This window comes from Paenibacillus sp. J45TS6 (assembly GCF_018403285.1).
Classification (GTDB): Bacteria; Bacillota; Bacilli; order Paenibacillales; family Paenibacillaceae; genus Paenibacillus.
The window spans coordinates 1-206,094 of record NZ_BOSJ01000008.1 but is presented as its reverse complement, the minus strand read 5'-3'; the positions used below and the strand labels follow the sequence as shown (position 1 = coordinate 206,094).

At 43.6% G+C, this 206,094-nt stretch carries 181 protein-coding genes, 18 tRNA genes, 2 rRNA genes, 4 pseudogenes, 2 riboswitches and 1 other annotated feature; of the genes and pseudogenes, 131 read left to right on the top strand and 74 right to left on the bottom strand.

The window, feature by feature from the left end:
- The 20 genes from KJS58_RS14225 to KJS58_RS14130 all read left to right on the top strand — a co-directional run.
- Positions 1-227: ribosomal RNA gene (locus KJS58_RS14225) — 23S ribosomal RNA — on the top strand; the annotation flags it as partial.
- 204 nt (positions 228-431) lie between these two features.
- Positions 432-548 (top strand): 5S ribosomal RNA (gene rrf, locus KJS58_RS14220).
- Positions 549-597: 49 nt separating this feature from the next.
- A tRNA-Ile gene (locus KJS58_RS14215) sits at positions 598-674 on the top strand.
- Between the two features lie 22 nt (positions 675-696).
- Positions 697-772, top strand: a tRNA-Ala gene (locus tag KJS58_RS14210).
- 4 nt (positions 773-776) lie between these two features.
- Positions 777-852 (top strand) — tRNA-Asn (locus tag KJS58_RS14205).
- Positions 853-857: 5 nt separating this feature from the next.
- Positions 858-946, top strand: a tRNA-Ser gene (locus KJS58_RS14200).
- A 32-nt stretch (positions 947-978) separates the two neighbouring features.
- Positions 979-1,050 (top strand) — tRNA-Glu (locus KJS58_RS14195).
- 8 nt (positions 1,051-1,058) lie between these two features.
- A tRNA-Val gene (locus KJS58_RS14190) sits at positions 1,059-1,134 on the top strand.
- A gap of 9 nt (positions 1,135-1,143) precedes the next feature.
- Positions 1,144-1,217: transfer RNA gene (locus KJS58_RS14185), tRNA-Met, on the top strand.
- An 11-nt stretch (positions 1,218-1,228) separates the two neighbouring features.
- Positions 1,229-1,305: transfer RNA gene (locus KJS58_RS14180), tRNA-Asp, on the top strand.
- 50 nt (positions 1,306-1,355) lie between these two features.
- Positions 1,356-1,431, top strand: a tRNA-Thr gene (locus KJS58_RS14175).
- A gap of 10 nt (positions 1,432-1,441) precedes the next feature.
- Positions 1,442-1,527: transfer RNA gene (locus KJS58_RS14170), tRNA-Tyr, on the top strand.
- A 27-nt stretch (positions 1,528-1,554) separates the two neighbouring features.
- Positions 1,555-1,630 (top strand) — tRNA-His (locus KJS58_RS14165).
- 20 nt (positions 1,631-1,650) lie between these two features.
- Positions 1,651-1,725 (top strand) — tRNA-Gln (locus KJS58_RS14160).
- A gap of 10 nt (positions 1,726-1,735) precedes the next feature.
- A tRNA-Lys gene (locus KJS58_RS14155) sits at positions 1,736-1,808 on the top strand.
- A 13-nt stretch (positions 1,809-1,821) separates the two neighbouring features.
- Positions 1,822-1,908, top strand: a tRNA-Leu gene (locus KJS58_RS14150).
- Positions 1,909-1,916: 8 nt separating this feature from the next.
- A tRNA-Gly gene (locus tag KJS58_RS14145) sits at positions 1,917-1,991 on the top strand.
- A 9-nt stretch (positions 1,992-2,000) separates the two neighbouring features.
- Positions 2,001-2,077, top strand: a tRNA-Arg gene (locus KJS58_RS14140).
- Between the two features lie 9 nt (positions 2,078-2,086).
- Positions 2,087-2,160, top strand: a tRNA-Pro gene (locus KJS58_RS14135).
- Between the two features lie 9 nt (positions 2,161-2,169).
- A tRNA-Gly gene (locus KJS58_RS14130) sits at positions 2,170-2,240 on the top strand.
- 73 nt (positions 2,241-2,313) lie between these two features.
- On the opposite strand, the gene KJS58_RS14125 is transcribed toward KJS58_RS14130, so the two are convergent.
- The 3 genes from KJS58_RS14125 to KJS58_RS14115 all read right to left on the bottom strand — a co-directional run bounded on the left by KJS58_RS14125 (position 2,314) and on the right by KJS58_RS14115 (position 5,506).
- Positions 2,314-3,228, bottom strand: a complete 915-nt coding sequence (locus KJS58_RS14125; RefSeq protein WP_213533199.1) for a TauD/TfdA dioxygenase family protein — start codon at positions 3,226-3,228, stop codon at positions 2,314-2,316.
- Between the two features lie 264 nt (positions 3,229-3,492).
- Complete coding sequence (locus KJS58_RS14120; protein WP_213533197.1) at positions 3,493-4,518, bottom strand: aliphatic sulfonate ABC transporter substrate-binding protein; 1,026 nt, start codon at positions 4,516-4,518, stop codon at positions 3,493-3,495.
- A 64-nt stretch (positions 4,519-4,582) separates the two neighbouring features.
- Entirely contained in the window at positions 4,583-5,506 is a 924-nt protein-coding gene (locus tag KJS58_RS14115) for a TauD/TfdA dioxygenase family protein (protein ID WP_213533195.1), read from the bottom strand.
- 474 nt (positions 5,507-5,980) lie between these two features.
- Here KJS58_RS14115 and KJS58_RS14110 point away from each other — a divergent pair, with 474 nt between their 5' ends.
- Together KJS58_RS14110 and KJS58_RS25790 are read left to right on the top strand one after the other, a co-directional pair.
- On the top strand, positions 5,981-6,760 hold the full coding sequence (locus KJS58_RS14110) for an ABC transporter ATP-binding protein (RefSeq protein WP_213533193.1): 780 nt from the start codon (positions 5,981-5,983) through the stop codon (positions 6,758-6,760).
- Between the two features lie 47 nt (positions 6,761-6,807).
- Positions 6,808-7,602, top strand: a pseudogene (locus tag KJS58_RS25790) (ABC transporter permease); the annotation flags it as partial.
- A gap of 9 nt (positions 7,603-7,611) precedes the next feature.
- Positions 7,612-7,860 (top strand) — a sequence feature (23S ribosomal RNA rRNA prediction is too short).
- 130 nt (positions 7,861-7,990) lie between these two features.
- Here KJS58_RS25790 and KJS58_RS14100 read toward each other — a convergent pair.
- Positions 7,991-9,190 carry an acyl-CoA dehydrogenase family protein gene (locus tag KJS58_RS14100; RefSeq protein ID WP_213533191.1) on the bottom strand — a complete coding sequence of 400 codons (1,200 nt, stop codon included), beginning with the start codon at positions 9,188-9,190 and terminating at the stop codon, positions 7,991-7,993.
- A gap of 68 nt (positions 9,191-9,258) precedes the next feature.
- On the bottom strand, positions 9,259-10,689 hold the full coding sequence (locus tag KJS58_RS14095) for a serine hydrolase domain-containing protein (RefSeq protein ID WP_213533189.1): 1,431 nt from the start codon (positions 10,687-10,689) through the stop codon (positions 9,259-9,261).
- 385 nt (positions 10,690-11,074) lie between these two features.
- Between KJS58_RS14095 and ypfJ the strand changes: the two genes are divergently transcribed.
- Positions 11,075-11,920 carry a KPN_02809 family neutral zinc metallopeptidase gene (ypfJ, locus tag KJS58_RS14090; RefSeq protein ID WP_213533187.1) on the top strand — a complete coding sequence of 282 codons (846 nt, stop codon included), beginning with the start codon at positions 11,075-11,077 and terminating at the stop codon, positions 11,918-11,920.
- Between the two features lie 114 nt (positions 11,921-12,034).
- On the opposite strand, the pseudogene KJS58_RS25785 reads toward ypfJ, so the two are convergent.
- Positions 12,035-12,140 (bottom strand): annotated as a pseudogene (locus KJS58_RS25785) (iron ABC transporter permease); the annotation flags it as partial.
- 260 nt (positions 12,141-12,400) lie between these two features.
- Here KJS58_RS25785 and KJS58_RS14085 point away from each other — a divergent pair.
- The 5 genes from KJS58_RS14085 to KJS58_RS14065 all read left to right on the top strand — a co-directional run bounded on the left by KJS58_RS14085 (position 12,401) and on the right by KJS58_RS14065 (position 18,765).
- The gene (locus KJS58_RS14085; RefSeq protein WP_213533185.1) at positions 12,401-14,371 is read left to right on the top strand and encodes a methyl-accepting chemotaxis protein; all 1,971 of its coding nucleotides are present in this window, start codon (positions 12,401-12,403) and stop codon (positions 14,369-14,371) included.
- A 114-nt stretch (positions 14,372-14,485) separates the two neighbouring features.
- A complete protein-coding gene (locus KJS58_RS14080; protein WP_213533183.1) occupies positions 14,486-14,629 on the top strand; it encodes an exo-beta-N-acetylmuramidase NamZ domain-containing protein in 144 nt (47 codons plus the stop codon).
- 4 nt (positions 14,630-14,633) lie between these two features.
- The gene (gene nagZ / locus KJS58_RS14075) at positions 14,634-16,310 is read left to right on the top strand and encodes a beta-N-acetylhexosaminidase (RefSeq protein ID WP_213533181.1); all 1,677 of its coding nucleotides are present in this window, start codon (positions 14,634-14,636) and stop codon (positions 16,308-16,310) included.
- A gap of 266 nt (positions 16,311-16,576) precedes the next feature.
- Complete coding sequence (locus tag KJS58_RS14070; RefSeq protein WP_213533179.1) at positions 16,577-17,422, top strand: manganese catalase; 846 nt, start codon at positions 16,577-16,579, stop codon at positions 17,420-17,422.
- Between the two features lie 203 nt (positions 17,423-17,625).
- Positions 17,626-18,765: a DUF2087 domain-containing protein gene (locus KJS58_RS14065; protein WP_213533177.1), complete on the top strand. Its 1,140-nt coding sequence runs from the start codon at positions 17,626-17,628 to the stop codon at positions 18,763-18,765.
- A gap of 297 nt (positions 18,766-19,062) precedes the next feature.
- Here KJS58_RS14065 and KJS58_RS14060 read toward each other — a convergent pair whose 3' ends face one another.
- From KJS58_RS14060 to KJS58_RS14040, 5 genes are all read right to left on the bottom strand, one after another.
- Complete coding sequence (locus KJS58_RS14060; protein WP_213533175.1) at positions 19,063-20,163, bottom strand: glycoside hydrolase family 88/105 protein; 1,101 nt, start codon at positions 20,161-20,163, stop codon at positions 19,063-19,065.
- 41 nt (positions 20,164-20,204) lie between these two features.
- Entirely contained in the window at positions 20,205-21,080 is an 876-nt protein-coding gene (locus KJS58_RS14055; RefSeq protein WP_213533173.1) for a carbohydrate ABC transporter permease, read from the bottom strand.
- A 19-nt stretch (positions 21,081-21,099) separates the two neighbouring features.
- The gene (locus tag KJS58_RS14050) at positions 21,100-22,044 is read right to left on the bottom strand and encodes an ABC transporter permease (RefSeq protein WP_213533171.1); all 945 of its coding nucleotides are present in this window, start codon (positions 22,042-22,044) and stop codon (positions 21,100-21,102) included.
- Positions 22,045-22,242: 198 nt separating this feature from the next.
- Complete coding sequence (locus KJS58_RS14045; RefSeq protein ID WP_213533169.1) at positions 22,243-23,793, bottom strand: extracellular solute-binding protein; 1,551 nt, start codon at positions 23,791-23,793, stop codon at positions 22,243-22,245.
- Between the two features lie 301 nt (positions 23,794-24,094).
- Positions 24,095-25,597: an extracellular solute-binding protein gene (locus KJS58_RS14040; RefSeq protein WP_213533167.1), complete on the bottom strand. Its 1,503-nt coding sequence runs from the start codon at positions 25,595-25,597 to the stop codon at positions 24,095-24,097.
- Between the two features lie 174 nt (positions 25,598-25,771).
- On the opposite strand from KJS58_RS14040, the gene KJS58_RS14035 reads away from it, so the two are divergent.
- From KJS58_RS14035 to lacZ, 8 genes are all read left to right on the top strand, one after another.
- Positions 25,772-28,078, top strand: a complete 2,307-nt coding sequence (locus KJS58_RS14035) for an AraC family transcriptional regulator (protein WP_213533165.1) — start codon at positions 25,772-25,774, stop codon at positions 28,076-28,078.
- A gap of 67 nt (positions 28,079-28,145) precedes the next feature.
- Positions 28,146-28,934, top strand: a complete 789-nt coding sequence (locus KJS58_RS14030) for an NAD-dependent epimerase/dehydratase family protein (RefSeq protein ID WP_213533163.1) — start codon at positions 28,146-28,148, stop codon at positions 28,932-28,934.
- Between the two features lie 188 nt (positions 28,935-29,122).
- The gene (locus KJS58_RS14025; RefSeq protein ID WP_213533161.1) at positions 29,123-30,697 is read left to right on the top strand and encodes a response regulator transcription factor; all 1,575 of its coding nucleotides are present in this window, start codon (positions 29,123-29,125) and stop codon (positions 30,695-30,697) included.
- Positions 30,698-30,717: 20 nt separating this feature from the next.
- Positions 30,718-32,511 carry a cache domain-containing sensor histidine kinase gene (locus tag KJS58_RS14020; RefSeq protein ID WP_249717304.1) on the top strand — a complete coding sequence of 598 codons (1,794 nt, stop codon included), beginning with the start codon at positions 30,718-30,720 and terminating at the stop codon, positions 32,509-32,511.
- A 253-nt stretch (positions 32,512-32,764) separates the two neighbouring features.
- Entirely contained in the window at positions 32,765-34,066 is a 1,302-nt protein-coding gene (locus KJS58_RS14015) for an ABC transporter substrate-binding protein (RefSeq protein WP_213533159.1), read from the top strand.
- A 201-nt stretch (positions 34,067-34,267) separates the two neighbouring features.
- Positions 34,268-35,140, top strand: coding sequence for a carbohydrate ABC transporter permease (locus KJS58_RS14010; RefSeq protein WP_191800315.1), 873 nt, complete (start codon positions 34,268-34,270; stop codon positions 35,138-35,140).
- Entirely contained in the window at positions 35,137-35,961 is an 825-nt protein-coding gene (locus tag KJS58_RS14005) for a carbohydrate ABC transporter permease (RefSeq protein ID WP_213533158.1), read from the top strand. Before KJS58_RS14010 ends, KJS58_RS14005 begins: the two co-directional genes overlap by 4 nt.
- Positions 35,962-36,100: 139 nt before the next feature.
- Entirely contained in the window at positions 36,101-39,166 is a 3,066-nt protein-coding gene (gene lacZ / locus KJS58_RS14000) for a beta-galactosidase, LacZ type (protein WP_213533156.1), read from the top strand.
- Between the two features lie 94 nt (positions 39,167-39,260).
- Here lacZ and KJS58_RS13995 read toward each other — a convergent pair whose 3' ends face one another.
- The 3 genes from KJS58_RS13995 to KJS58_RS13985 form a co-directional block, all read right to left on the bottom strand.
- A complete protein-coding gene (locus KJS58_RS13995) occupies positions 39,261-40,007 on the bottom strand; it encodes an alpha/beta hydrolase (protein ID WP_213533154.1) in 747 nt (248 codons plus the stop codon).
- A gap of 104 nt (positions 40,008-40,111) precedes the next feature.
- Entirely contained in the window at positions 40,112-40,729 is a 618-nt protein-coding gene (locus KJS58_RS13990; RefSeq protein ID WP_213533152.1) for an immunoglobulin-like domain-containing protein, read from the bottom strand.
- Entirely contained in the window at positions 40,719-41,282 is a 564-nt protein-coding gene (locus tag KJS58_RS13985; RefSeq protein ID WP_213533150.1) for a hypothetical protein, read from the bottom strand. The genes KJS58_RS13990 and KJS58_RS13985 overlap by 11 nt, the downstream gene beginning before the upstream one ends.
- 159 nt (positions 41,283-41,441) lie before the next feature.
- On the opposite strand from KJS58_RS13985, the gene KJS58_RS13980 reads away from it, so the two are divergent.
- Together KJS58_RS13980 and KJS58_RS13975 are read left to right on the top strand one after the other, a co-directional pair.
- Positions 41,442-43,415, top strand: a complete 1,974-nt coding sequence (locus tag KJS58_RS13980; protein WP_213533148.1) for a heparinase II/III family protein — start codon at positions 41,442-41,444, stop codon at positions 43,413-43,415.
- Positions 43,416-43,431: 16 nt separating this feature from the next.
- Positions 43,432-43,710, top strand: coding sequence for a hypothetical protein (locus KJS58_RS13975; protein ID WP_213533146.1), 279 nt, complete (start codon positions 43,432-43,434; stop codon positions 43,708-43,710).
- A gap of 67 nt (positions 43,711-43,777) precedes the next feature.
- On the opposite strand, the gene KJS58_RS13970 is transcribed toward KJS58_RS13975, so the two are convergent.
- From KJS58_RS13970 to KJS58_RS13955, 4 genes are all read right to left on the bottom strand, one after another.
- Positions 43,778-45,244 (bottom strand): nicotinate phosphoribosyltransferase, encoded by a 1,467-nt coding sequence (locus KJS58_RS13970; RefSeq protein WP_213533144.1) that lies wholly within the window; start codon positions 45,242-45,244, stop codon positions 43,778-43,780.
- Between the two features lie 63 nt (positions 45,245-45,307).
- The gene (locus tag KJS58_RS13965) at positions 45,308-45,886 is read right to left on the bottom strand and encodes an HD domain-containing protein (protein ID WP_213533142.1); all 579 of its coding nucleotides are present in this window, start codon (positions 45,884-45,886) and stop codon (positions 45,308-45,310) included.
- Positions 45,887-45,908: 22 nt separating this feature from the next.
- A complete protein-coding gene (locus KJS58_RS13960; protein ID WP_213533140.1) occupies positions 45,909-46,751 on the bottom strand; it encodes a Sir2 family NAD-dependent protein deacetylase in 843 nt (280 codons plus the stop codon).
- A 45-nt stretch (positions 46,752-46,796) separates the two neighbouring features.
- Positions 46,797-47,669: an SIR2 family NAD-dependent protein deacylase gene (locus tag KJS58_RS13955; RefSeq protein WP_213533138.1), complete on the bottom strand. Its 873-nt coding sequence runs from the start codon at positions 47,667-47,669 to the stop codon at positions 46,797-46,799.
- A 354-nt stretch (positions 47,670-48,023) separates the two neighbouring features.
- Here KJS58_RS13955 and KJS58_RS13950 point away from each other — a divergent pair, with 354 nt between their 5' ends.
- On the top strand, positions 48,024-48,365 hold the full coding sequence (locus KJS58_RS13950) for a winged helix-turn-helix transcriptional regulator (RefSeq protein ID WP_213533136.1): 342 nt from the start codon (positions 48,024-48,026) through the stop codon (positions 48,363-48,365).
- A 246-nt stretch (positions 48,366-48,611) separates the two neighbouring features.
- On the opposite strand, the gene KJS58_RS13945 is transcribed toward KJS58_RS13950, so the two are convergent.
- Positions 48,612-49,166: a cysteine hydrolase family protein gene (locus tag KJS58_RS13945; RefSeq protein ID WP_213533134.1), complete on the bottom strand. Its 555-nt coding sequence runs from the start codon at positions 49,164-49,166 to the stop codon at positions 48,612-48,614.
- A 117-nt stretch (positions 49,167-49,283) separates the two neighbouring features.
- On the opposite strand from KJS58_RS13945, the gene KJS58_RS13940 reads away from it, so the two are divergent.
- A complete protein-coding gene (locus KJS58_RS13940; RefSeq protein WP_213533132.1) occupies positions 49,284-49,733 on the top strand; it encodes an Lrp/AsnC family transcriptional regulator in 450 nt (149 codons plus the stop codon).
- Between the two features lie 73 nt (positions 49,734-49,806).
- Here the strand turns inward: KJS58_RS13940 and KJS58_RS13935 are convergent, their stop codons facing one another.
- Positions 49,807-50,601 (bottom strand): MBL fold metallo-hydrolase, encoded by a 795-nt coding sequence (locus KJS58_RS13935; protein WP_213533235.1) that lies wholly within the window; start codon positions 50,599-50,601, stop codon positions 49,807-49,809.
- 1,029 nt (positions 50,602-51,630) lie between these two features.
- Between KJS58_RS13935 and KJS58_RS13930 the strand changes: the two genes are divergently transcribed.
- Complete coding sequence (locus KJS58_RS13930) at positions 51,631-54,006, top strand: Ig-like domain-containing protein (protein ID WP_213533130.1); 2,376 nt, start codon at positions 51,631-51,633, stop codon at positions 54,004-54,006.
- Positions 54,007-54,090: 84 nt separating this feature from the next.
- Here the strand turns inward: KJS58_RS13930 and chrA are convergent, their stop codons facing one another.
- The 7 genes from chrA to KJS58_RS13895 all read right to left on the bottom strand — a co-directional run bounded on the left by chrA (position 54,091) and on the right by KJS58_RS13895 (position 58,965).
- On the bottom strand, positions 54,091-54,645 hold the full coding sequence (gene chrA, locus KJS58_RS13925) for a chromate efflux transporter ChrA (protein ID WP_249717294.1): 555 nt from the start codon (positions 54,643-54,645) through the stop codon (positions 54,091-54,093).
- A 3-nt stretch (positions 54,646-54,648) separates the two neighbouring features.
- The gene (chrB, locus tag KJS58_RS13920) at positions 54,649-55,236 is read right to left on the bottom strand and encodes a chromate efflux transporter ChrB (protein ID WP_213533128.1); all 588 of its coding nucleotides are present in this window, start codon (positions 55,234-55,236) and stop codon (positions 54,649-54,651) included.
- A 15-nt stretch (positions 55,237-55,251) separates the two neighbouring features.
- Positions 55,252-55,752, bottom strand: a complete 501-nt coding sequence (gene chrS, locus KJS58_RS13915; RefSeq protein ID WP_213533126.1) for a chromate efflux transcriptional regulator ChrS — start codon at positions 55,750-55,752, stop codon at positions 55,252-55,254.
- A 243-nt stretch (positions 55,753-55,995) separates the two neighbouring features.
- The gene (locus KJS58_RS13910; RefSeq protein ID WP_213533124.1) at positions 55,996-56,424 is read right to left on the bottom strand and encodes a DUF4358 domain-containing protein; all 429 of its coding nucleotides are present in this window, start codon (positions 56,422-56,424) and stop codon (positions 55,996-55,998) included.
- A 191-nt stretch (positions 56,425-56,615) separates the two neighbouring features.
- Positions 56,616-57,731 carry a PAS domain-containing sensor histidine kinase gene (locus KJS58_RS13905; RefSeq protein WP_213533122.1) on the bottom strand — a complete coding sequence of 372 codons (1,116 nt, stop codon included), beginning with the start codon at positions 57,729-57,731 and terminating at the stop codon, positions 56,616-56,618.
- Positions 57,724-58,377, bottom strand: a complete 654-nt coding sequence (locus KJS58_RS13900; protein ID WP_283771281.1) for a response regulator transcription factor — start codon at positions 58,375-58,377, stop codon at positions 57,724-57,726. Before KJS58_RS13900 ends, KJS58_RS13905 begins: the two co-directional genes overlap by 8 nt.
- A gap of 135 nt (positions 58,378-58,512) precedes the next feature.
- Positions 58,513-58,965 carry a GAF domain-containing protein gene (locus KJS58_RS13895; protein ID WP_213533120.1) on the bottom strand — a complete coding sequence of 151 codons (453 nt, stop codon included), beginning with the start codon at positions 58,963-58,965 and terminating at the stop codon, positions 58,513-58,515.
- Between the two features lie 198 nt (positions 58,966-59,163).
- Here KJS58_RS13895 and KJS58_RS13890 point away from each other — a divergent pair, with 198 nt between their 5' ends.
- Positions 59,164-59,913 (top strand): Crp/Fnr family transcriptional regulator, encoded by a 750-nt coding sequence (locus tag KJS58_RS13890; protein ID WP_213533119.1) that lies wholly within the window; start codon positions 59,164-59,166, stop codon positions 59,911-59,913.
- Positions 59,914-60,012: 99 nt separating this feature from the next.
- On the opposite strand, the gene KJS58_RS13885 is transcribed toward KJS58_RS13890, so the two are convergent.
- The 3 genes from KJS58_RS13885 to KJS58_RS13875 form a co-directional block, all read right to left on the bottom strand.
- Positions 60,013-60,168 (bottom strand): hypothetical protein, encoded by a 156-nt coding sequence (locus tag KJS58_RS13885; protein ID WP_201450736.1) that lies wholly within the window; start codon positions 60,166-60,168, stop codon positions 60,013-60,015.
- A 119-nt stretch (positions 60,169-60,287) separates the two neighbouring features.
- Positions 60,288-60,596, bottom strand: a complete 309-nt coding sequence (locus KJS58_RS13880) for a hypothetical protein (RefSeq protein WP_213533117.1) — start codon at positions 60,594-60,596, stop codon at positions 60,288-60,290.
- Between the two features lie 74 nt (positions 60,597-60,670).
- Positions 60,671-61,456 (bottom strand): transporter substrate-binding domain-containing protein, encoded by a 786-nt coding sequence (locus tag KJS58_RS13875; protein ID WP_249717319.1) that lies wholly within the window; start codon positions 61,454-61,456, stop codon positions 60,671-60,673.
- Positions 61,457-61,791: 335 nt separating this feature from the next.
- Here KJS58_RS13875 and gpmA point away from each other — a divergent pair, with 335 nt between their 5' ends.
- Both gpmA and KJS58_RS13865 read left to right on the top strand, forming a co-directional pair.
- Entirely contained in the window at positions 61,792-62,556 is a 765-nt protein-coding gene (gene gpmA / locus KJS58_RS13870; RefSeq protein ID WP_213533115.1) for a 2,3-diphosphoglycerate-dependent phosphoglycerate mutase, read from the top strand.
- Positions 62,557-62,672: 116 nt separating this feature from the next.
- Complete coding sequence (locus KJS58_RS13865) at positions 62,673-62,888, top strand: hypothetical protein (RefSeq protein ID WP_160035944.1); 216 nt, start codon at positions 62,673-62,675, stop codon at positions 62,886-62,888.
- A 75-nt stretch (positions 62,889-62,963) separates the two neighbouring features.
- On the opposite strand, the gene KJS58_RS13860 is transcribed toward KJS58_RS13865, so the two are convergent.
- Positions 62,964-63,425, bottom strand: a complete 462-nt coding sequence (locus KJS58_RS13860) for a hypothetical protein (RefSeq protein ID WP_213533113.1) — start codon at positions 63,423-63,425, stop codon at positions 62,964-62,966.
- A 537-nt stretch (positions 63,426-63,962) separates the two neighbouring features.
- Between KJS58_RS13860 and KJS58_RS13855 the strand changes: the two genes are divergently transcribed.
- Entirely contained in the window at positions 63,963-65,213 is a 1,251-nt protein-coding gene (locus tag KJS58_RS13855) for a DUF445 domain-containing protein (RefSeq protein ID WP_213533111.1), read from the top strand.
- A 17-nt stretch (positions 65,214-65,230) separates the two neighbouring features.
- Entirely contained in the window at positions 65,231-65,629 is a 399-nt protein-coding gene (locus KJS58_RS13850; RefSeq protein ID WP_213533109.1) for a TIGR02328 family protein, read from the top strand.
- A gap of 67 nt (positions 65,630-65,696) precedes the next feature.
- Here the strand turns inward: KJS58_RS13850 and KJS58_RS13845 are convergent, their stop codons facing one another.
- Together KJS58_RS13845 and KJS58_RS13840 are read right to left on the bottom strand one after the other, a co-directional pair.
- On the bottom strand, positions 65,697-66,353 hold the full coding sequence (locus KJS58_RS13845; RefSeq protein WP_213533107.1) for a response regulator: 657 nt from the start codon (positions 66,351-66,353) through the stop codon (positions 65,697-65,699).
- Positions 66,350-67,192: a sensor histidine kinase gene (locus tag KJS58_RS13840; RefSeq protein ID WP_213533105.1), complete on the bottom strand. Its 843-nt coding sequence runs from the start codon at positions 67,190-67,192 to the stop codon at positions 66,350-66,352. The genes KJS58_RS13845 and KJS58_RS13840 overlap by 4 nt, the downstream gene beginning before the upstream one ends.
- Before the next feature lie 371 nt (positions 67,193-67,563).
- Between KJS58_RS13840 and KJS58_RS13835 the strand changes: the two genes are divergently transcribed.
- Positions 67,564-67,734: a hypothetical protein gene (locus tag KJS58_RS13835; protein WP_191799918.1), complete on the top strand. Its 171-nt coding sequence runs from the start codon at positions 67,564-67,566 to the stop codon at positions 67,732-67,734.
- Between the two features lie 81 nt (positions 67,735-67,815).
- Here KJS58_RS13835 and KJS58_RS13830 read toward each other — a convergent pair whose 3' ends face one another.
- From KJS58_RS13830 to KJS58_RS13820, 3 genes are all read right to left on the bottom strand, one after another.
- Complete coding sequence (locus KJS58_RS13830; protein WP_213533103.1) at positions 67,816-69,678, bottom strand: bifunctional diguanylate cyclase/phosphohydrolase; 1,863 nt, start codon at positions 69,676-69,678, stop codon at positions 67,816-67,818.
- 239 nt (positions 69,679-69,917) lie between these two features.
- Positions 69,918-70,517 carry a DUF5317 domain-containing protein gene (locus tag KJS58_RS13825; RefSeq protein WP_213533101.1) on the bottom strand — a complete coding sequence of 200 codons (600 nt, stop codon included), beginning with the start codon at positions 70,515-70,517 and terminating at the stop codon, positions 69,918-69,920.
- Positions 70,518-70,676: 159 nt separating this feature from the next.
- Positions 70,677-72,053, bottom strand: a complete 1,377-nt coding sequence (locus KJS58_RS13820; RefSeq protein WP_213533099.1) for a hypothetical protein — start codon at positions 72,051-72,053, stop codon at positions 70,677-70,679.
- A 264-nt stretch (positions 72,054-72,317) separates the two neighbouring features.
- On the opposite strand from KJS58_RS13820, the gene KJS58_RS13815 reads away from it, so the two are divergent.
- The 6 genes from KJS58_RS13815 to KJS58_RS13790 all read left to right on the top strand — a co-directional run bounded on the left by KJS58_RS13815 (position 72,318) and on the right by KJS58_RS13790 (position 78,446).
- The gene (locus KJS58_RS13815) at positions 72,318-73,355 is read left to right on the top strand and encodes a BMP family lipoprotein (RefSeq protein WP_213533097.1); all 1,038 of its coding nucleotides are present in this window, start codon (positions 72,318-72,320) and stop codon (positions 73,353-73,355) included.
- Between the two features lie 153 nt (positions 73,356-73,508).
- Positions 73,509-75,011 (top strand): ABC transporter ATP-binding protein, encoded by a 1,503-nt coding sequence (locus KJS58_RS13810; RefSeq protein ID WP_213533095.1) that lies wholly within the window; start codon positions 73,509-73,511, stop codon positions 75,009-75,011.
- A complete protein-coding gene (locus KJS58_RS13805; protein ID WP_213533093.1) occupies positions 75,008-76,075 on the top strand; it encodes an ABC transporter permease in 1,068 nt (355 codons plus the stop codon). The genes KJS58_RS13810 and KJS58_RS13805 overlap by 4 nt, the downstream gene beginning before the upstream one ends.
- Complete coding sequence (locus KJS58_RS13800; protein WP_213533091.1) at positions 76,059-76,982, top strand: ABC transporter permease; 924 nt, start codon at positions 76,059-76,061, stop codon at positions 76,980-76,982. The genes KJS58_RS13805 and KJS58_RS13800 overlap by 17 nt, the downstream gene beginning before the upstream one ends.
- A 32-nt stretch (positions 76,983-77,014) precedes the next feature.
- Entirely contained in the window at positions 77,015-77,686 is a 672-nt protein-coding gene (locus KJS58_RS13795; RefSeq protein ID WP_213533089.1) for a sulfite oxidase-like oxidoreductase, read from the top strand.
- 1 nt (position 77,687) lies between these two features.
- Positions 77,688-78,446, top strand: a complete 759-nt coding sequence (locus tag KJS58_RS13790; protein WP_213533088.1) for a nucleoside phosphorylase — start codon at positions 77,688-77,690, stop codon at positions 78,444-78,446.
- A 205-nt stretch (positions 78,447-78,651) separates the two neighbouring features.
- Here the strand turns inward: KJS58_RS13790 and KJS58_RS13785 are convergent, their stop codons facing one another.
- Positions 78,652-78,981, bottom strand: a complete 330-nt coding sequence (locus KJS58_RS13785; protein ID WP_213533086.1) for a MerR family transcriptional regulator — start codon at positions 78,979-78,981, stop codon at positions 78,652-78,654.
- Between the two features lie 73 nt (positions 78,982-79,054).
- Between KJS58_RS13785 and KJS58_RS13780 the strand changes: the two genes are divergently transcribed.
- Positions 79,055-79,744: a type 1 glutamine amidotransferase domain-containing protein gene (locus KJS58_RS13780; protein WP_213533084.1), complete on the top strand. Its 690-nt coding sequence runs from the start codon at positions 79,055-79,057 to the stop codon at positions 79,742-79,744.
- A gap of 184 nt (positions 79,745-79,928) precedes the next feature.
- On the opposite strand, the gene KJS58_RS13775 is transcribed toward KJS58_RS13780, so the two are convergent.
- The gene (locus KJS58_RS13775; protein ID WP_374705815.1) at positions 79,929-80,447 is read right to left on the bottom strand and encodes a metal-dependent hydrolase; all 519 of its coding nucleotides are present in this window, start codon (positions 80,445-80,447) and stop codon (positions 79,929-79,931) included.
- Positions 80,448-80,791: 344 nt separating this feature from the next.
- Here KJS58_RS13775 and KJS58_RS25655 point away from each other — a divergent pair, with 344 nt between their 5' ends.
- The 4 genes from KJS58_RS25655 to KJS58_RS13755 all read left to right on the top strand — a co-directional run bounded on the left by KJS58_RS25655 (position 80,792) and on the right by KJS58_RS13755 (position 84,998).
- Complete coding sequence (locus tag KJS58_RS25655; RefSeq protein WP_213533080.1) at positions 80,792-81,202, top strand: metal-sensitive transcriptional regulator; 411 nt, start codon at positions 80,792-80,794, stop codon at positions 81,200-81,202.
- Positions 81,203-81,274: 72 nt separating this feature from the next.
- Entirely contained in the window at positions 81,275-81,475 is a 201-nt protein-coding gene (copZ, locus tag KJS58_RS13765; RefSeq protein ID WP_213533078.1) for a copper chaperone CopZ, read from the top strand.
- 156 nt (positions 81,476-81,631) lie between these two features.
- Positions 81,632-84,067 carry a heavy metal translocating P-type ATPase gene (locus KJS58_RS13760; protein ID WP_213533076.1) on the top strand — a complete coding sequence of 812 codons (2,436 nt, stop codon included), beginning with the start codon at positions 81,632-81,634 and terminating at the stop codon, positions 84,065-84,067.
- 181 nt (positions 84,068-84,248) lie between these two features.
- A complete protein-coding gene (locus tag KJS58_RS13755; protein WP_249717292.1) occupies positions 84,249-84,998 on the top strand; it encodes a uracil-DNA glycosylase family protein in 750 nt (249 codons plus the stop codon).
- 17 nt (positions 84,999-85,015) lie between these two features.
- Here KJS58_RS13755 and KJS58_RS13750 read toward each other — a convergent pair whose 3' ends face one another.
- Positions 85,016-85,903, bottom strand: a complete 888-nt coding sequence (locus KJS58_RS13750; protein ID WP_213533074.1) for a LysR family transcriptional regulator — start codon at positions 85,901-85,903, stop codon at positions 85,016-85,018.
- Between the two features lie 180 nt (positions 85,904-86,083).
- Between KJS58_RS13750 and KJS58_RS13745 the strand changes: the two genes are divergently transcribed.
- On the top strand, positions 86,084-87,124 hold the full coding sequence (locus KJS58_RS13745; RefSeq protein ID WP_213533072.1) for a YeiH family protein: 1,041 nt from the start codon (positions 86,084-86,086) through the stop codon (positions 87,122-87,124).
- A 25-nt stretch (positions 87,125-87,149) separates the two neighbouring features.
- Here the strand turns inward: KJS58_RS13745 and KJS58_RS13740 are convergent, their stop codons facing one another.
- Together KJS58_RS13740 and KJS58_RS13735 are read right to left on the bottom strand one after the other, a co-directional pair.
- Complete coding sequence (locus tag KJS58_RS13740; RefSeq protein WP_213533070.1) at positions 87,150-87,959, bottom strand: hypothetical protein; 810 nt, start codon at positions 87,957-87,959, stop codon at positions 87,150-87,152.
- The gene (locus KJS58_RS13735) at positions 87,956-88,531 is read right to left on the bottom strand and encodes an RNA polymerase sigma factor (RefSeq protein WP_249717291.1); all 576 of its coding nucleotides are present in this window, start codon (positions 88,529-88,531) and stop codon (positions 87,956-87,958) included. The genes KJS58_RS13740 and KJS58_RS13735 overlap by 4 nt, the downstream gene beginning before the upstream one ends.
- 254 nt (positions 88,532-88,785) lie before the next feature.
- Here KJS58_RS13735 and KJS58_RS13730 point away from each other — a divergent pair, with 254 nt between their 5' ends.
- Together KJS58_RS13730 and nfsA are read left to right on the top strand one after the other, a co-directional pair.
- Positions 88,786-89,163 (top strand): hypothetical protein, encoded by a 378-nt coding sequence (locus tag KJS58_RS13730; RefSeq protein ID WP_213533068.1) that lies wholly within the window; start codon positions 88,786-88,788, stop codon positions 89,161-89,163.
- Positions 89,164-89,179: 16 nt separating this feature from the next.
- Positions 89,180-89,923 carry an oxygen-insensitive NADPH nitroreductase gene (nfsA, locus tag KJS58_RS13725; protein ID WP_213533066.1) on the top strand — a complete coding sequence of 248 codons (744 nt, stop codon included), beginning with the start codon at positions 89,180-89,182 and terminating at the stop codon, positions 89,921-89,923.
- A gap of 100 nt (positions 89,924-90,023) precedes the next feature.
- Here the strand turns inward: nfsA and KJS58_RS13720 are convergent, their stop codons facing one another.
- From KJS58_RS13720 to KJS58_RS13700, 5 genes are all read right to left on the bottom strand, one after another.
- Complete coding sequence (locus KJS58_RS13720; protein ID WP_213533064.1) at positions 90,024-90,836, bottom strand: TatD family hydrolase; 813 nt, start codon at positions 90,834-90,836, stop codon at positions 90,024-90,026.
- Positions 90,837-90,860: 24 nt separating this feature from the next.
- Positions 90,861-91,658 carry an ABC transporter ATP-binding protein gene (locus tag KJS58_RS13715; RefSeq protein ID WP_213533062.1) on the bottom strand — a complete coding sequence of 266 codons (798 nt, stop codon included), beginning with the start codon at positions 91,656-91,658 and terminating at the stop codon, positions 90,861-90,863.
- A 63-nt stretch (positions 91,659-91,721) separates the two neighbouring features.
- Entirely contained in the window at positions 91,722-92,483 is a 762-nt protein-coding gene (locus KJS58_RS13710) for an ABC transporter permease (RefSeq protein WP_213533060.1), read from the bottom strand.
- A complete protein-coding gene (locus KJS58_RS13705; RefSeq protein ID WP_213533058.1) occupies positions 92,480-92,773 on the bottom strand; it encodes a thiamine-binding protein in 294 nt (97 codons plus the stop codon). The genes KJS58_RS13710 and KJS58_RS13705 overlap by 4 nt, the downstream gene beginning before the upstream one ends.
- 43 nt (positions 92,774-92,816) lie before the next feature.
- Positions 92,817-93,824: an ABC transporter substrate-binding protein gene (locus KJS58_RS13700; protein WP_213533223.1), complete on the bottom strand. Its 1,008-nt coding sequence runs from the start codon at positions 93,822-93,824 to the stop codon at positions 92,817-92,819.
- A 159-nt stretch (positions 93,825-93,983) separates the two neighbouring features.
- Positions 93,984-94,102, bottom strand: a riboswitch (TPP riboswitch).
- Positions 94,103-94,318: 216 nt separating this feature from the next.
- Here KJS58_RS13700 and KJS58_RS13695 point away from each other — a divergent pair.
- The 4 genes from KJS58_RS13695 (at position 94,319) to KJS58_RS13680 (ending at position 99,375) form a co-directional block, all read left to right on the top strand.
- On the top strand, positions 94,319-94,780 hold the full coding sequence (locus KJS58_RS13695; RefSeq protein WP_213533056.1) for a hypothetical protein: 462 nt from the start codon (positions 94,319-94,321) through the stop codon (positions 94,778-94,780).
- 316 nt (positions 94,781-95,096) lie between these two features.
- Entirely contained in the window at positions 95,097-96,389 is a 1,293-nt protein-coding gene (serS, locus tag KJS58_RS13690) for a serine--tRNA ligase (RefSeq protein ID WP_213533054.1), read from the top strand.
- A 93-nt stretch (positions 96,390-96,482) separates the two neighbouring features.
- Complete coding sequence (locus KJS58_RS13685) at positions 96,483-96,899, top strand: pyridoxamine 5'-phosphate oxidase family protein (protein ID WP_213533052.1); 417 nt, start codon at positions 96,483-96,485, stop codon at positions 96,897-96,899.
- Positions 96,900-97,110: 211 nt separating this feature from the next.
- On the top strand, positions 97,111-99,375 hold the full coding sequence (locus KJS58_RS13680; RefSeq protein ID WP_213533050.1) for a bifunctional 2',3'-cyclic-nucleotide 2'-phosphodiesterase/3'-nucleotidase: 2,265 nt from the start codon (positions 97,111-97,113) through the stop codon (positions 99,373-99,375).
- 169 nt (positions 99,376-99,544) lie between these two features.
- Here KJS58_RS13680 and KJS58_RS13675 read toward each other — a convergent pair whose 3' ends face one another.
- A complete protein-coding gene (locus tag KJS58_RS13675) occupies positions 99,545-100,630 on the bottom strand; it encodes a hypothetical protein (protein ID WP_306433089.1) in 1,086 nt (361 codons plus the stop codon).
- Positions 100,631-100,975: 345 nt separating this feature from the next.
- Between KJS58_RS13675 and KJS58_RS13670 the strand changes: the two genes are divergently transcribed.
- Complete coding sequence (locus tag KJS58_RS13670; protein ID WP_213533048.1) at positions 100,976-101,314, top strand: RNA polymerase sigma factor; 339 nt, start codon at positions 100,976-100,978, stop codon at positions 101,312-101,314.
- Entirely contained in the window at positions 101,311-101,514 is a 204-nt protein-coding gene (locus tag KJS58_RS13665) for a helix-turn-helix domain-containing protein (protein WP_249717289.1), read from the top strand. The genes KJS58_RS13670 and KJS58_RS13665 overlap by 4 nt, the downstream gene beginning before the upstream one ends.
- A 93-nt stretch (positions 101,515-101,607) precedes the next feature.
- Here KJS58_RS13665 and KJS58_RS13660 read toward each other — a convergent pair whose 3' ends face one another.
- Positions 101,608-102,636 (bottom strand): LacI family DNA-binding transcriptional regulator, encoded by a 1,029-nt coding sequence (locus KJS58_RS13660; RefSeq protein WP_213533044.1) that lies wholly within the window; start codon positions 102,634-102,636, stop codon positions 101,608-101,610.
- 580 nt (positions 102,637-103,216) lie between these two features.
- Between KJS58_RS13660 and KJS58_RS13655 the strand changes: the two genes are divergently transcribed.
- From KJS58_RS13655 to KJS58_RS13640, 4 genes are all read left to right on the top strand, one after another.
- A complete protein-coding gene (locus KJS58_RS13655) occupies positions 103,217-104,521 on the top strand; it encodes a sugar ABC transporter substrate-binding protein (protein ID WP_213533042.1) in 1,305 nt (434 codons plus the stop codon).
- Between the two features lie 159 nt (positions 104,522-104,680).
- The gene (locus KJS58_RS13650) at positions 104,681-106,021 is read left to right on the top strand and encodes a carbohydrate ABC transporter permease (RefSeq protein ID WP_213533221.1); all 1,341 of its coding nucleotides are present in this window, start codon (positions 104,681-104,683) and stop codon (positions 106,019-106,021) included.
- Positions 106,018-106,860: a sugar ABC transporter permease gene (locus KJS58_RS13645; RefSeq protein ID WP_213533040.1), complete on the top strand. Its 843-nt coding sequence runs from the start codon at positions 106,018-106,020 to the stop codon at positions 106,858-106,860. Before KJS58_RS13650 ends, KJS58_RS13645 begins: the two co-directional genes overlap by 4 nt.
- 77 nt (positions 106,861-106,937) lie before the next feature.
- The gene (locus KJS58_RS13640) at positions 106,938-108,563 is read left to right on the top strand and encodes an alpha-amylase family glycosyl hydrolase (RefSeq protein ID WP_249717287.1); all 1,626 of its coding nucleotides are present in this window, start codon (positions 106,938-106,940) and stop codon (positions 108,561-108,563) included.
- A 46-nt stretch (positions 108,564-108,609) separates the two neighbouring features.
- On the opposite strand, the gene KJS58_RS13635 is transcribed toward KJS58_RS13640, so the two are convergent.
- Complete coding sequence (locus KJS58_RS13635) at positions 108,610-109,500, bottom strand: hypothetical protein (RefSeq protein ID WP_213533038.1); 891 nt, start codon at positions 109,498-109,500, stop codon at positions 108,610-108,612.
- A 75-nt stretch (positions 109,501-109,575) separates the two neighbouring features.
- Positions 109,576-110,460, bottom strand: coding sequence for a LysR family transcriptional regulator (locus tag KJS58_RS13630; RefSeq protein WP_213533036.1), 885 nt, complete (start codon positions 110,458-110,460; stop codon positions 109,576-109,578).
- 271 nt (positions 110,461-110,731) lie between these two features.
- Here KJS58_RS13630 and KJS58_RS13625 point away from each other — a divergent pair, with 271 nt between their 5' ends.
- From KJS58_RS13625 to pstB, 4 genes are all read left to right on the top strand, one after another.
- Positions 110,732-111,640, top strand: coding sequence for a phosphate ABC transporter substrate-binding protein PstS family protein (locus KJS58_RS13625; RefSeq protein ID WP_213533034.1), 909 nt, complete (start codon positions 110,732-110,734; stop codon positions 111,638-111,640).
- A gap of 133 nt (positions 111,641-111,773) precedes the next feature.
- Positions 111,774-112,694, top strand: coding sequence for a phosphate ABC transporter permease subunit PstC (pstC, locus tag KJS58_RS13620; protein ID WP_191799990.1), 921 nt, complete (start codon positions 111,774-111,776; stop codon positions 112,692-112,694).
- Complete coding sequence (pstA, locus tag KJS58_RS13615) at positions 112,694-113,590, top strand: phosphate ABC transporter permease PstA (RefSeq protein WP_191800333.1); 897 nt, start codon at positions 112,694-112,696, stop codon at positions 113,588-113,590. The genes pstC and pstA overlap by 1 nt, the downstream gene beginning before the upstream one ends.
- 32 nt (positions 113,591-113,622) lie before the next feature.
- Positions 113,623-114,381, top strand: coding sequence for a phosphate ABC transporter ATP-binding protein PstB (gene pstB / locus KJS58_RS13610; RefSeq protein ID WP_213533025.1), 759 nt, complete (start codon positions 113,623-113,625; stop codon positions 114,379-114,381).
- Between the two features lie 123 nt (positions 114,382-114,504).
- On the opposite strand, the gene KJS58_RS13605 is transcribed toward pstB, so the two are convergent.
- Positions 114,505-114,837, bottom strand: coding sequence for a KGG domain-containing protein (locus KJS58_RS13605; protein WP_213533024.1), 333 nt, complete (start codon positions 114,835-114,837; stop codon positions 114,505-114,507).
- A gap of 190 nt (positions 114,838-115,027) precedes the next feature.
- Between KJS58_RS13605 and KJS58_RS13600 the strand changes: the two genes are divergently transcribed.
- The 3 genes from KJS58_RS13600 (at position 115,028) to sdaAA (ending at position 118,164) form a co-directional block, all read left to right on the top strand.
- Positions 115,028-116,278, top strand: coding sequence for an MFS transporter (locus KJS58_RS13600; RefSeq protein WP_213533023.1), 1,251 nt, complete (start codon positions 115,028-115,030; stop codon positions 116,276-116,278).
- A 288-nt stretch (positions 116,279-116,566) separates the two neighbouring features.
- Complete coding sequence (gene sdaAB, locus KJS58_RS13595) at positions 116,567-117,244, top strand: L-serine ammonia-lyase, iron-sulfur-dependent subunit beta (protein ID WP_213533022.1); 678 nt, start codon at positions 116,567-116,569, stop codon at positions 117,242-117,244.
- Positions 117,245-117,246: 2 nt separating this feature from the next.
- Positions 117,247-118,164: an L-serine ammonia-lyase, iron-sulfur-dependent, subunit alpha gene (gene sdaAA, locus KJS58_RS13590; protein WP_213533021.1), complete on the top strand. Its 918-nt coding sequence runs from the start codon at positions 117,247-117,249 to the stop codon at positions 118,162-118,164.
- A gap of 100 nt (positions 118,165-118,264) precedes the next feature.
- On the opposite strand, the gene KJS58_RS13585 is transcribed toward sdaAA, so the two are convergent.
- Positions 118,265-119,287, bottom strand: a complete 1,023-nt coding sequence (locus tag KJS58_RS13585) for an LLM class flavin-dependent oxidoreductase (protein WP_213533020.1) — start codon at positions 119,285-119,287, stop codon at positions 118,265-118,267.
- Positions 119,288-120,088: 801 nt separating this feature from the next.
- A complete protein-coding gene (locus KJS58_RS13580; protein ID WP_213533019.1) occupies positions 120,089-120,337 on the bottom strand; it encodes a hypothetical protein in 249 nt (82 codons plus the stop codon).
- A 156-nt stretch (positions 120,338-120,493) separates the two neighbouring features.
- On the opposite strand from KJS58_RS13580, the gene KJS58_RS13575 reads away from it, so the two are divergent.
- From KJS58_RS13575 to KJS58_RS13565, 3 genes are all read left to right on the top strand, one after another.
- On the top strand, positions 120,494-121,147 hold the full coding sequence (locus KJS58_RS13575; protein WP_213533018.1) for a Tle-like phospholipase domain-containing protein: 654 nt from the start codon (positions 120,494-120,496) through the stop codon (positions 121,145-121,147).
- A gap of 60 nt (positions 121,148-121,207) precedes the next feature.
- Positions 121,208-121,849 (top strand): hypothetical protein, encoded by a 642-nt coding sequence (locus KJS58_RS13570; protein ID WP_213533017.1) that lies wholly within the window; start codon positions 121,208-121,210, stop codon positions 121,847-121,849.
- Positions 121,850-121,981: 132 nt separating this feature from the next.
- Complete coding sequence (locus tag KJS58_RS13565) at positions 121,982-122,824, top strand: tyrosine-type recombinase/integrase (protein WP_213533216.1); 843 nt, start codon at positions 121,982-121,984, stop codon at positions 122,822-122,824.
- A gap of 148 nt (positions 122,825-122,972) precedes the next feature.
- Here the strand turns inward: KJS58_RS13565 and KJS58_RS13560 are convergent, their stop codons facing one another.
- On the bottom strand, positions 122,973-124,025 hold the full coding sequence (locus KJS58_RS13560) for a 2,3-butanediol dehydrogenase (protein ID WP_213533016.1): 1,053 nt from the start codon (positions 124,023-124,025) through the stop codon (positions 122,973-122,975).
- Between the two features lie 381 nt (positions 124,026-124,406).
- On the opposite strand from KJS58_RS13560, the gene KJS58_RS13555 reads away from it, so the two are divergent.
- The 4 genes from KJS58_RS13555 (at position 124,407) to KJS58_RS13540 (ending at position 128,983) form a co-directional block, all read left to right on the top strand.
- On the top strand, positions 124,407-125,438 hold the full coding sequence (locus tag KJS58_RS13555) for a LacI family DNA-binding transcriptional regulator (RefSeq protein ID WP_213533015.1): 1,032 nt from the start codon (positions 124,407-124,409) through the stop codon (positions 125,436-125,438).
- A gap of 340 nt (positions 125,439-125,778) precedes the next feature.
- The gene (locus KJS58_RS13550) at positions 125,779-126,453 is read left to right on the top strand and encodes a response regulator transcription factor (protein ID WP_213533014.1); all 675 of its coding nucleotides are present in this window, start codon (positions 125,779-125,781) and stop codon (positions 126,451-126,453) included.
- Positions 126,450-127,823, top strand: coding sequence for a sensor histidine kinase (locus tag KJS58_RS13545; RefSeq protein ID WP_213533013.1), 1,374 nt, complete (start codon positions 126,450-126,452; stop codon positions 127,821-127,823). Before KJS58_RS13550 ends, KJS58_RS13545 begins: the two co-directional genes overlap by 4 nt.
- A 113-nt stretch (positions 127,824-127,936) precedes the next feature.
- Entirely contained in the window at positions 127,937-128,983 is a 1,047-nt protein-coding gene (locus tag KJS58_RS13540; protein WP_213533012.1) for a glycosyltransferase family 2 protein, read from the top strand.
- Positions 128,984-129,101: 118 nt separating this feature from the next.
- Here KJS58_RS13540 and KJS58_RS13535 read toward each other — a convergent pair whose 3' ends face one another.
- The 3 genes from KJS58_RS13535 to KJS58_RS13525 form a co-directional block, all read right to left on the bottom strand.
- On the bottom strand, positions 129,102-131,666 hold the full coding sequence (locus KJS58_RS13535; RefSeq protein ID WP_213533011.1) for a CoA-disulfide reductase: 2,565 nt from the start codon (positions 131,664-131,666) through the stop codon (positions 129,102-129,104).
- Positions 131,667-131,954: an ArsR/SmtB family transcription factor gene (locus KJS58_RS13530; RefSeq protein ID WP_213533010.1), complete on the bottom strand. Its 288-nt coding sequence runs from the start codon at positions 131,952-131,954 to the stop codon at positions 131,667-131,669.
- Positions 131,955-132,104: 150 nt separating this feature from the next.
- Entirely contained in the window at positions 132,105-133,853 is a 1,749-nt protein-coding gene (locus KJS58_RS13525) for an alpha-glycosidase (protein ID WP_213533009.1), read from the bottom strand.
- A 458-nt stretch (positions 133,854-134,311) separates the two neighbouring features.
- Between KJS58_RS13525 and KJS58_RS13520 the strand changes: the two genes are divergently transcribed.
- The 5 genes from KJS58_RS13520 (at position 134,312) to KJS58_RS13500 (ending at position 138,849) form a co-directional block, all read left to right on the top strand.
- Entirely contained in the window at positions 134,312-134,989 is a 678-nt protein-coding gene (locus KJS58_RS13520) for a response regulator transcription factor (protein ID WP_213533008.1), read from the top strand.
- Between the two features lie 59 nt (positions 134,990-135,048).
- Positions 135,049-136,410 (top strand): HAMP domain-containing sensor histidine kinase, encoded by a 1,362-nt coding sequence (locus tag KJS58_RS13515; protein WP_213533007.1) that lies wholly within the window; start codon positions 135,049-135,051, stop codon positions 136,408-136,410.
- Between the two features lie 79 nt (positions 136,411-136,489).
- Entirely contained in the window at positions 136,490-137,404 is a 915-nt protein-coding gene (locus KJS58_RS13510) for an ABC transporter ATP-binding protein (protein WP_213533006.1), read from the top strand.
- Entirely contained in the window at positions 137,401-138,117 is a 717-nt protein-coding gene (locus KJS58_RS13505) for an ABC transporter permease (protein WP_213533005.1), read from the top strand. The genes KJS58_RS13510 and KJS58_RS13505 overlap by 4 nt, the downstream gene beginning before the upstream one ends.
- A 6-nt stretch (positions 138,118-138,123) precedes the next feature.
- The gene (locus KJS58_RS13500; protein WP_213533004.1) at positions 138,124-138,849 is read left to right on the top strand and encodes an ABC transporter permease; all 726 of its coding nucleotides are present in this window, start codon (positions 138,124-138,126) and stop codon (positions 138,847-138,849) included.
- An 86-nt stretch (positions 138,850-138,935) separates the two neighbouring features.
- On the opposite strand, the gene KJS58_RS13495 is transcribed toward KJS58_RS13500, so the two are convergent.
- Positions 138,936-139,889, bottom strand: a complete 954-nt coding sequence (locus tag KJS58_RS13495) for an L-lactate dehydrogenase (protein WP_213533003.1) — start codon at positions 139,887-139,889, stop codon at positions 138,936-138,938.
- Positions 139,890-140,469: 580 nt separating this feature from the next.
- Between KJS58_RS13495 and KJS58_RS13490 the strand changes: the two genes are divergently transcribed.
- From KJS58_RS13490 to KJS58_RS13475, 4 genes are all read left to right on the top strand, one after another.
- A complete protein-coding gene (locus KJS58_RS13490) occupies positions 140,470-141,126 on the top strand; it encodes a MerR family transcriptional regulator (RefSeq protein WP_249717286.1) in 657 nt (218 codons plus the stop codon).
- Positions 141,123-141,272 carry a hypothetical protein gene (locus tag KJS58_RS13485; RefSeq protein WP_160035025.1) on the top strand — a complete coding sequence of 50 codons (150 nt, stop codon included), beginning with the start codon at positions 141,123-141,125 and terminating at the stop codon, positions 141,270-141,272. The genes KJS58_RS13490 and KJS58_RS13485 overlap by 4 nt, the downstream gene beginning before the upstream one ends.
- 57 nt (positions 141,273-141,329) lie before the next feature.
- Complete coding sequence (gene map, locus KJS58_RS13480; protein WP_213533002.1) at positions 141,330-142,076, top strand: type I methionyl aminopeptidase; 747 nt, start codon at positions 141,330-141,332, stop codon at positions 142,074-142,076.
- Between the two features lie 260 nt (positions 142,077-142,336).
- Positions 142,337-142,795 carry a thioredoxin family protein gene (locus KJS58_RS13475; RefSeq protein WP_213533001.1) on the top strand — a complete coding sequence of 153 codons (459 nt, stop codon included), beginning with the start codon at positions 142,337-142,339 and terminating at the stop codon, positions 142,793-142,795.
- Positions 142,796-142,851: 56 nt separating this feature from the next.
- Here the strand turns inward: KJS58_RS13475 and KJS58_RS13470 are convergent, their stop codons facing one another.
- A complete protein-coding gene (locus KJS58_RS13470) occupies positions 142,852-143,349 on the bottom strand; it encodes a CcdC family protein (protein ID WP_283771280.1) in 498 nt (165 codons plus the stop codon).
- Between the two features lie 191 nt (positions 143,350-143,540).
- Between KJS58_RS13470 and KJS58_RS13465 the strand changes: the two genes are divergently transcribed.
- From KJS58_RS13465 to KJS58_RS13445, 5 genes are all read left to right on the top strand, one after another.
- The gene (locus tag KJS58_RS13465; protein WP_213532999.1) at positions 143,541-144,644 is read left to right on the top strand and encodes a hypothetical protein; all 1,104 of its coding nucleotides are present in this window, start codon (positions 143,541-143,543) and stop codon (positions 144,642-144,644) included.
- A 192-nt stretch (positions 144,645-144,836) separates the two neighbouring features.
- Entirely contained in the window at positions 144,837-145,280 is a 444-nt protein-coding gene (locus KJS58_RS13460) for an Rrf2 family transcriptional regulator (RefSeq protein WP_213532998.1), read from the top strand.
- Positions 145,281-145,443: 163 nt separating this feature from the next.
- Positions 145,444-147,429, top strand: coding sequence for an RNA polymerase sigma factor (locus tag KJS58_RS13455; RefSeq protein WP_213532997.1), 1,986 nt, complete (start codon positions 145,444-145,446; stop codon positions 147,427-147,429).
- Between the two features lie 67 nt (positions 147,430-147,496).
- A complete protein-coding gene (locus KJS58_RS13450; protein WP_213532996.1) occupies positions 147,497-149,473 on the top strand; it encodes a sigma-70 family RNA polymerase sigma factor in 1,977 nt (658 codons plus the stop codon).
- A gap of 8 nt (positions 149,474-149,481) precedes the next feature.
- A complete protein-coding gene (locus tag KJS58_RS13445) occupies positions 149,482-149,967 on the top strand; it encodes a DUF4188 domain-containing protein (RefSeq protein WP_213532995.1) in 486 nt (161 codons plus the stop codon).
- 9 nt (positions 149,968-149,976) lie between these two features.
- Here KJS58_RS13445 and KJS58_RS13440 read toward each other — a convergent pair whose 3' ends face one another.
- Complete coding sequence (locus tag KJS58_RS13440) at positions 149,977-150,960, bottom strand: LacI family DNA-binding transcriptional regulator (protein WP_213532994.1); 984 nt, start codon at positions 150,958-150,960, stop codon at positions 149,977-149,979.
- Positions 150,961-151,103: 143 nt separating this feature from the next.
- On the bottom strand, positions 151,104-152,540 hold the full coding sequence (locus KJS58_RS13435) for a glycoside hydrolase family 1 protein (protein ID WP_213532993.1): 1,437 nt from the start codon (positions 152,538-152,540) through the stop codon (positions 151,104-151,106).
- A 200-nt stretch (positions 152,541-152,740) separates the two neighbouring features.
- Between KJS58_RS13435 and KJS58_RS13430 the strand changes: the two genes are divergently transcribed.
- Together KJS58_RS13430 and KJS58_RS13425 are read left to right on the top strand one after the other, a co-directional pair.
- On the top strand, positions 152,741-153,805 hold the full coding sequence (locus KJS58_RS13430) for a lactonase family protein (protein ID WP_249717284.1): 1,065 nt from the start codon (positions 152,741-152,743) through the stop codon (positions 153,803-153,805).
- Between the two features lie 146 nt (positions 153,806-153,951).
- Positions 153,952-161,517 (top strand): beta strand repeat-containing protein, encoded by a 7,566-nt coding sequence (locus KJS58_RS13425; protein WP_213532992.1) that lies wholly within the window; start codon positions 153,952-153,954, stop codon positions 161,515-161,517.
- A gap of 50 nt (positions 161,518-161,567) precedes the next feature.
- Here the strand turns inward: KJS58_RS13425 and KJS58_RS13420 are convergent, their stop codons facing one another.
- Complete coding sequence (locus KJS58_RS13420; protein ID WP_213532991.1) at positions 161,568-162,530, bottom strand: class I SAM-dependent methyltransferase; 963 nt, start codon at positions 162,528-162,530, stop codon at positions 161,568-161,570.
- Positions 162,531-162,805: 275 nt separating this feature from the next.
- Between KJS58_RS13420 and KJS58_RS13415 the strand changes: the two genes are divergently transcribed.
- From KJS58_RS13415 to KJS58_RS13385, 7 genes are all read left to right on the top strand, one after another.
- Positions 162,806-164,659: a rhamnogalacturonan lyase gene (locus tag KJS58_RS13415; RefSeq protein WP_213533211.1), complete on the top strand. Its 1,854-nt coding sequence runs from the start codon at positions 162,806-162,808 to the stop codon at positions 164,657-164,659.
- 401 nt (positions 164,660-165,060) lie between these two features.
- Positions 165,061-166,122 carry a sulfate ABC transporter substrate-binding protein gene (locus KJS58_RS13410; RefSeq protein ID WP_213532990.1) on the top strand — a complete coding sequence of 354 codons (1,062 nt, stop codon included), beginning with the start codon at positions 165,061-165,063 and terminating at the stop codon, positions 166,120-166,122.
- A gap of 54 nt (positions 166,123-166,176) precedes the next feature.
- The gene (gene cysT / locus KJS58_RS13405; protein WP_213532989.1) at positions 166,177-167,019 is read left to right on the top strand and encodes a sulfate ABC transporter permease subunit CysT; all 843 of its coding nucleotides are present in this window, start codon (positions 166,177-166,179) and stop codon (positions 167,017-167,019) included.
- 19 nt (positions 167,020-167,038) lie between these two features.
- Positions 167,039-167,902 carry a sulfate ABC transporter permease subunit CysW gene (gene cysW, locus KJS58_RS13400; RefSeq protein ID WP_213532988.1) on the top strand — a complete coding sequence of 288 codons (864 nt, stop codon included), beginning with the start codon at positions 167,039-167,041 and terminating at the stop codon, positions 167,900-167,902.
- Positions 167,903-167,952: 50 nt separating this feature from the next.
- Entirely contained in the window at positions 167,953-168,177 is a 225-nt protein-coding gene (locus tag KJS58_RS13395) for a YezD family protein (RefSeq protein WP_213532987.1), read from the top strand.
- A 408-nt stretch (positions 168,178-168,585) separates the two neighbouring features.
- Positions 168,586-168,726: a hypothetical protein gene (locus tag KJS58_RS13390; RefSeq protein WP_213532986.1), complete on the top strand. Its 141-nt coding sequence runs from the start codon at positions 168,586-168,588 to the stop codon at positions 168,724-168,726.
- Positions 168,727-168,935: 209 nt separating this feature from the next.
- Positions 168,936-169,091, top strand: a complete 156-nt coding sequence (locus KJS58_RS13385) for a hypothetical protein (RefSeq protein WP_213532985.1) — start codon at positions 168,936-168,938, stop codon at positions 169,089-169,091.
- Between the two features lie 245 nt (positions 169,092-169,336).
- On the opposite strand, the gene KJS58_RS13380 is transcribed toward KJS58_RS13385, so the two are convergent.
- Together KJS58_RS13380 and KJS58_RS13375 are read right to left on the bottom strand one after the other, a co-directional pair.
- The gene (locus KJS58_RS13380; RefSeq protein ID WP_374705813.1) at positions 169,337-170,506 is read right to left on the bottom strand and encodes a family 8 glycosyl hydrolase; all 1,170 of its coding nucleotides are present in this window, start codon (positions 170,504-170,506) and stop codon (positions 169,337-169,339) included.
- Positions 170,507-170,693: 187 nt separating this feature from the next.
- Positions 170,694-171,605 carry a hypothetical protein gene (locus KJS58_RS13375; protein ID WP_213532984.1) on the bottom strand — a complete coding sequence of 304 codons (912 nt, stop codon included), beginning with the start codon at positions 171,603-171,605 and terminating at the stop codon, positions 170,694-170,696.
- A 252-nt stretch (positions 171,606-171,857) separates the two neighbouring features.
- On the opposite strand from KJS58_RS13375, the gene KJS58_RS13370 reads away from it, so the two are divergent.
- The 6 genes and pseudogenes from KJS58_RS13370 to fosB all read left to right on the top strand — a co-directional run bounded on the left by KJS58_RS13370 (position 171,858) and on the right by fosB (position 177,650).
- The gene (locus KJS58_RS13370; protein WP_213532983.1) at positions 171,858-172,265 is read left to right on the top strand and encodes a GNAT family N-acetyltransferase; all 408 of its coding nucleotides are present in this window, start codon (positions 171,858-171,860) and stop codon (positions 172,263-172,265) included.
- 281 nt (positions 172,266-172,546) lie between these two features.
- Positions 172,547-173,772 (top strand): annotated as a pseudogene (locus tag KJS58_RS13365) (threonine synthase).
- A gap of 206 nt (positions 173,773-173,978) precedes the next feature.
- A complete protein-coding gene (locus tag KJS58_RS13360) occupies positions 173,979-174,611 on the top strand; it encodes an NAD(P)-dependent oxidoreductase (protein ID WP_213532982.1) in 633 nt (210 codons plus the stop codon).
- 86 nt (positions 174,612-174,697) lie between these two features.
- Positions 174,698-176,365, top strand: coding sequence for an NAD(P)H-hydrate dehydratase (locus tag KJS58_RS13355; RefSeq protein ID WP_213532981.1), 1,668 nt, complete (start codon positions 174,698-174,700; stop codon positions 176,363-176,365).
- A 166-nt stretch (positions 176,366-176,531) separates the two neighbouring features.
- Positions 176,532-177,089, top strand: a complete 558-nt coding sequence (ssuE, locus tag KJS58_RS13350) for an NADPH-dependent FMN reductase (RefSeq protein ID WP_213532980.1) — start codon at positions 176,532-176,534, stop codon at positions 177,087-177,089.
- A gap of 141 nt (positions 177,090-177,230) precedes the next feature.
- Positions 177,231-177,650, top strand: a complete 420-nt coding sequence (gene fosB / locus KJS58_RS13345) for a metallothiol transferase FosB (protein ID WP_213532979.1) — start codon at positions 177,231-177,233, stop codon at positions 177,648-177,650.
- A 105-nt stretch (positions 177,651-177,755) separates the two neighbouring features.
- Here fosB and KJS58_RS13340 read toward each other — a convergent pair whose 3' ends face one another.
- Positions 177,756-178,787 (bottom strand): ribonucleotide-diphosphate reductase subunit beta, encoded by a 1,032-nt coding sequence (locus tag KJS58_RS13340; protein ID WP_213533207.1) that lies wholly within the window; start codon positions 178,785-178,787, stop codon positions 177,756-177,758.
- 18 nt (positions 178,788-178,805) lie between these two features.
- The gene (locus tag KJS58_RS13335) at positions 178,806-181,142 is read right to left on the bottom strand and encodes a ribonucleoside-diphosphate reductase subunit alpha (RefSeq protein WP_213532978.1); all 2,337 of its coding nucleotides are present in this window, start codon (positions 181,140-181,142) and stop codon (positions 178,806-178,808) included.
- Between the two features lie 690 nt (positions 181,143-181,832).
- Between KJS58_RS13335 and KJS58_RS13330 the strand changes: the two genes are divergently transcribed.
- The 4 genes and pseudogenes from KJS58_RS13330 to KJS58_RS13315 all read left to right on the top strand — a co-directional run bounded on the left by KJS58_RS13330 (position 181,833) and on the right by KJS58_RS13315 (position 183,484).
- The gene (locus tag KJS58_RS13330) at positions 181,833-182,135 is read left to right on the top strand and encodes an MTH1187 family thiamine-binding protein (RefSeq protein WP_213532977.1); all 303 of its coding nucleotides are present in this window, start codon (positions 181,833-181,835) and stop codon (positions 182,133-182,135) included.
- Positions 182,136-182,363: 228 nt separating this feature from the next.
- A pseudogene (locus tag KJS58_RS25475) lies at positions 182,364-182,471 on the top strand (YjcZ family sporulation protein); the annotation flags it as partial.
- 138 nt (positions 182,472-182,609) lie between these two features.
- Positions 182,610-182,723: riboswitch (guanidine-I (ykkC/yxkD leader) on the top strand.
- A 106-nt stretch (positions 182,724-182,829) separates the two neighbouring features.
- Positions 182,830-183,168 (top strand): DMT family transporter, encoded by a 339-nt coding sequence (locus tag KJS58_RS13320; RefSeq protein WP_213532975.1) that lies wholly within the window; start codon positions 182,830-182,832, stop codon positions 183,166-183,168.
- Position 183,169: 1 nt separating this feature from the next.
- Positions 183,170-183,484: a DMT family transporter gene (locus tag KJS58_RS13315; protein ID WP_213532974.1), complete on the top strand. Its 315-nt coding sequence runs from the start codon at positions 183,170-183,172 to the stop codon at positions 183,482-183,484.
- Between the two features lie 143 nt (positions 183,485-183,627).
- Here the strand turns inward: KJS58_RS13315 and KJS58_RS13310 are convergent, their stop codons facing one another.
- Together KJS58_RS13310 and KJS58_RS13305 are read right to left on the bottom strand one after the other, a co-directional pair.
- Positions 183,628-183,828 (bottom strand): hypothetical protein, encoded by a 201-nt coding sequence (locus tag KJS58_RS13310; protein ID WP_213532973.1) that lies wholly within the window; start codon positions 183,826-183,828, stop codon positions 183,628-183,630.
- 166 nt (positions 183,829-183,994) lie between these two features.
- Positions 183,995-184,207, bottom strand: a complete 213-nt coding sequence (locus tag KJS58_RS13305; RefSeq protein ID WP_213532972.1) for a hypothetical protein — start codon at positions 184,205-184,207, stop codon at positions 183,995-183,997.
- Between the two features lie 262 nt (positions 184,208-184,469).
- Here KJS58_RS13305 and KJS58_RS13300 point away from each other — a divergent pair, with 262 nt between their 5' ends.
- The 5 genes from KJS58_RS13300 (at position 184,470) to KJS58_RS13280 (ending at position 187,100) form a co-directional block, all read left to right on the top strand.
- Entirely contained in the window at positions 184,470-184,613 is a 144-nt protein-coding gene (locus KJS58_RS13300) for a YjcZ family sporulation protein (protein ID WP_213532971.1), read from the top strand.
- Between the two features lie 179 nt (positions 184,614-184,792).
- Complete coding sequence (locus KJS58_RS13295) at positions 184,793-185,023, top strand: hypothetical protein (protein ID WP_213532970.1); 231 nt, start codon at positions 184,793-184,795, stop codon at positions 185,021-185,023.
- 578 nt (positions 185,024-185,601) lie between these two features.
- Positions 185,602-185,805, top strand: a complete 204-nt coding sequence (locus KJS58_RS13290) for a CsbD family protein (protein WP_191800091.1) — start codon at positions 185,602-185,604, stop codon at positions 185,803-185,805.
- Between the two features lie 122 nt (positions 185,806-185,927).
- Positions 185,928-186,650 (top strand): NAD(P)H-binding protein, encoded by a 723-nt coding sequence (locus KJS58_RS13285; protein WP_249717272.1) that lies wholly within the window; start codon positions 185,928-185,930, stop codon positions 186,648-186,650.
- A gap of 69 nt (positions 186,651-186,719) precedes the next feature.
- Entirely contained in the window at positions 186,720-187,100 is a 381-nt protein-coding gene (locus tag KJS58_RS13280) for a RidA family protein (RefSeq protein WP_213532969.1), read from the top strand.
- 79 nt (positions 187,101-187,179) lie between these two features.
- On the opposite strand, the gene KJS58_RS13275 is transcribed toward KJS58_RS13280, so the two are convergent.
- Positions 187,180-187,938 (bottom strand): TspO/MBR family protein, encoded by a 759-nt coding sequence (locus KJS58_RS13275; protein WP_213532968.1) that lies wholly within the window; start codon positions 187,936-187,938, stop codon positions 187,180-187,182.
- A 272-nt stretch (positions 187,939-188,210) separates the two neighbouring features.
- On the opposite strand from KJS58_RS13275, the gene KJS58_RS13270 reads away from it, so the two are divergent.
- The 6 genes from KJS58_RS13270 (at position 188,211) to KJS58_RS13245 (ending at position 196,532) form a co-directional block, all read left to right on the top strand.
- On the top strand, positions 188,211-189,089 hold the full coding sequence (locus KJS58_RS13270) for a carbohydrate ABC transporter permease (protein ID WP_213532967.1): 879 nt from the start codon (positions 188,211-188,213) through the stop codon (positions 189,087-189,089).
- Positions 189,089-189,925: a carbohydrate ABC transporter permease gene (locus tag KJS58_RS13265; protein ID WP_191800101.1), complete on the top strand. Its 837-nt coding sequence runs from the start codon at positions 189,089-189,091 to the stop codon at positions 189,923-189,925. Before KJS58_RS13270 ends, KJS58_RS13265 begins: the two co-directional genes overlap by 1 nt.
- 34 nt (positions 189,926-189,959) lie before the next feature.
- Positions 189,960-191,225: an ABC transporter substrate-binding protein gene (locus KJS58_RS13260; RefSeq protein ID WP_374705811.1), complete on the top strand. Its 1,266-nt coding sequence runs from the start codon at positions 189,960-189,962 to the stop codon at positions 191,223-191,225.
- A gap of 351 nt (positions 191,226-191,576) precedes the next feature.
- A complete protein-coding gene (locus tag KJS58_RS13255; RefSeq protein ID WP_213532966.1) occupies positions 191,577-194,741 on the top strand; it encodes a DEAD/DEAH box helicase in 3,165 nt (1,054 codons plus the stop codon).
- 48 nt (positions 194,742-194,789) lie between these two features.
- The gene (locus KJS58_RS13250) at positions 194,790-195,509 is read left to right on the top strand and encodes a hypothetical protein (protein WP_213532965.1); all 720 of its coding nucleotides are present in this window, start codon (positions 194,790-194,792) and stop codon (positions 195,507-195,509) included.
- 153 nt (positions 195,510-195,662) lie between these two features.
- A complete protein-coding gene (locus KJS58_RS13245) occupies positions 195,663-196,532 on the top strand; it encodes a M15 family metallopeptidase (protein WP_213533201.1) in 870 nt (289 codons plus the stop codon).
- A 122-nt stretch (positions 196,533-196,654) separates the two neighbouring features.
- Here KJS58_RS13245 and KJS58_RS13240 read toward each other — a convergent pair whose 3' ends face one another.
- The 5 genes from KJS58_RS13240 to KJS58_RS13220 all read right to left on the bottom strand — a co-directional run bounded on the left by KJS58_RS13240 (position 196,655) and on the right by KJS58_RS13220 (position 203,940).
- A complete protein-coding gene (locus tag KJS58_RS13240; protein WP_213532964.1) occupies positions 196,655-197,686 on the bottom strand; it encodes a copper amine oxidase N-terminal domain-containing protein in 1,032 nt (343 codons plus the stop codon).
- A gap of 317 nt (positions 197,687-198,003) precedes the next feature.
- Complete coding sequence (locus KJS58_RS13235; protein WP_213532963.1) at positions 198,004-198,387, bottom strand: hypothetical protein; 384 nt, start codon at positions 198,385-198,387, stop codon at positions 198,004-198,006.
- A gap of 202 nt (positions 198,388-198,589) precedes the next feature.
- The gene (locus KJS58_RS13230) at positions 198,590-200,890 is read right to left on the bottom strand and encodes an Ig-like domain-containing protein (RefSeq protein WP_213532962.1); all 2,301 of its coding nucleotides are present in this window, start codon (positions 200,888-200,890) and stop codon (positions 198,590-198,592) included.
- A 240-nt stretch (positions 200,891-201,130) separates the two neighbouring features.
- The gene (locus KJS58_RS13225) at positions 201,131-201,487 is read right to left on the bottom strand and encodes a hypothetical protein (RefSeq protein ID WP_213532961.1); all 357 of its coding nucleotides are present in this window, start codon (positions 201,485-201,487) and stop codon (positions 201,131-201,133) included.
- 98 nt (positions 201,488-201,585) lie between these two features.
- A complete protein-coding gene (locus KJS58_RS13220; RefSeq protein WP_213532960.1) occupies positions 201,586-203,940 on the bottom strand; it encodes a UvrD-helicase domain-containing protein in 2,355 nt (784 codons plus the stop codon).
- Between the two features lie 319 nt (positions 203,941-204,259).
- Here KJS58_RS13220 and KJS58_RS13215 point away from each other — a divergent pair, with 319 nt between their 5' ends.
- Both KJS58_RS13215 and KJS58_RS13210 read left to right on the top strand, forming a co-directional pair.
- Positions 204,260-205,006 (top strand): zinc ribbon domain-containing protein, encoded by a 747-nt coding sequence (locus tag KJS58_RS13215; protein WP_213532959.1) that lies wholly within the window; start codon positions 204,260-204,262, stop codon positions 205,004-205,006.
- Positions 205,007-205,071: 65 nt separating this feature from the next.
- A complete protein-coding gene (locus KJS58_RS13210) occupies positions 205,072-205,857 on the top strand; it encodes a TrmB family transcriptional regulator (RefSeq protein ID WP_213532958.1) in 786 nt (261 codons plus the stop codon).
- Positions 205,858-206,094 lie beyond the last annotated feature (237 nt).

Sequence of the window (206,094 nt, the reverse complement as noted above, 5' to 3'; positions counted from 1 at the left end):
ACCGGGATGGACATACCGCTGGTGTACCAGTTGTTCCGCCAGGAGCATCGCTGGGTAGCTATGTATGGAAGGGATAAGCGCTGAAAGCATCTAAGCGCGAAGCCCACCTCAAGATGAGATTTCCCAATGAGTAAGACCCCTTGAAGACGACGAGGTAGATAGGCTGGGGGTGGAAGTGCAGCAATGCATGGAGCTGACCAGTACTAATCGGTCGAGGGCTTATCCTACAAGCTTTCTGAAGGAAAGCTACTTCGGAAGCATAAGCTATATAAATCGCAAAGATTGTTTCGTTCTAGTTTTCAGGGAGCAAATCCTTGAGGAAAACTAAACGCTTGTTTCTTGATTCACACTTCGGTGTTGAACCCAAGCAAACGCGAAGAGTGTATAGATTTTTCGAAGATTTTCGAGAAGCGTAAGCTAAGAAAATCCTGTTTGGTGGCGATAGCGGAGGGGTTCCACACGTACCCATCCCGAACACGACCGTTAAGCCCTCCAGCGCCGATGGTACTTGGACCGCAGGGTCCTGGGAGAGTAGGACGCCGCCAAGCGAATACCCTTATGGGTTATTTTTTCGCCTAATCGTTTAATTAACGATAAGGGCCCTTAGCTCAGCTGGTTAGAGCGCACCCCTGATAAGGGTGAGGTCGGTGGTTCGAGTCCACTAGGGCCCACCATTTAACTTCATAATCCCATTATGGGGCCATAGCTCAGCTGGGAGAGCGCCTGCCTTGCACGCAGGAGGTCAGCGGTTCGATCCCGCTTGGCTCCACCAATATTCCCTGATAGCTCAGTTGGTAGAGCACTCGACTGTTAATCGAGTTGTCACAGGTTCGAGCCCTGTTCGGGGAGCCACTTTTGGAGAAGTGTCCGAGCTGGCCGAAGGAGCACGATTGGAAATCGTGTAGGCGTCACAAGCGTCTCGAGGGTTCGAATCCCTCTTTCTCCGTTGCGAACTTTTTAGAATATTTAATACAGTAAGGCCCGTTGGTCAAGGGGTTAAGACACCTCCCTTTCACGGAGGTAACAGGGGTTCGAATCCCCTACGGGTCACTTTATATGGAGATTTAGCTCAGCTGGGAGAGCATCTGCCTTACAAGCAGAGGGTCGGGGGTTCGATCCCCTCAATCTCCACCATATAAATATCGCGGGGTGGAGCAGCTCGGTAGCTCGTCGGGCTCATAACCCGAAGGTCGCAGGTTCAAATCCTGCCCCCGCAATTGTAATACTTGGAACTGTGGTGTAGAGGCCTAACATGCCTGCCTGTCACGCAGGAGATCGCGGGTTCGAATCCCGTCAGTTCCGCCACTTTTATCTTAACTCCAGTAAAATGGAGTATGGTATATCGTAATCATTTAGCCGGTGTAGCTCAACTGGTAGAGCAACTGACTTGTAATCAGTAGGTTGGGGGTTCAAGTCCTCTCGCCGGCACCAGTTTCATTATGGAGGATTAGCGAAGTGGCCAAACGCATCAGACTGTAAATCTGCTCCCTTACGGGTTCGGTGGTTCGAATCCATCATCCTCCACCAGATTTATTTTTAAAGTATTTTGTTATGGCGGTCGTGGCGAAGGGGTTAACGCACCGGTCTGTGGCTCCGGCATTCGTGGGTTCAAGTCCCATCGATCGCCCCATTTTTAAACCTTATCACTGTTGGGGATTAGCCAAGCGGTAAGGCAACGGACTTTGACTCCGTCATGCATAGGTTCAAATCCTATATCCCCAGCCATTTTTAGTACGAGCCATTAGCTCAGTTGGTAGAGCACCTGACTTTTAATCAGGGTGTCGAAGGTTCGAGCCCTTCATGGCTCACTTTTATATATATGCGGTCGTGGCGGAATTGGCAGACGCGCACGGTTCAGGTCCGTGTGGGCTAACCCCCGTGGAGGTTCGAGTCCTCTCGACCGCACCATATATTTCGCGGACGTGGCTCAGCGGTAGAGCATCGCCTTGCCAAGGCGAGGGTCGCGGGTTCGATTCCCGTCGTCCGCTCCAATCATATATGCGCCCTTAGCTCAGCTGGATAGAGCGTTTGACTACGAATCAAAAGGCCGGGAGTTCGAATCTCTCAGGGCGCGCCATTTAAATAACGGGATGTAGCTCAGCTTGGTAGAGCACCTGGTTTGGGACCAGGGGGTCGCATGTTCAAATCGTGTCATCCCGATATTTATACGCGGGTGTAGTTCAATGGTAGAACTTCAGCCTTCCAAGCTGATAGCGTGGGTTCGATTCCCATCACCCGCTTCACAGTAAACCCCTTCGCGAAAGCGAAGGGGTTTTTTAATATTACGATATGGAGCAGGGAACAGGTAGTGTATTAATCGGCCTGTTCTTTTTTTGGCTGGAGCGTTATACTTCTGCGGCCATCAGTACCAATCGGAATGTCGCCAGCAATGGTAACACGCCGTACTACACGGTGTTCATCGCCATAGTCATTAATTGCATAATGCTGTGTTGCTCGGTTATCCCAAACCACCACATCGCCTACAGCCCAGCTCCAGCGAACTGTATTTTCAAGTCTGGTAACGTGCTCTTGTAAAATATTAATGATTCGATCTGAATCTGCGGTTCTGAGCCCCGATATCCTTCTTACAAATTGCCCTAATAGTAAGTGACGTTCCCCTGTTTCGGGATGAACTCTTACGACGGGATGCTCTGTTTGATATACCGTTGAGGCAAAAACATGGTTCTTTCGCTGCGTCTGCTCTCTTGCGACTTCTTGTTGGGCAGGGGCTACATAATCAAAAGCATTGGAGTGGATTGCCCGAAGGCTGCCTGCGAGCTCTTTTAATTCAGGAGATAGATCTTCATAGGCCGCTGCCGTGTTGGCCCATACGGTGTCCCCTCCAGCAGGAGGAATCACCACTGAGCGCAGAATGGATGCTTTGGGATAAGCTTCAACAAAGGTAACATCAGTGTGCCAAGCGTTAGCACGGCCTCCATGGGCAGAATCCAGCTCAAGTACAGCTCGGGTTCCATCTTTTACGGGGACAGTAGGATGTGCATACAGTTCTCCTAAAAGTTTGGCAAAGCGCTCTTGACCCTCATCATCTAGTTGATGTTGATCTCGGAAGAAGAGGACTTTGTACTTGAGCAGAGCTTCTTGAATGGATTCAACGACTGCAGGGAAGAGATCCTCAGCTAAATCAATACCTCTCACTTCCGCTCCAATTCTTCCGGCTACTGGTACGATTTCAAGCTGAACTACCTGGTTATGAGTAACATTATTCATGAATAATTTCCTCCTTGGGTAGGCGGTCTCCCGCCATATTGGTAGATAATCGATCAATAATTTACACAAAAAAGTAATGGGCGCAAATTAAGAGAAACAATAGGAACACGGAAGGCAGAATATTATGGAGAGTATACAGATAACGGAACCTGTACTAATTTACCTGCGTTAATACCAGATAGAGAGGCACAGTAACTGTAAGTACTCTTGTGTCTTTTATACTTTAATCATTCGGACTAAAAGCAACGGGGGGTAGCAGTTCATTTAATTCAGTTCTTCAACAAACGTATTGTTAATTGCTTTTGCAAAGTCAGGCTTCTTTTTTAAGAATTTATTGTTTAGCAGTATTTCGGAGGATGCCTCATGGGCTTGTAGAGCCTCAGGCGTATAGACGGAGAGTTGATTGGCACTTCGCTCTAGCACCGTCTTGATGACAGAAGCAGGCATTTTAGAATGTTTCTCATAAAGAGCAGCCGCTTCGTCGAGGTTATCGCGCTGCCAGTCGAGTGTCTTTTGGTACACTTTTAAATATTCTGTGACGAGTTCTGGATGTTCTTTGACAAAACCAGTTCTAGCGATCATGGATAAAGGAGCGAGGAATTCGCCTTTCACTTCAATGATTTTCGCCTTTTTTTGCTCAACACTTAAGGTTACATAAGGATCAAGGGTTATCCAGGCATCCAGTTGTCCTGTCTCAAAAGCAGCTAAAGCATCATCTGCTTGCAGATTGATCTGTTTAACATCATCCTGGGATAGACCGATGGACTGCAATATTTTGATTAAGTACACGTGGCTTGTCGTCCCTTTGGCAACACCAATCGTTTTTCCTTTTAAATCAGCAACAGAAGAGATCGTGCTATTCACAGGAACAATCACCGTATTTAGATCTTTTCCATCACCTAACAGTCCGATAATTTCAAAAGGTAACTGATTGGCTAAGCCTGTGATCACTGCTCCGTCACCCATGGAAGAGAGATCTATCCGATTAGATACAAGGGCTTCCAGTATAGGAGGACCGCTCGTGAAATTACTCCACTCCACTTTGGCGCCTTTCTCTGCGAAGGCCTCATCAATCCATCCTTTTTCCTCTGCAATCATAAGAGGACTGATTCCTCCAAGGCGAGCAATATGAACAGTTACCTCGGCTGATTTACTTCCAGCAGCAGCTTCTGCAGATCCACCACTAATGGATGGGGAAGCTCCATTCTCATTACTGCAAGCGGTAAGCACCATGAGTAGAACGGTTACGAGTGTCACCATTTTGGATTTATTGCTTGAACGACGTTTCATTTTTTTAGCTCCCATCCAAAGTTTATGGTAAAGCGGAAATGCTGCAGCAAGGTAGCGAAAAGATCTAATAAGGACGATCTCCCGCTATCGATACTCTCTCTGCCACCCGGCGGTTAGGAAAATAATCGGATACAGCATAATGCTGGGTTGCTCTGTTATCCCAGAAGGCTACTGAATTAGGCTCCCAGCGGAAACGGATCTGATATTCGGGAATATGAGCCTGGCTGAACAGGTAATTGAGAAGTTGCTCGCTCTGCTCTTCTTCGAGTCCAACAATACGAATCGTAAAGATGGCGTTTACGAATAATGTTTTTCTCCCTGTCTCGGGGTGTGTACGTACGATAGGGTGTTCTGCGGGCGGGAATTCGGCTTGCTTCGCTTTGAGTACATCAGGCGATAGAAAGCGACCAAAAGTAGAGGTGAAATCGTGTATAGCGGTTAGACCATCAATGCGTTCTTTGATCTCGTCTGGCAGATTATCGTAGGCAGCTCCCATGTCGCACCATAATGTATCTCCACCTAGAGCCGGAACTTCAGAGAGGCGGAGAACAGATCCAAGAGCAGGCTCTTGACGCCAGGATACATCCGTATGCCAAATATTTTCGTTACCAGTCATATTGGCATTTTTCTCAAAACGGGTAATCTCCTCTGCATTTCCTTGAGGCAAGAAAGGGTGTTTTTCGAGTTCACCCCACTCTTTGGCAAAAGCAACTTGCTGTTCACTGGTGATATCTTGATTACGGAAGAAGAGAACTTTCCATTCGAGAAAGGCACGATGGAGCTCTGTTTTTAATTCTGAGTTGAGGGGAACTGCTAAATTGACACCTTCAATTTCCGCACCCAGCAGGGGACCTAGGGGTTTGAGCGTAAACAAAGTGTATGGCTGCTCTGGTGGACTTCCCTCCGCTAAGCGATGTAATTGACTGGCACCTGCTTTGAGTTCTCTGCTTGGCACATAACTACGAGATAAATAGGCAGTTTGATTCATGATGGTCTAGCCTCCTTTTACAATGTATTCACACCTGTTTAGTAGTATTTAGCCGAAAAAAAAGGACGACAGGATTTGGGAGATCACAAAGTGGTTCTTTGATCTCCAAATCTCTGGTCGTCCAGTAGATTCAGCTAGATAGCGTTGCTTTGATGGACCAAATCTTATCAGTCTGCAAATCATCTTGTCAACCCTTATTTTTATTTATATAGAAAATAATGTAACTGCATTCTTTGTATGTACTATTAATAAAACTAATCCATACTAAAATAATCGGGTATTGACAAGATTCTTTTCCCTTGATAAGATGAGCCAAATCATATACGGTGACCCAAAGTTTTTGGGGACTACGAATTGACTGGAACCACCAGAGATTCGGCAAGCATATCAGGTGCTGTCGGATCTCTTTTTTTATGGTCAGAAGTTCAGTACGGCAAGATCAAGAACAATGATAATGAATCGGAGGGACTGTAGATGTTAAATGATGAACTACGCAACATATTAGAGATTAATGAGGTTAGTAAAACGTTCCGAAGCGAGCAAGGCGATACACATGTACTGGATTCCATAGATTTGTCTGTGAAGGAAGGAGACTTTACTACGGTCATCGGACCCAGTGGATGCGGAAAAAGCACCTTGCTTAAAATTATAGCAGGGCTTGATCGGGATTATGAAGGGGAGGTATTGCTCAAGGGGAAAAGGGTGGAGCGTCCTTCTCAAGAGAAGGGATTTATTTTTCAAGAACCGAGATTATTCCCTTGGCTGAATGTAGAGAAAAATATCGCAGCTGATCTGTCTCTCAAAAATCAGGATGTAAGAAATGATGTACAGCGGCTGATTGAACTGGTTAAATTGAACGGTTTTGAAAAGTCCTATCCACGGCAGTTATCAGGCGGGATGTCTCAGCGGGTAGCTATCGCAAGAGCACTTCTTCGTGAACCTGAAGTACTGCTGTTAGATGAGCCATTTGGAGCGCTCGATGCTTTCACTAGGGGGCATATGCAAGAGGCGCTGCTGGATATATGGCAAACGAATAAAACAGCAATGGTCCTCGTCACGCATGACATTGATGAAGCTGTGTTTTTATCAACACGTGTTGTTGTGATGGACCGGCGCCCAGGGCGAATAAAATCGATTGTCCCGATTGACCTGCCTTATCCACGCAAAAGAACAAGCCGTGCTTTTACAGAACTGCGTACACATGTACTGGAAGAGCTTGATCATCGGGAGGAACAGGAGGCTTATAGTATCTAAGCAGGCATTAGCAATACAAATATAAGATATAAAGGGGCGAAGTGAAGATGGCTTTACCACTAACATTACGAAAAAATCCGTCTGTACAAATAAGTAAGAGGCAAACTCAAAAAGGAATGGGAGGAAAGTGGAGACTCTTTTTACGAGGAGCACTGCTACCTATAGGTATTCTTGCACTTTGGCAAATTCTTAGCGGAACGGGCGTCATCTCCCAGCAGATGTTCTCATCGCCCTGGCTGATTGTAAAACAGTATTTTTATCTAACGAGCTCTGGAGAATTACCGCATCATCTGCGGATTAGTGTAGTGAGGGCTTCGCTTGGCTTTTTATTTGGAGCAAGCAGCGGGTTAATACTCGGAATGCTTGTCGGCATGTACAGACCTGTTGAAGAAGTGCTGAATCCAACCGTTCAAATGATTCGAACGATCCCACTGCTTGCGATTACTCCCTTATTCATTATGTGGTTCGGTTTTGGCGAACTATCTAAAGTATTGTTGATTTCGATGGGTGCTTTCTTCCCGCTTTATGTGAATACTTTCCTTGGCGTACGTAATGTGGACTCAAAATTATTTGATGTCGCCCGTGTCATGGAATTCAGCCGTTTCTCACAAGTTGTGAAACTGGTCATTCCTGCTGCACTGCCTAATATCCTGCTTGGAATTCGGTTATCGCTAAGTATCGCATGGCTTTGCCTCGTTGTTGCTGAGTTACTGGGGGCAGATACAGGAGTGGGCTATATGATTCAAGAAGCACGGTCTTTCATGCAAACGGATGTGATGTTTGTGGGGATTACCATTTTCGCTCTTGTGGGTAAATTATCAGATTCCGTTGTGCGGATTTTAGAGCATCGATTACTTCGTTGGCAGGACAGCTATAAGGGATAGGAACAAAAGCCACGAGGACAGTGTCAGGTGGGCAGTTTGACTGGGGCGGTCGCCTCCTAAAGAGTAACAAAGGTACCCAAAGGTTCCCTCAGAATGGTTGGAAATCATTCGCAGAGTGTAAAGGCACAAAGGAAAGCCATATTCAAGGAGGATGAGATTAAGATACGTAGAAAAGACGAGTTAAATACGATACGAGGTAGATACGAGATAGATACAAGATAGATACGAAATAAATACGAGTTGTTAGTAAGAGTGTAATCTAAAAAAAAACTCCCGATCCGCTATGGATTTTGGGAGGTTTTTTGCAGGTAGACTATTATCTACTAGGTTCCTTTACGAAGCTGAACTACGCTTCACCCCTAGATGAATGTTCGGCAATAAACCGCTTTGCAAGTTGTCCAAGAACTACGTCATCCATCGGCGGATTGTGAAGCCCAAACCGAACATCTCGGTAATAGCGCTGCAAAGGACTATTCATAGAAAGGCTATGAACTCCAGCGATCCGCATCGCTATATCTACAACGGAGAGTGCTGTCTGAATGGCAACCACTTTAGCTGCTCCAAGATCGGGTGCAATCTGCTGCAAACGATCCTTTGCAGGAGTGGGACCGAGGCGCTCTACACGTTCTGCAACGCTGTATAATAGATGTCTTGCTGTGGTCAGTTCAAGTTCAATCTGACCTAGTTTTTGCTGAATATGAGGGAGTTCTAAAATAGGATGCGTTAGGCTGTTGGGCTGATAGCTCGCAGCAAACCGAACAGCTTCATTACGTGCTGCCTGTGCAATTCCAAGATATACAGCCGGAATGTTAAGTAAATACACATTCGGTATACCCGTAGGTCTCGAAGGACGATGGAAGACAAGTGCATCTTCAGGAAGTAACACTTCCTTCAGAACCAGATCATGACTTGCTGTTCCCCTCATACCTGCCATATTCCATGTAGGTTCAATAAAAACCCCAGGTATATCTTTATGAATCAAATACTCTGAGACCTCACCCGTGTCTTCATCCGTCGCAGAGACGATAAAATAACTAAGCGCAGTAGATAAGGAAGTGAACGTTTTTCGGCCGCTCAGGATATATCCATGGCTGTCCCTACGTACTTTCGTCTGCGGTTTTCCTCCACGAGAAGGGCTGCCTGTTGCGGACTCCGAGTCGGCTGCATTGATCAGTGCTTGTTTCTTTATCACATCATTACACAAGGACTGAAAGACAGATTCATTCCAGTGCCGATGAAAAGCAAGGTTAAACATCGTGATGTGATGCCAGCCGATAGCAAGTGCAGCAGGCCCGTCAACCATAGCAATCTGCTCCTGACACATAAGGAAAAGAGGAAGCGAAATTGGGTTACCCCCGTATTCATTCGGTACAGAATAGGTGTGATATCCTTCTGCAAGCAGATCAGAGATCAGTGCAGAGTTGAGCTCATTCTTTTCATCAGCATGTCTTGCTCCTTCGCTGTGCCGGTTAGCCACCGTCCGGATACGGATCAGTATATCCTGCTCATGGTTTGTTCTGATAAAGGAGTCCTCAAATGGTGACAACGGTAACCCTCCCTTTAAATAGATAGTAATGTGAGTAGATTGTTTTAATGAGCATGAATGGTATTCGTTTATTTGGCTGCGGTTACCTGTTTACGAATCTCATTCATCATCCCGATCGTATCCATGCTGGCATGATTGCCAAGCAGAATGATTGTCGTTCCGTTACCTAGATCACGCATAATGCCTGTAGAATAACCCGTCCCTGAACCGTTATGGAAGACGTTAAGACCTTTGGAAGTTTCGCTGATCATCCAGCCATATCCGTAATTCTTCTCGGAATACGGAGTGAACATGTTCTTAAGCGATTCTTCGCTGACTACTTTTCCGTCCTTGAGTGCCTGATCCCACTTGAGAAGATCGTCCACAGTGGAATAGAGCGTACCTGTTCCCGACTGGGAGACGTAATAATCTGCTGGGACCCATTTTCCACTCTGATCCACGAATCCTTTAATTGTGTTGGTTGATTTTGAAGCCGTACCTGTATCTTTCATTCCAAGCGGAGTAAACATATGTTTCTGTAAGTATGAGCCATATTCCTCACCGGTTACTTTCTCGAGGATATGGGCTAATAGAATGTAGCCATTGTTGCTGTAGCGATATTCTGCTCCAGGTTCAGCCATCAGCTTTTTGGTACGTATCTCATTTAAGGTATCCTCTAGTGTTACTCCTTCTTCTCTTGTGAAATTGGAAGGAAGGCCGGATGTATGAGACAGCAACATATGCAGTGTAATTTCATCTCCGCGATCAACACCGGTCACGTATTTGGATAACTTGTCTGTTAGCGAAAGTTTGCCGGCTTCTACTTGCTGCATGATGGCAGCTGATGTAAATCCTTTGGTAATAGAAGCAATTCGTGATTTTTGATCCGGCCGTACTAGTAGGTTTTCTTTAGATAGGCCATATCCCTTGCGAAGGGTAACTTCTCCATCCTTGGCCACAAGTGCAATGCCGGAGAACCCAGATGTTTGCAAATAGGAGTCAATGGATGCTGACTCTTTATTTATTTTCGTGACTTGATCCGACTTCAGTACGATGTTCATGTGTGTAGCTGTATTTGTTAGCTGAAGCGTTGATTTCATGGCATCAGATAGAGAGCGTAGCGGGATCATCAGCGTTCCGGACATATTTTTGGAATTCGCAGGTAAGGTAAGCGTGACGTCATTTATCGTAATGATGTTGGTTCCTGCCTTATGAGAGATGAGATCCCCGTGATTCTCGATTTGCACCGTTTGTGTGTTTTGGTTCCATTTTACTTTTCCTTTGAGGGCTGCTGCCGCTTGTCTAAGCGGGGCGAAGGTCGTTCCATTCTGCACAAAAGGAGGGAACTCCCAAGTAACTGTCTGTGAATCCACTTCAATATTTGCAGGTTTCGTTACCATAGCTGAAGCAGCATATGTGGTTTCGGTGAAAGCTCCCGCTGGGGTAAGAACGAGACCGGCAGCTAAGAGTACGGTGAGCAGTTTTTGCGTTGTTTTTGATGGTTGTTTAGTAAAAGTCATGAAGTAATAAATCCTCCTGTCAGGAATGTAGTCCGAATCTGTAACTTTTCTTCTAATCAAATGAAATGATGGAGAGTTCATATGAAGATACTGGTATTTATTCTAACGAAAGTAAGAGTGGTAAACAACCCATATACTGGATGTTTATTTTAATATATCTCTCATAATAAAAGCCGCACGGAAGCGCAAGCTGTTAGCTGGAGCTCGGAGAGAACGGCCGGTGATAACTAGCTTTTCTTTTTAAGGACATATCCAAGAGACTATTTTGTCTTGTCACTAGCTGAGATAACCGGACCTTTTTAGGGTAAATCCTATTAGAAGCGATATACATATCACACGATGAGTATAGAATTTTCATAATCGAATTGACCAAGGAGGGAACATTATGCAGTGGAAAGGGAGAAGGGCAAGCTCTAATGTAGAGGACCGTAGAGGACGGAAAGGGGCGGGACTGATCGGAGGTGGTATTGGAGGTGTCGTTATCCTGCTGATCGTTACACTACTCGGCGGCGGAAATGCTGCTGATTTACTGGGCAGTCTTACGGGAGGCGGTTCGGGCGCGGGAACATCCTACACGGAAACAGCAGAAGAGAAGGAACTAGCTGAGTTCGTATCTGTTGTTTTGGCCGATACAGAGGATGTGTGGACTGATGTTTTCAAAAAGGAAGGAAAGACGTATGAGAATCCGACTCTTGTTCTCTATACAGGAAGCGTCCAGTCTGCCTGCGGAACAGCGGGCTCATCGGTAGGACCGTTTTACTGTTCTGGTGACCAGAAGCTTTATATTGACCTAAGCTTCTACGACGAGTTGCGTCAAGAATTTCAGGCGCCTGGTGACTTCGCAATGGCCTATGTGATTGCTCACGAGGTAGGTCACCATGTACAGACACTGTTAGGTACATCGGACAAGCTAGCACAATACCGACAGCAGCTAAGCGAGCAGGAATATAACAAGTATCAGGTTCGATTTGAGCTCCAAGCCGACTATTTAGCTGGTGTGTGGGCGAATCATGCGCAGGGTATGAACCTGCTTGAGGAAGGCGATCTGGAAGAAGCTTTAACGGCGGCAAGCGCCGTAGGAGATGATACGATCCAGAAGAAAGCCCAAGGCTACGTTGTACCGGAGAGTTTTACACACGGCACATCTGAACAGCGGAAACGCTGGTTCTACCAAGGTTTTGAGAATGGTACGTTGCAAGGCGGAGACACGTTTAACGCGAAGAATTTATAAGTATAGGACAATAAAGAGAAGGTTCTTTACATTTGGAAGGGCCTTCTCGGTGATAGCCTCCATCCTACCAAAAAGGATAGGAGGTTCTTTGTGTTAGTATTTTACGAATAAAAACAGAACATATGCGAATGAACCCGCATGGATCAAAAAGAATAGAAAGAAGATCGCAATCGCTACGCCTACAACAGAGCTAAACACCGACAATCCTCGGGTCTGCTAGCTGCTCTGCCCCTTGACTTACAAGCAGAGTTGAATCACAAAGCAGATCTCTTGTCTGTAGCTTACCGCCGCTGGATTACCCAGATGGGTGTCAGAATTGGAACAACGTAAGACTTCCTGTTGAATACGGTTAGTGATATCCATCATAAAATAAAACCTCCGATATGCCGATATATAAGTTACTTTTGTAATGTTCGGTCAGATAAACCATCTGAACTCATTTCATTGTAATTACTATCAGGCAGAAGGGGGTCGTTTTTTTTGAGTGGAAAACCAAAGAAAAGCTTGATGTCAATAAGAGTGAAACTGATTACTATCTTTGTCCTCTTCTTGTTCATCCCAAGTATCGTTACCGCTGTATTTTCATTTCGAACAGCAGATCAGGAGATCCGCCAAGCGGATTTGGAAACGGGGAAACAATCTTTGCTGCTCGTCAGCAAGCAGATTGATTCATTGTTAGAGAATCAAAAAGCAAATCTTAACTTGATCTCCATGCAAACGAGTTCAGCCCAGATTGCGAATAGAAATCCAGCTGTACAGCAACTGGTAGACAACATGAGAGACAGCAATCCGCAGATTGAATCTATACTTATTGTATCGAATGCAACAGGAAAACAAATGAAATCACCATCTCTTAGCAACGATGAGGTAGTAAAAGAGAAAGATTGGTATAAAGAAGCTTTGGGAACGAGCGATTCAGTCATAAGTGTGCCCTATAAATCAGCTTCAACAGGTAATGTGGTGGTAACTTTGGCAAAACGTTTATCCGATGGCAAAGGTATTGCTAGTATTCAGCTGGGGTTAAATTCACTCACCTCCACAGTAAACGGAATGAAGATTGGAGAAAAAGGGGTTATCTATCTTGTTGATCAGAAGGGAAACTACCTGGTTCATACCCATTTTGGAGCAGGCTCGAGCGCAATTGAACTTCTGTCTGATCAGATTGTAAGCAACGAGGAAGGAACGCTAAATTATTCTATATCAGGTCAAAATAAAAGTGGTTATTTTATAAATCAGCCATTAACGGGATGGAAAATCGTAGCGGAATTTGATCTCGATGAATATGAGCAAGTATCTATCCCTATGTTAAAAACCGTAGGGATTGTGCTTTTGTTTTCCGCTATTGTCGGAATTCTCATCATGATTCCTGTTATTCGAAGTCTATATAAGCCGATCAGAGGACTGGTCCATGCGTCAAAAACAGTAGGAAGCGGTGATCTGACCATAGACCTGTCGGTAAAACAACGGGATGAGTATGGACTGCTCGCAGAAGGATTTAATAAAATGACTAAATCTCTGCGGTCCGTACTGAGTGAAGTAAATGATACTTCTCAGCAGCTAGCATCGTCCTCTCAGGAGCTGGCAGCTAGCTCAGAGCAGACGACCAGTGCCACAGAGCAGGTAGCGAGCATTATGCAGCAAACGACTGTTGGTATCTTGCACTCCAATCAAGTGCTTGGAGAAGCAAAGCAGCAAGTTGCTGAAATGTCAGCAGGTATAAAGGAGATTAGTCTTCAAGCAGAAGACGTCACCTCCGCTACCGAACAAGTATCAGCTGAATCTCAAGCAGGGATGGAGCAGATTGAGCAGGCAAGCGTACAAATGAAGCATATCGGTACGTCTGCTTCAAACCTGAATGAAGTAATTGAAGGGCTTGGCAGCAAAACGATGGAAATTCGTCAGATCGTTGAAATCATCACGAATATAGCGAAACAGACCAACATCCTGTCTTTAAATGCTTCCATAGAAGCATCAAGAGCAGGAGAGCATGGTCGAGGTTTTGCCGTTGTCGCTAAAGAGGTAAAAGAGCTTGCGGAGCAGTCCGCTGCCTCAGCAGCAGACATAGCACAACTCACGCATGAAATGGAGCGGGGTACGACGGAAGCGTCTGTTTCTATGTCCTCTGCTTCGCAGGAGATTGGTAAGGGAATTACGGCAGTTAATGAAGCCGGCGAGCATTTTAGATCTATATTATCCTCGATTCAGGAAGTGGCAGTGGAAATGGGGGCAGTATCCATCGCATCTAAACAGATGGATTCTGCTGTGGATCAAGTAAATGAAGTCTTTGAAATTGCCCTTGCTATATCTGATGAGATCGCTGCTGGAGCACAGGAAGGATCTGCTGCTTCAGAAGAGCAACTTGCAGCTATGGAAGAGGTCGCTTCTTCTGCTGCAGCATTATCAAGCATTGCTGATGAGATGAAGGAGATTATCGAACGTTTTAAATTATAAGAAAATAGAAGAGACGAATTCACCTCATGGAAGGGGATGAATTCGTCTTTTTGTGCTTATTGCATATTGTACTAGGCTCAATTGCTTGCTCTAAAGCAAGGAGATACCAGGTATTTGATCGATTTACTCACTGGCGGAGCAGAAGTCAGAAATAAAGTGGCAACTCAGGCAGGACTCTTACAAATCATGGAGAAATGGAAGCAAGATGAACGGCAATGGAAACAAAGACGCGCACCTTATCTATTATATGGGAGATGAAGAGATGGATCGAAACGAGCAGGTAGATAGGTTACTTTCAAAACTGAGTTTGCGTGAGAAAATAGGACAAATGCTTTTGTGCGGATTGCCTGGCAGAGAGCTGACAGAACCACTCGCCGACTTCTTTCGGGCAAATCCGGTTGGTGGAATTATTTATTTTGCCAGAAACGTACAGCATGTAGGACAGGTTGCCAATCTGACTTATGAGCTGCAAAAAGTAGCACAGAGCGCAAATCAGCTTCCACACTTCATTTCTATTGATCAGGAAGGCGGGATGGTTGCGAGGATTGCTGAAGGGATCACCTTATTTCCTGGAAATATGGCGATCGCTGCTGCGGGTTCAACTGAAGATGCGTATGAGGCTGCATTTGCCAGCGGGAAAGAACTACAGGCGCTTGGCATTAATCTCAACTTTGCTCCCGTGCTTGATGTGAACAATAATCCTCTAAATCCGGTAATTGGGGTTCGTTCCTTCGGTGAATCGCCTGAAGTCGTAGCTGAGTATGGTGCGAATTCAATACGCGGACTGCAAGATGCTGGGGTATCGGCTGCAGCCAAACATTTCCCTGGGCATGGGGATACAGCTGCGGATTCCCATCTTGATCTGCCTGTCGTTCCCCATGATCTAACACGGATGAACCAAGTGGAACTCGTTCCATTTATCAAAGCGATAGATGAAGGTGTCGATTTCATCATGTCTGCTCATATTTATTTTCCGCTGCTAGAGTCTGATCGAAAACCTGCTACGCTTTCCTCTTCTGTGCTTACAGGTCTATTAAGGCAGGAGCTTGGCTACCAAGGTGTGATCATGACGGACTGCATGGAGATGAGCGCTATTGTAGATACCTACGGAACGGTAGAAGCATCGGTAATGGCAATTGAAGCAGGAGCAGACCTTATCTTGATCAGTCATACTCATGATCTGCTGACTGGAGCATATGAGGCAATTGAAAAAGCAGTAGCAGAGGGAAGAATCAGCGAAGATCGTATTAACGAGTCTGTCCGCCGTCTGCTTGATCTAAAAATTAAGCGCGGAATCATGACCGAACAAGGTGATTTTCCTGCTCATACAGTAACTCTACCAGTAATTGATAGGGAGGGGCTGCCCGCTAGGGTTGGAGTACAAGAACATCAAGATTTAGCTCGCAAAATTAGCGAACGCAGTATAACCTTGGTTCGTGATGAGGCAGGTATGCTGCCCTTAAAGAAGGTACGAACGCTAGTAGTGACAGTTGCTTCGTCGGCTATGACCATCGCTGATGAAATTATCAAGGACCCGTGTAGTTTAGGAACGGCGTTAATAGAGCAAGGGTTCGATGTCGTCCATATGAGCATCCCGGCAGCGGGTGTAGCGGAAGAAGCAACTCATGTTTTGGAAGCTGCTCGCCAAGCAGAGGTAGAGCAGATCATTATCGCTACGTATAATGCCCATTTCTATGAAGAACAGTCAGGGCTTGTGAAGCAGCTGTATGCACTGGGCAAACCGCTTACAGTTGTTGCTACACGTAATCCTTATGATCTAGCTAGCTTCCCTGAAGTGCAGGTTTACGTAGCGGCTTATGAGAGCAGACCGCTGACAATGGAAAGTATAGCTAAGGCGCTGTTGGGGTTAATTCCTTTTCAAGGAACACTGCCTGTCTCCCTTGGAGACGAAGAAAAATCGAATCCGACCCACGTATGATCGCGGGATTTCACCAAAAGATAGAGCAGCTTGCTGCCTGACTGATGACGGGCACGTCCTTTGGTGAGTAATCGGATCTATATGTATTTTAAGCAAGGTCCTGTTAGAGGGCCTTGCTTTTTTTGTGTCAGATCATCCGTTTATATCTAAGTGTTCAAGATGAGATGCTGCATAATTGGGATGAATTTCTTTTGTTTAGTTAAAGGGGAGAGGGTTTATATACAAATTAGAAGTTTGCGAAAACTAGAATAAGAGGAGTGATAATCATGTTTCGTCATCAAAAAGAATTGCAGTTTGAAGTGAAAGTAGATCGTCCAGATCCATTGTTTGCACGCCAGGTGCAGGAAGTTCTGGGTGGACAGTTTGGTGAAATGACAGTAATGATGCAATATTTGTTCCAAGGCTTCAATTGCCGTGGTGAGGAAAAATATAAAGATATGCTCATGGATATCGGTACGGAAGAAATCGGTCATGTCGAAATGCTATGTGCGTTAATTAGCCAGCTCTTGGATGGAGCTTCACCGGAAGACCAAGAAGAAGCTGCGAAGGACCCAGTAACAGCAGCGATTATGGGTGGAATGAATCCACAACACTTGCTTGTGAGCGGTCTTGGCGGATTGCCGACCAATTCTAATGGTGTACCTTGGAATGGCAGTTACATCGTAGCGAGCGGTAACCTGCTTGCAGATATGCGTTCTAATCTCCATGCAGAGACACAAGGAAGACTGCAGGTTGCTAGACTTTATCATATGACAAAAGATGAAGGCGTTCGTGCAACGTTCCGCAAAATGCTGGCACGAGACCGTTACCACCAGTATCAATGGATGGCAGCAATTCAGGAATTGGAAGAGAAGAATGGAGTGGTTGTTCCCGCTTCCTTCCCACCAGAAGCAGAACTGGAATCTCAACCTGAAGCTTATAAATTCTGGGACTTGTCCGAAGGCAATGAATCTAGTGAAGGTTTGTGGGCTACAGGCAGTGCTCCGGATGGAACAGGCGATTTTGTATATGTAGCAGACCCTGCTCCTCAAGGTCAAGTGTACAAGCCAGAGATTCCTCCAACTAATATCCATCATGACCTGGATGTTGTAAAAGTCCCATTAAAAAAATAATTAGTATCTATGAAAAACCTCTGCCCTGTGTAAGGGCGGAGGCTTTTTGCCGTGTACAGATTGTATTTTAATGGTATCAGCAGAGGAGATATAGACGATTACCTTGTTTCGTCTATATTAAATCAAACAATTTATTATTATGTTTGACAATTAACAAACAAGAACATAATATATCTATATAAACAAAACGAGGGGGACGTGTTATGACGGAACAACACAATGATTTTGCATATGATGCCTCATTGGAGGAAATCAAGCGCGGCTATATCGAGACAGAGACCGAATATATCTGTGTCTGCTGTGGTTATACCGCTGAAAAAGGAGTGATTTATCCTCACAATGAAGTCTTATATGAATCATTCAGATATATACAGATCCATATTCAAGAAGAACATGGGTCGGTATTTCAGTTCTTGATCTCACAGGACAAGAAAGTGAGCGGACTTTCTGATATACAGCGCAGGCTGCTGGCAGAGTTTTATGAAGGGAAAAAAGATGCGGAAATACAAAAAGGATTAGGAATTGGCTCTACTTCAACGATTCGTAATCATCGGTTTGTGCTCAGGGAGAAGGAGAGACAAGCAAAAGTGCTGTTGGCTGTAATGGAGTTGCTGCACTCGCGTGATCACAATACCCCTGTCATGCCTGTGGCATCACCTAATAACAGAGCAGGCCAAGCTACCAATAAGGAGACTGATTTGACCGCTGAGCAGGAGAAAGTACTAACTAAATATTTCCCTTTTGGTACAGATGGACCGCTCGAGACTTTTGCAGTGCAAGAGAAACATCGACTCATTATTATGAAAGAAATTGCAAAACGTTTTGACACGAACAAAGTATATTCCGAGTCCGAAGTGAATGGGATTCTAGATCAAATTTATGAGGATTATGTGTTGCTTCGCAGATCGATGGTGGACTATGGCATACTTAGCCGGGAAGAGGATGGAAGCAGTTACTGGCTTACCCCGAAGGAAGGAGAGAGTCGTAAAATGGCAAATCGCAGAGAAGAGTTAAAACAACTGGCAAAAGAAATAAAGACAGAAGCCGGCGTTTATCAAATTCGTAATAAAGAAAATGGAAAAAGGTATGTGGCAAGTACACCAAACCTCAAAAGTCTGAATGGTCAACAATTTATGCTGAATATGGGAAGTCACCGTAACCGCAGGCTTCAAGAAGAATGGAAAGAGTACGGGGAAGAAGCTTTTGCGATTGAAGTTGTGGAAAAATTAAAAATCCCAGAGAGCAATATCTTTTTTGATGTCAAAGATGCATTGAAAAAATTGGAGGCAAGCTGGCTTGAGAAGCTTCAGCCTTATGGAGAGAATGGGTATAACGAGGCTTGACCCAAGCAGCAGAAACTTGCTTAAAGAAACACTTGATTTAATTAACCCTTAATCCAGAAGAACTCACATTTGAGGATAAGCAAAATCTAATACAGAGAGTAGTTAGAGAGGTACGGGTTACGAAAGAAGAAATCCATTGCTCTTGATATGTGGTTGCTGTTTTAGGGGTCACTATCTTGTAACAAGAAAAAAACCTCCATAAAACAAAAATGTCTCGCCCTGTTCCACATGCATAAGCAGAGGTGCGGGCGAGATCTGTTAGTTATATTATATGCCGTTTTATATTTTTGTGTAATGCTATTTCGTCATCTTATCCTGTATAGCAACTGCCGCCATGATAAATGCACCAACGCCATGCAGATCGTTTTTACTTACTGGACGAGTTACATAATTTTCATAATCTCCTGCTGAGGTACCGATGCATATAGACGGCATTACCAAGTGTCCAAGATCATCGGTTTCCATCATCTGAGCGAGTCCGACGAAGCCTTTGCGGGCAGCGGACATATAGCTCTCGTCAGCAGCAGACTGCTGGACAGCTCTAGCAATCGTATAAACAAATAAGCTTGAGCAGGAGGTTTCCACCCAGTTATCCGGATGGCTGCCTTTATCGACAACCTGATACCATAGGCCTGTCTCTTCATCTTGATAGCGAATAATTGCTTCTACGAATGCCCGGAGCTCCTCTTGCAGTTCAGCATGGCTCGGATGCTCCTCTGGGAGCAGTGCGATAAACTCAGCAAGTGCCAATCCATACCAGCCGAGCGATCGGCCCCAGAACTCAGGTGAACAGCCTGTGTCAGGGTCTGCCCACGGCATCTGCCGGCTTTCATCCCAAGCGTGATAAAGCAGCCCCGTCCGCTCATCCTTCATGTATTTACGCATCAGCCGTTCTTGCCGTAATACTTCTTCCCGCAGTTCCTCATCCCCATAGGTGTCAGCATACTTTAGAGCAAAGACACCGCCCATATATAGTCCATCCAGCCACATTTGATGAGGATATTTATCTTTGTGCCAAAATCCGCCTTCTGCAGTTCGGTTTAAGGTTCCAAATAGACTGCGGAGCTTATCTGCTGCCACTTTATATTGCGGTTTCCCCGTCCGCTCTGCTTGGCGGAACAATAACAGCCCTGCCTGTATGGAGTCCAGCTCGTCCCGTGCGAAGAATAGGTTTCCTTGCTCATCCACTAGATCATCGATATACCCTTGAATATATTCGTCATACCGAGTCTCTCCTAACTGCTCAGCAATCTGCTCAACCCCGCATAAAAAGACACCCTGATGATAATGCCAGCGATGGGCTGGCGGAAGTTCGCCTGGTTTATACGTTGCCATGATGGCATCTGCCGCAGCTGCAGCCCATTGCATAGGTGTTTTTGCCACATCTGATTTAATCATCTGATCTACTCTCCTTTAATCGAGTTTAGGCCGATATCTCTTTATCCTTTAATAGAACCAAGCATAGCTCCTTTGGCAAAATGCTTTTGCAGGAATGGATATACTAGTAAAATCGGCAGAGTAGCTACGACGATTACCGCCATCTTGACCGATTGATCAGGCGGGGGAACAGCGGAATCGAGGTTTGAGCTGTAATCCATCCCCGATGCAAGAACAACGATCTGACGAAGCAATACTTGAATCGGCCACATTTGGCTGTCGTTCAAATACAGAATAGCGCTCAAATACGTATTCCAGTAGGTAACGGCGTAAAAAAGAGAAATGGTTGCAATTGACGGCAAAGAGAGCGGCAGAACAATGCGAAATAAGATTCCAAAGTCATTACAGCCATCAATTTTAGCTGATTCTTCAAGTCCTTCGGGTATGTTCTGAAAGAAGTTCTTGAGTATAATCATGTTAAATGCACCAATCGCGGATGGCAGTATAAGCGCTGCGTAGCTGTCAATCAGGCCAAGCTCTTTAACTACTAAAAAAGTAGGGATCATCCCGCCGCTAAACAGCATCGTAAATACAACGAGGAACATAATAACGTTTCGTCCGTCTAGATCGCGGCGCGACAATCCATAGGCCATTAGCGACGTAACGAACATACTGAGTAGTGTCCCTATCACCGTAACACCAACGGATACACTGAGTGCTCTGAAAATGGTATCCGTCGAAAAAATAAACTTATAGGCCTCAAGACTCCAAACCGTTGGAATAAGAACAAATTTCTTGGCTGCAATCTCGGCGTTCGTCGTGAACGAGCCCGCTACCACGTGGATGAACGGGAGCACGGTAACAAGTGCGATAATCGTCAGCAGCGTATAGTTAACCGCAACAAACAGTCGACCGCTAAGCGTACGATCTTCTACCATAATGAACCCTCCCTTGGCATTAATAGATGCCTTCTTCACCCATTTTTTTGGATAAGTGATTTGCCAGCATAACGAGTACTAAACCAACAAGTGACTTGAAGAAGCCGACTGCCGCACTATAACTGAACTGCATTTGTCTTAGTCCAGCGGTATACACATAGGTGTCAATTATTTCAGCAACATCCCGATTCATTGAATTGAGCAGCAGGTATACGTGCTCAAAGCCAAGCTCTAGAACATCGCCAATTTTCAATATTAATAGGACGATAATTACACTGCGAATGGCAGGCAGCGTGATATGCCACACTTGACGAAGCCGTCCTGCACCGTCCATCCTTGCTGCTTCATACAGCTGAGGATCTACTGCTGCAATTGCCGCCAGATATATAATGGTTCCCCAGCCCGCTTCACGCCAGATCACCTGAATAATATAGGTCGGCCGGAACCACTCAGGACTAAGCAGGAAATTAATTTTGCTAAAGCCAAGTTGAACAAGCAGTTCATTGACGATGCCGCCGTCCATGGTCAGCATGACATAACTGATGGATACGATGATGACCCATGACATGAAATGGGGCAGATAAACCAAGGTTTGAAAAAATCTTTTGAAAAACGTAATTCGTACCTCATTAAGCATTAAGGCTAAGATAATAGGTATGGGAAAGTAAAATAGCAGGTTCATGCCAAACAATAGTAAAGTATTAGATAAAATATTCCAGAAGTCAGGCTCAGTAAACAACCGCTCAAAATGCTTAAATCCTACCCATTCGCTCCCTAGTATGCCTTTGAACGGTTTATAGTCTTGGAACGAAATGACTAGTCCAAACATCGGGATATATTTAAAGATAAGAAAATAAATAATGCCGGGCACAATCATGAGATACAGCAATTTGTTTCGCCAAAATCGCTTGCGCCATGCGGGCTGTGTCTTGGTAACTTGTCGGCTGATCACGGTCTCCTCCATAAGTCCTCATCCTTCCAAAGTTGACTCCCCCTAGGGGCTAAGACCCTGCTGTGGCATCATAAGCAGTGCGAGCAGAGCGTTCCTTACGTGAGCCTCATATATAGCTGCTGTTCTTGAATACAGGCTCTATCTAGGAAACGATCTGCATGCACTGCCTTCTGCCTAAGCGAGAGGCCGATTTATACGGGCCGCCTGCTTTTATTTTTTGTAACTTGCATTAAACTCCTCGATCATTTGCTCGCCGCCTTGCTTCTTCCATTTCTCAATTTCCTTCTCAAAGCCGGCTGGGTCGATTTGTCCATAGATAAACTTGTACGTAGCATCAGTAATCGTCTGTTGCAGCTCTACGCCTTTCAATGCATAGGTAGCTGAATCCAGTGCAGCAGTAGGGTCTTTCACGCCGTACTTCTCATTCTCCTTAATAAGCTCCTCCGCATGAATACGTCCTGGCAGCTCATTTAAGCTCTCATACATGCCATTGGTTTCTGCTTCACCGATGACACTGTCCTTATAGCCCTTCACTTCACGTTCTGTCAGTTCCTTATCTTCAGATGGCTTCGCCTTTCCATCTACAACGGTATAGTGTGTGCCTTCGATGCCCCAGAACATGAGGTTAGCTACTTCTGGTGTCATCATTTTGTCGAAGAAACCTAGAATTTTCTTGAGTTCTGCCTCATCCTTAACTGCTGTTTTTGGGAACAATACCAGGTTGTTATAACCTGCAATCATCCACTGATGAATGTTGCCGTCTGGGCTTTTCACCATACTGTGCGCATCAAGAACAGCGGTTGGTACGTTTTTGATTAGGTCCTTATCAAGGGTTGTGATATCCGGCATAGATCCGCCGATATAAATCCCTGCTTTACCACTCGTGAATAAATTAACAGCATCTGTTTTACTTGTTGCAGCAAAATCTTGATTCATGTAACCGTTATCACGAAGAGATTTAAAAAAGTTCATAGTATCGATATATTCAGGGAACATAAATTCAGGCAGCAGCTTGCCGTCTTTCTCGCCCCAGTTGTTCGGTGTTCCGAACCAGGAGGATACTGTCTTAAAAGCACCAAAGACGAGCTCATTACGATCTGCGATACCTGTTGTATCATTTTGTCCATTGCCGTCAGGGTCCTGCTCAGTAAATGCTTTAGCCATAGCGAACAGCTCTTCTGTTGTTTCTGGAGGAGCAATATTCAGCTTATCTGCCCAGTCTTTACGATAGATGATTCCTTGACGGGCAAGTGGGCGGCCGAGATATAAAGAATACAATTTGCCTTCGACCTTGGTATTATCAAGTACTTCTGGTTTTAATTTATTTAAATTTGGAAATTCGCTTAGGTAAGGGCCAATCTCCCAGAACTGTCCTTCCTTAATTGCTTCACGCATGAGCAAGAACGTTGTAGCATTTTTCAAATAAGTCGCTTGCGGCAAGGATCCGGTAGCAAATGCCGTGTTCAACTTCTCCTCATATGTATCCGCTGGAAAGAATTGATACGTAAGTTTCGTGTTTGTCAGCTTCTCTAGTTCATTTTTAACAGTGTCGGTTGGAGTCTCAGGCGTATTCAGCGGCAGCATGATGGTAATTTCCGCTGGGCTATCATCCTTCGGTGTACTGGCGTTAGGGCTGGAACCCGTATCACCCGATCCGGTAGATGTTGTGCCTGTACCGTTTCCGCCGGAGCAGGCGGAGAGAAGCAGTGTTAGGGACATGACAGCACATAGAGCCAAGGATAAAGGCTTTTTCTTTTTCATTCCTTTGTGACCTCCATTTAACGATGGGATTTGGCTTACACACTAAACACTACCGAATGGATAAAGTATCGTATACAATCATTTGCTCATATGCAGGCATACCAGCAAGAGTCTGATGAAATGATTATTGCGTGGGAAATGACACCATAGTGTCGTATAAGATCCAGAGAGAGCAAACTGGGAGATTCGTTGTAAAGATCTGCTCGAGTGCAGGAAAAAGGGGACACCTTACTTGCATAATGGAGCAATACGCTAAGAACCCCAAGCAGTAACTGCTTGGGGCGAAGAAGATTGTTGAATTTTATAACGCTTCAGATAACTCCTTAATAATCGTGTTGCCGCCATTTATACGCCAGCGCTTCGTCTCCTGCTGAAAGTCCTGCTCTGTTACGTTGCCAAGAATATAGTTGTAGGTGGCGTCTGTTATAATTTTACTGAGCTCTGCATTCCGCTCATCATATGTCTTTGATTCCAAATGAGCTGCAGGGTCTATGACGAGAAAGTTCTCATTATCCTGGCTAAGCTGGTCCGCTAAAGCTGTTAAGGTCTCTTTCTCCGCCACCTCCATAACACTTGGGTTATTCATGTCCGCAATCATCAACATATAAAAAGCATTTACTTCTTGAATACGCAGCTGAGTTGTTTCCTCCGGCAGGCGGACTTGACCATTCTCCAACGTATAATGCTTACCTTCTATGCCATATTTCAATAAGTTTGCAATATCCTTATCCATTGTGCGGTCAAAGAAAGCTAAAATATGCTTTAATTCTTCTTCTGTCTTGATCGCCTTCTTGGAAAATAAATATAATCCGTTAAAATTCGGAATGGACCATACCCGGTAACCGTTAGGACCTTTAATCCGGTTGGATAAAGTAAATGAAGCATCCGGATTAATTATTTTAGCTTCCTCATATAAGCGCTGAATATCGGTCATGCTTCCAATATAGACGCCGGCTTTGCCGTTTATGATCATATTCCGCTGCACTTCTTTGCTTGTCACAGCAAAATCACGGTTAATGAGCTGCTCGTTATATAGTTTTTTGAAAAAGTTCATTGTCTCCATATAAGCTGTTGTCTCAAACTCTGGTATAAATGTGCCTTCTTCCATACTCCAGTTATTAGGTGTCCCGAAATAAGAGCTGACTGTCTTGAACGCTCCATAGATCAGATCATTACGGTCCGCAAGGCCAATCGTATCTGCCTTCCCGTTCCCATCAGGGTCATTATATGTAAAAGCACGAAGAACCTCATACAATTCATCAAGGGTTCCCGGCACGGCAAGCTCTAGATGATCTAGCCAATCCTGCCGAATGATTGCGCCTTGTCGTGACGATGGACGCTCTGTATATAAACCATAGATGCGATCATCAACGGCAGCCTGCTTCAGAATATCTTTATTTAAGTATTTAAGGTTAGGATAATCCTCTAAGTAAGGTCCGATCTCCCAGAATGCGCCGGATCTTATTGTATTTTTCAGGAGAAGGAAGTCCGTATTTCTAACAAAGGTCACTTTCTTTAAGGAGTTCGTTGTTAATGCAGTATTCATCTTATCGCTATAGATTCCATCTGGAATCCAGTTGATATCTAGGGTAAAGCCGCTCCATTCTTCCAGCATGGACTGCATTTCATCACTTGGAGGAGTAGGGAAGTGAAGGGGGAGCATGATGGAAATGGGTGAATCCTCTATCGAGGCAGCATTTGATTTTTCTGAAGAATTATTACTGCATGCGCTTACAAATAGAAGTATAATGAAAAATATGGAAGATGTTACAAATAATTTATTTACTGTTTGGAACCCTTTCATCAGCATTCTGCCCCCTTCTTATTTAGAATGAGAGAATTGCTCGCTCCCCCAATTCTTGTGTGTAATCTAAGATAATGATTATCTGACAGGTAGATGATTATTGCTCGTAAAAGGGCTGTTCCACTACAATAACAGTACGATAAATATGACAATTGAAGTGTAGGTGATCCTCAAGTGCGTTCTTTAAGTTTTCTATCCAAAATGACGATATTCGGGTTCTTATTAAGCACGCTTCCGGTTATTTTTATCGGTACATTCTCTTATTTAACATCATACAATGAAATACAGAAAAACGTAAATGAAAGCAAGTTAATGTTAATTATTCAAATTAAATCCAATGTAGAGCAAAAATTAACGACTGTCAACCAAACACTTAATCAAGTAATCAATTCGTCTTTTATGAAGAAAGCTCTTAATTTAAATATAACTGAAAACGATTTCATTATGTATAACGACTTGCGTACTGAAATCCGCTATATGCAATCATTCGATACCAAGCTCGAAGATGTCATTCTCATTAATGAGCGTTATAACTGGATGATTAAAAATTCCGGCCTCTACAAGTTTGATGAGTACCCTTATCATGATCAGCTGGCGAGCCTGATGGAGCTTCCCGACTCAACCTCTTGGTCTTTGAATCCATCTACATGGTTTTACAGCGAAGAAAATGCCAATAATTCAGCCTGCTCCTACAGCATAGGTCTTGTTAAACAGCTCCCTTCAAGAGGACTTGATCCGCATGGGCTGGCAATCGCAAACATTCCTGCCTGTGATGTGCAGTCCTTGCTGGGTACGAATCATTCCGATCTAAGTGGACTGATGATTGTGAATGAGCAGGGCAAGATTATTTTACACTCAGATGAATCATTAATTGGCGAGCCTGCGGAGAAGACAGGCATTCATAGTCTGACGCAATTGAGCGGTGCTTCGGGGCAATATAAATCACATATTGGGGATAAACCTTTTTCCATAACCTATTATCGTTCCGATTTTAATGACTGGACTTATGTCAGCTATGATTCTATTCAAAGTATGACGAGTGAATCCAAAAAAATTGGAGCGTACACGCTTTATGCCTGTTTACTCATTCTGCTGATCTGCATCACTATTGCCTGGCTGGGTTCAAAACGGATGTATTCGCCGATTAAACTATTGCTGAAACAATTTGGCCACCGCAATGCAGATGAGAAGACAAGCAACGAGTTTCAATTGATCGGAGAGCAGGTTCATGCTTTATTTCAATCAAAATCGAGATTAGAAGATGAAGTGAGAAAGCAGCTTAAGCAAGTGCGTACCTTTTTCTTAATTCGTGCTTTCCAAGGCAAGGTGAAGGCAAAAGAGCTGCATGACAAGCTAGAGCAGTTTGATTACAGCCGGCAGCTTGAGGAGTGGAAGACGATGTCGGTGCTTACCATACAAATAGGAACACTTGAGCAAACGAGATATGAGAAGCAAGATTTAGAGCTTTTATTATTCGCCGTGCAAAATATGGTAGAAGAGCTTATTCCGGAGGAAGAACAGCTGGCTCCAGTGATGATTGACCACACAGTTGTTGCCCTTATCGGCAGCAAGGAGAGCGAAAAGACGGCTTTCCAAGCTAAAATCTATACCGCAACAGAGCAGCTAATGAGTGAAATTACAAGTTACTTAAGCGTGCAGGTTAGCATTGGCATGAGTCTTCCATTCCATGATATCCGAACCCTTTCGATCGCCTATAAAGAAGGGCTAGAGGCGTTAAAGCATCGCATGACTCTTGGGGACGGCATTATCATTCAGTTTGAAAATATTAACTCGGGGAAACCTTACTTGAAGCTGAATTATCCCAATCATTTAGAAAACGAGCTGCTGGATGCGGTTAAGCTCGCAAACGCTGAGAAGGCAAAGGAACTGCTTGAACAGCTGCTAAGGCATGTGTTCGCCACCGAGATGTCACCGCAGGAGTACCAGATTCCGCTATCGCGTCTGCTGAATAACCTGCTGATCACGATGCAAGAATCCGGTATTAGCTTGAAGCAGATTTATTATGGAACAGGAACGTTATTTGAGGAACTGCTAGATTGCCATATTGTAGCCGAAATCGAGGATTGGTTCTGGACAGCTGTGATCCATCCGATGATTAAAGTGTTCCGAGACCGTCAGGATGCGCAGTACCACAACATATCGGAGAAAATAATCGAGCTTATTCATCGTTATTATGATACTGATCTGACACTGGAAGAATGTGCTTCCAGGCTTCACTACAATGCTAACTACTTAAGCAGTGTATTTCGGAAAGAAACGAATTATTTTTTCAGTGAATATCTATCTGTTTACCGATTTCAAATTGCGAAGAAGTGGCTGGCCGAAACGGATATTCCGGTAAAAGACATTGCAGCGAAGCTTCGTTACAACAATTCGCAGAATTTCATCCGTTCGTTCCGTAAGCAGGAAGGTTTAACCCCTGGCCAATACAGACAAAAAACGATGCAAATCGAAGCCTGACCTTGTGATATGTCCATGGATTTTTGGTTAATACTTTCTGTGATGACATAAAACAGGGGGTATAGGAATGGGACATAACTCAGAGCGTAAAAGAATACTGATCACAGGGGCCGCAGGTAAAATTGGAAGCTGCCTCGCTGCAGGTTTACGAGAGACGGGCAAATACGAAGTGATCGCAACAGATCTGATTGGGGACGAAAAGAAGAAGATACAACCACTCGATGTTACCAATTCAGACCAGCTACTGGAACTTACCAAGGGAGTCGACACGATCCTCCATATAGGATGGGCTAAAGATGAGGAAGACTTCCTTGGCAAAGTACTGCCGATCAATGTAACGGGAGCGTATTACTTATATGAAGCAGCAAGATGTAACGGGGTAAAGCGGGTTATTTTTTCAAGTTCAAACCACGCCACGGGATTTTATAAAGTAGGGGAAGAAGTCGATGCGAATGACCCCTATCGTCCCGATAGTTTTTATGGACTGAGCAAGTGTTATATCGAACTTCTTGGCAGACTGTATTCGGACAAACATGGAATTTCTTCTATTAACATCCGAATTGGTAATTTCCCGGGTGATAACAAACCGCATTCCGAGCGTGCAGCGCATATATGGATCTCCGAGCGAGATTTAGTACAGCTTGCAGATAAATGCATAGAAGCACCAGAGATACATAAATTCTTAAGTCTATATGGCACTTCTGCCAACACAGATAACTACTATGATATTCGTTACCTTAAACAGCTGATCGGATATGAACCTCAAGATGATGCAGCAGAACTCATGGAACAGTTCGAGCGCCAGGGACAACAGGTAAAGCAAGATGAGACAGAGTATCAGGGCGGCAATATATAAAAAGGCATCTGGCTTCCCAGAATCTAAAAGAAGAAGACGAAACAGCAAATACGCTGATTTCGTCTTTTTTATTCATTTTACAGATTTAAATTGGTTGAATATGGTAAATATAAAACGCATTTATTAATTTTCGACGAAAGTGTATAGTAAAAGAAAGAAGAGAATCGGAGTTCAGAGGGGGTCAAGGGATGAGATCATTGTGCAAAGTTCTTATCGTCGATGACGAGATGCTGGTTAGACAGGGGATCAAACATCTTCTGGACTGGGAACAAGCTGGCTATTATATTGTTGGGGAAGCTTCTAATGGTTTGGAAGCGCTAGAATTGGTAGAAGAGTTACAACCTCACATTGTGATTACAGATATCGTGATGCCTATTATGGATGGCGAGAAGTTGGTAAGGTTGGTAAAAGAGCGCTATCCTGCTATCGAGGTTATCGTGCTGAGCAGCTTCAGCGAATTCGATTATGTGCGTTCTACGTTTCAGAACGGAGTCGCTGACTATATATTAAAACCTAAACTCGAGGCGGAATATCTGCTCTCTATTTTACACAAAACAGCAGCCAAAATAGAAGGACTTGGCATACCGGTAAAAGAAGAACGATCGGAAGAGACACAGATCGCGCAAGCAATCGATAAGATGATTTCCGGTTATGAGGCAGAGATAACAACCGAAATCATCCGCCGCCGGTTTCCTTATCCTAAGTTTCTTCTACTGGGTGCAGATTTGAATCCCGTAAAAGATAAATTAGAGAAGAGTCAGATCGAAAAAAGTGTGAGTCAGTGTCTTCATCATTTACGATCAGGGCAAGCAGAGTATATGAAGCTAGAATCTGTTCCAGGCACGCTGCTCTATTTACTCAATGCGAATGATCCCTGGTCCGAACGTATAGAGCAACTGATACAGAATCTTTCCCGTATTCCTCAGCAGCGTGAGCAAGCAGAGAGGCTGCATTTTATTATTAGTAATCGATTTGAAGATTTTTGCCAATTGGGCAACGTCTACAGTAAACAATATGAGAGATTGAAACGTTACTCGTTTTATTTACCGACGTATCCGGTTCTTGAAGCAGACCATTTACCTGCCTTACCGGCTAGGACGTCAGCGATAGATATGGCGGAACTGATTGAAGGATTAAAACGTAAACAATTCCAAAAATCCTTTTCATTTTTCCTTGAACATATCCATGCGAAATCTTTAGATTATGAGACAGATATATTTGAATTCAAATCTCTGCTTGGTAATTTTATATTTAATGTTACCAACACACTAAGTAAGCTGAAATTTGAAACCGAGCCACTCGAAAAGAGAAAATATGATTATTTCAGACAAATTGATCAGGCCGTGTACGCACGTGATGCGATTCAGTTCATCGAGGAATTTATCCAAGAAGCGGAGAGCATTACGAGAGAGACGGACACTTCAACGAATCCAAGTTTTTATCGTCTGCTAAACTATATACAGGAGCATTATGCCGAGCCAATTACCCTAACGGAAGTGGCGAAGAAGTTTCATTTTAACGCATCTTATTTATCGAGTTATTTCTCTGCCAACAATAATGAAGGTTTCAGTGAATATGTAAACAAGGTGCGAGTTGAGAAAGCAAAAGAAATGCTGGTAGCAACAGAAGAGACAATCTCTGAAATTAGTGACCGTGTAGGTTACTCTGATCAGAGTTATTTTACAAAAGTTTTTAAAAAGATGACCGGGGTATCACCAAGTCAGTATCGAAAAGAACAGGTGCAGGAGAACCAGAACATATGATGATGGGGGAGCTTGCAAATTTGAACAAAAGAAGTCTGTTTGTGAAGTTGTTTTTAGTCACCTTAATCAGTATTATTACGGTCTCGTTGTTATCTGTAGCGATTACGATTCGCATGTCTGAGAATTTATTCCTCAAGACCTTCAGTATTACGAATGAAAAGTTACTGGGACAGGTTAAATCAGATCTTGAAGCATACAATAATGCGGTTGCAACGAGTGCTACCTTAATTGCGCAAAGCGGAGGAGTCCGTAAATACCTGTCGAGCAGTGAGACGGATTCCGTGTCGTTATCCATGCAGACCTATGCAATGACGCAGCGGATTAAGACGATTATAACGAACCTAAGTGCTTATGATGTAGGTGTGACACTCGTTGGAGCCAACGGGCGAAGTTATACAACAGATCCTTGGTACTGGTCGGTTACGGTAGATGAATTAAACAATCATGAGATAACAAAACAGACAAAAGCAAATCCGCGGGAGATTCTGTATCAGCTTTATTATGATCGAGATCAGCCGGGTACAGAACAAAAACCTGTGCTGGTTGCCTCAAAAGCTTTATATGAACAGTATACTGGGAATATTTATGGAACACTGTATATCACGTTTCGTGACCAGGATTTCCAGTCTTTTTATGAGAATTTCACAAGTGAAGGCAATGATGTGCTGCTGATGAGTTCACAGGGACAGATTATCTCCAGTAATCGAAGTGAGCTGATCGGTAAGCATGTTCCTTCTCTGTTGCACGCTGTAGATACACAAGAGAAGAGTGGACTCGGCAGTACAAGCCTTTCTTTTGAGGGAAGCGAGATGACGGTATTATCAGAGTATTTACCGGAATTTGATTTTTATCTGGTGAACCTTTTAGACCGAGAAACAGCGATGGGGAATATGGTCAATGTAAAAACAATTACACTCATGATCATGTCCGTTGTTCTACTGTCACTAATTGTTGTCTATCTCATTACAAGAAAAATGACGAAGTCCATGAGAGGACTTGTCCGTCATATGTCACAGATTCCAACGAGTGGATTTAATCAGCGCGTTGATGTATCCAAAAGCGGATATGAGGTGGAGGAGCTGGGCAATGCGTTCAACTATGTACTCGACGAATTAAATGTGTATGTAGATCGATTGGTAGAGACTCAGAAAGAGCAGCGGAAAGCCGAACTTGCCGCGCTCCAAATGCAGATTAATCCTCATTTTCTATATAATACACTGGCTTCTGTTAAGTTTCTCGTACAACAAGGAAACAAAGAAAAAGCTGCCGAAACGATCAATGCCTTAATTACCTTGCTGCAAAATACCGTCAGCAACGTACAGAGTGCCGTTACCGTCCGCCAAGAGCTGGATACACTAAAGAATTATGTGTTTATCAATCATGTAAGATATGGCGATAGAATTCGAGTCAATTATTTCATAGAACCAGAGAGTATGGACTACCAAATTCCTAAACTTATTTTGCAGCCGTTTATTGAAAATGCGTTTTTTCATGCTTTCAACCATAAAGAAGAGGGAACGATTCTGATTATGATTTCGGTTCAGGATGATCATTTGGTCTGTGAAGTAAATGACAACGGAGATGGGATGGACATAGATTCAGCTGAAACGGCGGAAGGAAAAACATTACCGAAGACAAAGAGGAATCGAAAGTTATTCTCGGGTATCGGGATACAGAATGTGGATCATAGGCTCAGATTCATGTATGGAGACAGCTATGGAGTTGATATTAGCAGTGTAATTGGTGAGGGTACTCGGATCAAAATCACGATACCTCTACAAAAACAGGAGGAGCAAGACGAGAAAAGCAGTTGAACAATAAAGGATAAAAAAGTTGAATCAAATTCAAAAATATAGGATTAATCTAAATAAAGAACCAAAACCTAAATATAGTACATGAGTATAGCGGTGAATTGAACAAGGTAACTAAGAAAAGCACCAAAGCTAACAAAGATAGTTCTAAAGAAACCGCATACATGAATGATAAGATGGAAGCATAGAAAGTAAACGCTTCCATCTTATTTTATTTTAAATCCATATTTATTACAGCCTTGAGGGGGTTATTTCATTGAGAAACAAATTACCAAAAGTACTTTCAGTCCTGTTAGCTAGTGCGGTCGTTCTATCTGCTTGTTCTACGGGTTCAGGTGGAGAATCTAGTGAAGGATCTAGTGCAGATACGAAAGAGATTACAGTCTGGGCATGGGACCCAGCGTTTAACATTGCAGCAATGAATAAAGCGAAAGAGGCTTATGCGGAAACAAATCCTGATCTTAAGATTAATGTTGTAGAGAACGCACAAGCAGATATCGTGCAGAAGCTGAACACAGGCCTTAACTCTGGATCTACAAAAGGTCTTCCGAACATTGTGCTGATTGAGGATTACCGGGCACAAAGTTTCCTACAATCGTATCCGGATTCTTTCTTTGAACTGACAGATGTCATTGATGTAGCCAATTTTGCGGATTATAAAGTGGGACCTACTAGCGTAGATGGCAAACAATATGGAGTTCCTTTTGATTCTGGAGCTACTGGATTGTATATCAGAACAGACTACTTGGAGGAAGCAGGGTACACGCTTGACGACCTGCAAGATATTGATTGGGATAAGTATATTGAAATCGGTAAAGACATTAAAGAAAAAACAGGAAAATTGATGCTGACACAAGATCCGAATGACCTCGGAATCATTCGTATGATGGTTCAATCTGCGGGTTCTTGGTATACCACCGAAGATGGTGAAACGCCAAACATTGCGAATAACGAAGCAATGAAAGTAGCATTTGAAACCTACAAAAAGTTGATGGACTCGGGTATCGTCAAAGTCGTTTCTGACTGGAGTCAAGGGGTTGGGGCTCTTAACGGCGGTGATGTTGCATCTACTCCTTCAGGTAACTGGATTACTCCATCGATCAAAGCAGAGGCTTCTCAGTCCGGAAAATGGGCAGTAGTTCCAACGCCGAAACTGCCTGGTGTAGAAGGTGCTGTGAATGCTTCAAACCTTGGCGGCAGCTCTTGGTATGTAATGAACGTAGACGGTAAAGAAGCAGCGGCAGAATTCTTGGCTGCAACTTTCGGTACCAACGTAGATCTGTATCAAACATTGAATACAGAAGTGGGTGTAATCGGTACGTTCAAAGCGGCTTCCGAGGGTGAAGCTTATAAAGCAGAAGATGAGTATTTCCAAGGACAAAAAGTGGTATCTGACTTCGCTGCTTGGACAGAACAAATTCCTAACGTGAATTATGGTCTAAATACGTACGCAGTCGAGGATATCTTGGTTGTTGCAATGCAAAACTATCTAGGCGGCAAAGATATTGATTCCGTACTTAAGGATGCGCAGTCTCAAGCAGACACTCAAATTCGTTAATTCATGAATGAATACGGGCCCTTGTTCCTTCTGCTTCTCCTTTAGAGAAAACCTCTATGGATGGAGGGAAAGGGCAAGGGTCCTTTTTATGAAGAAAAAAGAGAGAGAAACAAAAAAACATACTTTAGAAAACAGTTGAGAAGGGTGTGGAGTGGTGTGAAAACTGCGAAGACCGCGGCGAGTACCGGAAGTCCTAAAGGCATGGGCAGTCAGAGACGTATCAATATAACAGGCTGGTTATTTATTCTCGTACCGGTTCTTGCAATCAGTTTGTTCTATTTTTATCCAATGATTCAGGCGCTGATCCTTTCCTTTAAATCAGGCCGGGGGATGAATCTTGATTTTGTTGGATTCGATAACTATATTCGCTTGTTCCAGGACAGCAACTTTATTACTGCAGTAAAAAATACGTTTATTTATCTCATCATACAAGTTCCTGTCATGCTGGTCCTTGCGATCTTTATTGCCGTTCTACTTAATGATGATAACTTGAAATTTAAAGGGTTCTTTAGAACCGCCATTTTCTTACCTACCGTTACTTCCCTTGTAGCATACTCCGTTGTATTTAAATACATGTTTGGCGGAGACGGTATTGTGAACAAGATGCTCATGAATTTCCATCTTATATCAGAACCGATTCAATGGATTTCTGATCCGTTCTGGGCAAAAGTAACCATTATTATTGCGATTACTTGGCGTTTTACAGGTTATAACATGATTTTCTATCTTTCTTCTTTGCAAAATATCGACAAATCCGTATATGAAGCAGCTCGTATTGACGGCGCAAATGCGTTTACTCAATTCTTTAAAATTACGATTCCTCTTCTAAAACCGATGATCTTATTTACGACGATTACATCGACGATTGGTACCCTGCAGTTATTTGATGAAGTTGTAAACATCACGAAAGGCGGACCAGGTAACTCAACCATGTCGATTTCACAGTATATTTATAACTTATCATTTGAGTACACACCAGACTTTGGATATGCAGCAACTGTTTCTTACTCGATCGTAGTGATGGTCATCATCCTGACACTCATTCAGAACAAAATTGGGGGCGATAAAAAATGAGTAAACCGAAGAAATTTTTTACGTATGCATTTCTTATCCTTGCTACCCTGATTTCGATCTTTCCATTCTTGTGGATGATCACAAGTTCAACGAATATGTCAGTAGACGTTACAAAGGGAAGACTTCTTCCGGGATCACATCTTTTCGATAATGTAAGGAACCTATTTAACAGTGTAGATATGTGGCAGGCACTTTGGAACTCAGCCAAAATATCGATTGTGACAACGATTCTTTCTTTGCTCGTTGCATCTGCAGCAGGTTACGGATTCGAGATTTATCGCAGCCGTGCGAAAGATATTGTGTTCAACATTTTGCTGGCATCCATGATGATTCCTTTTGCAGCTATTATGGTGCCGCTGTATCAAATGTTTGCAAAAGTATCGAGTGTCATTCCGTTCCTTGGGATCGACACTGCATCGGCAGTTATTTTACCAACATTTACTACCGCATTCTTGATCTTTTTCTTCCGTCAAAGCTCCAAGATGTTCCCTAAAGATTTACTGGAAGCAGGGCGGATGGATGGTCTGACTGAAATTGGACTCTTCTTTAAGATTTACATGCCGACAATGAAATCGACGTATGCAGCAGCTGCCATCATTACATTCCTTAGCAGCTGGAACAACTATCTGTGGCCGCTCATCGTCTTGCAGTCGCCTGAGAATATGACAGTGCCGCTCTTGATTTCTAACCTTGGTTCAGGATATGCACCGGATTACGGAATGATTATGTCTGCGATTGTCATTACTACGCTGCCAACTGCACTTGTATTCTTTGTCATGCAAAAACACTTCGTAGCAGGAATGACAGGGTCCGTTAAGTAATTTAAATAGGTATCGAATCTGTTGCATGCATTATGAAATGGATTCAAGCTTGATAGGAAAGGCTGTCTTGGCATCAGTTGAGAGCAAGTAAAGACTGATGTCAGGCAGTCCTTTCCCATATAGAAATGGAGGATGTATGATGAAACAAGTAATGGAGCAAAAAGTAAATCCGAGCACAACATGGTTGTCTGATGTAAGCGTATTCGCTGTAGGCAGAGTGCCTGCGCATTCCGATCATAAGTATTATGCTACAGCCGAAGAGGCGCAGCAGCGTGGAGAGATGCCGCTTCGACATAGTCTGAACGGAAGCTGGAAATTTAGTTATGCTGCTTCGCCGGCAGCACGCCAAGCGGACTTTTATAAGAAAGAAGTATCTTGCCGGGGCTGGGCTCAGATTGAAGTTCCTGGACATATTCAGTTGCAAGGGTACGGAAACCCGCAGTATGTAAATACGATGTATCCATGGGATGGACATGAGAACCTTAGGCCGCCTATGGTTTCAGAAGACCATAATCCGGTTGGCAGCTATGTAAAATATTTTGACGTACCTGAAGGATGGGAAGGCCGTCCGCTCTATGTTTCTTTTCAAGGTGTTGAATCGGCTTTCTATGTATGGCTGAATGGAGAGTTTGTCGGTTACAGTGAAGACAGCTTTACGCCAAGTGAGTTTGATCTTACTCCCTATATAACGGACGGAGAGAACAAGCTGGCTGTTGAGGTGTATCAACGCAGCACAGGCAGCTGGCTGGAGGATCAAGACTTCTGGCGCTTCTCAGGGATCTTCCGGGAAGTATATCTGTACACCATTCCAGAAGTGCATGTTCAAGATTTATTTGTAAAGACAGATCTGGATGAGAAGTATGAAGCAGGTACACTTCTTACGGATCTGCAACTGACAGGCAAGTCAGCATCAAAAGTGGAACTTGTACTAAAAGATGCGGAAAATAAAGTGATTGCGGAGCAGACTGTAGTATCTCCCGAAGACAATCTCTCGGTTCGTCTGGCAGCCGGAAATGTAAATCTATGGAGCGCAGAAGCACCGTACTTATATACTCTTTATATTTCTTTATACAATGAGGCAGGAGAACTTGTCGAAGTGGTACCTCAAAAAGTAGGCTTCCGTAAATTTGAGATGATAGACAAAGTGATGCATCTAAACGGGAAACGTATTGTCTTCAAAGGGGTAAACCGACATGAATTCAATGTTCGTCAAGGACGGAATATAACAAAAGAAGATATGCTATGGGATATCAAAGCAATCAAGCAGGGGAATATGAACGCGGTTCGTACCTCCCACTACCCGAACCAGACGCTCTGGTATGAACTTTGTGATGAGTATGGTGTATATGTCATTGATGAAATGAATCTGGAAACCCATGGATCATGGCAGAAGATGGGCGCAGTTGAGCCATCATGGAACGTGCCTGGAAACAACATGGAATGGCAGGATATTGTAATGGATCGTGCGATTTCGATGGTAGAGCGGGATAAAAACCATCCTTCCATCCTCATATGGTCTTGTGGTAATGAATCCTATGCTGGGGACGTCATCCTGAATGTATCCGATTATTTCCGGGAGAAAGACAGCACTCGTCTCGTACATTATGAAGGAGTATTCTACGACCGGAATTATGACAGAACGAGTGACATGGAGAGCCGGATGTATGCGAAGGTAGCAGATATTGAAGAGTATCTAAATGACAATCCAGGTAAACCGTATATCAGCTGTGAATATATGCACGCGATGGGGAACTCGTTAGGCGGTATCCATAAATACACGGAACTTGAACAGAAGTATCCAATGTATCAAGGTGGTTTTATCTGGGACTACATGGATCAGGTTTTAATTAAAAAAGATCGTTATGGCAAGGAATTTATGGCCTACGGCGGTGACTTTGACGATCGTTCTACGGATTACAACTTCTCCGGTAACGGGATTGTATATGCAGACCGCCGTTGGTCTCCAAAGATGCAGGAAGTGAAATTCGTGTATCAGAATGTGAAGCTTACGCCAAGCCTTACGGGAGTTACCATTCGAAATGAGAATCTTTTTGTCAGTACGGATGCTTATGAACTCGTATACACGCTGAACAAAGAAGGAAAGCAGTTGTTCACAGGAAGAATGGATGTTCATGTAGCTGCGGGAGAAGAGAAGGAGATTGCGTATACTTTGCCAGAGGTGAGTGGTCAGCCTGGCGAGTATAGCGTAGATTGCTCCCTCGTGCTCAAGGAAGAAACCTTATGGGCTGAAGCAGGGTATGAAGTGTGCTTTGGACAGCATGTGTTCCTTGTGGAAGAAGCTAAAGGAGATATTTCTGCAAAAGGCTCCGCGCTATCAAATGATTTCCGCGTGGTCGAAGGGGATGTGAATATCGGCGTACACGGCCGTGACTTCTCGATCATGTTCTCTAAACAGGCCGGAACGCTCATCTCGGTGAACTACGGAGGTCGTGAGATGATCTCGGCACCGCCAGCTCCGCTCTTCTGGAGAGCGATGACGGATAACGATAAAGGAGCAGGGTTCCATTTTGATTCTTCCGCTTGGTATGCAGCAAGTCTTACTCGCCGAACACTAAGCTGGGAACTAGCAGAATCAGAAGGACAAGCAACGATCACGTATACCTATAAGCTGAGTGTTCATGAGGATGTAAGGGTGAAGGTGGCCTATACCGTATTTACAGACGGAAGTATTCAGGTTGATTCCTCGTATAAAGGGGTGTCTGGATTACCGAAGTTCCCGATCTTCGCCTTGTCCTTTAAAGTGCCAGCAGATTATGCGAACCTGGATTGGTATGCAAAAGGACCAGAGGAGAACTATGCAGACCGTGCGGAGGGAGCAAGACTTACACGTTTCAAAAACCGTGCTGAAGATAATGTATCTGCTTATCTCGTTCCGCAGGAATCGGGTAATCGTACGGGAGTTCGTGAGGTTGCAATCACGAATGACACCGGAAAAGGAATTCTGATTACTGCTCCGGCATCGCAGCCAGTAGAAGCAGTAATATCGCCGTACACGGCGTTTGAACTGGAACAAGCAACTCATCATTATGAACTGCCAAATGTGCATCATACCGTAGTCACGATTGCTGGCTGCCAAATGGGTGTTGGCGGAGATGACAGCTGGGGAGCGCCTGTACTAGACGAATTTACAATTGATCCATCAGGCGAATTGTCCTTCCAATTTACAATTCGAAATCAGGGTTAATTCATTAAGTGACGGTGTTTTAGTATAAGCAAAAAGAGCCTTTCTCGGGAGAAGAGAAAGGCTCTTTTTTTGATTGCTGTATTTTTGAGATGAATTAAGTAAACATCCAGTGCAGTGCTTCTATCAATTGTTTCGCAAAGAAGACATCATCATGAGTTCCGCCTTCTACGAGTACGAATTTCAGTTGCTCCGGGGTCATCCCTTTCTCCAATAACCGTTCATGGGCTCTTAGGGTGTATGGGACCATATGACGCTGAATATTTTCTTTATACACTCCTTCAAGACTTCCAACAGATAGGAACAGTTTACCGCCATGATGTAAAGGGAGCGGGTTAGTCTCTATAAAAGGCAACATGCCTTCATACCAGAAGGAAGCCGATAAAGCTCCTATTTTGCCGAATACATCAGGCCGCAGATAGCCGGCATAGAGAGAAACTAGGCCGCCGAGAGAGGCGCCGATGATTCCGGTGTGTTCTGGGTCTGCCAGCGTACGATAAGTTTTATCAATATGCGGTTTCAAAACATCGGTGATGTAAGCGACATATTCAGCACCTTTACCACCAAAACCAGGATGATCTGCTCCACGAAGAGAAGCGGCGGGCCAAGGGGTGTATTCATGAATTCGGTTGTTTGGTTCAACCCCAACGATAATGAGTTCGGGCAGTTCCTTTACTCGAAATTTATGACTCAGTAGATTAAATACTTGGCTAACGAGATCTATTCCGTCTTGAAGATAAACGACAGGAAATCTGACGGAATTCTCAGTCTCATTATAGGAAGGCGGGAGATAGATGGAAATCTGTTTATCTAAAACGACTTCTTGCTGATACATATTTCTCATGAACGAAACTCCTTATCTATATGAGTACAATAGAGAACGGGTAATATGGCTCTGTACTCTAGCATAAGAAAAATAAATAAGGCCATCCATGGACAAAATCCGGATTAATCTTTTCTAATCATAAATGGTTCGCTGATGAGAACAACTTCCTCCTCATTCTTCATGTCCTCTGTATTAACAAGTGATACTTCCTTCGTCAAACGATATCTTCCGACGGGCAATTTCTCTGTGATATAAGCATCGAGTTCCACTTTTTTATTCGTTTCCAGTCCATATAGAGGTTCCTTGTAGTTAAGATCAACATGCACTTCTGTCCATACTCCATCGATGTCCGCTTCGACTCCTGTAAATTCGCCATAGTGGAGCGTCATGTCTGTATTATTTTTTATACGAAATGAGACTGCATTGCCCAAGATGTATTCTTTCTCCGACAAACCGCACATTACGATTTCTGAACCTATGAGATTAAGTTTAATATCTTCTCTTTCTGAACGAGTAAGTGTAGATGGCTCACCAAGACTGACTCCTTCTGCTTCTTCGATTCGATCTTTGAGGGAGGGGGTGGAAGACTCTTTTCCTTGCTGGAATACACTAGAGTTGATATCGGAACCCGTTGTAGATACGTCCTTTTGACAGGAGACAAGTAGGAGCATTACCCCGGTGACAAGCAGCAAATAAAGCAGCTGTTTTCTACGTTTTAAGATTCTATGATTATTCGGCATAGCGCATATCCTCCTTGAGTTGTATGTAAGTCTCATTTTTCTGCAAGGTATTCATGATTACGTCCTTCAAATTCGTCAGGTTCTGCTTATCTTTATCACATTCATTCCATTCATAGTGAAATGTACTGCTCTCATGGTAAAGGGTTAGTTTATAATTCTCATGCGGTTTTTTATTACATGTTACGGACTCCTCGACTTTGTCTTGCTCTCGCAGCAAGCCTTGACTGATCGCCTCTTCATAGATGAGAGACATGTCTTTTTCATTTAGCTGAAAATCACTGACGTGGGTAGTAATATCGCTGCTCACCTTTACGCGAAGTATCTGTTCTTTTGTATCGATCAGGATGTCGTTATTAACCCCAAATTCGAATCGAAGATGGAAACGATCCAGGCTGTTTATATCAGATGTTGGGGCAGAAAGGCACATAAATACAGATTTCTCTATATTCGTTGCCGAGTTAGGTTCGACTTTTGCGGCAGATTCATTTGAGGTACACCCGGTAATCGTGGCAAGTGCCAGGAAGACAAGCACAATTACCTTTGGTTTCGTCATGACAATCGCTCCCTCTCATCAACATCTATAATCTTTTGACGCAGTTGAGCTGGATAACGTTCCCTATTCTTAAAAAAGATAAAAAATACTTCAGCAACTTCCATCCTTAAGGTAAGATGAAAGCGTAAACAAAATTTCTTGAAGGTGGTTTGGTCCCCCATGGAAATGAGTAGAACGGATAAGGATAAAGAAAGTAGCCCCTATGTGGATCGGCAATATTTAAAAGGAGCTTTGTCAGCAAGGGTTGAAGAATTAGAGGCAGATTCAGCCGCTTTTGCTTTTGGGATCGCGAATTGGAGACAAAGATTAAGTCGCACCCAAGAAGAACCTCATTTCACTAAGGGCTGGGAGCAGATTAGATGGAAAGCTGCTCAGGCTTTAAATGAACCACTTCCGGAACTTTCTTTTGCGATCTTCAGGCAATTTGCTGATACGGGAGAGCGTAAAGCATATGAGGATGTTTATTTTGAACGGAGAGCGAGGTTGAATGCACTTGCTGTGGTAACTGCAGTCATCACAGAGAAGCAAGAGCACCAACAATATCTAGCTTCCTTAGAGAATGTGATCTGGGATATATGCGGAGAGTATACGTGGTGTTTAACCGCTCATCTGCCAAGGGAAGGAGACCCTTCTCAAGAGGTAGATTTGTTTGCAGCCGAGACAGCACAGACGCTTGCCGAAATCTATGCGATGCACCAAGAGGTACTGGATGTCAGGATTGCTGAGCGCATACGAACCGAGGTGAGAAGACGGGTGCTTACCCCGGTTTTTACTGAGAAAAGACCTTTCTTTTGGCGAAGTGCAGAGCATAACTGGTCGGCAGTATGTGCTGGCGGGAGCGGGATGGCTGCGCTTATTCTAATGAATGATCCGGAAGAGAAGGCAAGTGCGATGATGCAGACGCTGGAGTCTATGCAATCTTTTCTGAGCGGCTATGAAGCGGATGGAGGCTGTGCCGAAGGACTCGGTTACTGGGTATACGGATTTGGTTACTATACCTATTTTGCTGAGATGCTGAGAGAATATTCGCATAGGAAAATAGATCTGCTTGCAACAGAGCATGTGCGGTCAATCGCTCGCTTTCCCTCATCTATCCATCTTTCGGATGGAGTGTATGTTAATTTTTCGGATAGCAGTGAGCGGGAGGTGCTTCCGTCAGGACTTCTGAACCGAATCGCAGAGCGAACGGGATGCATTCATGATATTCCTTTTATTATTCCTGGTATGCTGGATGACCCTGTGAGAAGATGGGCGCACCTGATTCGTAACTTCCTATGGAGTAATACAGACCAACATATGGAAAAAGATGAGAGCGAAAATGAAAATGAAAATCAACACCACATGGCAGCCTCATCTAACAGTACTGAGCGAGCTGGTCTTAGGACATCTGTATTTCCGAACCTCAGTTGGTGGGTGAGCAGAGGGCAGTCGAGTGGTTTCGCATTAAAAGGTGGTCATAATGGGGAACCACATAATCACAATGATCTAGGACAGTTTATTATTCATGGCGGTGGGGAAAATCTTCTCTGCGATTTAGGCGCAGGGATGTATTCCAAAGCTTATTTTCAAGAAGGCAGAGAGTCGATTATTAATATCTCTTCGGGCGGTCATAGTGTGCCTGTAATCGGTGGACATATGCAAAAGTCAGGTCCTTCGTATTCGGCAAAGGTTCTAAAGACAAAGAGCAGCGAGAAGGAACTTCAGGTAGTACTTGATCTAACGAAAGCTTATGGTGAAGCTCCCATTCACTGCTTTACCCGCTCTGTTCTCTTCCAATGTCCCGAAGGTGAGAAGCGATCTTTATTACAACTGGAAGATGTGTTCGAGTGGAAGGGGGTAGCAGAGTCTATAGAGGAAAGGCTGATTAGCCGAATCGAACCTATTCTCGAGCAAGACACGGTGATATGGAACGGCAGCAGAGCAAGGCTGATCCTCCGCTATGATTCAGCCCTGTGGGCAGCATCATGTATAGCAACAGCACACTTCACTCATGAAGGAGAACCATACACTTTTTATACGACTTCACTTGTAAACAAGGAGCAAGAGGGCAAACAAACCAAATGCCGGCTTCAGTTTGAGATAGATGATATTGCTTCAAAGAGCAGTCATGAGATTGAGATACCAATCAAATGAAATTTGGAGGGATGGAATGCGGAAAGTTGACCTGTTTATCTTGCTGCTTCTAGTAGTTAACTCCCTTTTTATAGTCGCGAATATCGCTTTAGCTCAAAATTATTCTGTCAGTCTCATTACTAACAGTGAAGGCATAGGAATATCAAATTCAATTGCGTCCTTCTTAATAGCAGAGGATGGTTGGTCAGTAGAGTCGTTTAAACAGGTATATCATTCATCAGCCATTCTTGTGATCCTGACTTCGCTGCTCACATTCATTCTCATCATCTACCGCTTTGCCACTTCTAGAAAATGATCCTTGAGAGTAATAAAAAACAGACCTTATCTCATCAGATAAGGTCTGTTTAAAACGGGGTTATACCTTATATAATTACAGATTCTCTGTTGAATTTCTTGGCTACCTCAATGTTTTTCATTTTGTTGTCCCAGCAAGCCTGACTCAAATTCACAGGATATTCGGCTGGATATAAGGAACGTTTGTATTCTTCCCATAGAAGATCAAGCTGTTGTTTTGCAAAAAGTTGGATTTCTTGAACCTTTGGACATTCATACACAAGTTTGCCATTCTCGAAAATCACTTCGTGCAAATCGATCGCCGTGAAATTTTTGACTTCTTTCCTAATGTACGTATGCACGGGATGGAACATATGAAGTTCGGATTCTTTTTCCGGTTGTTCATAGGCAAGGGCAATATAATCGCCTTCCGATTTTTTCGTATAGTTGTTAATAATGCGGTACACCTTTTTTATTCCTGGTGTGGTGACTTTTTCATGACTTGCAGAAATTTTGATGGTATCTCTCATCTGTCCATGTTCATCTTCAATGGAGACTAGTTTATACACAGCTCCTAAGGCAGGTTGGTCAAAGGCAGTTATACCTTTCGTTCCAACTCCCCATACATCAATTTTTGCTCCTTGAGCTTTTAAATTCATGATTGTGTATTCATCGAGATCATTTGAAGCATAGATTTTCGTATCAATAAATCCTGCTTGGTCTAACAATTTCCTTGCCTCTTTGGAGAGGTAACCGAGATCCCCGCTATCTATACGAATACCGGCAAAATTGATCTTGTTACCTAATTCTTTTGCCACTTTTATTGCCGTCGGAACACCTGAGTTTAGCGTGTCGTACGTATCCACTAGAAATACGCAATCCTTGTGACGTTTAGCGTATTTATGGAAAGCGATATATTCATCTCCATATGCTTGGACAAAGGAATGGGCATGGGTTCCTGAGACAGGCAGACCAAATAACTTACCTGCTCGAACATTGCTTGTACTAGAGAACCCGCCAATATAGGCAGCTCTCGTACCCCATAGGGCAGCATCAAATTCATGGGCACGTCTAGTACCTAATTCGGAGATGGGCTGGTCACCCGCAACTTGTTTGATTCGGGATGCTTTGGTTGCAATGAGTGTTTGATAGTTCACAATATTTAATAAGGCCGACTCCATAAGTTGTGCTTCTATTAAAGGTGCTTCGATACGGAGGATTGGAGAATTTCCAAAGATAACCTCTCCTTCTCTCATGGCACGAATGGTTCCTGTAAAACGTATTGTTCTCAAAAAGTCAATAAAGTCTTCTTGATATCCAAGTTCTTTTAAATAATCCAAGTCAATTTCAGTAAAACGAAATGCTTGTATATATTCTATAATTCTTTCTAATCCAGCAAAAATTGCATAACCGTTTCCAAATGGCAATTTCCGAAAATATAAATCAAACACCGCTTTTTTGGTATGAATATTATCTGCCCAATAAGATTCAGCCATATTGATTTGGTACAGGTCCGTGTGTAGGGCGAAGCTATCGTCCACATCATTCTTCATCATTATTACCTCCTAACCTAACAAAATACGGTCAGGTTTGTTCATTATACAGCGTTTTTTAAGACATTAAATTTTAGTTTCTTTACTTTGACGTAAGAGATATTTAGCAAACTCAACGAGTCGGCGTGCTTCTTCCGTCCGAAGAAAATTCACATCCAAACCGTTTGGACCTAAACGAAAACGATCCAGTGCATCGGCATCCTTGAAAATTTGATAGAGCAGTTTAGCCTTTTCATGATCATTAGAGGAAATCTCAATCTCTGACAAACCAAGTGAATCATGTTGGTCATGGTAATAGATCATAAAATATGTTTTTTCATCATAGGGTAATTCGCTTGCCTCACAATAGTCTTTGTAATACGCTGCTCCCCGGCTACCATGCCCTTGATCAATACCATCATCCAAGCGACGAGTGTCATGGAATACAGCCGCCATACCGAGGGAATCTAGTCCTTCATCTCGAATTCCTTTTTGGTGCCCGATGATAAGAGCAAGTAACAGCACACGTGCACTGTGCGTTTTCGTATGCCATTCACTATCTGGCAGCCAAAACTCGACTTTTTCCTCCATGAATGTATACCATCGTTCGTAATATTCTTTAATTGGATGGAAAATTGGCTCGTTTACTACGTTTGCTAACAGCATAATTACTCTCCCATCTATAGGTTTATTTCAGCTGAACTAATTGCGCTAATACGGCAGAAATATCACCATCAATTCCAATTGATTTGGAGGCAATTTCTTGCGGAATATAAATTTCTCCTTTATTCAGCGTAATATATGTCGCGTGTTCCTCGTTGTTCGTAATATTCATAAATGGTGCTTTAATCAACTGGTTTCTATAACCTACACCTAGTTCCAGCAACACTAATTTTTTACCATGAGCGGTCTTAATAAAATTCTGATACGCATCATAGCTCGCTTGCCAAGATGGATCTCTTAAGAAATTACGGTCAACTTCTACATGCATTTGCATCGGACCGCCACATTTTGGACACTGTGGAATCAGGTCGGAAGGTACTTTTCCATTTTGCTGTTTTTGTGCCATTTCACGTAATACGTGATCACCTGAATAAATATCATCATGACAGCTGTTAGAACACTGTAACTTACGACAATTCCCTTCAAATTCGAAAAGACGTTCTTTTGAAAAACCTGCCAATTCAAAGTGGGCATCCGTATTCGATGTAATAACAAAATAATTTTTATCTTTTACTAATTCATATAGGTTTTTCATTGTAGGACTAACTTCCTCGTTCTCTAAGAAGTACATGTACATCCGGCTAAAAAATGCCCACTTTTCTTCTTGAGAAGGGAAAGGATAAAAGGCGCCTTGCAGGATACTGCGAATGCCGTACTTCTCACGAAAATCACCAAAATTCTCTATAAATGCCGCATTCTCTGCGAAAATATTATAGCCACCTGAAATAGCAAGGCCGTTACTGGCACCAATGACAATGCTGTCAGCTTCTTCAATCTTTCTTAAAACTGCTGCATATGTTTCTTTCATAAGTTCCTCCAATTAAATTACTTGATTCTAGGTACGAAACCGTACTTATTCGATATTCCCTGCTCGTTTTTCTTGCTCTTTCACAGCCGTTTTCAATACTTGAGCAATGTCCTCATGAATCGCAAGTCCTTTATCCATCAGCTCTACGGGCAATATTGCATCGTTTGGATTAATCGTAATATAATAGGCATCCGGCCAGTGATATGTCATATTCCAGAATGGCTCTTTAATGAACATCGGAGTCATCTTTCCAACACCTAATTCTAGAAACAGTACCTTTTTATCTTTGTTTTTGATGAGAAATTCATTATATTTTTTAAGTTCGGTTCGATAAGCAGTACCTTCTAAAAATACATAGGAGCGAACCCATGGCTCCATATCGCCGCCGCATTTTGGACAAGTTGGAATCAACTCGGTAGGTATTCTTGTTCCTTCCATGTTTTCATACATTTTTTCAACCATATCTTTATTAAAATAAACTTGGTCATGACAACGATCGTTACATTGAAAATAACGGGAATCCCCTTGAATCGGTGCAACTTTATCTTGAGGGAAAACCTTAGAAAACTGTGCATCTTGATTCGTTGTCACAATGAAATAATTTTTGCCTTTAAGCAATTTTTCTAAATCAAGGTAGGGCTGACCAGCTTCAAGCTCATGTACACCCTTCTGATATAATGTAGCCAGGTAAGCCCAGCGTTCCTCTTTTGTTGGAAAAGGATGATAAAATCCATAGAATAAATTTTCAATTCCATATTTTTCGGCAAATTTTCTAAAATGCTTATTGAATAACTCTCCGGTCTGATAGTAGCTGTATCCAGCAGCTTCCGACATACCAGCAGCTCCGCCAACCACGATCACATCCGCTTCTTCCATTTTCTGAAGTAATATATCTATATTGTTCTGTTGTAATAACATAATTTAATTTGTCCTCCTAATAGGGTTCGTCAATTTCTTATCCTGATGTTCTAGGATTTATGTGTATTATATAAGTCGTATGTTCTTTTAAACAAGTATGCACTTTTAAGACATATACTATCTAAATGGGTAGTGGTTGTCTCACAAATAAGAATTATAAAATGAGACTTAGTATGACTGGCGCATTCACGTATTGATAAGCTATCTATGTACATACTAAAATCTGGGGTATAAGATGTATCTTCATTTAAGAGACCCGCTTTACTAGACTATAGACTTATAATATAGTTAATACATAATAAAGAATGCGTATATAACTTATTAACTTATACTATCTGGGAGGATAGCGTGGATATGAATAGTAATGACTCAGATACGAATAAAGAGGAGTCCAAGGAACCGTTTTTTGGATACACTTTATCGATTATTAGCGGTAAGTGGAAACTGCTTATTATTTATCATCTATCACAAAACGGTGCTGTTCGTTATAACGAACTCCAACGTCTGTTAGGAAAAATCACTTATAAAACCCTTAGTACTACACTAAAAGAAATGCAAAATGATGGTTTAATTCATCGGGAGGAGTACCCGCAGATCCCTCCAAAAGTGGAATATAGTCTAACTGAAAAGGGACAAACACTTTGGCCGCTCATTCAGGAGATGTGCCAATGGGGAGAACAATATAAAGAAGATTAATGAAAATCGAGCTTTAGGTAGATATTGAAGTGTGCCGGTTAGAATAGATATTGGAAAGCCCTGTGGTTAACCCAATATTCTACTGGGTGGATCAATTTTATTGAAATTGATTAGGGTGCTTTTTGTATGAATCAAAGGTCAAAAAAGACCTAACTAGACGGGCTGTTCACAGCGATCGTCCAGTTAGGTCTTATGTTTACCTAACAGAGAAGGTGCATTCTTTTAATCACTTTTTTAAATGATTAATTAGTTGTTCAGTTTCAGGAAGTCCGCAGTCGAAACTACATTGCAGTACATACCGTTAAGAGCGCCGACAAACGCATAATGAACTTGTTCAGCAGGTACGATTTTATCTTGATATGATAATTCTTTTGTAGCACAAGCATCTTCAATGAGTGTAGTTTCATAGCCTAGATCTACGGCAGCTCTAACTGTTGCATCAATGCACATATGTGTCATCATACCTACAACGACTAGCTTGGTAATTCCTTTTTCTTTTAATTGTTGTTCTAATTCTGTATTTAAGAAGCTGTTAGGGAAATGTTTGATGATGATACTTTCGTGTTCCGATGGTTGAACAGATTCATGAATTTTAACTCCCTCTGTATCCGGTAGAAAGAAGCCTAACCCTGGGTCACCTGCGACATGTTGAACATGAAAAATGTGATCTTTGTTATTTTGTCTGAACCACTCCAGGATTTTAGCTGCATTCGCTGCTGCTTTCTCAGGGTTACTTAATTCCATATTTCCATTTGGAAAATAATCATTTTGGATATCTACAATAATTAAAGCTGTGCTCATTTTTTCCACCTCGTTAATAGTTTAAGTATAATCAATGATAAATAAGTTCATGATTTTTATCGATACTTTGATGAAAAACTTTGATATCTAATAATTTCATGATGAAAGGAAGTTACTATGGAACTTGATAACATCGATGTTCAGATCCTCCGGTTACTATCCGAAAACTCACGTATTCAATGGAAGGACCTAGGAGCGCAAATCCATATGACGGGACAAGCAGTAGGGAATCGCATTAAAAAAATGGAGCAAAGTGGTGTAATTGAAGCCTACTCTCTAATCGTAGATGAAATGAAATTAGGGTTCTCTTATACCGCATTTATCATTATTTATATAAAAACAGCGGATCACGAATCATTTATATCTTTTATTAATGAACAAAAAGAGATAGTAGAAGCTCACCGAGTATCGGGTGAAGGCTGTTACCATGTGAAAATAAAAGTAGATTCTCAAGAGAAATTGAATATTCTTCTGAATAAAATTCTTAATTATGGGAATTACAAAATGTATTTATCTATACAAAACATTAAAAAACATAATCCACTGTCTAGTATGTTACACGTATAAAAAAGATAGGTATAATAACTCGAAGTTACTATACCTATCTTGCTATTGGAACACTAGAATATACTAGCAGTGCCTAGTTATTAACTGCATCTTCTCCAAATGAGTAGGATTCTCCATCATCTGGTACCAACACATTAGACTGGATTCCTTTTTCGTTAATAAAGTTCTTTAATTCTTCTCTGGACAGTCCCCAATGGTTAACTGCTTCTAGATGGCTAACAACGATGGTTGCTTCAGGGGCAGCCTTGTATACTTCATAGATGTCTTCTTTACCCATAATAAGATTGCCAACAGGACCATCACCAGTAAAATGGTTTTCACCGCCATTTAGCAAAATGATTTCTGGTGTATAGGTATCAATGATCTCTTCTACTTTTTCATACCAAACGGTGTCACCAGCTAAATACACAGTTTCTTCTTCTGGATGTTGGAATACAACACCCATCACATTTCCCATGAGTTCTGCTGTTTCTCCATATCCGTGACGACCATCTACTTCCGTAATTTCAACTCCATTAAAGTCGATCGCTACTTCTTCTTCCATAACTTCAATATTCGTAAATCCTAATTCTTTGGCTAATTTAGCATCCTCTTCATCTTGCATAAACATCTTAATGTCTTTAGGGAGTTGATCTTTTGCTGCTTGGTCAAAGTGATCCTCATGTGTATGAGTGATAATGACAGCATCTACCCCTTCAAGAAGTTCATCAACGGACATTGGTAATTCAACGAGTGGATTGCGATCATCTCTTTCGGCAGGAAGGAAAGGATCAAATTCACCTTTTTTTGATAACATTGGATCGACCAAGAACTTTTGACCACCGTATTCTAAAGTAATTGTCGCATTTCGAATTTGCTGAAAATTCAGCTCATACTCTTGTTGTTGTTGTTGTTGTTGAGAAGTGTTTTGCTCCTCTACAGGCTTTGCTTCCTGCGTGGTTCCGCAAGCAGCTAATAATGCACTCATCAATACCGCTGTCATTGTAAGCATAGCTGGCTTTTTAAACTTTTTCATCTTCATAAAACCTCATTTCAAATTGTAAGTAAACTTTATTAATCATTTTTTCATCTACATTCAGAACAGGACACAATGGGGGGGACATGTTCTGAATGTAGTAGATAAGAGGCGAAACTCTCGCTCGTTCCACCTTATAGCCCGCTTATGCTAGTTCTTCTTATATATCTCTCCTTTCTATATGTCTTTTTCACAGGGGACTGAATGTATTATATGGTTGGTATAGTTATACAGACAAGTATGCACTTTCGGGACATATACTATCTATTATGACAGTGTAAGTTACCTTCATAAGCTGAGATATATTAGAAGTTGAATAAAAAATTAAGTTTTGGCTCATCTATTTAGCAAAAATCCACATACGTAAACGTATGTGGATTTTTTTGGAATGTTATGTTGATTTTTATATGGATTAATATCTATACATCTCTGGTGATTATATCGTGCTAAAAATAAGCATTAAAAAAAGAGCAGTTCATCGCTGCTCTTTACTCTTATCTAGTTATGAATTGTCTTTAACGTAAAGGTGGCAGAACACCGCTTGAGAAAATAATAGACAAAACAACGATACTGACAAGGACAGCAGCCCCAACAGTCCAGAACACCAGTTTTTGAATCATGTTTTTGAAAACTCCCTTTTTTACGATATTAATAAATGGCACCATTAGCTATTATACACATCAAATGTTAGATATAAGAAACAAATTTATAATTTTTATTAGATTTTTTTAAAATAGTAGACTTTTTAATGAAAAAAATGAGGAGATGGTTGAATATTTTCACCAAATTAATAAATAAAAAAGAGCGTAAAATCTAAACATCGATAGTTCCCTAACCGACAAAAGAAGAAGAAGACTACTCAGGCAGATATGGGGGGAAATCATGATAAAACAAAGATTGGCAAAAGTAATGGCAGCATTTATGGCACTCGTTCTCGTCATGACGACAACAGGGCTTGTATCCGTAAATGTGGTGTCCGCAGCAGACGCGGAGATCAGCAAACTGGTTTTGTCCACGGATTCACTAAGTTTGGAGATCGGAGACAGCAGTACACTGACAGCAACAGCGGTTAATAGTGATGGTAAATCTAACAATGTAACCATTAGCACAAACTGGACTAGTAATGATAGTTCGGTAGCTTCCGTATATAACGGGACAATTACAGCGAAAGGCGAAGGTACGGCGACCATTGTTGCTGTATACGACGGTAAGTCACAGGCTGTGAATGTAAAAGTAACAAAGAAAGTAAAGGCACTAACGAAGGATAAACAAGCACTTGATCTGCGTATAGGAGAGGAAGCAAGAGTTTCTCTAAGAGCAATTTATACAGATAACACAGAACAGGATGCATCGAGCATCGCCGAGTGGACTTCTTCGGACAACAAAGTAGCCACTGTAGTTAACGGATCCGTGCGTGCTTTATCTGCAGGTACAGCAACTGTTACAGCAAAACTTGGCAAACAAACTGTGACGATTGAGGTTGGCGTCGAAGTTGTCAGACGAATTGAGATGGACCATACGCAGTTATCCCTGCTCTTAAAAGATGGAAAGCAAAAGGACCAACAGAAAGTAGTCCTGACAGCTACGTATCCAGATGGCGAGACAAAGGATGTTACAGCGGACGCCGTATGGTCTTCGAGTAATGAGAAAGTCGCTGATGCGTTTAAAGGAAATATTGTAGCCTACAAGGCAGGTACAGCAACCATTACAGCGGAATACGGTACGAAGACAACCACACTTGAAGTGGATGTAGATAAGACGCGTAAGCTGGTTGCGAGCGAACAAAGCTTTTTCATGAATATAAACGAAACCAAACAAATTGATTTAACGGCTGTTTATCCTGATGATACTGAGGTCAATGTAACTGAAAAAGCGGTATGGACTTCAAGTAATGTAAAGATTGCAGATGTCATTGATGGCAAGGTGTATGCGAATGCTTCTGGATCGGTAACGATTACCGCAAAATACAGCAATCAGACAGTAGAAATTCCAGTGGATGTAGAAGTTGCTCGCCATCTGGATATCGATAAGGAAGAACTTGGACTCAAAGTAGGCGGGACCCACACGTTTAAAGTGATGGCAGCCTTCGCGAACGGTGTAACAGAAGAAGTAACGACCAAGGCAACCTGGACATCAAGCGAGGAAAGCGTTGCTTATGTAGAGAATGGAAATCTGACGGCATATAAGTCAGGGAAGACGACAGTAAAAGCAACCTATGGCGGTAAAACGGTTGAGGCAGCAGTTAGCGTAGACATTCCGACCAAGGTAGCACTGGCAAGCAAAAAAGGGGTAGTTCCTGTAGACGGAACCCTGCAAGCGAATGTAATCGCTACTTACACAGAAGATCGTGAGGAAATCGTAACCGATAAAGCAGAATGGAGCTCAAGCAATGAGAAGATTGCTGAGGTTACATCCGGTGGTTTAATTACAGGAATAAAGACAGGTAAAGCGACCATTACGGCAAAATATCAAGGTAAAACCCTTACCATGGCGGTAGAAGTAGGACTTGCAAGCGGCTTACAGGCTGACGTGCCGATCGTAGCGCTGCTCTCCAAAGAAACGTATCAACTGAAGCTGACCGCATCTGATGAATATGGAAATGAGCAGGATGTAAGCAATGATGCAACCTGGAAATCAAGCAGTGCCCGTATAGCAGATGGGAAGAAAGGCTTAATTACTGCTTACGGCAAGGGCAAGACCAATATTACCGCTGAATATGGTGATCAGAAGGTGACCATTGCAGTAGAAGTGGACGTCATTGAACGCATGGAAATTTCGGAGTCTTCTCTTTCTCTGAAATCAGGCGATACGATAGATCTGACGCTGAATGTAATGCTGAGCGATGGTTCTACACGTGATGTGACAGACGTTGCAGAATGGAAAACGAACAGCTATAAAGTCGCTACCGTGAGCAAGGGGAAAGTGAAAGCAGTAGACTACGGAAAAGCGAAGATTACAGTTAAATATGGCAGCAAGTCAGAAAGTGTACCCGTCGATGTAGATACACTCAAATACTTGCAGACCGATGAAGTGAGCTTGACGCTGAAAAAAGGACAAATCGTAAAGATTACAGCAGAAGCAACTTATGCAGATGGTTCTGAGGCAGACGTATCGAAGCCAGCGATGTGGACTTCTTCGAGGATCACGGTCGCTAGCGTAAAAGACGGTACCATACGGGCAACTGGAAAAGGAAAAGCAACGATTACGGTCAGCTTTGCCGGCAAGAAATCAAAAGTGAGCCTTGTCGTTACGGAGTAAACATCTAACAATATAAAGAGCAGAAGAAGGCCGCTATCCCATTAATGGGGAAGCGGCCCTTTTCTATCTTAGATATCATATCTTTTAGACAATTGTATGAGATAAGACGATTGCTCCATAGGCAAAAGCGATGAGAATAACAAATGCGGGATGAATCTTTGTTTTTGTAAGCATAAAGAGTGCAATCGCTGAAATAAGTAAAGTCTGCCACATATTAATCGTCTCAATCGAGACAATCCCCATCTCCCATGTCAGTAAGAGCATGAGGACAGCAATGACAGGCTGAACAAGCAGTGTCATTCCTTTTACTACGTTGGATGTACGGTATTTATTAAGTAAGCTAAGCAGTAGAATGAGTGCAGTTGCAGAAGGAACGACAGTAGCAATGGTAGCGATGATGAATCCAGGCCAGCTGGCTACTTGGTACCCGACAAACGCAGCAATTTTGGTCGCAATTGGACCAGGAAGAGCATTTGCTACCGCGAGCACATCACCAAATTGTTCATTTGTCATCCAAGCGTAATGATTGACGACTTCTTCCTGCATAAGTGGAATGGATGCAGGACCGCCTCCATAACCAAGCACATTGGCTACGAAAAATCCCCAAAACAGTTCCCACCATGTTTGTAGTTGCTCCACGGTTTATGACACCCCTTTATCGCTTTGTTTGTCCCGTTTGTAGCGCTGCACGAGGTTTAGATGGAACATGCCATAAACCAGGAAGAGCATTACCACAATCCCTGGGTGGATTTGCAGCAACTGAAGCAGGACAAAGGCAAGAACTCCGAACAAGACAGCAAACCCTTTTCCAAGACCTTTCCATGCCTTCAGGGCAAATTCATAAGCCATAATACCAAGCATGACAACGATAACAGGTCTTACCGCTGCGATCATTCCTGCAATATATTTGGAGTCTTTTAAGGTGTACATCACCCCGAGCAGAGCAACTATGGCAATACTCGATGGCAAGATATGAGCAAGCACCGAGACAATAGCACCGGAGATACCTTTTCGCTTATAGCCAAGATACGCTGCCATTTTCGTTGCAATCGGACCAGGCAGGGCGTTGGCAAGTGCGAGGGTTTCTCCAAATTCTTCATCTTCCATCCACTTATAGCGGGTGACTGCTTCATAGCGGATGAGGGGAATAACAGAGGGTCCGCCTCCGTATCCCAAAATACCAGTTCTAATCATTCCGATGGCTAGTTCTTTGTAAGGCTGTAAGTTCATTACTGAGGTCTCCTCCTATAAGCGCATGCCCATGCGGCTCTTGTAGCGTTTGAGCAGCAGCTGGGATTCTACTTTTACAATCCCGGGCATTTTGTATACTTTCTCTAGTAGAAAATGTTCCATCTCTTCCATATCTGCAAAAATACCGTGCATATGTAACGTGCTCGGACCTGTCATGTGATAGAGGCTAGTAACCGCCGGCTCTTGATCAAGCTTCTCTGCCACTTCATCCAAATACTGCGGCTCAATATCTACATTAAAAAAGGCTGATACAGATAAACCCACTTTCACTGGATTAATCACAACCGTAAAGCGTTCGATGACTTCCTTCTCGGACAAAGCATTAATTCGGGCCTGAACGGCAACGCGGGATAAGCCAATTTGCTGACCAAGCTCAGTATAGGATATACGGCTGTTCTGATGCAGGGCTGCTAGTATTTTGCGATCAATCTCATCGAGGTTATGCATGCGGGGGATCTCAGGTGAGAAAACCTGATCTATCCGATCTTTACTCATCATTAGACCACCTTTCATTATTTCGAAACAAACTTTGCGTAATTTATATATCTATATTTATAACTTTTCGTAAGATGAGTCAATCATTTCTGCTCGATTTGTCCATTTATATAATATAATCCTTTCTATTTGTATAGTTGAACATCTGTGAAGCAAATCAGCCCCCCGATCCAATGGACCGAAGAGCTGATGTTTTGGAGTGCAGATATTTGGGAGAATGATTGCTTTAGATCAATTGAGTGATCATTCTTTTTTGTCATAATGAATTTTATCAAAATATGAATCAACAAGTTTATTTCCGCTGCCATAGCGGTCACTAATTATTAAAATTACATAATTTCTTGTTCTACGAATGGAATAACCCTGCAGGCGATCATATTCCTCTGAATCTTGTGTTTCATATTTGCTTACAAGCTCATTGCAATAGGAGCTTAGCGCACTTTGAATCATATCGGCGTTATGTGAGCTAGTTGCTTCGAGTATTGCAAATTCTCTGGTAGTGCCATCTGTGCTAACGAAAACTTTTGCGCTGGAAACATCAGAGAGGGTCACTCCGCTGTAATGTTCCTCAATTCTTTCAATACTGAGTTCCTTCATGTCCTTGTAGTAAACCGATGAAGATAGCAAAAACTCAGAAAACTTATTTATATCAATTTTTGTTTTGGGTTGCATTAGGACATAAAAACTTGTTATGACAATTATGGCAGCCACTAAGATAAAAACATTTTTTTTAGATACCGTTTTAATGGAGATCTCCTCCTCTATATAAGCAGTATGTAAAGTAAATAAAAAGAACCAACAAGCCTCCAGTTAAATCTGACACGGGACTGACTTTGTTGGTTCTTATGTTTATCGCACGGATATTACTCTTTAGTAAAAATGATGGTAATGCTTGTTCCTTCTCCAGGAGTAGATGTGATGGTCAGCGTGCCGCCAACACTTCTTGCTCTTTCTTCCATACTAAAAAGGCCGACACCAGCTTCACTGCCGGCTGCTCCAACGGTAAAGCCTTCTCCATTATCACTGATCGTGACGAGCAGTTTCGCTTCACGATCATCAATCGTGACTTTCGCTTCCTCTGCATCGGCATGTTTGGCGATGTTGGTCAGGGCTTCTTGAATGATCCGATAGATTGCCAGCTCCAGGTTATGAGGTAATCTGCGACGTAAGTGACACTCAAAGCAGACATCAATACCATAATAACCTATGAACTTCTCAATATAGGTACGGATCGCAGGAACGATACCAAGATCGTCTAATACCGAAGGACGAAGCTGCCAAGCTAGACCTCTTACTTCCTCGATAATCGCAGTCACCTGTTCGCGCAGAGGTTGTAAGTCAGACTTATCAACCGACTCATTTGAAGTAAGCTGATCCAGTTGAATTACAAGAGAGTAGAGGCTTTGCCCAATTCCATCATGAAGCTCTCTAGAGAAACGTTTTCGCTCCTCTTCTTGAATCCGAATGACCTTGGTCATCATCGATTGCAGCTCAGCTTCTGTCTGCTTCAGCCTCGTTACTTCGTTACGAATCGCCAAATACTTTTTAGGTTTCCCATGTTCATCCATCAGCGGCACAATCGTGGTATTAACCCAGTAGAATTCCCCGTCCTTGGTTGTATTACGGATTTCCCCTTGCCATACCCCTCCTTCACGGATCGTCGTCCAGAGCTCCTTCATAAAGGCAGTATCGTGGTATCCTGAATTGATAATACGATGATCCTGTCCGAGCAGTTCCTCTCTTGAGTACTTGGATATTTCGCAAAATTTATCATTTACGTACTGAATTTTCCCCTTTGTATCTGTCATAGCGACAATCGAGGATTCATCTAGAGCAATCTTAAGATCGGTCAGTTCCTGGAGTGCACTTTTCACTTCATCCTTCACCGTATCATTCTCGATGTGGTGCTCTACTTCATTTATTAGTTTATCAATAGAATAGTTCTGAAAAGGAGATGTAAAGCTTTGTGTATCAGTCATAAGTCATGAGCCCCTTCTTCATTGCAAGTTTGACGAGCTCAGGCCTGCTCTTTAGACCGAGTTTATCCATAAGATTACTCTTATGGGATTCAACCGTCTTGACGCTGATAATAAGTTGCTCTGCAATTTCCTTATTAGAATACCCTTTGGCAATCCAAGCCATAATTTCTTTTTCGCGATCAGATAGTGTTTCATAAGGACCATCCGATTCTCCCCGGCGGATCATATCAGAGTATTCCTTCATTAACTTCTTTGTTGCACTTGGATATAAATAGGCAGTCCCATCTGCCACAGAGCGAATGGCTGCAATGAGCTCCTCATGAGGAGCACTTTTGAGTATGTAACCGGAAGCACCTGCGTGAATGGCTCGGAATAAATACTCCTCATCATCATGCATGGTTAGAATCAATACGCCGACATGAGGCATCTTTTGTTTAAGTTCAGCGGTTGCAGTAAGTCCATCCTTGCCAGGAGGCATACTGAAATCCATGAGTACAACATCCGGGTTTAACTCTTCTGCTTTGGCTATCGCTTCGTCTCCGTCTGCTGCATCTCCAATGACTTCAATATCATTCTTTCCTTGCAGCAAAGCAGATAGTCCTGATCGTACGACAATGTGGTCGTCAGCAATTACGATACGAATCAAAATGGTTTCCTCCCTTTCCTTCAAGGTCCGGTGTGATGTAGTTAACATTTTACTACAGTTAGAATAGGGCTGCACCCGATCTTTATGAAAAAAGAGAACTAAGCAATGTTTTTTTTACATAAATAGTTCACCATGTCAGATTACATTCAGTATGTTTGTCATAGAAGTGGAGAGTTGATCGGCTTCTCGCTCTACCACCTGGATCTCACTTGGATGAAAGGGGCGAGAGTGGTTTCTTAGACCGGTAATCAGAATCCCAACAGGGGTTTGATCCTGCAAGAGTGGAACAGAAATAATGCTGGTAAGCCGCTCTGCAAGTAAGAGGGGACAGGTATGAAACAGCAGAGATGCAGGTTCTGAATTCATACTTGAGATAAAACTGCGGCCTGACTTAAAGACAGGGGCTGCAATACCTTCATTTGTTTTAAAAGCGAGTTTTGATGTGCGCTTACTGCGGCTTCCCATCTGAAAGATGACATGCAGCTTTCCGTCTGTTTTCGAGAGGAGCAAGATGGCGGTAAAGTCAGCATGTAGACTATGTTGCAGCTGCTCTACAATATACTCTTCTGCAGGGGATAAGCATTGCATCATCATCACATCCTTTGGTTAGATTTATGAACCTAAGATTACTCGTTTCCGAGAAACAGGCTGTGAAATATGTCACTAGAACCTAGCCAAATTAGAAAGTTAGGGGAATTTTAGCACTTTTATCAGGTGTTTCCCTGATCCGTAATATGGGGGGATTAAGTACAATAGAGATATTAGAAGAGCGAGGGGCGATTTAAGATGACATTAGTATTAGCCAGAAGAGGACGTGAGGTAGAGGTGACCATGTGCGGAGGGAATGAGACTAGCCAAGGGGAAGCTGAACTGAAAAAAGGTCTCCAAGGTTTGATGCAGCTTAAATCGATCAATGTCGGAGATCGACTGTTTTACGAAGGTGATGAGGTAGAGGCGCTGTACTACATGAAGTCGGGCCGGGTGAAGCTGACAAAGACGAATGAGGACGGAAAAGAAATTATTCTTTCGTTTATGCAGGCAGATGATCTGGTAGGTGAATTCGGAGGAATCGAAGGCGAATTCCACGGATTTGAAGCAGAGGTAGTAGAAGCAGGTATAGTGGGTGTCATCATGGTTCGGAATCTGGAGGTCTACCTCAGCCAAAACGGAGAGATGGCCCTCGAATTTATCCGCTTGATGGGAACTGCACAGCGTATACTCCAGTATAAACTGCGCGATCTTTTGATGAATGGTAAAGCGGGCGCGCTCGCTTCGGTACTCGTAAGAGCATGTAATAGCTACGGAAAAATGACACCCGAAGGAATTCTGATTACGAAAAAATTAAATCATGCAGATATAGCAGAGCTTATCGGAGCAACGAGAGAGAACGTAACGAAGACACTTAGCGGCTGGAAAGAGCAGGGGATCGTAGAAGTATCGCAGGGACGGATTCTTGTTCGTGAAATAAGCGAGCTGCATCAGATATGCGGCTGCCAGGCAGGGAATCTTTGCTCGCCAAAAATTTGCCGGATGTAAATTAGCGAATCATAACGCAACTAAAAAAGACACCAGCTGGTGTCTTTTTCTATGTTTTTATTCTAGAACGAGGATTAGCTCCTCTACAATAGAAGGGAATTATTTATTTGAGACCAGCTTACTGGAAGGATAAGTATAGGACAACTTACGTACAATTTCTTTTTGCCATTTTTCATCGCCAATGGACACTGCCAGATTGAGAAGGTCCAAGTAATCGTCAAGTTTCAAATCCGTTTTGGTTGCCGATATGTTCATTCTATCCTTAAGTCCCCTTTATAATAAAATGTGCAGGTTATCTACGGTAGATAACTCACAATAATGATAATCATTATCAATAATTTCATTATGCATGGTTTCCCTTGGAAATGCAAACATTAATCAGTATTTTTCTTTACTTTTTTAGGAAGAAGTAAATAAGTAATGATGAGAAAGGGAATGTAGATCCCTAAAAAGGCAGCAGGAATAAGCAGCATCGGGTCTAGCAGGATATGATGGACCTGAGTAGTAAATGTAGTTCCGCTCGCATTGGTATGATAAACAGCAAGCAGAAGTGAAATACCTGCAAGATAAATGCAGAATAACGCGATAAAGTGCAGCAGGCGCTGCAACGGTTTATATAGTAACGAAAGTCCGCTCAGTACAAAGGGAAATAGAATAAAGCCAGCAATCATAAATGTGTTCACGTGACTAAGTCCTCCTTTTTGTTAGAAGTATGGACAGATTCATGGAGACGCATACTAATTGGCTTCCCTAGGGGCTATTCAATCCATTTCTCATAGAGTTTCGTATACTCTCCACTTTCTTTTAATTCTTTTAACATTTCATTCACGGTATCCACCATCTTTTGGTCGCCTTTATGAATGGCTATGCTGTAAGACTCGTTTGTAAAAAGCCCGCCAACCATTTCATAATTAGCATCCTCGCGCATCATTCCAAGCAGAATAGAATTATCTGCGGTGAGTACATCTCCTTCTTCAGACTGAAGAGCAGTAAATGCTTTTTGATAATCATCATATTCGGCAACTTTTGCTTCAGGAGCCTTATCCTTTATGCTCTTCACGGAAGTAGAGCCTTTGACAGCGATCACCGTAGTATTGGAGGACAAAGAGTCTAACCCCGTAATCGGACTGCCCTTTGGTACGAGGAGTGATTGACCCGCATAGAAGTAGACATCGCTAAAATCGACTTCCTTTTTACGATCTTCTGTAACCGACATTGCCGCAATGATGACATCAATTTGTTCATCCTTTAACAGGGGGATCTGAGTGCTGGAAGTAACCTCTTTTAATTCTACTTTTGTTTCATCCCCTAGAATCTTTTTAGCGAGTTCTCTTGCGATGTCGATATCGAGACCTTCTACCTTGCCTGATTTAGAATTTTTTAGTCCGAACAGGCGTGTATCGAATCGAACCCCGGCAATTACTTTTCCGCGTTCTTTAATGACAGAAACCGTGTCATATACTTCTGCTGGATCAATGGTCTCATCAGATAAATCCGAGTTATTGCATCCTGAGAGAAGTATGGTAAAAGAAAGCAGGAACATGAACAGCAATGGTGCTGTTATTTTGTTCTTTACTATGATATTCAGCTCCTTATGATTATGCTGGACACTTCGAAAATAAGCTGGCTCAGGAACCAGCGAAATCATTCTTTTTGTTTGAAAAGGCACAGAATCCAAATAGGAATTATATAGTAAATACAACTAAGATCATACAATACCTCTTGGGATCAGAGCAATGTTTATGTCAAGTATAATCAAACCTAGTTGGAGGCTCCCTTTCATTTATAAGAGAGAATTATCCGGGGTAAGTTATGAAAGAATCTGAATAGGGTAATTTGTAAAGAGTATACATGTATAGCCAGAAAGAAGGGGAATGAATGATTAAGATTGTACTGGTCCGCCATGGTCAAAGTGTATGGAATTTGGAGAATCGCTTTACAGGATGGACTGATGTCGATTTATCGGAGGCTGGGCTTGAAGAGGCAAGGCAGGCAGGACTCATTCTGAAGCAAAATGGGTATGTATTTGATGAAGCATATACATCTTATCTCAAGCGCGCCATTCGTACATTAGGAATCATTCTTCACGAAATGGATATGATGTGGATTCCTGTCTATAAGACATGGAAACTGAACGAACGGCATTATGGAGCTTTACAAGGACTTAATAAAGCAGAAACAGCTGCAAAGTATGGAGAGAAGCAGGTCTTATCTTGGCGTCGATCTATTGATGTGCGTCCTCCTGAGCTTTCCCTTGATGATCCTAGATACGAAGCTGCTCTTCCGCAGTATCAAGCGATGAAGGAAGGAGAATATCCGCGCACCGAAAATTTACTTGATACCGAGAAGCGGGTGCTGGATTACTGGCAGGAACGGATTGCGCCTAGTCTAAGCTCGGGCAAGCATATTATTATTGCAGCTCATGGAAATACACTGCGTTCTTTAATTCAGCATTTGGATAACCTAGAAGGCGATGGCCTAATCAATTTAAATATTCCAACGGGAATACCGCTGGTTTATGAACTGGATGAAGAGCTAAAGCCCATTCGTCACTACTATCTGGGTATGGAAGGGCCGCTCCCAGCAGGTACCATTCCAAAACATATAAGTAAAGAAAGTACAACGAAAGGACCTCCTGCATAATTTAGGGGGTCTTTTTAAAAGTGGACAAGGTAGAGTGAACCATATAAAATGGAGCTTATCTTATTTTTATTCATGATGTGAATCAGGGTAGGATCATATAGAATGGAGGGACTTACATGAACCGTTATTTGTTCGAATATGAACTAATATCCACTGGATTTATAAGTGAATTCAGCTGGGTTGCCGAATCAGAAGAGAAGGCAAGAGATGCGATTCGTGATCGGATTGCTGACCTCGAATTTACGGAAATAGAAGATGTGATTGTAGGGAATCTCCTGAAGATAATGGATGCCTCAGGCCATATTGAAGAGTGCGAAAGTTGTGCTTCTTAAGTCTTTATAGCATGATTAAAGAGGAGGCTCTCTAGAGAGACCTCCTCTTTTAATATTTATCTTATTGAATCTGATTTATTTTACGTTCTTTTCTTGTTCATGTTGTTCTACTATTTCATGAATTTCTGACTCTAAAGCCTCAACGGTGTCTTTTGCGAGGTTCTGCAATGGTTGTGGGTGGAACCACTGAATCTCTCCATTATGTACCAAACCTTTGTAATCCTCACCTTGTACATGAATGCAAATTTTATGACGTTCATGCGGAGTATCCTCAAATACAGGTGTAATTTCAATATCCTGAATGTCATTTAGAACGAGATAATGCTGCATAAAGGAATGAACTGTTGCTTCAATACGTTCTACTGTACTCTCATCAAGTAATTGTATAGGGCTAGGGTTAAGCCATTGAATTTCTTCATTATGATAATGACCTTTGAATTCTTGTTCTTTTACTTTAAAAGTAAAGGCTAGACGCTCATGCAAACGGTTTTCGAATACTTTTTCTACCTCAAACTCTTCAATTTTATTATCAGGCATAATAATATTCCCCTCTCAATGAAAATTCATGTAATCACATAACACCAAATGCTGATCAACGAATCGCCGCAAATCAGAAAAATGTAGGAATTCACTAAGAATCAGGAATCCTATTCAACAACACGTTTGTTTCTTCATGTCTCATTTGCTTACAAATTCATATTACCTTTGCTAAATGAGAATAGAGAAAGAGCAACATTAGAATTTAATGAGAAAAGAAGGAAAGTTTTTTAAGAATCCTTTCTTGAGCTTATTATAGGGTTCTCCTCCATTACAAGTCTAGTGAAAGCGCTGTCTTTTTAAATAAATCGTACTTTACATACATAAAACAAGATGGGAACTGAGGGCTTAAGTAGGAGTATTAATTTCGTATAGAGCTGAAAGTAGCATCGTTTTAGAGAGCTTTACTATAGCAGGTTTGGAATATAACGTTTGTGGTGATAAGATGAATACTAACCTTAGCATATCGTGGAATCATTTAAGTAAATAATGTCAGTAAATGAAAAAGTTAAGATATATATAAAGGAGTCTAGAAATATGGTTAAACAGACAAAAAAAGCAGCAACATGGTCCTTAGTCATCATGGGTGCTGGGTTTGCTGCCTCTTTGCCTTTTCATGGAAGCATAGCAGGGAAGATCTTTGTTGGGGCATTTGAAGCGGGCCTCGTGGGGGGACTGGCAGACTGGTTTGCCGTCACCGCATTATTTCGTCATCCCCTCGGTTTAAAGATCCCGCATACTGCACTGCTTCCCAAGAACCGGGACAAGATGACCGATGGCCTCGTGTCCGCTGTGGAGAATAACTTACTGAACAAGGAAAGTATCTCCGCTAAAATATCTGGGATACCGATCAGTGAAATGATCCTTGAAATGGCAGAGAAAGAGCTGCAGTCAGAAGGTACCAAGGGTGCAATTGATATCATCGCTAAACGGATTGTAGCTACCCTTCCTCTTGAACGTATTGCTCCACTCGTAGCAAATGAAATGAAACGTCAGATTGGTGAAATGGACGTATCCTCATTGCTATCCAAAGCTGAACAGCAGATTACCAGCAAGGGTTATGATAAAATCGCACTTGATTACGGACTGGACCAAGCTGAGGCATGGCTTACGAAACCGGAAGCATTATATACACTTGGTGAAATCGGTATGAAGGCTCTGAACTCTGTGCAAGTGAACGGGCTTATGCAATTTGCCATGAATGCACTTATGGGTTATCTCAATGAAGAACGCCTTGGCGGCATACTGCAACGTTTCTTATACGAACAGGTTCAGGATCTGAAATATGAGGGACACCCGAATCGTCATCAGGTGTTAGCCGGTATACGAGGACAGCTGATCAGACTGGCACACTCAGATAAAGTGGTCGCTGGACTAAGTGATTGGAAAGACTCGCTTCTTGAGAATTGGGATGCGGAGATGACCGTCTTACATAAATTGCAGGAGCTGCGCGATCGGGCACTTGTATATATGGAAGATGGAAAATATGTATCCGAGCATGTTCTGCCGATCATTGAATCCCTGATTTCCGAAGTGAAGGCTAACGATGAATTGATACAGCGTATTAATGAGAAAATCGTAAACAGTGTCACACATCTTGTAGAACACAACCATTCCAAGATCGGAACATTGGTAAGAGAAAATGTGGATCGCATGGATAATGAAACACTGATTGAAATGATCGAAGATAAAGTGGGTCAGGACTTGCAGTGGATTCGAATAAACGGGGCAGTTACTGGATTCTTAATTGGTGTTGTACTTACCGTCCTTCAAATCCTTCTTGTATAAAGGAAGGGGCTTATATTATGCGTCTATGGCATGAAGACTTGATTAGTAAGCTCCCCAGAGCTCAGCTGCTCGGTCAGCATCGTGAGTGCTGCGCTCTCCGCGGAAAGGGCTGGGGGAAGAAGCATGCTACCGTAAATTATGTATTTGAATATCATCCCATGAAGTTAGTTAGATACCATCTGCTTATCATTGAAGAAATGAAAAACCGAGGGTACAACGTTGATATTCTATGGGAAGACCCGTTGTATCGCGGAAAGCAGAGCGAGCGATGGGAAGTGGTGTATACCGAATCACTGGATGAGTATGGTCGTTATGAAGAACATAATGATGACTATATGGAAGAATGTACGCAGAATCTCGCTTCAAAAGGAATTTATATTATGATAGTGGAGAAGGATCAAGGATCCGCTATATAGATAACATAAAGAAAGCAGATCTCAACGAATGAATGAGGTCTGCTTTCTTATTGTGTTTTTTGAAGGTTTACCTGGGGAAATCTCGCTCCACCAGTCCTTGTTCAATGGCATAACGGGTAAGCTGGACCCGATTTTCTAGCTGTAGTTTTTGTAAAATGTTTTTTAAATGATTTTTAACGGTTTGATCGGATATCCCAAGCGCATCTGCTATCTCTCGGTTCGTTTTTCCAGAGGCGACCCAGTTCAAAATCTCCCTTTCTCTATTTGTTAGAGGAGGGCGGTTATCATCGGTTTTCATCGTCTTGGGGAACTCCTGCAGAATTTGATACGCAAGCTCCTGACTGAGAGGGGCCTCATCGCATACAATGGCTCTCAGGTATTCCAGCCAGGTTGAGGAAGAGAGATTCTTAAATAGGTAGCCTTGAGCGCCTTGTTTAAGTGCTTCAAACAGATGAGTCACATCATCCGATACGGTTACCATCACGATAATGACATAGGGGTAGCGCTGCTTGATCAGCCTCGTTGCCTCCAGCCCATCCATACCGGGCATTCTGATATCCATTAGAATGAGGTCAGGCATCCATTCCTCCGTAAGCCGGAGTGCTTCTTCCCCGCTCGTAGCCTTTCCTACAATCTCAAATGAGGGATCCTCAGATAAAATAGCCTCAATGGCTGCCCGTGCATGAGCAGAGTCATCTACGATGAGTACTCGTGTATTGTTCATGAATCAGGTCCTCCTTTCATTATGGTCATACACGTCCCGCCATGTTCTTGGTTATAAAAAGCAAAATCCCAGCCCATTTCAGCGGCCCGATCTCTCGTAATCCGCAGACCATATCGGTCCGGTCGATCCCAAGGATCACCTGTATACCCTAAGCCGTCATCCATAATGGATACGGTCCACGATGCCTTATTCCCTTGACCGGTTATTTGAATAAAACCAGCGTTGGCATGTTTTCGGACATTTAGAACAGCTTCTCTAATACAAGCGATCAGTTCAATTTGCTCTTTCGTGGTCAGGTCCTCATCTGGTATATTCCAGCTGATTTTTGATTCCAGACGACTGGTGTATATCAAATCCTCAATCTGTCTAAGCATCTGCTGCGGGTGCGCGGGAAGATCGCTAGGGCTTTCTGGAATCTTAAGCTCAGCAATTGCCTGTCTCACATAATGGTGAATCTCATGCACTGTTTTTCTTGCATCTCGCAGTTCATCTTGATGAGCTGAACCAGACATGTTGCGGTCCACTTTATCCATTTGTACCGATAATAAAAATAAAGATTGAGCAATCCCATCATGCAATTCCCTTGCCATTTGTTCTCTAGCCTCAAGAGCAGACTTTGCTGCTTTTTCTTTCTCTAACTCTGCCTGAGCACGTTCCATAACCTGAAATAACTTATTTAACAGGGTTACGCTGACAAGATAAATAATGACAGGTGTCAGCCAATTCCCGGCTTCCATTGAAAGATAGGGCATAAGAAACTGATGCCGTATGTATTCCCATAGACCGACCGTAATCGTCGGAATGATAAGAATCATCCATTTGATATGTTTATAGCTCATGAGCAGCACTCCTTATCACAGGGGAGAATCAAGCTAAATATCCTGCTTTCTTTTATTATACCTCCTAACCTGAAGCAAAGGGATTCGTTTCAGTCCTAGGCGAAGGGGTAAATAGAAACATGGTACGTGATTTTAAGTATATGGAAGGATGTGTATGAAAAAAAGGTGGTAGGGGAGAGTCATCCTTGCTCACTTCCTGTTATGCTGTATTCTAACGCAGAATGCAATTTTCCTTTGTACCCCGTCCTTCTGTATACTTATGGTAATATCGATGTTGCTGATGAAGAGGTGCTTCCATTTTAGCTCTTCTCATTTCAGCAACTAGGAGCGTCACTAAATTAGAGAAAATTAAAAGGAGTGTATGTAGAGACATGAGTCTAGCCGTGTTGGAACGTCGCAGTGAACTACTGAAGAAAAATATTGAACAGTTGCTAATTCGGGAAAATCAAAAGGGCATTACGAGACAGCAAAGCATGTTTTTACAACAAATGATTAAAGAACTCTATCAAACCTCACATGAGTTGAACACAGAAAGACGTTAAACAACAATAACTACTACTAAAAAAGAACCCGGGTTCATCTACTTCTGGATTACAGAAACGGATGATCCGGGTTCTATTTTTTTATACCATATAAGGAGCAGTCTCTTCCTGCATAGTCAGGTCGTTTTTTGGTGACCGTTCAAGAATATAGGCAATAAAGATCTCAACTAGCTCTGGATCGAACTGAGTTCCCGCACAAGCTCGAAGCTCAATAATTCCTTCTTGCAGCGTTTTTGTTTTCTGGTAAGGCCGTTCGGTGGTCATGGCATCAAAAGAATCAAGAACGGTGAGCATCCGGCATAGTTTAGGGATCTCTTTCCCTTTCAGTCCATGCGGATAACCTTTACCATCAAATCGTTCGTGATGAAGCTCGATATAAGGGATTAAATCTCTAAAACGCGGATCGGTAAGCGCGATTTTCTTGCCCCAGGTAACATGCTGTTTGATGGTCTCCCACTCTTCAGGAGTAAGTTTTCCTTCTTTATTCAGAACACCCCACGGAATCTCAAGTTTTCCGATGTCATGAATGAGTGCTCCAAGAACAAATTCTCTTTTTTCTTCTTTGTCTAAGGATAGAATACTGCTCATATCTAACGCGTATTTGTATACTCTTTTTGAGTGCTTAAATGTATCTATATCTTTGTACATAAATAAGTTGAGTTGTTGCTCAATGTAATTTACTTCATGAGACAAATCTAGTTCGTCTTCCATCGTTAAGTCACAGCCATAAGTATGTACGGTGTTTTTTCCTTGTTTCTTAGCGTAGTACAGTGCTTTATCAGCATGGTCCACAAGCTGTGATTTATCATATAGGTCGATACTGTACTGAGCAATTCCAGCAGAAAAAGATAAGCATTTATGTGGAAAAACTTCTACACCATCAAAAGGAGTATCGTTTAGTTTTTTTCTCAACTTATCAACAAAATGTCGAGCCTTTTCGTAGTCATATCCCGGCATAAGAAGGGTGAACTCTTCACCGCCATAACGGGAAGCCACAATAGAGGTGTCTTTTGTTTCTTCTTTCAACATAGAACCGAGAAAACTGATGAGCAGGTCACCTTTTAAATGGCCGAAGCTGTCATTGTATTTTTTAAAATCATCAATATCAATCATGGCTAATGAGAGAGGTCTGTCATTAACTTTAGCTTCTATAATATGATAATCAAGCGAACTTTCAAAAAAACTATGATTATAGAGAGCGGTCCGCTGATCAATATTAGAACGATTTAGTATCTGATGATACATAGAGAATAATAGACGGAAAGCATGCGATAACATAATACCCAAACTAAGAAATAGAATGAGACCGAGTGTTCCATTGTTTACGATTAAGACACATAACACAAGAGAGAGGATTAACATGCATAGGTATACAAGTACGGTATCCTTAACAAATCCTTTTAAGGTGTTTATTAAATCCTTACGGTATAAAAGATAATAGTATAGAAAAAGTCCGAGAGTGTTAACTATAAAATATACAGCAAGAGAGACGATGTATGAGGTTAAGTTAAGTGAATCTACAGTACCAAGACTGCCACCCAGTGATAGAAAGACCTTATAACAAAGAGAAATCATAATAGAATAAAGGGCAAAGTTGGTACATTGTTTCCACCAGGGTATGCCTCTCTTATAAACTGCGTATAACAAGGAGCAAATTAGTAGTACGGACAGAGTAAACTCGCTTCCGTAGATAAAAACACATGCTAGATAAATGGAAGAATCAAAAGACATTAAGTTTCCTTCTGGAGGAAGCCGGAACATAAGGCTGTTCAGTATTAAAGTAGCTCCCACCATCACGTAGAGCTGAACCCACTGCTCGCTGGAATAATGAAAAAAAGCCCATCCATTGATGTTTTGGAAGGTCAAAAATCCACCTAAGCATAGAAAAACGATATACCACATACTAATATCTAATTTCTTGATTTTTGAATAGAGATTTGTCATGAGACTAATTTCTCCTATATTTTCGTCTTATTGTATTATTTTATCATGACATTAATCATTTTCATTATATAAATAAAAAAACAGGCTTATTCGCCTGTTTTTGTAGTAATCTGCAAGTCTAGTTTTTAGCCAAGGGAGAAACCAGAAGTAAGTGCAACAACAACAGAAGCTACGATAACCGCATTCATGATGATGCGAGCAATGTTTGTTTTTTTCATAGTGTGTATCCTCCTTAAAAGTTAGTTAGATGTATGTAAACTAGGTGCGAGATCTTGATCTTCAGTATCCTTTTTGGGAACCATGATACTCTGGATGTACAGGAAAATGCCAAGGTTCATAACGACATCACCAATACTAATAACCTGAGTTCGCGGATAAGGATTAGAGAGAGGAATAATATCCCCAAGGAACGACAATCTAGTAGAGGCATCCAGCATGTAGTGCTTATACACTGCATCACCGCTAGATAAGAGTTCTGTGTAATAGGGTCCCAATACTTGTGCTGCGTCGAGTGATACAGGCATCCGGCCACCATTCACAGCCATCACAAGAAAATTGAGAAAAACACCGATAAGAATAATCATAAAGCCTTTATTCTGTCGATTCATCCACAGAAACGCCATACCAATAACGTAGATGGACATAAAGAAATACCCTGAAACAGGTGCTAACCAGGAGGCATCTCCTTGAAAGCGAAAAATAAGGAACTGAATGAGTAGAAGGATCGGAAAGATAAGTCCGCCCTTTAACTTAATTTGACCAAACTGCATGAGACCATTCTTGAGACCGCCTCTGAACAATCCGACGATAAGTCCAAGAATTATACCATCATATACCATGTATTAATCTCCGTATATCGTATTTTTTTCCAGTCAAATAGTTATATTCGACTAGTATATACAAATTCCTTCTTTTTTTCAAAATATTTTTTAGTTAATTTGTCTGATACAAAAAAATTAGTTTGCGTGTTAGGGAACTAATTAAGAATTCCTAAAGAATTATTCATATCCGCCTTGTAAATAGTTATAAAAAGGTACATCGACCCACAGTTTATAACTAGATATATCGGCATCAGGTGCGCGTTTTTTTAGTGCATCGGATACTTTTTTTGCATTTTCTTCTAAAGTAAACGATTGAGCATAGTAATTTCCTTTTGCTATTTTGTTATTTACGATGACTTCATAGTTCGAAAGGGCTGTTGGTGAGTAGTACAGCGGCTGCCACCAAGAACCATATAAAAGATCTTTCTGTTCATCGCTATTTTTCTTAGCATAAGCAAGTACTATATTATTAAATCGGTTTTTATCATCTATATTGTTAAATTCTAGTACAAGATCGTATTCTTTCGCATAAGCAATGTAATTCCCATTTGCTATTTGCTCTACTTTATAATTGTCAGTCTCCTTCGGCTCGCCCCACTCTTTTAAATAAATGAATGCCGATGTTTTGGGCTCAAGCTGGATGTCGGCCTGAATTCCTTCACTTCGTAATAGTCCGATTAACTGCTTCGCATGTTTAACGTCATCATGACCATACGTAAGTTTTAATGAATCTATAAAATTAGAGTTATATCTAGTATCTTTCAGGTTATATCCGGTAATTTCATTGTTCTCCAGTGCTTCATTTACGATTGCACGAAGATCGGGGGCTGCAATCAAATCAGAAGTGTTATAAGCATCACTAAGCTTGGAATAGATGTCTGCATCGCTGGTTTTACCAATACTATGTTTATAATTACCGTTTAGCTCCAGCACTTGTCCGAGTAAAGCGGCTGCATATTCGCTTGAGACTTGTTTGGCTGTTACGGTTTCCTTATATAAGGAAGAGGGGAGAAGACCTGTATCCACCGCAGCAGCAACCTCGGAACCGGCTTTACCCTGAATACGAGAAGGTGAAAAACCTAGTTTCTTAAGAGATGCTTCTACTTTAGCTGATGGATAAGTATAGCTGAGTTCCTGGATTTCAGCTGCTTTCAATGCAATGTACAGTGCTGCGAGTGGAGTGAGTTTTGCATCCCCATGAACTGTGTTTGTTGTGATGATGCCTGCCTTGTAGAGTTTGGCGGCTGACGGATAGAGTGGATCAGAGGAATCTATATCTGTAAAAACAGGATCGTCGCTCTCTACATGGATAGGAAGAACTTTTGCGACCGCTTCGATAAAGTCTCCTTTTGTTGGCTTCGCTTCAAACACAATCCCGTATTTGTTACTGAGAAATTGCACGTATCCTTCGATCGTGTCCGCTCCAGCGTACTGACTTACCGTAGACATAGATGCTGCTTCGGTGACTGGATTGGAAGCAAAAAACGAGGTGGAAGGAAGAACAGATAGAGCTACACTTGCTGCAACGACTGTTTTTAATAAAACTTTTTTCATAAGACCACTCCTCAAGATCATTTGAATACGTTATAATCCTACTAAACCTACCATTTATGTATGTTTAATGTTCTAAATTTAGGGATCATCTTACCACTAGGCTGAGAAGAGTGTCAATCAAACATTCGCATTATATTGATTACAATTAGCGACAAACCATATATTTTACCTTTATATATAGTAAAATCCGAAAGATTAATTGACACACATCGACAATGTTCGTATTATGGAACTATGAAAATAGGAAAAGGGGATTAGGTCACTATGAAAAGAGCTCTTTCGTTTGTGTTGATTATTTCAATGCTTTCCATTTTATTAGCTGCCTGCGGCAGTGATAGCAGTGGAAAAGATGGGTCTGAAGGCGCATCCGCTTCCGAGCAAGAGTCTAAAAAAGCAGTTCTTGTACTTCCTGAGAAAATTGGTGTCAATCCTTTCTTCGTGCAGATGGATGAAGGGTTCAAAAAAGCAGGGGAAGAGTTCGGAATTGAAGTAAAGACGATCGAATCGACAGACCCGGCAGCATTTGAACAGAATCTTCGTGCAGCTGTAGCAGAGAATTATGATCTTATCATGACGGCTACCTTCCAAGCGGAGGATGCTCTTACTAAAGTGGCCACTGAAAATCCAGGCAAGTCTTTTGCTATCGTAGATACGGTTATTGATCTGCCTAATGTTCGAAGTGTTGGATTTAAAGAATATGAAGGTGCTTACCTACTTGGGGCAGCAGCGGGCCTCGCAACCAAAACAGACATTGTCGGCATGATTGCCGCTCAAGATATTCCTTTGATTAAGAAGTACACCGAAGGATTTAGAGAAGGACTTGCTTCCGTTAACCCGGATGCCAAATTCCTGATTAACTATGCAGGTGGATTTAATGATGTTGCCAAAGCAAAAGAACTGGCGATCGTTCAAGCTGATCAAGGAGCTGACTTTATTGCTGGGGCTTCTGCAGTAGGTGATCTTGGTGTATTTGAAGCAGCGAAAGAAAAAGGTTTCTATACTTCCGGTCAAGATACAGATCGTACGGTAGAAGATCCAGAACATATTGTTCTATCACAGCTTAAATCGACAGACTCTATTGCTTATGAAGAGTTGAAGGCTTTTGCAAATGGTTCGTTTGAGTTCGGCTATGTAAGTTATGGTCTGAAAGAAGACGGCGTGGGACTTACATTTGTAACTAGAGATAGTGAATCCCCGCTTAGTCCATTCATTGGACAAGAAGTGGTTGATAAAGTGAAAGCAATCAGAGATCAGATTGTATCTGGTGAGATCGTAGTGACGGATCCGCTTCAAAGTAACTAAGTAATACATTTCTTTTTAGAGCAAAATGGAAGAAGAATTTACTACAGCTATGTTAGAGCTCGGAATGATTGTTAGTTCTTCAAGATTTGGCCGGCTGCCCAACACAGGTAGTCGGTTTTTTCTTCATTAAGAGGAGAAGGGGGAAGGATACGCGTGCTGCTAGAAATGAGCGGGATTACAAAAAAGTATGGAACACTTACGGCGAATAAAGAAGTGAACTTTGATTTAAAAGAAGGCGAGGTTCATGCCCTTGTAGGGGAGAATGGTGCAGGGAAAACGACACTGATGCGCATTCTCTACGGGATGGAAGAACCGACCTCGGGCAGCATCCGGGTAAACGGCAAGGAAGTGAGCTTTACAACGCCTTCACACGCGATTGCTCATGGAATCGGCATGGTCCATCAACATTTCATGTTGTTTCCGTCTTTTACGATTGCTGAGAACATAGTGATTGGCCGTGAACCATCCAAAAGCGGTGTTGTCTTTGATCGAAATGAGGCCGCCAAAATCGTCATAGAACTCGGTGAAAAGTACGGAATGCCGGTTGATCCGTGGAAAAAAACAGGTGAGTGTTCGCTTGGTATGCAGCAGCGCGTTGAAATTCTGAAGGTACTGTACCAAGGGGCAGACATTATTATTCTGGATGAACCTTCTGCCGTACTAACTCCGCTCGAAGTAAAAGAACTTCTCACTAACGTTCGTGTTCTAACGAAGCTCGGCAAAAGTTTTATCCTTATTACGCATAAATTGCAGGAAGTCATGGAAGTGTCTGATCGCATCACGGTACTTCGAGATGGGGGCGTGACGGGAACACTTGAGGCAAAAAACACAGATGTTGAGCAGCTATCTAGACTTATGGTAGGCAGAGAACTGGTGCGAATGGAGAAAAAGCCTTTTCAGCCTGGGGATGCTGTGCTTGAAATCGAAGGAGTATCGATGAAGGGATCCAAAGAGCAAACATCGCTCCGAGATATTAACCTCACGGTTCACGCAGGCGAAGTCATTGGAGTCGCAGGGATATCGGGGAACGGACAATCGGAATTGATTCAAGCCATTGCCGGGCTTAGACCGGTCAGTGAAGGATCGATCCGCTTGTCAGGTCAGGATATTACCGGGCTTTCTGTTCGCAAAATTAGGGAGACAGGTCTTGCCCATATACCGGAAGACCGCTATATGTGGGGAGCTGCAAAAGATGCGACCGTTCTTGAGAATGGAATGATGGGTCACCATCATACTCTGCAGAACAAAGGGGTTATCTCCTCTCGTAAGGTACGCAAGAAAGTAGAGGAATGGATTCAGCGCTTTGGAGTAAAGACTGGTTCTGTCGAGACAAAAGCACAGTATCTCTCCGGCGGAAACTTGCAAAAGTTGATTGCTGCCCGCGAGTTTGCTCATGAAGCTCCTTTTCTCATTGCTGCTGAACCGACGCGCGGCGTTGATATTGGGGCAATGGAGACGATTCATAAAGAACTGCTCCATCAGCGAGATCAAGGTGCCGCGATCTTACTTGTATCTTCTGAATTGTCAGAGATATTGCAACTCTCGGACCGGGTTGTTGTCATGTATGAAGGAGAAATCGCAGGAGAACTTATGGCAGAGAATGCGACCGAAGAGAGCATCAGTTTACTGATGGCAGGGGGGAAACAACAGGCATGAGCATGTTGAAGAATCATTTGAAAAGTTTAATCCAGCCGCTGCTTGCTGTAGTGATCGGCCTGCTTGCAGGAGCGATCGCGATCTTGGTTGTCGGCGGCAATGTATTTGAGACTTACGGGGAGATGTGGAAGGGCGCCTTTGGCAGTTTCTACTTCTTCACTAATACACTGTCACGAGCCACGCCAATTATTCTGATCGGGCTTGGGGTTGCTCTTGCTTTTAAAGCCGGATTTTTTAACATGGGGGCTGAAGGGCAAATGCTGCTAGGGGCTTTAGCTTCCGCAATTACTGCGCTCTACCTGCCAGGACCCGGCTGGTTTGTCACGATTGTCTCCATTCTTGCCGGTGCAATTGTCGGCGGTATCTGGTCTCTTTTTGCCGGCTGGCTGGATGCCAAATTTGGTATGAATTTATTGATTACTACGCTGTTGCTCAATTACATAGCTGCTTTATTTGCGGGATATATGGTTGCGTATCCGCTTAAGGATACAACGGGATCGGCGGCAATGGCACAGACACCGATGGTTGATCCAAGTGTATGGCTGCCTAAACTGTTCCAAGGCATGGGTCTTCATGCCGGATTTATTATCGCAATCATTGCTGCCGTAGTCATTTACTTTTTTATGCAAAAAACAGTACCAGGATACGAGATTCGAATGCTCGGAAGCAATCCTTCCTTTGCTGCTTTTGGCGGAGTGAAAAGAGTGCGAATGATGATGCTTTCGATGATTGTCAGCGGAGCGCTGGCTGGAATTGCAGGAGCAGGAGAAGTGCTGGGTACCCAGTACCGGTATATTGATGGTTCACTGAGCAGTGCGAATTATGCATGGAGCGGAATTATGGCTACCCTGCTCGCTGGATCGCATCCGCTTGGTACGGCTTTCTCAGCTTTTCTGCTGTCTGCTCTTCAGACCGGGTCTATGGGTGTGGAACGGAATACCGAGGTGCCACTGGAAGTAGGTAGTGTAATTCAAGCTGTGCTGACTCTTTTCGTATCCGCAAAAATCGGCTATCGCTTCCTAAAACGAAGAAAGGGGAACAAAACAAATGGAACAGCTTCTTGATGCAGCCTTATTTAATGCGACTCTTCGTATGATTACACCCATTTTGCTTGCTGCGCTCGGAGGGGCATTATGTTCCCGTGTTGGTTTATTTAATGTAGGTCTGGAAGGATTAGTCCTTATTGGAGCCTTTTCTTCTATTGTAGGTAACTATTTATTTCATAACGTGGTGATTGCCATTATTTTTGCAATTCTCATTGTCTCGTTCTTCTCGCTTGTATTTGCTTTTGTCAGTATTAACCTAAAGGCCAATGAAATTGTGGTCGGTTTATCTATTAACTTTCTGGCAGCGGGACTTACGACATTCTCGTTACGCGCTATTTTTGATGTGAAGGGTGCTTATTACGATAAGGATATGATCGGATTACCGAAATGGGATATCCCATTCATTCAAGATATTCCATGGATCGGGGACGTCATCTCTGGTCATTCACCGCTTGTCTATCTGGCATATATTCTCGTATTCGTGCTTCATTTCTATTTATTTAAAACAGTATCTGGTTTTCGGCTCCGTTCTGTTGGGGAGAATCCAGTAGCTGCACAAAGTCTTGGTATTCCCGTTCGCCGTACGCAATACCTTGCTGTACTGATGTGCGGCGTACTCTGTGCGCTTGCCGGTGCACAGTTGTCGCTTGGACAAGTGACGATGTTTACAGAAGGAATGACAGCAGGACGCGGATTCATCGCACTTGTTGCTACAATGCTCGGTCAGTCCAGTCCAATTCTTGTAATGGCATCAAGTATATTGTTTGGTTTTATGGAGGCACTGGGAATTCGTTTGCAAGGTTTCTCACTTCCGTCCCATTTCACCACTATGCTTCCTTATATTATTACACTTGCGGCAATGTTCTTCTTCAAGGATAAGACGTATGCAGAGGATGCACAGAAAGCGGGCGGAAGCTCAAGGTAACAAAGAAAGATGCACAGGGAGGGGCTGTTTATATGAAAAATAAAGCAGAGCGACTAAAAGGAACAAAGTCGCCAACGGTAAATATTGATGAATCATTAGCACATCGTCTGCCGCCAGGACAGGTGTTGACTGAGAAATTTCCTATACTGCATGAAGGTGAAGTCCCAGAGTATGATATGAGCACATGGGATCTGCGCGTCTACGGAGCAGTAGAGGAAGAAGTAAGCTTCTCCTACGAAGACCTTCTACAATTTCCGATGACAAATACGGTGAGTGATATACACTGTGTTACTCGCTGGTCTAAATTTGATACGGCCTGGGAGGGTATTCGGTTTACTGACTTTATGAAGCATTTCAAAATCAAACCGGAAGCAAAATACGTGATGATTCACGCAGATCAAGATTACGAGACGAATCTGCCGATTGAAGCGCTCTTGCGGGATGATGTGCTGCTCGCTTTTAAATATGATGGCAAAGATTTAACACCTAAGCATGGCTGGCCGCTGCGCCTGGTGGTTCCTGAGTTTTACTTTTGGAAAAGTGCCAAGTGGATTCGCGGCTTTGAGTTTATGACAGAAGATCGTCATGGATTCTGGGAACGGAACGGATTTCATAATACAGCTGATCCATTTCAGGAGCAGCGTTTCTCAGATGAGGAACTGCCGATTCCAGAAGATGAGTGGATGAAGAAGGAGTTTGATTAATATGTTACTGCCTATTTTACAGATTCATTCGGAAGATATCCCGCCTTATGCGGTCGTATGTGGAGATCCATTCCGTGCAGAGAAAATGGCAAGCAAGCTGACGGGAGCAAGAGAACTTGCATTCAGCCGGGAATATCGTACATTTGTGGGCGAGTATGAAGGTGTCCCTATTGCTGTGGTAAGTCATGGAGTGGGATGCCCAGGAGCAGCAGTCTGCTTTGAAGAACTAATTCGCGCCGGAGTGACCACCCTGATTCGAGTGGGAACGGCGGGGTCTTATACTGCGGATGTACCTGCAGGCAGCCTTGTGGTAAGTACAGCTGCAATTCGTACAGATGGTCTTACAAGACAGCTGGTACCGGATGGTTTCCCTGCGGTAGCAGATCATGAAGTTACCCAAGCTTTATATAGCGCTGCAACTGCGATGCGAGGTGTGGTTCGAAAAGGGATGACAGTCACCGTGGATGCCTTCTTTAACGGAGTTGAGGAAATTCCGCATAAAAAATTCAAACAGGCAGGTGCGCTTGGCGCGGAGATGGAAATAGCAGCTCTGTTTGTAATCAGCTCTCTACGAGGCGCGCGGGCGGGAGCGATTGTAGCGATTGACGGTTTTGCCGACCAAGATCTTGCTGCCGAGTATGATCCGCATACGAATGTGGTGAGTGATGCGGTAGAGCGTGAGATGGAAGCTGCGCTGAAAGCGATAGTAACTCTTACTCAGCAAGATACGGGTACAGAAACCAAAGATATTCATTCATAGTAGATAAAATCTAGTCCGCAGCGATGGCTTGCTTAGAAGACAAGAGGGGCATTGGAATAAATATGATTCCGATGCCCCTCTATTTTTATTTTACATGAATAAAAATAGTCCGATTTCCTCCTGCGATGGATCGGCCTGTTCCTCGCGGTATGACCAGCAAGCAAAGCAGCTACATCACAAAGGTATGATTTAAAGATCTGAAATACTACAATTTATCATCTATTTCTTCAATAAAAGAGTTTAGAATCAGGATTTGATCCTCCAGGCTCTTTTTATGTTGAAGCAAAATGGCGCTGGTATCTATACTTTCATATTCCAAGTTTATATTTGAGATATTCTCTCTTATTTCTTGAATAGGCATTCCCAGCCTTCTAAAGCACTTTACAAGTTTCAAAATTTCAATGTCCTTGTCGTCAAATACACGAACACCATTTGCGTTTCTTTTTAATGCAGGTAATAAATTTATTTTTTCATAGTATCTAATGGAGCTTGCTGGTATCTCAGAATACTCGCTGGCTTGTTGAATAAAATACATATTTTTCCCCTCTTGACTTAAAGTAAGGTTTAACCAATACAATCATCCTATCATATAAACAGGAGTGAACATAATGGCAAATATTTTAGTAGTTGTAACCAATGTATCCAAATACCCAGAATTAGAGCGTGCTACAGGATTATGGTTGGGAGAAGCAGTACATTTCGTAGATAAAATGGAGAAAGAAGGACACAAAATTGATTATGTCAGCCCTAACGGAGGCTACACTTCTATCGATCCGCATAGTTTAGAGAAAGACTCTATGACGGAACTAGACTGGGAATATTACCAAAACAATCAATTCTTAAATAAGTTAGGAACAACTCTAGCTGCAGAAGATATTAATCCAGAAGACTATGATGTTATTTACTATACAGGCGGTCACGGCGTGATGTGGGATTACCCTGAGAATGAAAAATTACAGAACATTGCTATGAAAATATATGAGAATGGCGGCATTGTATCTGCTGTGTGCCATGGCTCGATCGGTCTTGTAAACATTAAAAATGAAGCTGGCGAGTATCTAATTGCTAATAAAAAAGTGACAGGCTTTGCCAATACGGAAGAAAGAGCTATCGAATTAGACAAAGTAGTTCCGTTTTTAACGGAAGATGAACTGGTTAAAAAAGGCGCTAATTATGTAAAAGGAAATGACTGGGCACCATTCGTAGTGGTTGATGATCATCTGGTGACTGGGCAAAATCCGGCTTCGGGTGGTGAAGTTGCAGAAGAAGTAATTAAATTGTTGAATTCAAAACGTTAATATCCTATTGGTGGTTTCACAGATCACTATTATGGAAGTAACTCTTTGATTGATGAATAACAGGCACCCTATGGGGGTGCCTGTTATGGCAAAACGATGGCATTGGAGATATATATCCAATGCCTTTTGTCATTTCATTTTATTCAACCCATCTCAAGTGGGCCGCAGTGAGTGGATTGTTTCGCTACTCCTTAGGAGGCGGAGTGGTATGATCTATTTTGTAATCTAGATAAGCGCCTGAACCTTTGATTATCGTTGTATCTGCCAATCGAACGTCAAACTCCCAATGCAAAAGTTGGTTTTCCGGTGTCATCGTAATCGTAGCTGGATGTAATCTCGTATCTAATTTGTGCTGAATCGTCAAAGATGAGGTGATTTGGACTATCAGCAGAAGGATGATGACAATGAGAGGCATAATATAGTATTTAAATGATAATTTCGATAAATAAAGAATGAAACCAAGTAATAATACGAATATTATAATAGCTTCCATACTCTTAGGAATCACATCTAGCTCCACTTCATCGCCACTAATCGGATACAGCAAGTTAATCCCGTTTCCTAGATAATCAATAAGATGGTGACTCAGAAAAACGGTTACCATACTGATCCATAACCCTTTTAGCAGATTAATTCTTAACAAAGAGTATAAGAGCAAAGCAAATAACAATCCTATGAAAGGTATGGTTAGGATACTGTGCAACCATAGATCGCCAAAGAATTTGGTTATATCAGGGGGAGATTCCAATGATGCCTCCAGACAGGATAATCATTATTTTTTCTCTGTTGTTTGTTGGTCTAAAGAAGAGAGTATAAAGATAAGCCCCTATAAGGATATGCATGAACGTATGAATGATCATATAAGTACCTCGCATTAGATTTTTAATATAGTTAAGCAGCATGTGGAACTCGTGATTTTCTATAAATATAGAATAACTTCTATTATATGTAAATAATAATGTATTTCAAATAATCTCTTATTCATCATTGACATACCCTATGGGGGTATATTACTATAGCTTTATAGAGACGAAGGAGGTCATGGGAATGGAAGAGTCCAAGGTAGACCATACTCCCAATGAAGCATTAACAAATAAGACGGTGGATTGTTGTTCGCCACAAGGGGCTCTTGCAGTCAGCGCATGTCATGATGCTCATTCGCCTCAAGGCAACGACGGACCAAGACATAGTCATCACTCGGATGAGATGAAGAACATTCTCACGTCACGGCTCAACCGAATTGAAGGGCAGGTTCGAGGAATTAAGGGTATGATCGAACGCGATACGTATTGCGACGATGTACTTACACAGATTGCAGCGGTACAATCTGCGCTGAATAGCGTTGGGAAGCTGTTGCTCGAAGGTCATATGAAGAGCTGTGTTATTGAACGTATCCAGGCTGGAGACTCTGAAGTGATTGATGAACTGCTGGTTACGGTTAAGAAGTTAATGAAGTAAGTATTGTGATTTTTTTATGATTAGTCAGTCTAATGTAGAGCTCTATAAACCAACCTTAAGGAGGAAAACATAATGAGTAACGTAACATTGAATGTAAAAGGAATGTCTTGTGGTCACTGTGTAAAAGCAGTAGAAGGTGCTCTTGAAACTGTTGGCGCGAAAGGAAATGTGGATCTTGATGCAGGTAAGGTAAGTATCGAATATGACGAGCAAAAAGTGACAGTCGATCAAATGAAACAAGCGATTGAAGATCAAGGGTATGACGTAGTTTAATTGACTTTGAAATTGAACATAGTAAAGAAACGCTCAGGCATCTAATGTTGAACGTTTCTGCTCTATTTGTATTATCATATAAAGAGCAGTCAGATAAAGGCTGCTTTTTTCACCTCACATATATACCCCTGTGGGGTATAAAGGAGATGGATCGTAATGAATGAATCGACAGAAGTAAACCGCACGGATAAAAAAACCAAACTGAATATAACAGGTATGACTTGTGCTGCATGTGCGACCCGAATTGAGAAAGGGCTGTCGCGCATGGAAGGGGTTAAGGAAGCAAATGTGAATCTGGCGCTGGAACAAGCGTCGGTTACATATGACCCTGCAGCGGTCGGTGTAAATGATCTGAAGAATAAAATCGATTCTCTTGGATACGGAACGGCTGTTGAAAGTGTGGATCTAAACATCACGGGAATGACCTGTGCTGCATGTGCCACTCGAATTGAAAAAGGACTCAGCCGAATGCCTGGGGTTACCAAGGCGAATGTGAATTTGGCGCTGGAAACCGCCCATATTGAATATGCTTCCGGTACAGCAAGCTCTACGGATTTTGTGAAAAAGGTGGAGCAGCTTGGCTATGGCGCTCTTCCCCAGCAAGCGAAGGAAGATATTGCAGATCTTCGTCAAAAAGAGCTGGAGCGTAAAAAATGGAAGTGGATTATTTCCGCAATCCTGTCTATCCCATTATTGTGGGCCATGGTAGGTCATTTCTCGTTCACCTCATGGATTTATGTACCTGACCTGTTCATGAATCCTTGGTTCCAGTGGATTCTTGCAACACCAATCCAGTTTATAATTGGATGGCAATTTTATAGAGGAGCCTATGGTGCTCTTCGCAATAAGAGTGCAAACATGGATGTACTTGTCGCTCTCGGAACTTCGGCAGCGTACTTCTACAGCCTTTATTTAAGCATTGCGTGGACAATAGAGGGCGGACATCATGGTGCTGAACTCTACTATGAGACAAGTGCCATCCTCATTACGCTCGTTCTTGTCGGGAAATGGTTCGAAAGTGTTGCTAAAGGACGTTCATCTCAGGCCATCCGCAGTTTGATGGAGCTGGCGCCAAGAACGGCACTTGTCATACGTGACGGAGAAGAGAAGACGATTCCGGCATCAGAAGTAGTTGCGGGTGATCTATTTATTGTGAAGCCTGGTGAGAAATTCCCGGTGGATGGAGTCATTGAGAAAGGCTCCTCTTCTGTGGATGAATCGATGCTCAGCGGGGAGAGTCTTCCTGTTGATAAGAAACCAGGGGACAACGTATCTGGGGCTACTATTAACAAAAACGGTGCGCTTACTGTTCGGGCCACAAAAGTCGGGTCCGATACAGCCCTTGCTCAAATTATTAAAGTAGTGGAAGAAGCGCAAGGCTCAAAAGCACCGATTCAGCGGATTGCAGACCTTATTTCTGGTATTTTTGTACCGATTGTCGTAGGTATTGCGGTGTTAACCTTTGCGGTCTGGTACTTCTTTGTAGATCAAGGACAGTTTGCAAATGCTCTCGAAAAAGCCATTGCAGTACTCGTTATTGCATGTCCGTGTGCGCTTGGTCTGGCTACGCCAACTTCTATTATGGCAGGTTCAGGCAGAGCGGCTGAATATGGAATTTTGTTTAAAGGTGGAGAACATCTAGAGCATGCACAAGAAATCGAAATTGTTGTGCTCGACAAAACAGGAACGGTAACGGAAGGAAAACCGCAATTAACGGATGTTATTACTCGTGATGACCTGGCGGAAGAGGAACTTCTATCTCTAGTTGCCGCTGCCGAGAACGCTTCGGAACATCCGCTGGCACAGGCGATCGTGCAGGGAGTTGGGGCTAAAGGTATTCGTTTCCCAGAAGCAGAACATTTTGAGAATATTCCTGGCTACGGGGTAAAAGCTAAGGTTAATGGTCAAGAGCTGCTTATCGGGACACGCCGATTATTAGAAAAGCACCATGTTGATAGTAAGATGGCAGACCAAGGTATGAAGCAGCTAGAGGAAAAAGGAAAAACAGCAATGCTGCTGTCTATCGATGGCAAATGGGCAGGAACCGTTGCTGTCGCTGATACCATTAAACCAACTTCCCGTGCTGCTGTGCAGCGTCTCAAAGAAATGGGTATTGAAGTGGTTATGATGACAGGTGATAACAAGCGGACTGCAGAAGCGGTTGCTAAAGAAGCGGGTATTGATCATGTACTGGCTGAAGTGCTTCCCGAAGGCAAAGCGGAAGAAGTGAAAAAACTTCAGCAGACAGGTAAAAAAGTAGCGATGGCAGGCGACGGTATCAATGATGCTCCAGCCCTTGTTACGGCAGATACAGGTATGGCGATGGGAACAGGTACCGATGTAGCGATGGAAGCAGCGGATGTGACGCTGATGCGCGGTGATCTGAACAGCATTCCTGATGCGATTATGATGAGTCGCCGTACAATGGGGAATATTAAACAAAATCTGTTCTGGGCCCTTGGTTACAATGTCATCGGCATTCCTATTGCCGCGATGGGACTGCTTGCTCCATGGCTTGCGGGAGCAGCAATGGCACTAAGTTCGGTATCGGTTGTACTTAATGCACTGCGGTTACAGCGAGTGAAGCTGTAAGCAAATAAGACTATAAACTGTGTTACTGAGGTAGAGGCTTAATGATGATGGAACAGTGAGATTCTTAGGATGTAGAAAAAAGATATCCTGGCTGGCTTTTTGAGCGAGTGCAGGATATCTTTTTTTGGTTATAGGATGGTTGAAATAAGAAGTTTCAACAAGAAAGAACGGAGGAGATCATATGTTATCAGCACAATCCAAATCCTATCTATCGTTTATTGGGTCGCTTCCGATCAAGGATCAGTACTCAAAACAGGATTTATTAATTGAAGATTTGTTAATGGCGAGGGAAGGGCAACTGGAAATGTATTATGCTCCCCATAATGAGTACATCAACCCGCTCGCGAAAATGGTAATCGTAGGCATTACGCCAGGCTGGACACAGATGGAACGGGCTTATCAAGCGGCTGCACAGTCTTTGCACAGAGGAGAGACAGATGAAGAAGCTTGTAAAGCAGCGAAAATAGCTGCCCGGTTCGCTGGATCGATGCGTACAAATATCATCAGCATGCTTGAAGAATTGGAGTTACCCCATTATTTTGGTATCGAAAAAGCAAGTGACTTATTTGACGTTAATACTACTCTTTTACATACAACGTCCTTACTGCGATACCCGGTATTTGTCGATAAACAGAACTACAACGGACATTTACCATCATTAACGAAGAATGAATTTTTGTATAAAAAAGCAGTTGAATCTTTTTCACAAGAAATAAATATGCTGAGCGGGCCGCTAATTATCCCGTTAGGAAAGTCAGTTGAGAAGGTGCTGCGTCAGATGATTCATCAAAACATGATTCAAGCGGGCAATTATTTGTGGGGATTCCCTCATCCTTCGGGTGCAAATGGGCATCGACACAAGCAGTTCGAAACCGCAAAACTTGAAATGATACAAACGCTTCGTCAGCTGCAAAAAAACAGCCTGTCTTGATCGAGCTTAGCCCAAAACTACGATACGTAAGTAAGCAAGTGCTGAATAAACATCCGATGAGCAAGCGTAGTCTCGACACCTGCGGATTGAACCATGCTGAATTCTCTTTCCATCTGGTGCTCTTTTAAATGGATTTGAGCTACTTCTCTGTACTTGATTTCTTTTTGTACAATCCATTCGGATAGCAAAGCAATTCCAAGACCGGAGACAACTGCTTCTTTCACACCTTGGCTGCTGCAAAAGGAATAAGTCTGTTTAACACGAAGCCCCTGCTCCGCAATGAACTGATCACTAAAGGCACGTGTACCTGAACCGGATTCTCTCAGCACCCAAATTTGGTCTTGAAGCTGCTTAGATTCGATGACACGTTCCCTTGCCAGTGGATGATCAGAAGGGGCGATTAGAATCATTTGGTCTTTCATAAAAGGGGTAACAGCGTTCCATTCTGCCGCACTTACTTTTCCTTCTACTAGACCAATATCCAACATTCCTTCGCGAATTCCTCGCATAATCTCTTCCGTATTTCGAATGGTTACTTCGATATTGACATGGGGATATTGCTTCGCATAATCCGCAATCATGCCGGGGAGAATATACTCACCAATGGTAAAGCTGGCACCTAGTCGAATCTGACCAGTGACTTCATGCTGAAGAAGCCGGATGGACTGTTTTGCTTCATCATACAGGTGCATCATTTGCTTAGCGTGCTTATACAGAATTTCACCTGCTTCTGTTAAGCGGACCTGTTTTGAAGAACGATGAAGCAGCTTAGCTCCCATCTCATTCTCCAAATTACGGATGTGAAGACTGACACCAGGCTGAGACAGGTTAAGCGATTCAGCTGCTTTAGAGAAGTGACGCAGCTCTGCAACAGTAACGAATACTCGTAAAGTATCTGTAATCATCTTTTTTCTCCTTTGTTTTTTGTTTGCTTTGAGACGAGAGAAGTCCATTGTTATTTCAATCATAAGTATTTGTAATGATTGGCATAGCATATCGGTATTTCACTGGGGAAACACGATCCACTATAGTAAAGAAATGAGAACACGCAGAAGTCATCTAGGTTAAACAAGGAGTGTTTGAAAATGAGCAAATCTATAGCTGCACCCCAAAGAGGGCCGAATAAACAAGGCTTCTTCCTAGGGATTGGTATTACACTTGCTATCGCGCTTGTCGCAAGATTTTTAGCAATGCTTCCTTTTTTAAGTATTATGGGCCAGCTTGTACTTGCGATCTTGCTGGGGATGCTTTACAGGGCATTCTTCCCTATTCCTGAGCACGCCTCAGGCGGCATATCATTCTCCAGTAAAAAGCTGCTCAGGTACGGGATTATTCTGCTGGGAGTAAGACTTAACCTCGCAGACGTAATTGAAGCGGGACCGAAAGTACTGGCTATCGCCATAATCAATATTATTTTTGCTATCGTGGTGGTCTATGTACTGACGAGAGTCTTCAAAGTGGATCAGAAGCTGGGTATTCTAACGGCTTGCGGAACGGCCATCTGCGGAGCAGCTGCCGTGGTTGCGATCTCTCCTCAGTTAAAGGCAAGTGATGAAGATACAGCGATAAGTGCGGCAACGGTCGCTATTCTTGGCACCATTTTCACTTTACTCTATACGCTATTGTACCCTGTACTTGGACTCACTGCATCTGGATACGGCATCTTCTCTGGTGCAACACTTCACGAAATCGCCCATGTCATTGCAGCAGCAGATCCGGGCGGACAAAGTGCAGTCGATCTGGCGGTTATCGTTAAATTGTCCCGTGTTGCTATGCTTGTTCCGATTGCGATCGTGATTGGGATGTGGAGTGCTCGTAAGGAGCGCATTGAGCACGGCGAGAGCGCAAAAATGAGTGTTCGTGATATCCCTATTCCTTGGTTCATTGTTGGTTTCTTGGTGATGAGCGGTATAAATACACTGGGTATTATCCCACCTGCCATGGTTTCTGGTATCATTACAATTTCTTATCTTTTAATCGGTATGGCGATGGCCGGGCTTGGACTCGGTGTTCAGTTTTCTACCTTTAGAAAAAAAGGACTGCCTTCGTTTATTGCAGGCGGGATCGGTTCCATTCTGTTATCACTTCTTGGTTTTGCACTCGTACATTTATTCGGACTTGCATAAGGTAAAAGACCAAAAGCCCTTAGGATCATTGATCCTCAAGGGCTTTTATATTCTCTATAAATTCATCATAAGGGATTTCTTCCATAGCTGAAGAATTCGGTGTAGATCCGATGGAAGACACCAGATTATCTGCTGAAACCACGTATATACTCTGGGCTTCTCCTGCTAGATGATACGTATCTAATTTTTCTGTTTTCTTCAAAAAAAGCACGACTCGATCTTCTGTCTCAAGGGGAAGAGTAGTCAGATTTACTGTCTCACTTAGGTTGATTTTTAGTGCGCTCGGCACCTCATTTTCGTGTGAGATCAAGATCTTCTCAACATCTGCTTGCAGACCAAGTTCATCCTGAATTAAATTTGTTATTTTTAGCTCGGCAATCAGATCCGCTTCTTTAACCCGATCCTGTAACCAAAGTTCTTGATCCGAGAATCTTAATTTGGACTGCTCCTCTTTAAGTAACGAGTCTGCCCTCTCCTCAGGTGGTGTAGCGTTTCTATTCGTTTCCTTCTGAGTCATGGCGTAAGGCTCGCTATCTGTTGATTCCGCTGTGGACTCGGCAGATGGGCCAGCTTCGCTCATACTGATCATTTCTGGCTGGCTGGGTGTAAGTTCCGTACCGGGCAGAAACCACCATACTGCGGCTATAAGAGTGGTGCATACAGCGACACTCGGCAGGATGCGTTTTAGCCAAACGTTTTTTTTCTTGGGAGCCGGTGTTTGAGAAATGCGCTGCACCGCCTGAATGACTTGCCGCTTATGCTCTTCCGTGAAAGGTTGATCTGCAAAAGGATCCTCTTTAACCCGTTTTTCCCACTCTTCATGATGTTTTGTCATTCTGCCCGCCTCCCTAGTTCTTTTTGTACTTTTTCCTTTGCTCTGGAAAGACGTGATTTCACTGTACCTTCTGATATGTGGAGGATCTTAGCGATCTCATGAATTTTCATTTCATATTTTAAAGCAAGAATGAGTACTTCCCGCGATTTGACAGACAAGCTCATAATAATCTCCCATATCGAATCCTCATAGTGCTGTTCCATGACGATCGATTCGGCAGAAGGGGCTATTCGGCTATGTGACGATAAAGCACTGCTTTCCGCTGTTTTTTCATCATCTATCGAGAAAAGTTTACTGCCGAGGCTCTGACGAAAGAAACGAGATCTTCGGTAGGAATGAACTGTATTTCGTGTGATGGTGATCAGCCATGTTTTGAGTGAAGCTTCACCCCGGTAGGTGTGAATTCCTTGATAGGCCTTAATAAAAACCTCTTGCGAAATATCATCGGCATGGTCCCGGCTTCCGGTCAGAAAAAAAGCATAATTCCATACGTCATTACCAAAGTCGTCCATGATTTGATATAAAGTATCGTTATCCAGCGTAACTGCATGTTTAAGATCGCTGTAATCCAAGCCTGCTCACCTCACTACTCTATAGACTACATAATGTCGAAATAAGTTCCTAGATGCAGAGATGTTCCTCATCACAACACTTATATCATTTCGTGCTAAAATAAAAGAATGGAGCAGAAATGATTTTATAAATAATGTCTGTTGCCTGTAAAGAGAGGTTAGAAAATAGACCAAAGATAGAACATGATCATATATGGGTAATGTACTTAGTACATCTCTGTAATGATCACTATCTAGGAAGGAGAAAAGACATCATGAAGAAATACGGCCTTATGTTAGGCATGTTATTGATCCTGATTCTTTCTGCTTGTTCGCAGAAGGAAGAATTACCGCCATATGCGGATAGCTTGACAGGGAGCAGTGAAGTGCTGATTCGCCAAGAAGAAGCATCTAGGACCATCACGGATGAGCAAGAATTATCGGCTATGATTGCGATCTTGAATCAAGGCAAGTCAATCGAAGTGCCTGAGGAAGCACAAGGAATTAACCCTGCGACTGCAAAAGAAGCGGTTCTTATGCATTTTCCAAAAGTAGATCTTGTATATATTGGGGACGGTCATGTACTGAGTGGGCTTGATGGCACATACTATGAGGTTCCGCAGGACATTGAAGATTATCTGAAGGTTAAATAGAAGGGGTGAAGGAGAAATGAACGACACAATCAATCTATTAATGAATCACAAGTCGATTCGCAAATACAAAAATGAACCTGTGACAGAGGAACAGCTAGAAACAATCATAGCGGCAGGGCAAATGGCCTCTTCTTCAAGTAATGTACAAGCCTACAGTGTAATTGCCGTTACCGATTCCGAGCTAAAAGATAAGGTTTCGAGTCTTGCGGGGAACCAAGCTTATATAAATGAGTGCCCTGTTTTCCTCGTGTGGTGTGCAGATATGTACAGACTTCGTGAAACGGCTGAAATACAGGCTGCAGGGGTAGAAACCTACGAAAATACCATGGAGAATTTTGTGGTGTCCACCATTGATGTAGCGCTCGCCGCTCAGAATGCTGCTGTTGCTGCAGAATCTCTGGGACTTGGTGTTGTATACATTGGCGGAGTCCGCAATAACATTGAAGAACTCTCTGAACTACTAGGACTACCTGAGCTCGTGTACCCTGTGTTTGGTATGTGCCTCGGGGTACCGGATCAGGATCCTGTGCTTCGTCCGCGTCTTCCGTTGAAAGCTGTTTTGCATAGAAACGGCTATAATAAAGAGCAGTCTATGGCTGGGGTAAAAGAGTATGATGAGACCTTATCGGCTTATATGCGTGAACGTTCTAATGGGAAGCAGTCTGCTACCTGGTCTGAGATGATGACGAAACGACTGACGGAGCCTGCTCGTCTTCAGTTAAAATCATTCCTTGATGGTAAAGGGTTTATGAAACGCTAGTACCTTATTTCATTTGTTATACAAATAAAAAAGGAGAGCCCCTCGCATTGAAGTGCGAGGGGCTCTCCACGTATGTAGAGCGAGTATTAGCGTACGTAAACTATGAATATAGGTTGTAAAACTGTTTCGTATTCTTATAAAACAGTTCTGCCGCGATTTCAAGCTTAACCCCAGTGACATCACACCAGGCACGAATCACGTCTTTTACCATCCGGGGATGGGTTTTATGAGCAGCAAAAGGCCCCTCAAAAGGCCATGGACCATCGGTCTCTGCCATGATTTGATCATGCGGATATTTGCTTGCTAGATCCTGAATTTCTTTTTCATACACAAGATCGGGTGTAAAAGAAATATAATACCCATTCTCAGCCATTCTGTGGATCGTATCATCGGACCCTTTAAACCAGTGGAAATGGGCTTTCTTTACTTGATGCTTCTCCAGCAAATCACAGGCAAGATCGGCATCCTCATAAACGGCGTGGAGAATAATTGGTTTGTTATGCTTCTTGGCAAAGATAATAAACTGCTCCAGCATGGAGATATAAGGGTCCATATCAAAAGGCTGTCCTGCCTTTTCCGCTTCCATCCGTGAATAGTAGGGTAGTCCAACCTCCCCAACAGCGATCATGGAATCCGTGTGATTCTCCATCCAGTCCAGCAGTTCATTCAGCTGTTCTGTACTTGGAATGGATTGCTCTGGATGATATCCATAGGCAGGATAGATTAAGTCAGGCGCAGCGGCAGCAGCTCTCTCTATTTTCTGGCAAGAGGCGAGCTGAGTAGATACCGCAATTACTGATTTTACTCCATTTGGAGCAAGAGACAACCGCAGCGGCTGTATATCATCCTCATACTGATCGAGGTGAATATGTGCATCAATAACCGGACATCCAAAATCTTCGGTTTGCTGCAAGTGTTCTTCACCTCCTTGTCTAGATTACAACGGGCGGCTTCGTTCTTTTTCCGCACGTAACCAGCCTGACATCTGTCTTTTTAATGCAAGAAAGTCAGGGCTCTCGGTAATTTGTTCTTGTCTTGGTCTTGCAAAAGGAACCTGAATCTCATGGAGAACGGTGGCAGGCCGGCTGGAAAATACATAGATTCGATCGGATAGCAATAAGGCTTCTTCAATATTATGAGTAATAAAAAGCACCGATCGGCGGTACTGTTCCCATATACCGAGCAGCCATTCCTGCATCTCGCTTCTAGTGAGCGCATCGAGCGCACTAAACGGTTCATCCAGCAGCATGAGCTCCTGAGGACTTAGCAGCGCGCGTACAAAAGCGGCCCTCTGCTGCATCCCGCCAGAGAGCATATGGGGATAGGCATGTTCGAAACCTTCGAGGCCTGCTTGTCTAATCCAGTGGAGGATCTCATCTTCGCTAAGTTTCCCGCTCTTAGCAGCATGCTTTCGAGGAGCGACCTCACTAGAAAGCTTGATATTATCTATGATTGTACGCCAAGGAAAAAGCGCCGGTTGCTGGGGCATATAGCTGATATGCCCTCGTTCTCCTGTTACCACTTCTCCATTCATATGGATACTTCCTGCCCCGGGAGCAAGAAGACCGCCAATAATTTGAAATAAAGAGCTCTTCCCGCTGCCGGAAGGACCGACAATAGAGACGAATTCTCCCTTCTGAACCGTAAGTGAAATATCGTTAAGGACCTGGAGATTTTTCTTCTTCTCTCGGAAGGAGAGAGCGATCTCTCTGACTTCTAGAGCGGGTACATTCATATGCAGTTATCTCCTTTCCATTCCGGAATGAATTGTTCAATTGCTGAAACTGCTGCAGAAATATTATTTCGTATTTGCTCCTCGCCAGCGGACAAGTATCTTTTCCAGCAGAGCGATCAATGCAAATAGGAGCAGACTTAACAGGACGATGATTGCCATAGCGACAAAAACCCGGTCAGTGCGGTAGGCAGATTTTTGTAGCATCATATAGTAACCGATACCGCGATCGGTTCCAATCCATTCCGCAATGACAGCACCCATTACACTGTAGGTAGCGGCAATTTTTACGCCGGAAAAGACGGAAGGGAGCGCATGCGGAACTTCTAATTTCCTGAAAATTTGCGCTTTACTCGCTCCGGCCATTCGCATGTAGTTCATCATTCCCCGATCGGTCTGTGTCAGTCCATCCATGGTGGACACAGCAACAGGGAAGAAGCACACCAGCGTAATGACAATGATTTTGGGAAGCAGCCCAAAACCAAACCAGATCATGAGCAGAGGAGCCAGAGCGATCGTCGGAATATTTTGACTGAGAATAAGCAGCGGATATAAGGCCGACTTCAAAAATGGGACAAGATGGAGCAGCATCGCCGTAAGAAGTCCGACAACTGTACCAATGAAGAATCCAAGCAAAGTCAGCTGCACCGTAGCCCAAGTATGCTCGGTGAGACTTGCAGCCTGAGCAAGCGCTTCTTTCGTAATATCAGCAGGGCTTGGCAGAATCCACTTCTCAATATGAAAAAGCGGCACGGCAATTTGCCACACCGCTAAGAAGAGGATGACTGCCGTAAGAGGCGGCCATACGCTTTTCCACCAAGAACTCATGGGCGATATTTCTCCGTAAGACCTTCCATACTGATTCCGCTAGGATAATGAGCGATCTTAATCTGAGAGATTACACTCGGACTGCCTGCTTCAATCAGTACTTCATGCATTTGACGGACTACCTCTAGCAGCTCAGGAAGTTCTCCTTCGAGTGTGGTTTCGAGCGGATTGACCTGATATGTAAGTCCGGACTGCTGAATAACTTCAATGGCTTTGTCTACATAAGGAATGGAATCTTCTCCATTCGGTGTTTTCGGTATGACCTGAATGCTGAGTAGTGTCTTTGCCATGATAAATCACCTTCTCTTTCCTTCATTAATAGAATTAACCAAATTATTCAGTTGGTAAAAATTCATTTGTGTATGCTTTTTCTACTTCCAGCGGCTGATCGAGAAGTCCATGCTCTACCATCCAGTCAGAGTAGTTTTGCCATACTTCTGCTTTTTGCTCGCCCCAGCGAGAAGCATCATCCTGATATTTTGGACTCAGCCATTTCTGACTGGCAAGCACTAGTTCTTTATCAAGATCGGGTACAGCTGCACTTAGGATACCAGCAGCCTCTTCCGGATGTTCAATCGCATACTCATAACCTTTCGTAGTTGCACGCATAAACGCTTTTACGAGTTCTGGGTCTTCGTTAATCGTCTTTTCATTCGAGATCAGAACCGGTGTGTAGTAGTCGAGCTTCTCAGAGTAATCTTTGACATAGAACATATCGATAGCCTCACCGCGCAGCTCAGCTTCAATTCCGGTCCAGCCATAGAAGATCCATGCAAAATCAATGTCACGCTTGATCGCTGTAAAGAAATCGGCATCGCCCATGTTCACATTAGACACCTTATCTACATCGCCGCCTTCGAGACTCATAATCGTATCAAGAACGGCAGAATCGATCGGGGAGCCCCAGCCGCCGTAAGTTTTACCTTCAAAATCTTTAGGTGACTTGATGTTCCGATCAGTAGGAGCAGCGAAACCAGACGTATTATGCTGAATCACTGCCGCGATGGACACAATAGGTACCCCTTGGGTACGAGCCTGAGTGACACCTTCCTGGTAACTTACTCCAAAGGGTACTTCACCAGAAGCGACCATAGTATCTGCACCCGCTTGTCCAGGCTGAATAATCTCAACATTCAATCCTTCTTCTTTGTAAAATCCTTGATCTACCGCCGCATAAAGACCGGTATGATTCGTGTTTGGGGTCCAATCTAGTACCACCTTAATATCGCGGAGTGATTCACCCTCTGTATTTTCTCCTGCCCCGCTTTGCTCTCCTGAGCTGCCATTTCCGGAATTACCACAGGCGGTAACGATGGTGAGCATAGCAAGCAGCAAGAACATGCCTAACTTTTTCTGCAATGTTTCCCTCTCCTTTAGATATCTTAGATGTCTTTAGAATGCACCTGAAAGCTACCTTTTCATCATAAAAAAAGCATCCCGAATCGGGATGCTCTGTGTACGTAAGGGAATGGGTATACTTCTTCATGAAATAGTAAGCCCAAAAATATATTTCTCCATTCCTACGCTGGCATTATCCAGATCAGGTTACAGGGTACGTATCTGCACGTATTTCACGGATACTATCTCAGCCGGCTTCACCAGCACCCCTTGAGTACATTATAAAGTTAAGTTGTTACAACCATGTATTATAGTCCTATATCACAGGCATGTCCAGATGATAAGACAGAGTAGGGGAGGTAACGTCTACAAAGTTAAGATGGGCTAATAGGATAGAGAAAACAAAAATTCCAAAAATGTAATTTTTGTTATAATATGTATTTATAGGATGTTTAAATTTCGTTCGTTTATTCAAATATAACATGGGAGCTGTTTACGTGATTGATAAAAAAGTGTTTATTGCAGTTGCACTTTCTCTTATCTTACTTTCAGGGTCTACACTACCATTATTCTCAGAGTCTGTAGAACAACTTGTTGAACGATCTGACTCATCAGATGTTGAATTTGATGAAGGTTCAATAGCTCCGCTAACTCTATTAACAGATGAGACAGGCACATTTTCTAATGGTGAACGTAAGACTACATTTACTTATGTTCAAGGATACGATTTAAGATTTTACGTTGAAAATACAAAAGGAGCTGCTTTTGATTGGACTTTAACTGACGGAGATAAGCGTATTATTAGGTCCGGAAAAGTGGCAGCAGGCAAATCCTACCTTGAAACAATTTCTTCCCTAGAAGATGAACATACTCTGAGAAGTGGTATTTATACTGTGTCGATGATAAGTATAGATGGTACAAACAGTAACTATAAGATATCTGCAAGTGCACTTAATTAATTCGTTCACATAGCTTGAATAAAAAGGTTGCGAATGGGGGAAAGCTACATTATAATTATGCCAACTAAAAATCGGTTATAATGCCAGTGAAGAGATTCCAACTCGGAGGTATTTTCGTTAAGGGAATATGGACATTCCCTAAGTTAATCGGCACCGCCCGTTATCGCGGAACCAAAGTGATTGAAATGTGCACGGATCCGTATTCATTTCAATAAATTGGGTGGCACCGCGAGCATATAGAGCGCTCCTCGTCCCAAGGGATGAGGGCGCTCTTTGTCTTTTTTTTATAAAAAATAACGACAGGGATGTGAGCGGTATGCTGGATATAAACTGGATACGAGAGCATGCAGATGAGGTAGAAGAAGTTGCAAGGCTGAAGAATATGAGTCTATCGGTAAAAGAGCTTATAGACACGGATGATAAAAGAAGAGAGCTTATTACTAAAGTAGAGAAACTGCGCGGGCAGCGAAATAAAGGATCGCAAAAAGTCGGTCAGCTTATGAAAGAAGGACGAAAGGAAGAAGCAGAGCAGCTGAAGGCGGAGATTCGAGAACTGGGCGGCAGTATTGAACAAATAGACAAGGAATTGTCTGAGACGGAGAAGGAATATGAAAGACAGATGATGCTCGTTCCAAATATCGTCTCGGAGGACACCCCGATTGGTAAGTCGGATGAAGATAATGTACTCGTGCGGCAAGTAGGTGAAGTAAGGGAAAGGGAATTTACCATCAAGGATCATATCCAGCTAGGGGAACTTCATGATCTGTTTGATGTTCCTCGCGGAGTGAAAGTCGGCGGTTCGAGAAGTTATTATTTAAAAGGAGACGGCGTACTATTGCACCGGGCTGTTCAGCAGCTGGCGCTGGATATCGTAATGAAACACGGATTTATACCGATGGATGTACCGATTATGGTGCGGGAGGAAGCTCTTGTAAACACCGGTTTCTTTCCTACCGGGCGTGATCAGACCTATGCGCTGGAAGAAGAGGATAAGTTCCTCGTCGGCACTTCGGAAGTTCCGCTGATCTCGTATTATGCCGGGGAAGTGGTTGATGTAACGGAGCCGATTCGCCTTGCTGCTGTATCGACGAGCTTCCGCAGCGAGGTGGGGTCGGCAGGACGGGACGTCAGAGGACTATACCGTGTCCATCAGTTTGCTAAAGTAGAGATGGTTGTTCTAACAGAAGCAAATGACGATGTGTCGGAGAGAGTTCACCAGGAGATTACAAGTTATGCCGAACAGTTGCTAGAGGCGCTAGAGCTGCCATACCGAGTCATGGCTGTATGTACGGGAGACATGTCGCAGAAAACGTACAAACAATATGATATTGAGACTTGGATGCCAAGCAGGCAAGCTTATGGAGAGACCCATTCTTCGTCGAATTTACATGACTTTCAGGCGCGTCGTTCGAACATTCGCTACCGGGATCAGGATGGACAATTAAAATATGTGCATACGCTTAACAATACAGCAGCAGCCTCGCCAAGAATTCTAATTCCACTGCTTGAGAATCATCTGCTGGAGGATGGAAGCATCTATATTCCTAAGGCACTTCGGCCTTATATGGGGGGCAGAGACATCATTACCTGTACGGCAGTGCAAGGGTAAAATAAGGTTCAACTTTCGAGAGACGGGTACACTATAGTAACAGATTATTTTTACTATAATTACAAACTCCGCTCTTGAAAGGAGACAAATACAATGAATAAAACAGATCTTGAACGTGCAATCATAGCGGGCATAGAAAATAATCATTTTGGTTCCTTGGCAACCGTAGAGGGAGGAAAACCAAAACTGAGATACATGGCTGTTTTCAATGATGGCCTGAACATTCATATGGCAACAAACCGCTGCACTCATAAGGTGGAGGAGCTGGAGGATAACCCGAATGTTAGCCTACTGATGGGTTACGAAGCCGGCGGTACCAAAGATATACTTGAGATTGAAGGAACCGCAAGTGTAACAAAGGACGGCGGTCTTCGCAAAAAACTGTGGAATGACGAGTTCAGCAAATGGTTCAGCGGTCCGGAAGATCCGAACTACGTCATTCTGGATATCACCCCAAACCGGATTGAATATACAGGACAAGGGCAAGAAAAACAGGTATGGGAAGCATAAATATCACATGACCTTTACAGCCTGATGTCAGAAGAGAAAGAAGGGCGATCGACATAGATCGTTCTTCTTTCTTTTTTTGTATAAAAAGCCTCCCTCAAGGTTGTTATTTTAGTTAAAATTACACTTTTATACCAGTAATAAATGGTTTAGAATATCTGTCAGAAGTATATTATTTCCAGTATTATTGGGATGAAAATTTGGAGGGGTTCTTTTGAGATCACGTAAACCATTATTAGCAGGTCTGACGACCGCAGCTTTACTGTTTCAATTATTCGCCATTCCAGGACAACCTGTCTCTGCTGCCGATGCAGCCAAAGTGAAACTTCGTATTCTGGAGACAACGGATATTCACGTGAATCTGCTGGATTATGATTACTACAGTGATCAGGAAATTGAAACGTATGGTCTGGCAAGAACCGCTACCCTCATTAAACAGGCTCGTAAGGAAGCAACCAATAGTCTTTTGTTTGATAATGGTGACCTTATTCAAGGGAATCCGCTCGGGGATTATGTGGCTAAAGTAAAGCCGCTGAAGGGTGCTGAAGTCCACCCTGTATATAAAGCAATGAATCTGCTGGATTATGATGCAGCAACGCTTGGGAACCATGAGTTCAACTATGGTCTTGATTTCTTGAATCAAACGCTGAAAGGCGCTGATTTTCCTTATGTGAACGCCAATATTTATAAAGATGATGGCGATAAGGATGAAAGCAACGACGTGAACTATTTTAAACCCTATGAAATGATTGAGAAGAAAGTAAAAGATGAATCCGGTAAGGAACATACACTGAAAGTGGGCGTGATTGGACTCGTTACTCCGCAGATTATGCAGTGGGACAGTTCTTCCCTTACTGGTAAAGTCATTGCCAAAGATATTGTAAAAACGGCGGCGAAGTTTGTTCCTGAAATGAAGGAAAAAGGGGCAGATCTTATCGTTGCCCTTGCTCATACCGGTTACGACCAGAATCCGCCGGCGGATATGGCAGAGAATGCGGTTCTTCCGCTGAGTGAAGTGGATGGTATTGATGCCATTCTGTTCGGACATGCTCACAAGGTTTTCCCTGGAAGTGCATTTGCAGATCAAAAGGGAGTGAATCTTGAAAAAGGGACGATTAATGGTGTTGCCGCTGTAGAACCTGGCGCTTGGGGAGATAACCTTGGAGTTATTGATTTACAACTGGAGCAGGCAAATGGAAAATGGAAAGTGGTAGATTCAAAATCGGTATCGAGCCCAATTTATGATGCAGCGAATAAAAAAGCAATCGTCGAAGCCGACAAAGAGATCGTAGCCGCCATAGCGGACGAGCATAAAGCGACAGTGGATTATGTGCGTGGGCCGGTAGGAACGACAACGGCGCCGATAACGAGCTATTTTGCACTTGTCCAAGATGATCCTTCCATTCAGATTGTAACGAATGCACAGAAATGGTATATCGAGAACAAACTGAAAGGCACTAAATACGAAGGTACTCCGGTATTGTCTGCAGGTGCTCCTTTTAAAGCAGGCGGCCGTATGGGTGCTGACTACTACACGGATATCCCTACAGGAACGATTGCAATTAAGAATGTAGCAGATCTCTATGTGTACCCGAATACACTACATGCTGTTGAAGTAAACGGAGCAGAGATTAAAGAATGGCTCGAATGGTCCGCAGGACAGTTCAATCAGATCGATCCGAGTAAGACAGGAGAACAAGAGCTGGTTAATCTTGATTTTCCGACGTATAACTTTGACGTTATTGACGGTGTAACCTACGAAATTGATGTAACCCAGCCGAGTAAATATGATGCAAAAGGAAATATAGTCAATGCTGCAGCGAGCCGCATCAAGAACCTTCAATTTGAAGGGAAAGCGATCGACTTGCAGAAGAAATTTATCGTAGCAACCAATAACTACCGTGCGGGATCTTCCAAACTTGCGAATCCAGATGGAAAACGAATTGTCCTCGCTGCACCCGATGAGAGCCGCCAAGTCATCATCGATTATATTACGGAGAACAAAACGATTAATCCATCTGCGGATGGAAACTGGTCATTCGCAGCAGTAAGCGGAAATCCGGAAGTTATTTTTAATACAGCGACAGAAGCGAAAAAATTAGTGGAATCAGATCCAGAGCTGAGTAAAGTGATGACGTATCTTGGTGAAGGAAAAGATGGATTCGGTAAATATGCATTGAATCTGGCAAGCGATGCAACGGCTGCACCGGGACCAACACCGACTCCAACACCGACTCCTACGCCAACGCCGACACCAACACCGGAGAAACCATCGACCCCAGTACAACCGTCTAAGCCGGAGAAGCCGTCCAAACCGGAAGCAAGCAAAGACAAAGTACATGTGGTGAAAAAAGGGGATAACCTGTACCGTATTGGCTTAAAGTATGGAGTAGATTGGAATGCGATTGTAAAAGCAAACAAGATTAGCAATGTATATACGCTGCAAGTAGGTCAAAAATTGATCATTCCAGCATCCTAATGAATGACTTATTTTGATCAGCTGTTAGAGTTGATTAAAGCCTTGCCCCTTGTCCGAGTGATTCGGCGGGGCAAGGCTTTTTTTGATAGTGGCGGATAACGGGGAAGTCTAGCATTCTACACAGGTAAGAAAGATGATGAACATAGAAGTTCTTAGTTAATAAGTCGTTTTACGTCAGAGTCGTTACATAAATGCCAAGCGGTGTACTTGCGCTGCCCGCCGTCATGTATTTGAAGGAATAGGAGCTTGCACCTGGAGGAACAGTGACGTCTGCAATGGGACTTGCCTGTGTGTTATTGCGAAGAAGGGGAATACCGTAGGTTTTACCATCAATGAGTGCTGCCCCAGCAAAAGCGCCTCCGCGAGGATTCACCCGAATACGAACGACAGCCTCTTGGCTAGATTCATTTAGAATCGGGATATTTACTTGATAGACAGCTCCGAATTGTCCACGATTCGTCATGGATGCTGGAAGCGTGCTGCTGTCTGCAGTGAAAAGCAGGTCGGCAGGAGGTTCTCCCGTGAGTTTGGTACCGGCACAGGTGCGATAGTTAGCACTTTGTCCAACACGATATACAGGGGTGGTTGCATCCGTCTCAGAGAAGGTCCAACTGCCGCGAGGGTGGGCTTGAGGTGCAGGCCGAGGAGGGATAGGGGCGGAGGTAATCTCGCGAAGATTCTTATCTTCTACTTTCGAGACGACGGTTCGAATCTCGTAATTCTGGCCGCCCTTGCCGCTCGCGTGTTCCACAGTGAATTCGTATATAAATCCTGCAAGCACGTCATCTTCCACGATAAATTCCTCAATAAGAGAAACTCTTTTGCCAAATTTATAAGGGTCTACGGGTTTAATTCGATCGAGAGTACCGCCTACACATGACTTCGCAAGACATTGACCGACATCAATAATCCAGTGTCCTGTGGAGGGACTTAGCTTCAGATCTCTTTCGATATGACGAACCTCGATCTGCTCCTCATCTTTGTTTTCAATCGTAACTCCAATTCGCACGGGAGCACCTGTACGATTGTAGTGCCATCCAAAGATGCGGTGTTTCATCGATCGTTTGGAAGTCACCACCACATCATGCCATAGTGTCGAAAACGGCTCTGTCAAAATCTCTTGTGTCAGTGTCTCTGGATTATCACTAAGCATTAATCTGCGCTCGTCGCCCGCTTTTGCGGAGGCAATATCAATATTAATGTTCCCCGGTACCACCAGTGTTTCAACAGCCAAATTTTCTTGTTTGCAGCTCATATTTATTCCTCCTCTTTCTTCTCTCGTTTTTTGTTGTTCACTAATATAGGAGTTTGGGACGTTGAAAATACAACCTGTTCTATAAAACTTTTTTAACTTTTTTTCTTCTCTCATTTTTCCTTAGATGGTGACATCTCTACCGTGCTGGCGGTTTTCTTTATCTAACTCTACCTCTGAGACCGGATTGGTGAATCAGCAATGGTATGAAGGACGAAAGACCTAGAGAAGAAAGAGCAGGAATAACTACTTTTTAATTTAGGACTTGGAAGAAAAAGGTGGAGCGATTATAATAGCAACAAAGAGGGAACAAATGTTCCTATAATTAGAAAAAAAGAGGTGTTAGTTATGAGTAGTTCCGTCCACTATTATCAAAAAGAACTCAAACGAATTGCGTGGCGTCTTCAGTATCGTGTCCGTGCCGAACGTCAAAGAGAGCTTCCACTCAAAACAGAGCTGCTATTAATCTCGAATTTATCTCCTGAGCAAGAGATCGAATCAAAACTGTTCATTGAGTATATTCTCGGACTGATTCCCTCGGTTACGGGACAAAAAGTCATTCGTTTATTTTATTTGGAAGATCAAAGTGAGGCAGAGATTGCAAAAGAACTGAATATTAGTCAGCAGGCGGTGAACAAATGGAGAAGAAAAACAATCCAGAGTCTATCGGAGAGAATGAGTTCTTGAGACTTGTTTATGATGTGCAGCAAGGGGATACGGCCGCAATGGAAAAGCTGCTCGATATGTTTGAATCTGATATGCGGCTGCTAAGCAAATATATTCCCATGCCTGAAGAAGATGCGCTGCAGAGTATGAAGCTTGAATTTATCACACTGATTAAGAACAAAGTGCTCGATCAGAAGGGGTCGTCAGATGAGGAAGAGTAGAAAACGAAGGTACCCGCTGTCTATGAAGACCGCGGGTACTGTGCTGTTTTTTTATGAATAGGTGATTAGTAGAAAAGAAATTATACTGTCCGCTTAAGAGAGATGGTGCATGGACGATTCTCTCACCATTAGCCGATGAGGAATGATATGACGTTTACTGAACAAGGACTTATCCTCATCTTGTATGGCCTGAATGAGTGCTTGTGAAGCAACATATCCTAAATGATAGATACCAATATCTACACTGCTTAGCGGTGGGCTATACAATTCTGACAAGGGATTGTTATTAAAGCTGACAATACATAGATCAGAAGGGACCTTGAATCCAAGCTCGTTCAGACCGCGAAGAACTCCAAAGCTGACTACATCATCAATGACAACAAGCGCGGTGGGGCGTTCGGGTAAATTCATAAAGAATGACATGGCTCGGTATCCGCTCTCCTGCAAGAAATCATCTTCCACAATCCAATCTGCTTTAACCGCTAGGCCTGCTTCTTTCATGGCTAGATGATAGCCGTTTAATCGGTCTTTCGATACCATTAAGTTTTTTGGACCGCTCACAAAACCGATCCGTTCATGCCCGAACGAAATCAGATGACGCGTAGCATCATAGGCTGCTTGTATATTATCCGTATCGACAGATAGAAGATCGGGATATTGTTCCGTTCTTCCAACCAGTACAAAAGGAAAATTCTCTTGATACAAAAATTCGACAACAGGGTCATTTTGCCTGGAATAGAGCAAGATCGCTCCATCTACACGCCCGCCATATACCAGCCTTTGGACAGCTTCGACTTCTTCCTGTTCATTCGCACCTGAACTGATGACAATATCATACCCTGATCGATTCGCCTGGGTGACAATTCCACGGATGAGTTCCATAAAAAAGGTATTGAGGAATAGCTCTTCTGCCGGTTTGGGCAAGATCACCCCAATACTCTTGGTTGTTTTGGATACAAGACTTTTTGCCATAATATTCGGATGGTAGCCTAGTTCCTGCATAATATCGCGTACTTTACTAGCTGTTTTCTGACTGATACGAGGGTGGCCGGAAAGTACACGGGATACAGTGGAAGGAGATACACCCGCCAGTTTTGCTACGTCTTTGATCGTTACCGCCACTTACTTTCACTCCCTTAATGAAACCGTTTGCGTTGTATCGATATGTTAATCCATTATTTACCTGTTTGTAAATGGAGATTTTTTTGAGTTTATAGCCATTATGGCATGGTTTTAACAGAAAACTAAATTATTTTTAGGGTTTTTCAGCAAGAAAAATCAGGTCTTATCCATATTTCAATGATAAACCCGAGAAAATAAACGACAGACATTGTAAATCAAAGCAAATAATGGATTAATTCAGGAATATGGCGTAATATGGACGAATTTGATCTATGCAAACGTTTTAACAAAATGGTTTTGTCGGTTATGATTAATTTGATAATAAAGCGCTTACCTACCAATATTTACATGAATTTAGAATACATACGCTGATGACTTAGCCGATGAAAGCAGAAATTTACGAATCAAGACAAACGTTTGCACAACGGAGAACATCGTTGATTCTGATTTCTGAAAGGCAGTGAAGAAACAGAGAATCTCTGCCGGATTCGAACAAGTTCAGTGGTCTTTTGTTGCTGTGTTCATACAGTGACGAAAGAGGGTGTATGCGCAGCAAAAAAAGGGGAAGGGATGATTTCAAATGAAAAAAGGGAAAAAATTCAGCTTCATGTCACTCTCACTTGCAATGACGGTTTTGCTTGCAGCATGCGGTAGTGGAGGTAACGGTAATTCCACCAATACAGTAGATACAGGAACTCCCCCGGATAACGAAGCACCACCTGCTGAAGTCGAAGAACTTACACCGGAAGAAGGAGCCATGCTTACGATCTGGGACGGCGGAGATCAGAAAGGTTTTGTAGAACAGGCAGCCGCTGCTTTTGAAGAAAAGTACGGAGTCAAAGTATCTTACACGGAGCTTGGTGCAGATAAAGCGATGACACAAATGGTTACGGATGGACCTGCTGGTGTTGGTGCTGACATATTTGCGGGTGTACATGATCAGATAGGGCAAGGAGTAACCGCGGGTGTTATTATGCCGAATGACTGGTTTGAAGAAGATATTCGAGCAAGAAACAGCGAGATCGCTGTAAATGCTTTAACTTATGAAGATATTCTATATGGATATCCGAAGTCTGTAGAGACAACGGCTGTATTTTACAATAAGGATCTGATCGACGCAGTTCCCGCCAATTGGGATGGAATTAAGGAGTTTGCAGCTACCTTTAACGATACAAAAGCCAATAAGTTCGCCATTATGTGGGATGTAGGGAACGGTTATAGTTCTTATCCTTTCTTCGGGGGATACGGTGCTTATGTCTTCGGTAATGATGGTACGGATCCAACCGATATCGGACTGAATAGTGAACAAGGCGTAGAAGCAGCTACCTTTCTTCAGTCACTAAAAGAGCTCATGCCACTTAAATCCTCCGATATTAATGGGGATATTCGTAAATCCTTATTTACTTCAGGTAAACTCGCCATGAATATCAGCGGTCCTTGGGATGTAGGTTCTCTGAAAGAAGGCGTTACGAATCTGGGTGTAGGGGTATATCCTGCTCTTCCCAATGGCGATCCCATGAAACCTTTCTCTGGTGTGAAGAGCTATTTTGTAAATGCGTATACAAAGTATCCTAATGCAGCAAAACTGTTTGCTGATTTTATTACCAATACAGAAAACCAAATGAAAAACTTTGAAATGACAGGGGCACTTCCGTCGAATACAGAAGCAGCGGCTAGTGAAGTTGTGAAAAACGATGAGATCGCTTCGGCCTTCCTTGCCCAATTTGAGAACTCGATTCCGATGCCTTCTATTCCTGCAATGGCTCAGTTATGGTCTCCAATGGAAGCCGCTCTGTCCGACTTGTGGAATAACGGTAAGGACCCTAAAGCCGTGATGGATAACGTTGTAGAACAAATGAAGAGTAACATTCAGACCGGATCTTAAGAAGTTACAAATTTATCGTTCTAATGAGTTGAATTGATTCAAATAGCAGATAAAAAGAAGCCACCGACGGGACTTGATTTCTCCGTAGGTGGTTCATCACCATTTTGCGGAAGGAAGGGCTGGGAACATACGATGAGTAAAGGACAATCCCCCACCATGATGTCAACCGGCAAACCGCAATCCGCCGGAGCTAGCCATGCCCGTAACGGGACCATACTTTCAGCATTGTTTATGGGACTTGGACAATTTTATCACCGTCAGTGGGTGAAAGGTGCCATTTTCATGCTTGCTGAGGTCATTAGTATTTATCTCATCATTGCACAGTTTGGAGCGAACCTATGGGGACTCATAACACTGGGTGATACCCCTTCTCGAATGGAGAAGGTAGGCAGACTCTATCAGAACGTCCCTGGGGACCACTCTATTTTTATGATGATTTACGGACTTGCTGCGTTGATCTATATCGTGCTGTTCGTATTATTCTATATTGGTAACATCCGGGATGCTCGGGTAATCGGTCAGCTTCGGGATGAAGGGAAAGAAGTACCTTCTTTCCGGGATACCACTAAGCATCTTCTTGATAAAGGTTTTCCTTATCTACTGCTTTCCCTACCAACGATCGGCGTATTATTTTTCACGATTCTTCCGATTATGTTCATGATTCTCATGGCCTTTACCAATTACTCTGCGCCGGATCATATTCCGCCAAAGAACCTGGTAGACTGGGTTGGATTTGAGACATTCAAAAGCCTCTTTACCCTGAAAGCCTGGAGTAAAACGTTCTATGGTGTTTTGACCTGGACTATTATATGGGCTGTCGTAGCTACAGTGACTACTTATTTTGGCGGTATACTCGTCGCGCTCCTGATTCAGCAGCATGGTATTCGCTTTAAGACGATGTGGCGTACGATCTTTATACTTCCTTATGCAATTCCGCAATTCATCTCTTTGCTTATCATGAAAAATATTCTGAATTCCCAGTTTGGGCCCATTAATCAGTATCTCGGTATGCTGGGGCTAGGGCAGGTTCCATGGCTTAATGATCCGTTTATGGCGAAGGTGACTGTCATTCTCGTCAACATGTGGATCGGGATTCCAGTATCTATGATTCTAGTGCTCGGGGTATTAACGGCCATTCCAAAAGATTTATATGAAGCTGCTGAAGTAGACGGGGCTTCTGGATTCCAAAAATTCCGCAACATCACGATGCCATTCGTTCTGTTCCAGACCGCACCCATTCTGATTATGCAGTTTGCTGGGAATATCAATAACTTTAACGTGATCTTCCTATTAACAGGCGGTGCTCCTGCGAATGGGGATTATGCGTTTGCCGGAAGTACGGATTTGCTCGTTACTTGGCTGTACAAACTGACGCTGGATAATCAAAGATATAACTTTGCCTCTGCGATCGGAATTCTTATTTTCTTAATCATTGCCTCGTTCTCAATCTACAACTATCGTAGAAGCCGTTCGTTTAAAGAGGAGGATATGATTCAATGAAAAGAAAAAAGAGAATTAAGCTTACTTTCAGCTATATTTTGCTGATACTCATAGCGATTGTATGTATCTATCCCGCTTTGTGGATTGTGATGTCTTCCTTTAAGGTAGGGGACTCATTGTATAGTGAGACCATTATTCCTGAAAAATTCACTATACAGCATTATGTAGATCTCTTTAAGCCTCAGGCGGACAAGGATATTCCTTTCTTGAAGTGGTACGGAAACACACTGAAGATTGCAGTCACAAGTATGATACTCGGAACGATCATTCAAGTGCTCACGGCATATGCGATGTCTCGTTTCCGTTTTAAGGGACGTAAAACAGCGATGTCCGTCATTCTTATTCTAGGTATGTTCCCTGGATTTATGAGCATGATCGCCGTATACGTTATGTTGCTGCAGATGAACCTGCTTGATTCGCCGCTCGCGCTGATCCTGGTATACACATCCGGTGCGGCACTCGGAATGTTCGTAGCCAAAGGATTCTTTGATACCATTCCCAGAGCGCTCGAAGAGTCGGCTTTACTCGACGGAGCAAGTCATATGCGAATCTTTGTTAGTATTATTCTGCCGCTCTCGAGACCCATTATTACGTATATCTCACTCATGACTTTCAGCGGTGCGTGGGTTGACTTTATCTTTGCAAGGCTAATTCTTCGGTCACGCGAAAATTGGACACTTGCTGTTGGACTTTATGAACTCGTAAACAGTTATTCCAGTACGGAATTCACTTTGTTTGCTGCGGGTTCCGTTCTCGTAGCCGTACCCATCACACTTCTCTATATGTTCTTGCAGCGCTTCCTCGTTGATGGGCTGACAGCAGGCGCAACGAAAGGGTGATACCTATTCTTAAGGATAAGTTCGCTTGGAAAAAATGGATGGGTGCTAGCATATTGATATGCTCCTTGTGCCTTACAGTGGCCTGCAGTGATGCAGACGAGAATGGGGACAGAACCGATCCTCAGAAGCAGCAAGAACCAGATCGTACACAGGGGCAGGCGGATCCGCCTGCTTCTAACGGTTCTGATTCTGCCGCTGTTATCGATGAACAGCCAGGCCGGGTATATTATGAAATCTTTGTTCGATCTTTTTATGACTCAGATGGCGATGGCATTGGAGATTTAAATGGCGTTACAGAGAAGCTGGATTATTTAAATGATGGGAAACCCGGAGGTGACGATCTCGGAGTAGAAGGAATATGGCTTATGCCCATTAACCCGTCACCAAGTTATCACGGATATGATGTCACGGACTACTACGAGGTTAATCCTGAGTATGGAACGATGGAAGATTTACAGCATCTATTAGAAGAAGCACACAAGCGCGGGATGAAAGTCATCATGGATCTGGTCATTAACCATACGAGCACAGAACATCCTTGGTTTGTGGAATCTGCTTCATCTTTAGACAATACACAACGTGCTTGGTATAAATGGGCAGAAGATCTGAATATAGATCCATCTGGACTTAGTGCTGCAGGCAGCGGCCCGGCATGGCATGAGAAGAATGGAAATCATTATCTTGGAACCTTCTGGAGCGGTATGCCGGATCTGAACTTTGATCAGGAGGCCGTGCGAGAAGAGATGAAGAAGATCGGAAAGTTTTGGCTTGAACAAGGTTTTGATGGATTCCGTCTGGATGCAGCAAAACACATCTACGAGGATTTACAGAGTGATCGCAGTCCCGAAACCACTTCTAAAAATGTAGCATGGTGGCAGGAATTCCGAACAGCGATGAACGAAGTGAAAGAAGATGCTTATATTGTAGGGGAAGTATGGGAGAATTCCCCGGTATCTATTGCTCCTTATTTAGAAAATGCATTTGATTCCAGTTTTAACTTTGGACTTGCCGATCAAATTATTCGCACAGTAAGCAGTGAGCAAAACGGCGGTTTCTTGATTCAATGGAACCGCAACTATGAGCTTTTCGCCGAGAAATCACAAGGTCAATTTGTGGATGCGATCTTCCTTGCCAACCATGATCAGAACCGTGTGATGAGTCAGCTTAGCGGGAATAAAGACCATGCACGTATGGCCGCAGCTATCCTGCTGACGCTACCGGGTAATCCATTCCTTTATTACGGGGAAGAGATTGGGATGAAGGGCTCAAAACCGGATGAAGAAATCCGGGAGCCTATGCTGTGGAGTAAAAACAGTAACGGCAGCAAGGGACAAACGACTTGGGAGACGGCAAAACATAATCTGGATGATGATTCTGTGAATGTAGAAGCTCAGCTTACAGACCCTTCATCGCTTTTATCCCAGTATCGAAATGTAATTGAGTGGAGAACAGGAACAGCAGCGTTGCGAGATGGTGCTGTAGAAAATTATTCTGTAGAGGATGATCAAGTTCTTTCTTATATAAGAGCAACGGCAAGTGAGCAAGTACTGGTTGTTCATAATTTATCTAGTGAAGCGAAAGAAGTAAGCTTGTCTGAAAAAGAGCCTCATTTCTCTGCACTATTGCATCAGTCGGATGATCAAGCCAGTTTCCAGGATGGTACAGTAAGCCTTCCTGCATATAGTACAGTCATATTGAAGTAAGAAAAAACCTTGTCTCCAGTCTTGGAGGCAAGGTTTTTTGTGATGATTAGAAACACTGGATATATAAAATTTGCCATGTAGGAAACGCTTGAATGATCGGATTGGGCTGCGTTTGCAGGAACACAGTAACCGCAGGATTAGTGAAGAGTACAATGCCTAAACGAATGGTGAGGTTAAAAGGGTTAGGGCCTGTAATGATGACAGCCCAGCGATTTGTACAGAATGGGAGCGACCAAGGGAATCGTGCGCTTCGATATTCGGCGAGCTGAGATTCTGAGTCCAACTCGGTAAGTTCTACCTCGTTATCTTCCTCCCTGGGACCACCAAGACCCGGCAAAATATTCCCGAGAATACTGCCGGGATTTGAAAGTCCGCCAGGACCCAAAAGGCCGCCTATTCCTGGTGTCGGACCTAAGGGGCCAAATGGGCCTCCGCCTGGAAATCCGGGGAACCCGCCTGGCCCACCGCCTGGTCCACCGCCTGGTCCACCGCCCGGCCCACCGCCCGGCCCACCGCCTGGTCCACCGCCCGGCCCACCGCCCGGCCCACCGCCCGGCCCACCGCCTGGTCCACCGCCCGGTCCGCCACCGGGACCACCACCGGGACCACCACCCGGTCCACCACCAGGGAACCCGCCAGGAAAACCACCCCCACCCGGTATCTGCCAAGGTGATCCGCCGGGGCCCATTTGCTGACCAGATTGTGCAACAAGCGTCTGGGCCTGCGCTGGATTAGAAGTTAACAATTGATAATGCTGCAAAGCTTGGAATGGCGGGGAAGGCAGTGACCCTAGAAGATTTGCAGGAACGGCCTGCGTTGCACCCGGTGTAGCCGTTAAACTCCCGATATTTATGGAGCCTAATAAAGATTGGAGCAGAGCACTTCCTCCCTGACCAGGTGTCAGTGGAGTAGGTGAAGGAAATGTGGAAAAAGACAAAACAATCAACTCCCATTCCGAATAATGGTTCATAGCCTATGGTCATATATATGAACTGCGAATGGGATGGGTGCATCAGGGTGTAATGAAGTTCCAAAATGCAGAAGCAGCCGGCGAAAGATCTTTTCTTCTATATAAATACGTGCAGAGTCTAGTATCTTGTTCTTCCAGACCCGGAATGGGCATCGAGATGATGTTGGCTGAGGTAGAGGAGAGCATACTCGCAGGTAAAAAGGTAAACGCATTCCCTAAAGAAACGGTCCTCAGCGCTGCTTGCGGTGTAGCCGCAGATACCCTTTTCCATAAATGAATATTGGTTTGTTCTGTAAATTGTTCTGTATATTTGCCAAGTAATCCTTGGCTTTCATAGTCAACGAATAAGATTTGAGAGAGATCACTGGGTTTAACAGAATCGCTCATTAACAGAGGATGATCCTTTGCTGATACAAGCACGAGCTGATCTTGCTGCAATAATACATAATCACTCGATTCCGGTTCCTGAGGGAGGGGCTGTTTTTCGGTACGTGCCAGTAAAAAAGAATCCTCTGCATTTCCTTCTCCAGACGAATCTCCGATTAAGCTGTTTCTCACCGTAATTCCTGGATATTCTGATGCGAAACGACTCATCAACTCAGGCAAAACATTTTCAGCTGCAAGTGAATCGGCATGGATTAGAACATCCCCTTGTCCAAGCGAACTGAATTGCTGAACTGTTCGTTTAACGGTATCGGTAAGCGCAAGAATTTGTTTGGCATGAGGGAGGATAGCCCTTCCTGCATCGGTTAACATCATTCTTCCTTGCTGAGCGCTGTATATGGGGACGCCCATGTCTTTCTCTAAGCTTTTCATATGGAAAGAAACCGTTGGCTGCTTCATTTGAAGTTCTCTAGCGACATCCGTTACTTTATTGTAACGATCAATGAGAACGAGGATTTGAAATTTGATTACATTCATATTCATTGGGGGGGACCTCACTTCTGTTCATTCATTTTACAAACGATATATAGAGGATAGGAAACGATCAAAGAGGACAACCTCTAGTACAAATACTTCTATTCAATTTTCCTGTTATAGATTAATTATATCAAGTCATAGAAAAAATATATACATATTTAATAGCACGTTTACAAAACATAAATTTTATATTGATGCACTGGATTTACAATAAACACATAGTCAAACGTGGTAAACAAATAAACACCACACACAATTTGGGGGAGGACAACCTAACATGTTCAAGAAAGCGAAAAAATTTCCTTTACTTATGACAACACTTGCAATGACTGTCGTACTAGCCGCTTGCGGTTCGGGCTCAGATACGGCTGGTTCTACAGATAATAAATTAAGCGGATCAATTCTTGCTGTTGGATCTTCAGCACTTCAACCGTTGGTTGATCAAGCGGGACAAGATTTTATGGCAGTGGAAGGAAATGAAGAGATTACCGTACAAGTACAAGGCGGCGGTAGTGGAACAGGACTTACTCAAGTTGCTGACAAACAAGCCGATATCGGTAACTCCGATGTATTCGCAGAAGAAAAATTAGATGCTGAACAAGCGAAAAATTTGGTTGACCATCAAGTCGCTGTTGTAGGGATGTCTGTTGTAGCGAATAAAAATGTAGGTGTTGATGACCTGACTCAACAACAATTGGTTGATATCTTCACTGGTAAAATCACGAACTGGAAGGAAGTTGGCGGAGCAGATCAAAAAATTGTTATCGTTAACCGTCCAGCAAGTTCCGGAACTCGTGCTACTTTTGAAAAGTATGCTCTAGGTCAAAGTGCTCCTGAATTACAAGGATCGATTCAAGAAGATTCCTCAGGTACCGTTAAAAAAATCATTACGGAAACACCAGGTGCTATCGGCTACCTAGCTCTGTCTTACCTTGATGATAGCATTGCGGCTATTAAATACAATGGGGTAGAAGCTACCGTGGAGAACATTCAAACAGGTGAATATGCGGTATGGGCTTATGAACATATGTATACAAATGGCGAGCCAAATGAAGTGGTAAAAGCTTTCCTTGACTACATGCTGTCTGATGACATTCAAAAAACGTATGTCGTAGACTTGGGTTACATCCCTGTTAGCGATATGCAAGTTGTGCGTGACGCGGAAGGTAATATTACCGAGAAATAAGATAAAGTACAATTTTCAAAGAATGAGATATAGATCGATAAGAGGCGGGCTGAATTGTTGCTCGACCTCTTTCGTTCGGTTTTTAGATGAGATACAGAATTATACTAAAATGATTTAAAAAGGATGGTTCTTGATGAGTGTAGCGAACACGGATCATGCGCACAAACCTCGCCCGAAACGGGAAAAGCATTATTATGAAGATTGGATCGGTAAAATATATACGTCCATCTGTGTAGTCTTTCTTATTGTAGTTATTATATCGATTGTCTTTTTTGTTGCTTCCAAAGGCTTAACTACTTTTATGAAAGATGGAGTGAGTCCATTAGAGTTCTTTACATCCGGAACTTGGAATCCAACAGGGGATGAACCTGCCTATGGCGCACTTCCGTTTATCGTAGGTTCCTTTACAGTAACAATTCTTGCTGCACTGATTGCAAGTCCTTTAGCATTATGTGCCGCTTTATTCATGACTGAGATTGTACCAGGTAAAGGAAAGCGAATCCTGCAGCCAGCCATTGAACTCTTGTCTGGTATTCCTTCTGTTGTTTATGGATTTGTTGGACTTACCGTCATTGTTCCACTGATCCGTTCGATCTTTGGAGGTACTGGGGTCGGTATTTTAGCAGGCTGTCTTGTGTTATCTGTCATGATTCTTCCCACGATTACAAGTATTATGGCAGATGCCATTACTTCTCTGCCTGGTGGTCTTAGAGAATCTTCCTATGCACTGGGTGCAACTCGCTGGCAAACCATAACAGGTGTAGTTATACCTACGGTACTGCCTGCGCTCTTAACAGGGGTTGTTCTCGGAATGGCACGTGCCTTCGGTGAAGCACTTGCGGTACAGATGGTTATTGGTAACGCACCGCACGTTCCAAATTCACTTTTGGAATCTGCATCAACACTCACAAGTGTAATTACACTTAGCATGGGGAATACAGCTTCAGGTTCTGTTCATAATAATGCGCTATGGAGTATGGCACTTGTGCTTCTTCTTATGACCTTTATCTTTGTATTACTTGTTCGCTTGCTTGAAAGGAGAAATCGGGTATGATGAAGCCAAAAACAGTCGATCGAATTGCTACTGGGGTTATCGTTACCTTTGCACTTGCGATTGTGGCCATCCTGGTAGGTCTTCTTGGATTTATTATTTTCCGCGGAATTGGACATATCAGTTGGGATTTCCTAACTAGCAAACCACAAAATTTGCGGGCAGGTGGCGGGATTGGACCACAGCTATTTAACTCTATATACCTTCTCATCCTTACCCTGATTATTACGATCCCGCTTGGATGGGGAGCCGGAATTTATATGGCTGAATATGCGAAACCAGGTAGAATTACAAACATGATTCGCTTGGTCGTTGAGGTATTATCCTCCTTTCCGTCCATCGTTATCGGTCTTTTCGGTTTGCTGGTTCTCGTAAATACGTTTGGTTTTGGATTTTCTTTGCTGTCCGGTGCACTTGCACTTGCCGTATTCAATCTGCCGCTTATGGTTCGGACAACCGAGCAAGCTTTCCGTTCCGTTCCTAAAGCACAAAAAGAGGCTGGACTTGCTCTTGGTTTATCGAAGTGGAAGATTATCACTTCCATCCTGCTTCCTGTAGCTTTGCCAGCGATGATTACAGGAACGATTCTTGCAGCGGGCCGGATTTTTGGTGAAGCAGCTGCTCTGATGTTTACTGCAGGAATGAGTAGTCCGCCGCTCGACTTTACGAATTGGAATCCGTTCAGTGAGAGATCTCCGCTGAATCCGATGCGCCCTGCAGAGACACTTGCCGTACACATCTGGAAGGTAAATAGTGAGCAGCTTAAACCGGATGCTGCTGAGATCGCAGCGGGTGCTTCTGCTGTTCTCGTGATTATGGTTCTGCTATTTAACTTATTCGCTCGCTGGCTTGGACGATTTGTATATCGCCGGATGACTGCTGCGAAACGCATGAACTAATTGTTTTTTGTATATAGGGAGGTACAGCTGTAATGGCACAACAACCATTTAGTACAGAGGATCTAAGTGTTTTTTACGGGGAAAAAGAAGCGGTAAAAAAAATCAGTATGGAGTTTCCTGAGAATACGGTAACGGCACTGATTGGTCCTTCGGGATGCGGAAAATCCACCTTTCTTCGTTCATTAAATCGCATGAATGATGAGATTGCGGGTGCTAGAGTTACAGGTCATATATGGATGAACGGAAAAGATCTGAATGCACCGGGGACTGACGTAATCAAACTACGCCAACAAATCGGAATGGTGTGGCAGAAGCCGAATCCTTTTCACAAATCGATCTATAATAATATCGCGTTCGGACCCAAGTATCGTGGAGTAAAGAATAAGAAGCAACTCGATGAGATTGTGGAGAAAAGTCTGCGCCGTGCAGCGCTATGGGATGAGGTAAAAGATCGGCTTAAAGATTCAGCCCTGGCACTATCTGGTGGACAGCAGCAACGTCTATGTATTGCTCGTGCATTATCCGTTGAGCCGCAAATTCTTCTGCTCGATGAGCCTGCTTCTGCACTCGATCCGGTATCAACAGGGAAGATCGAGGAACTCATTACAGAACTTAAAAAAGAATTACGTATCGTCATCGTGACTCATAACATGCAGCAGGCAGCACGGATTTCAGATTATACCTCGTACTTCTACATGGGGAATCTGATTGAACGTGATGTCACAGAAAAGATTTTCTCAAATCCGGCGAACCAGTCTACTCAAGAATATATTATGGGACGTTTCGGTTAAAAATAGATTTTAGTAGCTAACAATTTCAAAGGGATATGAAGACATGGCAAGGCCAAGGTTACCTGGAATAGGTGACCTTGGCCTTGTTGCCATATCATCTATATGATCATTGTTCATTCGTGCTTAGTTCTTTCGAGCTCTAGCTTGTCCGCCTTTGCGGCCTGCTTCTTCACGGCTCATTTTACCGTTATTACCATCGTTGTTTCCGCGAGATTGCCCGCCTTTGCTGCCAATCTCTTGGTAGAACTCTTTGTCATGGTTTTTAGCAGTAGCTTCTCCGCCTTTTTCACCAATCTCTTGGTAGAATTCTTTGTCATGGTTTTTGGAAGTCGCTTCTCCGCCTTTTTCACCAATCTCTTGGTAGAATTCCTTGTCATGGTTTTTAGAAGTAGCTTCTCCACCCATACGTCCTGCTTCTTCACGGCTCATTTTTTCGTTTTTGTTGTTTTGTGTCATCATTAATCTCTCCTATCTGATTTTGTATTGTAGTGTGTTACATCCTATATTTAACCCCCTCTTCAGGATTAAAACATTTGAAAGAAGTTAGTACTCTTTCTCCGCGCTGCCTCTCCCTCCATTTCACAAAATGGTATAATCTGTTATATTTAGAAATGATTATTCATAGAAACAACGGAAAGAGGCATTCATGATGTTACATAAACGGTATTACCACTTGTGGGGAAGAGGGTTGCTGCTTGGCAGTATTGGGATCTCCCGAGTCGGGGATTTTATCTATCTGATTGCAATCAATCTTCTCATTCTAAATATGACCAGTTCTCCTGCCGCGGTTGCTGGACTGTGGATTATTGCTCCGCTTGCATCCATACTTACAAAGTTTTGGTCTGGAAGTATTGTTGACCGCTATGACCAAAGACAACTTATGATACTCACAAATGTCATTCGGGCAGTGCTTGTAGCCTTGCTGCCTTTATTATCTGATCTATGGATGATATATAGCTGCTTACTGCTTGTCAGCATGGCTTCCTCTATTTTTCATCCTGCTTCACAGGTCTACATTGTTAGACTAATACCGGAAGAAGACCGGAAGCAGTTTAATGCTTTTCAAGGGTTAACCTCTTCTGGTGCTTTTTTAGTTGGGCCTGCCATAATGGGAGTTATGCTTATGTATACAACACCTGATATGGCTATCTATTTGAATGCAGCTTCGTTTTTAATCTCGACTGTGATTCTTCTGTTTCTACCTAAACTTGAGGTGAAGAAGACGGATTCTACTGGCAGTAGAAGCTTAACGATACGGATGGTTGTGAATGACTGGGCAGAGGTGATTAAGTTCAGTCGTATCGCATTTTATGTAATGTTTATATATAGCTTTTATCATTTGATTTTGCTGATCGGGATGGCTTTGGATTCTCAGGAAGTTGTGTTTATCCTCCAAGTATTGGATTTATCTGAGTTGGAATATGGTTTGATCATCAGTTTAACAGGGGCAGGCAGTATGGCAGGAGCTTTTGTCAATTCTTTGCTGGTAAAATGGCTGCCGCTGAAGCATATGATGGGGGGCGGGATGATTCTTGTATCACTGGGATATTTGATTTTCTCGGTATCTGATTCTTTCACGGCAGCCACCCTGGGTTTTGTTCTGCTTGGTTTCTTTTCTTCTTTTGCTAATACCGGGATGATTACATTTTATCAAAATAATGTACCTGCTGAGCTGATGGGCAGAATCACAAGTGTGTTTGGAATCCTGATTAGCTTACTGCAGATTACAGCTATTATTATTTTTGGCGTTGTTGCTGAAATGTTTTCGCTTAGGCTTGTCTATTTGTCCATCTCGGTTGTGCTTACCTTTCTTTCTCTCGTGTTATGGGCAGCAAGCCTGAAGAAATCAGCAACCTCATATTACGAAGAAAAAGTGAATGTGAACCATTCAAGTTGATGCCGCATAGAACGGGTACGCAGCGGGAACAGTAGGGGAAATAAGTAAGAATTAGACGGATAATTACTTAGATGGATCCCTTCGTTTGATGGATGTTAGAGTTCTTATTGACACCGCCAACTTGTTTCAATTAATCTGAGTATTGCTATATTGGTAAGTGGCGAAACATTCAAATACCAAGGACAGAGAAGAGTGATATGCCCTTCTTCTGTCCTTTTTTGCGGGAGATTGCAGGTCATTCGTTCCTATGGTCTTCACGTGTAATACATGCACATGGGGGAGTACAACATGAGATTTAAAGACGTTTTTTCTATCATCGGACCCGCAATGACGGGACCATCGAGTTCCCATACAGCAGGAGCGGTTAAGCTTGGACGAATTGCTCGGCAGTGGCTTGGGGAACAGCCAGTCGAAGCAAAAATGACGTTATATGGTTCTTTTGCGGATACATATCAAGGTCATGGTACCGATCTAGCTCTTCTAAGCGGTCTAATGGATATGGCTACCGATGATCCCCGTATCCCTGATGCAGAAGAATGGGCCGAGAAGCTTGGCATGCAGTACGAGATTGTGACCAGCGGACTTCCTGCTGCCCATCCCAATACAGTGAAATTTGAATTAAAGGTAAACGACCAGATCTGTTCCATGATGGGAGCTTCGATTGGAGGCGGCAGCGTAGTCGTATCTCATTTAAATGATTTCCGAGTTCAACTGACGGGGGATTTCCCCGCGCTGGTCCTTCGCCATCTCGATAAAGCAGGGGTCATTGCTTCGGTTACTTCCATCATCAGTGAGTCGGGAGTTAACATTGGCTTTATGCAGGTAGACCGAAAAGCAAGAGAGGGCGAAGCATTAACTGCGATGGAGCTGGATACCGTTCCTTGTCCTGAGGTACTGACGAAACTTATTCAGCTTCCAAATGTGCTGGATTGTAAAGTAATCGATTTGAAAAAGGGGCTAATGTAAGGATGCGTTTTAAACATCTAAGAGAACTTCATGCCATTTGTACCGAAGAAAACAAGACACTTGGTACCTTAATGATTGAAGAGCAAGTGAAGGAAACAGGCACTTCTGAGACGGAAGTGGTTCAACAAATGACTGATTATTACGAGATTATGAAACAAGCCGTTCATAAAGGAATGACGGAAGATACAACTTCCCGCAGTGGTCTCACTGGCGGAGATGGTCAGCGTGTTCGAGACTATTTGCAAAATAATCAAAGTTGTTCAGGAGATGCTTCCGCTCTTGCCATGGCATATGCACTCGGCGTATCTGAAGTGAATGCATCCATGGGGCGAATTGTTGCGACTCCTACAGCCGGCTCGGCTGGAATTATTCCCGGTGTGTTTCTTAGTGCACAGGAACGGTTTGGCTGGAGCGATGAGCATATGGTGAATGGACTGTTTTGTGCCGGTGCGATTGGATATGTGATCGCGAATAACTCCTTTATTTCAGGCGCAGAAGGAGGTTGCCAGGCTGAAGTGGGTTCGGCTATCGGAATGGCAGCCGGTGCGATGGTTGAGCTGCGCGGAGGAACTCCTGAGCAGGTTGTTCATGCAGTAGGGATTGCATTGAAAAATACATTGGGGCTGATCTGTGATCCGGTAGCAGGACTTGTTGAGATTCCATGTATTGTTCGTAATGGCTTAGGTGCGGTAACTGCACTGGCGGCGGCAGATATGGCACTGGCAGGTGTAAGAAGTGCGATACCTTCTGATGAAGTGATCGATGTGATGCTGGAGGTGGGCAGTGCGATGCCAAGTCGCCACCGGGAAACAGCGCAAGGTGGTCTTGCTCAAACGCCGACAGGACGGAGGATTACTGAAAATTTAGCTAAGCCCAAGAAAACCACGCAAGACACAAAAGATAGTGACAAAGAAAAATAATAACTAGGGGTAACGAAAAAAGCCGGAAGACGAAACGATGAAAGTTTCGCCTTCCGGCTTTCTATATATAGAATTGTTTTGATTCTAATCGCAAAGAAGATTATTTGTTCATCAGTTCTCCAAGCAATTTGATCGAGTGGAGTCTCGCCTGATGATCATAGATTGGTGTAGTCATCATGAACTCGTCTGCACCCGTTTGAGCAAGGAAACGTTCGAGCTGTTCCCGAACACTGTCTTGACTGCCAATCACCGAATAGCTGAGCTGGTTTTGGACGATCGCTTTCTCTTGCATGTTCCAATCAAGTTCTTCCACCGGCGGCTGCATGAGTCCAAAACGTCCCCGGATCATATTTAGGAATTGTCTCTTATGTGAAGTGGATAAGTAATGAGCCTCTTCATCCGTATCAGCAACAAAAGCGTTTAGAGCAACCATAGCATAAGGCTTGTCCAGCACTTCAGATGGTCTGAAGCTTGACCGGTAAATATCAAGCGCAGGCAGTAAGTAATCTGGAGCGAAATGGCTCGCAAAAGAGAAAGGGAGACCTTTTCGTCCGGCAAGTTCTGCACTGAAACCACTCGAACCAAGCAGCCAAATTGGAATATCTAAGTCACGTCCAGGATAGGCATGAACTTGCATAGACGAACTGGATGTCGGATGGAAGTAATTCTGTAGTTCTTCAAGACGCTGCGGAAAATCTTGTCCGTCACTGCCAGGTCCTCGGCGCAAGGCGCGGGAGGTCAGCTGATCAGAGCCGGGTGCGCGGCCAAGTCCAAGATCAATCCGTCCAGGAAATAGAGATTCGAGTGTACCGAACTGTTCGGCAATCACAAGTGGAGCATGGTTAGGGAGCATTACGCCTCCGGAGCCGACGCGAATTCGTTTGGTTCCGCCAGCGATATGGCCGATGACAACCGAAGTAGCTGAACTTGCGATCCCCGGCATGTTGTGATGCTCTGCTAGCCAGAATCGGTTATATCCCAATTCATCGGCTAGTTTTGCAATATCCAGGGAATTTTGCAGTGCCGTCTGGATGTTAGAGCCTTCCGTAACCGTGGCTAAGTCCAGGATAGAGAAAGGAATATCTTTTAACGATTTGCCTTGTGTTTGTGATTCGGTATTCATGTGTGTACCTCCTGTACGCTAGGATTGTTTCTTCCTATATATAAGTCATTTGTGAATATGTAAATCGTAATCTGACTATTATAACATAAAATCTAGATATATATATGTATATGTGAAAGAAAGTAAGTAAAGTGGAGGGGATATTAAAATTGTGGTTAACGGTCAATAAATTAATTTAGATGTAGCTCCTCAGATGGTCAATCTGGAAACCAGATGCTAGTGTCTTCCAGAAAGCTGATCTACATGGGTAAAGCTATATCCAAAATTCCTACTTTATCTAAAGCCTCTAATACTAGAAGGTTGTGGCACAATGATGGATAGCCATACGATCAAGCCTACGGGCCATTTAATAGTTTAAGAGTACATTGAATATGGTTTGATGAGATGTGGGGCGTATTTTGCATGAATAACGTGTCTCAGATTCTATAGAGATAATCGCAACACGCAAACAGGCCAAATAAGACGTCTCATGTTCGTTATGCCAATCCCACTCCGGTATATTCATGAAAATTCAACTTTTGCTCTTCTGGTAACAACAGCCTATATCCGTTCAATGAGTCACTGTTCACTTAGGGTGGATAGGGTGACTATATTCCTGTTTTTGGATGTTTAAATACTTGGCAGGAATAGATGGTCTATAATGAATTCTACTTATTTGGAAAAAAGAAGGAGGTTACTTGGCGTGTAGGTCCTGATTACGGAAAATAACGTACGATATCTAACGGTGTGCCGTAGAAATCGATTTTCTTTGGCTAATATAAGAAAAGAGCCTCAGAAAGAGGCTCAGCAACCTTATTTCTATTATTGAATTAGCTCTTCGGGAACGCCAACAGTGACGACTTCAAATGTCTTATAGTTAATAAGGAGAAACACTTCTGTATCCGTATCTTCTGTCAAATGTCCATAGAGCCCCACGTCCGTCCCGAGATCGGGAGGATTAAACTTGTGGCGCGTAAATTCAACGTTGAGATCGTATTTTTCTTTAAAGTACATTTTTCCTGCTTCCATAGCTTTGTTAACAGCTTGAGCATCTTCGCGAGAATTAGACATGGAGCTACAACCTCCCATAATTAGGACAAAACAAACAAAAATAAATATGATCAGAGACTTACTTTTTAGTATAGTGTCCACTCCTTATATCTATCATGATATGGGTATATTACTATATTTTAAATTTAAGAGTAAATATAGGAGGTAGAATTTTTTTTGAAAACCTACATTTCAGATGAGACGTACATGAAGTTTTCCAAGCTTGCATATCAAGACGTTCCGGAGGGATTTGTTCTCCCGGAATTGGAACCTTGGAAAGTTGTCGAGCCTGACGGTGCCGAGTTACATAACAAAGTTTCAGGTTTCGATGCCTTGGTGCTTCAAAATGAACAAACCGACCAGATCGTCATTGGTTACCGCGGAACTGAACCGGATGGAAACTGGCTTGATATCGTAGTCGATTACGAGACTGACGTGTTCGACGTTCTTGGCGGCCGAACACGCCGACTGGAGGATGCGGTCACGGACCCGGACCATCACAACATATTCAAAAAAAGCTTTATCGAAGCGATCAAGGACGACATCGAATGGGAGAACAACCAGTTTCACCAAGCGGAAGTGCTCTACGAGAAAGTGAGCCAGACGTATCCTGATGCGAGCATTTCGTTGACGGGGCATTCACTCGGTGGCGGATTGGCGCAATACGTGGCAGCACGTCAGGATCTGTCGGCCATGACTTACAGCGCACCGAGCGTGACCAACCTGCTGGATGACGTGAGTTGGGCCAAAGTGAATGAGGGATATTACGATGGTAAAGTGGTGAATGTCGTTGATCCCAACGATTCTGTCGGGGCGGGCGGAATTGTCTAGTATGACAGGCACGTTGGGAGCACCTTTTACAGAGGTCAGGATTTCGATTCGGCCAATGCCATGTATCAGAACTGGAAGTTTCAATATCAACTGACGGTTCCTATTCGCTCTTTAGGAGCAAACGCGCCGCTTGTATTATATGACTTTCCGATTAATATCGATCTGGACAAGCTTCAGGTAGGCAATATCTATCGTTTTTTCGATTCCTTCTCCAAAGATGAGGGCAAAGGATACCATTCGATGAATCAATATCGGTTCGACAAAAATGGAAATCTTGTCGGGCCACTCATTAATCGGGCAACAGGCGAAGAGATCGGCATATCACCGCGCTGGACGGCTCATCAAGAAGCACTCGCATCCTTACCGAGCATTGTCAGCGGTGCTGTAGCATCATTGGTCGCAGTTGCGGACAACGCACATGCAGGTGGAGGCAAGATTCAATTAACACCGGAAGAGCTGGCGCAAGCAGCAAGGGAGATGCGGTTTAGCCTGAGCGGATTTTCGAGCGATGCGCAGGCTTCCATTCAGATGTTCCAGACGCATATCTCAACCAGTGAGAGTCAATCGTTCACGCCGATTGCATATAACGCGACGGCAACGCTTCAGCGGATCAACCGCTGGTACCAGGAATCGATTGGCGATATCGCCGAATACATCGAACGCAAACGTGAGGATTTCGTGCTAGCAGACGAGTTCAAATGATAGGAGGAAGGCAACATGGGGAGAATATCCGTATCCTTGTCGGATCTGCAAAGAGCTGTTGCCCAATGCGAGCAGTTGCAGGAGCGCTTGAGTAGCAAACTAGAATTAATCGCTCTAGTAGGAGGTTATATTATGATTTTAAGTGAACTTTGGCGTCATTATGAAGCAGACAAGCGAATTCAGGGGTTTAGCCCAAATACATTGAAAGCATATGCTTTACAGCTCAGGATGTTGGTTACAGATCTTGGGGATATAGATATCTCCGAAGTAACTCTTAACCTATTGAAGGGATATCTAGCAAAGCAATCCAATCGATTAAAGCCTAGTAGTCTAGGGCACCGCATCCGTTTTGTACGATCCTTATTCCGTTATGCATATGAGGAAGCCTATTTACCGACAAACCCTTCATTTAAATTACGTGAGCCCAAGATGGAAAAGCGAATTCCTAAGTTTTTGATGGAGGAAGATGTAATTCATCTAAAGATTTCTTGTCAGACTCATAGAGAAAGAGCTCTACTAGAATTTCTCTACAGCACGGGTTGCCGGATTGGAGAGGTTGAGAAATTAAATACGGAGGATTTGAACTTGGAGAATTGCTCTGCCATTGTAAATGGGAAGGGTTCAAAGCAAAGAGAAGTTTACTTCACCACGGAGTGTAAAGTATGGTTGAAGAAGTATTTAGCAAGTCGAGAAGACTCCTGCAAAGCCTTGTTTGTGACGGATACCCATCCTGTTAAGCGAATGGCCATACCAACGCTAAGGTGGGTATTAAAGAGATTGGCAGATCGAGGAGCCGTGGAGGCTAATGTGTATCCCCATCGATTCCGACATACTTATGCATGCCAGCTGCTTGATAACGGGGCACCATTAGAATTTATTCAAGGTATGCTGGGTCATGAAAAATCCTCAACTACGCAAATCTATGCTCAGCTTCGTGGAGAGCGTCGGAGAGAATTGTATCGTCGGTTTTTTTAGCAACAGAGGCAGATTATATGTAAGAGATCCAACCCGAATTATTCCACTAAGATAAAAATAATACCAAGATAAGACTATCCTTTGCAATGAGCCCTTAATAAAAAAGAAAAGACTGCTGTAAAGACAGCAGCCCTTAATAAAACGTATATTATTCCGCTTTTACGAGGATCTTAACTTGGCTCTTCTCTTTTAGCAAACCTTCAAAACCTTCCTCAATCACATCATCAAGTTTAATACGTTTTGTTACCAATTTGTCAGCAGGGAAGTAGCCTTTCTCCATAAGGCTGATTACCGCTGGGAATACATCACGGTATCCGATAATGCCGGAGATACTGCGTTCTTGCATGACAATTTTATTAGGCTGAATTGGTGCTTCTTTTTCAAAAATGCTGACGATCATGAGTTCGCCGCCAATTCGAACAGCTTCGAGTGCTTGTTCGAGTACAGGCGGCACACCTGTCACTTCAAATACGACATTAGCACCGCCATCTGTTAAGCGGTGGATTTCTTCCACTACATCAGGAGTTTCTTTCGGATTAATAACTTGTGCTCCAAGTTCTGTTGCTTTTGCACTGCGCTCTGCAGAGAGCTCCACAGCATAAATTTCAGAAGCACCAGATGCTTTTAGCGCCTCGATTACGAGTAGTCCGATTGGACCGGCACCGAAGACAACGGCTTTGTCGCCAACTTTCAGTTTGCTTTGACGGACTGCATAAAGAGCAACGGCGGAAGGTTCCACCAAAGCGCCTTGTTCATAGGAAACGGTATCTGGAATTTTGTGAACGATATGCTCATCCGCAGCAACATATTCAGAGAAACCGCCTCCGCCGCCGGCAAGACCGAGGAAGCCCATTTTGTCACAGAGGTTGTATTTACCTTGGCGACATGCTGTACATTGACCGCAGTTAAAGATCGGTTCAACAACGACGCGGTCTCCTTTTTGCAGACGGGTTACGCCTTCTCCAACTTCAACGACTTGTCCAGAAAATTCATGACCCATGACAACAGGCGCTTGTTCTCCCGTAATCGGATGAGGTTTGTCAGCTGGAATAAAGATTGGACCCGCCGTATATTCGTGCAAGTCGCTGCCGCAAATCCCGCACCACTCGACTTTGATTTTTACTTTCCCAGGTAGAGCTTTTGGTTCCTCGATTTGTTCCACTCGCAGATCTTTCACACCATGCCATCTAAGCGCTTTCACAACGAATCATCTCCTAAATAGAAAAGTTAGCTTGCAAGCAAAATCCATAAAGCAGCCTGCTGTTTTTCAATTATGTTCTTCATGTATTGCTCTACTTCCAAGAAATATCGCTTCGCATGATGTCCTCAAAACAATATTTTTGGGAAACGTTTCCGATTCAAATATGTCATATAATTTATATAATGTCAATTTCAAAATCCCTTCTCGCGAGATATATAAGTTGATTCCAATCTAAAGCAAGGTAAGAAAATGGCTCTATCTCACGATGATTGATCTGGAGGATATCTTGATAAGATAGCAGCTGTGATATAATAAAAATAGAATCCTACTTCATCTAGGAAACAGGAAACGATTCCAGTTCAAAGAGAGGTTGCCGAGTGCGTGAATAATAATAAAGATCAGAAAATTACGATAGAGGATGTAGCTAAAAAAGCGGGGGTTGGAATAGCGACCGTCTCGCGGGCTATTAATAATACAAGCGGCATCAGTGCCAAGACAAAGGCGAAAGTGCTGGAAGCCATTGAAGAGCTTGGGTTCACCCCGAACACTTCGGCACAAAGTTTAAAAGTACGCCATACCCACCAGATTGCACTTGTGGTATCCGATATTCGCAATGCGATTATGCCGGAGATTGCTTGGTCTGTAGAGCAGACGGCCAAACATTATGGATATCGTGTAGTCCAAATCAATACTTCAGGAAATGCGAGAGCGGAGCTTGAAGCAATTCGCGAAGTGAAAAAACTCCATGTAGACGGAATGATTATTCTTCCGCTTGCTTACCCCAAAACGCTTGGAGATCTGATTAGTAAGTCTCCTGTACCGATATCTATTATAAATTATGGAAAAAAGCTAGGCCCTGAATATAAGGCAGATATTGTGTGTATGTCCAAGCAGGAAGGGAACCTTGTCATGGAGCATCTGCTGAAAATGGGACGGACGAGAATTGCTTATGCCGGAGCAGCCAAAGATATGATCGAAGAGCGGTATTTTGCCTATGAGCGTGCGCTTCCGCAAGTTGATATTTCATTAACTTATTTCGGGGATGACTTTTCACTTCAGACCGGGATGGAGGCAGCTAATTATTTTTATAGTCTTAAGGAAATGCCGGATGCGGTCTATGCCTGTAACGATATGATTGCGATTGGGATGGTGAATCGTTTCAAGGAACTAGGCGTGCGTGTTCCCGAGGATGTAGCTATTGTGGGGATTGATAATAATTCGTGGACGACACTTACATCCCCTCAGATTAGTTCAGTTACGATCTTAGGCGATGAGTGTGCTCGTCTTGCTACGGAACTGCTCATTAAGCGAATTAAGGAGAACAATCAGGCTCCCTATGAGAAAGTAGAGTTTGAACCAAGACTGATCGTGAGAGAATCCAGTGTATCGATGAAAAGAACTCCTTTACAGTAAAAAGACGAAGAGAATTCTCCTCGTAAGTGGGAAAAATAAAATGATAAACAGGGAGTCGCGCAAATTGCGGGATTCTTTTCTTTTTTTCTGAAATTTCGAATTCATATTCAGTTCATTATTTTTCGGTATGATTTAGGTTTCTCACAGTTAGAATACATCTAGTAAAATACATAAATTTCAGCTCTCAAAGTAAACTTTAGGTTTACACGGGGGATGCTGATGAGACAGGCTTGACTTAAAAATGGGTATTATTGATTTTCTTTGATCAATGTGATGAAACTGACGGTTTCATCTTTAGTTGCTTCAGCTATATATGAATCATAGGGAGGACTTTTATATCATGGCTAAAATTTTGGTGGTAGACGATGAAGCTCATATTCGAGAACTCATTGAATTATTTCTGAAACGGGAAGGTTTAGATGTCTACCAGGCAAAGGATGGAGAAGATGCGCTTAACATGCTTGATTCCATGAAGCCGGATCTTGTAATTATCGATATTATGATGCCGGGTATGGACGGCTGGGAACTATGCGGTCACCTAAGGGCATGGAGCGATATTCCGATTCTTATGCTTACGGCTAAGGGAGAAACCGAGGATAAAGTGAAAGGTTTTGAACTTGGTACAGATGATTATATGGTTAAACCTTTTGCACCCCAAGAGCTGGTCGTAAGAGTAAAGGCTCTGCTCAAAAGATACCGGGTCTCCATGGATCAAACGGTAAAAGTAGGGAGACTTACACTAGATCGTCCTTCGTTCCAAGTGATATCGGAACATTCTTCTGTGACACTGCCTCTTAAGGAATTTGAACTGCTCTATAAACTGGCCAGTTATTCAGGCATTACCTTTACGAGAGAGCAGCTCATTGAAGATATTTGGGGGCTTGATTACGAGGGAGACGAGCGAACGGTAGATGTTCACATTAAAAGACTGCGGGAACGGTTTCCTGATCATCAGACGGGTTTTCGGATTGTCACGATTCGGGGGCTTGGATATCGGCTCGAGGAACTTGTATGATTCGCAGTTTGTATGTGCGGGTTGTTCTTACTTTTATTGCAGTCACTGTTATTAGTTTATTAATTTCATCATTCATCGCTTTTCGCTGGTTTGAAAAGGATGTAAACCGCGATATGTCTGCTGAACTGATGAAAGAAGGAGCGAAAGTACAGCAGTTGTATGATGCATGGCAGCCGGAAGACTTATCTGTATTTGTTGAGCAGACTTCAAGCCTCATACGGGAGCTCCATATTACACTGGTTGGTCCAGATGGACAAACGATAGATAGTGAAGATAAGGGACAGAATCCACCAATCAAAAAGGGGAATTATGCGGAAGAAGTGGACACGGTACTGAGCGGAGCAAATGCGATTATCCAGGAGGAGAGCCAACAAGGAGGTCCCATGCGCCCGGTTGCGATTGGTGTACCTTTACAAACGACAGAAGGGGTATACGCCATGTTCTTACAGCCTAATCTAAAACCGCAGCGTGAAAATTTTAGGCGAAATAATACCATGATTAATTTGACATCTTTGCTTGTCGGCAGTTTTCTTATCCTGATGGCTTCGCGTTTTCTCGTAAGCCCGCTGAAGAAGATGACCAGTGCCACAAGGCAAATTGCCCGCGGCGATTTTAGAATCAACCTTCGTATGAAACGCAGAGATGAGATTGGGGAGCTGGCAGAGAGCATTCAGCTTATGGCGAGTGAACTCGGTCAACTGGAACAGATGCGTAAAGATTTTGTATCAAATGTATCTCATGAAATGCAGACACCGCTTACTTCCATCCACGGTTTCTCGCAGGCGCTCACGATTAGTGAACTTAGTGATAAAGAGCGGATTCGGTACGCAAGTATTATTGAAACGGAAAGCGAACGTTTATCCAGGCTCATTCGCAATTTGCTGAAGCTGTCATCTCTTGATTCAGACAAACATCCTTTTCATATCGAAGCATACAGGCTTGATCGTCAGCTGAGAGACGTCATTTTAACTTTGGAACCGATATGGACCAGCAAGTCGATCACCTTTCATCTTCATTTGCAGGAGCTCGTAATTCAGGCAGATCGAGATCAGCTCAGTCAGGTATGGACTAACCTGATTCATAATGCACTGAAGTTTTCTTCCGAAGGAGGCAGCATCGAAATTTCAATGACCCGAGAACGAGGCTATGCGGTTGTTGCGATTAAAGATGATGGAGAAGGGATGGCTAAAGAAGATTTACAGCGGATCTTCGAGAGATTTTATAAAGCCGATGTTTCTCGTAATCGCTACGAAGGCAGCGGACTCGGATTATCGATTGCGAAGAAGATTATTGATCTTCATGAGGGCCGAATTCAGGTGGAATCCGAGCTTGGAGTTGGGACGACTTTTAGAGTGTATCTTAGACTGTAACAAGGGATTTCATATAGGGTGATATCTTATAGGGAAGGCCTCCATCATTCATACTCAGTTCATAATGATTCCGTATAGTGACCTATAAGAATCATAGGGGAGTGAGAGAGGTAATGGATGGGCAGGTCATGTATTCTATCGTGGTTCCCGTATATAACGAGGAAGAGATAATCCAGGTTACGTACAGCCGGCTAACGAAGATTATGGAGCAGACGGGACAACCGTATGAACTTATTTTTGTGAATGATGGCAGCACAGATCACACGATGGATATTTTGACACAGGCTGCTCTGATCGACTCCTCCGTTCGGGTTATCGAATTCTCACGTCGTTTTGGTCAGCAAATGGCACTAACAGCAGGAATGGATGCTGCAAAAGGGCAGGCAATTATTGTTATGAATGCGGACCTGAAAGATCCGCCGGAACGAATCCACGACATGATCAAACTATGGAATCAAGGGTATGATGTCGTAAATGCTAAACGAAGAGAACGCGGGAATGATACAGGAAGGAAACGAGTGCCAGCAGCTGTGTACAACCGTATCCTGAAAGGTTTGACGAATAATAATGTTCCTGTAGTTCCAGATGATTTCCGGCTGATAGACCGGAAGGTGAACGAAGCGCTGAAGTTGTTTCGGGCAAAGAATCGAACCCTTCGGGGGCTCGTCAGCTGGGCAGGCTTCAGACAGTTTGAGCTTGAATATGATCAAGAGGAACAGAATGCAGGGCAAACCAAGTATCCATTACGTAAAAAGATACAATTAATAGTGAAAAGTATAACCTCTTTCTCTGATAAACCTCTCAAAATTGCATCATATGCAGGGGGGTTCATCTTCTGTATGAGTTTTGTCAGCTTGCTAGTAACCCTATGCTTACCACTGTTCACAAATATCAAGGTAGCTGGGTGGGTATGGCTCCTACTGGTCACTCTCTCGCTTAATGGGATTATGATGATGATCCTCGGAGTAATGGGAGCGTACATGGTTAGAATTTACGATGAAGCAAGGGACAGACCTTTATATATTGTGAGGGAGAAGATAGGGTTTGATGAGCGGGGAAGGAGCCAGCCAGTAGAAGTGGATCATACTCCAAAAGTTGAAAACGATGAACTTTCTGATGCTCTTCCTTCTTTTAGCGATACCTCCTCTTATCATAGATAACAGTGCCAATCACTGTATAAGCATATATAGAAAAGACCCTAAATAAGATGATCTGTATAACAGATATCTTAAGAGGGTCTTTGTTTGTATAAATCATTAAATGATGAATTTGATCCGATTAAATAAATAAATTAATGCCTGATTGATCTGCTTGACCGAGATAATATCCTACTCCGCCTATTTTCACACCATCAATGAGTTCTTCTTTCTGTATTCCCATCACATCCATAGACATCTGACAAGCCACGAGCTCAATCCCTTGTTCTTTAGCGGTTTCCATTAAATCCTCAACGGACGAGATGTTATTCTTTTTCATAACGCCGCGAATCATCTTCGATCCAGCTCCCATCATATTCATGCGGGATAAAGGAAGCTTACGACTGCCGCGCGGCATCATGAGCCCAAACATTTTGCCGAGAAAATCTTTTTTCACTTGCACAGATTCGGATTTACGAAGGACATTCAGTCCCCAGAAGGTGAAGAACATGGTGACTTTCTTGCCGCTTGCTGCTGCACCGTTTGCGATGATGAAGGAGGCAATGGCCTTATCTAGATCCCCGCTGAATACGACCATGGTTGTTCCTTCGGGCGTTTTAGCAACACTCGCGACGTTACTTGGTTCCGCAGATCCATTTGCTGTGTCTTCGCTGTTTATTTCTGTTTCCTTTTTCTTTAAAAGTGCTTTGATCTGCCCATCAGGCAATCGCTCCACCTGAAGCGCGTCATGGTTAGACATCCGTGCAAAGGATTTGACATCTTCGTAAAAGCCGGGATCGGTTGCCGTAATTTGTAGCACTTGTCCTGGGCTCAGACCATCCATAGCTCTTTTGGCCTCGATAAGAGGTCCGGGGCAGGATAAGCCGCAGGCATCCAGGTGGATGTCAGCAGAAATGTTATTTTCAGATAATTGCTTTGTCCCATTTGGGTGAGCAGCATCTACGGAGTTCGTCGCTGCAGGTGCAGGAGTGGATGCAAGCGTAGATGTTAATGTTGATGTTGATGAAGATGTAGATGTAGATGTAGATGAAACATTTTTCTTCTCCGGTTTAAATGTACTCATCTTATACGTCTTGTAACCTCCTGTCAGATTGCGAACACGATAGCCATGCTGCTGTAAAATGCGGGCAGCGGTGTATCCGCGCAGACCAACTTGGCAGTACACCCAAATTTCTTTGTCACGGTCCAGCTTATGCATACGTTCTCTCAGCTCATCGACCGGAATATGCAGGGAACCGGGAATATGTCCATTCTGATGCTCAATTGAAGATCTCACATCGACCAGTAAAGACTCGCTAGAATTCCTGTCACTCAGTTCTTCTAGTGTAAATACATTCATTCGTCCTGTCACTACATTCTCCGCAACATAACCCAGCATATTTACAGGGTCCTTAGCAGAGGAGAAAGGAGGAGCATAGGCCAGATCGAGTTCGGTGAGGTCAGTAACAGTTCCGCCAAAATGGAGAACGGTCGCGATATCATCTATACGCTTGTCCACACCTATTCTTCCCACGGCCTGTGCTCCGAGAATCACACCTTGCGGATCAAACAAAAGCTTGATCGTCATTGGTGTTGCTCCAGGATAGTAAGCTGCATGTGCATTAGGATGCACATAGACAGTGTGATAGTCGGTACCGAGCTCTTTCAGCTTCTTCTCGGTAAGTCCGGTTTGGGCACCGGTTAGCTGAAATACTTTAATAATGGATGTTCCGTAGCCGCCTTTATAAGTTGTTTTAAGACCGGCAACTCGGTCTGCTGCAATTCGGCCTTGTTTATTGGCTGGGCCGGCAAGCGGGATCGCGGTAACTGCTCCGTCTTCATGAATCTCTACGGCATCACCGACTGCATAGATATTTGGTATGTTGGTTTCTAGTGCCGTATTGACCTGAATATGACCACGGCTTCCAAGGGCAATGCCGCTGTCTTTCAGAAAACCGGTATCTGGTTTCACACCCACGGCGAGGATGACAAGGCCACTCGTGAGCACTCGGCCGCTGCGGAGAGTAAGGGTGACTTTGCCGTTTGTGTCTTTAAAGGACTCTACCGTGTCCTGAAATAACAACTCCACTCCCTGTTGCTCCATTTCCTGAGCCATTATATTCGACATTTCGCGGTCAAATGTACCGAGAAGTTGATCAGCTGATTGGACCATCGTTACTTCAAGTCCAGCTTCCTTAAGGTTCTCGGCCATTTCTACTCCGATATACCCGCCGCCTACAACGACAGCTGTTTTTGTCTCAGGTGAGATCACCTGTTTTTTAATCCGATCGGTGTCTGGTATGTTCCGAACCGTATGGATTTGGGGGTGATCAATGCCTGGCAGAGCAGGGCGGATCGGTGCAGCGCCTGGGGATAGGATGAGGGCATCATAACTCTCTTCATAAGTTCCTTTTTCTACACTGCGAACGGTCACTGTTTTTCTTTCGGGATGGACAGCAATTACCTCGCTCTTGGTACGAATATCAAGGTTGAATCGCTGAATCATCGCTTCGGGTGTCTGCACAATAAGCTTAGAACGATCAGTGATCGTATCTCCGATATAGTAGGGTAATCCACAGTTAGCGAAGGATATGTACTCATCTCGTTCAAACATGATAATATGTGCTTCTTCATCGAGTCTTCGGAGCCGTGCCGCTGCGGATGCCCCGCCTGCTACGCCTCCCACAATGATGACTTTTTTACTCATTTATTTGTCCTCCTGAAAAAATAATTCCATTAACCCTTTTACGCGGGGGTCTTTTACTGTATAACGAACTTCAAGTCCATGCCGCTCCGTCTCAACGATGCCCATACTGCGTAGTTTCTGCAGATGCTGGGAGACTGTAGATTGTGGCAAACCAAGACATTCCTGCATGTAAGTCACATTACAGTGGCCTTTCGAGAGTAAACCTCTAACGATACAGAGTCTGACAGGGTGAGCGAGTGCTTTGAGACATTCGGACATCTCGTTATATTGTTTAATATCGTTATCCATCATTTCATTCCACCTCAGCAATTTGTATATCACTATATCGCTATATTACGTTATAATGATATTAAAGTCAAACGTTGAGCAAAAGAAAACCCAAGCACTCGCATTTCTGCGAAGCCTGGGCTTAAGTTTCGATCCTGCTTTGTATGTTATTTATTCCTTCACTGCTTGAAGAACGGCATATCCATAGGCAGGAACCACAATGGAGAGTTGGCCATTATTCACCGGTTGCTCCATACCAGAGAAGAGGTCAATATATTTATCGGATTTAACGGATACATTAAATTGCTCCGGTTCATCCGATTTACTCATTAGCACAAGAATATCTTCCTTATCATTTTTCCGCTCAAAAACGATTCTTTTCCCTTGTGGTTCGGCTTCAATGAACTGAATCTCGCCTGTCCGAAGCGCAGCATGGTTGAGACGGAGACGGATTAGTTTTTGGTAGAAAGAGAATAGTTCCCGGTCTTGCTTTTTTTCGTCCCATTCCATGCATTTACGGCAGTCTGGATCAAATTCTCCGTCCATTCCGATCTCGTCTCCATAATAAATGCACGGAGCGCCAAGATACGTAAACTGGAAGAGTGCCGCAAGTTTCATTTTGCGCTTATCTCCATTACAAAGGGTTAGTAGACGAGCGGTATCATGACTATCCAGCAAGTTAAAGGCGACTTCAGAAGCCTGGAGCTGATATCTAGATAACTGGCGACCGATCGAGTTAGCGAACTGGTAAGCATCCATCTTGTCGATTACAAAGAAATCATTAACCGCGTTAGTGAATGGATAGTTCATGGAGGCATCAAACTGATCTCCTTGCAGCCATGGTGAAGATTCGTTCCACACTTCTCCGAGAATATAAGCTTCAGGGTTCGCTTTTTTAACCGTACTGCGGAACTCACGCCAGAACTGATGATCGACTTCATTCGCTACATCAAGACGCCAGCCGTCTGTTCCGACTTCTTTGATCCAATATTCAGCTACCTTAAGTAAATATTCCTTCACCTCTGGGTTTTCAGTGTTAAGTTTCGGCATCAGCGGTTCAAAAGAAAAAGTCTCGTAGGTAGGAATGCCGTCTTCCACATCAATCGGGAATTTACGAACATGAAACCAATCTTTATATTTGGAATTCTCACCGTTCTCTAGTAAGTCGACAAAAGACTTGAACGTACGTCCAGAGTGATTAAATACAGCATCAAGCAATACGCGGATTCCGCGTTCGTGGCATAAGTTGACGAGCTTCTTAAGTGTATCTGCATCACCAAAGTGACGATCCACTCGCAAATAGTCTTCTGTATCATATTTATGATTAGTGGTTGCTTCAAAAACAGGGGTAAAGTAGATGGCTGTAATCCCAAGTTCAGATAAATAATCGAGATGATCAATTACGCCTTGAAGATCACCGCCAAAGAAATTATCCCGCTCCGGCTTACCGCCCCAAGGGAGGACTCCTTCCGGGTCGTTACTTGGATCTCCGTTAGCAAAACGCTCAGGAAAGATCTGATAAAACACGGCATCTTTAACCCAAGCGGGCGGGGTGAAGACATCAACCGGATTAATATAAGGGAATTCAAACATCCGGTCTGGAGTTTCCGGTTCTTCTTCTAAAAATTCATTTTCGTCCATCCATATCGATTCATTATCACTCTCCAGATGGAAGGCATACCGTAACCGGTGATAAGGTGGTTTTACTTCGCATGTAAAATAATCAAACATAGAATCAGATGTCCATTTTCTAAGCGGAAGATACATTTTTGTTTTCTCCCAGTCATATTTGTCACCGGCAAGAAGCGTGATTTGGTGGACATCATCTCGTTTGGTTCGAATCCGGATATGGATCGTATCTTTGTCATATGCGTAGGCCCAGTGCTGTTTTGGGTGATGATAGATAGCTTCTAATAACATGAGAGAACCTCCTGAGTAGTAATGATGGTGTACAAAATTTTATAAAGAGTAAATCAATTTCATCATACCTCTAGTGACTTTCATCAGAACTATATATAGATCGAAACGGTTTCATTTGTCTATATATATAGTTACAGTTTATCGTTGAAGAGTTATGAATCTGGGTGTTGCTGGTATCATCGGAATTTGGTCAGAGAACATTCAATCTGTTTTATCTTTACCCACATTAAAAAAGGTACAACCTAAAGAGAGGATCATTCTCCGAGGTTGTACCTGAAAGTCATCAGATAACATTGCCTTTAATTTATGTTTCATGTTCATTTCGTCTTAATCGTTAAACTCTTCTTAATATACCATGTATTTACAAAAATCTGCAATCATGAGAAAAAGGAAGATATAGATTATTTATTTTGAATTCCTATTTCATTTTTATTCAGAGAAGAAAGGACGTTAAGAATATGACAACACTTTTATATATTGAAGATGATGAAGAGATTGGAGAAATGGTTAGATCGGATCTGGAAGGGCGAGGTTATCGTGTAGTGTGGCTAAAAAGCGGAGAGCAGGCATCTGCTAATGTAAAGGAATGCAGGCTTGCAATTCTAGATGTCATGTTGCCTGGCTTAGATGGATTTACGATCGGTCAGCGTCTCAAAAAAGATCATCCTAGTCTGCCGATCCTTATGCTGTCTGCACGAACTTCCATCGATGACAAATTGCAGGGTTTGGATTTTGCAGATGATTATGTAACCAAGCCTTTTCATCCAGATGAGCTCGCTGCTCGTATTGAGGTCCTTCTGCGAAGACACGGAGAAACACCGGCAGGTTTAGGGGAAATCCGCATTGGACATCTGCTTGTGAAGGAAAAAGAAGGACTTGTACTTGATACACGAAATCAGCAGGAAATTTCGCTTTCGGGTAAGCAGTTTCATATTTTCTCTTATTTTGTCAGGCATTTGGGTCAAATAAGAACCAAGGAACAAATCTATGAATCTGTATGGGGAGAGCCTTATATAGAGGGGGACAAGACACTTATGGTACATATTCGGCATCTGCGGGAGAAGCTGGAGATTGATCCGGGAATGCCGCTTATTATTGAAACGGTTCGGGGAGTAGGATACCGGGTGAAGGGATGAACATGAAGAAGCACAGGTTCATTCGAAAAAGGAAAAGAGATCTGTTTAAAAACTCGCTCATGTCCCGATATTTGCTCATTGTCATCTTGGCTATGGTGTTTTTGCCTGTTGTGTTTCCTATGGCTTCGCTTTTTTTTGTAGTATCTACTTCCTGGTTGAGTGATAAGACAGAGGTAACCCTGCCCTATGGAAGAACCAGCGAGATTGAATCAAAGTGGCATGAAGAAGCCAAGATGATGAAAGATCGATCAGACGAGGAGATCAAGTCATCGTTATTTAAGCTTGCACAAGAGTACGAAGAGGCACATCTGTTTTGGGTGAATACAGAAGGGATCGTTAAGTTTGATACTGCAGAGCGAGATAAAGGGACAGGAAGGTGGAGTCCATCCGATGCAGTTGAATACATGAAAAGTGCCGGAAATAATAAGGAGAACTTTATTGTTGTCGCTTTCGTAGGCGGGGGACAGAACAATGCTGGACGAGGATTCATATCGATTGAGGTGCCTCGGGTACTTGTAACCGCCTCGACATCTGACCACTTGGGTCTTCTGTATTATGGGCTGTTTATGACGGTGGTTCCTGCCATCTTTATTTTAATTTCATGGTCATTTTTCCGTCAGATTATTAAACGACTGATCCGGCTGAAGGGAGCACTTTCTACTCCAGGCGCAGATGGAATTCCGCTGCCGGTTGAGGTAAACAAAAAGGATGAGATCGGCCGATTAGAAGAGTCTTTTAACGGTATGGTTTCGCAGCTTAGGGAGAGTCAAGAACAGCAGAAAAAAGAAGAACATCTCCGCAAAAATCTGATCGCCGATTTATCCCATGATTTGAGAACACCTCTGACTGTAGTGCGAGGGCATGTGCATGCACTGAGTAAAGAGCTGCTTACGGATAGCGGGAAGGAGTCTCTTCATCTAATTGAAGGAAAAATGGACGATCTAGGCGGACTCATTGACAATCTTTTATCTTATAATCTACTGGCTAGTGGTAAATACACAATGAAACTTGAATCTGTTGATGTCCTGCGTATGGTGCGAGAGAGCATTGCAGCCTGGTACCCCGTATGGGAAAAAGAGAATTATGAAATTGATATTGATATAGATGATGAAGAAAAACCGGTCATTTGGGATGTGGACAAGCAAGGGTTTCGCCGCGTACTGGATAACTTGTTTCAAAATATAGTAAGGCATGCGAAGGATGGAAGATATGTCCGAGTTGCGGCTGAAACCCGAAGTGGCAAAAGTTATTTGATTATTGAGGATCGTGGTCCGGGAATAGATATGAGATCAGAGCATGCGGGTGCGGGGATTGGACTTTCCATTGTTGACCTCCTGCTCGCACGGATGGATCTTATTCGAATGGTGGAGTACACAGGACAAGGCACAAAAATTCTTATAACTGTGAAAGAGACTGCATAAATTTAAACGAATCTTAAACTTCCTGCTCACCTCGCTTTAACCTCGGCACGTTATGATAAATGCCAGAGGTGATTATACAATGAATGAATGGATGATTGAAACAGCAGATGTATGGAAGACCTACAGGGGCCGTGCAGCAGTAAAAGAACTGAGTCTCCAAATAAAAAGAGGAGAAATATACGGATTTCTTGGACCGAATGGTGCTGGAAAAACAACAACGATAAGAATGCTGCTTGGTCTTATTAAGCCGACAAAAGGTTTTATCCGTATTTTCGGAAAGGATATCCGCCAGCAGCGTATGGATATTCTTCGTAAGGTCGGCTCTCTGGTTGAATATCCTTCTTACTATGGACATTTGACCGCTATACAGAACCTAGAAACGAGCCGTTTGCTGCTGGGTGTCCCGAAATCACGAATAAGTGAAGTACTGAGAATCGTAGGTTTAGAAAAGGAAGCAAATCGGCCCGTAAAAGGCTACTCACTTGGTATGAAGCAAAGACTCGGCATAGCAAACGCTTTATTAGGCAATCCTGAATTGTTAATTCTCGATGAACCTACCAATGGTCTTGATCCGGCGGGTATTCAGGAAATCAGAGAGTTGATCAAACAAATGCCGTCAGCATATGGGATTACAGTTCTGGTATCGAGTCATTTACTTAGTGAAGTCGAACAGATGGCGAGTACGGTTGGTATCATCCGTGAAGGTAAGCTTGTATTTCAGAATTCAATTGATCGCTTACATCAAGAAGCAGGGAGCACGATTCGGCTAACCGTATCGGATGCAGAGGATGCTCTTCAGCTGGCACGGGAACAAGGGCAATGGGGACAAGTTGAAGGTTCGAGGATTGTGTTTAACCACATGGACGATATGGCTGTATCGACCCTGGTACGCCGACTTGTTGAGCATGATCATTCTGTGTACCGGGTGGAAGAACACAGACAATCTTTGGAGGATTTCTTCCTTCAGGTGGTTGGGTCCGGAGGGAGCATATGATGAAGTCGCTGCTTGCTTCTGATTTACTCAAAATACGTAAAAAAGGATTATGGTTTCTTGTTTTCTTTGCCCCTTCCGGGCTTGTACTCATGAATGCACTGAACTTCGGATTACGGCTGGATTACTTACAAGATCAGTACGGTAAAAGCGGAATGTGGAGTGGACTGCTTACCGCTTTCTCTATGTTTATTCCGCTCGCGATTATGCTCGGAGCAACTATTCTGAGTACCATGATGGCAAGTATTGAATATCAGCATGGTTCGTGGAAACAGCTGCTTGCTCTTCCCGTATCGCGCAGGTCCATATTTCTATCTAAATGGTTATTGGTAACCGGACTGCTGCTTATTTCCTGTGTGCTGTTGCTTTTCGGAATTGTGATCCTTGGAGCAATTCTTGGCTTTGAAGGGAGTATACCATGGATGGACCTGGCAAGAGTATGTTTTCTGCCCCTTGCAGCATCACTTCCTGTAATTGCTTTGCTTGCGACACTGACCATGACCCATGAAAATCAAGCCATATCGGTTACTCTAGGGGTCACCCTCTCTATTGCAGGATTATTCGGTCCTCAGTTTCCGGATTCAGTGCCTATCAGCTGGCCTATGTTCTCTGTACTGGCCCCAAACGGTTTACCATTTGCAGTCAAAGGGATTATACTTGGGATCCTTTGCTTGCTGCTGGGCATGCTCTACTTCCAGCGTAAGGAGGTGGCTTGAGAAGATATGAAAGCTTATCTAAGAGTGCTATCTGCTGAGAGATTGAAGTTGGTCAAATCTCCTGTCTGGCTGCTGGTGCTTGTCAGTCCAGTAATTGCTCTTCTTGTAGGGATTATGGCAGAGCCGTCAGGAAGTTGGACAAGTCTGATTAATGCCCAGGCTACGCTGCATGCGATGTTATTCCTCCCTATTTTTACAGGAGTATTTGCCTCCTATATTTGTCGATTTGAACACGCAGCGGGGGGATGGAAACAAGTACTTGTTCTGCCTGTGAGTCGTGCCCGCTTTTATGCAGCCAAACTGACTGTGATCATGGTACTGCTTCTTATGATGCAAGTCTTGTTACTCGGAAGTTTTCTTGTCGCAGGCGGTTTTCACGAGATGATGGGAGAGATTCCTTGGGCAGTGTTGTTCAAAAGCGTTTTTGCTGGCTGGGTTGCTTCTATTCCGCTTGCTGCCCTGCAGCTGTTTATATCCATGATGTGGAGCAGCTTTGGAGCACCGCTCGGAATTAACTTTATGTTGACCGTTCCCAATATACTGATCGCAAACTCGGAGAAATATGCTCCTTACTATCCATGGGCGCAACCTTTTTTAGTGATGATGCCTACAGAAGAGATGGACTTTGGGGCGTTTCTTGTACCGTATTCTACTCTCATTCCTGTTATTTTTGGAAGTGCAGTGCTTTTTGTTTTTGCAGGAATGCTTTATTTCAAACAAAAAGAAGTGTAGGCAATGTAAAAAAGGTGCTATCCTGCAGATTGGCAGGATGCACCTTAATTGCGAATAGCAAACCTTATTTAAACCAATTTCATAACTCATTTAACCGCTAAATTATTTATATTTCCGCGAAGGACCTGGCAGGAGTATTCGAACAGTTTCATTTCCTCTTCTGCTAGCTGAAGCTCGATCACCTCTTCGATTCCTCTGCCTCCAATTATGGCAGGAACACCAACGCATATATCTTTTTGTCCGTACTCTCCATCTAGAATAGAAGAAACGGCGATAATCTTATGATCATCCGTCAGGATGGAACGAGTAATGAACGCTATGGCACTGCCGATACCGAACTGAGTCGATCCTTTTCGGGTAAAGATCTCCCAGCCTGCATCCCGTGTCTTGCGGGAAATATCGGCAAGATCAAGATGCTTAAATCGTTCCTTATGCTGATCAAGGATATGAAGAATAGGTTTACCGCCGATCGTCACATGAGACCAGGCTACAAATTGAGACTCTCCATGTTCTCCAAGTGCATATCCATGGACACTGCGCGGATCGATAGAGAAAATTTCCGAGAGGATGGTTTTCAGTCTTGAAGAATCAATGGAAGTACCTGTTCCAATAACTTGGCTTCTCGGTAGACCAGACAGTTTCCAGACGAGATAAGTAATAATATCCACGGGGTTCGCAGCGACTACAAACACACCTTGAAATCCGCTTTCCATAATAGGAGCCACAATTTCTTTTGTAATCGTAACCGCTTCTTCTAATATATCTAGACGAGTCTGACCCGGTTTTGGGTTAGCCCCCGCCGTAATAATAATGACATCCATATCTTTGCAATCTGCATAGGTTCCAGCATGTACCTTTGTCCGTTGATAAGTAAAATCCATGCTGTGTGACAAATCAAGCGCTTGACCGAGTGCTTTTTCATAGGTTCGCCCGATCAGCATAATTTCACCCGCGATGGCTTGATTAATCATTGAGTATGCTGCACTCGAACCGACAAGACCTGCCCCAACAATCGCCACTTTTCCTGTTCTGCTTCTCATCGCCCATTGCCCTCCCGTTATAAACCGCACATGAAGAATAGAGAAACGAAGTTTTCTCCGTTTTATTATCCTTATATTCTATGCATGCATCTATTTAACGTTACATAAGATAACATAATTTTTGTGTATTTATCAATAAACAAACAATACCACCCATTATTTAGGAGTTAACCTCACATTCTAATGACAGGAGGGAGCTAAAGGATGGGAAGAACAGGGGAAGGTTCTGTCGAATGATAACGGAGAAAAGTCATAATTTATACCCGACAAAACTTCTTACGATACCGCATTCTTAGAAGAATTACGCCAAAGGAAATAAGATGAAAAGAACGAATTTAGAGTATAACAAGATTTATAGAGAGTCACCTGTGAGTGAAACGTCTCTATAAATGCTTGTCCATTAAATTAAGTACTCAGCTTGATGAGAATGATGTAACGAACGAATCCATTAGATAAGACTGTTGCTCGCGCAAACAACAGTTCTTAAGACGCCCTTATCCATTAGTTGACCAACGCAGGCATGGTTCATGACGAATGTTTTTACAAACCAATTGATTGTAAAATCCGGGAGGTAATGAATATGAATATGCATTTGAATGGTAACGAAACAGGAGCAACGACGGAGACTGCAAAAGAACTGGGCATTGGAGCGAGCACACTTCGTAAATATGCGGCGGCACTCGAAGAGCAAGGGTATCATTTTGAACGTGCGGCAAACAAGTCTAGATTATTTGGTAACCGTGATATTGAGCGGGTGAAAACTCTCATGACACTTCTCCGTGAGAAGAACCTGCCATTGCAAGATGCGGCTGTCATTGTCATGGAGATCGGCAGTGAAAAAGCAGCTGCTGCAAAAGAGATCGTGAACCCGGCATTGGCACACCATGCAGCTGCAACGGTTCAGACGCATTCGTCTTTAGAGCAGAAACAAGTTCTTCAGACGGCAGAGGTAACTTCTGCCCAAATGGAACAAATGAATGTAGAATGGCAGATGCTCCAAGAACGTATGGTGGAGCTTGAGCGAGAGCATGCAAAACTTCGTAAACAAAACGATGACCTGCAAGTGCTGGTGGAAGAACAGCAAACATGGATGCGGGAGAAACTGGAAGAGGACCGAGATCGCCAGTTGATTACGAATCTACGCAGCTATCAAGGACGGAAACAGAAGGCAAAGACCAAGGGGCATTCCCTCCGAATGTTATTTGGATTGCTTCCGAAAAGCAGGAGGGAGGCATGATGATGAGAGGGGGCATGGTGAAAATGCAGATGCAGAACAAAGCATTATCGCGCACCCATCGTAAACAGTCTCTTCGCTCACTTTATCGTCAGAAAGATTCAGTCCAAATTACAGGGCCTCCGGTAACTCAGGGTTTTTATTTTTAGATATTTAGAGTTACAATAGAAAGGAGGATTCGATAAAAGCGACAAGGAGAGCCACAAATGATTATTCTAAAAAGTAAAGACGAGATTCAATATATGAAGAAGGCTGGCGAGATTCTTGCCGCTTGTCATAGAGAGATTGCAGGGCTCATCCGCCCAGGCATTCAAACTCAGGAGATTGATGCTTTTGCAGAAAGCTTTATGAAAAAACATGGTGCAACACCAGAGCAAAAAGGGTATAACGGATATCCATATGCGACTTGTGCCTCGGTTAATGACGTGATCTGTCATGGTTTCCCTGGGAAATACGCGCTGAAAGACGGGGATATTGTTACCATTGATATGGTTGTTAATCTCGATGGCTGGCTTGCGGATTCCGCATGGTCTTATGCTGTAGGTAATGTATCCGAACCAGCACAGAAGCTGCTGGATGTAACCAAAACATCCCTTTATAAAGGAATTGAAAAAGCCGTCATCGGCAACCGGATCGGGGATATCTCGAATGCGATTCAGGTATATGCGGAAGCAGAAGGATTCTCTGTAGTACGTGAATTTATTGGTCACGGAATCGGACAAGACATGCATGAAGAACCGCAAGTACCTCACTATGGTCCTGCCGGACGCGGTCCGCGTCTGAAAGAAGGCATGGTAATTACAATTGAACCGATGCTGAACATCGGAACCTATCGCAGTAAGCTAGACAGTGATGGCTGGACTGCCCGGACACAAGATGGCGAATTGTCTGCTCAATATGAGCATACGATTGCGATTACCGCAGATGGTCCTATTATTTTGACTGAACAATGAGTACAAGCCGGTAAAGAGATGTGAGGAGAAGGGACGTACTTTTCCCATATACTCTAGGCAGTAAAGAGATCATAACGTAAGAAACAGGACTCCTTTTATCCTCCACATAAAGAGAGCCCTGTTTCTTTGTGTTTTCTTTTATTATAGGCGGCCGGATAGTTAGATTACGCACTGACAATAATAGCAACATACCCTAAGATGAAGCGGACACACTGCGAGAGGGCAGGTGTAAGTATGGTTAGAAAGGATGTATACACAAATTGAATAGCCGCAAAAGTAAACGTACATTCGGAAGTCCTCTGTTATGGGGAGCAGGAATTGTCGTTATTTTATTGATAGTACTAGCAGTAATCAGTGGAAGTGAGAAGGAAGAAGAGTCAAAGGTACTAACGGCGGTAACGAACGAAGAAGTATCCACCTTTTTGGAGCATGGCGAGTCAGGGTTTCTATATGTGGGCCGTCCTACATGTCCATTCTGTCGTGAGTTTATGCCGGTGTTAGAGAATGCTTCACAAAGTACAGGTCAGACGGTGTATTATTACAATACAGATGAAGGCCGTGAGCAAGATGAAGAAAAATTAGGGGCATTGTTAGACCAGCTTAAGATTGAATCTGTGCCGGCTCTTCTCTATATAGAGAATGGCAAAGAAGCAGACCGGTTAACGCCCGGAACAATAGATCAGGAAGCGATCACTGCTTTTTTAAATAGCAAAAAGTAAAAAGCTCTAGAAATTGAACACATCCGGTGTTCGATTCCAGAGCTTTTTTTATCCACTTAAGAACCCATGGTAGACTCCTTGACCCCAAAAGTTTCGTTGTAATGCCGCAGCATATACAGCCGCCAGTGAAGCAGCATCCCAAAAGCCAAAACAAAAAATAAGGCTCCTGTCTGAACTACGGTTATATAATTCTGTATGAATTCATGAAGTAGTAAGCGAACCGTAAGCAAACCGAGCAAGATGAACATGAAGCTTTTGGAGCTCGAAACATAGATCTGCCCATCTCTTTTCTCGAACTTGGTGCTTTTAATGAGCGGGTATGCAAATAAAAACCAACCAACCAAAAAAGCAACAATGGCCCATAGAAACGGGATGTGCGTTTGCGGCACGATAAACATCATAAATCCGGTGCTCATACCAAGGGGCGGAATGATAATCTTCCGTTTGGTAATGGGTCTGTTTGCTGCTTTCATACGAATAAAAATAGCACTAAGCGCAATAAAGATCATACCAATGGTTGCTGCAATTTGTAAAAATGAAGAGCTTATCGGCACGTATAGGACCTCTCTTTTGCGTGAAATCAAATTTATCTTCATTATATCATATCTCAATGAAAACACTCTTACCTAGTTGTTTTATGATTTGGATGTGAACTAAGCTTCTTTTCATTTCTTACCACCCGAATTATACTTAGACTGTGCTTGCCAAAGTAATAATAGATAAAGATATAAAGGATGGTGAATGCGTGGAATCTGATATCTGGAAACCTGCCGTAATCCTTGGGATTTTGGTGCTGATTTTAATCCTTGTTAATTATCCGTGGATTCAGTGGAGAGCAAACCCGAGTCGGACGATCGATATTGCGATTATTGATAAGTCAGTATCGGATCTGAATTATAACGAGCATAAAGGTCTAATTTGGATTTTAAACCAACAAAAGATAAAGGACCGAACTGGTCACGCTTATGTTAATGAGGAGAGTTATTACGGATTCAACCCAAGTGCTGTTAATCATATTCAGTCCCTTCCTTCTACGCTGCGAGGGAAAGATCTGATTTATGCAGCAGATACATATGGTATATACAAAAAGGAGCAACAAGCAGATCGGTCACACAAACAAAAGTTAATCTATGGCGGAATGAAATCAGAAGATGTCCAGAAAATACAGTATGCGACAGCAACAGGGACGACTTTTGTTGGTGAATATAATATTCTTGGTGACCCTACAGATAAGGAAGTCAGACAACAACTTGAAAATATGTTTGGTATAGAATGGACGGGTTGGAAGGGCAGATATTACAAAGAATTAGCGAATGTGTCTACACTTTTGAAACAGAAGTACACTCTCGTAGCTGGAAAGAAATGGACCTACCAGGGAGAGGGAATCATATTCATCAATGAAGAAGAGAACATGGTAGTGTTGGACAGCAGCGATTTAGAGGCTAGGTCATTTGGAGTTGAATTCTCGGAAAAAGGGTACGAATGGAGCCAGGTGAAAGGGAAAACAAGCTATCATGGATGGTTTGATATTGTAGAACCTCGCACAAGGGCTGAGGTAATGGCAGAGTATACGATGGATCTGTCACAGTCTGGAGCAGAGAAATTAACAGCGGCGGGGATTCCCGATCATTTTCCTTCCATTACTCGGTTTGATCATACAACACATTATACTTATTATTTTTCAGGAGATTATGCAAACCGTGTGGACACGCCCTACCCTACTCAGTATATAGGCTGGGATGCAGTCATGAAGTTTTTTATTCCAAGAACACATCAAAATGCATTCTACTGGGAAGTATACGTACCGGTTATGAAGCAGATCTTCAGTGAGATTAAAGCATCGTCGTGAGAAACAGATCATGAAAACAGGTCATTAAAATAACAAGGTGGCCTGTCTTGACAAATGAAACTGTCACCATTATAGTAACATTTTTACATGTGTTTCCAGTAGGTAGTAAATCATGGTTTGATTTTAGGAGGTTTGCGTAACATAATAGGGTAGAAACAGATAAGCACGGTAAGATTATGGGAGGGCAGGATAATGAACAGTGAGTTTACCATTGCGGTGCATGGTCTGTTGTATCTGGGAGTCCGAGAAGGACGTATTGCGAAAAGTGAAGATATTGCCGAAAGCGTGACAACTCATCCAGCGAGAGTACGGAAAGTTCTGAGTGTACTCCGTAAGCATAGATATGTGACAACCAAAGAAGGAGCCCACGGAGGATATATGCTTAGCAGCAATCCCTGTGATGTTAGGTTAGGAGATTTATATCGACTATTTGCGCTTGGTTCCTTTGCCCCGCACTGGCGTTCTGGGGACGAGAGTTCGAATTGTGTAGTTTCTTCAAATATCAAAGAAGTTATGGGTACTATTTACGAGGATGGAGAACGGGTAGTAGAACTGTATCTGGATAGTATCACACTTGAAGAAGTACAGAAGAGGTTAACAGAAAAGGAAAAGCATCGTGCGAATCGTCTCCAATAAAGGGAGACAGAACACGTAAAGTCTGGCTGAGAAGCCGGGCTTTTTTTATTTTAATTTTCCTTTATTAGATTTTATAATACAATAATTACCATGAGATAATGAGATTGGAAGGAATGGTGAACTAGGCATGAATAAATGCAGTCACTAAAGGAGGAGTTCGATATTGAGTGTATACCATTCATATAAAGATGAAGAGTTAGCGACAGCTGTGAATCAGGCAGATTTCGGGGCGTACGAAGAACTGGTAGATCGAAAAAAAGGAGAGTTATATCGGATTAGTTCTGCTCTTACGAGAGAACATATACGGGCAGAACAGTTACTTCAGGATACAATTGCTGCTGTCTGGTATGAATGCAGGAAGAGCGAAGATCAAGAAATCGATGTACCGCTCCTTTTAGTGCAGACGCTGCTAATACAAGACAAGAAGAGGCAAAGCAGGAGTCGGCAGAACTTATCCTCTATGGAAGCAACCTCAATGGAACTAAGAGATGCAGATGAGAATACAAGCGAATCTCTTCCAGTGAAACAGATGATAAGCCAGCAGACGAAGCAAATAGAGCAGGCGATTAATCGCATGCCAGCTTCCGTAAGACAAGTGTTCCTGCTGACCTATCTTGCAGAGAAAGACAGCTCTGAAATGGCAACATACATAGGGAAGACAGAAACGCTCGTGACTCGTTACTCGCAGCAAGCGATGACGATACTCGCAAAGGAGATTGGAGAAAACAGTGAGGATATGCTTCGATCCTTGCTGAGGAAGCATTTTGAAGAAGAGCGAGAACGGATCGAGATTAATCTACATACGGGAAAGGTAGAAGCTGCTGTTCAGCAAGGATTGACAGAGGCAAGAAAAGAAAGAAGTTTCAATCAATACTCGAAGCGCAGGGTCTACCAATGGTCTTTTATTGGTGCCATGCTGATTATTGTATCTGCAATCATACTCTATATGTATACAGATAGTCGTTCCCCAGCTCATTTACATCAGCCGCTGAATGCAGAAGGGACCTTGGTTACACCAGATATGAGTTACTGGAAACGCACAATGAAACAGGAACCAGGCTTAGAAAAGCGTTTGAACGAAGGGGATTATCAGCCGATTGGGCAAGTGTTGCCAGAAAACAATGGATTGAGGCTCATTATAGATGGGGCTATGGATACGAGTACCGGCTTCATTCTATGGTATACGCTTGAAAATGTAGGAGGGACAGAAGCACCCTTGCTTGATAATGGGCTCATAAGGAATCGCTCTAACAAAATTGAAATTGGAACGGGTGATTCCGGTGAGGAAGGTATTCATTATATAACCAAAGGCAATAAGACGCAGGGCAGGCTAACCGTGTCATTATCCAACAATGCGTCGACTGACTTACTTGCAGTGGAGAAAGAAGTATCTATCACGGCAAATGCCCATGATGAGAGATTTCGTTATGCTGAGTTTGTGATGGATATTCCTACTTTCCCAGAAAAGCCGATGAAAACAATTGATGTAAATGAACACTTTACGATTCAAGAGCAGGAGTATTATATCAAATATATTTCCATGTCTACTCAAAATACAAGGATACGTGTAGAAGCGGTAGGAGCCAAGAATCAATCTGAAGCGGATGATGCTGTAGGACGCTTAGTAGATCCAAGTCTGTATGTAGTAAACAAAAGCATTTTAGGTACGAGCAGAAAATCGCATTCATTACTGGAGAGCTATGGCTCTGATCTTATTTTTGAATCAATCTATTATGAGGAGTACACAGAGCTTAGCCTCCAAGTGGAAGGGTTTAAGAAGCTAGAGGGGGATTATGTGTCATTTATTATAGATTCGAACACAGGTGGAGTTATGCATAGTGATATGAATCTACCAAAATATATGAGGATTTCAACAGCAACAAATGAGGAAACACTTTACCTGCACTATCCACTAGAGAATAGAGATCGTTATGGGATATACGGAAATTTTATGGATGGTGGGGGAAATCGTTATAAAATTAGCGGATCAATTAAGAAAAAAGATGAAATTTTGTATAAACTTCCGAATGTACCTTATGTCCAGCCTCTCAGTTTTCGGTTCTATGAGAAAAATGAATCTGAACTGAATCAGAAGGAAGAAGATCCAAGTGTACACAATCGTCTCACCATTCCTATGGTGAAGAAGTAAATTGCAAGAGAGCTAATAAATCATTATATGAACCTCGAACAATACGGAAAGGTGATGACATATAACCTTGAATACACATCATCAATTACCAGACGAACAACAATATCCGGCAACAGGTACCCGGGAAAAGTCAGCATATGATGAGTTAATACAGCATAGAGCTCCTGAATTATACATAGTAAGCTATGCACTGACGAGAGAACATATACGGGCAGAACAGTTACTTCAGGATACAATTGCTGCTGTCTGGTATGAATGCAGGAAAAATAAAGATCAAGAAATCGATGTCCCGCTCCTTTTCATGCAGACGCTGATAATACAAGACAAGAAGAGGCAAGGCAAGAGTCGGCAGAATTTGTCTTCTATAGAAGCAACCTCAGTGGAGGGAACTTCTATGGGGGAAATTTTTATGGAACCAAAAGATGCAGATGAGAATCCAAGCGAATCTCTTCCAGTGAAACAGATGATAAGCCAGCAGACGAAGCAAATAGAGCAGGCAATTAATCGCATGCCAGCTTCCGTAAGACAAGTGTTCCTGCTGACCTATCTTGCAGAGAAAGACAGCTCTGAAATGGCAACATACATAGGGAAGACAGAAAAGCTCGTGACTCGTTACTTGCAGCAAGCAATGACGATACTTGCAAAGGAGACTAGAGAGAACAGCGAGGATATACTTTCATCCTTGCTGTGGAAGCATTTTGAAGAAGAGAGAGAAACACTGCGGTTAAACCTAGCTGAAAAGAAGTGGGAATCTGCTGTGCAGCAAGGTTTGCAGGATGCAAGGGAAGGCAAGAAACCACTGCGTCGTACGAGGAATATAGTAAGCTGGTCTATTAGTGGGGTCATTACAGTTCTTGCTGTCATGCTCTTTGTTTTCAATCCATGGGCTCCAGAAAAAGTCCATGAGGCATTGAATCGGGAAGGAACGCTTGTTGTACCTGACCTGAGTTTTATGATGGAGACAGGTGAGGAGGATAATATTATCAAGGAAAAAATAGATGACGGTGATTATGTAGAGCTGGGTCAGGTGATGGAGACGGATAACGGTGTGCGTCTCATATTGGATGCAGCCATGAACTTTGGGAGAGAGAAATTATTTTGGTACACCCTTGAGAAGGGGGAACTGCAACACATTCCTTACATCACAGGGGAAATCAGGGATGCAAGTGAAACAGACTTAATTGGGAATCTTCAAGGAACTAGAAACCTTACAAGTGAGAGTGATTCATCCTTGAAAGGGATGATGTTATTTACCAAAAATGATAGCTCCCTGCTGAAGTCTACGGAAGGGGCAATAATGAAGTTCGTAGTTGAAACTCAGGAGGATCAACGTAACCGTAACTATAGTCTCTCTACGCCTTATCCTAAACTGCCGGAAGAGGAAGCAAAACATGTGATGCTGTACGATAGCTTTACTGTGGAAGGGCAGTCTTTTGAATTAACTGAGCTGATTATGACAACGGAATATACCCAAGTGAGATTGAAACCAGATCCTGAGAATAGGTATAGTATCGACAGTATAGATAGCATTGTTCTAGAAACAGGGACTGACGATAACCGCCGTGGATATGGAACTTTTGAAATGGGAGTCGATTATCTTCTTTTTCCATCCATTTATTATGAAGAATTTGATCATCTGCAGATTAGCATGGAAGATACCTTAGTGAATCTTGATCCTGTTCTAGTGGTTAATACAGACAACGGCAAGATCATTTCCTCACCTAAAGATTCAGCAGATGTTACTACCGAATTATCTATTGATCACAGCGCAATCGAAGATGGTTATTTTACAGTCCATTTTCCAAACTGGAAAGAAACAGATTTTCATGTTTCCAATCAGTATGAAGATGCGGCAGGGAGTTCTTATTTTGTTCAGGATAATGAGTATAGTGTGGAAGACAGGACTACTTCTTTAAAACTGAATGATTTTAGACATGTTCAGCCATTAACTTTTCATCTGACGTCTTATTCAGATACCACCGAGAATAACTCGATGCGAATCAGTATCCCACTCATTGATTCTACAAATAACGTAAAGGAGTAAATAAATTCATGGCAAAAATAAATCGAGGGCGCTACACAGCGAAAATGGAGCAAGGATATGCCGTTCTTATCATTGGCATGCGCGTGAATAAACTGTGGGCGATACCTTCTTGTCTGCCTGTATTCACCGCTATGGGCCGGATGATCCGCGAGCTGTATACGAACAAGGAATGGGGATTCTTATCTGCTGAGTTCATGTTTACAACTCGTGGTGCTACCGTTATCCAGTACTGGCGCTCGTTTGAGGATATGGAGCGATATGCTAGAGAGGGGGGCATACATCTAAAAGCCTGGCGTGAATTTAACCAGCTCTCTCGTAAAACAGATGCGGTAGGTGTTTACCATGAGAGCTATCTCATCGAGCCGGGACAATATGAAAATGTGTACGTTAATATGCCATCCACTGGACTTGGTAAAGTGGGAAACTTATTTTCAGCTGATCATCATCCAGCAGCAAGGGACCGGCTGAAGTACAACGAAAAACATGAAGAATAGGTCTTTTCGTTATACGCTTGATCGCTTAACAAGTTCAAATGGGATCGAACGTTTCATTGTTCCGCCCGTCGCCGTCTGCCCTGCTTTTCTCATCTCATGGAATGCGTGAAAAGCTTCCTGACCAATACGCTTCAAGTGTTGATCAATGGTTGTCAGTTTCAGAGCTTCTGAGATCAGAAGGTTATCAAAGCCCACAATCGCCAGATCTTCGGGAATTCGAAGTCCTGCTGCCTGTGCTTGAAGAATAACGCCTGCTGCGACCTCATCGCCTGTTATGAGGAGAGCAGTGGGTCTTTTTTTCATATTCATCATTCTCTCCACAATACGAATCCCATCTTTCATTTCCGTACTATCATCAAAAATCCACTCCGGGTTTAGAGGTACTCCGAGTTCCGCAAGCACAGAAGTATACGCCATATACCGCAGCTGACTGCTTGTACTATGTGCGCGGCCGATACAGTATCCGATATCTATGTGCCCATGTTCGGTTAAGTGTTTCATACCTGCAATAAAAGCATCATAATGATCCGTATATACAGAAGAGATCCGCTCATCTTCTATATATTCACAGGTCACGATCGGACCATATGTCCCGTAGCTTGCAATTTCTTCTACAGAAAGGGATCTAGAGCAGAGAATTAGTCCATCGATCTGTTTGGTGCGAAGCAGATGAAGTGCTTGTTCTTCCTCGTTTCGATCATATCTGCTTTGATATAACAGCGTACCATACCCGGCTTCGGAGGCTTCGTCCATAATTCCGGACAGGATAGCATGAAAGTAAGAATGGCTGCTTGGCACAATAACCCCAATTGTTTTCGTCTGTCCTTTGATTAAATGTACCGCATTGGCATTTGGTGTGTATCCTTGCTGATCTATTACTTGCTGAACTCTCCTGCGTTTCTCTTCACTCACATAGGGATGTCCGCTAAGTACACGAGAGACAGTAGATACAGACACACCTGCCAGCATGGCAATGTCTTTAATATTGGCCATAGGACCCTCGCTTCAATAATCCAGTATTTTACACAACAAAGAATTCTTCTATAATCATTATAATCATGAAAAGGAAGAAACCAAAAAAGCCCCTATGAGAGGGGCTGTAAATGGACTTTGAAAAGAACAGGTGAACCTGAATCTTAGATATTTTCACCATTCGTTTTAATGACATCTTGGTACCAGTAGAAGCTGTCTTTTTTGATACGGCGCAGGTCCTTATCTTCCTCTTCATCCTGATTGACATATACAAAACCGTACCGCTTCTGATATCCGTTCAGCCAGCTCAGCAGATCGGTGAAGGACCAGCTGCAATACCCAATGAGCTCGACACCATCCATCATCGCTTCTTTGCACTGACGAATATGAGATTCTAAGTAAGCAATCCGGTATGCATCGTGAATCTGACCGTCTTCTTCTAGTTTATCAAACTCGCCAAGACCATTTTCTGTAATGAAAATAGGCAGGTTATAACGACTGGTGATCCGGCGCATACCGATTCGAAGACCGATGGGATCAATCGCCCAGTCCCAATTCGATTTTTCTACATGAGGATTATCTGCTGTTTTATACAGGCCAGGGATACCTGTTGCTTCATTGCTTCCTTTTTTGCCGGTGTTGTTCATTTTCCCGAAAGATACACCGTCCAGCGGGTTATGCTCATACGTGATGGTCTGGTAATAGTTCACGCCAACGAAATCGGGTTTGCCTTTCAGCAGTAACTCTTCATCTCCCTCTTCAAGCGTTGGAGCGAGTCCGATGCTTTTAAGATGGCGATATGGAATGCTTGGATACGTTCCTCTGCAGTAAACATCCAGCCACCAGTAACTCGTAAATTCTTCTGCATTCTCAAAAGCGAGCATGTCTTTGGGTGAACTGGTTGCCGGGTAGGAAGGTGTATAGGCAAAACTCGGCCCAATTTTACCATCAGGTACATATTTGCGGAACGAATCAATGACCTTCGCATTGGCAAGAAACATAATATGATTCGCTTCATAGAAACGTTTGCGATCCCTCACGCCCGGCGGATGCAAAGCCTGCATAAAGGCAAGGTTGGTATTGTGATTCTGTTCGTTTAAGGATACCCAGTATTTCACCCGATCTCCAAATCGTTTAAATAGAGTAATGCAGTATTCGTTAAAGTCCTCAATGATCTCTCGGGACTCCCATGCACCGTATTTATCTTGAAGTGCTTGCGGTACATCCCAGTGATACAGCGTAAGAACAGGTTCTATGTTGTTAGCAATTAGTTCGTTAATCAGATTATCGTAAAACTGAAGACCTGCTTCATTTACTTTCCCTGTTCCTTCCGGATAAATCCGTGGCCAGCTGACCGAGAAACGATATGCCCCCAGTCCCATTTCTGCCATGAGCGCGACGTCTTCCTTATAGCGATGATAGTGGTCAACTGCTATTTTTCCACTCGTTCCTTTATATGTTTTTCCAGGAATCTCGGTATAAATATCCCATACGGAAGGTCCTTTACCGTCCTCGTTCCAAGCGCCTTCAATCTGGTAAGCGGCTGAAGCTGAACCCCATAGAAAATGCTCTGGAAAAGGATTTAGTTTCTCATGAATCATAGAGTGATTCCTCCTTATATAGGTTTACCTTTTTTTGTTGTTATCTAGCATGTACACAAGTAGGTTACGTTATGAAATGCATTTCAGAGCAAGTATGCATCTTATGAACTTTTTGAGAAATTGACAAAAATTAGAGGAAAGCAACTCTTATATGGTTAATAGAAAAGTAACTAGACTAGCTTTATTAAGAGGAGCGATCGATGATGAACGAACTAGTGCAAAGAGCCGATGAAGTATTATTTTATACAGGAACGTATTCGACAGCAGAAGAACCGAGTATTTTTCTTATCGCCGCCAATAAAGAAACTGGTCAAATGCGTGTAATGAATCAGATGGATGGCATTGGTCAACCTTCTTTTGTAGCACTGCATCCAAGTGGTGAGAAACTGTACGCAGTAAGTGAAAAAGGAGAAGGGGAACTGTTTACCTACCAAGTCGATGCCTCTACCAAACAACTTCATCTCTTAGACCGGAAATCAACGGAAGGTGCAGACCCATGTTATGTGTCTGTTGATGCAGAAGGTCGTTATGTTTTTGTTGCTAACTATTCGAGCGGAAGTGTGAATGTGTTTAGATTAGATGACTCGGGTCTTCCGGTAGAAATGAGTGCGAAGATCCAGCATGTAGGGGAAGGGTTCCGTAAAGACCGCCAAGAGGGACCGCATGCTCACTCTATTCTGCCAAGTGCCGATGGGAATTTTGTTTTTGTCTGTGATCTTGGGTTAGACCAGCTACTTGTCTACCGTAACGAGGATGGCAAGCTTTCGACCCATTATGAATTAAAATTACCTGCCGGATCAGGGCCTAGACATCTTGTCATTCATCCGTCTGAGAAATTCGCTTATGTTGTGAATGAGCTGAATAGTACGGTTACAGCCATGACCTATAACAAAAATCGCGGGGAATTCCAAATTACGCATCATATCACGACACGAGGAGAAATGGCGCAAGATGAGAATACAGGGGCAGATATTCGTGTATCTCCTTGCGGTCGATTCTTATATGCCTCAAACCGGGGGGATGATACGATTTCTCTTTTCCATATTAATGAGGGAACGGGAGAACTTACAGCCATAGAACAAGTATCTACAGGAGGAAAAACCCCGCGTAATTTCAATCTCCTTGCAGGTGGGCTGCTGATTGCTGCCAATCAGGGAACGAATAATCTTGTTTCTTTCCGCATAGATCGCGATACAGGCAGGCTCTCGAAAACAGGATTTGAATTAGAACTGCAGTCACCCGTTTGTATTGAGCCATTAAAATAAAAGAGCAGTCCTACGAAAAACATAAACTTTGCCTCGGGGTGAAGTTTATGTTTTTTTATGTGATTTTACGGATTTATGAATAGGACGAACATTCGCACGATATATTGACCTACAAGTATGTATCCTAGCGGAGGTGTGTGCCGGCGATGCCCTACATCTTAAGATATAACGTCACAACGAATGGAACGATTACTTTTACCGGGAATACACTCGGGCTTAATAAAGTAGCAAACCAGAATAATCAGGGAACGACAGGCTCCATCGGAGCGTTTAGTACATTAAATACGACACTTAGAGCTGGAAACTTTCCATTAGGCACGACACTGAATTATACACTGAATGGTTCGAGAGCGGTTCTTGACATTCCGAGCGGTGCATCTGTGCTGTATGCTGAATTAATCTGGTCAGGTTCCTACGATGCGGGGGGAGGAAGCGTGCTTGGTGCTATAGGGAATCCTATATCCTTTTCGACACCTATTGGTACAACCGCCGTATCTCCTGACCCGGCAACCGCACAAAATACCGCGCCGATCCGTAGCAACTATGTGAATTCAGCCATTGTTACTGCGCTTGTGCAGGAAGGAGGGGCAGGTACATACGCAGCGGGTACAGTACCGGCTACGGTAACGGCGTCAAATAATAATGATAATTTTGCTGGCTGGACACTGGCTGTTGTCTATTCAAGCCCTTTTTTACCCTCCCGAAATATTAGTTTTTATGTAGGAGCCGAGATCGTAAACCAGGCTTTAGGAAGCACCACGACGTCGATTGGCGGATTTGCTACTCCAGTAACTGGAACGGTGAACGGCCGCCTGTTGGTCAGTGCAAGTGAAGGAGATCCACAGCTCGTAGGAGATCAACTTAGATTTGGACCTACCATAGCTACGCTGGCTCCCATATCCGGTCCTAACAACCCGGTGGATAATTTTTTCTGCTCACAGATTAATAATGATCAAGGTTTGCTTGATACTAGGGGAACGTTTGGAACACTTAACAGTCCTCCGGGAGGGGCTACGATTGGGGCAAGACAAGGCTGGGATATTACGAATGTGAATGTATCTTCCTCACTAACTAACTCACAAACGACGGCTGTGATTCAGGCTACTTCCCAAGGGGATGCTTACCTGGTGAATTCACTTGGACTACAGGTGGATGTGAATGCTCCATTTTTTGTGTTTACGAAAAGCTCAAATACCTCATCTACCCTTGTAGGAAACTCTATTCAGTACACATTAACCGTTAGCAATACGGGTACGGCTGCTGCTTCACTCGTCTTACTTAAAGATAATTTCCCTTCGTCAGGAAGTTTTGTACCGGGTTCTCTCTTTGTGAATGGAGTAAACCAACCGGGTGCAGATCCCGTGGCAGGTGTTGCTCTTGGGACAGTGAATCCAGGGCAGACGCGTACAATCGTATACTCTGTACAAATTGTGTCAAGGCCTGCTGGATCAGTACAATCGAATGTAGCTGAAATCTCCTATAACTTTCAAAGTTTACCTGGCGGTCCTATCTTCCAAGGTACCTCTCGATCCAATGGAAACATCGTATCCATCGGCAATCAGCCGCCAACTACACAAAATTATGCCGTGGTAACCAACGGAAACACAGCTGTTTCCGGCCAAGTTACGGGCAGCGACCCTGATGGCGATCCGTTGTCGTTCACTCTCAATTCCGTTCCTACGAGTGGAACCGCCCTAATAAATACAGATGGCACCTATACGTATACCCCTAATCCTGGGTTTGCAGGAAACGATTCATTCACGGTACTTGTAAGTGATGGATTCGGAGGGACTGCTGTATCTACGGTGGTAGTGACCGTATTAAATCAGCCGCCAATCGCAAATAACCTCGATGTGACCACAAGTAAGAATACGCCGCTGAGCGGTCAAGTAACCGCTACGGATCCGAATGGTGATGGACTAATTTATAGTCTGAACTCGGCCCCGGCAAATGGTACGGTTACCATAAATCCAGACGGAACTTTTGAATATATACCGAACACAGACTATATAGGGAATGATTCCTTCACTTTCCTCGCTGCCGATCCGAATGGGGGAACAGCGATAGGGGCTGTAACGATCCACATACTCAATCGTCCGCCGATTACGCAGAATGTGAATCTGACGACACCTGCGAATGTGGCTGCGTCAGGTCAGGTTACGGCCAGTGATCCCGATGGAGATCCGCTCACCTTTACACAAAACACTTCTCCTGTGAACGGTACATCACAAGTCAATCCAGATGGAACCTTTACGTATATTCCGAATCCTGGTTTCATAGGTACCGATTCTTTTACTGTGCTTGTAACGGATATTAGCGGGGGCACAGCGGTATCTACTGTAACGATTGAGGTTGTTAATTTACCGCCTGTAACAAGTAATCTTAATCTCGCAACAGGAGAGAACATCCCCGTATCAGGTCAAGTAACCGCTACCGATCCGAATAGTGACCCACTTACATTTGCTTTGACGGGGACCCCGGCTAGCGGAACTGCAGTCGTAAATCCGGATGGTACGTTTACGTATACACCGGATCCCGGATTCGTAGGTACCGACACATTTAACGTGGTCGTCAGTGATGGAAACGGAGGCACGGCAATCTCTGTTGTAACGATCCAGATAACCAACCAACCACCTATTCCACAAAATTTGACCCTAACAACTGCGGGGAATACACCGGCATCAGGTCAGGTTGTAGCAACCGACCCGAACGGCGATCCGTTAACGTACAGTTTGAATTCAGCACCGACTAACGGAACAGTAGTGATCAATCCAGATGGAACCTTTACGTATACACCAGGTGCAAATTTCTCGGGAACGGATGCTTTCACGTACCTTGTATCAGATGGGATTGGAGGCACAGCGATAGGTAATGTGACCATTAATGTGCTGAATCAGCCGCCATCCACGAGTGATGTTTCTCTTTCGACGATCCAAAATATGATGGCTACAGGCCAGGTTATCGCCACGGATCCGAATGGGAATCCGTTAACGTATACTTTGCAATCTCCTCCTGTAAACGGAACGGCGGCCGTGAATGCAGATGGAAGTTTCACCTATACACCGAACACCGGTTTTACAGGTCCTGATTCTTTTACTGTACTGGTGTCTGATGGATTTGGAGGAACTGCGATTGCAACAGTGACCATTAACGTGGTTAACCAGCCTCCTATAGCACAGACACAAAATTTCACTACGGTCCAAAACACAGCTTTATCTGGACAGATTATTGCGACAGATCCCGATGGTGATGCTCTTGCTTATCAGCTGTCATCTCTTCCGGCAAATGGGACAGCAGTCGTAAACCCAGACGGCACGTTTACTTATACACCAGCTACCGGGTTTGTAGGCACCGATTCCTTTACAGTTCTTGTTAGTGATGGAAAGGGTGGAACGGCAGTGGGAACGGCTATTGTCAGAGTAGCGGATCAAGCGCCTATAGCACAGGATTTGGCTATAACGACGAACGTCAACACACCGGTAGCGGGTCAAATTCCGGCAACGGATCCCGATGGAGACCCACTTACGTATACATTATCTGTGCCACCTAGTAATGGAGTTGTTGTACTGAACCCGGATGGAACCTTTACGTATACACCAAATTTCAACTTTTTCGGAATTGATAACTTCTCTGTATTGGTGAGTGATGGAAAAGGAGGGACGGCTACCTCTAACGTGCAAGTGGGTGTTCCAGTTGCTGCGCCTGTTACATCGGATGTAACGCTGAATACGAACACAAACATTCCAGTATCCGGCCAGGTGGTAGCTACCGATCCGCAAGGCGAGACTCTGACCTATACTGTATCAGCTGGACCTGCGAATGGCTCTGTCGCTTTGAATTCGGCGGATGGAACCTTTACGTATACCCCGAACCCTGGGTTTGCTGGCACGGACACTTTCTCTGTGCTTGTTACGAATACAAGCGGGGTTTTCGTTACTTCGGTCGTAACCATTAACGTAGATAACCAGCCTCCGGTGGTACCAGATTATTCTTTTGACACCGTACAGAATACCCCGGTTGATGGTCAAATTATAGCTGCGGACCCGGATGGAAACCTGTTAACGTACTCACTAGCTGTTGCACCAACACTGGGTACAGCGTTGGTAAATCCAGATGGAACCTTTACGTATACGCCAAATCCAGGTGTCGTCGGGACGGACACGTTCTCTGTACTGGTTAGTGACGGAAGAGGAGGTACGGCAACCTCTGTAGTCACAGTTAACATTATTAATCAGCCTCCTGCAGCCCAAAATGTATTACTTGCCACACCAAATGAAACCCCTGTATCTGGCGCTGTTACGGCAACCGATCCGGATGGGGACCCGCTTACCTATTCACTGAATGCTGCTCCTGTGTTTGGCACAGCAGTGGTGAATCCAGACGGTACTTTTACCTATACACCGAATGCAGGCTATGTAGGAAGAGACAGTTTCACCGTGTTAGTCGATGACGGGAAAGGCGGAACGGCGATAGCAACCGTCCAGATTGATGTTACGAACAGTCCGCCTATCGCTGTAGGAACGAATGTGTCTACAACTCAAAATACACCAGTAGCTGGAGCTGTGACGGCAACAGACCCAGAGGGTGACCCACTTACATTTAGTTTACTCACACCTCCGGCAAACGGGGCTGTCACCGTAAATCCAGATGGAACGTTCACTTATACACCAAATCAAGGTTATGTAGGTCCCGATAGTTTCACTGTACTCATTAGTGATGGCCTAGGTGGAACAGCGATAGCGACGGCTACTGTTAACGTAACCGATCTTCCACCGGTAACGTCCGATGTAAGTATTTCGACGTCCATTAATTTATCGGTATCAGGGCAAGTGACAGCAACCGATCCGGAAGGTGACCCACTTACATTTAGTTTACTCACACCTCCGGCAAACGGGGCTGCCACCGTAAATCCAGATGGAACCTTCACCTATACACCAAATCCAGGTTATGTAGGTCCTGATGCGTTTACCATTCTCGTGAGTGATGGAAAAGGAGGAACGGCGGTATCAACGGTCAATGTTCAAGTGGTTAATCAGCCGCCGCTCACCCAAAATTCAACTGTATCCACAGTGCAGCCAATACCGGTAACAGGAGCAGTTATTGCAACCGATCCTGATGGAGATCCGCTCACCTATACGGTACAGTCACTACCTGCTAATGGAACACTGATCTTGAACCCGGATGGAACGTTCACGTACACACCTGCGGGTGGGTTCTATGGCACCGACTTCTTCACTGTAACGGTCAGCGACGGAAGAGGAGGAGTTGCAGTAGCCGCAGTTACAGTAAACGTGAATGTGAGTCCTCCTGCAGTTCAAAGTCAGAACCTTGAGACCGGAGTAAATGTACCGATATCTGGTCAAATCATTGCTGTTGATCCAAATGGGCTGCCGCTCACTTATTCTCTACAATCTCCACCTGTTAACGGAACGGTAGTAGTAAATCCAGATGGTACATTCACCTACACTCCGAATCCCGGATACAGGGGACTTGATAGCTTCACCGTACAGAGTGCTAACTCTGCAGGGGGGATAGGTGTAGGTACAATAACGCTAACGATAGTCAATCTTTCGCCGACTGCTACAGGTGATAATGTATCGACGACTGAGAATATTGCCGTATCTGGAGCTATATCTGCAGCCGATCCCGATGGAGATCCGCTTACCTTTACGATCAATTCTCCTCCGGCAAGTGGGACAGCAATCGTAAATCCAGATGGTACGTTTACGTATACACCAAATACCGGATTTGTAGGCAGTGACTCGTTCACCATTTTAGTTAGTGATGGCAACGGAGGAACAGCGATAGCTCCAGTTACTGTTCAAGTGACGGGCCGGCCTCCGGTTACAGAGGATCAGGTGATTTCAACAAGTCCAAATACGCAGGTTAGTGGACAGATTATTGCTTCCGATCCCGATGGAGATCCGCTCATCTATCTCCTGGGTTCTTCTCCGACGAGTGGAACGACCCAGCTGAATCCAGATGGAAGTTTTACGTATACTCCGAATGCTGGCTTTGCAGGCACGGATTCTTTTACGGTATGGGTGAGTGATGGAAATGGAGGAACTGCGGTTTCCACGGTGACCATCAATATTCCTGTTCTTCCACCAATCGTAAATGATGTTACCTTTACGACGTTTGCAGGAAATCCAATCAGTGCTGTGTTAACTGCAGTGGACCCTGAAGGATCGGTAGTTACTTTTACTTTGAGCATACCGCCTGAACAAGGTTTGGTTACGGTGAATCCAGATGGAAGTTTCACATATACACCTGGTCCAACATTTGTAGGTACCGATCGGTTTACAGTTATTGCTACAGATGCGAACGGTGCATCCTCCAATATCATTGTGACCATTCAGGTCATTACCGGCACGCCGAGTGCACCAGATGTCTCACTTTCTACCCTTATCAATACTCCAGTAGACGGAATAGTAACAGCGAGCGCCCCAGATGGAGTTCTAATCTTTACGCTCTATACGTTATTGCCGGCAAACGGGACAGTCGATATAAATCCTGACGGTACTTTTACGTATACCCCAAATCCAGGATTTATCGGAATAGATCAATTTAGTGTCATTGTTACCGACCTATACGGACAAAATGCAATTTCTACCGTGACAGTAACGGTAGAAGATGATATCCCATTTGCTAATCCGGTAAGGGTAGCTACGGTTCAAGGGCAGGCAGTGAATGGAGCTGCGATCGCGATTGATCCAAATGGTCTTGCATTTGTCTATTCTTTAGAAACTTCTCCTCAGTTCGGGACGGTGGTTGTAAATCCAGACGGTACCTTTACGTATACGCCAAGTCCTGATTTTACAGGTACAGATCGCTTTACAATCATTGCTATAAACAGTGCAGGAGAATCGGTATCGATTCCTGTTACCGTAGAAGTAAGTGCTTCCGGACCGGTGAATGGACCGATTACAACCGATATCGGTATTGGAACAGTGCAAGATCAGCCTGTATCTGGGACCATCCTTGCGAGTGATCCGGCAGGGCTTCCGCTGATTTATCAGCTTGCAGGTCTCCCGAATTCAGGATCAGTAGAGCTAAATCCAGATGGAAGCTTTACTTATATTCCAAACGCAGGTTTTACGGGAACCGATACGTTCAGTGTAAGGGTCAGTGACAGCTTGGGACTCAGTGCTCTGTCCATCGTCAGTGTTGTTGTATATCCTTCAGGCAATCCAAACTCCGTGAGTATTCAGCTTACTACGACAGTAGGAACCCCTGTAAGAGACGCACTGCCAGCGGGTCAGGGGAATTATATTTTGCGGAGCGGCCCTTCACGGGGAAGAGTAGAATTACGACCGGATGGCACGTTTGTTTATACACCGGATGCCGGATTTACCGGAATTGATGAATTTACGATACAATTTACGGATCTGGCAGGTAAAATCACTTTGTTCCTTGTTTCCGTGAGAGTGACAAAGGGAAGCAGCACCATAACCCTTCAGCTTCGTACGGAAGAAAACCGTCCGCTTTCAGGAAATTTAAATACGATTGGTCTCGGTCTTATTGTTACAGCACAGATCATAGATAACCCGAACAATGGAAGACTTGTACTCAATGCAAATGGAACGTATATCTATTTCCCTGATCCTGACTTTACAGGCCCAGATCAATTCACATTTATCGTAACGGATGCCCAGGAAGGTATTTATACGGTCATTGTTAATGTACTTGTCTATCCGGAAGGGGAAGAATAGAAGAAGATTTCATTCGGATGTTGATAAAATAGAAAACCCGGGAGCCTCGATTATCGAGAACTTCCGGGTTTCTTTTTTTTCGGGTTTAGCTTTCTCTTTTTTATGGGGTTCTTTTTGGAACGAAGGAGGGGGGCAACTTTATTTTTTGATATTCTTTTTGGCTTTCTAGCAGGCTTTCTTGCGTTTGGCACGCTTATAGAATCCGGCTTAGATGAGGAGGGGGAAGGCGGTTCCACCGGAATAGTCGGTTTGGCTTCCGTATGAGAAGATTCCGCAACCTGAGAGCCGAGCATGGCGAGATGCTCCGTATAATAGATTTTTTCAATCTCACGCTCATTCTGAAAAGATAAACGCTGCTCGCTCACATACTCCGGCTCATCCCAACTTCTTTGTTTTAGATAGGTAAGCTCTTCGGGAGAGATCTCTTCTTTAATAACAACAAGCTGGTACATGATTTGGTAGGCCACATTAAGCTGGCTTTGTCTTAACAGACTGAGCTCCAGAGGATCGTACGCGCTATAGAGGGGGAAATAAAAAAACTCCAGGTGTAAGAGCCGAAAGTCCATTATGATCTCCTGCTCCGCTTCGGCAAGGGACCAAGATGTATGTTGACGAAAGAGATACTCTTCCTGATCTACATAATAATGAGGGTCCTGCGTCCAGTAACGAGGGGAATGCTCGTTGAAAAATTGTTTGAAATGAGGGTTTGCCATGTGTGCCGTTACATGCGCATAAGGCGCTATAATACATACAATAGCACCATGTTTACATACACGATAGATCTCTTCAAGAACAGGCTGCAAATGATGAACATACTGCAAACTATGGGAAGCCATGATGTAGCTGACGGAATTGTCTTCGAACGGCAGAGGCTCGTTCATATCATGGATGATATCCACTGCATCGTAAGGAAAACAGTCAATACCTATACATCCAGGCAATTTTTGATTGCCGCAACCTAGATCAATTCTCATAAATAAACCTTCTTTCTTCGTCCCCCTCACTGTATTCATACACTGCCTCCAAGCACTACCTCTTATAGCTGTATTCGGGAAGTGCCGCCGATGTATAAGCATTCATCCAGACAAACGACCTATTCTTACTAGCGGCATTTTACTTTCCGTATTTTCAACTTACAGCAAAAAGTGTCATTAAATTAAGGAGTGAGACCTATATAAGGAATAATTAGATTAGAATATAATATGACCACAATATAAAGCGCTTACATTTATTGATAGTTTTACCACCATCCTAATAAGCCTTGGAGGGATACGTAGTGAACAGGAAAATGAGAAAAGGTGTACGGAAATTAGGGATTTGCATTTTAGCAGCCGCGATATGTTATTCAGCAGGTGGCTTTTCTGGACAAGCTCATGCCGCAAATCCAAGACAGATGGAATACCTGGACCGAGGTGTAGTTGCTGTAAAGGCAGATACGGGGGTATTTGTCAGCTGGCGGTTACTTGGAACAGAAGGATCTGGCGTAACGTTTAATGTTTACCGAGATGGTGTGAAGGTGAATGCAACACCGATTATGAACAGTACGAATCTTCAGGATTCGGCAGGTACAACCAGTTCAAAGTATACAGTGAGGGCTATCGTTAATGGAGCGGAGCAAGCTGCTTCTTCTGCCGTAAGCGTATGGGGGTCGAATTATTTATCGGTTCCGCTGAGTAAACCTTCTGCTGGAACAACACCGGACGGAGTAAGTTATACGTATAGCGCAAACGATGCGAGTGCAGGGGATCTGGATGGGGACGGTAAATATGAGCTTATTGTGAAGTGGGACCCTTCTAACTCGAAAGATAATTCCCAAAGCGGCTACACAGGAGAAGTGTTTATCGATGCTTATAAGCTGGATGGAACCCGTTTATGGCGGATTGGTCTTGGCAAAAATATTCGGGCAGGTGCGCATTACACTCAGTTCATGGTATACGATTTGGACGGGGATGGAAAAGCGGAGGTTGCCATGAAAACAGCGGACGGCAGTAAAGATGGCACCGGTGCTGTGATTGGGGATGGAACGAAAGATTATCGTAATAGCAGCGGGTACATTTTGACCGGGCCTGAGTACCTAACGATCTTTAATGGACTGACGGGAAAGGTTCTAACAACAGTAAACTATGATCCTCCTCGAGGTACAGTAAGCAGCTGGGGAGATAACTATGGAAACCGGGTTGATCGCTTCTTGGCGGGAATTGCCTATCTTGACGGGGAGAGACCGAGTCTTGTTATGGCTCGCGGGTACTATACCCGTTCTGTCCTGGTTGCCTATGATTATCGGAATGGGCAATTAACGAAACGCTGGACTTTTGATACGAATACTTCGGGCAACAGTGCGTATGCTGGTCAGGGCAACCACAATCTTAGTATTGGTGACGTCGATAATGATGGAAAAGACGAGATTATCTATGGTGCTATGGCCGTGGATGATAATGGAACAGGACTCTATACAACGAAGCTTGGACATGGCGATGCCATGCATTTTAGCGACCTCGATCCAGATCGAGCAGGAATGGAAGTATTTCAGGTTCATGAGACGCCTTCATCGACAGCGGGGGTAGAATTTCGAGATGCGAGAACAGGTGCACTGATCTGGGGAATACCGACAACGGCTGATATCGGACGTGGAATGGCTGCAGATATTGATCCAAGATATAAAGGCGCAGAGGTATGGGCCGCAGGAGCAATGTACACTGCAAAAGGACAACTGATTAGCAACAAACTGCCTTCCACGAATTTTGGGATCTGGTGGGATGGCGATCTTAGCCGTGAATTGTTAGATAACAATCGGATCGATAAATGGAATTATGATACTTCTACAGTAACCAATCTGCTCACTGCATCGGGGGCGGCCAGTAATAATAGCACGAAAGCTACACCAGCACTGCAAGCAGATTTACTCGGAGATTGGCGGGAAGAAGCCGTCTGGCGGACAACGGACAGTTCTGCACTCCGAATCTATACAACCACTGCTCTAACAGAGACCAGGATTTATACGTTGATGCATGATCCTGTATACCGTCTTGGCATTGCATGGCAAAATGTGGCCTACAATCAGCCGCCTCATACTAGTTTTTATCTTGGCACAGGAATGAATACTCCTCCAACACCGAATATACGATTGACGGCAGCGCCATAAGGCAGGCAATGCAGATCTTGTTATCATGAAAAAGTGAATAATAATTTGCATTCGTTCAGAAGATCGCATACGTGCGGTCTTCTTTTTGTCATGATCTGTGTAAGGCCTTATATCAGTGGGATGCGTGATTATTTGTCAAAAAGAGAATGTTTAACATATAGGAACTATAACTGTTAAAAAATGTTTGACAGCCGCGTTCAGCCTCATTACAATGTACATAACATACTAAACAGGTAGGAATAAATGTTAATGCAAAACCTACCACACGGACGAGGGACGTAAGGCAGTATAGATCCGGCAGACACGTACATTCCAAGACGGTTTGACCTTGATCTATAGGCCTTAGTTCCTCCATTTTTTATATCTCATACTTAATAGCTGAGGCGAAGGGGAGATTGTAGATGAAAAAGGGGATCCGCAAAGGTCTTACAATCAGTATGGCATTATTGTTAACGGCTTCGCTGGCAGCATGCGGCACAGATAATACACAATCCGCAGGTGGCGGAAGTGCAGGGAATAAATCAGGGACTATTGAATTGTTAAACGTTTCTTATGACCCTACACGTGAACTGTATGATCAGTATAACAAAGCTTTTGCCGCTTATTATGAGCAGGAGAAAGGGCAGAAAGTGACGATTAAACAATCCCACGGAGGATCAGGAAAGCAGAGCCGTTCTGTTATTGATGGATTGGATGCCGATGTAGTTACCCTTGCCCTCGGATACGATATCAGTGCAATTGAAGAAAAAGGCCTTATTGAAGAAGGCTGGCAGGAAAAGTTCGAACATAACAGTGCTCCTTATACATCTACCATTGTATTTCTTGTGCGTAAAGGCAATCCCAAAGGGATCAAAGATTGGGATGATCTAATCAAGGGAGATACACAGGTGATTACACCGAATCCCCAAACATCCGGCGGAGCAAGATGGAACTATCTAGCGGCATGGGGCTATGCACTGCAAAAGAACAATAATGATGAGACCAAAGCAAAAGAGTTCGTAGCTGAACTGTTCAAACATACACCGGTTCTAGATACAGGCGCACGCGGTTCAACGACCACATTTGTAGAGCGTGAGATTGGAGATGTGCTGCTGGCTTGGGAGAATGAAGCTCAGTTGTCTGTAAAAGAACTGGGACCGGACAAATTTGATATCGTCTATCCTTCTGTCAGTATTCTGGCAGAGCCGCCCGTTGCTGTCGTTGATAAAAATGTAGAGAAAAAAGGTACACGAGAGGCAGCGGAAGCTTATCTTACCTACCTGTATAGTGAAGAAGGGCAAAAAATTGCAGCAGACAATTATTATCGCCCTACACTGGATACTGTTTCTGAACAGTATAAAGATGCTTTCCCGCAGATCGAACTGTTCACCATTTCGGATGTATTCGGCACTTGGGAAGAAACACAGGAGAAACATTTCAGTGAAGGCGGTATTTTCGAGCAAATCTACACACCAGGCAGCTAAAGCTTTGGCAAGGCTGACCGGACAAAAACCGGAGGCGAGAAGGGATGAACAGGCATGAGTAGTAGTGGAGTGGGAACTTCCAAAGTAAGGGTTCTCCCTGGTTTTGGAATAACAATGGGTTTTACGGTTCTATACTTAAGCCTCGTGGTACTCATTCCACTGGCTGCACTTCTGTTTAATTCAACAGGTCTTACATGGGGCAAGTTCTTCGAAATGGCTAGCAATCCTCGGATCTTGGCTTCTTTTAAGGTCAGCTTTATGACTGCTGGTTTTGCTGCTTTTGCGAACTTGTTTCTAGGTTTGCTCCTTGCATGGGTGTTAGTACGTTATGAGTTTCCTGGCAAAAAAATATTTGATGCGATTATTGATCTGCCCTTTGCGCTGCCTACGGCAGTCGCTGGCGTGGCACTTACCGCTCTTTATTCGCCTAACGGCTGGATCGGTTCCCTTCTTGATCCGCTTGGAATTAAGATTGCTTTCTCTCAGCTCGGTATTACGCTCGCACTTATGTTTATCGGTATTCCGTTTGTCGTACGGACCGTTCAGCCTGTTCTAGCTGAACTGGATACCGGTTTAGAAGAAGCGGCGGCAACGCTGGGTGCAGGACGCTGGCTGACGTTTCGTAAAGTGATTCTGCCTGAACTGATTCCTCCTCTTCTGACCGGGTTTGCGCTGGCATTTGCAAGGGGAATTGGGGAGTACGGTTCGGTCGTCTTTATCTCGGGAAACATGCCAATGAAAACGGAAATTGCTCCACTGCTCATCATGACACAGTTGGAAAAATTCGATTATGCCGGAGCTACAGCCGTCGCTTTATTGCTCTTGCTCGTATCTTTCGTGCTGCTACTTCTAATTAATACGCTGCAGCGCTGGAGCCGCAAAACATCCCGCAGATAAAGAAAAGGAGGAATCCATAATGGCAGGAACCGTACCTTTGGGAACAGGAGCTAAAGTACAGACAAAAGCATCCCGGGGAGCAAGCGAAGCTACCTGGGTCAAGTGGACACTGATCGGAGCGGCTGTACTTGTGATGGGCTGGCTCCTTATTTTGCCCCTCGTTATCGTAATCACGGAAGCTTTAAAACAAGGAGTTGGCGTATTTATCGCGGCTCTTACGGAACCGGATGCACTCGCGGCATTGAAACTCACTTTAATCGTAGCGGCAATTACCGTCCCGCTGAATACTATTTTTGGGGTTATGGCTGCTTGGCTTATTACGAAATTCCATTTTCGCGGCAAGGGGCTGCTGATTACATTAATCGACCTTCCGTTCTCCATCTCACCTGTAGTTGGCGGACTTATGTTTGTGCTTGTATTTGGGGCAAGCGGCTGGTTGGGTCCTTTGCTGGAAGCTTGGAATACGAAAGTTATTTTTGCGGTACCCGGTATTATTCTAGCTACGTTGTTCATTACTTTTCCTTTTGTAGCAAGAGAACTTATTCCGCTCATGGAAGACCAAGGAACACAGGAAGAAGAAGCAGCGGTAATGCTCGGTGCTAAAGGGTGGAGAGTGTTTTTCTCGGTTACTTTGCCTAACATCAAGTGGGGCTTACTGTATGGTGTTATTTTATGTAATGCCAGGGCAATGGGGGAATTCGGGGCTGTATCTGTCGTATCCGGGCATATCCGGGGAGAGACGAACACCTTGCCTCTTCATGTTGAAATTTTGTATAACGAATATCAATTTTCAGCCTCTTTTGCTGTAGCCTCTTTGTTGTTGTTGCTGGCTCTGGCAACACTCATATTAAAAAGCTTCTTTAGCAGAAAAAGTACACATTGATCATAATCCCATAGAAGGCAGTGGCCTAATATAAACAGGAGGCGTTTGTAATGGCGAAACCGCTAAAAGTGGATGAAGTGTGGTTGGAACGGATTGCTGAATTACTGAATGGGCTGGAGTTCGGCTCTGTATCGATCGTGGTGCATGAAGGTCAGATTGTACAGATTGAGCGTACTGAGCGCAAACGATACGATAATAAGGCGGCGGCACGTACTTCGTCAGCGGGTAATGCGGGGAGGACTTCTGCTGAGTCGAGGGGTGTAAATAAGGCGTAAGAAAAAGACGGTTAGTCTGATGGGAAACGGTCCTTCGGCGCTCATCGGTACCGTGGGGTGGCGGGAAACGTTCCTTCCGTGCTCATGCTCCACTTGTTTTGGCTGGACGTAAGTAGACTCGGGGAAGTGGTAGTCCAGCCAAAGCCAAAAGTCGCTATGATCTCGGAATGATCTTATTCCCTGGAGTTACGTTGTAAGGTGAAAAAAGGGCAAAGCTTCCTCCCCACGTGTGGGAGGGGTAATGGACGTCGCTGTTTCCTTGGGGTAAACAGCGAGTCATAGAGGAAAGAGGGGAGGCAGGCTAGTAATTAGCTGCCTTTTTTGTTATGTAAGTAAGATTGCGGGAAAGCAGCATCTGTACTGTAGAGAGCGGGAATAAGTTAATCGGCGCTCATAGGTACTGTAGGGGTGCCGGGAAACGACTCTTCCGTGCTCATGCTCCACTTGTTTTGGCTGGACGTAAGTAGACTCGAAGAAGTAAATGGTCCAACCAAAGCCAAAAGTCGCTATGATCTCGGAATGATCTTATTCCCTGGAGTTACGTTGTAAGGTGAAAAAAGGGCAAAGCTTCCTCCCCACGTGTGGGAGGGATAATGGACGTCGCTGTTTCCTTGGGGTAAACAGCGAGTCATAGAGGAAAGAGGGGAGGCAGGCTAGTGATTAGCTGCCTTTTTTTATGTAAGTAAGATTGCGGAAAAAAAGCATTTGTACTGTAGAGAGCAGGAATAAGTTATTCGGCGCTCATCGGTACTGTAGGGGTGACGGGGAACGATCCTTCGGCGCTCATCGGTAGTGTAGGGGTGGCGGGAAACGATTCTTCCGTGCTCATGCTCCGCTTGTTTTGGCTGGACGTAAGTAGACTCGAAGAAGTGGTAGTCCAGCCAAAGCCAAAAGTCGCTATGATCTCGGAATGATCTTATTCCCTGGAGTTACGTTGTAAGGTGAAAAAGGGCAAAGCTTCCTCCCCAAGTGTGGGAGGGGTAAAGGACGTCGCTGTTTCCTTCGGGTAAACAGCGAGTCATAGAGGAAAGAGTAAAGGCGGCTATTCATCACTCTATAGCAATAACCTTGATTCTTAAAACCTATGAATGGGGGTTAACCATTAAATTAATGGTGAATTCATGTAAATTCATGTAAATTAATTACCTACGCTCTTCGCCTAATATGCCGCATACTGCAACTCATTCTTCGGCAGCCAAATCCGGTAACGCCCGCTAAGAGCAAGCAGAGCGAATAGATATAAGCAGTTGTCGTAGTAACGTCTATCTCCCGTACGAATCGGAGTTTGCCAGAATAGATCAACAGCGGCTCTTGCATGTTCATGGTTAGGAACGGCTAACGCTGCCACTGCATTTGTAGCGATTAAGCCTACAGGATGAAGCGACTTCTCTTCAAACGGATCCCCTGCCACTGTATAACGCCGATAATCTTCCGGATTTTTGTCTGAGAAAAAAGTTACTATTCGCTCTGCAATCCTGCTTAATTCAGGGTCGCTTCCAAACCATTCCGCATGTACTCCAAGATTTGCTGCGACACGGTATGAATCACTAAAAAAGTGTCCATAGCCACGCTCGTTGTTTGGCGTTCCATCGTAATAGGAGTATTCAGGAGCAAGCCCGGTTTCTCGATGACAAGCAGTAGGTAGATACTTCCGGCTGGCCACAGCTGCTTCTTTCCAAAATAAGCGATCTTCCGGATTGGCCCACTCCGCAAAAAGCTCATAGAAATGAGGAAGATGGTACGACGGATCTGTAAATTCACAGTTCGGTACAAACTTAATTAATTTGTTATCAGGATTCCACATGGGAGAACCGTAACCGTCTTTTTCACCTTTATGAATGCAGGTATGAAGTAGATCTCGTGCTTGCTGTCCATAATTAAAAGGGGCTTCATCCTTATCTCCCCAGCGATGTGAAGCGAAGAAAAGAGCAAGTGCGAAGAACTCTTCCCCATCTGGAGCAGGACCATTCGAATTCCGCGATCCATCCGGCAGACAGGACCACGCGAAGTATCCGGCATTGGGCCCTTCTGTAATAAACATATATTTCATGGTATAGCGCCATAATCTATCAAATATATCCTGCCGATCCATCTGAACAGCCATCATCATGCCGTATGACATTCCTTCTGTCCGGACATCTAAATTACCCGTATCCAGTAAGTAACCCATATCCTCTTCAGCTTCATAATAGATCCGAGTATCTGGTGAATCCCCGAACAACTGCCTCCAGCAAGTTTGGATCCGATCTTCAATCTCAGGAAGAGCATAATTGTACGTTTGCAGCAAATTACGATATTGACCCGTGAAAAAAGCACCTTGCCTATGGATTGTTGACAATCTTACCAGGCCTCCTACAAGATTATGATATTGTACTCAACCATCATAACTCACAACTTAATTTATTTGGGATAAATGGGAAAATAAAGATAAAAAAGAATCCTTCCCTAGTTCCACACAGGGGAAGGATTCTTTTAAATATAACTTCGTTTGCTATCAAGGTCTTATCTATACTATTCTAATCCCTATCCTTATCTTTTACCAAGTCTTGATCTTTTTTTGCTTCTTCTATTGCTAGGACCTCTGCATGATGGATCACGGGGCGATTCGTCATCAAATCGGGATGACCTACATAGGGCCGTTCCTTACGTGAAGGGGGCTTACTGAGTCTAAATCCAAGCAGGAATAAAAGAAGCTGAACCCCAAGCACATAGGGAGCTGCAGAAAGTCCGATCAAGTGGAACAATGCGGCGAGAATGATAAGAATCGATAACATAATATTCGTAAAACCTGCATCTGTTCGAGGTTTGGACAAAGCGAGAATGTAGATATACGCTGTAGTGATGAGCCCGGAAACGAATCTAGCTGAGATGACAATCCAATCGTATACCGATGGCGTGCTAGCTGAATCGATTGCCACAATAAACTGGTAGACTAAAAACGCGATTCCCGTTGCCGCAAGAGGGGCGAATAAAGGTTGTACAATCTGCCACAGGGCTTGTCCCCAGCTAGGCGAATGCAGTATAGACAAAAGCTGATTTCGCTCTGCGGCGAGCTTCGTCATTTCACGGTCCAGTCCACGCTGCAACAGTTCCAGTCTGGATTCATCTCTATCATTAAGGCAAGCTTGAATCTGTTCTTGCACATGAGGGTTTAAACAAGGCGCTGATTTACTTTCCTGAAGAGCAAGGATAAGGGCACCATGAAAAGGTTCTCCCGGCAGGCCTTCGCGCTGTAAACCAAGTGTGATTTGGCCGGCCAAACGAGAATAGGCATAGAGTGTGTCTTGCAGCTCATCCACTCGCCTATATTTGTTCTGTTTCAGCGTTGAAGCATGATATATGTATAACCACAACAGCAGAACAATAAAAAAGGCAATGAGAGCAATTGTAGGTACTGATAACGGAACTATAGTCATACCTGCTAGCATGTTCAGGCTTCTTCCTCCTTCCGTACAATTCTTTACTTCTTTCACTATTGCATATGAAAACTAGGTTTTCAAGTCATATCCCATAGAACTGGATAAGCATTGTTTTCCATTGCCCAAAAAGGAACGCACGTTTTCATTTAACCTAAAAATCAATTACAATATCAGAAATGAATAGTCCTTATTCTTTCTATTTAATAGAAACGAACGAATGGAAGTAGATCACATAAACTCTCAGAAAAGAGGTGGATACGAATGTTGGTAACCCATGAAATTCCATCGATAGAGTCCTATCTGAATTTGCGCCGTGCTGCTGGGCTAAGTAGCATGAGTAGGGAAGGTGCGAAAAAAGGGCTGCCTTCTACTTTATTTGCGGTCAGTCTAATGGAAGGCGGCCAATTAATTGGAATGGGCAGAGTCGTCGGGGATGGCGGATTACAGTTTTTAGTATGCGATATTGCTGTTCATCCAGAGGAGCAGGGCAAAGGATACGGAAAAACGATAATGAAAGAAATTAAACACTATATCGATGAACAAGTTCCTGCTGAGGGGATTGTATCTCTAATAGCAGATAAGCTGGCAGATCGATTATATGAACAGTATGGTTTTCTACATGCTGCCCCAGACTCACTCGGTATGTGGTTCAAACAGAGGCAGCTGTAAGAATCTTTGTGTAAATAAAAAAGTGGATTAATTGACAAATTTACATAACTGTGAAAAGATGAAGAGGTAACAAAGGTAACAAAGTCCGATCAAAAAAGCGGATCATTGAAATAAACATAAGCTATATGATGAATATACAGAGATATTAACATAAAGAGAAAAACGGGGCCCCTTTGAATTCTGACGGAGATGTTCAGAAACAGCAAGGAGGGCCTTTTCATTATCAAAAAAGGGGATGTTGCCAGCATATTTTGGTCGGAAAATATGAGGAGGCTATGTTCATGGTAAGGGATAATTACAGCTACTTAAGTCATCTGGAATGTCCGAAATGCGAACGTATCTACTATTCAACTGAGGTACAGCAGCTATGTTCCTGCGGTTCTCCGCTGCTAGCTCGCTATGATTTAGAAAACCTGAGTAAGGATTGGGATCCTGCCTCGTTAAAAGACAGAGAAATGAATCTATGGAGATATCACGAACTGCTGCCCGTACAGCAGCCGCAGCATATTGTTTGCCGAGTCTCGGTATGGATATGTCGATTCCAAAACTTTATATGAAGGACGAAAGTCTTATGCCAAGCGGGTCATATAAGGCTAGAGGAGCCGCTGTAGGGATTTCGAAGGCAAAGGAACTAGGCATAGAGCGGTTTGTAATACCTTCTAACGGAAATGCTGGAGCAGCTTGGTCATTATATGCTGCCCGGGGAGGACTAAGCTCTTCGGTAGTAATGTCGGTTCAAGCACCGCCCATTACTCGGGATGAGTGTATCGCGGCAGGAGCCGAACTTCTGCTGGTAAAGGGTCTCATAAGTGATGCAGGACGAATTGTAGCAGAGAAAGTGAAGCGTGAGGGAATATATGATACTTCAGCACTAAAGGAACCTTATCGGATTGAAGGTAAAAAGACGATGGGTTTTGAAATTATTGAACAAATGAATTTCGAGGTCCCAGATGTAATCCTTTATCCTACGGGTACTGGGGCAGGACTCATTGGTATTCATAAAGCACTGCAAGAACTACAAGAGATTGGCTGGATATCAGGTCCGCTTCCAAGGCTCGTAGCTGTTCAGTCAGAAGGTTGCGCACCCATTGTGAAAGCGTGGGAAAATCAGCAGACAGAATCTATGTTTTGGGAGCAGTCTAGTACGGAGGCTCGTGGCATTCATGTTCCTAAGACAATAGGAGACTTCCTTGTGCTGGATGCGATCTATCAAACAGGCGGGGCTGCCATCTCAGTAACGGATGAGGAGATATCAGCAGAGCAGGATCAGGTTACTAGAATGGAAGGAAGCTTTTTATGCCCTGAAGGAGCTGCCGCATTTGCTGCTGCACGAGTTCTTCGGTCCAATGGCTGGATTGAAGAGGAAGAAAAAGTGGTGGTGCTGAATACCGGATCAGGACTTAAGTACCCAAGAATATCAAGTAACGAAGACATGCTGCTTAATCCAGAGGAGGCCTTGACATCCTATGCTTTTAAGGAGCAGGCTCCATCTATTATCAAAGGATAATAGAAACCATAGATTAGGTGAGGAACTATCTTTCTATTCTTATAAAGAATAAAGATGGTTCTTTTTTAATGAGAAAATAGTGAACTTTTGATTTTTGATGAATCTTCTTTATAATGAGACATACCGTTTTAACTATTGGATAAATGGATTAATACATAGTGAGAAAGATCTGTACAGGGAACTTACTAAGAAATGAGGAATGAATAATGAAGTTAATTATATTTGGTGCATCAGGCACCATTGGACAAGCGATCATGCAAGAAGCTTTGAGACGAAAACATGAGGTTACGGCGGTTGTTCGCAATCGATTTAAACTTAATGAAAAACATGATCTGCTTACGATTGTAGAAGGTGATTTGCTCAAACCTGATTCCATTGCTGAATTGGTAAAAGGTCACGAAGTGGTGATTAGCGCTTACGGCCCTAAGTTTGGAGCAGAAGAGGAACTGGTGGAAGTGGCTCGTGCTCTTGTAGAAGGATTACGCAAAGGCGGAGTAGAGCGACTGATCGTGGTTGGCGGAGCAGGAAGCTTGATGACGGATGAAGGAATTCCACTTATGGAAACAGCGGGATTCCCGGAAGAAGTGAAGCCTCTTGCGATGGCGCATCAAGATGCTTATCAAATCTATCAAGAATCGGACCTTGACTGGACTTACCTGAGTCCTGCCTCTACTATTGAGCCAGGGATCCGTACAGGTAACTTCCGAATTGGTACGGACCGATTAGTAGTGGATGAAGACGGGCAAAGCCGGATCTCGGTAGAAGATTATGCGGTAGCCCTTCTTGATGAAGTAGACGACCCTTATTTCAGTGGTTCAAGATTTACGGTTGCTTATTAATGGTCTCTAGTAGATGAAAGACAGAAAAAAAGCGAAGACAAGTGCTTCGCTTTTTTTCATACCATTTTGACAGGAGGAGAAGCAGTGTGTATGTAGTTACAGCAGATCAAATGAGAGAACTAGACGAGCATGTTATAGGATCTTGGGGTGTTCCCTCCGTTTGTCTGATGGAGAACGCAGGTAAGGCACTTGCAGAAGAAGTGCTCCATTTCTGTCAGAACCGGCAGTCAAAAGAGCAGGTAGCTAATGGGAACCCACTTATATCTAATGAGGCAAGAGCAGCTTTTGATCGATGGAAGGGAACACGTGGACAGATCAGTAACGATGCTTCCATTCGAGGGGAGAAAGCGTGCGCAGAACACTGGTATATCCTAATTGGAAAAGGAAATAACGGCGGGGATGGGCTCGTAGCTGCTCGCCACCTATGGGAAGCTGGGATGGGAATTACCCTTGTATTTGCCGAGTGTCCGAAGGGACTAAGTGAAGATGCTCTGCTTGAGTATCACACAGCTGAAGCGATGGGGATTCCATCTATCCTATTTACAGAACAGGGAGATCTGACATTCACTGGAGGAACAGGGGTTATTGATGCTTTGCTCGGTACAGGAAGTAAAGGGGCTCCGCGAAATGCGTATGCTTCATTAATACAGGCAGCAAATGACAGTGGGCTGCCCATTATTTCGGCAGATATTCCAAGTGGACTACATGTGGATACGGGAGTTCTCTGTGAGCCGCATATCCGGGCAGAAATGACGGTATGCTTCGCACTACTAAAGCGGGGACTTACGCAGTTTCCAGGTGCAGAAGCCGCTGGGCAGATTAAGGTGCGTTCGGTCGGAATTCCGCCTCAGCTTGCAGAAGGAAGATATCGAGAAACCGTCTATTTACTTACAGAAGATGTATTGTCAGAGAAGCTGAAAGTGGACCTTACGCAAAGACGAGCGGAAGATGGTCATAAAGGAACATATGGTCATGTACTGCTTGTGGCAGGCACGCTAGGGATGAGCGGGGCGGGACTGCTCAGTTGCCGGGCGGCACTGCGATCCGGCTCTGGGCTTGCTACATGGGCGCTGCCTTCCGAGCTGCTCCCGCATGTCATTGGCGCGGTGCCTGAGCTCATGCTTGCCGCAGCCGCAGAAGGTCTGCATGGAACATGGAATAGGGCATCGGCACAGAATATCATCAAGCTCGCAGAGAGTAGGGATGTCATCGCAATTGGCCCTGGACTGGGACGTTTTGAAGAGGATACCGCTTGGCTGAGTCAAATATATAAAGAGGCAGACCTACCTATGGTTATTGATGCAGATGGGCTGAATATGTTGGCAGAGGCAGGTTCCGACTTTTTTAAACATATAGCATCTAGAAAAGCACCCGTTATCTTAACCCCGCATCCAGGAGAAATGGCGCGTCTTGCCGGTGTGTCTACCAAAGAGATTCAGCAGAACCGAATAGATCATGCTTTGTCCTATTCAGCGAAAACGGGAGTGACGCTTGTTCTAAAAGGTTCCCGGACTGTGATTGCTACGCCCGAAGGAAATGCGTATATTAACATGACCGGTCATGCCGGAATGGGAACAGGCGGTACAGGAGATGCGCTGACGGGGATCATTGCCGGCCTGCTTGCTCAAGGTTACAGCGCTGAACAAGCAGCTGCATTTGGGGTATACCTGCATGGCAAAGCCGGAGAGACCGCTGCAATGATGCGTTCTCATCCAGCAGGAGTGATGGCGGGAGACCTGATCGAATATTTGTAAGTAAGAACGAAAGAGAAGTGATTCCTACAGTGAAACCATTCTAGTTCTTAGGTTGACAGTATGGGGATATCATTGGTATTATTTTCTAATACCAACGTAAATAGTAGGATTTATCAGGATACAGCACAGTAACAATAAAAATAGATAACCTTGAGGTGAATGAAGCATGGCTAAAATTGCAGTGATTAATGGGAGTCCTTCCCTGACTTCAAGATTGAATGCGGTCATTGAATATGCAGAGCGCGAACTTAGAGAAGCTGGCTTTGAAGTAGATCGTATCAACGTGGCAGAGCTCCCTGCGGAAGATCTGATTTTAACTAAGTTTGAGAGCGAACATATTGTAAAAGCCAATGGGATCGTTGCTGAAGCGGATGCGGTGATTGTAGCAAGTCCGGTGTACAAGGCATCTTACACCGGTGTCTTGAAAACCTTTCTTGATCTGGTCCCTGAACGTGGTCTTGCCGGAAAAACCATTCTTCCTCTGTTCATCGGCGGAAGCCTGGCCCACTTGCTGACCATCGATTATGCTTTGAAACCTGTTCTATCTGTACTTGGCGCACGGCATATTCTTGCTGGGATTTATACGGTGGATGCTCAGGTCGCTCGTAATGATCAGGGCGGTCTCGATATTGCCCCTGAGCTGTTAGCAAGGCTCCAATCGGGAATTCAAGAATTTAAGGAAGAGATTCAGCTTCGTGAAACTCAAAAAAGTGTAAAAGGTTAATAGGAATTATAGGAAAGAGCTAACCGGATCAGCGGTAAGGCTCTTTTTTATAATAAGGATTTGCAGCCATTACACTACATAAAGGGCTGGTTATATATGGTATAATAGGCTTGTAATTTGTGATGGAGGGAGAAATGACGATTGAGTATTCAAGGAATTAACCATTTCTGTTTTTCTGTATCCGATCTTGCCAAATCAATTGCATTTTACAAACACGTTTTTGATGCTGAGATTGTACTTGAAGGCCGAAGATTGGCCTACTTTGATCTACATGGTATATGGATCGCATTGAATCAGGAAGACGTCCCTCGTAACTTTACTGCCCCGACGTACACACATATTGCATTTACGGTCGATGAAGAAGACCTGCTGCCACTGCGTCAGAAGCTTAGCGAAGCGAATGCTAAAATCTTGCCGGGCCGTGAACGGGATGCCAAGGATAAAGAGTCCATTTATTTTCTAGATCCAGATGGACATATGTTTGAATTTCATACAGGTACGCTGCAAGATCGCTTGAATTATTATAAAGAAGATAAAAAATATATGACGTTTCACCGCTAAGAACGGCTGCTTTTTATAGAAGTAAATGAAACGAAAAGAACCCTATAAAGGCACTATACTAAGTGTCCATATAGGGTTCTTTTTTCACTTCAGGAAGCAGCTATCTTATAGATCGTCAAATCCGTTGTCGTCTCCGACTTTACCGTAGTTACGGGATTTCGCTTCAAAGAAGTCTGTTTTTGTTGCATTTAGCGCTTCATCAGAGAACGGCTTGATCCAAGGCATACTGTTTACATCTACGCCATCATATAATTTCTCAAGTCCCATGAGACGCAGACGTTTGTTTGCCGTGTATTTAATGTAATCTTCCAGTTCTTTCAGGTCGATACCGCGAACTTTGCTGAGTGTATAGTGCGCCCAGTTCGTTTCTAGTTCAACTGCACGATTGATCGTGCGATAGAGGTAGTCGCGATTTTCTTTGGTATCGAGTTCCGGATAATCAGCAAGCAGCTGTTTGAACACTTCGGCGAAGAAGTAGCAATGCTGGTTCTCATCCCGCTGAATATAAGAGATCATCTGACAAGTACCCATCATCTTCTGATCTCTTGCAAGATTATAGAAGAAGGCAAACGTACTGTAGAAGAAGATTCCTTCTAGAATCAGATCCGCTACAAGCGCTTCGTAGAACGATTGAGGCGTTGGTTCATCACGGAAGTTCTGATAGATATCTGAGATAAATCGGTTACGCTCTAAGAGCACAGGGTCATTTTTCCAGTATTCAAAAATCTCTTTCTGTTCATCCCAAGAAACCAGGGAAGAAAGAACATATGAATAGGACTGATTGTGGACGACTTCTTGCTGAGCAATAATTGCAGAGATCGCTTCAAGAGAGGAATCCGTCAAATATTCTCTTACGTCACCCACAAACATCGTTTGCATGGAATCGAGTACAGCAAGCAGGCCGATGTTGATTTTGAACGTACGTTGTTCTTCTGGATCAAGCTGTGGAAATTGCTGCGCATCTTTGGACATAGGAATCTCATCTGCGATCCAGTAGTTCAATAAGAGTACTTTGTACAATTTATACATATGCGGCATCCGAATGTCATTCCAGTTCAGGATCCCGGAACTTTCCCCGTTAATGATACGTGTTGATTTATTTGGTGCTTCTGTATTAAAAATATTTTGGACTTTCATGGTCATGATACTTCCTCCTTAAGATTCGCAAGATTCACATTCGTTCTCAATGGTGAGTGCACGGCTTCGTACATAGTAAGTGGATTTGATACCCGCTTTCCATGCATGAAGGTGAAGTTCCAGGAATTCTTTTGCCCGGATATCAGGGCGAACATACAGGTTAAAGCTTTGTGCTTGGTCAATGTGGCGCTGACGTGCAGAAGCCATATTAATGGAAGCATGTTGATCCAAGTTAAATGCCGTTTTGTAATACCAGATCGTTTTTTCGGAAAGATCTGGTGCTGGGTTCGCGATTTTGTATGTTGTTTTCTCTTCATAAGAGAGAAGTTCGTACAGTGGATCGATACTAGCGGTAGAACCAGCAATGATGGAAGTCGATGCATTTGGAGCAATCGCCATCATCCAAGCATTCCGCACACCATGTTCTTTAACTTCAGCAGCAAGCTCATTCCACTGTGCTGTCGTTACAAATTTACCTTCACGAGATCCGTCCGTATAGCTGCGTTGTGTGAAGTAGTTGCCATTTTCCCAATCAGAGCCTTCGAATTTCGGATATTTTCCTTTTTCTTTGGCAATTTCCATACTGGATTTGATAGCAAGATAGCTAATTTTTTCGTATAGATTATCATTGTATGTGACTGCTTCTTCCGATTCCCAGCGAATGCCTTCGAGAGCAAGCAGATGATGAAGTCCGAATGTACCAAGACCGATCGCACGATACTGACTGTTTGTATATTGTGCTTGCAGCACTTCAATGTTATTGATGTCAATTACATTATCGAGCATACGCATTTGGATTGGAATCAAACGATCCAGCACATTATTAGGTACAGCGCGAGCAAGATGAATGGAGTTCAGATTACATACAACGAAGTCACCTGGTTTTTTGGTGATAACAATACGTGTTTCGCCGTCTTTTGTTACCAGTTCTTCTTGTTCAATCACTGTTGCCGATTGGTTCTGCATAATTTCCGTACACAGGTTGGATGAGTAGACCATCCCTTTGTGACGGTTCGGGTTAGCACGGTTTACGGTATCGCGATAGAACATGTACGGTGTACCTGTCTCAAGCTGAGACTTCATCACACGTTTCATAATGTCGATCGCAGGAAGTGTAATCCGGGACAATTCTGGGTGATTCGATGCTTCTTCATATTTATCGCGGAACGAACCTTTGCCGAATTCTTCATCATAGTAGTCTTCGAGTCCAAGAGCATGGCCATTCTCATCTTTCCAGCCCATCACTTTTTTCACTTCATGAGGGTCGAACAAGTTCCATTCTCCGCGCTGTTCCACACGTTCCATGAATAAGTCGGGAATTGTGATGCCGTGGAAAATATCATGTGCACGCATCCGCTCGTCCCCGTTATTCAGTTTCAGATCAAGGAACGCTAATATATCTTTATGGAATACATCAAGATAGACAGCAATAGCCCCTTTACGTGTACCCAGCTGGTCAACGCTTACGGCTGTATTGTTCAGCTGGCGAATCCAAGGAATGACACCTGAACTCGTATTTTTGTGTCCGCGGATATCAGAACCTCTAGAGCGAACTTTACCCAGGTATACACCGATACCGCCGCCCATTTTACTTAGGCGTGCTACGTCTGTATTGGAGTCGAAGATCCCTTCAAGTGAGTCGTCAACGGTGTCGATGAAGCAGCTGGAGAGCTGTCCTGCGACTTTTTTACCTGCATTAGACAAGGTTGGTGTTGCTGCTGTCATGTACAGGTTACTCATTGCCCAGTAAGCTTCTTTAACAAGCTCAACTCGTCTTTCTTCCGGTTCTTTGTGCATCAGATACATGGCGATAACCATATAACGCTCTTGCGGAAGTTCCATCACTTTTCCATCAAAATCATGTGCGAGGTAACGCTCTGTCAGCGTAAGCAGTCCGATGTAATCAAACAACAGGTCATTTCTCGGTTCAATCGTACGTCCAAGATCTTCAATTTGTTCTTTGGTATAGCATTCGAGCAGTTCTTCGCGGTAGATGCCTTTTTTGACCATACTGGTGATCAGGGGTTGGAAAGCACCATAAGGCTTGTCTGTGTAAGCTTTGTATCTGCGATTATTTGCCGCTTTTTTATATAAAGAAGTGAGCAGCGAACGGGCTGCAGCGAACTTCCAGTTAGGTTCTTCTTTGGTTACAAGTTCAAGGGCAGACATGGAGAAGGCACTACTAATTTCTTCACCGGAAACTTCCTCCCGGCGGAGTTTTGCGTTTACACCGCGTACGAGTTTTTCTTTGTCGAGCATAGGAAGATCTGCCAGGATACGATCTGCGTAAATAGAAATACGATTCTCGTCAAATTCGAGCTGACGGTTGTTTGGTTTGGTAACCACTTGTGGCATGGAGAGCCCTCGCTTTCTTCTTCAAAATAATAGATGAATCAATAATGATTCAGATATAAAAGTGTTAAGTCCCATTACATTTGCGGGTGGACTTTACATGCTGTCAACCTTTTTCACAAGCTTAAAAAAGCAAGTTTTTACAGCCTTGCTTTTTTCACAAGATTTAAAAAACTAGGCAACATATTAGCCTATTTTTTAAAATCAAACAAAAAGCATTTCCCAACCCCAAGGTCAGACAAATGCCAATAAACCTTTATTTCCCCGCCGCTATCCACCAATCATCTCACGATGAATCGGTAAAGAGGAGCACTGATGTTGTGTAAGAAAAACAATAAAAATAAACTTTGTCAATCACATTTTTCTTTTTGGGCATTTCCAATAGTTTGTAATAGAGCGGGGATTTTTCTATCAAAAATAACTTGACAAAAATAATAGTGTTCTTTTCGCCGAATTTAGCTGTCACACTACATTTGGATATGTATATTAACAGTACCCCAATATATTGTGTTTGTAAACAGTCTAGTAACTTTGAAATGCAATTGCGATTATAGCAAAAAAGCCGAGATACCGCAAAGGAAAAGGGATGGAGGATTTGTGTCCAAACTCTAAAAAAAATTTTTATACGTGGTTTCGCCATGATACAATATGCTTATCGTTTATAAGGGGATAATCTAAAAGGAGGTTTGTCATATGGCAATAGCAGAAGTTACTATTATTCCGATCGGAACAGGAAGTACCAGTCTTAGCAGTTATGTAGCTGAACTGCAACGAGTGCTTGCTGAGCAGCCTGGCATTACGTACGAACTAACGTCAATGAGCACGATTATAGAAGGAGATATTTCAGATGTACTCGCTGCGATTGCAGTGCTGCATGAGACTCCTTTTGCAAGTGGAGCTCAGCGTGTCTCCACCTCTGTCAAAATTGACGACCGAAGAGACCGGGCCTCATCCAGCAAGCAAAAACTGCAGTCGGTCAGAGAGAAGCTCCAATAAAGGAGAACCGTAGTTCCTTATAAGTCCACGATCTAAACGTAGCTTCATGAGCCCAATTCTTACTCATTCTCCTTTGAACCCAGTCATCTTAACGAAAACCGCATAAGATACACTGTACCAAAGAAAAAGGAGGAATTACAAATGAGTGAAGTTGGATACGGAAGTTATGGTGGAGGAAACTATAGCGGTGGTAACTACGGTGGTGGCAATTACGGCGGCGGAAACTATGGCGGTGGAAGTTGCGGTGGATATGGTGGAGGTTTTACATCCACAGCTGGGATCCTCGTATTGTTCATCCTTTTGGTAATCATCTCTAAAGCGTTTCTTTCTTACTAATATTTGATTAAGTTTTCCCGGAGCCCGTTTTTGCTAATTAGCAAAAATGGGTTTTTTTACGCTGAATAAAGGACTTTCCAATATAGACAGCCTTGATTCAGATTTAATTCTGTGCTAGATTATAAGCAATTCAATAAGAGAAACGTTTTCTAGGGTTCCGCAGATGAGGTAAGATGATCTGGTCTGGTCCGAGGGAAAACGCACGAATCTACTGGATTCGTGTTATCACGGAGGGACAAAAGCCCGGGAGATCTTGTCATTATGACGAGTCTCCCGGGCTTTTTTGTTTCCATATTTGTATGAATCCTCCGGATATTTTTTTGTTAGGAATAACCCCTCAACAGAAAGGATGAAAAAAATGAACTCAAACTGGCTAAAGGTGCTAACCGCTGTAATCTTTGAAATTGGATGGGCTTCAGGTCTGAAACATGCAGAGCTTTGGTGGGAGTGGGGCGCAACAGCCATAGCTATCTTTCTAAGTTTCTATTTGCTTATCTCTGCAACCAAAGCTCTGCCTGTGGGGACAGCTTATGCAATTTTTGTTGGGCTAGGTACGGTAGGGACCATGCTCGTTGACGTCTTGATTTTCGGTGTGAATCTGAATGCCGGGAAAATTCTATTCGTGATCACACTGCTTACAGGTGTCGCTGGCTTAAAGCTTGTCACTAAAGACCCTGCAAAAGAGGAGGTATCTTAATATGGACTGGGTATATCTAATCCTGGCCGGACTGTTTGAGATGATGGGTGTCGGTATGATTAATCAGATGAACCAGAAGCGCAATGCTCGTGTAATATCGCTGCTGGTTGGAAGTTTTGCGTTAAGCTTTATCTTCCTTGCTCTTGCGATGAAGACGCTGCCTATGGGTACTGCCTATGCGGTATGGACTGGAATTGGTGCTTCAGGCGGAGCACTTCTTGGAATGATATTCTATGGGGAAGCAAGGGATGCGAAGCGCATCTTGTTTATTGCGATGGTCTTAATTTCTGCGGTTGGTCTGAAGTTTGTTTCGTAAATAATAAATGTCCTAATTCGTTCGTTAAATAAAAAATATTGCCAGAATTAAGCTATTCACAATGAGTAGCTGATTCTGACAATAAAGGGAATCATGTCATCTATGTAATATTCTTTATACTGCTTTGTTAGTTTTCTTTCAAGTTAGAAGTGTGCCGATACAATGGTAGAAGCGTGTTTAATATGATCAAGCAGCACGGGAATCTTCCCCTGATCGCATGTAATCACAAGATTCTTAGTATCATTGTTGATATCTATCTCGCCTACATAGGTGTTCCCGTTCTGCAGTACGAGACACACCGTATAACCTTTCTTCTCAGCGTATCGCAACGAGTGTAACAGCATGTGATCCCTCCATCTCAAAGATACAGACTGCAATATATCTCAACCATCTGGTCGTATATGATAATAATGGAACATAAATCAGCCAGTGGATAATATTTACAATATATAATGTAACATCTTTATTTTTGTGAAGTAAATGGAAAATTTAAATAATAATAAAACGTTCTTACCTTAATAGATTGATATCTTCGCTCTCATTATAATTGGGATCGTTATTATTAAACTGTTTCCAGGCTACGTATAAACCTATTCCAGAGACAATAAGCCCAAGAATTGCGGCAATGAGGGTAAGCTGGTCCAAGGTAACAAGGTTGGAATCCACATTGTTGTTATTTTTTCTGCTGGCGTTTTTGTTTTTGTTTTTGACAGTGGCCTTCACTTCGTTCACCTTCCCGCATCTCAGGTATTCTTTCTTCTATATCTTATGTTATGAAATGGCATGAGTTCGTAAAAAGGGTAACTCCCTAAGCCTTAAAACAAAAAAGGGTGCCTGCTTATTTGTAGTCAGATTGTGGGTTGTGGAGGACAGGGACTGAACTATAGGCAGAGAGCCCAAATAAAAGAAAGTTGGATAAGTGCCCGGTCCAAACCAGCTTAAATGACATAAGTTATGGTGTAGGAAGCGGAAAGGAGGAGTTAAAATGAGTGGATACGAATACTGTGGTGGCAACAATGGTTGTGGAAATGTTGGCGGATACGGCCACGGAGGCTGGACATCGATAGGAGCAATTCTTGTACTCTTCATTCTCTTGGTTATCATCTCTAAAGCATTTACTTGTTACTAATATTCTCTTGTTTTCAGTAAAAAGAAGTTGCCCTGATATCAGGGCAGCTTCTTTATTTGCGTCTTGTATACGGTCCCAAACAAAATATTGAAGTTCAAGGCAGGAGCCCGGACGCCGGAAATCCTTTTTACATATGTATAGGGAGAAGCCTAATAGGCGATATAAGGGAGGAATATTTAATGAATGAACAATATAGTTATCAGATGAATTCCAATTATATATCAGGTTACCCTGTATCCGGTTATGAACGGATGTATCAAACTTACGGAGGTAACTGGGAAGAACCTGTGAAATCCTATGCTATGCCGCACGGTAGCTCTTCAGCTGTTCATGAGCCTCCTGACGATTTAGCGGGAATCCTGCTCGTATTATTCGTCTTACTTGTTATGATCTGCAAGATTTTTCTCTAAGAGGCGCTAAAATTGGATAGCCCCCGTACCTAGGGTCCGGGGGCTGCTATGTGCAAGGTCGCCCGCGTCGTGTCGATCGCGAACAGCTTGCGATTATTTAATTGATTTAACCTGTGGTTGCTAAATGCAGTAGCTACAAATAGCTAACGATTCCTCTGGTGAACGATGTCGTTCACACTTGCCGAGAATAACTGACTTTCACACAACAAAAGCCCTACCTCTCTTTTGTCCTTGCGGCTCCGAAGACCGCGCCAGTTTGAATGAAAATAAAATCTAAAATCTTTGTTTGGGTTATAACGCGATTCTTACTTCATGAGGTTAAATGAAGGAATTATTCTACTTTGAGGAATATGAATGGGGTTAAATACTACATTACTTTTCATTATATCATAGTACAAGCTATAACACAAATATATACTATGTGATACACCGATATGATATATTTTCGGATTCATGGAAATCTCTACTGGTTAATAATACAACAAGCAAGTAACAACATCCCTAGAGCTCAGGGTAATGGATTACAACAGTGAAAAACGACAGAAACATTACTATAAATGACGAGGAGATGAACGATCATGGATAACAACGTATTTAAAGGGAAATGGACACAAATGAAGGGTGAAGCTAAAAAACAATGGGGTAAACTGACAGATGATGATCTGGATGTAATCAATGGTGAGAAAGACAAATTGATTGGTAAACTCCAAGAAAAATATGGTCACACGCGTGAACAGGCGGAGACAGAGTACAACAACTGGAGCAACACGAACGTACGCTAATAACGTAGCTTACTTACAATAAAGAAGAGGATTGATTCTGCGGAATCGATCCTCTTCTTTGTTTATGTAGAATTAAATGTCTACATGGTATGATTTCTTCTATACAGATCAGACGTATTCATATGCTGATAAAGAAGGGACCGATGAATTTGCTGGAACAGACTCGTAAAGCGATCGTTATTGGAGCAACCGGGATGGTTGGTCAGCAACTGGTTACTGGGCTGCTAGAACAGCATCCCTACACAGAAGTCGTTATTTTAGTGAGGGAATCACAGAAGCTTACTCATCCAAAACTGAAACAAGTGATCGTAAACTGGGATGAGCTTGAGAAATATGAATCCGCCTTTTATCAAGCAGATGATTTATTCTGTTGTTTAGGTACAACGATTAAGAAGGCAGGATCACAGGCGGCTTTTCGCAAAGTAGATCTCGAATATCCCGTTACTGCCGCGAAGATAGCGGAGCGCCATGGAATAAAACAATTTATTGGGATTTCTTCAATGGGTGCCGATGCAAAATCGCGTGTTTTCTATTCCCGTACAAAAGGCCAGTTTGAAGAAGAGGTAAAGAAGACCGGAATCCCTTCTGTACATTTCGTACGTCCTTCACTGCTTCTCGGAGATCGTAAAGAACATAGAACAGGGGAGAAGATGGGTGAAATTCTCCTTGGGCTCTTAGATCCATTATTAAAGCTTGGAAAAGGGCAGAATTATCGTGCGATACCAGGATCACTTGTAGCTACTGCCATGATTCGTATTGCCTTACAGGAACAGAAGGGGATACATATCTATTCTAATCAAAAGATCAGGGAGATCGCAGAGGCGATGCCACTGTCTCAGAAATAGACAAGCCTCGCACATTTGACTACAATAACGTATAGAAAAGTATGGAAATATTAAAGGAGGTTCATCCGTATGAGCAAAAACACGATCACAACTGAAAAAGCACCGGGTGCCATTGGGCCTTACAGCCAGGCTGTAGAAGCAGGCGGATTTATTTTCACATCAGGACAGCTTGGTATTGATCCGGCGACGGGAGAGTTTGGAGCGACTGTAGAAGAGCAGACCCGTTTGTCTCTGGAGAATGTAAAAGCGATTCTTGAAGCGGCTGGGGCAGGACTAAACCAGGTCGTGAAAACAACGGTCTTCTTAAAAGATATGAATGATTTTGTCCGTGTGAATGAAGTGTACAGTTCATTTTTTGAACAGCCATACCCAGCGCGCAGTGCAGTAGAAGTAGCACGTTTACCAAAAGATGCGCTCGTTGAGATCGAGACGATTGTAGTAAAAGGGTAAGATCTTATACAAATGATGTCATTACTGAATCAAACGTAAAAAGAGACCAACGCTTTGGCGATGGTCTCTTTTTACGTTATTATTTTTTTCTCCGTAAGAAAATCCATACTGCAAATAAGAAAATGACAACGGCGAGTCCAATCGCTGTATAGGAAACAGCAAGGATATCCGATTGTTTTACTCCGATAGCAATATAGGCCCATACGAATACAAGCGGCATGATGAAGTCGTTATATCGGTAGCTAACTGCAAAGGCAACGATGCTGCCAAGCAGAAGCAGAATGATGGCCCATGTTTGATCTCCCAGGTTAAATCCGCTCCAGCCGAGTTTACTCAGCCATACGGTCACGTTAATCAGCGTCGCTACACTAACCCACCCTATATAGATGCTAAATGGAAGTTTGACAAACCAAGTTTCTCCGAGCGTAGGGGAAGGGATGTCTCGTGTACGTAAATACATTTGAATAAGGGAGAACAATAAAATGAATATGACAAGTACGGACCATCCGATCAGAAGGTTCTGCCAGAGGATGATCCAGCCTGCGTTTGCTAAACAGCTAATGAAGAACCAGATTCCGACACGTGCTGTTGTATTTCGATTTTTTTGAGAAGGCAAAAACTGAAAAATAACAAAGCAGGCAAGGAGGATATAAATGACAGACCAGATGATAAATGCGTATCCAGCCGGAGTAATTAATACCGGATAAAGTTCAGATACTTCCTGTGTTGTTCTTCCTCCGATCGGTAATATATTCGCGAGTGCGTTGACTACAATAACAAGAATCAAGCCTACTACATTTAACCATTTGTAAGAGTTGTGTTTGCTGTTAACTTGCATACGATAACCTCCAGTAATTAATTTTGAAGAGGGTAAATATGTAATGACCAACGAGTCATGGAATACTTACCCATCTCTTAAATTTTTCAATCAAAAGAATATGCTTTCCCTAGAGGTGCCCCGATGAAGAATAAGGCGGCAAATCACTTCAGAAACAGGCATGATCGCGCTCTATTTTCTATATTATGTAATTATATCCCTTAAATATCATTCAATTTCCTTTAAGTGGGTTATATATAAAATAAAATGGTTAAAGAAAGGGGAGTTCATCCATGAACCGAAAATCTTCACAGATGATGCAGCAATTTATTTTCGTTGGTCCTGCTCTATTTTTCTTTATGCTCATCATTGCAGCACCGTTTCTGCTGGGGATGTATTACTCCTTCACGGAATGGAGTGGTGCCTCAAAAGATCCCGTTTGGGTGGGGTTCGCTAACTTCACCAAAATATTTACAGATGATCCTGCATTTTTGAAATCGTTTACATTCACGGCTTTGTTTACAGTGGCAGGGGTTCTGCTCACCAATCTTATTGGATTTTTTCTTGCTTACTTTTTAACGAAGCCGCTGAAGACTAAAAATCTGCTGCGGACCGTATTTTTTATGCCGAATGTCATCGGCGGGCTCTTGCTCGGATTTATCTGGCAATTTATATTTGTCCGCGGTTTCGCATCTGTGGGCGAAGTGACGGGGCTTGCTTTTTTTAATCTGCCTTGGCTAGGGGATGAAACGACCGCTTTCTGGGCCATCGTCATCGTATTCGTATGGCAGACCGCAGGATATTTAATGGTAATTTACATATCTTCTCTAAACAATGTGCCGACAGAAGTGTTGGAGGCTGCTCAGATTGATGGAGCCACCCGTGGACAGATCTTAAGAAGTATTATCGTTCCGCTCATTATGCCGGGAGTAACGGTCTGTCTATTTCTTGCCATCTCTTGGTCGTTCAAGATGTTTGATCTAAACCTCTCGCTGACAAAAGGAGGACCATTCCGCTCCACGGAGTCTCTTGCGCTGAACATTTATAATGAAGCATTCGTGAACGGAAGATACGGACTTGGTACAGCGAAGGCACTCATTTTCTTCATCGTGGTTGCGATTATTACCAGCATCCAGGTTCGTCTGACGAAGAGCCGGGAGGTGGAAGCCTAATGGAAACGAGTAAAAACTACCGTTTTACTACACTCCTCACCGAAATCATTATGATCTTGATCGCTTTATTGTTTCTCGTTCCGTTCTATTTCCTTTTTGTGAACTCTGTTAAAAGTTTTGGTGATCTGCTGACTAATGCGGCAGCATGGCCGAAAGTTTTTGAATGGGGCAATTATCAGCGAGCGTGGGAGATTACCAAATTTCCAAAGGTATTATTCAACTCTCTGTTTGTAACGATTGTCAGCAATTTATTGCTTGTCTTGTTTAGTTCCATGACGGCCTACCGGATGGTAAGGCACAACAGCAGGTTTAACCGCGTCCTCTTTACGCTGTTTGTTGCTGCCATGGTCATTCCTTTTCAGTCCATCATGATTCCGCTTGTTAAGGTGACAAGCACCGTTGGGCTGATGAACAGTCACTATGGGCTTATTATTTGTTATCTCGGTTTTGGCATACCGATATCCGTATTTCTATTCCATGGTTTTGTGAAGTCCGTTCCCATTGAGATTGAGGAAGCAGCAAGAGTGGATGGAAGCAATGCGTATGGGGTATTTTTCCGAATTGTATATCCGCTTATGCGACCGATGTATGTGACGATCATTATACTGAACACGCTTTGGATCTGGAATGACTATCTGCTGCCGTCCATCCTTCTGCAGAATAGTTCACTACATACCATTCCAATTGCCACGTATGCTTTTTTTGGACAATATACAAAGCAGTGGGATTTAGCTCTGCCTGCGCTAGTGCTTGGCATTACACCAGTCATTATTTTCTTCCTTCTGATGCAAAAGTACATTATTCAAGGAATCACCGCAGGTTCAGTAAAGGGATGACAGCTCATTTTATAATATACAGGAGGGGTTTAAATTGAGAAGAAAAGGGATGTTTGCACTCACTTCATTATTACTGTGTTCGCTGGTTGTTGCGGGTTGCGGTGGAGGTAAAGACGGCGAGTCTGCAGATGGAAAGAAAACAATTAAAATCTTTCAATATAAGGTAGAGATTGCCGAAGCCTTTGACCGCTTGATTACGGAGTATGAGACGGAGCATCCAGATATCAACATTGAGATTGAAACGGTGGGCGGGGGCAGTGATTATGGGGCTGCGCTAAAAACAAAATTTGCCGGTTCCGAACATCCGGATATTTTTAATGTGGGCGGTTACCGTGAACTGGATACTTGGATCGATAGTTTGGAAGATCTCTCTGGAGAACCTTGGGTAAGCGATGTGCTTGATGTGGCCAAAGAACCTATGACAAAAGACGGCAAGTTGTATGGTCAACCTTTGGGACTTGAAGGATACGGATTTATATATAATAAAGATTTATTTAAACAAGCAGGGATTACGGAATTACCGAAGACGCTCAGTGAGCTGCAGGCAGCAGCCCAGAAACTTCAGGACGCGGGAATCATTCCTTTTTCAAATGGATATCAGGAATGGTGGGTACTTGGCAATCATAATGTAAATGTACCGTTTGCGAATCAAGCCGATCCTGTCGCTTTTATCCAGGGATTGAATGAAGGAACGGAGAAAATTCCAGGGAATCCCGTGTTCGAGGATTGGATTAAGCTGCTGGATTTGACACTGCAGTACAGCAACAAGAATCCGCTGACCACAGACTATAACACCCAAGTTACGACCTTTGCTACAGGAGAAGCAGCGATGATGCAGCAGGGCAACTGGACACAGGTGCAGATCGATGGAATTAATCCTGATCTGAACTTAGGTATACTGCCGATGCCGATTGGAGATGATGCTGAGGCATCCGATAAACTATTTGTTGGTGTACCTAACTTCTATGTGGTGAACAAAGAGTCTAATGTGAAAGACGAAGCAAAAGGTTTTCTTGAATGGCTTGTGACTTCCGAGACAGGGAAGAGATATATGACGGAAGAGTTTAAATTCATTCCTGCCTTTAAGAGTATTACGGCAGATTCCGAAGCGCTTGGCGATCTTGCTGCTGACCTCATTCAATATAGTGATGATGATAAAGTGCTTAGTTGGAACTTCAATCGCTTTCCAGAAGGAGTGCCGCAAGAGTTTGGTGCCGTGATGCAGGCCTATGTTGCGAAGCCGGATCCTGTGAAATTACTTGAAGATCTGCAGAAGAGTTGGGACAGCCTGAAAAAATAAAATGAAGGAAGATGATCTCGTTCATTCGGGATCATTTTCCTTTATAGCGTTTTTATTTCTCCTCCTTGAACATACTAAGCTTATCCATTTTATTCTAAAGCAGGAGGATAGGAAATGGATACGATATCGTAGACCTAGTTTCCTTTAACGAGTTATTAGGTTTATAATGTAAATTTACAGCATTTCAATGTAACTCATAGATATCACATAAAAATCGGTTCAAGCTTACAGGCTATAACCGATTCTTTTTTTGTCTCCTATAGAAAAAAAGTAAGGTTTTGATTTTTAAATTGAACGATTTTCGTATATGATGAAGAGTAACAATCTAAAAGGGCTAACGGGTGACTTGCGATGAATCAACCACTATATGGAATTTGGCTCGGAGACGTATTTTTTTGTTTTTCTGGAGAAACGTCGGAACCCAGGGTCGATGCCTGGAGCCATGGAATACGTAAATTGAAATTAAAAGGCGGTACCTACCGCCCGTTTCAACATGCAGCCTTGCGTCTTGCGGAACTCAGATGGCAGACCAACAAGGTACAGACCTCAAGTGCAGATACAAACAAGAAAAAACGAATGGGAATGGGACGGACGCTCGAGGGACTCGCGCTCAGCCCGAAAGACGCATTCGAATTATTAATACACTGGAACAAAGAAGAGGCAGCCGGAGCAGGGTTTGAAGCCGGAGAAGAAATGGAATATTGGTCTAAAGCAGCTTTATTTGCTTTGGAATTACTGCTCCGAGGTCAGATTGCTCCGGGGGTCGCTCCGGTGACAGCAACAGGCGGAAGAAGACGAGGGAATCAATCTGCAGTAAAGGGTGCTTGGCACCCGAGACTTAGAGAGAAAGAAGACATAGAACGCTTTGCGATCCTTGCGGAATCCATCCCTCCGATTGCACTGACAGCTACCGTTGTTTACGCGGATACGGAGGCGGGGTCTGTTAAGGAAGCAGGCGGTGCCGTGCTTTACTCTTTCCTTAGTCAAATGATCCATGCAGCAGTTTCTTCCGAAATTGCAGCTGTGGAAAGCAGCTTGTCTAAATATCGCGTGAATTATCGCAGAGGATATTCTCCACTATCAGAACTATGGTGGAATAGTCTCCTTACCGGTTCACGAGAACTAAGCGTACAAGGAACAATTCAAGAAATTGAAGAGTTGTCAGATGCGGTTAGTGAGGCAGGAGAAAGTTCTCCTCCGCCTATAGAGAGTGAATCTTCGGGACCTGCTGCCGGGAAACTGCGACTAGGGCTTCGGTTAGAACCCTCAGAGGCAAGTTCCGAATGGAACGTTAGTTTTTGGGCTGAAAGTGAAACCGAGTCCGATTTTCGGGTTCCGATTGAAGCGATATGGTCTCACCCTTCTCAGGAGGTAGACCGCGGTACAACCGTGTATGAATCCATACAGGAACAGATGTTAATGGCGTTTGGCAAAGCATGTGAACTGGCTCCTGCGCTAAGATCAGGATGGAGCGGATCTCCCACATCTGTCAAAATGAATACAGAAGTGTTCTATGATTTTATGGCGCATGCTGTCCCTAAACTGCAGAAGAGCGGCGTGACGGTAATGATGCCTTCTAGATGGAGTAAGGAAGGGAAACGAAAAACAGGACTTAAATTAAAGATGCTCCCACACCCAGGCCGCGTCGGATCAGTAAAACGAACCTCGACACTCGGGATGGAGCAGCTGGTTGCTTTTGAAGCAGAGGCCATGCTGGATGGGATTCCGATCTCACAAGAAGAACTTGCTAGACTTGCGGCGTCTACGTTTCCTTTAGTGGAATTCCGCGGAGAGTGGATTGAGATTGATCCTAAAGAAATCCGTCAGGTCCTTCGCTTCATGAAGAAGAATGAAGAAGGTACGATGGCATTATTGGAATGGATGCATCTAGTCGCAGAAGATGAGGAAGATGCGAACTGGAAAGGCCTTTCTATCTTTGGTGCAGAGTCCTACGGGATGTTGTCCTTCTTGCTTGAAGGGCAAGTACTAAAAGGAATAGAGCCTAAATCAGTACCTCCATCTCTGCATGGTAATCTAAGACCTTATCAAGAGCGGGGTTTCCAGTGGCTGTCTGCTATGCGGGATCTTGGTTTTGGGGTGTGTCTTGCCGATGATATGGGACTTGGAAAAACGATTCAGGTCATTACCTGCCTGCTTGACTCCAAGCTCGCAGCGAAGGAGATCAGAGAAGCAGAACGTAAGCTTGAAGGAATGGCAGAAGATGAATTTGATACAGAAGGTCCTGCACTCATCGTGTGTCCTACTTCACTGCTGGGCAACTGGCAGCGGGAACTCGCACGATTTGCTCCGGACTTCAAATTATATATCCATCACGGTACCCAGCGTTTGCATGGCGACCGCTTCCGTGAACAGGCAGAAGAACATGATATTGTCCTGACAACGTATCATCTGGCTGGCAGGGATGGGGCAGATCTTGCTTCAATCCACTGGTCTTCTGTAGTGCTTGATGAAGCGCAGTATATTAAAAACTATCGTACGAAACAGGCGCAAAGCGTAATGAAACTGTCTGCTCCGCACCGCATTGCGATGACGGGAACACCAGTGGAGAATCGGCTTAGTGAGCTGTGGTCTATTTTTCAATTTCTTAATCCGGGATATCTCGGTACGGCAGCTTCATTCCGGCAGCGTTATGTAGCTGGCAGCGAGGAAGGGGCACAGTCCCTTCGTGAACTGCATAAGCTCGTGTCTCCGTTTATGCTTAGAAGGCTCAAGAGCGACCCAGATATCCGTAAGGATCTTCCGGAGAAGCTGGAACTGAAATCTTATTGCTCTTTAACTGTGGAGCAGACTGCCCTTTACAAAGGGGTAGTTGATCAATTGCTTACAGGGATTGAAGGTCAAACCGGTTTTACGCGAAAAGGTGTGGTTCTGTCCTCTCTAACTAAGCTTAAGCAGATCTGTGATCATCCTGTACTGCTGGAGCCAAATCGTAAAGAACAGAGCGGGCGGGTGGAACTGTCAGGCAAGCTGGAACGTTTGATGGAGCTTACCGATGCGATTCGAGATAATGGAGAATCGGCACTTATCTTTACGCAGTATGTCTCCATGGGAGATATTCTGGTGAATCAATTGACTCAGCGCTACAACGAGAAACCTTTCTTCCTTCATGGAGGAATCTCCAAAGCAGACCGTGATGCGATGGTGGACAGTTTCCAAAAAGGCGAAGGCCCGTCTATCTTTGTCCTTTCCTTACGTGCGGGCGGTGTCGGTCTTAACCTTACCCATGCGAGTCATGTCATTCACTATGATCGCTGGTGGAATCCAGCCGTAGAGAATCAGGCAACAGACCGTGTATTCCGGATTGGACAAAAGAGAAACGTTCAGGTTCATAAACTGATCTGCCAAGGTACGCTGGAAGAGCGAATTGATGAATTGATAGAGAGTAAGAAACAGCTGTCCGAGCAGGTTGTAGGTTCCGGTGAGAACTGGCTTACGGAAATGTCTGACGATGAACTGAAAGGGCTTGTTACCTTACAGGGAGAAATGTGGATGTAATTCGTAGATTTTGATTTAGGAAAGGGTGAGGTGAAGGTGAACATCGAAGTGAAGGAATTTCAGCTGGAGCCTCACGGATGGAAGGCAACCGTATCTAGTGGAGTGAGGGATTCGGAAGATAACAATGTGGAATGCAAAGGGCATGTGAACCCCCTTGATGACATTGAGAAAAAAACTTTGCTTGAGCAGTTAGCAGAGTCTGCATATCTTGTGTACACACTGATGGAAAATAAGCCGTTGCCGCCTGAAGAAGCGGCAATTCTAATCCCCTTCGCTACCGAGATGCAGGTGACCTGCACCTGTGAGAGCGAAGCATGCGAACATGCGGAAGCGGCTAGAATAGCTGCCGCTTCCTGGGCAACCCGTGAGCCGCTGGCCCTCTTAAGCCTGCTAGGCATTACACGCACGGCGCTCCTTGACAGTGTATTCGGCTCTTGGGCAGCCGAATCAGAAGGGAAAGCACTGCCTGGGGCAGCGCTGTTGCAGCGACCGGCTGCGCGAGCAGGTGGCAACGTCTCCGCGATCATGGATTACATCGCGGAGAGTGTCCAAGACAGCGCGCTCCACAAGCCTGGCCATCGGCTGACGGAGGTGGAGCTGCGCCTGAAGGCGCCTTCCAAAATGACGCCTCCTCCAAAACTTGCATCTTTGCTGCCTCAGGCACCTACGGATGCTGCGCTGACCCATTTACGAGAACAGATGTCCAAGCGGGCGACAGAATGGGCACCCCATTCAGCACAGACAAAGTCTGGGAGCAAGACGAAGTAAATAGGATCATGACAGAGCATAAGATATCTGTGTCTCATGACAATCATTGTCAGGAGGCGTCAGCGTTCTTTTGCTCTGTTTATTTTTAGTCTACAATAGAGCATGGACAAGCTATATGTGGATGGGGGAGAGTAATAGATGATAACGACGAAGATGAAAAGACACCGCTGGACAATTGCTCTGCTGTCTACACTGTTGGTCAGCACCGTTCTACTCACGGGCTGTAAAGTAGGTGGACAAGGCCAGCAGGAAGGACAAAACCTGAATGCTCCGGCGACAGGTAATACTTCTGTGGAAGTAACCCCAGATGGAACAGATGACAATACGGACGGTATAGAAACCGGTGAAGGAGATACAGAAACAGACAGCGTCATGGCTTTGCGTGCACAAAGTTCACTGCAGAGCAGTATTCAGCAGGAAGGTGACCGAAGTGTTGTAACCAATGCGGAAGCAGTGACGGTCATCGTGAATAAAGAGCGGAGTCTGCCGGAAGGGTATGAACCGGATGATTTGGTTGAACCGAATGTTCCTTTCTCCTTTGACGGGCCTCATGAGAAACGTCATTTACGGAAGGAAGCAGCAGCTGCCCTTGAAGAATTATTTGCTGCAGCAGAGGAAGATGGTATAGAACTTCGAGCGGTGTCTGGCTATCGCTCATACGAACGGCAAGTTTCTGTGTATAACAGCAGTGTAGAGCGTAACGGTGAAGAATATGCGGCAAGAGTAAGTGCGAAACCAGGCTACAGTGAACATCAGACAGGACTTGCCATTGATGTATCCAGTCCAAGTGTCGGCAATGTAATCGAAGAAGTGTTTGGCGACTCAGAAGAAGGCAAGTGGCTGGAAGAACATGCGCCGGAATACGGCTTTGTGATTCGTTATCTCAAAGACCGGGAAGATATCACTGGTTATGTATACGAGCCATGGCATATCCGCTATGTAGGTAAAGAGTTAGCGCCGGATATCGCTGAGAGCGGTCTAACACTGGAAGAGTACTTTGATGAAGCGAATATTAAATTGTAAGTTGAATAAGAGATAGAAGAAGGCAGCCCCTGAGAGGCTGCCTTTTTGAATATACGCAAAGAAGGATAAGTATAAATCCTGTCTATTATGTCTGGTTCGAATACAATGTTTCTATGATTTCCCTATTCAGTTGCTTGTTCTACAACCAGTTTCATCGCGTTCGCAATAGGAGGAAGGCTGCGAGTCGTAATGCCGTTATAAACGCCAATTACATAGTCTTTTTCCTTAAGTGTAGAAGGATCAATTGCTTCTCCTTTGGTATCTACTACTTTCGTTTCTGAACTGATGTTAAATACGATACCGCTAGCTGGCGCTTCGTCTATACCCTGACCTTTCAGGAGGATGCTGCGTTCACCCGTATCCGAAGTTGTTACTTCACTAATCGCACCTTCCGCGATAACAAGATCCGCTTTTGCTTGCTCGGTTACGGTGATCTTGTATACCGGAGATTGCGGAGGAAGGCTGAGCGTTGCAAACATCGCGTGTTCAGCTTCAACCTGATCGCCAACTTTGAGATCTTTAAATTCAAGTGCATCTCCGTTTGCAAGTGCAAACTTCGTATCTTCACTCACATGAAGAACGATTCCTTTTGCGCCATTTCCATTGATATGAACGGATTGTCTGCCTTCTTCGGATGATAAGGATGTGATAATTCCGCTTGCTTCTGTTACTTCTTGCTCTGAAGCATTAGCTTGATCTGTAGTAATTATAATTTGACTCCCTTCTACCGCTACGTTACCGTACAGAACCTCGCTGACAAAGTTCAAAGGTACATACTGCGTGTTATTTACTATTTCAGGAGCTTGGCCTAAACGAACAAGCATCTTATTTACATTATAAGCATCTTCCCCTGTCATAATGGAAGTCCATTGAATTCCTTTGGTAAGCTCACTTGCTTTGGTGTCTGGTACCCATTTTACTTCCATTCCAAGTGCTTCTGCTAGAGAACGTACAGGAATCATTGGTTGAGCAGCGGTTGATACTTGGTAACCATCCTCGATAGCCTGTCCATTCACCGTGATAGTGTATGCCTGTTTAAGGTTGCTTGAGATCGGCACTGGAGCGCTGGCGTCGGCGTATGCGTAGAGGGAACTACCTCCTAGAGCAATAGTTAATGCTGCAGCAGCTACACCGGTTTTCATTCGTTTGTTCATGTGTCTTCTCTCCTTCACTGATGTTTTTGTCATAAGATGATGACATCTTCTAGACGGAAAATATGGAGCAAGGTTGCATGGAGTAAGTGATCCTATACATGAAGTTGGTCCTTTGGATACTTAGTATATAATTAACCTGTTCAGAAATAATGAACAGTAATTCAGATAACAATCTAAATGAAAAACTCGGCTTGTATGAGGGGAAGCGGGAAAGAGGGACTTTATCGGAACAACATTATAATTTTTAGACAAAAAATAAAAAAATGAGAAACTGGATCCTATAGAGGTAGTTTCTCCCCAAGAAAAAACCTTAAACTTTAGGGTTCAATTTTCACATTAGTAGCATACCAATGCCCATTCTTAAGCTTCAAATCCATGGTCAGCGGTTCCTTAAAACCGAAGTCAGGCTGATCGTATTCGTGAGTTACAAATACTTTAGAAACAAAAAAGAAATGGAGCGGAAACACGATACCTACTTTGTGTTTGGAAGAGTCATAGGAAAAGTCAGCAGTAGTCGCACCACTTGTAATCGGATTTATTCTATTTAAGACAGACGGATCCATATATTCTTGATCATTACGATCTGCTGCCATGGCTTTATCCAGAATAATGTTAGTATCTTTCGCAATCCAAAAACCAAATATGATGTACAGTAGTGCAAATGAAGCGATAAAAGCTGTGATCCACACTTTTTTATTCATATTTTTTCCTCCTTAACAATTGGTAGATATTATAAACTACACCAACTTTTCGATCAAATTATATACTGTTATATAAAAATATGGGTATAAGGATTTATAAACGAACTTGCGAGAAATAGATGAATGCCACAAAGAAAGGAACATAAAGGAGCCCGGGCTTTATAGTCCCAGGCTCCCTTATTTATTTTACCGTCATAGAACACTATGGCTCCCAAACTACCGTGGTATAAGGAAGTGTGTCATAACTGCTGGCCCAATAATACCCAGGTGCCATAATCCGGCGAGGCTGGAATCCAATCTCTCCGGAAGGAGCACTTACCGTTTCGGAAGAGGATTGGAATACCCCGTTTGATGTAGTCTTGGCAGTAACGTATTTTCCAGCCATCTGAGTGAATCGGCCGCTAACCTCTGCACTAAGCGGTGTCCCGGTTTCAAGATCCACGACTCGTAAGGTTACGATAGCCTTGCCTCCCGTATATTCAAATGTCATTTCATCAATAATCATCGGTTTCAGCGTAGTAGAGGCCGTTGTCGCAGAGATAGCTTCGCTAGGGGGACCTTCATTTCCCTGCAAATCGACCGCTGTGATTTTGTAATAATAAGTGGTATCTGCAAGCAGTCCTTTATCTTTGTAAGATAATCCTTTGGCTGTTCCTGCATAAGTAAGAGGTCCCGTTGTAAAATCAGGTTCTGTACTCCGATAGATCCGGTAGTCATTCACTGCGGAGTTGTCGAATGCCATACCATAACGCACATCAATCCGTTCGTGATCAAAAGTTATCGCGGAGAGGTTGCCGCTGACTGTACTTGGCGGTTCCAGATCCGATGGAGGAGACCACTTGATTCCTCCCGGTCCCCACTTACTTGGGAAGTCGATGAACGAGGTGTAGTGGTGAATGGCGATTCCGCCAAACGCCGGGCTCTCTTGCATAGCCGCATACACTTTATTCAGCTCATCCTCCATAAAGGTTCTGCCTTCCTCATGGAAGCTGATCGTTTCGGGATCTCCGCCATCGGCAATATCTTTGGTTTCTACACCGATGATGACGGAGTTTGGCTTGCCTATGGATTCCGCGTATGCAATTTCCCCAAGTGCTTGTTGGATAATACCTGCACTTCCGTCTGCCTGATCACGGTAATTCATAATAGAAATATAATCAGCTGTATCCTGAATGTGTTCGGACAGCCATTTTGTTGATCCCTTCCACGGAATCGCACTGGCATCAGCTGAACTGTCATACCATCTTGGAATGGCTGCGCCCACTGGGAAAGTGATACCCGCAGCATGTTTCCGTTCCATCAGTGCAGCGAGCATATCAAGATACTGGATCTGGACAGACGGTTTTTCCGTCTTAAAATCAGGCAGGATATACGGCTCGGTATCGAGATTAATGCCATCAAACTTAGCGGAAGCTTCAGAAGCCATATTATAGTTCAGTACTTTTTCAAATTCCCGAACCGCTTGGGTGCGATATCTCTCGTAAGCTCCATAGTAGGGTGGTGTTGTGCCGCCAGCAATCAGCGCCTGTACTTTATACCCGTTATCATGTGCCCAAGTGACAAACTGCTGTACTTCTTCACGGTAATCTTCTAGCATCGAAGCTCCATTATAACGGTCAACGCCTAGATAGAGTGTGGTGATGGGACGGTCACTAAAAGTAGTAGTATCGGAAGTGAATTCAGCAAAAGTATCCCAGGAATTTGGATTCAGTATCAGATGATAGGATGCCGTTTCCCAGATCCAGATCGCTCGATCTTGAATGGGAAGAGGCTCGGTTTCTCCAGAATTAGAGGAGGAGTTACCTTGACCGATGGCTTGTGGATTGGGCGCTAGATAGGTAGTGAGACTGTATCCTGTGTTCCCGTTCTGATCTGTTGCCCTTGCCTCCAGGCTATACTTTTGTTTTTTGTTTAGATGTGCAACTTCCCAAGCATATTTATAAAATCCTTCTCCTTCCTTGTAAGTAGCAGGTTCCCAAGAACCTCCATTTACCCGAAGTTCAACCTGAGTGATCGTATTTTTGCCTTCTGCAGAAATATGAATGGGAATCGCACCTTTGTCACGAGGTAGGGGAGCATCTGTTTCGCCAGGGCTTACAATACGTACTTCGGGTACACTCGCGGCTGGATTATCTACGTTGAGATGAATAAAAGGGGACCAGATCCCGTATCTCGTTCCGATATCTTTGGATTTGAGCGCAATCTCAATAGAGCCGTCTAATGAGGACGTATCTAATGAATAAGACCATGTTCCCCTGTTGTCAGCATCGGGATCATCCATGTGAACGTCATTTACCAATTGACCATTGACCACAATTTCGACGTCGAATACATCTGTGTACGTACCATGAAGTTCCAGGGCTCCTGGGGAAACGTTCTGTTCATCCTGATGAGAATCAAAGGTCACACGGGCGGCAGCTTTTACGGGAAGAGAGGGGAGGAGCATCGTAACGAGGAAGAACACCAAACAAAGTAATCCACATTTTCGCGAAAATGAAGTCATGTTCATCTCACATCCTTGTCAGTATGATGTAAATCTTATTGACGACATCTACTGGATAAATCACGAATACGACGAAGATGCGAATCCAAGTGTCAGCTTAAAGCGGTTACTTTTAATTATTACAAGAAAATAGGGATTAGAACCGACTGGGAGATTCATGGCAGGTTATTTTTGCGGAAACATGAAAAGGCCCGATTCATAATCATGAACCGGACCTCTTTATTCTTCTAATTTATTTCCCTACTTATTAAGGGGGGAATCTTCATAACCCGTATCCTTGTAATCCGTGTGATCTAGCTTATTCAGCACCTTTTGCTGACGAATCATTGCCTTCGTTTGCTCCGTTCCCGTGTCATAAATAAGCTGATACAGTTCTTGAATGCGGTCCGTAAATTGCTCATTTGCATCATCATGATCTGCAGATTTGTATGGAACCGGCGTGCGCTGAAACGTATATTCGTCCTCTTTGCTAATCGATGACATCAAATCCTGCATTTGGGCAAGTTCATCTTGAGTCAGCTTTACCTCATAGTCACCCGATTCAATCGGTTCTTGATGAATGAGCTGCTGTGTGATGGAAACGTAATAAGTGTCCATTGGCTCTTTCCCCTTTCTATCTCATACATCCAGATAAAAGACAATTCACCTGTTTTATACACTAATAGGACAGAGGATGAATCATCCGCATAGATAGATTACTTAAGATGTCTCGGTAAAGCAGGTACTTCCCGCATCGTTTTTTTCATTTTTGATTTACAGAGCGGGCAAGGGGGTGCTTCCTCCTTCGGCTTGCCGGAGTGCTGACGAATCCAGGCAGGACAGGTATCTGATGTACATGACCATACCGGAACGGTTTCCATCCGCTGCGAGCTTCCTTTCATAAGGGAGGAAGAAGAGCTGTGTACCTTGCTTTTCGAGTGGAAGCGGTCTTTATCCGTATTTAAACGTTCTTTGGCACTCTGTTTCTTGTGGCCTGTATCTTTAACACCGAAGGCTTCCAGCAGAAATCTGGAGACAGGAGCCGGCTTACCATGCTGACTAGCAGGAGAGGTAATGAACAATCGCTGCTTCGCACGCGTGACAGCAACATAAGCAAGTCTGCGTTCCTCTTCAAGCAGAGCTTCGTCCACTTCTTTGGCAGCTGCGCCCGTCAATGCCGCTTTTCGGTCTTCGGGCACTTCTTTGGTCAGAGCGGAACTATGCGGCAGAATCCCTTCACTTGCACCAATCCAGTATACACAAGGGAATTCAAGCCCTTTGGCCCGGTGAATCGTCATCAGCTGTACTGCATCCTCATTGGCTGCTTGAAGAGCTTCCATCTCTTTATGTCTTCTCGATAGTTCGTCTGCAAAAGTGATAAAACTCTCCACGGTCTCAAACCGTTTTACAGATGCCTCAAGCTCATCCAGTGTTTCCATAATCGTTTCTTTATAGTGCGTGTAGATACTTGGATCGCCGCTCTCCAAATACGAATCGTAGAACTGTCTGCGCATTTCCTGAATCGCCGCAAGCGGAGTCATCGTCTGCAGCTGCTTAATCAGTTTAATTCGTTCTTTAACCTGTTCTTGCTGAAAAGGTTTCAGGCGATCCCATCTCGAAAAATGAATGAGCGGATATTTTTTAGGTTGCAGCTTCTCTTGTCCTGCCAAGTATTCGAGACCTGCTTCACGTGAGATATATAAAGGTCCGAGTGTACTTGGAATCGCATCAAAATTACGCGGGTGAAGAGATAACCTTAGGTGATCCATCAGCGGCTTCACTAACGTCTGATCATAGAAGACAGGAGTAGCCCCATATTGTACAAAAGGGATTTCTTTTAGAACAAGTTGTTCAAAAATAGCACGGCTGCTGCTTGCTGTCCGGTGCAGGATCGCAATATCTTGGTACGAAAGCTGTCCTTCTTCTATAATCTCCTGAATATGGCTGACGACCATTGCTGCCTCTTCTTCCACTCCAGAAGGAGTAGCAAACAATGGTTGATATCCAGATTTCCCGGCAGAGACCAGTTTTTTATACCGGCGTTTCTTGTTATAACGTACAATCTCTGTACCAAGACCAAGAATGCGAGCATCAGAACGGTAATTAATATCCAGCGTAACGATGGATGCCCGAGGATAGACTTTATCAAAATCAAGGATCGCTTCTTGTCTTGCTCCATTAAAGGTGTATATTGTCTGGTCGTCATCACCGACTACCATCAGGTTCCGGTGGGAAGCTGCAAGTTTACGTACAATCTCGTACTGAAGACTGTTGGTATCTTGAAATTCATCCACCATAATATATTGGAATCGTTTCTGAAGCGGACGCAGAATGGCAGGATCATTTAACAGTTCCGCAGCCCGCAGCAAAATATCATCAAAGTCCATCTTGTGACGTTCTTTCTTCCATGCTTCATACCCGGTAAGAATCTGTTTAACGTCTCTTTCTTCTTGTGACGTCTCCGGAAGATCTTCGGTCCGTTTTCCTTCCATCTTCCAGGAAGAGAGGGAGGAGAGCAGGCTTTCCGGCTGAAATGCATCGCTTAATCCATGTTTACGCTGAATCATTTTAATGACGGTATGCTGTGCTCTCATGTCACCAAAAATATCTTCCGTTACCCCGTAGTGACGCAGCAGCATCAAGGCAAAGGAGTGGAAGGTTCTCGCTTGTACCGCTCGTGCAGCAGCAGAACGAATACCAGGGAGTGTCGAAATACGAGATTTCATCTCTGCAGCGGCTTTACTAGTAAAAGTGACGAGCAGAATACTGCCGGCAGGTACATTTCGAACTTGAATGAGGTATCCGGCTCTTGCAGCAAGAACCGTCGTTTTCCCACAACCAGCTCCTGCCAAAGTTAAAATAGGACCGTCACCATGCCTTACAGCTTTAATCTGTGGACCGTTCAGCAGAATACCGGCCTCCTCCAAAGATCGGAAGTATTCGGCATCCGGGTCCGTATCACGAACGAGCTCCAGGCTTGTTTGTTCGGGCGCTTCTTTCGCCTTAGGCATTCGGGCACTCGATGGGACCCCTAAAGGGCGAGGATAAAATATAGGATTTGTGCTATACATAAATGGTGTACACCTCATCTAAAATCAAAGTAAAACATTGCCCTTTTCACAAGAGGGTTGTAAATTTGGTATGATAGAGTCATAAAAACATCTGATGATTGATAAACTTTAGGGTGATTACATATAAGCTGGTTACTTGTCTGCATGTAACAGACTGTTCTCTATTATACCGAAACTATCAATTCAAGCGAAGTATACGGTATAATTTGACGATAAAGTTTAGCATAGGGTGTTATTGCTGTAATAAGGTACTGAAAGCTATAAGCTGCAATGTTTGCAAAGTGCAACTTGTTACATGGAATGAGGAGGAATTAAACGCATGAACTTTTTACAACGAATTAAAGACGGGGCAGGGCGTGCGACTGAAAAGGCGCAGCATGCTGTAGAGATTAACAAAATCAATTCGCAAATTGCGAACATCAAGCACGACATGTCCGTGAACTATACAGAAATGGGCCGCATCTTCTACGAAGGGTATCGTGCACAAGATATGTCTTTAGCAGAAGAAAGAATGATGGAACTTTCGGCAGATTGCGACACGCTTCAGGATGAGATTGATGAATTGCGCGAGAAGATTGCGCTGCTCAAAAACGAGCGGGTTTGCGTCTGTGGTCATGTATCGGATCTGGATGCTAATTTCTGTCCAAAATGCGGCCGTGCTTTAACAGGAAACGAGAAGTCAGCTCCGGCAGCGCATGCACAAGCTAAACCGGAAGCAGCAGCTACCGTTGCTGAAGAAGAGATAGAAGAGGAAGAACTTTTCCCGGATCTGCTTTTGTCTGAGGAAGAGATTCCTAGTGAAAATTACGATCTAGGAGACTTCCTGCCGGAAGAAAAAGAAGAGTTTGACGCAGAGTGGGAACGCAGACGCTTGGAAGAGATGCAACGCGAAAGCGAGAGGCAGCAGGAGCTGGATGAGCGTATAAGGTACTGGAAAGAAAACAATCAGCACCAAGAAAAGGTAGAAACGGAACTTCCGCGAGAAACCGTAAAGTGTCAGATTTGTGCAGCGGAGCTGCCAAAAGGATCTAAATGGTGTCCGCATTGCGGAGCAGAACAGATCTAATCTGCGGGGTGACCCTATAAACATAAGCATCAACGTTCCTGAACAGCATGGGAGGACAAAGGAATATGGACCAGTTGCTGCAGCATCTAAGAAGTCTTGGATTTACAGAGATGGAATCAAAAATCATGGTGCACTTGTCAAAGGAAGGAGCTTCTTCCGGATACGAAGTGTCCAAACGGCTTGGGGCATCTCGCTCTAGTGTATACGCAGTGCTGCAGCGGCTGCATGCGCGCGGAATTCTCTGTTGCAGTGACAGTGAACCTGCGAAGTATACCATGCTGCCTGCAGAGGAGTTCGCACATATCATTTCAAATCATGTACAAGAATCGCTTGGGTATGTTGTGCAGGCAATGCCAAAACAGAAGACTGGCTCCCCTGGGTTTATTACGCTCCAAGGAGACCGCCAGATCATGGAGATACTTGCCAAGGAAATGGCCAGGGCCGAATATGAAATTATTATTGATCTGTGTTCGGAGGAAGCTTCCTTATTTCACGATGTGCTGAAGGATGCTGAAGAGCGAGGGGTTAGGCTGCTATGGTCTTGTGATGCAGGGAATGCAGTTAACAATCCCTTCTTTGGATGGCATCCATTTACAGATCAAGAGACTCCGTCTCTATTTGAAGGTCGAACCTTTTCATTTGTTATCGACCGGAAGTGGAGCCTGCTTGGCAGCCGCGGCAATGAAACGGATACTATAGGACTTGTAACGGAACATCCCGTTATGGTTCGGCTTCTTCTCGGATATTTTGCCCAGGAACTCATTATGTATGAATTGGAACAAGATTTAGGTCCGGAGATTCAAAGTAGATATGGTCCTCATTATGAACAGATTTGGAATAAGTATAGGTAACGTCTAAAAAACCCTTCTTTTCTATCCGAATAAGGATAAAGAAGGGTTTTACCTGTTTTGTGCATGAACTGAACCCTATTAAGTAGACAGTTTTAAAAAAAGGATGCGCTGCTGTTTAAGCGGCAATGAGATGACTTCGGTATGCTGCGAGGCCACTGAAAAAGTCCAATATCTAAAATCAGGATGCCTTTCCTCAATATTGAGGAAAGGCATCCTGATTTTTTGTATAATAAAAGT

Coding starts and splice junctions, on each gene's coding strand:
- KJS58_RS14125 (WP_213533199.1), bottom strand. CDS start 3,228: ATGAATAATGTTACTCATAACCAGGTAGTTCAGCTTGAAATCGTACCA.
- KJS58_RS14120 (WP_213533197.1), bottom strand. CDS start 4,518: ATGAAACGTCGTTCAAGCAATAAATCCAAAATGGTGACACTCGTAACC.
- KJS58_RS14115 (WP_213533195.1), bottom strand. CDS start 5,506: ATGAATCAAACTGCCTATTTATCTCGTAGTTATGTGCCAAGCAGAGAA.
- KJS58_RS14110 (WP_213533193.1), top strand. CDS start 5,981: ATGTTAAATGATGAACTACGCAACATATTAGAGATTAATGAGGTTAGT.
- KJS58_RS14095 (WP_213533189.1), bottom strand. CDS start 10,689: ATGACTTTTACTAAACAACCATCAAAAACAACGCAAAAACTGCTCACC.
- ypfJ (WP_213533187.1), top strand. CDS start 11,075: ATGCAGTGGAAAGGGAGAAGGGCAAGCTCTAATGTAGAGGACCGTAGA.
- nagZ (WP_213533181.1), top strand. CDS start 14,634: ATGGATCGAAACGAGCAGGTAGATAGGTTACTTTCAAAACTGAGTTTG.
- KJS58_RS14070 (WP_213533179.1), top strand. CDS start 16,577: ATGTTTCGTCATCAAAAAGAATTGCAGTTTGAAGTGAAAGTAGATCGT.
- KJS58_RS14065 (WP_213533177.1), top strand. CDS start 17,626: ATGACGGAACAACACAATGATTTTGCATATGATGCCTCATTGGAGGAA.
- KJS58_RS14060 (WP_213533175.1), bottom strand. CDS start 20,163: ATGATTAAATCAGATGTGGCAAAAACACCTATGCAATGGGCTGCAGCT.
- KJS58_RS14055 (WP_213533173.1), bottom strand. CDS start 21,080: ATGGTAGAAGATCGTACGCTTAGCGGTCGACTGTTTGTTGCGGTTAAC.
- KJS58_RS14050 (WP_213533171.1), bottom strand. CDS start 22,044: ATGGAGGAGACCGTGATCAGCCGACAAGTTACCAAGACACAGCCCGCA.
- KJS58_RS14045 (WP_213533169.1), bottom strand. CDS start 23,793: ATGAAAAAGAAAAAGCCTTTATCCTTGGCTCTATGTGCTGTCATGTCC.
- KJS58_RS14040 (WP_213533167.1), bottom strand. CDS start 25,597: ATGAAAGGGTTCCAAACAGTAAATAAATTATTTGTAACATCTTCCATA.
- KJS58_RS14030 (WP_213533163.1), top strand. CDS start 28,146: ATGGGACATAACTCAGAGCGTAAAAGAATACTGATCACAGGGGCCGCA.
- KJS58_RS14025 (WP_213533161.1), top strand. CDS start 29,123: ATGAGATCATTGTGCAAAGTTCTTATCGTCGATGACGAGATGCTGGTT.
- KJS58_RS14010 (WP_191800315.1), top strand. CDS start 34,268: ATGGGCAGTCAGAGACGTATCAATATAACAGGCTGGTTATTTATTCTC.
- KJS58_RS14005 (WP_213533158.1), top strand. CDS start 35,137: ATGAGTAAACCGAAGAAATTTTTTACGTATGCATTTCTTATCCTTGCT.
- lacZ (WP_213533156.1), top strand. CDS start 36,101: ATGAAACAAGTAATGGAGCAAAAAGTAAATCCGAGCACAACATGGTTG.
- KJS58_RS13995 (WP_213533154.1), bottom strand. CDS start 40,007: ATGAGAAATATGTATCAGCAAGAAGTCGTTTTAGATAAACAGATTTCC.
- KJS58_RS13990 (WP_213533152.1), bottom strand. CDS start 40,729: ATGCCGAATAATCATAGAATCTTAAAACGTAGAAAACAGCTGCTTTAT.
- KJS58_RS13985 (WP_213533150.1), bottom strand. CDS start 41,282: ATGACGAAACCAAAGGTAATTGTGCTTGTCTTCCTGGCACTTGCCACG.
- KJS58_RS13980 (WP_213533148.1), top strand. CDS start 41,442: ATGGAAATGAGTAGAACGGATAAGGATAAAGAAAGTAGCCCCTATGTG.
- KJS58_RS13975 (WP_213533146.1), top strand. CDS start 43,432: ATGCGGAAAGTTGACCTGTTTATCTTGCTGCTTCTAGTAGTTAACTCC.
- KJS58_RS13970 (WP_213533144.1), bottom strand. CDS start 45,244: ATGATGAAGAATGATGTGGACGATAGCTTCGCCCTACACACGGACCTG.
- KJS58_RS13965 (WP_213533142.1), bottom strand. CDS start 45,886: ATGCTGTTAGCAAACGTAGTAAACGAGCCAATTTTCCATCCAATTAAA.
- KJS58_RS13960 (WP_213533140.1), bottom strand. CDS start 46,751: ATGAAAGAAACATATGCAGCAGTTTTAAGAAAGATTGAAGAAGCTGAC.
- KJS58_RS13955 (WP_213533138.1), bottom strand. CDS start 47,669: ATGTTATTACAACAGAACAATATAGATATATTACTTCAGAAAATGGAA.
- KJS58_RS13950 (WP_213533136.1), top strand. CDS start 48,024: ATGAATAGTAATGACTCAGATACGAATAAAGAGGAGTCCAAGGAACCG.
- KJS58_RS13945 (WP_213533134.1), bottom strand. CDS start 49,166: ATGAGCACAGCTTTAATTATTGTAGATATCCAAAATGATTATTTTCCA.
- KJS58_RS13940 (WP_213533132.1), top strand. CDS start 49,284: ATGGAACTTGATAACATCGATGTTCAGATCCTCCGGTTACTATCCGAA.
- KJS58_RS13930 (WP_213533130.1), top strand. CDS start 51,631: ATGATAAAACAAAGATTGGCAAAAGTAATGGCAGCATTTATGGCACTC.
- chrB (WP_213533128.1), bottom strand. CDS start 55,236: ATGAACTTACAGCCTTACAAAGAACTAGCCATCGGAATGATTAGAACT.
- chrS (WP_213533126.1), bottom strand. CDS start 55,752: ATGAGTAAAGATCGGATAGATCAGGTTTTCTCACCTGAGATCCCCCGC.
- KJS58_RS13910 (WP_213533124.1), bottom strand. CDS start 56,424: ATGCAACCCAAAACAAAAATTGATATAAATAAGTTTTCTGAGTTTTTG.
- KJS58_RS13905 (WP_213533122.1), bottom strand. CDS start 57,731: ATGACTGATACACAAAGCTTTACATCTCCTTTTCAGAACTATTCTATT.
- KJS58_RS13895 (WP_213533120.1), bottom strand. CDS start 58,965: ATGCAATGCTTATCCCCTGCAGAAGAGTATATTGTAGAGCAGCTGCAA.
- KJS58_RS13890 (WP_213533119.1), top strand. CDS start 59,164: ATGACATTAGTATTAGCCAGAAGAGGACGTGAGGTAGAGGTGACCATG.
- KJS58_RS13885 (WP_201450736.1), bottom strand. CDS start 60,168: ATGAACATATCGGCAACCAAAACGGATTTGAAACTTGACGATTACTTG.
- KJS58_RS13875 (WP_249717319.1), bottom strand. CDS start 61,456: ATGTTCCTGCTTTCTTTTACCATACTTCTCTCAGGATGCAATAACTCG.
- gpmA (WP_213533115.1), top strand. CDS start 61,792: ATGATTAAGATTGTACTGGTCCGCCATGGTCAAAGTGTATGGAATTTG.
- KJS58_RS13865 (WP_160035944.1), top strand. CDS start 62,673: ATGAACCGTTATTTGTTCGAATATGAACTAATATCCACTGGATTTATA.
- KJS58_RS13860 (WP_213533113.1), bottom strand. CDS start 63,425: ATGCCTGATAATAAAATTGAAGAGTTTGAGGTAGAAAAAGTATTCGAA.
- KJS58_RS13855 (WP_213533111.1), top strand. CDS start 63,963: ATGGTTAAACAGACAAAAAAAGCAGCAACATGGTCCTTAGTCATCATG.
- KJS58_RS13850 (WP_213533109.1), top strand. CDS start 65,231: ATGCGTCTATGGCATGAAGACTTGATTAGTAAGCTCCCCAGAGCTCAG.
- KJS58_RS13845 (WP_213533107.1), bottom strand. CDS start 66,353: ATGAACAATACACGAGTACTCATCGTAGATGACTCTGCTCATGCACGG.
- KJS58_RS13840 (WP_213533105.1), bottom strand. CDS start 67,192: ATGAGCTATAAACATATCAAATGGATGATTCTTATCATTCCGACGATT.
- KJS58_RS13835 (WP_191799918.1), top strand. CDS start 67,564: ATGAGTCTAGCCGTGTTGGAACGTCGCAGTGAACTACTGAAGAAAAAT.
- KJS58_RS13830 (WP_213533103.1), bottom strand. CDS start 69,678: ATGACAAATCTCTATTCAAAAATCAAGAAATTAGATATTAGTATGTGG.
- KJS58_RS13825 (WP_213533101.1), bottom strand. CDS start 70,517: ATGGTATATGATGGTATAATTCTTGGACTTATCGTCGGATTGTTCAGA.
- KJS58_RS13820 (WP_213533099.1), bottom strand. CDS start 72,053: ATGAAAAAAGTTTTATTAAAAACAGTCGTTGCAGCAAGTGTAGCTCTA.
- KJS58_RS13815 (WP_213533097.1), top strand. CDS start 72,318: ATGAAAAGAGCTCTTTCGTTTGTGTTGATTATTTCAATGCTTTCCATT.
- KJS58_RS13805 (WP_213533093.1), top strand. CDS start 75,008: ATGAGCATGTTGAAGAATCATTTGAAAAGTTTAATCCAGCCGCTGCTT.
- KJS58_RS13800 (WP_213533091.1), top strand. CDS start 76,059: ATGGAACAGCTTCTTGATGCAGCCTTATTTAATGCGACTCTTCGTATG.
- KJS58_RS13795 (WP_213533089.1), top strand. CDS start 77,015: ATGAAAAATAAAGCAGAGCGACTAAAAGGAACAAAGTCGCCAACGGTA.
- KJS58_RS13790 (WP_213533088.1), top strand. CDS start 77,688: ATGTTACTGCCTATTTTACAGATTCATTCGGAAGATATCCCGCCTTAT.
- KJS58_RS13785 (WP_213533086.1), bottom strand. CDS start 78,981: ATGTATTTTATTCAACAAGCCAGCGAGTATTCTGAGATACCAGCAAGC.
- KJS58_RS13780 (WP_213533084.1), top strand. CDS start 79,055: ATGGCAAATATTTTAGTAGTTGTAACCAATGTATCCAAATACCCAGAA.
- KJS58_RS25655 (WP_213533080.1), top strand. CDS start 80,792: ATGGAAGAGTCCAAGGTAGACCATACTCCCAATGAAGCATTAACAAAT.
- copZ (WP_213533078.1), top strand. CDS start 81,275: ATGAGTAACGTAACATTGAATGTAAAAGGAATGTCTTGTGGTCACTGT.
- KJS58_RS13760 (WP_213533076.1), top strand. CDS start 81,632: ATGAATGAATCGACAGAAGTAAACCGCACGGATAAAAAAACCAAACTG.
- KJS58_RS13755 (WP_249717292.1), top strand. CDS start 84,249: ATGTTATCAGCACAATCCAAATCCTATCTATCGTTTATTGGGTCGCTT.
- KJS58_RS13750 (WP_213533074.1), bottom strand. CDS start 85,903: ATGATTACAGATACTTTACGAGTATTCGTTACTGTTGCAGAGCTGCGT.
- KJS58_RS13745 (WP_213533072.1), top strand. CDS start 86,084: ATGAGCAAATCTATAGCTGCACCCCAAAGAGGGCCGAATAAACAAGGC.
- KJS58_RS13740 (WP_213533070.1), bottom strand. CDS start 87,959: ATGACAAAACATCATGAAGAGTGGGAAAAACGGGTTAAAGAGGATCCT.
- KJS58_RS13730 (WP_213533068.1), top strand. CDS start 88,786: ATGAAGAAATACGGCCTTATGTTAGGCATGTTATTGATCCTGATTCTT.
- nfsA (WP_213533066.1), top strand. CDS start 89,180: ATGAACGACACAATCAATCTATTAATGAATCACAAGTCGATTCGCAAA.
- KJS58_RS13715 (WP_213533062.1), bottom strand. CDS start 91,658: ATGAATGTACCCGCTCTAGAAGTCAGAGAGATCGCTCTCTCCTTCCGA.
- KJS58_RS13710 (WP_213533060.1), bottom strand. CDS start 92,483: ATGAGTTCTTGGTGGAAAAGCGTATGGCCGCCTCTTACGGCAGTCATC.
- KJS58_RS13705 (WP_213533058.1), bottom strand. CDS start 92,773: ATGGCAAAGACACTACTCAGCATTCAGGTCATACCGAAAACACCGAAT.
- KJS58_RS13700 (WP_213533223.1), bottom strand. CDS start 93,824: ATGTTCTTGCTGCTTGCTATGCTCACCATCGTTACCGCCTGTGGTAAT.
- serS (WP_213533054.1), top strand. CDS start 95,097: ATGCTGGATATAAACTGGATACGAGAGCATGCAGATGAGGTAGAAGAA.
- KJS58_RS13685 (WP_213533052.1), top strand. CDS start 96,483: ATGAATAAAACAGATCTTGAACGTGCAATCATAGCGGGCATAGAAAAT.
- KJS58_RS13675 (WP_306433089.1), bottom strand. CDS start 100,630: ATGAGCTGCAAACAAGAAAATTTGGCTGTTGAAACACTGGTGGTACCG.
- KJS58_RS13670 (WP_213533048.1), top strand. CDS start 100,976: ATGAGTAGTTCCGTCCACTATTATCAAAAAGAACTCAAACGAATTGCG.
- KJS58_RS13655 (WP_213533042.1), top strand. CDS start 103,217: ATGAAAAAAGGGAAAAAATTCAGCTTCATGTCACTCTCACTTGCAATG.
- KJS58_RS13650 (WP_213533221.1), top strand. CDS start 104,681: ATGTCAACCGGCAAACCGCAATCCGCCGGAGCTAGCCATGCCCGTAAC.
- KJS58_RS13645 (WP_213533040.1), top strand. CDS start 106,018: ATGAAAAGAAAAAAGAGAATTAAGCTTACTTTCAGCTATATTTTGCTG.
- KJS58_RS13630 (WP_213533036.1), bottom strand. CDS start 110,460: ATGAATATGAATGTAATCAAATTTCAAATCCTCGTTCTCATTGATCGT.
- KJS58_RS13625 (WP_213533034.1), top strand. CDS start 110,732: ATGTTCAAGAAAGCGAAAAAATTTCCTTTACTTATGACAACACTTGCA.
- pstC (WP_191799990.1), top strand. CDS start 111,774: ATGAGTGTAGCGAACACGGATCATGCGCACAAACCTCGCCCGAAACGG.
- pstA (WP_191800333.1), top strand. CDS start 112,694: ATGAAGCCAAAAACAGTCGATCGAATTGCTACTGGGGTTATCGTTACC.
- pstB (WP_213533025.1), top strand. CDS start 113,623: ATGGCACAACAACCATTTAGTACAGAGGATCTAAGTGTTTTTTACGGG.
- KJS58_RS13605 (WP_213533024.1), bottom strand. CDS start 114,837: ATGACACAAAACAACAAAAACGAAAAAATGAGCCGTGAAGAAGCAGGA.
- KJS58_RS13600 (WP_213533023.1), top strand. CDS start 115,028: ATGATGTTACATAAACGGTATTACCACTTGTGGGGAAGAGGGTTGCTG.
- sdaAB (WP_213533022.1), top strand. CDS start 116,567: ATGAGATTTAAAGACGTTTTTTCTATCATCGGACCCGCAATGACGGGA.
- sdaAA (WP_213533021.1), top strand. CDS start 117,247: ATGCGTTTTAAACATCTAAGAGAACTTCATGCCATTTGTACCGAAGAA.
- KJS58_RS13585 (WP_213533020.1), bottom strand. CDS start 119,287: ATGAATACCGAATCACAAACACAAGGCAAATCGTTAAAAGATATTCCT.
- KJS58_RS13580 (WP_213533019.1), bottom strand. CDS start 120,337: ATGTCTAATTCTCGCGAAGATGCTCAAGCTGTTAACAAAGCTATGGAA.
- KJS58_RS13570 (WP_213533017.1), top strand. CDS start 121,208: ATGTATCAGAACTGGAAGTTTCAATATCAACTGACGGTTCCTATTCGC.
- KJS58_RS13565 (WP_213533216.1), top strand. CDS start 121,982: ATGATTTTAAGTGAACTTTGGCGTCATTATGAAGCAGACAAGCGAATT.
- KJS58_RS13550 (WP_213533014.1), top strand. CDS start 125,779: ATGGCTAAAATTTTGGTGGTAGACGATGAAGCTCATATTCGAGAACTC.
- KJS58_RS13545 (WP_213533013.1), top strand. CDS start 126,450: ATGATTCGCAGTTTGTATGTGCGGGTTGTTCTTACTTTTATTGCAGTC.
- KJS58_RS13540 (WP_213533012.1), top strand. CDS start 127,937: ATGGATGGGCAGGTCATGTATTCTATCGTGGTTCCCGTATATAACGAG.
- KJS58_RS13535 (WP_213533011.1), bottom strand. CDS start 131,666: ATGAGTAAAAAAGTCATCATTGTGGGAGGCGTAGCAGGCGGGGCATCC.
- KJS58_RS13530 (WP_213533010.1), bottom strand. CDS start 131,954: ATGGATAACGATATTAAACAATATAACGAGATGTCCGAATGTCTCAAA.
- KJS58_RS13525 (WP_213533009.1), bottom strand. CDS start 133,853: ATGTTATTAGAAGCTATCTATCATCACCCAAAACAGCACTGGGCCTAC.
- KJS58_RS13520 (WP_213533008.1), top strand. CDS start 134,312: ATGACAACACTTTTATATATTGAAGATGATGAAGAGATTGGAGAAATG.
- KJS58_RS13515 (WP_213533007.1), top strand. CDS start 135,049: ATGTCCCGATATTTGCTCATTGTCATCTTGGCTATGGTGTTTTTGCCT.
- KJS58_RS13510 (WP_213533006.1), top strand. CDS start 136,490: ATGAATGAATGGATGATTGAAACAGCAGATGTATGGAAGACCTACAGG.
- KJS58_RS13505 (WP_213533005.1), top strand. CDS start 137,401: ATGATGAAGTCGCTGCTTGCTTCTGATTTACTCAAAATACGTAAAAAA.
- KJS58_RS13500 (WP_213533004.1), top strand. CDS start 138,124: ATGAAAGCTTATCTAAGAGTGCTATCTGCTGAGAGATTGAAGTTGGTC.
- KJS58_RS13495 (WP_213533003.1), bottom strand. CDS start 139,889: ATGAGAAGCAGAACAGGAAAAGTGGCGATTGTTGGGGCAGGTCTTGTC.
- KJS58_RS13490 (WP_249717286.1), top strand. CDS start 140,470: ATGAATATGCATTTGAATGGTAACGAAACAGGAGCAACGACGGAGACT.
- KJS58_RS13485 (WP_160035025.1), top strand. CDS start 141,123: ATGATGATGAGAGGGGGCATGGTGAAAATGCAGATGCAGAACAAAGCA.
- map (WP_213533002.1), top strand. CDS start 141,330: ATGATTATTCTAAAAAGTAAAGACGAGATTCAATATATGAAGAAGGCT.
- KJS58_RS13460 (WP_213532998.1), top strand. CDS start 144,837: ATGAACAGTGAGTTTACCATTGCGGTGCATGGTCTGTTGTATCTGGGA.
- KJS58_RS13445 (WP_213532995.1), top strand. CDS start 149,482: ATGGCAAAAATAAATCGAGGGCGCTACACAGCGAAAATGGAGCAAGGA.
- KJS58_RS13440 (WP_213532994.1), bottom strand. CDS start 150,960: ATGGCCAATATTAAAGACATTGCCATGCTGGCAGGTGTGTCTGTATCT.
- KJS58_RS13435 (WP_213532993.1), bottom strand. CDS start 152,540: ATGATTCATGAGAAACTAAATCCTTTTCCAGAGCATTTTCTATGGGGT.
- KJS58_RS13430 (WP_249717284.1), top strand. CDS start 152,741: ATGATGAACGAACTAGTGCAAAGAGCCGATGAAGTATTATTTTATACA.
- KJS58_RS13425 (WP_213532992.1), top strand. CDS start 153,952: ATGCCCTACATCTTAAGATATAACGTCACAACGAATGGAACGATTACT.
- KJS58_RS13420 (WP_213532991.1), bottom strand. CDS start 162,530: ATGAATACAGTGAGGGGGACGAAGAAAGAAGGTTTATTTATGAGAATT.
- KJS58_RS13415 (WP_213533211.1), top strand. CDS start 162,806: ATGAGAAAAGGTGTACGGAAATTAGGGATTTGCATTTTAGCAGCCGCG.
- KJS58_RS13410 (WP_213532990.1), top strand. CDS start 165,061: ATGAAAAAGGGGATCCGCAAAGGTCTTACAATCAGTATGGCATTATTG.
- cysT (WP_213532989.1), top strand. CDS start 166,177: ATGAGTAGTAGTGGAGTGGGAACTTCCAAAGTAAGGGTTCTCCCTGGT.
- cysW (WP_213532988.1), top strand. CDS start 167,039: ATGGCAGGAACCGTACCTTTGGGAACAGGAGCTAAAGTACAGACAAAA.
- KJS58_RS13395 (WP_213532987.1), top strand. CDS start 167,953: ATGGCGAAACCGCTAAAAGTGGATGAAGTGTGGTTGGAACGGATTGCT.
- KJS58_RS13375 (WP_213532984.1), bottom strand. CDS start 171,605: ATGCTAGCAGGTATGACTATAGTTCCGTTATCAGTACCTACAATTGCT.
- KJS58_RS13370 (WP_213532983.1), top strand. CDS start 171,858: ATGTTGGTAACCCATGAAATTCCATCGATAGAGTCCTATCTGAATTTG.
- KJS58_RS13360 (WP_213532982.1), top strand. CDS start 173,979: ATGAAGTTAATTATATTTGGTGCATCAGGCACCATTGGACAAGCGATC.
- ssuE (WP_213532980.1), top strand. CDS start 176,532: ATGGCTAAAATTGCAGTGATTAATGGGAGTCCTTCCCTGACTTCAAGA.
- KJS58_RS13340 (WP_213533207.1), bottom strand. CDS start 178,787: ATGAAAGTCCAAAATATTTTTAATACAGAAGCACCAAATAAATCAACA.
- KJS58_RS13335 (WP_213532978.1), bottom strand. CDS start 181,142: ATGCCACAAGTGGTTACCAAACCAAACAACCGTCAGCTCGAATTTGAC.
- KJS58_RS13330 (WP_213532977.1), top strand. CDS start 181,833: ATGGCAATAGCAGAAGTTACTATTATTCCGATCGGAACAGGAAGTACC.
- KJS58_RS13320 (WP_213532975.1), top strand. CDS start 182,830: ATGAACTCAAACTGGCTAAAGGTGCTAACCGCTGTAATCTTTGAAATT.
- KJS58_RS13315 (WP_213532974.1), top strand. CDS start 183,170: ATGGACTGGGTATATCTAATCCTGGCCGGACTGTTTGAGATGATGGGT.
- KJS58_RS13310 (WP_213532973.1), bottom strand. CDS start 183,828: ATGCTGTTACACTCGTTGCGATACGCTGAGAAGAAAGGTTATACGGTG.
- KJS58_RS13300 (WP_213532971.1), top strand. CDS start 184,470: ATGAGTGGATACGAATACTGTGGTGGCAACAATGGTTGTGGAAATGTT.
- KJS58_RS13295 (WP_213532970.1), top strand. CDS start 184,793: ATGAATGAACAATATAGTTATCAGATGAATTCCAATTATATATCAGGT.
- KJS58_RS13290 (WP_191800091.1), top strand. CDS start 185,602: ATGGATAACAACGTATTTAAAGGGAAATGGACACAAATGAAGGGTGAA.
- KJS58_RS13285 (WP_249717272.1), top strand. CDS start 185,928: ATGCTGATAAAGAAGGGACCGATGAATTTGCTGGAACAGACTCGTAAA.
- KJS58_RS13280 (WP_213532969.1), top strand. CDS start 186,720: ATGAGCAAAAACACGATCACAACTGAAAAAGCACCGGGTGCCATTGGG.
- KJS58_RS13275 (WP_213532968.1), bottom strand. CDS start 187,938: ATGCAAGTTAACAGCAAACACAACTCTTACAAATGGTTAAATGTAGTA.
- KJS58_RS13270 (WP_213532967.1), top strand. CDS start 188,211: ATGAACCGAAAATCTTCACAGATGATGCAGCAATTTATTTTCGTTGGT.
- KJS58_RS13265 (WP_191800101.1), top strand. CDS start 189,089: ATGGAAACGAGTAAAAACTACCGTTTTACTACACTCCTCACCGAAATC.
- KJS58_RS13255 (WP_213532966.1), top strand. CDS start 191,577: ATGAATCAACCACTATATGGAATTTGGCTCGGAGACGTATTTTTTTGT.
- KJS58_RS13245 (WP_213533201.1), top strand. CDS start 195,663: ATGAAAAGACACCGCTGGACAATTGCTCTGCTGTCTACACTGTTGGTC.
- KJS58_RS13240 (WP_213532964.1), bottom strand. CDS start 197,686: ATGAACAAACGAATGAAAACCGGTGTAGCTGCTGCAGCATTAACTATT.
- KJS58_RS13235 (WP_213532963.1), bottom strand. CDS start 198,387: ATGAATAAAAAAGTGTGGATCACAGCTTTTATCGCTTCATTTGCACTA.
- KJS58_RS13230 (WP_213532962.1), bottom strand. CDS start 200,890: ATGACTTCATTTTCGCGAAAATGTGGATTACTTTGTTTGGTGTTCTTC.
- KJS58_RS13225 (WP_213532961.1), bottom strand. CDS start 201,487: ATGGACACTTATTACGTTTCCATCACACAGCAGCTCATTCATCAAGAA.
- KJS58_RS13220 (WP_213532960.1), bottom strand. CDS start 203,940: ATGTATAGCACAAATCCTATATTTTATCCTCGCCCTTTAGGGGTCCCA.
- KJS58_RS13215 (WP_213532959.1), top strand. CDS start 204,260: ATGAACTTTTTACAACGAATTAAAGACGGGGCAGGGCGTGCGACTGAA.
- KJS58_RS13210 (WP_213532958.1), top strand. CDS start 205,072: ATGGACCAGTTGCTGCAGCATCTAAGAAGTCTTGGATTTACAGAGATG.